Below are 230686 nucleotides of genomic sequence, written 5' to 3' on the forward strand. Positions count from 1 at the left end.
GTTTGGGTCAGGCATAAAGAAATACTCCGGGCTACGGCTGATGGAAACCTTCTTCCGGTTCAATGAGCTGGCAAAAGCTAAAGAACAGCTGAACAATATTATGAATTACGCAGTAAAGAGTGACCGCTGGATTAAAGAAGATCCTTCCGTGATCTTTCATTTTCACCAGTCTATGCGGTCATTTGTGCGTGCCGGGTATCTTATAAAACTTAAAGAAAAGAAACAGGCATTCCCTGTCCGGGCAGAAAATATTTCTCCACTATTTCCCGGTTTACTTTCGGAAAAAGAATACCGGAATCCTTTGCTGGTCTTTAAAAAAGCATTCAAAGAATACAGTATAGAGGAGTTTGATTACTTTATGTCCGGGATTGTGTATTTCTCACTGGGCGTTTATGATAATGTCCCGGAGAAAAATATGATAAGCCCGTACATCCATCTCACCAAAATGCTGGATGCCGCCCATCTCATCCTGGAAAGAAGAGGGCAGAAAATAAGGTAACAGGTTGCTGAAAAGTAAAAGCGGGAGGTGAATAGATTTGATATATACCAATAGATGTATATCGATGATCCGCTTACACTGGAATATTTCATTTAATTTAGCAGGGTTAAATTATACGGTATGTTAAAGAAAAACAGTGTATTGATCATTACGGTATTAATATTTTTCTCATCATTTTTTCATGCCCAGGAGAAACCTGGCAATGAACCGCAGAAGAACATCAGTACATTAATGAATGAAACGACTTCCGGGGACTATCTGCTGGCTATTGAAAAAGCCGGTGAGGTCCTCCAGTCGTCTTATATTGATGCAGAATTTACCACTGAAGCGTATCTTGTGTTTTCTGATATAGACAAGACCGATAAAGATATGGATGTTATCCTGAGAAGTGTAAAAGCTGCCAATCTGAACGTCCGGAACCAGCAGATGTATCAGACGATACTGGAACAGCTTAAAATAAAACTTGATAACCAGAGTAAGTTTATCAATAAACAGGACAGTATACAAAACAGCATACAGAGCCGCATTGCATCATTGGGAAAAGACAAGGTGGTGATGGCATTTGTAAAAGATACCCTCCGGCAAAAACAGTTTCAGAAGGAAATACAGGAGCTTACCAAGCAGTATAAAAAAACAGCAGCCCTTCTCAGCAAAAATGCTAAAACACTGAACGGGAAAAAAAGAAAAATACTTGAAAATAAAACAGCTGTTTTTTATGCATTGCAGACTGTAGAAGAAAGACTCCAGAAATCGGAGATCAATCTTATCAAAAAAGAATATCCTTTACTCTGGAATGTCGGGGCTAAGGCTGACGGTGAAGATATTTCTGCAAATTTTTCCGGGAAAATAGGAGTGGAGAAGGAGGTTACCCTCTATTATATTACCCGGATTATTACAGGGTTGTTTATTGCAGGTATTTTTATGCTTCTTATATGGGTTTACCTTCATAACAACCTGAAATATCTGAAAAAAGCAGGCTGCCTGGATAACCTTGAAGCGCTTAATTTTAGCTTTCTGAACAAAGGAGCGTTCGTTCCTGTACTTGTTCTGGGGCTTTATATTGTTATTTTATCCAATCTGTATGCTCCTGTAGTGTTTACCACAATGCTGCATTTTATCCTGCTCATAAGCATCAGTTTCCTTTTTCGCGGTAGCTGGCAGAAAACAAGCCGGTATAACTGGCTGTTCCTTATTCTCCTTTTTACGGTATCCAGCTTTATCAACCTTTTTGTGCCGGTAAGCTTTACAGAACGCTGCGTGTTTATCCTGATTAATGCCGGGGCGGTCTTTTATATTATAAAACAGCTGAAGATACCGGACAACGGACTTTTTAAGCTTAAATTTTTCAGATGGACCGGCTTCATATTCATTTGCTTCTGTGTCCTGTCTGTTATACTGAATATTTTCGGCAGAGTTTCCTTATCCCATACCCTGAGTCTTGCGGCAACCGTGGCACTAACCCAGGTGATCGCCCTCAGCGTTTTATTGAAGATTTTTATTGAAATCATTTTGCTCCAGATCTACAGAACCCGGGTGCAAAGGGGAATTGTCACAATCTTTGATCATAAGAACCTGTCGGATAACCTGAAAACTCCTTTTATCATCATTACGGTTTACCTCTGGTTTGTGGTTACTGCTTCCTACCTCAATATCTGGGGAAGCATCAGCGATTCAATGGTAAGCCTGCTGAAATATACCGTACATATCGGCAGCTTAAGCTTTACACTGGGAAGTGTGCTTTTATTTTTTGCGATGATATGGATCGCGCATTTACTGCAAAAATATGCTGCTTACTTTTTTGGTGAAATAGAAGATGAAGACGAAGAAAATATTAATAAAAAACAGCATTCAAGACTTCTGATCATCAGGCTGGTCCTGCTTACGGGAGGATATCTGCTGGCTGTACTGGCTTCGGGAATCCCACTGGACAAGGTAAGCATTATTATCGGAGCCCTGGGAGTTGGGGTCGGTCTGGGATTGCAGGGAATTGTCAGTAATTTCGTATCAGGGGTTATTTTGATATTTGGAAGGGCCATACAGATCGGGGACATTATTGAGATCAGCTCCCAGCAGGGAAGGGTAAAATCCATGGACCTGAGAACCACAAAAATAAATGCACCTAACGGATCTGAGATCATTATACCGAATGGCAGCCTGCTTTCCCAGAATATTACCAACTGGACGTATACCGATAACCTGAAGCAGGTAGAGATCAGTTTTAATCTGAAAGGGGAAACAACACCGGAGGATATTAACGGGATCATCCGGGAGACGATATCCGGAATGCCTATGATAGAGCAGACAAGACCCTGCCAGATCTATTATAATACTTTATCAAAGGAAAGCTTTGGAGTACTTATAAAATTCTGGTGCAGTATTTATCGCACCGAAGAAGTAATCAGTGAAACCAAACAGGCTCTCTTTAAAGCTTTTGGAAATCATAATATTGACATAACGATTTAATAATCCATCATCAGGACAGATCCCGGAATGAGATAACTGTCCGGAATATATTGTAAGAATACCAGGAAAAAGAGTATTTTCAGCAACAGATAAGCGATTAATACAGTTCGTTCAGGATGAATAAACGCGAACAGGGATCTCCAAAAGAGGAGTATAAGCCTTGCTATTCCTTTGTAAAAACAAGATATCAGATCATTAGCCACTTTCTGAAGGGAGTCCACTGGTTCCGGCCTGATCTGCGTATTGATGCCAGGGTATATGAAGACTTTTATCTTAACGAAAAAACATTCTGTTTTGACCCCGCTGTCCGCAGAAAAGATTTTGTCATAAAATTAAGCGCAATGGTAGTATTTATACTGGTGATAGCTGTCAGTCTTTACATGACAGTATAGTGCTGCAGCTTACTTATTCAGTTTCTGAGTCTGTAAAGCGGTGGGCGGATATCCGTACTGCTTTTTGAAGGCAAAGGAAAAATGGGAAAGGTTTTCAAATCCCAGGTCCAGATAGATATCAGAAACCATTTTCCCTTTTTGGGTGAGCAAGACATAAGCTTCCTGTAATCTCCGGTGCTGAAGCCATTGGCGGGGCGGCAGTCCGAAAACCTTCCGGAAATCCCTTTTAAAAGTAGACAAGCTTCTTCCCGTTAAATATGCAAACCGTTCAACCTTGACATTAAAATGGAAATTCCTGTTCATAAATGCTTCAATATCGATTTTATAAGGTTCGGAGAAATTAAATAAAATATCTTTAAGAGCTGGGTCATAGTTTAACATCAGCATCAGAGCTTCCTTTTGTTTCAGCCGGATAAGCTCTGTGGAATCCGGATTGCTCAGCAGTTCTTCATACGGAAGAAGTGACTGCATAAATGACATCAGGGCCTGGCTATCCGGTTTTATAAATGTGGAAGCAGGATCTGTTATTTCTGCATGAAGACCATATTCACGGCTGAATTCATGCAGGATAGTATCATCAAAATATAACGTAACGGTTTTAATTTCACCGTTCCTGGGTGGATATTTTGCGAATTTCAGCAGGTGGTTTTTCCTTGCGGAATAGAGATCTCCTTCCTTAAACAAGGTTTTGGTGCGGCCGTCATCCAGTTCCATTTCTCCGGAGAGAACTAGTCCCAGCGAATGAACCTGCGCAAACTGTTCCCCTTCCCTGAACTCTGAAAAGTGGCAGGAATAATTAACGGGGCGGATCGTTGTATGGTTGTCCATTACTTAAACAGTTATTTTTTTTTCAAACTTACAAACTTTTTTACCATCAGGATAAGATTATATATATTCCCCACTGCTAAATGACTGATAAGAAATCTGACAGTGAGGATAAAAACTCTTATGAAAGTATTGCTTTCGGTTCAAGATAAGCCTGAAGCCCGAAAATGCCATATTCGCGGCCTATTCCACTTTGTTTGAAGCCTCCGAAAGGCGCTTGCGGATCATGTGAAAATCCATTAATGCAGACTCTTCCTGCATCAATCCGGGAGGCAACCTGCTCAGCGTGTTTTACATCAGAGGAACTGATGTAGGCAGCTAATCCGTAAGTAGTATCATTGGCTATAGAAATGGCTTCTTCCTCATTTTGATAAGGAATGATTGATAAAACAGGCCCAAAGATTTCTTCCTGTGCAATATGCATATCATTACGGACATTGGTAAAGAGAGTTGCTTTTACAAAATTACCTTCTTCCAGTCCGTCAGGCTTTCCTTCTCCTCCTGCCAGAAGAGTGGCTCCTTCTTCCTGGCCTAACCGGATATAGTTTTGTACCCGTTCATATTGTCTGGCACTGACCATGGGGCCGATATGGGTGGTTTCGTCACCAGGATGGCCTACTTTTACCTGCTGAACAGTCTGTTTTGCCAGTTCGTTGACCTCTGCCAGCCTGCTTTGAGGAACCAACAGGCGGGTAGGAGCAATGCAGGCCTGGCCATTGTTCATATAAGCCCCGAAGACAGCCATAGGAATAGCAGTCCCAAAATCCGCATCCTCCAGAATAATATTAGGTGATTTTCCTCCCAGCTCTAAAGTTACCCGTTTCATGGTATCCACAGCCCCTCTCGCGATTGTTTTGCCGGTAATTGTGGATCCTGTGAAAGAGATCTTGGCAATATCAGGATGGCTGGTGATTTCTGCACCCACTACATTTCCCAATCCGTTTACGATGTTGACAACTCCTTTAGGCAAACCGGCTTCATGGATACATTCTGCAATCAGCCGGGTCTGCTGTGCACTCATCTCACTGGGTTTGATGACTGTGGTACAGCCGGCAGCAATAGCGGTTGCCAGTTTATTACAGATAAAGCTGTTGCTGGCATTCCATGGAGTAATGATTCCTGCAATGCCCAGCGGTTCAAAACGGACTTTTGAATGTCCCACAGCCTGCTCAAAACTGAACGATTGCAGGATTTCAATTGTGGTCGTAAATGCTGAAATGGCATTTTGAACACTCATTTTACAGAACTGTAAAGTTCCTCCATATTCATTTACCATTACAGATACCAGTTCCGCTTCCCGGCGGCTGACTGCTGTATGAAGTTTTTTAAGAAATGTAATACGTTCTTCTTTCGTTGTTTTTGAAAAGGTTTTAAATGCTTCCTTTGCTGCTGCAATTACATTCCTGGTATCTTCCTCATCTCCCAATATCACTTCACCTGTTTTCAGGTTCGTAACAGGGTCTATAAGATCAAAAGTTTCTGTTCCGTGAGGCGTGACAAATTCGCCATTGATGTAAATTTTATTAATCTGTATCATTTTGATTGATTTTAATACCACAAAGTTCGTCCGGAATGCACATAAGAAGTTTGTTGTATAGTCCAATTTTTATTTGTTGTACGGTTCACTTTCAGGATCTTTAAGTGGTTTCCCTGCGTTTTGAAAATTATTTGCTATTTTTACCTCATCAATGTAAACAACATACATTTTGAGAACGACTCTTAAACCTATATTAGCTTAGTATCAGCCTCATAACCACAGGCTGGTCATTCTTTAGTTCAGATATTACCATCTGGACAGGTTTTCATTTAAACATATTATTTATGATGCTGCTGTAAAAGCAACGGCATATTCTGATCATCCGGTCAGGCTATACAGGAATGCAGAACCCATTCCGGAAGAATTTTTAATGACCATTGCTGCTGCAATATCATGAATAGTATGTAGGACTTAACAAAGAATACTAAGCATAATAACAAGTAATGAGTCAGATACATATATGGGAGGTAAAAGCAAAAAATACTCCTCTCTTAAAAAAGAAATGCAATCAGTGCGACAGTGAGAGATTTTATTGCGGAGAGAAATTCAGGATGAACGCACAAAAAAAGAATATTGATATATGGTTAATTTACCGGTGTGTAAAATGTAAGAATACTTACAATATGACTTTGTTTTCAAGGACAAAAACAGAGTCATTACATAAAGATCTTTTCACCAGGTTTTCAGAAAATAATAAAGAAACGGCCTGGCAATATGCTTTTTCACCGGAAACCAGAAGAAAGAATAATATCGAAGCTGATTTTGAAAGTGTAGAATATGAGATCAAGCATACTCCAATAGAAAATATTCTGCATTCAGATACGGAAGTCCTAACCTTTGAGATTAAGTGTCCTTTTGATTTTGGACTGAAGGCATCAGCGGTACTCAGAACCTGTTTAGGTCTTTCTGCTGGTAAACTGAATCAGCTAACGGAGCTCAATGCAGTTTTGTTCCGGGAAAAGGCTTTACAAAAGAAACATAAGATCCGGAACGGAGATATTGTAAAAGTGGATGCAGAAAAACTGAAGAAAGTATACTGCGGAAATACAGGAGCCATTCAATAAATCCATAAAACTGTTGCATCAAATCTAAAAATAATCCCTTCAGAACCAGCTGAAGGGATTAATTATTTCCGGAAATCAATTTAAACATGCATCACTGTTCTGAATACGCTTACTGCATCTCCTGTAATGCTGACCTTATCAGGAGTACCATTGCTGACTTGTACGGTAACAAGAACTTTACCGATCCTGTTGATGGTTTCTCCCTGTTTTCCCGTAAACTCAAAAGTCTCCCCTGAATAACCAGCAATTTTATGGTGGATAAGATAACCTCCCAAAGGTCCATGAGCATTACCGGTAACAGGATCTTCCGTAATGCCGATAGCCGGGGCAAACATTCTTCCGTACGTTAAAATATCAGGATCACCGGTATCAAAGGTGAATACAAAATATCCGTTGCAGCTGATTTCCTTACTCAGCTGAACCAAAGCACCGGAATCGGGAACCAGGCTGTTTAGAACAGATCTGCTTTTAATGCCGATCATTACTTTTGAATGGCCTGTAGATGCAATTTGTACGGGACATCTTTCATCGAGATCATTCATAGTTAATCCCAGGGCCCGGATGATGTTTTGTGTTGTTGACGGATCAAAAGCGGGGCTTAGCCCGAAAGTTCCCTGGGTCATGGTAATCCGGTAATCATTATCTTCTTTTTCTATTTTAACGGGAAGGATTCCGATCTGGGTCTTTATCCTGATAACACAGGTGTCAAGCTGATCTTCCTTTGCTTTTGCATATAATGCCGCAATAGTGGCATGTCCGCAGGAAGGGACTTCTGTGGTAGGGGTGAAATACCGTACATGGTAATCGAAAGCTGGGTCATATAAATCGGGTCGGAAAATAAATGCCGTTTCAGAATTGTTAAGCTCGCGGGCGATGAGCTGCATTTCTTCCGTATTCAGGTGTTCAGCATTTAAAACAACCCCGGCGGGATTTCCCTTGAATTTTTCTTTGGTAAAAGAATCAACCTGGTATACAGTAACTTCCTTCATTATATTTCGTAATTAAGTTCACTATAAAGATAAGAATAAATGAAGAGAAGATATTGTAATATTCACTTGGGGAAGACAGATTTACCATCTCCGGTACAAAAACTTAATCCCATCATCAGGTAGGCAAGAATCAGGCACCCGGCTTTCAGATTCTTTAAGCTTAAATAAATTGCCGGCTTAAGTAAGAATATTTATGTGCTTTGTTGCTAATCAAGAGGTTAAATTATTAATCAGTAGCTATAATTTGTATTTTTGTAATACTGAAAATAGAACATATGGCCTTAATCAATGACTTAGGTAAAATTATTGTTTTTTTGTTTTTACTGTTAAGTGTCTTTCTTGTAACGGTGAAAACAGAAAGGAAGCTGCCTAATTATCTTTTTGCGGCCTTTCTTTTAATCTCTGTTGTTGACCTTTCCGGCTTTTTTCTTACAACGCCTGACCATAATGTGATCAAAGGATTTAAAGTATCCAGTATTCTGTTGCAGATGCCGGTCTATTATTTATATGTAAATGCAGCCTGCTACTATAACTTTACTTTAAATAAAAAACACCTGATACACGGGTTGCCTTTTCTGTTTTTTTTCATCTGGTTCAGTATGAAGGGAATAACCGGGCAGGGAGACTGGCTGTTTGACATCATTTCCACCATTCAGTATTACTATTATATTGTTGCCGTATTTCTGACTCTGAAAACATTTAAAAAGTTGTATCAGGAAAATTATTCAAGTAATCATGACCTGACCTATAAATGGTTATCTCAAACGACCGTCCTTTTTCTGATAGGGAATTTTTTTGTTCTGATCAGGGGATTTGTACAAAATGGCAGTACTCTTTTTTTAGCACTTTATACCTTTAGCTCAGTATTCGTTTTATTCGTCATCAGCTGGTTTGTACTGAACGCATTATACCGTCCGAACCTGCTTGCCGGGATCAATAAAGATCTGGTTCCTGTAAATCCTGTTACTGAATTTAAAGAAGAGCCCGAACAGCTGAAACACCTTTTGAAGTTTATGGAAACAGAAAAGCCTTATCTTAATGATAAACTCACCTTGCAGAAACTGGCAGAGCAGATCGATATGTCTGAAAAGCAGCTGTCGTTATTGATTAACCAATATACAGGAAAGCACTTTTTTGATTTTATCAATGAATTCAGGATTAATGATGCAAAAGAACTTCTGAAAGACCAGCCACAGTTAACCGTGCTGGAAATATTATATGAAGTGGGTTTCAATTCCCGGTCATCATTTTATACAGCCTTTAAAAAAGAAACCCGTGTGACCCCTACAGAGTACAGGAAATCAGTTGTTTAATAAATGTCCGACTTTAAGTCAGACTGAATTTTCAGAATAAAAACAGTCCGGGTTCCGGATTCCGGATATTTTTTCAGAGCTGAAACCTGAGATTTGCTTCATTATTAAAAATTTAAAACAATGAAGTCACCCATTACATTGATCCTGCTTTTTTTTCTCGTTTTCTATACAGAAACCTGTTCCGGGCAATCCGGACAAAAAGAGCAGCTCCGGAAAGCAGATTCTATAATCAGCAGTTACTCAGATGAAAAAGCCCCGGGAATGGCTGTAGGCATTATCAGGGAAGGAGAAGTCATATACAGGAAAACTTATGGATTAGCCAATCTTGAACATAGGATTGCTGTAACTGATTCCACAGCCTTTGATATCGCGTCTGTTTCCAAACAGTTTACAGCATTTATTATTCTTCTGGCAGAAAAAGAAGGAAAACTTTCGTTAGAAGATGATATCAGGATCTACCTGCCGGAATTAAAACATCTTCCCTATAAAATTACCATCCGTCAGCTGGCTAATCATACCCACGGACTGCCGGACTTTACTATGATCAAACGTTTACAAGGATTTGGAAATGAGTTCAGGGTAACCAATAAGGAAGCTGTACAAACGGTTCTGGCTATTAAAAGTATCCACTTTCCTCCGGGAACACAATACTGGTATAATAATACAGGCTTTATGCTTCTTGCAGAAATCCTTCACAGGATCTACAAAAAGGAATTTAACGAGATCCTTAGAGAACATATTTTCAGGCCTCTTCAGATGGATCATTCAATGGCTGTAGATGATCCTGAAAAAATTATTCCGGACAAAGCAGAATCTTACCAGGATAACGGAACCGTGTTTTCTAAAGCTCCTCTGGGCCAGATGGAGTATGGATCATCCAATATATTTACCACACTGGATGACCTTTGTAAATGGGCCGTAAATTTTCAGAATCCAAAAATAGGAAGCCGTGAAATATATAATACCATGCAGCAAAATTCTGTACTTACTACCGGAAAGAAAATAGAATATGGACTAGGCTTGCAGACCGGGAAATATGAAGGACTGAATATTGTTTTCCATGGTGGTGGTACAGCAGGGTACAGGTCTTATATCTTACATGTTCCGGATTATCATTTATCCATTGTTATGACTGGAAACAGGAGCACATTTGATGGATTGTTCATTGTATATAAACTGGTTGACCTGTTTCTGAAAGACCAGCAGGTACTTCCGGCGCCCTCACAAAAAGTAAGCTATACATCGGCCGGACTCAAAGACTTTGCAGGAATGTATGAAATAAATCCCGGTAATTATCTGGAGATAACCACAGATGGAAAAAACCTTTACCAGGGGAAGAATAAAACACCATTAACAATGATGGAAGACGGCCGGTTTTCCATCCCTTATATTCCCACAGCAAGCATCTCCTTTCATACAGGATCACTTATTTTTAATATCGGAGATTTTGCATTTGACTGCAAAAAAGTAATATTAAATACATTAAGGCCTGGCAGAAAAGAGCTGGAGAAATTTATCGGATTCTACAGGAATGAAGAATTTAATACAGTATATCAATTACGTATTGAGGGGGATAACTTAATAGCCAGACATTCTATTAATCCTGATATTGTGCTGTATTCCCTTAGTCCATCAACCTTTTATTCTTTCAGATCAATGTTTGGGAGACTGGATTTCACATATAAAAACAATGCTGTTGAAGGATTTAAGCTGTCCGGAGCTGGTATGACCGATATTGAATTTAAAAAGATAAAATAGGAATACACTATTGAACAAAGGTTATCATGTTTCATAACCTTTGTTTTTACTTTATTTGTCCTGTCCTATATCCAGTCTTTCAAATTTACCCTCTTCATTTTTATGGAACTTAAAAAACACCGGGAAAGTTCCCCATTGTCCGGCTTTAAAATTTCCATAGATATTTTTCCCGTCATTTTCTACACGGTCTATACTGAGGAAGATTTCTTTACCCAAAGCATTGGCGAAAAAAGATCTGAATTTTACGGGGTTACCATCATCGGTCATCATTGGATGTTCTGTAAAGAAAGTATACCATTTCTGATCACCTGCCTGTAATGCTTCTATTGCCTGGCGTACTGCCACATCTGTTATTTTTGATAAATCCATTGTTTGTTGTTTTTTTGTTATAGTATCTGGTATTGTCTGGCGGTTGTCTTTCGTCTGCCCGCAAGCTGTAAGGAAAGGAAAAGAATCAGAGTTGTGGACAATGCATATTTTTTCATATCTGTTAGCTTTTAAGAGGATGCTGCAGATAGATGATCAGCAGATTGATAAGAAGGAAAGGGAATTCAATCGCTGCTCCTTTCAAATCACGATCCAGCAGCTGGAAGCAGATAATAAGTAAAATACCGGCTGCCATCAGAAAATTTCCCCACATAAATGTCCGTGGAAAAAGGATCAGAATTGATGCCAGGATGGTTACTGCTCCATTGATCATAAGTGCCGTTTTACTGAACCCCCATCTTCCAAACATTTCTGCCATTTCGGGTTTTCCGGAGAACATGCTGAATCCTTGTTTGAATCCCATAAAAACAGCAATTAAAATCAATACGGTACTAAAAACTTTCAGAATCATCGGATGGTTTTTTATTTCATACAAATATGGAGGAAATAGCTGATTGATGTATGGTGAGATTTTAGGATATTTCGTACGGATAGTTTTACTACAAATAAAGCCGTTGTTTTAAAACAACGGCTTTGTAATAACTAAGAACTATTTATTAATACTATTTTGTTTCAAGATAGCCATATTTTACAGAAGGTTCCTTCCCAAACAGGCAGGAAAAAATATTCTGGAATTCATGGATGTATTTACACTTTATAGAGTTCCCATAGATTTTCAGGCCTTCCAGTATTTTTCTCGAGCTAAGATCAATATCATATTTTATAAAAGTTTCAGGCCGTTCATAGCGTATTATCTGGTCTGAGCTGTACGTTCTTGAAAAGCCAAACTTTTCCAGCCATTCTTCAGTAATCTTAATAGGTTTGATAGAATCTGCCGGAACAGAAATACTGTGAATATCATTTTCAATTTTAACAAAATAAGCCTGCTCCAAACTCTGAAAAATTTCAGTGATCGTATAAATCTGATTTTTGTACTCGACTAAATTTTTGATTTTAAGATCTGCTACGTTCATAATATTTTGGGTTTTTAAGGTGGTGTATGGTAAATAAAAAACAGCAAATACTATGCCCTGCACCATGTTGCTAAACAGGAGTTTAACGAAAAATTGTTAAAATTTTTGTCTCAAAAAACTAATAAAGTGTTAAAATAGCCGAATTATACACGGTTTGGTGAGTTTATGTCTTTAATAAAACGTGGTACATATGTGGTATCAACCGTTATTTTCCGCAGAAGTGTTAGCTGTAGCCAATAATAGAGCAGCGATAATGGCTATGATAAGAACAGCAATGAATATATTCCAGGAAAATGAATGAAGAAGATATCCTGTACCACTTCCCAGAATGCTGGAGCCGAAATAGTAGAACAGCCAGTAAATAGAAGTAGCAGAAGATTTTCCCTTTTTGGCGTGAAGCGCAGTCATCTGACTGGCCATGGTATGTGCAGCAAAAAAGGAAAGGGTAAAAATTCCAAGCCCCGGAATGACAATATAAATATTTTCCGACAGCAATAAACCAATTCCGCAGAGCATGAGAACAATAAAGCCTTTCAGAATATTATTTTTTGTAAATCTTTTGGAAAGCCTGCCCGTAATCATGGTTCCAAAAACACCGAAAATATACATCAGGAATATAAAGGCAATAACATAATGATTTAATGAAAACGGTTTGGCCTCCAATCTGAAAGTAAGGTAATTGTACACACTTACAAAAACTCCCATCAGTAAAGCTGCTATAAAATACAAACGGAGCATATAGGCACTGGAAAGGAAGTTTTTCATCTGTTTTACCTTTTGATGATAATCTGTTTTCTGAGGAGTGAAAAACTTTGATTCCGGAAAAAGCTTCCAGAAGATCAGCCCTAGGATTAAACTTTCCAGTCCGATGATGAGAACAGCATTCCTCCATCCGAATTCTCCTGCAAAAATAGTGGCCAGTATTCTTCCGCTCATTCCTCCAATTGTATTTCCGCTCAGGTACATGCTGATTGCTGCCGGAACTACAGCAAGTTGAACTTCCTCAGTAAGATAGGCCAGTGCAACTGCAGAAACACCCGACACTACAAAACCTTTTAATATTCCGATGGCAATGAGGAGAGCAAGACTGGGGATCCAGGTAGAAATAATAGTAAGCAAAGCCGATGACAGCAGGGAAAAAACCATAAGCTTTTTTCTGGAGTAGCTGTCTGCTTTAAAAGCAAAAAACAGCAATCCTGACGCCATTCCTATCGTGGATGAAGATACCAGCAGGGAAGTGTCACCTACTGTTACCCCAAACTGTTCGGCAGCCATAGGAAGCATCGGCTGAAAAAGATAAAGCTGTGCAAATACAGAGAGCCCTGAAAAAAATATACAAAGTTTGATATATCGGAAACGAAGGCTCCCACGATCTGCTTTTATTCTTTCGGCTTTTTTCTGATTAATAACGATCATTTGCAATTCAAAATAATTTAGACTCAGTTTATAATGTTCTTATAACAGCCAAATAAAGAAAATGACTGTATTAATTAATTGTTTATTAGTGATTTGTGTTTTTGTAACCGTTTACGATTTTTCATTGATCATGTACGAAATTGATTTACCGGAACAGATAACTTTGTAACAGATCAGGTAAAGCATCTACAGCTTAGAATGGATTAAATATTTGAGCTGAGAAGTCTGATCTGCCCTATAAATTAATCAAATAATTAAACAAATATAACTAAAATGAAGAAAACAAAACTATTTCTTTATGTTGTTATGGTATGTATTTCTAACAGTTTTTTTTCCCAGGTTGGGATTAATACAGAATTGCCTAAAGCAACATTACACGTAGTCGGGAAACCGGATCTTTCTACTGCTCCGGATGGAGTTATTGCTCCCAGAATGACCGGAGACCAGTTAAAAGCTAAAGATGCGGTATATCTTACTGATCAGACAGGGGCTTTGGTGTATATAACACAAGCTGTGACAATTCCTTCAATAAAGACCGCAAAGGTTGATAAAGCCGGATACTATATGTTTAATGGGGAAACCTGGAAATTTGCTTTTGGAGGAATGAATGATGATATTGTGATCGGTGAGATGGTATATTATCATGGAAGTATTCCGGCAGGAACTTCGGGTGCAAATATCCTGGCAAGCACCTACCTTTCTGATTTGCCTGTTTTGGGTGGTGTTTTGAGGCTGGATGCACAATTTGATAACAATTCGGCAGGAACCGGGGCTGTTACTTCTTTTAATCCGAGACTATATAACATCAGTTCTTCAGATATTAAAATCTGGGTTTCTGAAATGTCTACACATACCGGGGACTCTGATAATGGTAATATTAAGCTGATTCCTGGCGGTTTCAGGCAGTTTGATGATGGTGTTTATCTTACGCAGACACATAACGAAACTGTAACTTTTGATATTACCATGCAACAGCCGGAACCCAGATGGTACAGGGTGTACTATGCATTTCGGGTAGATAATAAATCTATGACAGGAAGTAATAATGCCACTACTACAGATTCGGGTACTTCAGATAATACCAGGGAACTGTTTCTTTCTATACAAAGATTATACTAACATCCGTTTGATTCTATAAACACAGTATGAAATAATTGCTCATGATGAACGGTACTGATTATTAATTTAATCTTACCGCTGAAAAAATTTCCGGGACTGGAAAATAAGAATAGACCAGTCCCGTATGTGAAAAAGTACGGAGATCAGTGTACCATTTCATACACTTTGATTAATTCCGCAATATTACTCACGTCAAGCTTCTGAAAAATCCTTTTTTTATACGTACTTACTGTAGACATTTGGATGTTAAGTTTATTTGAAATTTCCAAATTTCCATATCCGTCAGCCAGTAATTTAAAGATTTCATATTCTCTGGATGAAAGCTTTTCAACGGGATTATCTCTTTTGTTTTGAATAATGAGGCCTATGAGGTCTGATGGATAAAAATAGCCTTTCTCAATAACTGTTTTTACGGCATTTTTAATTTCCCCTTCACTGCTCTGTTTATTAAGATATCCTTCAGCACCTTCTCTAATATACTGGATAGCAACATCTTTATCATATCCTGAAAAGACAAGGATCTTTAAATCTTTCTGTATATCCTTAAGTTCAGAGATCATTTTTTTATATTGAGTTCCGGGCATGTCGATATCCAGAATTAAAAGATCATAATACTGAGTACTCAACATTTCTTTTACCTGTCCATAGTTTTCTGCAAAATCTATTTGCAGGGCCGGATAAGCAGATTCAAGAACAAGTGCTGTTCCTGCCCTTACAACATAGTGATCGTCGGCAATTAAAATTCTTTCATTCATTTTAAATTCGTTTTTTAGTCAGCGTTATTGCTATAACAGTTCCCTTCGGGATATTTTGTCTGAAACTGATTTGGGCTTCGATTTTTTTTACGAGATGGATAACCATATGAAGGCCTAACCCTTTTCCTTTAAAGTTTGGCGTTTCCAGATTGGGGTTTCTGAACAGGTTCATATAGGTGTTTACCTGTTGCAGGGACATGCCTGCTCCCGTATCAGCTATTGTAATGACTGTTTCCTGAATATGGTCTGTGATATTAAGAACAATTTCCCCGTTGGCTGTATTTTTGACAGCATTATCAAGGATATTGTGTATGATTGCTGTCAGAATACTCTCATTAACTCTACTGTACACTTCAGTATCTGCAGTCATAATAATAGAAGTTCCTTTTTCTCTGGCTATTTCCCGGAATAATTTTCTCTTGACCTCCAAAATCCTGTTCAGCACATATTCTCTTTCTTCATAAACATTCTCAGCTTTATACAGCTCAGTATATTCTTTCAGATTTAAGGTAAACTGATAGAGCTGTTCTGAAGATTTGTAAATACTGTCAAAATACTTTTTCTGCAGTTCTACATCATCGGATTCATGAAGTTTCTGTGAGAGCATGGCTATAAATCTAATGGGAGTAGTAATGTCGTGGCTGATAGTTTCCACCAGTTTTCTCTGATACTCAGTCTCCCTTTGCAGATCGCTTTTTACCACTTTAAGATTGAAAGATGTTTCTCTGAGCTCTGAATTTTTATTGTGAACAATTTGTTTTAAAGCCTTATTCTTTATTCTTAAAAAATTTGTAGCCAGTTGAATTATAATAATAATCCCGATCAGAAAAATTAAGGAAAGTAAAATTTTAAACCATAAGGTATGGTAGAACAGAGGATGAACATTGAGCTGTATTTTCCTTTCTTCATACTTTCCGTCCGGAGAAACAGGGATGCGTACACTGAGTGTATACTTCCCGGGAACAATGGTATAATTCAGCTCTTCTCCGGCAGGTAAATCTTCCCAGTGTGTTTCTTTATTTCCGGAGATTCTGGACTGGATATGAAGGTTTCCCGGATCAGGAAAGTCAGCTGATGCACTGAAGGCATCTGACATCTTATAACTTTTACTTGAATCAGGAAAATAATAGGCACCCGATGGCGGTCCGGAATTCCGGAAAACGGCTGCAATAACAGGACTGGCTTTCACACTGCTTTGCGGATGCCTGTTTTCTATATACCGTTCAGAAGTATAGAGCTGCCCGTAGATGTTGATATGTAAGAAAGCAAAAAAAAATGCCCAAACCCTCATATGTGCAAAACTGATCTATATCTTTTGCGTATCAATGCAAAGAATTGTTAATATTAGTTTTTGTACAAGTCGAAGTTTTTTTTAAGATAGGAGGTGATTGAAAATAATTTTTTCTCATTAAGTATTTTAGGTCATTTGTGTTTTATGGTTAAACAGTTTTTTTTGATGGTGTAAAAATAATGAAATTATACAGATAATTGAGTATAATTTAAATTGTTTTGATATGAATTTTGTCTGTATTTGATGATGACGATACAGATATTAGTCGGGTGCCATGTAGTGATAATTCTACATAAGATTTTTGCCTTGATCAGGCAGTATTCATACTTTTGCAGAGTCGTTCTCAATAATGATTTATAGAGGACTTTTGAAAAAAACATGATTCTAAGAACACAAAATAAAGGTCTCTTTTAAGAGATCTTTTGACTTTAATCCCATTCCTCTAAACCAGTCACAAAAAACCTCCCAAAAACGGGAGGAAAATTTTACGGTATATTGAAGTATTCACTCGGTTATTTGTTGTTTTCAAGCCATTTGAGTCTTCGCATATCAGGAAGATGCTTTACCCGGAAATTTTCGAAAGTAGCGTTAAAGCCCTCTCCATCAGGACATGCAGCCATTAAACCTACCATTACCGGAGTATTGTCCTGAAAATAGGCATTCCGCATCATGGTATAATTTTTATCGTCAAAGGAATAGAAAATTTCAACAGCATCCAGCCTTCTTACTGCTTTGATCCAGACTGCAGAAGGTATTTTATCTAATGTGATTACACTCCAGTCGCTTTTCTCATGGGTAACAACAGTACTTAGGTTATACTTTCCATCTACAAATTCCACTCCGGCTTTAATGTAATGATCCTTATCTGTTCGCAACATAATCCCCATCTGATCAAATCTTGCTTTATAATTTGCGCTTATCTTTACTTTTGCTTCAAATTCACCACCATAAACAGCGTAATAAAAAGGAGCGTCATCTACAGTGAATCCATAATGAGAAATCCTCCAGTAATCACTTTGCGGGGTGACAAATAAAGATAACCTGTTGTTTTTGATCTCCCATTTTTCCGGTTCATTAAACCATGTCATTTTTTCTAAGGTCTGAGCTTTAATTTTCCCGATCAGGAATAGCGTACAGAAACTTAATATCAATTTCTTCATTTCTTTATTAATACGTTTTAAGGGTAAATGATTATTTTAGCAAAAGTATAATTATAGCCTGGTCACATCAATACTGAAAAATAACCATTATGGAAATTCGGGAACAATTAAGCGATCAATTACTTGAAAAAGCCTCACAAAAATGTTTTCTCGATATCGGAACGTATAAACAGATGGCTTTAATGTATTCACAAACGGAAGGATCAATCAGTGTATTGAGTGATATGCAGGCTGATAAAAGTTATATTTATAAGTCCGGAGCAGCATGTGAGCTGGGAATAGGTGTTAAAGGAGATTTCATAGAAATTAACTCAATCTGGGAAGAGGAGATGCTTAAAAGGATGCATCCGGATGACCGGGTAAGGAAATACATTCATGAACTGCGTTTTTTCAAATTACTGAATTCAATGAATCCGGAATTACGGGCTGACTACAGCGTTCTTTCCAAAATAAGGATCAGAGACAAGCATAATAAATATATATGGGTAAAACACCGTATGTTTTATGTATATTCTCCTGATAACGGAAAATTAAGGTTTGCATTCTGTTTATATAATATTGCTTTAAAACCGTTATCCCAACCGGAATTTCTTATTATCAACAGCGTCAGGGGAGAAATTATAGCAAAGGACAGGCTGGACTATAAAAATATATTAACTCAAAGAGAACTGGAAGTGCTGAAATGTATTGGCGAAGGATATGCCAGCAAACAAATTGCAGATTTACTTTCCATCAGTATAAACACCGTAAACAGGCATCGTCAGAATATTCTTGAAAAATTGAAAGTGAAAAATTCAACACAGGCATTTAAAGATAGTTTTTATTGACTATTCCTGTTATCCGAAAAGTTCACCATGATATATTGAATCTTTAATTTTAGTTTTATAATTTAATTCATTAGAGTAATAGATGATGAAAAGAAGTGAAGAAATTACCAGGCAGTACTTTGATTTTCTTGAAGAGCATATTCAGGATGTGATTTCAGGTAATATTCCGGAATTTATGGAACTTAATGAAATTGCAGGATGTCTTGCCGTTTCCCATACCCATCTGACCGATACTGTCAAAAAAGAAAAAGGCCGGCATCCCTGTTATTTCTATGATGAAAAAATCATTAGGGAAGCTCAGAAAATGTTGATAGAGTCTGATAAATCAGTTGCTGAAATTGCGAGAATTTTTACCTATGACCCTTCCAATTTTTCAAAATTTTTTAAAAAAATGACAGGACTTACTCCCGGAGCGTTCAGGAAATCAGACAATACAATTTAAGCTATTTCTTCAGTTAATAGCTTATTTTTTATTTATTATCTCTCTGTTTGGAGATATAAATTAACCTTTTTTTCTGTACAAAAAAAGTGTTTTGAAAAACAATCCTTGTCTTAATTGTATAATTTGTAAAAAATAATGTTTTATAAATGAGATGGTTGTAAAAAATAATCATCTATAATGTGATTTATTTATTTATATTGCTTTATCAGTTTCTTTTTTTTTATAAATTTAGATTAGAAAAACAAGTTATTCTAAAAGGAAAAATATATTAAAAAAAACAAGCAGTATATGATAAATACAGTGCTGAAAATGTAGTGTGAAATATCTCTATGATTTAATTTTTTATATCACTACGGAGGTGCTTTAAATATATCATATATTTGTTTTGCAAACCACTAACACACAAAATAACATTAAGGATGAGTATTGATTTTACAACGGCAACTTTTAAAGATTTTGAGAATATTCCGGATTATGATATAGCCCAGCGAGCAGAATATTTTTACGAATTTCTGGATCATATGAAGGCACGGGGGCATATGAATTACCGGTTAAAAAATACCTCAGGCAGTAATGCGACATTGAATATTAATATTGGGGATCATAATAAAGAATATATAAGTTTTGTTTCCAGTGACTACCTGGGATTCTCACAGCATCCGAAGGTAAAACAGGCTGCTATCGAAGGAATTGAAAAATATGGAACAGGTACAGGTGCTTCCCCGCTGATTGGTGGAAATTTTGATTATCACAATGCGATAGAGAAAAAGATTGCTGATTTTTTTGGAAGAAATGAAGATGAAGTCATACTGTTTACCACCGGGTATTCCGCTAACAGTGCTACTTTGCAGATTTTAATGCAGAAAGAGGATATTGCTATTCTGGATATGGGAGTACACGCAAGTGTACACGAAGGATGTGCTTTTACCAATAAAAAAACATTTCCTCATAATAATCTGGAAGCTTTGGAACATATTTTGAAGGTATGTGAAAATACGTACCGTACAAAGCTTGTTATTGTAGATGGAGTATATTCCCAGGAGGGTGATACTTCACGTGCCAAAGAAATCTATGATCTGGTAAAGAAATATAATGCCTATCTTATGGTAGATGATGCTCATGGAGTGGGGGTAATGGGGAAAACCGGAAGAGGAGCCCTTGAAGATGATGATTTGCTCGATAAGATAGATTTTATAACAGGAACTTCCAGCAAAACCTTTGGGAATCTTGGAGGATATGTGATTGCTAATAAAAAGATCACATCATTTCTTAAGTTCCAGTCACGACAGCATATTTTCTCTGTAACAGCGCCTCCTTCTTCCTTTGGAATTTTAAAAGCAATTGATCTTATTGATGAAGAACCATTCTGGAAAGATAAATTGTGGGATAATATCAATTATTTTAAAAAAGGATTAAATGATCTGGGGTTAGATACAGGGATTACCTGTTCTGCCATTATTCCTGTAAAGATAGGGGATCAGAATAAAATGTGGGATATAGGCAGAATATTACTTGAAAACGGGGTGTATACAAATCCTATTATGTATCCTGCCGTAGCCAGAAAAGATGCCAGGATAAGAATGACAGTAACTGCCAGACACGAAAAAGAACATCTTGATAAAACGCTTAATGTTTTTGATGATATTAATAAAAAATTGCATATTGCAAAAAAATAATAAATTATGCCAAGAAAAGTAGTGCAAGGCCCCATTAGGGACAAAGAAAAAACAAAGCAAAAACTGCTTGCAGCAGTTGGTAAAATTTTAAGAGTAAAAGGCTATGCCGGTCTGAAAGTAAGTAAAATTGCAGCAGTAGCTGGTTTTGATAAAAAGCTTATTTATGAGTACTTTGGCAGTACAGACAAACTGATAGATGAGTATATCAGGTCTCAGGATTACTGGAGTAAGTTCAGCCCGGATATTGAAGAAGAAATACAGGTAGGTAAAGGGAAGGATGCTTTAACTCAAGGGATTCTTATGCAGTTTGAGAGCTTAAAGAAAAACAAGGAGCTGCAGAAAATTATTCTTTGGGAACTTTCCGAAAGCAAGCCGATACTTAAAAATATACTGAAACAAAGGGAAGATGTAGCAGCCAATCTATTTGAAAATGTTACAGATCCCTATTTCGGTGAAAATGCCACCAGTGTAAGAGCAATGCTGGCCCTGGTAGCAGCAGGGGTTTACTATCTGAATTTATTTCCTGCCTACAACGGGACAGAATTCTGCGGTATTGACATGAGAACTGATGAAGGCAGAGCTGAAGTTAAGAAAGTAATCGTAGAGATTATCGATTATTTCTACGAAACGAAAAAGTGATCATTAAAAGTTTTCGGATTTGACCAAAAATAAGTTTTTTGCTATAATTTGAAAACTTTTAATTTTCAAATTAAAACTATATTTCTTACTTTTGACCAATGGAAAATTTTATAGTATCTGCAAGAAAATATCGCCCTCAGGAGTTTGATACGGTGGTCGGGCAATCCCATATTACGGATACTTTAGAACATGCAATTGAAGAAAGCCAGTTAGCACAGGCTTTACTTTTTTGTGGTCCTCGGGGTGTGGGTAAAACTACATGTGCCAGAATTCTGGCAAGAAAAATCAATGAAAAAGACGGTTCAGTTTCAGAAGACGGTTTTGCCTATAACATCTATGAGCTGGATGCTGCATCCAATAACTCTGTAGATGATATCAGGGAACTGATTGATCAGGTACGTTTTGCCCCGCAGGTAGGAAAATATAAAGTCTATATTATAGATGAGGTACATATGCTGTCTTCGGCAGCTTTTAATGCCTTCCTTAAAACCCTTGAGGAACCTCCTGCACATGCTATTTTTATTTTAGCAACGACAGAAAAGCATAAAATTATTCCCACCATCCTTTCGAGATGTCAGATTTATGATTTTAAAAGAATTATAATTGAAGATATTCAGGCACACCTTAGAAACATTGCTGAAAAGGAGGGTATCCGTTATGAAGACGATGCATTATATCTGATCGCTCAGAAAGCTGACGGAGCATTGAGGGATGCACTCTCTATTTTTGACCGTCTTTCTACCTTTTCCCAAAAAAATATTACCCTCGCCAAAGCAGCTGAAGTTCTCAATATTTTAGATTATGACCAGTACCTGAATATTGTTGACCTCGCCAGGGAGAATAAAATTCCCGAAGTGCTTTTTGCGTTTAATGAAATCGTCAAAAAAGGATTTGATCCCCATATTTTTATTGCAGGACTCGGGAATCACTTCAGAGATCTTATGATGGCACAGAATGCTTCTACGATAGAGCTTATAGAAGTAGGAGAGAAAACCAAGGCCAGATTTGTAGAGCAGAGCCAGAAATGGAATGCCCAGCAACTGATCGATGCTGTTGAGATTTGTAACCATGCGGATATCAATTATAAAAACTCAAAAAATCCAAGACTTACTGTTGAAATTGCACTGATGCAGCTGGCTTCCTTAACCGCTAATTCAGGTGATACTAAAAAAAAAAGTTCCTGATCCTGGCTCCGTTTCTCAGTGAGAAACAAGAAGTGAAAATTTCTGAAAAGACTCCGGTGAAGAAAGAATTGCCGTTAACACAGCCTGAAAAACCATCCGGCCGTGAACAGGTAATGGTAACAGCCGTTCAGAAAACCAGTAAGCCTTTATCAAAACAAGGCGTATCTTTAGGTTTCAGCATCAATTCTTTTTTAAATAAAGAAGAAACAACAGTTGCTGAAGAAACTGTTGTCATAAAAAATGACAATCTTCCACAAAACCATTTTACTGATACAGATCTTCAGGTGGAATGGAATCTTATGCTTAAGCAGCTCCAGAGAAAGGACGGATTTGTTTTCAATGCAGTGAAAACCTTCAAACTGATCAAAGCAGAGGAAAATAAGATAAAGGTTTTATATCCTTCAGACTCTGCAAAAGCAGAGTTTGATAAAATAAGCGGAGATTTTTTCAATCATTTTAAAAGAAAAGTTCATAACCATATTATTGAGATTGAATACCAGCGAGACGTTGAAAATCTGAAGATTGAGGTCATGACTAAAAGAAAAATATTTGAAAAATATATAGAAAAAAATCCACTTTTGAAAGATCTTGATGATTTAATGAAGTTTGATTTGACATAATTTTTATATATTTGTCAAATAATTTTGTGAAAAATAACTTTTTGACAAAAGCAAATAATAGTAAGAAACGCTAAAACAAGACATTTCCAGTGTAAATGGAAAATTTATTAAATACATATCTGTCTTATTTTACACCCGCTAAGTATTTTAGCGGTTATTTTAGCTTTTCTGCTTCTTATTATAGAAATTTCAGAACATATTACCGATTTTACTGGTACTGTTAACTGAATTTCTTTCCAAAAAATACAGGAGTGGTAAAGCCCTTTTAATCTCCTGATTCCTTTAAAAATTTTGAACGGCATTTTTTGAAAAGAATTATAAAGTAAATTTTATAATGAAAGGGCTGTGCTGTGAACTTAAAAATGTAAAAACAATAAATTTAGAATATGAACTTAAAAGATTTAAAAAACGAGTGGGTTAGCGGGCTTACACAGCCATTGATGATTGCAGGACCATGTAGTGCGGAAAGTGAAGCTCAGATGCTTGAAACAGCTAAAAGAATTAAAGAGTCCAATGCTCAGGTGTCTGTGTTTCGTGCAGGGATCTGGAAGCCCAGAACCAAGCCAAATGGTTTTGAAGGAGTAGGGGTGATTGGTTTGAACTGGCTTAAAAAAGTAAAAGAGGAATATGGTTTCAAAACAGCAACTGAGGTAGCGAATGCTCATCATGTATTTGCTGCGTTGGAAGCAGATGTAGATGTTTTGTGGATTGGTGCACGCTCTACTGTAAATCCTTTTACAGTTCAGGAAATTGCAATGGCTTTAAGAGGTACAGATAAACCTGTATTTGTTAAAAACCCTGTCAACCCGGATCTTGCTTTATGGATTGGAGCACTGGAAAGGCTTTTGGGACAGGATATCAAGAACCTGGGAGTGATTCACAGAGGATTTTCTACTTACCAGAAAACAAAATACAGAAATAATCCGAACTGGCAGATTGCTCTTGATTTTAAAAGCCAGTTTCCTAACATTCCAATGCTGATTGATCCGTCTCATATCTGTGGTAACAGAACAGGATTGGCTGATATTACCCAGGAAGCGCTTAACGTGGGATACCAGGGGGCTATTATAGAATCTCACTGTAATCCTGATGAAGCATGGAGTGATGCCGCACAGCAGATAACTCCGGAAGTGTTGGCGGATCTTATTGGTAATTTAAAAGTACGAAGTTCAAACCTTGCAGGGTTTGAAGGCGAAATGGGGAGACACAGAACTTTAATTTCTGACCTTGACTTTCAGTTAATAGAGCTACTTTCCCAGAGAATGAAAATTTCTGAAAAGATCGGAAAGCTTAAAAAAGAAAATGATATTGCGATTTTCCAGCCTGAGCGTTGGAAAGTAATTACAGAATACGCCAATCAGAAAGCCAAAGAAACTGGCATGTCTCCTGAATTTATTGAAAAAGTATTCAAAGCGATTCACGAAGAATCCATCGAGGTGCAGAACAATATTATGATAGACAGGGATTAGGATATGTTTGGAGGCTGGGTTTAATGCCGGAATAATTCTGTGGATTAAGTTTAAGCCAATACAAATTAGGGCTTAGGGCTTGGAAATAGGAGAAAAATAAACGTTTCTGTATCCTCATTTCTGTACTCTAAGCCCTAATTTCTTATATTTGCATCCAGTATTATCTATGAAAGGAAAAATCATTAAATCTACAGGCAGTTGGTACCAGGTTTTGGAATTGGAAACACATAAGATTTTCGAGGCCAGAATCCGGGGAAAGTTTAAATTGATAAAAACAAGGCTTACCAATCCTCTTGCCGTAGGTGATTTTGTAGAATTTCAGCTGGAACAGGATGATATTGCGTGGATCACAAAAATAGAACCCCGCAGAAATTATCTGATCAGAAAATCAGTGAACCTTTCAAAAGAGGCCCATATTATTGCTTCCAATATTGATCTGGCTTGCTTTATTTTTACTCTTAAGCATCCGGAAACTTCCCTTGGGTTCTTGGATAGATTTCTGGCGTGCTGCGAGGCATATAATATTACTCCTTTACTTCTTTTCAATAAAATTGATGTTCTTCATGAAGAAGAAATTGAAATTGTAAAAGATATAGAATTTCTATATCAGGAGATCGGGTATGATACACTGGAAATCTCATCTTATTCCCGATTGAATCTGGATCAGCTTCAGGAGCTTCTTAAAGATAAAACTTCGGTGTTTTTCGGACATTCAGGATGTGGAAAGTCTACACTGGTTAATGCATTACAACCAGGCCTGAATCTGAAAACTTCAGAAATTTCCGATACCCATCTTAAGGGAAAACATACCACGACTTTTGCACAGATGTATTTCTGGGATTTTGGTGGAAATGTTATTGATACACCGGGAGTACGTGAATTTGCCATGATTGATATAGAAAAAGAAGAAGTGCAACATTATTTTCCCGAGATCTTCAAAAAAAGGGAAGAGTGCAAATATCATAATTGCCTTCATATCAATGAACCGAAATGTGCTGTTATTGATGCATTGGAAACCGGGGAGATTCAGCATTCACGATATGCTACCTATATTAAACTGATGGAGGAGGCAGAAGAAGCTTCCCAAAAGTAATATATTTCTTTTCTGATGTAGGTAATCTGCTTACATGTAATAGTACCTGTAAAAATTTCATCTTTATTTTTTCTCAGAAAATAATAACTCCACTTTTTGTCACCTGTAATTTTAATCCGAATGTCACTTTTTCTGACATGTAAAATGTTGCAGGAATTTTTTTTTACAAAATATTAAAAAAATATTAATTATTTCATTGATTGAATAGGAAGCAATATGGTGAAAATATCATTTTATAAGCTTTTTAATTTTATCAAATTCGCAATAAAATTGGTTTATTTTTGAAAATAAAAAACCCAGCCGAAGCTGGGTAAAAACTAATAACCATGAAAACTCAAATTAAACATGAGAATCGCAATAGAATAAACAATTACTGTGCCAAAGTTTAATTTGTCATTTCTTAATAAAAGTTATTTTTATGTTAAAAAAAAATTAAAATCGAAATAAGAGATATTTTTTGTAATTTTGCAGCATTAAAAAAATAATACATTTATGTCTAACATTACATTCACTATGATCAAGCCTGATGCTGTTGCTGACGGACATATCGGTGCTATATTGGGTAAGGTCGCAGAAGGAGGTTTTAAAATCAAAGCTTTAAAATTAACTCAGCTTACAGTAGCTGATGCTAAAAAATTCTATGAAGTACATGCTGAAAGACCATTTTACGGAGAACTTGTAGAATTCATGAGCTCAGGACCAATCGTTGCTGCTGTTTTGGAAAAGGAAAATGCAGTTGAAGACTTCAGAACGTTAATCGGTTCTACCAATCCTGCAGAAGCTGCGGAAGGTACAATCAGAAAAATGTTTGCAAGAAGCATTGGCGAAAATGCTGTTCATGGTTCAGATTCTGATGAGAATGCCCTTATTGAAGCTCAGTTCCATTTTTCAGGAAGAGAAATTTTCTAAGAAATTCCCTCTATAAAATAGAAATCCGGAGATTTTCTCCGGATTTTGCTTTTTTACATATGAAGTTTTAGCTGTTTACAGGTTACTTTCTATTGCTCCGATTTTCTCTCTGTACAGCTCAAGAGGTTTATCAAGTAAAACAGCAATAACAGTCATGTTTTTATCCAGCCTTTCTTTAGGAATGTCAATATAAATTATTCCCGGTCTGTCACTCCAGTAAAGTTTATTATACAGGTCATAATTCAGCAAAGTTCCTTCCCCTGCCACTCTTATCCTTGCTATTCCGTTTTTTATTCCTTTTAAAGCGATAGGGCCGGTAGGTTCTCCTTCTACAAACAGATAAAGGGTTTGCCTGTCTTTTGAAATAGCGCTCATTCCCGCATAATGTCCTTCTGGTAATCCTTTTTCAGTGTCGAAGAGTGCTTCTGCGTGCCTGCTGATCCATTGCAGTGTTTCCGGATTGGTCTGAGAGGTTTTAGGCAGTTTCATATTAAGTCCGTCATGAGTAAGGCCGGAATTAATAAACAGATTGTTACCATTATGAAGTGTGCTGGCAAGATTATATATTGCCAACTGGCTGTCTTTCTGATCGAGCAGGTCAGAAAGCCGGTATTTTTCTGTTTCAAAATCCTTCAGAAATACAGGAGGTTCGTCAAAGGTAAGTTCAACAACCGTAACATCCTGATCAAATTTTACATTTGGGAAACGGAGAGTCAGTGTTTTGTCTTTGTAGTCTATACCAACTATGGTTTTAGAGTCTCCAATAATTTTTGCAGAAGAAGGCTTTGTTGCCAGGCCATAAACTTTTGTTATACTTTTGGCTTCCTCCAGATACAGAAATAGTGTTTTTTTAGAGTTGGACAAGGCTGACTTTCCTTTATAATTTTCAAAAGGGATTCCACGATCTGTCTCATATACCGCTTGCTTGTTCTTTGAAACCCATCTGCCCAGATTTTTTAAGATTTCAACCTGTTTTTGCGGAATTGTTCCATCAGCTTTTGGACCGATATCGAGCAACAGGTTGCCTCCCATACTGATGACATCTGTTAAAGTGCGGACAATCATGTTCGGTGTTTTGTAATGATTGTCATGAGGCTGGTATCCCCAGGAATCATTTATAGTATAACAGAGTTCCCAATATGGATTTGAAGGAGCAACCACCGGAATTCCCTGTTCGGGAGTGTCATAATCACCATGATTATTTAACCTGGAATTGATGATGATATCAGGATTATATTGCTTTAAAATATCAAGTGTCCCGGAAGATTTCCATTCTTCAGACGTATGTTCCCAGTCGCCATCAAACCAAAGCAGGTCAGGGTGGTATTGTGATGAAAGTTCTTTTAACTGGGTCTGGTAATAAGTGATAAAATTTTGCCAGCGTTCAGGTTCATTTCTGAGCTCATACCGTTTTTTTGTCCGGGTATTAATATCATAATAAGGGTGGCTCCAGTCCGGAAGTGAAAAATACAAACCGGTCTTTAGCCCGGAATTTTTAAGACTGGAGATAAAAGGGGTTAACACATCTTTTCCGGCTGCCGAATCACCGGATATGGTGATGGCCTTTTCTGCTTTTGAATTCCAAAGAGATACGCCGTCATGATGTTTGGTAGTGATGACTGCATATTTCGCTCCTGATTCTTTAATCAATTCTGCCCATTGACCGGGCTTATAGTCTGAGGCTGAAAATCCGGTCAGCTGCTTCATGTAATTTTCATGATTGATATAATTATTGAAGAATGACCAGGATTCGGAAATTCCGTTAACAGAATAGATTCCCCAATGAATAAAAATACCGAGTTTGGCATTTTTAAACCATTCCATCTTTTTCTTGTTGTCAACAGATTGAGCCTGTACATCAGCATGATATGCAGATAATGCTAATCCAAGGAAAACAGCCTTTATCAGCTTGTTTCTCATATTTTTCTTTTTTAGGATAAATATAAATAAAGAATACTTATTTTCAAAAACAGGTATACAATCTGTTTGAATAAAACTGATAGGATTCCTGCTTCTGAAACCCACGGAAAAACTGTACATTTAGAATGAAAAAATAATGGAACGCTTATTGTAAATTTTCTAAAAAAAAGATTATGAAAATTCCAGCATTGTTGATGGCCAGCTTGTTAGCTGCGGGAGTTTCTGCACAAACTGCAAAACCCGTTACCAAAACGAAGAAACCGATAAAAAAAGTAAAAAAAACGCTCACCGGCGAAACCCCTGAAAAGCCAAAACCAGGAGAGCCTAAAATTATTGCTAAAAAAGATACTGTTCTTCGGCTGCCTCAGGGCTGTCCGGCCTGCGGAATGGGATAAGATTATGGAAAGACCATTGGTAGGAGTATCCATGATGGCAGAGGCTGACTTTGTTTCTGCTGTTTTACCTTTATTGCAGGACAATGCCATAGATGTGCTGGAGTGGTCATTTGATACTTTTTTTGAGACAGAAGAACCGGACTGGCTCTGTGATCTCCTGAATTTCTATGCTGGAAACGACCGTTTGATAGGGCATGGTGTTTATTATTCGCTTTTTGAAGCAAAGTGGACAGACAGACAGGAAATATGGCTTGAGAAGCTGAAGAAAGAAGTCTGTAAGAGGAAGTATAATCATATTACCGAACATTTCGGCTTTATGAATACTGAAAATTATCATCAGGGCATCCCGCTTCCGGTTCCTTTACATCCTAAAATTCTTGAAATAGGCAAAGACAGGCTCAACAGGCTGCAGGATGCGGTACAACTTCCTGTTGGGGTGGAAAATCTGGCATTTTCTTTTTCTGTTGAAGAAGTTAAAGAACAAGGAATATTTCTGGATAAACTTATAGAAGAAATGGAAGGTTTTCTCATTCTTGATCTTCATAATATTTATTGTCAGGCTTGCAATTTTGGGGTGGAAATGCAGGAGATTATTGGTTCATATCCTTTGCATAAGGTAAAGGAAATTCATCTTTCAGGAGGAAGCTGGCAAAATAGTGTGTACAGAAAAAAACCGGTTCGCAGGGATACGCATGATGACGCCATTCCTGAGGAATTATTTGCTGTGCTGCCTTCTGTATTATCACAATGCAGCAATCTGGATTATGTGATTGTTGAAAGACTGGGGCATACCATCAATACGGAAGATCTGAAACAAAATTTTTTAGATGATTTTATAAAGGTTAAAACAATTGTGGAGAAATCCGGTTGTCAAAAGCAAAATACAAAAGACTGGTTCCCTAAAAAGAATATCCTTGCTAAACCTGTTGAGGATGCCGTTTTGTATGAAGAGCAGGTAAGGCTTACGAAACTTTTATTTAATCATACGGATCCAATCATAATTCAGCATGAAGATTTTCATTATTTTAACACGGGTAATTGGGATCACGAAATGATTCTGACAGCTCAGAATATTATTAAAAAATGGAATCCCTATTAAACTTGACTCTTAACCATAAATATAAAGTATGAAAATGGAAACTCTTCTGTTGATTATTACCGCCGTGCTTACCGCTTTGGTGGCAGGGCTTTTTTATGCATACTCATGTTCTGTTGTATTAGGATTGGGTAAGCTTCCGGATGCTGAATATTTAAAAGCAATGCAGCATATTAACCGTGAAATTCTTAATCCTGTATTTTTTATGAGCTTTATGGGAACTGCAATTCTTCTTCCCCTGTCTGTATTTATACTTCGTGGTGATCAACCGGTTTTTATTTTACTTCTGGCGGCGGCACTGACTTATCTGATCGGGGTTTTTGGTGTTACCATTGCAGGAAATGTTCCTTTGAATGATATGTTGGATAAATTTGATGTTGCCGGATCTACAGCGGAAGCAATTAAACAGATGCGTGAAAGTTTCGAGAACAGGTGGAACCTTTTAAATAATATCAGGTCTGTTTTTTCTCTGATCAGTATTATTCTGGTAATCGGAGCATGTATCCGGTACAGGGAATTGTAACGAGCGCTAGGTGGAAATACTGAACGGGAAAAGCCGTATTTCTACTGATGCATGGTCAGAATTTTATCCGGAACTTTGAGTTGCTTTCAAAGACAATAATTAAAGCTAATAACCACATCTGTTCAATTCCACAATGAGAAAAGGCAACCTTTCGGTTGCCTTTCTGTATATTTAAAATAATCTGTTTAGATCTTTAAAAGCTCAATAGTTCTTTCAGGACTTTCAGCAGAAAATACTGCGTTACCTGCAACCAGAACGTCTGCTCCGGCTTCAAAAAGCTTTGAGGCGTTATCAAGGTTCACGCCTCCGTCTACTTCAATAAGCGCTGTGGAATTATTGCTTACTATCAGATCTTTGGTTTCAGCAATCTTTTTATAGGTATTCTCAATGAATTTCTGCCCCCCAAATCCTGGATTTACACTCATTAATAATACAAGATCTACATCTGCAATAATATCTTCAAGCATTAATACCGGAGTGGAAGGGTTTAAAACAACACCTGCTTTTGCTCCTCTGCTTTGAATATGGTGGATTGTTCTGTGAAGATGGGTACACGCTTCATAATGTACAGAAATCAGGTCCGCACCATAATTGATAAACTCATCAACATATTTTTCAGGCTCAACGATCATCAGGTGTACGTCCACAAATTTTTTAGCATGCTGCTGAACGGTTTTCATAACCGGAAAACCAAAAGAAATGTTAGGAACAAATCTTCCGTCCATGACATCAATGTGGAACCAGTCAGCCTGAGAATTGTTCAGCATTTCAATGTCTCTTTGCAGATTCCCAAAGTCTGCCGATAAAAGGGATGGAGCAATAAGCTTCGTTTTCATTTTTACTTTTATACTTTTACTTTATTAGATATAAGACATCAGGCATCAGATAAAAGAGGTCTGACTTTTATACTTAAATTCTGTATCTGAAACCCTGTTCTTAATGATATTTAAGTTTCATTTCCGGTTTAATCTTAAGAACGGTTTCATAGATAAGCTTGATTACATTACCTACATCTTCTTTAGATACCATTTCTACCGTAGTATGCATATAGCGCAAAGGTAAGGAAATTAAAGCACTTGGCACCCCGCCGTTAGAGTGGGCAAAAGCATCAGTATCAGTTCCGGTTGCTCTGCTGGCTGCAGCTCTCTGGAAAGGAATTTTTTTGGTTTTTGCAGTGTCAATAATTAATTCTCTGATGGTGTGGTGAACACTTGGTGCGAAGAATACTACCGGTCCGGCGCCGCATTTTTGGTCACCTTCTTTTTTCTTTTCAATCATCGGTGTTGTTGTATCATGGGTAACATCTGTTACGATAGCAATATTAGGTCTGATTGTATCAGCGATCATATCCGCTCCGTATAATCCCACTTCTTCCTGAACAGAATTGGTGATATAAAGCCCGAACGGGATTGTTTTTTTATTCTCTTTCAAAAGTTTTGCTACTTCGGCAATCATGAACCCGCCGATTCTGTTATCTAACGCCCTGCAGACAAAATACCTGTCATTCATTTCAAAGAATTCATCCGGGTATGTAATCATACACCCAACAAAAATTCCCATTTCTTCTACTTCTTTTTTTGAAGTTGCTCCACAATCAATAAAAATATTTTCAATTTTAGGGGCAGGTTCATTCTGGTTGGTTCTGGTATGAATTGCCGGCCAGCCAAAAACGCCTTTTACAATTCCTTTTTCTCCATGAATATGAACTACTTTGGAAGGGGCAATGGTCTGATCTGAACCTCCGTTCCTTATCACGTAGATCAGTCCGTCATCTGTTATATAATTTACATACCATGAGATTTCATCTGCATGAGCTTCAATGACCACTTTAAATTCTGCGTCGGGATTAATAATACCATAGCATGTACCATAATGATCCACTTCAATTTTATCTACATATGGCCTGATATAGTCCATCCAGACTTCCTGTCCTTTATGTTCGTAACCGGTTGGTGATGATGTGTTTAGGTATTTTTCTAAAAATTTTAAAGATTTCTTTTCAAATTTCATAAAAAGGAATGATTTTTGCGTTCAATTTTTGCTCTTATATAAGTGTAAAAATAATGAATTTTAGGAAGATTAGCTGTCTTTTTATCTTCTTTTTTGGAGTCAGTGTCTTTGGTCAGAAGGATTCTATTGTGGCAAAACCTCTTAACCAATATCCTGCTGAATCCCTTAAAGTGGATGAATTTGGCAATAAGTATTATTACGACGAACAGCAAAAAGTTAAAATCTATGAAGTTAACGGAGAGCCTGTAGTGGTAATGGATGAGCTGGTTTTGGTCAATAAGCCGAGATTCAACAATCAGCTCGATAAAAACTACTATTACTTCCTGAATAAAAAACTGTACAGGGTGTATCCTTTGTTTGTAACTGCCCTGCAGCAGTACCGCGATATACAGAAGGATATGAATGATATGGACAGCAAGGCGAAAAGAAAGTTTGTAAGAGACAGGCAGAATATGCTTGCTGATCAGTATGAAAAACAACTAAGGGATCTTACAACTACTGAAGGACAGGTCTTTGCAAAGCTGATGAACAGGGCCACCGGAAAAAATGTATATGAAATCATCAAAGAACTGAGAGGAGGATGGAGTGCTTTTTGGTGGAATGTAAAGGGGAAAATGGCTGATATAGATCTGAAAGAACAGTATGATCCCCATAGAAACAGAAGTGATGAATTTGTAGAATCTCTTCTTCAGTCCAACTGGAATTCAGGGTATCTTAAACCTTATCCGGGGGCTAATCAATTTAAAGTTAAAAAATAAAATATAAAATTCCTGTAATAAAGATTACAGGAATTTTTCTTTTAGTTTATCAAAAACTATTTTGTCTATAGGAAGTGGAAAAGGATTATCAGGCCTGTCAATCTCCATCCATTCTGTTCTTTCTATACAAGGATCCATAATAAGGAAGTCTTCTTCATTGGTAATGTTCACAATATAATAGATAGTCAGAAGCTGCTCATTCTCTCTGAACCGGGAAACCTGAAAACTCTCCTGAGTATAAAAGTGTTCCACGACTTCTATTTTTACATTAAGTTCTTCATCAAATTCACGATGCAGGCATTCCAGTACGCCTTCACCATATTCCAGTCCTCCGCCCGGAAACTTCACTAAAGGTTCTCCTGCATACTCCTCAAATAAAGTCAGAACTTTTTTGTCTTTCACTGCACAAGCATACACTCTAATGTTGATCTTGTCTATCATATATATAATGTATAATATTTTGTAAGGCTAATGTAAGAAATTTTGCATAAGCAAAAGGATGGAACAGTTTAAAGGTTAACATTAAACCGTAAAGAAAAGATGATAGCCTGTATGTTTTCGACGAGTTTATTTACATCTTCACTGCATTGATCATTTCTCTTTTTCCCGGAGGACCTTGTTTTTTTTCTACTTTAAAGTTTAATTCCTGAAGAATTCTCCGCACACTTCCCTTGGAAGAGTACGTTGTTAATAATCCATTAACGGCCATTTTGTCAGAAACCATTTCAAATAAAGGCTTTTCCCAAAGATCGGGTTGTACCCGTGCCCCAAAGCAATCAAAATAGACCAGGTTGATTTCTGGCAATTGTATGCCCTTCAGATCGAAAAAATCACATTCTATCTTTTTTAAGTTGAAACCACTAATGATTTCCACTGATTTTTCCCAATCTGCCAGATGAATTTTCTGATAAATATTTTTAAACTCTGGGTTATCAAAAAGTTCAAAATAAGCCAAATCCTTAACCTCGGATTCATTTATGGGATATTTTTCGAGTGAAAAATAATTAATGACATGATTTTTGTCAGTTTTTAAATATTCATTAATTGTTACTAAAACATTCAAACCTGTCCCAAAACCGAGTTCTAAAATATTAATTTCGCAACTATTTATTAAATTCAGTCCATTTTTGATAAAGACATGTTCGGCTTCCTGTAATGCACCGTGATGTGAATGGTAGTTTTCATTTAAATCATTGATAAACAATGTTTTACTTCCGTCGTTTGTGGTCTTAACTTCTCTTTTCAAGCTATTTTTTTGTCAAATTTACTCTAAAATTTTTATATTTAGAAAATTATGTTAAATTTGTAGAACATCGTAAAAAATTTTAAAAATGATAATTCAAAAAACTGAAAACTCCAGAATTTCTACATTTGACCCTAACAATTTTTCATTTGGAGGTACTTTTATTGATCATATGATCATATGTGAGTATGAAGATGGAAAATGGGGGGATGTAAAATTAGTTCCTTATGGTCCGATACCATTTACACCTGCCATGATGGGGGTAAACTACGGGCAAGCTTGTTTTGAAGGTATGAAAGCCTATAAAGACAAAGACGGGCAGGTTTTCCTTTTCAGGCCTGAAAAGAATTTTGAACGTATCAACAAGTCAGCAAAGCGTCTTGCAATGCCTGAAGTGACTAAGGAAATGTTTATTGACGGACTAAAAGCATTGGTAGATATAGACAGAGAATGGATTCCGCAGGGAGAAGGAATGTCTTTATATATCAGACCATTGATCTTTGCTACAGAAGAAGCGTTAAAAGCAAGAGTTTCCAATAAATATATGTTCGCTATTGTTGCAACACCTGCAAAGAGCTATTATTCGGAGCCGGTTTCTGTAAAAATCTCTGACCATTATTCCAGAGCAGCGAACGGAGGGGTAGGTTCAGCTAAAGCAGCAGGAAACTATGCGGCTTCTTTCTATCCTACACAATTGGCTATTGAGGAAGGATATGAGCAGATTATCTGGACAGATGATGCTACCCATGAATACTTTGAAGAGAGTGGTACAATGAACGTTTTTGTGAGAATTAACGATACAATCTATACGCCTCCGACCTCTGAAAAAATTCTTGACGGGGTAACAAGAGACAGCTTTATTCAGTTAGCTAAGAAAAGAGGAATTGAAGTAAAGATTGAACCGGTAGCTGTGAAAACAGTGATCGAAGCTCAGAGAAACGGAACATTAAAAGAAGTATGGGGAGTAGGTACTGCAGTAGTTACTACTCAGTTCCAGGCGCTGGGATATCAGGGTGAAAAACTTGAACTTCCAAGATTGTCTGATGAAGAAAGCTATGCTGCTCTTCTTAAAAAAGATCTGGTTGATCTTCAAACTAACCTTTCTGAAGATCCGTTCGGATGGAGAGTGGCTGTTGACCATGTATTGGAAACAGTTTAATATAAATTAAATAGATTATACAAAAGCCGGGATATTCCCGGCTTTTGGTATTTATATACCAGAATTATCATAATTATTTCATGCTGATAAACGGAAAGTTAAGATATTACCGGATGCATATATTGATACATTCTTACATTTCTGCACCAAGTTTTGTAATTGATTCACGAAATGTGTATTTTCGCAAAAGTTTATGAAAAAAATAGTCTTCATATCGGTTGTAAGTCTGTTCAGCTGTAACAGAAATACACAGACTGCTCATCCTCCGGTGGGTGGTATTTTGAGTCAAAAGGATCTGGACGTTTCCAAAGAAAGAATGAAGAACCTGAACATTATAGAAAGAGGACATATTCAGGAATGGATCAAGGTTCAGCCTGAAAAATATTATCCCACACAGCTTAATTACTGGGTTACAGTAGAAGGGTTTGATCAGAGGGATAAAAGACCGGACAACAGCCTTATTTCCTATTCTTATGATCTGTATGATTTTGATCAGACGAAAATCTATGATCAGGCTGTTGAAAGAAGGGATGCCAAATTCGGACATTTTGATGAACTGAAAGCGGTAGAGAATGCGCTGCGTTTTATAAAAGACGGGGAAGAAGTTACCCTTCTGGTGCCTTCGTCTCTGGCTTACGGAACTTATGGAGACGAAAAGAAAATAGATAACGATATTCCATTAATCATAAAATTAAAAGCTTTATAATACATGAAATTGTTTAACAAGAATATAATTCTGGCAGCGGCAAGTATTTCGCTGATGAGTTGTACCCCAATTTATAAAAAAATGAACGTAGACAAAGAAACTTACGAAGGTCTTAATGACGGACTTTATGCAAATCTTCAAACAACAAAAGGCAATATGATTGTTAAGTTTGAAGACAAAAAAGCACCAGTAACTGTAGCCAACTTTATCGGTCTTGCAGAAGGAAAAATCGATAATAAAGCTAAGGCTAAAGGAGTTCCTTATTATGATGGAACAATTTTTCACAGAGTGATCAAAGATTTCATGATCCAGGGGGGAGACCCTCAGGGTACGGGAATGGGAGATCCGGGATATAAATTCGAGGATGAGAGAAATGATCTTAAACATACTGGGAAAGGAATCCTTTCAATGGCGAACTCCGGACCTAATACTAACGGTTCACAGTTCTTTATCACAGAAGTTCCTACTCCTTGGCTAGACGGAAGACACACGATCTTCGGGAAAGTGGTAAAAGGTACAGAAGTAATAGATGCTATCGCTAACGTTGAAAAAGGAGCTCAGGATAAGCCTAAAACAGATATCGTTTTAGAAAAAGTTTCTGTTTTCAGCAAAGGTGACGAGTACAAACACTACGATGCAGCTAAAACGTTCAATGAAGGAAAAGCTAAAATCGCAGAAAACAATAAAGCTTTCATCGCTAAAGAAGAAGCTGAAAAAAAGAAAAAAGAAGAAGAATTCAAAGCGAACCAGGAGAAATTGGTTGAAAACCTAAAAGCCGGTATGCAAAAAACTGAATCAGGTCTTTACTATAAAATCACAAAAACAGCAGATGGCAAAGCTCCAAAAGCTGGTGACAATGTATCTGTACACTATGCAGGTAAATTGGTAGACGGAACTGAGTTTGATTCTTCATTCAAGAGAAACGAGCCTATCGAAATTCCAATCGGGATGGGAAGAGTAATCAAAGGATGGGATGAAGGAATTCTGTTATTAAAAGAAGGAGAAACTGCTACATTATTGATTCCGCCGGCAATGGCTTACGGAGAAAGAGGAGCAGGAGGGGTAATCCCACCAAACTCCTGGTTAGTTTTCGATGTTGAGCTTGTAAAAGTAAAATAATTGAATCTTCAAAATATGGTAAAAGCCGTCCGAAAGGATGGCTTTTTTATTGCTCAAAATATTCTGTAACGATCTGAGTCAATATCACGACATATTTTACAGTTGGAAAGTTTAATAATTTTTCTGGCAAAAATGTAACGCCCTTCAATCATGAAAACCAAATCACTTCTGCTTCTGTTCGTTATGCTGTCTTTTATGGCTTTTTCACAGACCAGGGCAAATCCGGACGATGCCGCGATAAAAAAATCACTTACTTATTTTGTAAACAGCATTCAATCCAAACAGATCGATCAGGCGGTAAGCTGTATATATCCAAAATTCTTCACAATAGTTTCAAAAGAGCAGATGACTCAGATTTTGAATATGACTTACAATAATCCATTCATGAAAATTGAAGTACAGGATTTAAAATTTGGAACTATTGAAAAACCTGAACTCATTACCGGTGAATATTTTTCTATTACCCATTACTTTTTGAAGCTGAAATGTAATGTCAGTTCATTAAATGATGACATGAAGAAGAAAATGAACGGTGCCTTAACAGCTAAGTACGGTGCGGATAATGTGAAATATGTAGCCAGCGAAGGTTCCTATCTCATCAACGCTGGTATGAAAACCTGTGCGGTTTCAAAAGATAAAAAGGCGTGGAAATTTGTGATGCTTGAAAAGGAATATAAAAAAGAACTGGTGAAAATTTTACCGAAGAAAATTCTGGATAAGTTTTAAAGATTAAGTAGTAAGTGCTGGTTTTATATAAGCATAGAGCTGTCATGAAGAAACGCTTCTTTATTTTCTGTAAATACCGTAAAAATACGGATTTCGGTAAGGAGTTATTACTTCTATCTTTATCCGGCACTTATAAGAAACAAAATAAATATGTTGGATCTGAATTACGATGGGATAAAAAAGGAAATAGAGTCGGAGGTATGTGAAACGCACAATCTGCATCCGGAACTGATTAAAACAGATGAAGGCTTCGGTATCAAAGCCTGTTGCGAGCCTTTCAGGGAGAAAATGGTTGAAAAATCCGGAAAAATGATCGAGGAAGAAACCCAGAAGATCCTCGAAAAAATGCTGAAGAATATGTTTAAAGAATAAATTTTTACGATGTGATGATAGCACTTGTTGTTATCACGGGAGCTGCTCTGGGAGGAGTGGCTTTTTTGTTGGAAATGAAAAATATTTTTTAAATAACTTGAATAATAAAAAACCGCTCCAAAACAGGGCGGTTTTCCAAGTAAAAATAAATTGAAAGTTATATGTTTCTGCCGGCTCTTTTCTTCATTCCTGTTCCGGCAAGGGAACTGATGAAGACAAGACCAAAGCCGATATAAGCGGCAAATGCGGTCAGATATATTATTAAGCTGTTTAAGCTCGGTTTTGAGATGTATACCAATACAGAAAAGGCAGCAAAACTCAATACCAAAAGCAGGCTCCAGATATGCATTTTTGCAGCATCTTCATTTCTCTTAAAAATCATTTCAAAAAAATCTCTCATCATTACTAACATTTTAAGGGTTATACATTAATTTATGATTATCAGCATACTTATCACGGTAAAAAGAATGGCATATTCTCTTACTGGGCTAAGGTTCGTGATACCTTTGCTGTTATTCCATATTGTTTTATACCGGATCAGTATCCGTATAAAAAAAATTATGAATCACTGCTACATGATTCGAGGGTTAATGATACCAGTTAGATACGGGGCGCAAAAATGCTGTGAAAAATTAACAACAGGTCAATTGATCACGTTCCCGTATCTGTGTACGGCATCGTAGAAAAAAAAGGATCATATTTGCATATGAACTTGAATCAGTGGAAAACTGAAAATCCACAGAAAACCTCTTTTCTCATCCTTAGTGTTTTTTTATAATTTTTTCTCAGTATTTTACATGCTAATTTCATGCCAAAGTGAGAATTTCTTGAGTGTAGCGGTGTTTTTATGCAGTGTAAAGTCTTGTATATTAGTTGTTTTTAATTATTGCTTTTGTGATTTATTTCCTTAAACAAAGAAAAATAATTATTTTTATATTAAACTACTGCATGAAAACAAACACTTTCAAAAATAGGAAAGAATTTGCAGTTACATAAAAGTATTGTAAATTTAATTATACATTCAGATTTCTTTCAGTTAGTTTTTAAATAGAAAAATAAATTCAATGACTATTCAAGAAACCTTGGAAGAGTACCTTAATACTTCTATAGATAATCTTTTACGACTTGTAGAAGATTATTGCTGGAATCCAATTTCCATAAATAGAGTATTTATTTTAACTGATTTTAATGAGCTTAAAAGAACTCTAATCCTTTTTATTTCAGAAGCTGGGGTAACAAGATAAATAGATCTAAAAGAAGGTTTTCATTTGAAGAGGTTGTTAGAATTTTAAATAGTGAGTACCATGACCTGTATGATGTTAACCTGTATATTTTCAAAACAAATAAGAAAGAAACTGTGATTGAAATTCTATATTATAGAAAGTCAAATCTAGAACCTGATTATTTTATTACTGTACAAAATAATCCTCCTATGTTTCACTCTAAAATATCAACACCTTTTTATGTATTGGAAGGGGAAAGGTTTGATGTAAACTGGAACTCAGAATTAAAGCTAGATCATATATGGAAGAGTTTGCTATACAGATTTATGAACAAAAAGAAATCTTAAACGATAAAGTTGTTGAACAGCCTGTAAATAAGGCAGAATACTGTTACTAAAAAGCCCATACAAATCCGGCTTCGGACTTATATGAGCTTCCTGTTTATTTGATGTTTTACTACCAGTTTTTGTCAATCATATAAATAAGCTGGGTCATTGCTGCGGCACCCAATAAAAGCTCTCTTCTGTTTACTTTCTCAAAAGTATCTTCTTCAGTATGATGAATATCGAAATATCTTTGAGAGTCCGGCATCAGCTCAGCGGCGGGAATTCCCATATCATGAAGTGGATAAAGATCTGTACCGGAGAATCGTTCCTCAAAATTGTATACTCCATAAGGGAGGAATAATTTTGACCAACTCTGGATTTCTTTTCTTCTGGCATCATCCATATCCAGGGCAATTCCTCTTGGAGCAAAGCCGCCGGCATCAGATTCAATAGCAAAAAGATGCTTTTCATTCTTCTCTTTTATTGTTTTACCATATTGAATACCTCCTTTAACTCCATTTTCTTCATTAGCAAAACATACTACTCTGATCGTATGGTTATTCTGTATTCCTAATTTTTTGAAAGTTCTCAGCACTTCAATGCTCTGAACAATTCCGGCACCATCATCATGTGCTCCTTCACCAACATCCCAGGAATCAAGATGTCCGCCGACAACGATTACACTTTGATCTTTTTTACCTGTGATCTCGCCAATAACAGAGTAGGAGAGCTTTTCTCCTTTCATTCCACAGTTGGAATTAAGTTTTGCTGTTATTTTCTGACTTTTTAATAAAGCTTCCAGTTCGTCCGCAGTAGTACTTCCGATGGCTACCGCAGGTATTTTAGAGACTTGGTCTTCATAGCGCATAGCTCCGGTATGTGGTATATCATCAAAAGCAGACGATAAAGAGCGGATGATTGCAAATTTACCTCCTTTTTTAGCCGTTAAAGAAGCTGCTGTTGTTCTGTATTTTGCAGCATCACTATATCCTTTAAATGTTTCTATAAAAGACTGGCTGAAAGGATAGTTGAAGAACACGATTTTATCTTTAACCTTTTCAGCAGGAAGTTTGTCATATTCTTCCATAGATTTTACCATGATGATTTCTCCCGAAACATCTTTTCCGCCGGTTCCTTCAGAATTACCCAAAGAAAGCATTTTAAGGCTTTTCCAGTTTCCGCCGGAAGTTTTGATATGCAGTGATTCTTTGCCTCTTTCCCAAACAGGAATCATGACTTCCTGGAGCCAGACTTTATCAGCTCCGGCGTCACGGAGTTTCTGCTCAGCCCATTTTACAGATTTTTCATAAGCCTCTGACCCGCTTAAGCGATGGCCAATGGTTTTCGTAAGCTCTCTCAACTCAGTATATCCTTTTCCATTATTTAAAATTTCATTGGAAATTTTTTTAAATTGAACCGAGTCTTCTTTAGATTGGCTGAAAACAGTCACTCCCAAAAGCAATAATGTTGTTCCTAATATCTTTTTCATTGTTACCAATTTTTATCGATCATATAAATAAGTTGTGTCATAACGGTTGAACCCAGAAGTAATTCCCTGCGGTTTACTTTTTCAAAAGTATCTTCTTCAGTGTGGTGAATATCAAAATAACGCTGCGGGTCAGGAACGAGTTCTGCAGTAGGAACTCCTTCTTCATGGAGCGGGGCAATGTCTGACCCCGAATATTTTCCTTCAAAATTATAAACACCATAAGGCAGGAAAAGATTTATCCAGCTTTTAATCTGATTTCTTCTGGTATCATCCATTTCCAGTGAAATACCTCTCGGTGAAAAGCCTCCTGCATCGGATTCTATGGCAAATAGATGTTTTTCATTGTTTTCTTTAGCAGTTTTAGCATACTGTTTTCCTCCTTTGGTTCCATTTTCTTCGTTCGCAAAGCAAACAACACGAATCGTATGGTTATTCTCTATTCTTAATTTTTTGAAAGTTCTCAGCACTTCAATGCTCTGGACAATTCCGGCGCCGTCATCATGAGCGCCTTCGCCTACATCCCATGAGTCCAGATGGCCACCAACTACAATCACATCCTGGTCTTTTTTACCGGTGATTTCACCAATCACAGAGTAGGAGCGTCTTTCCCCTTTCATTCCACAATTGGAGTTAAGCTTTGCTGTTATATTCTGCATTTTTAACAGGTTTTCCAGCTCATCTGCGGAAGTATTTCCTATGGCAATAGCAGGGACTTTGGGAATCCCCTCTTCATAACGCATAGCTCCGGTATGAGGTACATCATCAAATGCCGAAGAAAGAGATCTGATAATGGCAAATTTACCTTCTTTTTTTGCCGTCAAAGTAGCGGCAGTGCGCCTGTAAGCACCTGCATCCCGGTAAGCGATAAAGGTCTGTATATGAGCCTGATTAAAAGGATAATTAAAAAAGACAATCTTGCCCTTTACTTTTTCTGCAGGAAGTTTGTCATACTCTTCCATAGATTTCACCATAATGATCTCTCCCGAAACATCTTTTCCACCGATCCCTTCAGAATTTCCCAAAGAAAGCATTTTAAGGCTTTTCCAGTTTCCGTTGGAAGTTTTGATATGCAGTGATTCTTTGCCTCTTTCCCAAACAGGAATTATTACTTCCTGGAGCCAGACCTTGTCAGCACCTGCATCCCGGAGTTTCTGTTCTGCCCATTTTACGGATTTTTCATAAGCTTCAGAACCGCTTAACCGGTGTCCGATGGTTTTAGTAAGTTCTTTTAGTTCGTTATATCCTTTTCCGTTGTTTAGGATTTCTGTAGATATCCTGCTAAATTGCAGGGAATCTTCTTTCGCCTGGCCGGATAGGATAATTGTCCCTAGTATTAATAAGGATAAGCTGATGATCTTTTTCATATTACCAGTTTTTATCAACCATAAAGATCATTTGTGTCATTGCAGCAGCTCCGAGAAGAAGCTCTCTTTTATTTACTTTATCGAAGGTATCTTGTTCGGAATGATGGTAATCGAAATACCTTTGGGTGTCTACAACAAGTTCTGCCAAAGGAATATCCAGTTTTTTTAAAGGTGTGATATCCTGAATTGCATCTGTCTGATCAAAATCATAAACACCGTAAGGAAGGAAATATTCTTTCCAGGGATATACCAGTCTTCTCCTTTGGGATGACATATCTAAGGAAAAACCTCGTGGAGAATAGCCTCCAGCATCTGTTCCCAAAGCAAATATATGTTTTTCTTCTTTCTTTTTCACATAAGCGGCATACATTTCACGGCCCTGTCCTCCGTTTTCACTGTTAGCATATAAAACTACCCGGATGGTGTGATTATTCTGATATCCCAATGCTTTCAATGTTCTTAAAACTTCGATACACTGGGCGACACCCGTTCCATCGTCAATAGCCCCTTCACCAATATCCCATGAATCAAGCTGAGCACCTAAAACAATCACTTTAGAGTCTTTTTTGCCTTGAATTTCAGCAATAACATTGGGGTTTGTAGTGTCTCCTTTTGATTCGGCTGTCATATTAATTTTAGCCGTAACTTTTTGTTTTTTTAATGTTTTTTCCAATTCATCTGCTGACCTTACCCCTATTGATAGAGCAGGAATTTTAACTTTATCATCCGGTTCATAGTAAATCATCTTGGCATGAGGTGTATCGTCATTAGCGGTAGTTAATGATCTTATAATTAATGCTTTTGCTCCTGTTTTAGCAATTACTGAAGCGGAAATTAATTTTGATTTTGCAGTAAGTAAATAAGAATCACTGGTGTTGATGATTTTTGGGTCCATGGGAACATTTACGAAAACTATTTTGTCTTTTAACTGGCCTATTGACATGGCATTAAGCTCTGTAGTGGAATTAATTAAAACAATTTCACCTGTCAGATCTTTTCCACCTGTTCCTTCAGAATTTCCGAAAGAAAGCATTCTGATATTTTTCCAGTCTCCGTTTCCTGCTTTTATCTGTAAAGATTCTTTTCCCCTGATCCAGACGGGAGCTTTAGCTTCTTGCCGCCAGATCATCTCAATACCGATTTCCTTAAACTTTTTTTCTGCCCATTCTACCGCTTTTGTATAACCGGGAGTAGCACTGAAACGTGGACCGATACCTTTTGTGAGTTCCCTGAGGTTATCATAAGCCCGGCCATTGGTCATGATCTCATCTGAAATCTTCTTAAATTCATCGTGATAATTTAATTTTACAGGAATTGCCGTTTTACCGGTACTTTTTTTCTGGGGCTTTTTTTGAGAAAATAAAAATCCACTCAAAAAGAGTGGAAGTATAATGAATATTTTTTTCATTTATTATTTACCTTTCTTTTTCCGATGATAAAAGTAGGGAAAAAATAGGAATTTATTAAGGTTTCATGTCATACATTAATAAAGCTGTAACTAACTTTGGCTCAATGAATGTGCATTTTGGAGGCATACTCAGTTTTAAGTCTGAAATCTTGATCATATCATTAAAACTTACAGGATAAATTCCAAAACCAACTTTACCTTCACCACTGTCTACCTTTTCTTTTAAAAGATTGATTCCCGTCAGATTGGAAGTTCCTTTTACATAGGAAATGAGCTCAGAACTGTCCGGATCTTCAATTTTTAAAATACTTTTGAAAATATATTTATCCAAAAGATGGTGGTCAAGGTTGTCGAGAGACATTTCTTTTGAGCGCAGGTCATGTTTCACGTGAAGAGAATAAAACTTGCCATCAAGATACATTGAGATGTGAAACTTCTGAGAAGGGAAGTAAGGAGTTTCTCCTTTTTCGTGGATCAGAAAATACTGTTCAAGCTCTTTCAGGAACTGCTCGCTGGAAAGACCATTCAGATCATGTAAAATTCTGTTGTAATCATGAATTTTAATGGACTGGTTTGATACAATAAAGCTATATACAAAGTTATAATGCTCTGTTCCGTTGTGTCTTTTATTTTTCTCTTTCTGACGTTTTGCATTCAATGCAGTGGAGCCGATTCTATGGTGTCCGTCAGCAATATAAAAAGAATCGATCTGATCAATTACCTCTTTAAACTGCTGAAGCTTCAGACGGTTATCTATTCTCCAGATTTTATGTCTGATACCGATAGAATCCACATGATTGAAAATAGGGACATTCTTTTCCTCATGATTCATCAGCAATTCAATTTTAGAATTGGCAGGATAGGTAAGCAATACGGGCTCTGCCTGCAGGCTTACTTTTTCGAGATAATGTGCCAGCTTTTCTTTTTTCTGGGGAATAGTACTTTCATGTCTTTTGATTTTTCCATTCCAGAAATCTTCGATACTGGCTAATCCCAGGAGTCCCCGGAAAACCTGTTTGTTGGGATAGATCTGCTCATAAAGATAATAAGCTGAACTGTCCTGGACCAATTTTTTTTCATCCAGAAGTTCTTCAAAAGTAGAACGGATTTTTCTTAGATTCCGGTCAATATCTTTGGATTTACTTACAACATAGGGTTTGATCATATTGATGTAAGTATTCTCAACTTGAGCCTTCTCTGCGATTTCTTCCTGGGTAAAATTATCCAGTGGATGGGTAGGGAAGGTACTCTCCAGGTCTCTATGAGGTCGTATTCCACGGAAAGGTTTAAAAACAGGCATATTTATCTTATAGTTTCTTTTTGTAGCTTAATAATTTGTTCTGCAAGTTCAACTCCGATTTTCTCTTGCGCATCTACTGTATTTCCTCCTACATGGGGGGAAAGTGATAGTGCCGGATTCATTAATAAAGGCAATTCCGGGTTAGGTTCATTTTCAAAAACATCCAATGCTGCTCCCGCTACTTTACCTGATTCGATAAAGTCTATCAATGCCACTTCATTTATAACACCGCCTCTTGCAGTATTAACAATATATACTCCATCTTTCATTTTTTCAAACTGAGATGTGTTTATAATATATTCATTTGTTTTTGGAGTATTAATACTTATAAAATCAGCATCCTTAAGGAATGCATCCATATCATTAGTAGACGTGATCTCGAAATTAACAGATTGTCCGTCGAAAAAATTAAGTGTAAGGACTTCTGTTTTCGGGCTTCTGGTCAGTACCTGTACCTTCATTCCCAATGAGATTCCGATCTTCACGACTTCCTGGCCTATACTTCCAAAGCCAATAACCCCTAATGTCTTTCCTGAAAGTTCATAAGCATTGCTGAATGACTTTTTCATAGCATTGAAGTGGGTTTCACCCTCCAGAGGCATCAGCCTGTTAGATTCATGAAGGAATCTTGCTAATGAAAGGAAGTGTCCGAATACCAGTTCTGCTACAGATTTGGAAGAAGCTGTAGGGGTATTGATTACCTTAATCCCTTTGTTTTTTGCATATTCCACATCAATATTATCCATTCCAATACCACCTCTTCCTATGACTTGCAGGCCGGGACATGCATCAATCAGGTCTTGTCTTACTTTTGTTGCACTTCTTACCAAAAGAACATCTACATTATTATCATTAATAAATTTAATAACGTGATCTTGGGCGACTCTATTGTCCAGGACTTCAATTCCGGCTTCTTTCAGAGCCTGTTCTCCTGCTTTTGAAATTCCGTCGTTTGCTAAAACTTTCATGTGCTATCTTATTACAGATGTTAGACTTTAGTTCCCAGATAGCAGCCCTCTGCTATCTGGTATTTGTTGTCTTATATCCTTTTATTTTTCGGTTGCCTAAGATAAGTTATTTTATCGACTTCATTACATCTACCAAAACCTGTACACTTTCAATAGTCAAAGCATTGTATAAGCTGGCTCTGTACCCGCCTAAACTTCTGTGACCATTAAGCCCGCTGATTCCTGCTGCTTTCCATGCATTGTCAAATTCTTCTTTTTTGCTTTCATCTGTAATTTTGAAAGAAACATTCATTAATGAACGGTCTTCCTGCACGCAGAAGGTTTCAAATAACGGATTGTTGTCTATCTCGTCATATAGAAGTTTGGCTTTGGCCTCGTTTCTTTTTTCTGCAGCTGCAATTCCCCCATTCTTTTCAAGGTGCTGAAGAGTAAGTAAAGATGCATATACAGGGAATACCGGTGGGGTATTGTACATGGATTCTTTATTGATATGCTGGGAATAATCCAGCATAGACAACATATTTTCTCTTCCGGTTTTGCCTAGAATTTCTTTTTTTACAACAACCAGGGTTACTCCTGCCGGGCCCATATTTTTCTGAGCTCCTGCGTAAATCAGGTCAAATTTTGAGAAATCCAGCTGTCTGGAGAAAATATCAGAACTCATATCACATACCATCAGGGTATCTACTTCAGGAAAAGTTTTCATTTGAGTTCCGTAAATTGTATTGTTGGAGGTACAGTGAAAATAGTCATATTCTGAACCTACCGTATAATTTTTAGGGATAAATGAATAATTTTCTTCTTTTGAAGAACCTACGACATCTACATTTCCTAATTTTTTTGCTTCTTTGATTGCGCCGGCTGCCCAGGTTCCTGTATCCAGATAAGCTGCCTTACCTCCAACTTTTAACAGATTGTACGGAACCATGGCAAACTGCATGCTGGCACCACCACCAAGATAAAGCACTTCATAGTCATCACCAAGATTCATTAATCTTTTTACAATAGCACGTGCTTCATCCATTACGGCTACGAAATCCTTACTTCTATGTGAAATTTCAAGAAGTGATAATCCAATTCCATTAAAATCTAAAATAGCCTGTGCTGATTTTTCAAATACTTCCTGAGGTAAAATACACGGTCCTGCGCTGAAGTTGTGCTTCTTGTTCATATTTTTTTATTTTTTTGGTTGTTGCCTGGATTTTCATCCCTGCGGTTTGCTTTTATTCTGTTTTTTGAATTTATGGTTAAAAAAACCGCCTCACAGATCATGAGACGGACTTTTTTATTCGCCGTGTAAAAATGCTTTTTTATTAAGCAGAGTTTCTTCAGATTCTACATGATCTTCATCCGGGATACAGCAGTCTACAGGACATACAGCTGCACACTGTGGCTCTTCATGGAAGCCTTTGCATTCCGTACACTTATCTGTTACAATGAAATATACATCATCACTTACAGGTTCCTGTGGTGCATCAGCATCTACAGTAAGTCCCGACGGCATTGTAATCGTACCTTTAAGGGAAGTACCATCAGAAGCTTTCCAGTCTACAGCTCCTTCATATATTGCATTATTTGGGCATTCCGGTTCACAAGCCCCACAGTTAATGCATTCATCAGTTATTTTAATAGCCATCGCTAATTTTTTTTAAATTTGCACAAAATTACAAAATATTCCCCAATTTTAAAGTAATTATGAATACCGAAAATCAAGTTTTAGGACTTATTAAATTAAGTGATTATATCAAAGCGTTTTTATCGAAAAAACAAGAGCAGTATAATGAGGATGATGCAAATATTGAATTATTGTTAAAAAAATCCGAAATAGAGAATCCGTGGTTTACCATTGATAATCAGAAATTTGCTTTGCAGCAATGGTGTGATCTGTTAACAGAGGAAAACATCCGAAACTGGATTAAAAATTATTCAATCTCTAAAGTTTCAAAGAGAGTAGGGCTTATTTTAGCAGGGAATATTCCTTTAGTAGGTTTTCATGATGTGGTTTCTGTAGTGCTGAGTAATCATATTCCGGTAATTAAACTGTCTTCAAAAGATAAATACATGATTCCCTTTCTGTTGAAAAAATGGAATGAATTTTCTGATGGTGCTGTGTTGTTTGAATTTGTAGAAAAGCTGGAAAACTTTGATGCGGTAATTGCTACAGGAAGTAATAATACAGCAAGATATCTTGAGTACTATTTTAAAGATCACCTGAACATCATCCGTAAAAACCGAACTTCAATTGCGGTTTTAAAAGGTGATGAAACTGATGAAGAGCTCCAGCTTCTGGCTAAGGATATTTTCCAGTATTTCGGACTAGGATGCCGTAATGTAACCAGGCTTTTTATACCACATGATTTTGTAATTGACAGGTTATTTGAAAACTTTTTAGACTTCAAGGATATTATCAATCATAATAAATATGCCAATAATTATGATTATAACAGGGCGGTGTATCTTTTGAATCAGGAGAAGTTCTGGGATAATAATTTTGTAATGCTGAAGGAAGATGAGAAACTGTTCAGTCCACTTTCGGTCATCAATTTCAGCAGATACAATACTCTGGAAGATGTTAAACGTTTTATATCAGATCATGAGGAAGATATTCAGTGTGTGGTAGGAAAAGAAGAATTAGAGCTAAATTCTGTTCTGTTTGGAGAAGCTCAGAATCCGGGCCTTGATACTTACGCAGATAATGTTGATACCATGAAATTTTTAGAAGTGGTTTGATTTTCGTATCTTCCATCAATTATTTCACCAAATAACAAAATATGAAAAGAATATTTTTAAGTCTTTCCATTGCTGCAGCACCTTTTTTGTTAGCACAGAAAGTAGTAGGGCTGGAAATTAAAGAGCCTCAAAAGAAAGAGCAGCCTGCAGTAATCAGTAAAGATAAAGTTAAGATGTACAATGACAATTTTCAGAAATTTGTCATTGCAGTGCAGTCTTCTGACCGTGCAGCAGTTGATCAATTGCTTTCAGATAAAGTAAAAGAGATTGTCACGGATGATGTTCTAAAAAAAGTAAAAGAAGGGATTGATCCCAGCCAGAAGCTTGAGGTTTCAAAAGTGGGGTATTATGTCACAATGGACGGTTCCAGTCATCCTAATATCAAATATAAATATGCCGGTGATTCTACTTCGCAAGAAGTTGTAAGTGCTGTATTTGAGGATGGTGGTAAAATCCTGGGAGTGATGCCGGTGAAAAAAGAACCGTAAAATGATTTGATTAAATTAAAAAATATTAACTATGATGACAGATGTTTTAGTCGCTCATTCTTCAGAAGTGGAAAAGGCGAATTTTTACAGGAAAACGTATTTACACGTTGCTTTATCAATTCTTGCGTTTATAGGAGTTGAAACTATTTTGTTGAAAACCGTGCCGGTAGAGATTATTGCGATGATGTTCGGTCAAAGGTATATCTGGCTGCTGATCATTGGTGTTTTTTGGCTGGCTTCCATTTTAGCTTCTAAGTGGTCTCTTTCACAAAGTAAATCTACACAGTATCTTGGTTTAGGGTTTTATATCCTGCTGGAAGCTGTTATTTTTATGCCTCTGCTTTTTATTGCTACCAATATGCAGGGAGGAGGGAACGTTATTTTTCAGGCGGCTACCTTAACGATTGCTATGTTTGCCGGTATTTCTGCAGTTGCATTTACTTCAAAAAGGGATTTTTCGTTCCTGAGAAATATTATCGTAATCGGAGGCTTTATTTCACTTGGGCTAATTGCAGGTGGAATGCTATTCGGTTTTAATTTAGGGCTATGGTTCTCTGTGGGAATGGTAATCCTGGCTTCTGCAACGATATTATACCAGACGAGTAAATTAAAAGACTCATATGGTACTAATCAATACGTGGGAGCTGCATTACAGCTTTTTGCTTCTATTATGCTTTTATTTTGGTATATATTAAGTATTTTGATGAGCAGAAGAAACTAACTAATGTCCGATAATGAATAAGAATTTTTTATTCATTTAATGCATATTCCCGGTGATGCTGTCACCGGGCTTTTATTTTCTGACCGGAATATATTTGTGAATGGTTATGAATAGAGTGAAAGTGTTTCTGGGTTTCCCTACTGAAACCAAAAATCCTGATGATACATCATCAGGATTTTTGGTTATTCTTTAATATGACCCATGTCAATACTAACTCCATATTGAAGTTATTAGTGTTTGAAAAAGATTATTAAAGAATAGAGAGAAGTATAGTTATGAGAAAACTCAGATATGTTGTGTTTTTTTTAGGCTGAATAATTTAAAAAAAAATTATTTGTCAATAGAGCCTAAAACTTTTTGTGCAAAGGAATTTAAAGCATCTTTTTCGCTCATTCCATTCTGTACATTAGCATGAACTTCCAAAGCTCCGCAGATGTTAGTGATTAATTCCCCTGCAACATTTAAATCCTCTTCGCTTGTTCCTCGGAATTCACAGAAACTTTCCAGTACTTCCAACGTTTTTTCAAGGTTTTCAGGACTCTGATTCTGATAAAATTGTCTGATTACAGGTAACTTCATTATGATAATTCGTTAAAAAGGTTAATTAAGCTTTCAGCCTGGTTAGACTGAACCTGGTTTACCAGTTCACCATTTTTAAAAATAGCGAAAGTGGGAAGGTTGTCTACTTTTGCTAATTTTCTGCTTTCAGGAAGCTTTTCAGCATCTACATAAAGGAAAGGAATATTTTCGTTCTCTGATGCTAATTTTTTAAATTTAGGCTTCATGATTCTACAGTTTCCACACCATGTTGCTCCATATTGAACAACTACTTTTTCATTGTCATTTACAATATTTTGTAGTGTATCTTCAGTTAATTCAGTGTACATAAGTCTATTTTTTTTATAAAAATAAACAATGTAACAATCTAAAAATTATCAATCCAACAATTCAAAAGAGATTGCTATACTGTTAGATTGTTACATTGTAATATTAAATTAAGATATTAATTTTTTGCCAGGTATTCTGCAGTAGAAGTTCTGTCTGCTTTCATTGCTTCTTTTCCTTCTTCCCAGTTTGCAGGACATACTTCACCATGTTTCTGAACGTGCGTATATGCATCGATCAATCTTAAGAATTCTTTTACATTTCTTCCCAGAGGCATATCATTTACTGCTTCATGGAAGATTTTTCCTGTTTCATCGATAAGGTAAGTAGCTCTGTATGTTACATTAGAACCTGTGAAAGTTTCGTTTCCTTCTTCATCATATTCAAAATCCTGATCTACAATTCCCAGGGTGTTTGCCAATTGTCTGTGAGTGTCAGCTAAAAGCGGGTAAGTAACTCCTTCAATACCTCCGTTGTCCTTCGGTGTGTTTAACCATGCAAAGTGTACCTCATTAGTATCACAAGACGCACCGATTACTTTAGTATTTCTTTTTTCGAATTCACCTAAAGCTTCCTGAAAAGCGTGAAGCTCAGTAGGACAAACAAATGTGAAATCTTTCGGATACCAGAATAAAAGAACTTTTTGCTGGTTGTTTACTGCTTCATCAAGGATGTTGATTCTAAGATCATCACCCATTTCTGACATGGCGTCAATTGTTAAATTTGGGAATTTTTTTCCTACTAAAGACATAATTTTCTGTTTTTATATTTAATTTTCTTATGCAAATATATGAAGATTCATCTATCAAACAATTTATTTTCGATAAATAAAATCTATAATTGTTTTTAGGTCTGTTTTTAAATAAAAAGCCTTATTTCAGGGTTTTTATGCTTATTTTAATAGTTAAATATTCTTATTAAATGAATTTTTTTACTGCTCTTATTTAGCTGAATTGTTCAAGAAGGTTTTTGATGCGCTTCATTGCTTCTCTCAGGTCTTCCTCGGAAGCAGCATAAGAGAACCGGATACATTCCGGACTTCCGAAAGACAGTCCGCCAACACATCCTACATGGGCATTTTCTAAAAGGAACATAGCAAAGTCATCTGAATTTTTTATTTCAGTTCCATTCAGTGTCTTGCCAATATAATAAGAGATGTCCGGAAAGAAATAAAAAGCAGCTTTAGGAAGCAATACCTTAAATCCAGGAATTTCTTTAATCAGTTCATAGACAAGATCCCTTCTTTTTTTAAAAGCATCAATCATATATTTATACTCAGACGGATCTGTCTGTAAAGCTGTAATAGAAGCTCTTTGAGCCATGGTGTTAGCACCGCTTGTCATCTGTCCCTGAACTTTTTCACAAGCTTTTGCCAGCCATTCCGGGCATGCGGAATAACCTATTCTCCATCCGGTCATTGCATATGCTTTAGACATTCCGTTAATTACTGCTGTCTGTTCGTATACCTCCGGAAATTGAGCAATTGAGGTGGTTTTTGTTTCATAGTTTATGAATTCATAAATCTCATCTGAGATTACAGTGATCTTCGGATATTTGGCAATCACTTTTGCAAGCGATTTTAATTCGTCATAAGTATAATATCCTCCTGAAGGGTTACATGGAGAGCTGAAAAGGATAGCTTTTGTTTTGTCTGTAATGGCCTCTTCCAGTTGTTCTGCCGTAATCTTAAAATCTGTTACATAAGAGGTGGGAAGCATTACGGAGGATCCGCCCATCATTTTTACCATCTCGTCATAGCTTACCCAGTAAGGAGCAGGCAATAATACTTCATCACCATCATTAATAATGGCAGCAAGAACATTTAAAATAGCTTGTTTAGCACCATTGGAAACGCATATCTGAGTAGGTTTGTATACTAATTGATTATCTCTTTTTAATTTATAGGCAATAGCTTCACGTAATTCAAGAAATCCCGGCACAGGAGAGTAGTGGCTGTAATTCTGATTGATAGCATCAAAAGCGGCCTGTTTTATATTGTCAGGAACATCAAAGTCCGGTTCGCCAAGAGTTAAACTGATTACATCAATCCCGTTGGCTTTCATTTCTCTCGCTTTGTTTGACATTACAAAAGTCTGTGAATATCCCAGTCTTTTTACTCTATCTGAAAGTTTATCCATGTTTTTTTCAATTTTAACAAATATATAATAAAAACGTCTTGCCGGGAAATAAAAGTCGGATCTGTTTAAGAGATTTTTATCAGGTTTTATGAAATAAAATCCAAAAAATTCTTTCCTGATTCTTAAAGCAAACCTGTGGTTAAAGTTTGAATTAAGCCAATAAAAAGTCTATTTTTGCTGATTATAATAAAACAGATGTCTACAACGTTACTATTAAAATATTTTCCCGATCTTACAGAGAAACAGCTGGAGCAGTTTGCCCAGCTGGAACAGCTTTACAATGAGTGGAATGAAAAGATTAATGTGATCTCAAGAAAAGATATGGAATCCCTGTATGAAAAGCATATCCTGCATTCATTAGGAATTGCAAAAGTTATGGAATTTGCACCGGGAACCAAAGTGTTGGATATTGGGACAGGTGGTGGTTTTCCGGGGATTCCCCTGGCAATATTATTTCCTGAAACTGATTTTACTTTAATTGATTCTATAGGTAAAAAAATCAGCGTTGTAAAAGCTGTAGCAGAAGGTGTAGGGCTAAAGAATGTAACCGCAATTCATGGAAGAGCAGAAAAGCTGAAAGAAAGATTCCATTTTGTAGTCAGCAGGGCAGTAACACAGATGCCTGAATTTTTGCGATGGCTGAAAGGAAAATTTGAAAAAGAACAGCTGAATATCAAGCATAATGGAATTTTATATTTAAAAGGTGGAGACCTTGCAGAGGAGCTTGCCGGAATTAAATGTGAAATTTTTAATCTTAAAAACTATTTTGATGAAGAGTTTTTTGATACTAAAAAAGTGGTTTATGTATCAAAAGGTAATTTTAATTCTTAATTTGTGTTAATAAGGAATAATTTTTGATAAGTAATTATTGATAATCAGGAAATTGAAGGCTATGAAAAAGTTTTTAAACATTGGGTTTTCAGCATTGTTGTTGGGATTGGTCTCAATCTCATGTAATGATGATGACTATCAGACAATTGAGTCTATAGATAAGATCAAAATAGACAGTGTAAGGATAGTGAATGATACAATGGATGTTTTTGCTATTCAGACCATAAAAACTTATTCTACTTATCCTTCTCATTGTGAGGGATTTTATGGATATGACTATATCTATAAAGATAATCTTGAAAGAACGGTAACTGCTTATAAATATATTACTGACGGTCCTTGTGAACAAGGAAATTATGTAGGTGCCAATCAGATTAAATTCAATCCTCAAAAAGAAGGAACATATACTTTTAAATTCTGGAACGGAGGAAATAGCTGGATTACCAAAACAATTGTGGTGAAACAATAATGAGATTGATTTTTTTTTCTTTTTTCCTAGCTGTCAACATGATATCCGGACAGGAAATTATATGGCAGGAAGGGCAAAAATTAACCTGGGATAATTTTAAAAGCCCGGTTAACAGGCGAAATAATCCGGATATTGCAGCCTATACCCATTGTGGTTGGGAATATTCGATTGTAAAATCTACGAATCCCGATTCACCTGTACAGATTGAAATAAGAACAATTTTCAATGAAGATAAATCATGGAAAGATGTCAGGAAGATAAATGATTACATTCTCTTACATGAACAGAAACATTTTGATATTGCAGAATTGTTCGTAAGAAAAATGAGAAAAATTGTTGCTGAAAAGATTAAAAAATCTAGCGATTACAATAGATTATTTACAGTAATTTATAAGAAAATTTCAGACGAATATAAAAATTTCCAGACAGCTTATGACCGGGATACCCGTCATGGAATGAATAAAGAAAAGCAAGCAGAGTATAATATTTTTATTGCTGAAGAGTTAGACCACCTAAAAAGCTACAAATCCCTTTGAAATTCCTCAATAAAATTATTCACGAATTATTAGCGCAAAATCCGGATCTTTCTGCGTTTAATATTATTTTGCCAGGTAAACGTCCTATAGTTTTTATCAGAAGAATCCTGGAGGAAAATAATTATTCGGGATTCCTTCCTAACTTTTTTACCGTTGAGGAGCTCATTAATACTATTGCTGATCAGCAACTTATTCAGGGAATTCCCCTGTGGCTTTTTTCATTTGATGTCTACAGAAGCCTTAACCTTATTCCGAATGATGACTTTGCAGAATTCCTGAAATGGTTTCCAACATTGCAGAAGGACTGGGATGATGTCCTGAAATTTTCAGAAAGTGACGAAGCCGTACTTCAGTATATGTTTGATGAAGAGAGAATTAAGGAATGGGCACAAAATCTGGGTGAAGACGATGATGTACCCAGAAAAAAGTTCCTGAATTTCTGGCAGAATATGAATGTCTTTCTTCCTGTTCTTAAAGAGAGACTCAGAGCGAAGGATTGGGCAACATCAGGAATGATTCATGAGTCTGCCAAAGCAAAAATCGACCATTTTGCAAAGAACACATCAGAACAGTTTGTGTTTTGTGGCTTTAATGCTTTTACGCCGGTAGAAGAAAAATTGGTGAGAAGTCTGTTGCAATGGGATAAGGCCCAGTGTTTTTTTCAGGCTGACCGGTATTATTTCGATGATGAAAGACAGGAAGCCGGAAAATTCCTGAGAAATCATAAAACATGGAAAGAGTTTGATGATAACAGGGCTTTTCAATGGATTGAAGATGATTTTAATCAGCCTAAAAATATAAGGGTATATGAAGTTTCAGGAAATGTAACCCAAACTAAGGTCCTGCCGGAAATATTTAAAGGAATTCAGGATAAAACCTTTTCCAATACTGCGGTCGTACTCCTCGATGAAAACCTTCTTCCGGCAAGCCTTGATGTGATGCACGGGATCGAAACGTTGAATATCACCATGGGCTTTCCTTTAAAGAATCTTTCTTTTTCCAATGCTATAAAACGGCTTTTTTACCTCCAGAAACAATTGGAAAAAAATAAGTCATCTTATTATTACAGAGATGTTTTTCCAATTTTGGAAGAACTTCCGAAATCTGTTGAAGATGAGCAGATTATCAATGAATTTAAAGCGAAAATAGAAGAAAGAAATATTGTTTATATTTCGGGAAAACTCTTGTATGAGCTCCTGAATAAATTATCTTATTTCGGGCTGCTTCAAAAGGCTGTAAACACGCATGATTATCTGGATATGCTCATTGCATTCTGCCAGCAGGTAAAATGGCTTGATATAGATGATATTCAATACGAGAATGTTTCTCATTTTGAGAATGCTTTCAGGATTATTAAAAATCAGCTGACTCCTTACCAGATTGAAATCAGAATGGAAACCCTGGAAATTCTGATTAACCAGCATATCAATTCCGAAAGTATAGATTTTCAGGGAGAGCCTCTCAGAGGGCTGCAGATTATGGGATTGCTTGAAACACGTCTCCTGAATTTTGAAAATGTTATTATGCTTTCTGTTAATGAAGGTAAACTTCCTTTAGGGAACTCACAGAATACTTACATACCCTTCGATATCCGTAAATTTTTTGACCTCCATACTTTCCTTGAAAATGACAGTATTTATGCCTATCACTTTTACAGACTTATTCAGGATGCAAAAAATGTTCACTTATTGTACAATGCGTTAAGCTCAGGTGTAAATACAGGTGAAAAAAGCAGGTTTATTACTCAAATTGAAATGGAAAGTCCACATACAATAGAACATCTTATTATTGAGAATTCTTCTGAACCAATTGTTACCAGGCCCATAGAGATTCCAAAAACCCCAATTGTACTGGAACGTCTTAATAAATGGAAAGATAAGGTGTCAGCTTCCCATCTTACAAGTTATCTTTATAATCCTGTAGATTTTTATTTATCCAAAATACTAAATACATCGGAAACAGATGAAATTGAAGAGGAATTATCTGTAAAAAACTACGGTAACTTAGTACATTATTCACTTCAAGAAGTGTATGAGGTAATTAAAGGTAAAGTATTAAAAGAGACAGATTTACATGGTTTGATTAAAGAAATAGATAAATATATAGAAATAGCTATTGAGAAGCTTAAGCATCAGCCTGAATTTTACGAAAAAGGAATGAATTACATCCATAAAGCAATTGCAAAAAAAGTAATTGAGAATATTCTGCGCTATGATCTTGAGCTTGTAAAACAAGGCAACAAACTGGAAATAATAGATATTGAAAGACGGTTTGAAAATGTAGATTTTTATCTTGATAATAATGATAAAATTTCATTCTTTGGATTCATTGACCGGATTGATAAGCTGAATGGAACCTTACGGATTATCGATTATAAAACAGCCAAAATTAAAAATCTCAATGTAAAAATTGATGAAGAGAATATGGATATGTATTTCCATAACAGCGACAGAAAGCAGGCTCTCCAGCTGTGTATCTACCATTATGTGGTTCAAAATCTGCCGGAATTCTGGGGCTTTCCGATAGAAACCGGAATCTGGAGTTTTGCAGAAGCTAAAAAAGGAGTCGTTTCCCTGCAGTTTGATAAAGGAAATATAGAGGATGCCATGAACGCAGTTAAAAGTCTTATTTTGGAAATTCTGGATCCGGATATTGCTTTTGTAGAGAGTATAAAACCATACTGATCTGATTTCTTAAAGATTAAATTTCAGATAATAAAAATGCACTCCATACATCGTATAAATGAAGTGCATAAAAATTAACTTGAAATGAATATGGAAATGGATTAATTTATAATTTTATTTTCTTATTGATTGTTTTTCCGTTAGATAATGTTATTTGTACAAGATATACTCCGGTTTCTATATTGTTTGACTCAAAGTATTGTTTGTTAACATGCTGTTGCAGGATTAAAGCACCGGAGATGCTGTAAATATGAATGCTTTTTATATCACTGCCAGCTCTGACTTTAATTTGATGGTTTTGGGTGAAGATATCAATATTGTTTTCTGATATCTGCTTTTCAGGTGTTTTTTTGAATTGCAGATTATAAAAAGGAGTTATGATTTCAAAAATATAATTCTGGGAATCCAGATTCTTAAGATTTATTCCGCCGTCTGAATGATATTGTTCCCCCGAAATTGTCCTGACCAGTTTTTTCTGATCATCAAAAATATTAACGGCTGAAAGTTCATCATCATTGATCTTCAATTTAAGAATCCCACCGTTTTCAGTTTGTATAATCTCATTTTCAGCAATTTCTTCAGGTGTATTTTTAATATAGGGGATCATTTTATTTTCATTGTTTTCCAATACTTTTAATAAGTATACTCCATCTTTTAAAGAAGCCAGGTTGTCGTTTTTTGCAGGTCTGCTTGTTGTTTTTTCGTTATTAAATTCTGTGATTGCAACCAGTTTTAAACTTCCAAGATCAGGTTTGATCTGCGAAGAATATAAAGGTGATGCCTGAAGGGTAGCCGTTCCGGACTGTTTTGATGTAAGCATAGCCCATTGATTAAGGAGTCCTCCGCTTCTGAGAGCATTAAATTTTGCATTGGATGCCAAAGTAAATGGAATAATTCCTCCTACATGCCCTAAAGGTCCCCAATAGAATGAATCCAGCTTATATTTATTAAGGTCCCACCACGGATAATAACCTCGCTGTACATCAATGGTTTTGGAAGTATTTTCAGGAGGAATAGCCAGATCTACAGTGGAATGTCCCAATGTCATGGGGGTTTTGTTATACCAGTCATAAACATCTTTGGGTTTCATGCACTGTCTCAGTTTATTATTGGGGTTATTGGTTACATCATTAATGAAGGTGTCTGTAAAAAGATTTCTCCATATAACGGGTCCCCACAGTAAACCTCCGTTATCCTGAACAACATGGTAATTATAACGGTCAAGGTATTCCGCTGAAATAACCTCTGAAATATCATTGTTGTATGTTTTATAACCTGTATTGTTGCAGGTATGAAGAACATTTGCCAAAAATGAAGTAAACGGATAAATATCTTTTTCCAACACGCCTTTATTCAAAGTCACCCCCGAAAAATCATACGGTCCATCACCCATATAAGCATATTTGAATTTGATGTTATCGGGATTTGAAATGCTTAATCTCTTTAAAGTAGACATCGCAGCATGAGCTCCCTGGGAATAACCGGCTAAAAAGTATTCATCATAGCGTTTAATATTCAGTTGTGTCAATACTTTATTCGCAGCCGTGATGAAATCGATAGTAGCTCCGGCTTCTGTGGCATAATCTACATAGGGGTGCGTTCCGTCTCCTGTTCCCATCCCCACATAATCAGGAGCCATTAAGATATAACCATTCAGTACATATGACAGTTCAACAACAAATCCTGCTGTTAAAGCACCTTTGAAATTAGACGGGACATTATGTCGGCTGTCTGTGGTTCCGTGGTCGGATACTACTGTTGAAAGCTTAAATGGTACATTAGGATACATGAGTAATCCGGTGGCTTTTACAAGAGTATTGTTTTCATTTTTAGTGTAATAGGTGATTTTATAACCTTTTAAGCCAACGTTAAAGCTATTAAGATAGCTGGAGAATTCCGGGGTATTTTGATCACCAAGATGATTGGCGATAAAATTGATGACTCCCTGTGGTGTTAAATCCAGTTTCTGTTCGGCGCTTACAACATCACCTGCCTGTTGTGCAAAATAAAATGGTGCTGTAAGACCTAGTAAAAAAGTAGCGATTTTTTTCATATCGTCTGTTTTTTTATGCTATTAAAGTAATAATTATAATAAAATCACAAAAATTTTATAAGATCAATAATTATTCACTGAATATAAATTCTCTGTAATGTGAGTAAAATAAAAGAGTCCGGCCATAGCCGGACTCTTATTAATATCTTTGTCTTTCTTAGAAAGCGTTGATTCCTGTAATATCTAATCCTGTTATCAATAAATGAACATCATGCGTTCCTTCATAAGTAATTACAGACTCAAGATTAGCCGCGTGTCTCATCATAGGGAATTCACCCATGATTCCCATACCGCCCAGGATCTGTCTCGATTCTCTTGCAATATCAATAGCCATTTTTACGTTGTTACGCTTAGCCATTGAAATTTGAGCAGGAGTAGCCTTATGGTCGTTTTTAAGGTTTCCTAACTGAAGACACAATAGCTGAGCTTTAGTTATCTCGGTTAAGAATTCAGCCAGTTTTTTCTGTTGAAGCTGGTAGGAACCAATAGGTTTGCCAAATTGCTTTCTCTCCTTGGAATACTGAACAGCAGTACAATAACAATCAATGGCAGCACCAATTACACCCCATGAAATTCCGTATCTTGCTGAATTCAGACAGGATAATGGACCTTTAAGACCTGTGACTCCCGGAAGTAAATTTTCCTTTGGAACTTTTACATCATTGAACACCAGCTCGCCTGTCTTTGATGCTCTTAAGCTCCATTTATTATGAGTTTCAGGAGTCGTAAAGCCTTCCATTCCTCTTTCTACAATGAGTCCCTGTACTTTTCCTTCTTCATTTTTTGCCCAGACTACTGCGATATCGCATAGAGGAGAGTTGGTGATCCACATTTTAGCCCCATTTAAAAGATAATGATCTCCCATATCTTTAAAATAGGTTTCCATAGAACCAGGATCAGAACCGTGGTTTGGTTCAGTCAAACCAAAAGATCCGATCATTTCTCCGGCAGCAAGCTTAGGTAAATATTTCTTTTTCTGTTCTTCAGAACCAAACTCGTTAATTGGAAACATTACCAAAGAACTTTGTACAGATGCAGCAGAGCGTACTGCTGAGTCTCCTCTTTCCAATTCCTGCATAATAAGGCCATAAGATATCTGATCTAATCCTGATCCACCATACTCAACCGGGATGTATGGGCCTAATGCCCCGATTTTCCCTAATTCCTTCATAAGACCGGGAAGATCTGTATGATTTTGGGCTGCCTGGTCAATCTGCGGCATTACAAAACTTTCTACCCAGTCTCTGATCGATTGGCGTATCAGTTTATGTTCTTCAGTAAGTAAAGCATCAATTCCATAATAATCAGGAATGCTTGTAAGAGGATAATATGACATGATTTTTTTGATTTGGTTAAAAATAGCATTTTTCAGGAGGTTTAAAAAATTTTTTTTAAAACTTATGTCAATGCTGATTTTCAGTAATATAATAGTGTATTTGCTACTTTAAAGTCTGGATTTTGTTTTTTTAATTCTCCTCATCATTCGATATAGGATACTGATTGGTAGAATTATGTATTTCACTTTTAAATTTATACAGATAAGGAGCTTTATTGGCAGATCCGTCGTACAGCTTCTCCAGTCTGTCCAGAATATTCAGGCTAAGAATCTTTCGCTGAAAATTATTTCTTCTGAATTTCTGACCTAAAATGGTTTCATAAAGCGCCTGAAGATCTTTCATAGTAAATTTTTCAGGCAGGAGATTACTGGCTGCAACTTCTGTATTGATATTCATACGAAGATACTCAAGGCCTGTTTCTATGATCCTGTCATGATCAAAAGCCATTTTCGGTAAGTTGTTGACTTCAAACCATTCACAGCTTTCATTGAAGGCATCAGGAAAAGTATTGGCAATAGAAAAATCAATAAGGCTGCAATACCCTACGGTGATGAACCTTTGAAAGATCCAGTGTTCTTTAGGAACTTCAATACCTTTGTTCTTAAGAAGGATCTGATGAACATTATTTTCTGTACGGTCAATTCTTCCGAATGTGTGGAACTGTTTCAGAAAAAGCCCTTTGAGATGCGTTCTTTCATAAAGAACCCTTTCGGCAGCTTCCCGGAGATCCTCATCGTTGAAAACAAAACCACCGGGTAGTGACCACAGATCAAGATCATGATATTTCAAAAGCAGTACTTTCAGAATATTATCATGGAATCCGAAAATAGTACAGTCAACAGATATATGGGCAACAAAATCTTTTGTGTCGATCAGTTCCTGAAGTGTTTCTTTACTTTTTGTGTCTTTGATTTTCATGGCTGTAAAAATAAAACTATTTTCTTTTTGAAACATTAAAAAATACTAAACTAATCACAAAAAGAAGAATTACAAAACATAAGATATATAACGGGTAGAAGTTTAACAGTTGTTTTTCAAACAGAACAGCCATAATAATTGAGCTTACAGAACTGCCCAGAGAAGAAAAAATGACAATAAGGGAAGTGAACAGGTTTACTTTTTCTTTATCAATCTGAGCAATCATCTTCGAATTGATGACCGGATAAAGCGGGGACAAAAACAAACCGATTACCGGAAATAAGAAGAGAATTATTCTCGAATCTGCGGACTCAAAATACTGTACTCCTGCAATAATCATCAGTAAAGCAATAATGAAAGCCATACATGACATATAGTAGTTTGGTAATGAAAACCTTCTGATGATATTTGCCGTTACAGTTCTGCCTGTATATGAAAACACTGACAGAAAAGAAGTAGCCTGAAGCGCAAAGAATGAATTGACTTTCAGGTGGTTTTTATAAAAAGAAGGAAGCCATGAATTGAATCCCTGTTCTACAAAAACGATAAAAAAAATCACGCCAAGGAATAATGTTACAGAAGGAGTGATAAATCCTGACAGTTCAGAAAAAACGCTTTTGTTTTGAAGAGGTTTAGCCTCAGAAATTGTAATATTTGACAACAGGAATATTGTTATTACACATAAAAAAGCAATTAATAAAAAACAAAATTTCCAGTATTCGGAATACTCACTGGATACGACCCACCCAAAACAGGTATTGACAACAAAGATTCCGATCATGAAAGAAGCTTCTACACTGTTCATGGTTTTGGCCAGTGATTTTTCATCTGAAATATTATTCCTGATAATTCCAAAAACGCAGATTTTACCAATGGCAAAACAGGCTCCTATGATAGCAAACCATAATTTAAAAAACCAGAATGCTTCTACAAATGGAAGAAGACAGGAGCAAAATCCGACAATTATCAATGCTGAAATTAATGCTTTCTTTGTTCCTGTTTTGTTAATAAAACGAACCGCAAAAAGAGAAATAAAAGCAATGGGTAAGTCTTTAAAAGACTCTAGAAACCCCAGTTCTCCGTAGGTGATTTTCTCTTCGGATAACTGCAGAATGATGAGTCCCATACAGTTTAAAACCATTGAAAAAATAAGAAAGGTAAGTTTTAGTGGAAGAGAAATTTTAGAAAGCTTGATGATCATTTTGGGAGATGTCTTTATTGTTTTTTTTTGAAATTTTATGAAATATTGATGCGAAGATAGTGCTTCTAACCCTGAAAAATAAAAGAAAAATTAAAATAGTTGTGAATAGAATGTTAATTATTTGAAAAAAAATATATTTTTATTGTCTCAATTTGAGAATTAAACAATAACTGTATATGAATGTAAGAATATCAAGAAGCGTAGGAGTGGTTGCCGTTCTCTATTTTACGGCCAACTTCAGTGCCCAGACCAACGTGAAGGACACGATTGCTAAAGAAAACAAAATAGAAGAAGTTGTAGTCATAGGTTATGGTACTCAGAAAAAAAGTAATGTAACAGGGGCTATTGCAAGTATTAAAGCCAGTGATATTGAAAATATCCCATCTGGTAAACCGGAGCAGGTTTTGCAGGGAAGGGCAGCCGGGGTTTCTGTTGTTACTAACTCGGGACAACCCGGTGCAGCAGCTACTGTACGGGTAAGAGGGATTACCAGTTTTGGGGCGGGAAGTAACAGCCCTTTATGGGTAGTAGACGGTATTGTTGTAGATAATATCGGATGGCTTAACCAGTCAGATATAGAAAGCATTGAAGTACTGAAAGACGGGGCTTCATCAGCAATCTATGGTGTCTCTGCTGCTAAAGGGGTAATTCTTGTTACAACTAAGAAAGGGAAAAAAGGAAAGCTGACTCTTTCTTACAATGGTTTTTATGGTTTTTCAAATGCTTCAAAAAAATTAGACCTTCTTGATGCTACACAATATGCTAAAATTATTAATGAAGGTTTTGTAAATGATGGAGGAACCCCAAGGTTTTCCAATCCGGAATCATTTGGAAAAGGTACCAACTGGCAAGATGCTATTTTTGGGACTGGTGAAAAGACGTCGCACGAAGTAAGCATTACAGGAGGTAATGAAAAATCTACATATTATACTTCCTTCGGATATTTTGATCAGACAGGTATTGTAATGAGTGATATTTCTTATTACAAAAGAATTAATGCAAGGTTCAACTCGACGCATAAAGTTACAGACTACCTGACAATAGGACAAACATTTGCTTATACCCACGTAAAATCCCAAGGAGTAAGTGCAAATGAAGAATTCGGAGGACCGTTGGCTTCAGCGGTAAACCTGGACCCTACAACTCCGGTTGTTGTAACAGATTGGTCAATGGTAGATCCAAGTGGTTATACCAACCCTTATATCATCCGCGATTCGGAAGGACGTCCGTACGGAATTTCCAGATATGTGAACAACGAAATGACCAATCCACAAGCTTTCCGCCATATACAACAGGGTAATTACAGCTGGTCTGATGATTTTGTTGGAAATGTTTTTGCAGAGCTTAAGTTTCTGGATCACTTCACATTCAAAACAAGTTTAAATGGTAAGAAATCCTATTGGGGAAGCCGCTCTTTTACACCGAAATATTATTTAAGTCCCAATTATAACAATACCAGCTTTAACAGTCTGAATAAGGTAGATGAAAATAAGTTCGAATGGAGTATGGAAAATACGTTGACCTATCAGAACAAGCTTGGTGATCACAACATCAACATCATGATAGGACAAGGGGTTTACCGATACAATATTGCTGGTGGGGCCAGTTTGACCTATAGTAATCTGCCTATCGATAACTGGCAGGATGCTTCTTTCAATTTTGATATTCCTCAGGATAATATTACAGCAAAGGGATGGGATGGAATCGAAACCCGTAAAGCATCTTATTTTGGGAGAATCATTTACGATTACGCAGATAAATATCTATTTACAGGAACAATTCGTAGAGACGGTTCTTCAAAATTTGCAACTAATCAGCATTGGGGAACTTTTCCTTCTATGTCCCTGGGATGGAATGTTCATAAGGAAAACTTCTGGCCGGAGAATAAAGTGGTTAATAACTTAAAATTAAGAGGAGGATACGGGGTGTTAGGAAATGATGAAATGGATAACTTCAAATTTGCAAGTTTCATGGTTTCCGGAAGTAATTATACCAACTCCAGTAATAATATCATCATTGGTTATGCACCAAGTACCCTGGAAAATCCAAACCTGAAATGGGAACAGACAAGCCAGTTGAATATTGCTGCGGATTTAAAATTATTCAACAATTTTACTTTGACAGCAGATTGGTATAAAAAGAAAACAACTGATATTCTCAGACAAATCAACATTCCAGGGTATGTAGGAGTTCCTAATTTGCCTTGGTCAAATGTAGGAGATATGGAGAATACCGGAATAGAATTTGAACTGGGATATAAAAAGAACTGGGAAGATTTTAGCATATCTGTTAATGGTAACTTTGCTACAATAAAGAACAAAGTTCTGAGATTAGAGGATGACATTGAATATTTCAATCTGGCTTCTTTCCAGACTATGGGGCCTGTATCCAGAGTAGCTGTAGGACAGCCTTACGGGTCATTCTATGGACATACTTATAGCGGTGTTTTCCAGAATCAGGCACAAATTGACAATTATGTAAATGCCGGCGGAGTAAAATTATTGCCGGATGCAAAACCGGGAGATTTTATCTGGCAGGATAATAATGGAGACGGAAAAATTGATGACAATGATAAAGTAAACCTGGGAAGCTCTATACCAAAATATACTTTTGGTCTTACCGTGAATATGAGTTATAAGAACTTTGATCTGATGATGTTTGCGCAGGGGCAGGCTGGTAACAAGATTTTCCAGGGGCTAAGAAGATTGGATTTGCCTGATGCTAATTACCAGACAAGAATCTTAGACCGATGGACGGGAGAAGGATCTACCAATGATAATCCAAGAATTACCCGTAATGACCCTAACCATAACTATTCATGGATGTCCAATTATTATCTTCAGAAAGGAGATTATGTGCGTTTGAAAATTGTTCAGTTGGGTTATACCATTCCTCAGGATGTTACCAAACGTTTTGGAATGAACAAAGTAAGACTGTATATCACGGGAGAAAACCTAATTACTTTCACAAAATATACAGGATATGATCCGGAAATTGCTGGAAGAAACAACTCCGAACAAGATATTATAGGTATCGATAGAGCATATTATCCACAAGCCAGAACATTCCTGATGGGAGCTAATATTCAATTTTAATGACAAACAAAATGAAAAATAAAAATTTTATATATAAAGGACTTGCCGTAGCGTTTCTGACAGGTCTGAGTTTTACCAATATAGGCTGTAGTGATTCCTATCTGGATGAAGTACAAAATTCCGGGGCATTTAGTACTGATTCATATTTTAAAAATGAGCAGCAGTCTTTTAGTGCACTGATTTCCGTATATGATGTTTTAAGAAAATATTCTGCCGGATTCGAAAATACAGTTACTTTCTTTAATGCCGGGTCTGATGACTTTTATTCCGGTGGAGGAAGTTCTAATGACGGCGCGGGTATCCAGGGGTTCAATAATTATATGATCAATCCCAACACTATGCCTGCCAGCTACTGGAGAGATTACTACCAGGGAATTGCACGTGCTAATCTTGTAATAGAAAAAGTTCCGGGAGCTTCCATGAGTGAAGATCTTAAAAAAAGATATATTGCAGAAGCTAAAGTTCTTCGTTCTCTATATTATTTTGAGCTGGTAAGAATGTTTGGGAATATTCCTCTGATTCTCAAAAGTATAACTGTTTCAGATGATTATTGGCATATACCACAGGCAAAACCAAGTGACGTTTATACACAGATAGAAAATGATATCAATGCTGCTATTCCGGATCTTATGATGACACCTGGAAGCAGTGATAAAGGACGAATTACACAGGGAACAGCCAGAGCAATATTGGGCAAAATCTACCTCTATGATAAGAAAATGCCTGAAGCGGCTGCTCAATTTGCCCAAGTAAATGGCACGCCAGGGGGAACCAGTCAGTACGGATATAAGCTTGTGGCAAGTTATGCAGATTTATTTAAAGTTGCACTGGAAACCGATCCAGACCCAAATAAATATAAATTTTTATCAGAATCTATTCTTGAAATAATGCATACCAATAAAGGAAGTTCTGATTGGGGATTCTGGGGACAGGGCAAAGATGAAGGAAACTCTATCAATGTGATGGTAGGCCCACGTTCTTATTCATTAAAAAATATCCCTAATAATGATGCCCCGGACATATATTCTGGTTGGGCATTTAATACCGTAACAGAGAACTTTGTTAATTTTATGCAGGGAGATCCAAGATTGGATGTGACAGTTTTCAATGCGAAAAAACTGGTTACTGATGGCAAAATTACGTATGCCCCTGCTTTTGCAGATACCGGATATTTCCTGAATAAATATTTGCCTACAAATGCTTTAAAAAGCTCACTTCCTGGTCCTGCAGAGCTGAATTTCAGACAAAATTATATCGCTATAAGACTGGCAGATACTTATCTGATGGAGGCAGAGGCTTTAGGGAGTACAGGCGCAAGAGCTCAGGCTTTATTAGATGCGGTAAGATCCAGAGTAGGATTACCATCAGTTCCTGTTTCTTTGCAGGCTATTAAAGATGAAAGAAGGAGAGAACTTGCAGGGGAAGGTCATAGATGGTTTGACCTTGTCAGATGGGGTGATGCACCTTCCAAGCTTGCTTTCAAAGGATTTAAAGCTAACAAAAATGAAATTCTTCCGATTCCGTTCAATGAATTGCCGAATACATCATTAAAACAAAATCCCGGATACTAATACATGAAGTTTCACAACTTATATAGTTTCTTTAGAGGTGCCGCACTACTTAGTGGTGTGGCCCTTTTTCCATTATCATGCGCCTCACTTACTTCAAATAAAGGAAATGAAGTGCAGTACTGGCTTACAAAAGGTGATGAAAGTGTAAAATTACAGCAGCAGGCTTCTGTTAAATTTGCAAATAATATCAATAGCTTTCAGAATATTGAAATCGATGATACTCAAAAGTTTCAATATATTGATGGTTTTGGATATACATTAACGGGAGGAAGTGTTGAGGTAATCAACCGGTTGTCACCTTCCAAAAGAAAGGCACTGCTTCATGAGCTTTTTGGGAGTGATAAAAATTCAATCTCCATCAGCTATTTGAGAATTAGCATAGGAGCTTCTGATCTTGATGGCGAAGTATTTTCGTATAATGACCTGCCTGCAGGGCAGACTGATCCCTCTCTTTCAAAGTTCAGCCTTGCAAAAGATAAAGCGTTGATTGCTATGATCAAAGAGATTTTAGCAATTAATCCATCTATTAAAATTATTGCTGCGCCATGGTCTCCGCCGGTTTGGATGAAAGATAACGGAAAATCTAGAGGAGGAAGTTTAAAGCCTGAATTCTATGGAGCTTATGCCCGATATTTTGTAAAATACATTCAGGGCATGAAAACGGAAGGTATTATCATTGACGCAGTGACACCTCAGAATGAGCCTTTACATCCTGGCAATAATCCAAGTTTGTATATGCCGTCTGAACAGCAGGGAGATTTTATAAAAAACCATCTGGGCCCGGCTTTTAAGGCAAGCGGAGTCACTACCAAAATTGTTGTCTACGATCACAACTGCAACAAACCTGAATATGCTATTGAGATTTTAAAAGATTCCGAAGCGGGCCAATATATAGACGGATCAGCTTTTCACTTATACGAAGGAGATATTTCCGCATTAACCACTGTACACAATGCTTTTCCGGACAAAAACCTATATTTTACCGAGCAGTGGACAGGTTCAAAAGGAACGTTTAATGAAGATCTGAACTGGCACACAAAAAATGTAATCATTGGTTCCATGAGAAACTGGAGTAAAATCGCCCTGGAATGGAATCTTGCCAACGACCCGGGATTTGCTCCGCATACAGAGGGCGGATGCACAGAATGTAAGGGAGCCATTACAGTTTCTGACAGTGAAAACTTTACCAGAAATGTTTCCTATTATATTATTGCTCACGCTTCAAAATTTGTTCCGGCAGGATCACAGCGTATCGCTTCTACACAGACTGACAAACTTTCAACGGCGGCTTTTAAGACTCAATTTGGGAAAATAGTTTTAATTGTTCAGAATGATAATAAAGAAGATGAGCATTTTAATATTAAATTTGCCGGGAAAACTGCTGCTGTAGCAATTTCAGGACATTCTGCAGCAACCTACATTTTTTAATTTGATACTATGAAAAGAGTTTATTTCATACTGGCATTTTCAGCATTTGGACTGAATGCTTACGGACAGAAAACAATTGATCAGAAAGTAGCACAGCTGCTGTCTGAGATGACACTGGAAGAAAAAGTAGGACAAATGGTTCAATACAGCGGGTTTGAATATGCTACAGGACCTCAGCATTCTAATTCGGCAGCTGTTTTGGAAGAAATTAAAAAAGGAAAAGTAGGCTCCATGTTGAATGTTGCCGGATCAGAAGAAACCAGAGCTTTTCAGAAACTCGCAATGCAGTCAAGACTGAAAATCCCTTTACTGTTCGGGCAGGATGTTATTCACGGATACCGCACAACCTTTCCTGTGAATATAGGGCAGGCAGCAAGTTGGGATCTTGGAATGATCGAAAAGTCTGAAAGAATTGCAGCAACGGAAGCTGCTTCTTATGGTATTCACTGGACTTTTGCTCCGATGGTGGATATTGCCAGAGATCCGAGATGGGGCAGGGTAATGGAAGGTTCCGGCGAAGATACTTATCTGGGAACAAAAATCGGACTGGCAAGAATTAAAGGATTCCAGGGAAGAGGCCTGGGAAGCCTTGATGCGGTAATGGCTTGTGCAAAGCATTTTGCTGCATATGGGGCTGCTGTAGGAGGAAGAGATTATAATTCTGTAGATATGAGCTTCAGACAGCTGAACGAAACTTATCTTCCGCCGTTCAAAGCTGCAGCAGAAGCGGGTGTAGCTACTTTTATGAACTCATTCAATGACATCAACGGGATTCCGGCAACAGCCAGCAAATATATTCAGAGAGATTTATTAAAAGGAAAATGGAACTATAAAGGTTTTGTAGTTTCAGACTGGGGAAGTATCGGGGAAATGATTCCTCACGGTTATGCCAAAGATGCAGCCCAGGCAGCAGAAAAAGCAGTACAGGGAGGAAGCGATATGGATATGGAAAGCCGTGTCTACATGGCTGAGCTTCCAAAACTTGTGAAGGAAGGTAAAGTAGATCCTAAACTGATAGATGATGCAGCAGGAAGAATTTTAACCAAGAAGTTCGAAATGGGGCTTTTCGATGATCCTTACAGATTCAGTAACGAAAAAAGGCAGAAAGAACAGACGAATAACCAGGAGAACAGGAAATTCGGAAGAGAATTTGGGTCAAAAAGTATAGTTCTGCTTAAAAATCAGGGAAATATTCTTCCAATTTCAAAAAGTACAAAAACCGTTGCTCTGATTGGCCCTTTCGGGAAAGAAACAGTTGCTAATCATGGTTTCTGGTCTGTTGCTTTCAAAGACGATAACCAAAGAATTGTTTCACAATTTGACGGAATTAAAAATCAACTGGATAAGAATTCCACTTTATTATATGCTAAAGGCTGTAATGTTGATGATCAGGACAAAAGTCAATTTGCAGAGGCCATAGAAACCGCAAAAAAAGCCGATGTTGTCATCATGACACTGGGTGAAGGCCACGCGATGAGCGGAGAAGCTAAAAGCAGAAGCAGTATTGGTTTTACAGGCGTTCAGGAAGATTTACTGAAAGAAATTGCCAGAACCGGAAAACCAATCATCCTGATGATCAATGCAGGCAGACCTCTGATCTTTAACTGGGCCTCTGACAATATTCCGGCAATTATGTACACCTGGTGGCTGGGAACTGAAGCTGGAAACTCCATTGCGGATGTCCTCTTCGGTACCGTGAATCCCGGAGGCAAACTTCCGATGAGCTTTCCAAGAACAGAAGGGCAGATTCCTGTATACTATAATCATTACAATACAGGAAGACCGGCAAAAAATAATACAGACAGAAATTATGTTTCAGCATACATAGATCTTGACAATGATCCGAAATATCCGTTTGGATATGGTTTAAGCTATACCGATTTTAAATATTCCGATATGGTTTTAAGTTCAGCAAACCTTACAGGAAATCAGACGCTCAATATCAGTGTTACGGTTTCCAACACCGGGAAATATGATGGTGAAGAGGTTGTACAGCTTTATATCAGGGATCTTTTCGGGAAAGTAGTAAGACCTGTAAAAGAGTTGAAAGGTTTCCAGAAAATATTCATCAAGAAAGGTGAAAGTAAAAAAGTAGATTTTAAACTTACTCCGGAAGATTTAAAATTCTTTGATGAAGATCTGAATTTTGACTGGGAAAGCGGGGAATTTGATATCATGATCGGAACCAATTCTCAAAATGTACAGACAAAAAGAATTAACTGGACAAAATAAATTGAGCTCAACAGGAGAGGAGCTTTCGCCAAAATCTGATATATGAATCTAAAAGCTAAAAGTATTGTCAAAATCTGTGCAGCAGGGATTTTCTTCCTTTCTGTTCTTAACTGTGCCTCAAACAAATCTGATTCCGGCAGAGCTCTGATCTGGAATGATGAGTTTAATGATAAGGGGCTTCCGGATTCATTGAAATGGAATTATGATACAGGAGGCGGAGGTTTTGGTAATGAAGAAGCTCAGTTTTATACTAAAAACAGGCTTGAAAATGCCAGAATGGAAAAAGGATGTCTCATCATCGAAGCCAGAAAAGAAAATTGGGAAAATAATAAATATACTTCCGCAAGACTTTTAACCAAAGGAAAATTTTCTTTTCAGTACGGAACTGTAGAAGTAAGGGCAAAGCTCCCCAAAGGACGCGGAACATGGCCAGCTATATGGATGATGAGTGAAAATATGAAGAAATGGCCGGATGACGGCGAACTGGATATTATGGAGCATGTTGGTTATAATCAAGGGTATATTCATGCTTCTGTCCATACCAAAAAATACAACCATATTCAGGGCACACAGAAAACTGATACCCTGTTTATAAAAGATGCAAGTGAAAAGTTTCATGTCTATAAAGCAGACTGGACACCGGAAAAAATAGATGTTTATATCGATAACCAAAAGTTTTTCACTTATGAAAATAAAGAGAAAAATAATGATGCCTGGCCTTTTAACAGACCATATTTTATCATATTAAACCTCGCAGTAGGTGGGTTTTGGGGAGGAAAAGAGGGCATCGATGATCGTGTTTTTCCACAGAAGTATTACATAGACTATGTAAGGGTCTATCAAAATAAATAATGAAAATGAGGGCCAGATGGTCCGGAAACAGAAAAATTATGAGAAAACTAATTGTAAGTTGTTTTGTAGTAGGTATTGTTATCAATGTCAATGCTCAGAATTATTGGAAAAAGAATGCAGGAAAAACAGCTAAAGTAATCCTCACCAATTCGAAAGCGAATGAGAAGATGACGGATAAAGGAGCCGTTAAATTTGAGCAATTCGGGCAGCCTAAAGAAACGGAAGCCTGTATTTTTGTGGCTCCCGGTTTTAAATATCAGAAGCTGATAGGTATCGGAGGGGCTATTACCGATGCATCAGCAGAAACTTTTTATAAAATGCCCAAAAACAAGCAGAAGGAAATTCTGGATGCTTATTTTGGGAAAAACGGATTAGGATATACGGTCGTCCGTACGAATATGAATTCCTGTGACTTCTCCAGTGATTCCTATACTTATGTAGAAGACAATGATATTTCCCTGAAGACTTTCAATGTTGCCCATGATGAGAAATATAAGATTCCTATGATTAAAGAAGCGCAGAAAGCGATAGGGGATAATTTTACCTTCTATTTCTCCCCATGGAGCCCACCAGCCTGGATGAAATCTAATAAAAGTTTATACAAAGGCGGAAGATTGGAAAACCAATACTATCAGACCTGGGCAGATTATTATATCAAATTCATCAAAGAATATGAAAAAAGGGGAATCAATATCTGGGGATTAACCGTTCAGAACGAGCCAATGGCTACCCAAAGCTGGGAGTCATGTATCTATACTGCGGAAGAAGAAGGTGAGTTTCTGAAAAAGAACCTTGGCCCAACCCTTTGGAAGAACGGATATAAAGATAAAAAAGTGATGATCTGGGATCACAACAGAGACCTTATCTATCAAAGAGCAACAACCACGTTGAGTGATCCTGAAACATCTAAATATGCTCATGGAATCGGATATCACTGGTATGAAACATGGAATAATAAAACACAGCTCTTTGATAATCTGGCGGAGACCCACAGGGCTTTTCCGGATAAGTTTCTTGCATTTACCGAAGGATGTAAAGAACAGTTCAATATGGATAAAATTTACGATGTCAGTTTAGGAGAGCTTTATAGCAGAAACATGCTGAACGATTTTAATAAAGGAAATGCTTTATGGACAGACTGGAATATTTTATTGGATGAAACAGGAGGTCCTAACCATAAAGGAAATTTCTGTTTTGCACCTGTTATCGCAGACACAAAAACAGGAGAGGTACATTATACTTATGAATATTATTATATAGGTCATGTATCAAAGTATATTAAACCTAATGCCCAGAGAGTAGGTACTTCATCCAACAGAGCTGCATTGACCTCTACTGCTTTTATGAATGAAAACGGACAGTTGGTAACCGTTATTATGAATGATTCGGATAATGATATTGAAACAAACTTGTGGATTGAAGGAATGGCAGCTAAACTGAATGCGCCGGCGCACTCTATACAGACTGTAATTTTATAGCTTTCATATTAAATATTATTTTTATCAGAATGGGCGGCCTCATATAGAGGCCGCCCATTATTTTTTTATATAAAATATTTTCCGGATTACGATTCAATATTATACCTGTTGATCACTTTCTGAGTAACTCCTGAGCTGCTGAAGCCTCCGTCATGGAACAGATTCTGCATCGTTACTTTTTTAGTAAGATCAGAGAAAAGGGTAACACAATAATCTGCACACTCCAGTGCTGTAGCGTTTCCTAGCGGAGACATATCTTCAGCATATCCAAGGAATCCACCGAACCCTTTCACACCACTACCTGCAGTTGTCATTGTAGGAGACTGGGATACCGTGTTCACACGTACCTTTCTTTCTCCCCAGTAGTTTCCGAAAGTTCTTGCGATGCTCTCCAGATAAGCCTTGTTATCAGACATATCATTATAATCCGGGAAGGTTCTCTGAGCAGCAATATAAGTAAGCGCCAAAATGCTTCCCCATTCGTTCATACAGTCTTTTTCCCAGGCTACACGCATTACTTTATGGAAAGAAACCGCTGAAATATCCCAGCCTTTTTCCAACCAGTCGTAGTTCATTTCTGTATAATGCTTTCCTTTTCTTACGTTGATAGACATCCCGATAGAGTGAAGGATAAAGTCGATTTTTCCAAATTTTGCAACAGCGGCATCAAAAAGTTTTTCAAGATCTTCTACAGAAGTGGCATCAGCACCTATTACTTCAGAACCTGTTTTTTCTGCTAAACCATTAAGTTCTCCCATTCTTAATGCGATAGGTGCATTAGATAAGATAAATTCAGCACCTTCCTCATGGCATCTTTCAGCAACTTTCCATGCGATAGATTGTTCATTAAGGGCTCCAAAAATAATTCCCTTTTTGCCTTTAAGTAAACCGTATGACATAATTTTTTAATGTTTATTATGATACAAATGTAACAATAATTGTGCTTATGGCATAATAAAAATGGAGCCTTATCAATTTAAGACTCCATTTTCTTGAAAATATTTATATGACTGAAATACTAATTGGTTTTCTTGTTCCACTCTGCTTTTACATCCTCTGCTGCATCTTTGGTTTTTTCCCATGCATCATTGGCTTTGTCTTTTATATCATCCCATGCATCGGAAACATTAGCTTTTACCCTGTCGAGCCAGTCTTCCTGATTAGCTTCTTCATCATTATTCCTCTTTTCATTAATGTAATCTTTGGCTCTGTCTGCCAATTCATTGATTTTCCACTTGGCTTTATCTGCGGCATTGTGTAATGAGTTTTCTACATTGTTTACTGCATTTTCTGCTTTGTTATACTCTGAATTGTTCATAATACTATATTTTAAATTTGGATTGTGTACTGATAATTTAACAATAACCATTCCTAAAATGAATTACTATTGTTAAACTTTTCATAATCTTTTATTGTTCTTCTGTAAATGAATATTAATTTTAATCCATAAATATTATTGTTATGGAAAAAATTCGTTGTGGCTGGTGTGAGAAAGATGATCTGTACAGAAAGTATCATGATGAGGAATGGGGAAAACCCGTATATGATGACAAAACAATTTTTGAATTCTTAATTCTTGAAAGTTTTCAGGCAGGATTAAGCTGGTATACCATATTGGCTAAAAGAGATAACTTCAGAAAGGCTTTTGATTATTTTGATTATAAAAAAATAGCTGCTTATTCTGATCAAAAAATTGAAGAGCTGATGAATGATCCCGGAATTATCCGGAACAGACTTAAAATATTGGCAGCAGTAACCAACGCCGGAAAATTTATGGAAGTGCAGAAGGAATTCGGCTCTTTTTCCCGGTATATCTGGGGCTTTGTAGATGGAAAACCTGTAGATCATAAGCCTGCCACTTTATCAGATGTACCTGCAACAACTGTTGTTTCTGATATGATAGCGAAAGATCTGAAAAAAAGAGGGTTTAAATTTATGGGACCTACTGTAGTTTATGCACATATGCAGGCAACCGGAATGGTGAATGACCACATTGTAAGTTGTTTTACAAGAAAAAAATAAAGGTTCAGAATCAGGTTTTTATTTTTCATACATAAAATACCTTGTTTTAAAGATGACCAGTTACATTTCATAAAATATTTTAAACAAAAATATTGTGCACTAAATAATTTGTTACTTTTGTAACTTAAAAAATTATTATGAATCTTTCTGAACATATATGTTTTAAGACCTATGCTGTTTCCAGGTATATTACAGGGTTATATAAACCTCATCTGGATAAAATTTCATTGACATATCCCCAATATCTTGTAATGGTTGTATTATGGGAATACGGTGGAATGAGTATTGGCAGAATCGGAGAATACCTTCATTTAGATAATGGTACACTAACACCTTTGCTTAAGAGGATGGAGAAGAATGGCTTACTGATCAGAACCAGAAGCTCAGAGGATGAAAGGGTTGTTATTGTTACATTAACAGAAAATGGAACGAAGCTTAAAGATAAAGCCAAACATATCCCTAATGCAGTTCAGAAATGTATGGATCTCGATAATGAAACAAAGACCCTGCTAATGATACCATTGAATAAAATATTGACCGGATCAAACTTCAGAATATGAAAAAAATAGGAATAATAGGACATGGCTGGCTGGGAGAGAGGCTGGCAACTTTAATGACCGGCCGATATGAGATATATACCACCGCCACTACAGAAGATAAAGCTATTGCACTGAGTAACAAAGGATATTGTGCTGTAGCAGCCAATTTTCCGGATTATCAGCTGGGATTTCCTTACCCGAAATGGGATATAATCAAAGACCTGGATGTCTTAATTATTACCATTCCGGTTTCAGATAAAAGCTGCTGTGTCAGCTCATTATATAACCGGATTCAGAATTTATCGGCATTCATTGGTGATTTCAAGGGGCAAATGTTTTTAATGAGTTCTACAGGAGTATATCCGGACCTTTTAAAAGAATATAAAGAAGAAGATATTCCTTTGGAAAGTATTGCGGGAGAAAGAATGATCAGAATGAGGTATCCACAGGTAAATATTTTAAGATTAGGGGGATTGATGGGAGATAACAGGCTGCTTAAAAACTATAATGTTACCAATCTTGATTTTGCTGTTAACCATATTCATTATATTGATATAGCTGCAGCTATTTTAAAAATGATACAAAACGGAACAAAATCATCACTGTATAATGTAACGGCTCCTCTCCACCCCACAAAAAAACAAGTGATCAATACTCAAAAAAATTTACCGGACATAGAGATGGAAGAAGTGAAGGGCAAGAAAGTTTTATCTTCAAAACTTGAATCAGAACTGGATTTTATTTTTCAGTATCCCGATCCCAGGTATTTCCATGTATAGGTTATTTTTTCTGATTATTATTCAGAAACATATTAAAAAAGCTATTCCCTGCCGGAATAGCTTTTTGTTATTATAACTATTAGGTATTTTATTTAATTATTCGTTCCAATACCCATTCAATAAGATTTTTTTCAGAAGCATGGTGGTCTGCAGAGAATTCTCCACGTCTTCTGTTGGCAATTACATTATTTACTGTAATTGCTTTATGCCCTAATAATTTTGAAAGTGCATAAATAGCAGAAGTTTCCATTTCAAAATTGGTGATACCCAGATCATTTAAAGTTTCCAGGAATTGATCATCCACTGCTTTCAGACGGAGCTGTCTTCCCTGCGGAGCATAAAATCCCGGAAATGTCGCTGTATTACCATGATATTTGGCATCTTTGTAATAGTCTCCCATTTCTTCTGCCCAGTCTGAGAAATATAGCATAGGCTTGATTCTTTCATAAGGAAATCTTTCAAGGAAACTTTTTGAGAATTCATTCTCAAAGTTGTAATCCTGATAAAAATGCATCAACCCGTCCAGTCCTACTACATTCCGGGTCACCAGCATATTGTCCACCTGTACTTCCGGATTTACACTTCCGCAGGTTCCCATACGGAATAGTTCAAGCGCTTTATGCTCAGTTTTAAACTCTTTATTTTTAAGATCAATATTTACCAGGGCATCCAGCTCATTCATCACAATATCAATGTTTTCTGTACCGATACCTGTGGACATTACTGTGATTCTCTCGCCACGAAGTGTTCCTGTGTGCGTATAGAATTCTCTTTTATTTTTTTTGACCTCTACAGTATCAAAGTATTTTGAAACTTTTGCCACTCTGTCCGGATCACCTACAAGGATGATTTTATCCGCAATATCTTCAGGTAAAAGATTCAGATGGTATACACTTCCGTCATCATTCAGAACAAGCTCTGAGGCTGCAAGTTTATTTAGCATAATGTATATTTTTTTGTTTTTTAATTAATAAAAATCGCTCCTTTATAAGGAGAGGACATAAGCTCATAAATAGAGTCATATTCCTCTACAATTCTTTTTTGTCCCTGATAAACTTCATAAACTGTGACTACAGTTTTCTCCAGATTCTTAGGGTCTTTTCTCTGGGAAGTAATCTCATAGAAATGCTCATCTTTTTTAAGAACAGAGACCAGTTCTTCTTTGGTCGAATTATTAGAGGCCATCATCCCCGGGAACTCCATAACAATGTCCTTCAGCTCAGAATAATTCTTATAAAGTTTTGTAACTCCGTTTGAATATACGTAAACATTTGGGATATCTTTATCTTTCTCAAGCCGGATGAGGTAATAATCATTGCCTTTTTTCTCTGCATAAACAGCCATTTCCTGCTTTTCCTGTTGGTTTTTCTTTTGTGAAAATGCGGAAAGCGAAAGGAAAACTGCTGAGATTGCAAATAATAATTTTGTTTTCATAGTTATTATGATGGTTTGATGTGTATTAAATTAAATATCCTCTCCCGGTAACCTTCAGCATTATTTTTTACAGTCTTTAGAAAGAACCGTACTTTTTAGAATAATGATCTTGATTTTTGGGGTTTAAAATTAATAAAAAATATGTTACCAAAAATATAAACATTTTTTAATCTGCCATTAAAATTAAGATAATATGCAATCGATAGTTTTGCCGCTAAAAATTCATGAGATCATATCCACTGCTTATTATAGCCCTTTTAACAGGATTTGCAGTAATGTCTTTCAACCCGGTTTATAAGGGTAAGCAAAGTGAAAGCTCCTTTATTAATAAAGGCTTGTCGGATTTTAAAATTAAGCTTGAGCAGTTAAAGTCTGATGTTTACCGTTTCTCGGAGGATAAAATTTCTCTTGAAGCGTTACAGCAGTCTCTGAAGAATACCAGAAATTCTTTTAAAGAAATCGAATTTTACGTTGCTTATCATTATCCTGAATTTACAAAAACACACCTCAATGCAGCCCCATTATTTCATATAGAGGCGGCAGGTACATCAGCTTATACACTTCCGCCGGAGGGTCTTCAGGTTTTGGATGAGCTTATCTTTTCTGAAGAAGCAGGACATGAAAAGGAAAAGATCAAAACCATTACTGATTTTTTGTATAACAGCTATTCAGGATTCTATCTGAGCGCTGTTAAAAATGGATTGAGCAGAGGAAACAATAAAACGCTTCCTTTACGTATAGAGCTTATCAGGATTTATACATTAGGGGTAACCGGATTTGATACACCGGGTTCTCTCAATATTTCAGAAGAAGCCGGTGCTGCTTTTTCGGGTATCCGGAAATACATCAGTGATGACCCTTATTTTAAAAACTATAATACGGCAAAAGCCTACCAGATATTATCAGATGGAATTACTTATTTGTCTGTGCATAAGGATTTTGAGACTTTTGACAGAATTGAATTCTATAAAAAATACATTCAGCCTTTGTATGAAGAATTAGGAAGATGGGACGGAAGACCTGATGATCTTAAGGAATTTTCGGGCTGGAATGTAAATAATACAAATATTTTCAACAGTGATTTCTTAGATCCTTACTTTTATACATTACTAAAAGGTTCTGAAGATACTGACGAGATCCGAAATCTTGGAAAGTCAATTTTTTATGATCAGAATTTAAGCGGAAACAATAAAATGAGCTGTGCTACCTGCCACCTTCCTGAAAATGCTTTTACCGATCTTAAAATAAAATCACCTAGTAATATTGACGGCAAAACGGTATTAAGGAATTCTCCTTCATTGTACAATGCGGTTTTTGCCAAAAGATTTTTCTATGATCTGAGAGCTTTTTATCTTGAACAACAGGCGGAACACGTTATCTACAATAAAGAAGAGTTCAATACCAGTTATGAAGAGATTATTGCTAAATTAAAGAAAAGTACAAGGTATAAAACAGCTTTTCGTAATGCTTTTAAAGACGGGAAGATCAGTAAAGAAAACTTTTCAAAAGCACTGAGTTCATATGTTGCTTCCCTATATTCTTTTGACAGCGATTTTGACCGTTTTATGAGGAATGAGCAAAATATTTCCGATGAGGTGAAAAAAGGATTTAATTTATTTATGGGCAAAGCCAATTGTGCCACCTGCCATTTTGCACCTCATTTCTCAGGACTGGTACCACCTTTTTTTAATGAAAATGAATCTGAAGTATTGGGAATTACTACAAAACCCACCAAACAGCTTCCTGTGCAGCTTGATCAGGATTTAGGAAGAGGAAACAGTCCTGTGAAAAAGGAAAAGTCATGGATTTATGATTATTCTTTTAAAACAGTAACAGTAAGAAATATTGCCCTTACCAAACCGTATTTCCATAATGGAGCTTTCAATACTCTGGAAGAGGTTCTCGATTTTTACAATGAAGGAGGAGGCGAAGGATTGGGATTAAAAATGAGAAACCAGACGCTGGCACCAGATAAATTAAACCTTACTGAAACAGAAAAAAAACAAATCATTGCCTTTCTGAATGCTCTTACGGATGTGAGTAAAGCGAAATAGGCGCGTTGCGGGTTGCGAGATAAGTTTGAGAGGAATGATATAGTTTTAATAAAAATAGGTTAAATTTTGAAACTTGTGTAAATGTGACCTATGCAAGTTTCAGAATTTAGCCTAAGTTTTTCAGAACGGATCAATCTGTCTGTTTATTTACTTTGAATCAGCTTTTCCAGCTTATCAATCATTTCTTGCTGTTGTTTTAGCATGCGCTCATAGAGTTCAACCATTTTGTCAAGAGGATTGAAGGTGGGTTGGTTATTAAAAAAGGCTGGTTGTTGACAATTATCAAAAGAGGCTGTATTAGAAATAATGTTTATCGCTTGTTCTTCATCAAAATTCTCAATTGCTTCTGTCGGAACCTTCAGAATCTGAGCTACCTGTGCCAGAACATCAGACTCTACTGTTTCTTTTTGCTCCAAAAGAGAGACTTTCTTCTGACTCCAATCGTCACCTAATTCAAAAGCTAAGGTCTCCTGCTTGATACCTAGCATTTCACGGAAACGTTTAATATTTCTGCCCTGATGTATTTTTTTGTTTTGCATAGCTGTGTCAATCATAATAACAAATATAAAGTTTTAAGAGATAAGAATAAAGCTTGCTTTTAAAATAAATTATCTTCTAAAATATTCTTGTTTTCAAATAAAATTTCCTTCTCTGGCAGATTTATATTGTTGAATATATCGTGTTTGGAATCAATCTATAAATAAAATAATTATACTTCATTCCAAACCCCGCACACATCAAACCCTAAATCCCGCATCCCGCGCCATTTAACACAAAATTAATCCCCTTAACATTAGGTTTTTGATAAGTTAATATTTACGGATCTATATTTAAAATCCTATTAACAGAGGAAAAGTTCCAAAAAAATAGTTTTGCAAGGTCTAATAAATCAATTTTAAAATGAAGAAAAAACTACTAACAATCGGAGCATTGGCTTTACTTGCAGGTACAGTTGTTCAGGCCCAGACCTTTATTTTCAACAAAAACTCAGCATGGAACTACAAAGATCTTGATCAGGCCCAGCCGGACGGATGGAAAACCAAAACATATGATATTTCTTCCTGGCCGGTAGGAAATGGTCCTTTAGGGTATGGAGATCCTGTAACAACAACCATTCATAATGGTGCTACCGGACTTCTTACTGCTTATTTTGCAAAAGACTTTACAGTAGATTTATCTACACTTTCGGATCATATGGAACTTGGAATTATGAGGGATGACGGTATCGTGGTATACCTTAATGGTGAAGAAGTTGTGAGAGACAACATGCCTGCCGGGGCCATCACTTTTAATACCCTGTCAAGTACAATTATAGATGGAGCAGCAGAAAGTACCTATAACATTTTCTCTATTCCGAAATCAAAATTTGTAAATGGAGTAAACAGAATCTCCATCGAGCTTCACAACAGAAGTGCAGGAAGTTCCGATCTTAGAATTGATGCCTATCTGAAAACAATTCCTGCAACTACAGCATGTAACGGAACACATATCAGCTGTTTTACCTCTATTGTTCCTACAGCCCAGACCAATAAGCTGATTATTCCTGCAGAACATAAGTATCAACTGATTCTTAAAGAAGGAGATAATTATACAGAAGGTGGTGGATTGGTTGGTGGACAGAATGATTTTACAGCTTACGTAGCCAAAACAGGAAGCAGTACCAATGGATATCTTTCGGTAAACCACGAAACAAATCCGGGAGGTGTTACCATGGCTGAGATTAACTATAATGCTTCTACGAAACTGTGGCAGTTGACTAAGTCCAGAGCCGTAAGTTTCTCAGCTCCTAGTTTAGTACAGACCATCAGAAACTGTTCAGGGGGAATTACTCCGTGGGGAACAGTTGTTACAGCAGAAGAATCAGTAACTTCCAATGATGTAAATAATGATGGTCATAAAGATTATGGATGGTTTGTTGAGATTGATCCCGCAACGGCACAGGTAATCTCTAAAAATCCGGATGGATCAAAAGGTAAGCTTTGGCAAATGGGGATTATGAATCACGAAAATGTGGTAATTAACAATGCCGGAACTATTGCCTACTATGGAGAAGACGGAGGTACTCATATGGTATATAAATATGTAATGGATACTCCCAATGATCTTTCTTCAGGGAATCTTTACGTATTAAAACTAGACCAGGGGCTTACTACTGCAGGAGATCCGGTAGGGACTACTGCAACGTGGATCCAGGTTCCTAATAAGGACGCAGCAGATCAGAATAATACATCTCAGCTGGCCTATTCATTAGGAGGAACTAAGTTTAATGGAGTGGAAGATGTGGATATCAGTCCTCTGGACGGAAAAATCTATTTTACAGCAAAAGGATTAGATAGGGTATACCGTTTACAGGATAACGGAGCTACAGCTTCTCAGGTAGAAACATTTGCAGGAGGTGCTTCTACATCATATTCTTTCAATACCTCTCAGGGAATGATGTCTGAGGCGTGGGGAGATGGTAATGATAACCTTACATTTGACGAACTTGGAAACCTTTGGGTCCTTCAGGATGGAGGTAAAAATTACATTTGGGTAATTGCACCTGACCATACGCAAGCTAATCCGAAAGTAAGGCTGTTTGCTTCTATGCCGGCAGGATCAGAGCCTACAGGATTAACATTTACACCTGATCATAAGTTTGGATTCTTCTCGATTCAGCACCCGGACTCAACTATTTCTACAGATGTGGATGCTACCGGAAATACAATTGATTACAGAGGGAAATCTGCAACAATTGTTGTGGCCCTTAAAGCTAATTTAGGAACAGACAGTACTTTAGGGACCATAGAAAATAATGTTACGGAAAATACCATAAGCATAGCACCAAATCCTACCTCGGGAATCGTTAAGATCAATTCGGCAAAAGGATTAAAAGATATCTCGGTAACAGCCTACAGTATGGATGGGAAAATAGTTTATACCAAGAAATTTAATGGTTTAAATAAAGTACTGGATCTTGATTTTACTTCACAATTGAATGCATCCCGCACTTTAATTTTAAATATTGAAGCGGAAGGAGGTTTCCAGAAAACTGTAAAACTTTTAAAGAAATAATCTATTAATAAATTCTGTCTGCAGGCAATTGCCTGCAGACATTTCTGTTTATGAAAAAAATTTTCCTGTTTATTTCAATGTCTTTTCTTGTTCTGGCAAAAGCCCAGATCGATCCGGTTAAATATCCTACTTTTACAAATATTGAAGATGCTTTGAACAGTAAAAAAGCTGTTTATAGTATGAGTTTCAGAGAAAAAGGATTGTTTAACCTTCCACCTCAGATTACGAAGCTGGATTCACTGTTCTTTCTGAATATTATGGGAAACAATTTTGAAAAAATGGATCGGGAAATATTTGAGCTGAAAGAACTGGAAATATTGAATGTTAATGGAAACAGTATCAGGTATATTCCTGATGAAATCGGAAAGCTTAAAAAGCTGGTAAGTTTTTCAATGAATCTGAACAATCTCACAAGCATCAATCCAAACCTGTCCCGGCTTCAAAAATTAAAAGTAGTGCATTTTGATGCGAATAATCTGAATGTTTTTCCAGAGGCACTGATGGAAATTGCTGCTTTGGAAGAAATTAACCTTCAGGGGAACCAGATCAGTTTTATTGCCGGTGGTATTAACCGTATTAAGAATCTGAAATTTTTAAATCTTTCTGATAATCAGATTAATGATCTGGGTAATTTGTCTTTTCCAAAAAATATAAAATATCTTGAATTACAACAGAATGCTATTGTAAAATTACCGGTAAACCTGTTTAAAGCTCAGAATCTTGAATTTCTGAATGTAAGTGATAATCATATTACAGAAATTCCTTCAGAAGTAAAAGGGCTGAAAAATATCGTCAGTATGAACCTGGCTAATAATAAGATTACAGACATCCCTATGGAAATCAGACATCTTAAAAAACTTAAAACTTTAATTCTTTCAGGAAATCCTATAGAAAAATTTAAAATTGAAAAAATAAAAACCTTACTGCCGGAAACCCGGGTTTATTTCTAAACCTATCCGCCAACACGTTTGGTTTTATATCCCATATCTTTAAGGATATTCATTATTTTATCACGATTATCTCCCTGAATGATAATCGTTCCATCCTTCTCAGAACCGCCTATTCCTAAGGTGGTTTTTATTTTCTTTGAAATTTTCTTTAATTCTTCCTCACTTCCTTCCCATCCCTCAACAATGGTTACAGGTTTTCCGTTTCTTCCCTTTTTTTCAAATTTACATACCAAAGGTTCTTTCTGCCTGAATTCTTCTTCAGGCATTTCAAAATCCTGTTCTTCATGATCAGGAAAAAGATTCTTTAATTGATCTCGTAAGTCCATAAAGCAAAATTAAAAAGATTTATCAATTAATGCATGAAAATAATCCTGAAATTTTAAGACGGCTTATCACTAGCATCTTTAATTTTACAGGAATGATGTTGGTTTTAAGCAGGCATGATAAAGTGAATATTTTATATAAGTTTTTTATACTTTTATCGTTGATATACTATTTAAAAAACTAATATGAAAACCAGGTATTTTTGTACAGTACTTTTTTTGTCTTTTGGAATTATAAAAGCTCAGACCGCTTTTTCCAGTGATCCCTTAAATGCAGTGTTTGAAACGAAAGATACGGACCGCTTCTGGAAAGCATTTGATAAAATAGAAAAATCCGGGCAAAATCCTTTTACAGATTATATCAAAGACGGCTCACCCGGAGTAAAAGGTTTTATAGAATTCAGAATTATTAATGCTGATTCTTTATATTCAAAAGTGAAAAAAAGAAGGGAAGATTATCTGAAAAGCCGGAATGTACTGGCAGGGATAAATCAGAAAGAAAAAAAGACCAGAGCTGTTTACAGTGCATTAAAATACTGGTATCCGGAAGCTAAGTTTCCCCCGGTATATTTTGTGTATGGAAGGTTCAATTCAGGAGGAACAGTTTCCGGAGACGGAATTATAATCGGAACTGAAATGCTTAATAATCTGGATGGGGTTGTACCTCTTATTGCTCATGAATTAATCCATTTTCAACAGAATAATAAAGGTAAGGAAAATCTGTTAAAACATTCTCTCACAGAAGGAATTGCCGATTTTGTCAGTGAACTGATATCGGGAGAGAATATCAATACAAAGGCATTCCTGTATGGAGAGACACATTCGGATGAGCTATGCAGGGAATTTGTGAGCAGATTAAGGGGAGACGATCAGACGGACTGGCTGTATGAAACCAGTAAAAAAGATGATCGTCCCAATGATCTGGGATACTGGATGGGGTATAAAATTTCTGAGGCATATTTCAGAAAACAACCTGATAAGCATAAAGCGATCCATGAACTCTTAAATATCCAGGATCCTCTTTTACTTTTGAAAGAAAGCGGCTTTTTAGATCAGTATATCAGAGAATATGCAAAGAAGAACCATACAGAATTTGATGATTTTTTTAAAAACTGACTTCTCTGTTAGCGGCCTGATGATTTTTTTTTGATAGACAAATAAAACTGCTTGATCATCAGGAATAATAAAATTCAGGTGTCAAATTCTTTTATTCATCGGAAATTAGGTAAATTTGTATACAAAAGTTATACAAAATGTCAAAAAAAGCAATACTTGCAATACTTGACGGATGGGGATTGGGAACAAACCCTGACGTTTCTGCCATTGATAAAGCAAATACACCATTTATAGACAGCTGTTACAAAAAATTTCCACATACGACCCTTGAAGCAAGTGGTTTGGCGGTTGGGCTTCCTGACGGGCAGATGGGAAATTCTGAAGTAGGACACATGAACCTTGGTGCCGGAAGAGTGGTTTATCAGAACCTGGTAAAACTTAATATGGCTGTTGAGAACGGAACTTTAGGACAGGAGAAGGTGATTCAGGATGCTTTTGAATATGCCAGAAGAGAAAACAAAAAAGTCCACTTTATAGGATTGGTTTCCAATGGGGGAGTTCACTCGCATATTAACCATCTGAAGGGATTACTGACTGCTGCAAAAGAATTCGGATTAAATGAAAATGTCTTTGTACATGCTTTTACAGATGGAAGGGATTGTGATCCTCATTCAGGGCTTGGATTCATTGATGAGCTTCAGAAGCATATGGAAATGACTACAGGGAAACTGGCAACAGTGGTAGGGCGATATTATGCGATGGACAGGGATAAAAGATGGGAACGTGTAAAACTAGCTTACGATGCTCTTGTGGAAGGTGTAGGATTACAAACCACAGATGCATTGGCTGCCATTCAGAACTCTTATGATAATAATGTTACTGATGAGTTTCTGAAACCCATTATTTTAGTAAATACTACCGCTACGGGAAATGTGGTTCCGGTAGCAAAAATTATAGATAATGATGTAGTTATCTGTTTCAATTTCCGTACAGATAGAGGTAGAGAGATTACTGAAGTGCTTTCTCAAAAGGACTTTCCTGAATTCTTTATGCGTAAGCTGAACCTTTATTATATTACATTGACAAACTATGATAAAACATTCCAGAATGTTCAGGTTGTTTTTGATGAAAATGTGCTGACGGAAACGATGGGAGAAGTCCTTGAAAGAAACGGAAAGACTCAGATCAGAATTGCGGAAACTGAAAAGTATCCTCACGTTACTTTTTTCTTTTCCGGAGGACGGGAGCAGGAGTTTGAAGGAGAAAGGAGATTACTGTGCCCGAGTCCGAAAGATGTGCCTACTTACGATCTAAAGCCGGAAATGTCTGCTTATGATATCACTAATGCAATCGTACCGGAACTGGAGCAGGGAACTGCTGATTTCGTCTGCCTGAATTTTGCCAATACAGATATGGTAGGGCATACCGGTGTTTTTGAAGCAGCTGTTAAAGCGGCAGAAACGGTAGATCAATGCATTGAAAAAGTAGCTACTGCAGCTTATGAGAATGGATATGCTGTTTTCATATTGGCTGATCATGGTAATTCTGATGTGATGATTAACCCGGATGGCACTCCAAATACACAGCATTCAACCAACCTTGTTCCTTTTATTGTGATGGATAAAGATCATACCTGGAATTTAAAACCTGGTAAGCTGGGAGATGTAGCCCCTACAATTCTGAAAGTGATGGGTGTGCAGATACCGGATGCTATGACCGGAGAGGTTTTAGTTAGTTAAAATTTAATAATATTGTTAAAAAAATGCCGTTATAATCATATAATGGCATTTTTTATGATTTATATCAGATAAGGTATGAGTTGCATACTTTTATTATGCGTTAAATAATAAATAAGTTATATCTTTGTAAATTAAAACTGAATAGTAAAATGTATCAAAAGCTTGTTAGGAAAGAAGTAATGGGAATATTGGAAAAGGAAGTAGGTTCTTTTCTTGAAAAATTTTTAACGCCAATTGAAAAAATATGGCAGCCTTCAGACATGCTTCCGGATCCTTCAAGCGATGATTTCAAACATGATTTAGAAGAAATTCAGACGTATGCCCGTGAAATGCCCTATGATCTTTTTGTTACTCTGATAGGAGATTGTATTACGGAAGAAGCCCTTCCATCTTACGAATCCTGGTTAATGGGAGTAGAAGGAATCGATCAGGAAGAAAAAGTGGGTTGGGCAAATTGGGTAAGAGCATGGACTGCAGAAGAAAACAGACATGGTGATCTTCTGAATAAATATTTATATCTGTGTGGAAGAGTAAATATGAGAGAAGTGGAGATTACCACTCAATATCTGATTAATGACGGTTTTGATCTGGGAACGAGCATGGACCCATACAGAAACTTTATTTATACAAGCTTTCAGGAAACAGCAACCAATATTTCCCATAGAAGAGTAGGAACATTAGCGAAGCAGTCAGGAAACGGAAAATTAGCTAAAATGTGTGGTGTTATTGCAGCAGATGAAGCAAGACATGCTAAAGCATATAAACATTTTGTTGCTAAAATTCTTGAAATTGATCCTTCAGAAATGATTCTTGCTTTTGAAGATATGATGCGTAAAAAAATTGTAATGCCAGCTCACCTGATGAGACAATCCGGGCAGAAAGCGGGAGAACTTTGGGGACATTTCTCTGATGCAGCTCAAAGATGTATGGTGTATACAGGACAGGATTATATCAATATCCTGAAAGACCTCTTGGATGAATGGAAGATTGAACATGTAAAAGGACTTACAGAAAAAGCAGAAAAAGCTCAGGAATACCTGATGAAACTTCCTGCAAGGCTGCAAAAAATTACGGATAGGGTATCTACACCCGATCTGCAGTTCCAGTTCAACTGGGTAAAAAGCTAGCAGAACCATATTATTATTTAAAATATAAAAGTATTGAGTGCCTTTCTTTTTGGCACTCTTTTTATTTCTTATCTTTGCAAAGCTAAAAAAAGACAAAATGTTACATAATAAAAAGATTGCTGTTGACTTTGACGGAACCATTGTGGATGATGCTTATCCGGCAATTGGAAAACCGAAAATATTCGCTTTTGAGACCCTGAAAAAACTTCAGTCTGAAGGGTACAGACTCATTCTTTGGACCTATAGACATGGAAAAACGTTAGATGAGGCAGTAGAATTCTGTAAAAAAAACGGGATTGAATTTTATGCTGTAAACTCAAGTTTTGAAGGTGAAGTTTTTGATTCTGAAACCCAGTCCAGAAAGCTAGATGCAGATTGGTTCATTGACGACCGGAATTTAGGAGGTTTCCCGGGTTGGGGCGAAATTTACAACATTATTCAGGAAAGAATTGAGTTCCGTGTAGAAGGAAAAGAAGTTCTGGCCTATTCAAAACTTAAAAAAGAAAAGAAAAAAGGACTTTTCTGGTAAAATAAAATAACAAATCAGTATCAGCCTGGCAATCAGACTTATGCTGACATATTAATACATTGGTAAATTAAAACAATGATTCAATTAAAAACAATAGACGAGTTACGTCTTATGAAGGAGAGTGCCCGATTGGTTTCTAAAACATTGGGAATGTTGGCTAAAGAAATCAAACCAGGGATTACAACCTTATATTTAGATAAACTGGCACATGACTTTATCAAGGATCATGGGGCTGAACCTGCATTTTTAGGTTATGGAGGTTTCCCCAACTCTCTGTGTATTTCTCCGAACGAACAGGTAGTTCACGGTTTCCCTAATAATGAAGTAGTAAAAGAAGGAGATGTTCTTTCTGTAGATTGCGGGGTAATCCTGAACGGTTTTGTAGGAGATCACGCCTATACTTTTGAAATTGGAGAGGTAAAGCCTGAAGTTAAAAAGTTACTGCAGGTTACTAAAGAATCTCTCTATAAAGGAATTGAACAGTGTATCAGAGGCAAAAGAATCGGAGATATTTCTCACGCTATTCAGGCACATTGCGAAAAAGAAGGGTATGGAGTTGTCAGAGAGCTTGTGGGACATGGACTGGGAAGACAGATGCATGAAGACCCTCAGGTACCTAACTACGGAAGACAGGGGAGCGGAAAAGTGATCAAAGACGGTTTGGCTATTGCTATTGAACCCATGATCAACCTTGGAACTGAAAAAGTGAAATTTCATAATGACGGATGGACAGTAACTACTTTAGATAATATGCCATCGGCTCACTTTGAACATGATGTAGCTGTGATCAACGGTAAACCTGTATTGCTTTCAACATTCCAGTATGTTTATGAAGCATTGGGGATCCAAAGTGATGAGGAGAAGCCGTTCCAATTGGATTTTTAATGAAGAAAATAACCAAGCTTTTACTGAATAAGATTCCACGTCCCATGCTTATTAAGATGAGTATATGGGCGAGACCTCTTATTTACCAGTTCTTTAAAGGAGATGAGTTTTATGACCCAATAGACGGGAGGTCATACAGGAAATTTCTTCCCTATGGCTATGGAAAACAGAGAGAGAATGCTCTTTCCCCAGGGACTTTAAGCCTTGAAAGACATCGCCAGATGTGGCTTTATCTGCAAAATGAGACCGACTTTTTTATTAAAAATTATAAAGTTCTGCATATTGCACCGGAGCAGGAATTTCTGAGGAGATTTAAAAGGATGAGTAATCTTAATTATATTTCAGCAGATCTATATTCTCCTATTGTAGATGTAAAAGCTGATATTCTGGATTTACCTTTTGAAAATGAAAGTTTCGATATTGTTTTTTGTAATCATGTTCTGGAACATATTGAAGATGATGCGAAGGCAATAAGTGAGCTATATAGAGTAATGAAACCGGGAGGATGGGGGATTTTTCAGGTTCCGATGAAAAACTCCCTGGAAAAAACCTATGAAGATTTTACAATTAAAGATCCTAAAGAACGCCAGAAACACTTTGGACAATATGATCATGTCCGCTGGTATGGAATGGATTATTTTGACCGTCTGAAAAAAGCAGGTTTTGAAGCAGAACCGAATTTTTATTCACAAAAATTTTCAGACGAAGAAATTAAAAAGTATGGGCTGAGACAAAATGAAATCTTACCTGTAGTATACAAAAAATAGAAACTGTCACTTAAGCAGTTGTAAAAAAACCGTCTTCAGCAGTATGAAGACGGTTTCATTTTTATGATAGATAGAAAGTGTATCCTGTAATGTTTAATGGGAAGAAACAGCTTTTAAACCGACCACAGAACCAATAAGGGTAATAATAAAAAATATTCTCCAGAAACTTATCGGATCCTTAAAGAAAATAATTCCCATTAAGGCAGTTCCTACAGCGCCAATACCTGTCCATACGGCATAGGCTGTCCCGATTGGTAATGTTTGTGTTGCCTTGATCAGTAGAAGCATACTGATAGTCATCGTTACCAGAAACCCTGCAAACCAGTAATACGATTCTGTTCCTGATGTTTCTTTTGCTTTTCCTAAACAAGAAGCGAACGCAACTTCAAATAATCCGGCAATAATTAAGATAATCCAATTCATTTTTAAATTTTTCTTTCTGCAAATTTCAGAAATCAGAAGAAAAAAAAATTTTACAATTGTTAAAAAATGATTTTATCTTATTTCAGCCCGGATCCGGCTGAGACTTACTTGTGTGATGCCAAGGTAAGAAGCAATATATCCAAGCTGTACCCTTTTTAATAATTCAGATTGATAGGTCAGAAGATCTTTATATCTTTCGAGAGAAGTTTTAAATTGTCTTGAAATAATCAATTCTTCTGATTTTATCATTTCTGTCTCCGCAAGCTTTCTTCCCCAGTTCGCAATGTGAATATCTTCATGAAACAGCTTTCTGAGTTCTTCAGTTTCTATCCTGTAGAGATCACAGTCTTCTAGAAGTTCTATACTTTCATACCCCGGTTTATCTTCTACATAGCTTTTCATAGAAATGACTGTCTGGCCTTCACTTCCAAACCAGAATGTAATATCATTTTCTGAAGTGGTGGCATAGGCCCTGGCAATTCCTTTACGTATAAAATAGACATATGGAATAATTTTATCTGCTTCCATCAGACAAAAACCTTTAGGGTATGAAATCTCTGTTATATGTTCTTTCAAGCTATTTTTAGAAGCTTCAGGAAGTATATAGATGCGGTCAAGAATCTGGTCTATATTCATAAAATGAATTCTGTTATTCAAAAATATCAGTTTTAAGTAATGTGATACAAAAAAAATAATAATTTTATAAAAAAGGTTAGTAAAGTAATCCGATTCGTCAAGTCAGTTTAAATACTGTAAACCGAATATAAAATCTGTTCTCTGCAGTGTTTATTTTTATAACAGCATTTAAAGGCTAATAACTCTCTTTTTTCTGTTTAATATTAAGATTAGACCAAAAGACCGATTTTGTTTTACTAACTTTGCATTTCGTAATATAATTTTTTATGCACAAAGCAGGATTTGTAAATATAGTTGGAAAGCCCAATGCAGGAAAATCCACCTTACTTAACCAGTTAATGGGAGAGAAGCTGGCAATTGTAACGCAGAAAGCCCAGACAACACGTCACCGGATTTTTGGAATTTATAATGAAGATGATCTCCAGATTGTATTCTCTGATACCCCGGGAGTTCTGGATCCAAAATATGGTCTTCAGGAGAAAATGATGGACTTTGTAAAGGATTCCTTACAGGATGCGGATGTATTTCTATTTATAGTAGATGTTACTGATAAAGCTGAACCTTCAGAATTCTTAATTGATAAGCTGAATAAAATTCCTGTTCCGGTTCTCCTTTTATTAAACAAGGTAGATCAGACGACTCAGGAAGGTCTTGAAAAATTAGTGGAAGACTGGCATAGCAGGATCCCGAAAGCTGAAATTCTTCCTATTTCGGCATTGAATGCCTTTAATACTGAAATCATTTTACCAAAGATCAAATCTTTATTGCCGGAGAACCCTCCATACTATGATAAAGACCAGTTCACAGACAAGCCGGAGAGATTTTTTGTGAATGAGGCTATCCGTGAAAAAATCCTTTTAAATTATGATAAAGAAATACCATATTCTGTAGAAGTGGTTACTGAACAATTCAAGGAAAAGGAAGGAATTATTTTTATAGATTCTATTATTTATGTAGAAAGAGATACACAAAAAGGAATTATTATAGGCCATAAAGGTGAGGCGATTAAAAAAGTAGGAACCGAAGCCAGATTGGACCTTGAAAAGTTCTTCTCCAAAAAAATCCACCTGAATTTATTTGTAAAAGTGAAAAAGGATTGGAGAAAGAATGACAGAGACTTGAAAAATTTCGGATACAGATAAACTAAAAACGCCGGGAGACCGTTGTATTAAAAGATTTTTATTACCTTAGACTAAATTTTTCAGTACATGAACTATAATAATACTAATTCCAGCTCAATACTTAAAGATATTGTTTTATTTGCTGTGAGAGTCTTTGTAGGTTTTGCAATGCTTTCTCACGGATTTCCCAAGCTTCAGATGTTATTGGAAGGCGGTAAAATTGAATTTTTTGATTTCATAGGACTTGGGCCTCAAATATCTCTTGGACTTACTGTATTTGCTGAATTTGTTTGTTCAATTCTACTGATATTAGGACTCTTTACCAGAGTTGCTTTAGGTTTTCTGGTTTTTACAATGGCTATTGCTGCGTTTTTTGTTCATGGAGGAGATCCTTTTGAAAAAAGAGAAATGAGTCTTATCTATCTTTCAGTTTACCTTCTGTTAATAGCATGTGGTCCTGGAAAAATTTCTGTTGATCATATGATTGAAAAGCGGAAAAGAGCTTCTGACTGGTAATAAGGAAAATTTATAAATGAAAAGAGGTATCTCATTTGCGGGATACCTCTTTTTTTGTTTACGATTTGCAAGGAGACGAGGAAGGAATACAGTCCCAGATAGGAGTTTCATATTCAGTCCATCCTACAATACAGGCTCTATATCCTGAGCCACATGAAGGTGCATTTCCTCCCATAATCGTTTTCAGATTTCTTTTTGATAATTTTCTTAAATTTTTCATATTATTTCAATTTGTAGAATAAAAGTAATAAAAAAAATGTATTAAGACACTAAAAAGTGTTTTAATTTTAATGTTAAAAATCTTTTAAAATTCACTACATTCGTAGGAAAATGTATTAAATGAAGATAAAACTGACTATTTGCCTTTTGGCATTTCTTAATTTTTATGATGCACAGGAAAATATTAATTACCAAAAGCCATCCGCAGAAATTTTGAAATTGGCAGACTATGAAAGACCTCCGGGCGTATTGATGAACAGTAAAAAAGATTGGGTTGTTTTCACATACCGTCCAACTTATAAAACATTACAGGATCTGAGCCAGCAGGAAATGAAATTGGGAGGGTTAAGAATTAATCCTGTTACTAATATTGCAAGTACTGTGACTTACTTCAATAATCTTAAGATCAGAAAGATTAATGAAAAGAATGAAGTCCAGGTAAAGAATTTACCTTCAAATGCTAAAATAGCATATGTTTCATTCTCTCCTGATGAAAAGAAGCTTGCTTTTACCAATACAACGAACAAAGGAATTGAGCTTTGGATCATAGATATGGAAACGGCTATTGCTAAAAAACTTACTGAAGATACATTGAATGCAAACTTAGGAACACCTTATGTCTGGTTTAATGATTCACAAAGTATGCTGATCAAGACTCTTCCTCAGAACAGACCAGCTTTAATAGATTCAAGTAAAGACCTGCCGACCGGCCCGATTGTTTCTACTGCTGATGGAAAAGTTTCTCAAAACAGAACCTATCAGGACCTTTTAAAGAATCCACAGGATGAAAAGAATTTTGAGGTTCTTACTGCATCTGAAATATACAGTGTAGACCTTAGCGGAAAGCTTAAAAAAATAAAAGATCAGGACATGTATACCGGACTGAGCTTTTCTCCTGACGGAAATTACGTAATGGTATCGGTTATTAAAAAACCGTTTTCCTATATCGTTCCACTCAACAGATTTCCGTCAACAACGGTTGTATATGATATGAAAGGAAATGCTGTAAAAACAGTGAATGAAGTTCCTTTGAATGAAATAATGCCAAAAGGTTTTTCATCTGTAAGAACAGGAAAAAGAGCTATGGCATGGAGAAGTGATGCTCCTGCTACTCTTACCTATGCTGAAGCTTTGGATGGAGGAGACCAGTCTAAGGCAGCAGACTACAGAGACGAGATATTTACCTGGGAAGCACCATTTACAGCAGCTCCGAAATCTTTTTTCAAAACAAAGCAGAGATATGAAGATATAAACTGGACCAATGATCACTATGCAATCGTTTCTGAAGGCTGGTATGATACCAGAAATACAAAATCTTTCCTGATCGATTTTAATAACGGAGAATCAAAAGTGATTGATGATAGAAATTATCAGGATGTTTACAGTGATCCCGGGCAATTTAATACCGTTAAAAATCAATACGGAAGAACGGTTATTGACATAAAAGGAGGAAAAGCTTATCTGATAGGGGAAGGGTTTACAAAAGATGGGCAGCACCCTTTTATTGACGAAATGGATATTCAGTCATTAAAGAAAAAGAGACTTTATACTTCGGATATTAAGAATGCCAAAGAAAGCATTATCGACATTCTTAATCCATCAAAAGGTGAGATCCTGACCACACAACAGTCTTCTAGTCAGTATCCGAATTATTTTAAAAAGAATATCAAATCCAATAAAACAGAACCGGTCACTAATTTTGCGAATCCTTTTGAGAGCATTAAAAATGTTTATAAAGAGGTAATAACATATAAGAGAAACGATGGTGTTACGTTAACAGGGACACTTTATTTGCCTGCAAACTATGACAGAAAAGCGAAGAAAGAAAAATTACCATTGCTGATCTGGGCTTATCCTACAGAATATAAAGATAAGAATACAGCAGGGCAGAACACCCAGAACCCGAATGATTTCACTTTCCCGTATTATGGCTCTTTTGTTTACTGGACAACCAAGGGATATGCCGTTTTGGATGACGCTGCTTTTCCGATTATAGGTGAAGGAAAAACAGAACCCAATGATACCTTTATTCCTCAGCTGGTAGCGAATGCTGAAGCAGCTATCAATGCCGTGGATCAGCTAGGATACATTGACAAAAAGAAAGTAGCTGTAGGCGGGCATTCTTATGGAGCCTTTATGACCGCAAATCTTTTAACACACTCTAATCTTTTTGCATGTGGAATTGCAAGAAGCGGAGCATACAACAGAACCTTGACTCCGTTTGGATTCCAGAGTGAACAGAGAAATTACTGGGATGTTCCTGAAATTTATAATGCAATGTCTCCGTTTATGAATGCTGATAAGATGAAGACACCGCTTCTTTTGGTACATGGTGATGCTGATAATAATCCTGGTACATTTACGCTACAGACAGAAAGATATTTCCAGGCATTAAAGAATCTGGGCGCTCCGGTAAAAATGGTATTGCTTCCAAAGGAATCTCATGGATATCAAGCTAAAGAAAATATCTTACATCTTTTATGGGAACAGGATCAGTTCCTTGAAAAATGTCTGAAAAAATAATAAAGTTATAAGAAGCCTCGTTCAACCGAACGAGGTTTCTTTATAAATATTGTAAGATCTCATCAATGCTTTTCAGTTCCATAAAGTGTTCATGTTCCAGATTAAGATCATGCTGTTCATGGCTCCATGTAACATGATAAGGAATATGGGCTGCAAATCCTCCTGTTTCCAGAACAGGCAGAATATCTGATTTCACAGAATTTCCAAGCATTAAAAAGTTCTTCGGCTGACAGTCCAGATGTTTCAGCAATTTTCTATAATCACTTTCCTTTTTGTCACTCATAATCTCAATGTGATGGAAATAATCCTGTAATCCCGAATTTCTCAGCTTACGTTCCTGGTCTAATAAATCTCCTTTTGTTGCGACTACAAGTCTGTATTTTCCTTTCAGATTTTCAAGTGTTTCCGTTACACCATCCAAAAGAATGATGGGTTTCTGAAGAAGCTCATGGCCCAGTTCAATTGCTTTACTGACTAATGATAAAGGAGCAGTATGGTTTGAAACTCTGCTGATAGTTTCAATCATACAAAGGATAAATCCTTTTACCCCATAACCATATAAATGAAGATTCTGCATTTCCGTCCTGAACAGTTCCTGTGACACTGAATGTTGCGGAAGATAATCTTCAAGTAAAATACAGAACTCTTTTTCAGCTTCCTGAAAGTAGGGCTCATTGACCCACAGAGTATCATCGGCATCAAAGGCGATTGTTGTTATGTGATTATTCATTTTAGTTTTTGTAATTTTCTGCAGACAAAAATCAGTATAAAAAATAAATCAACAAAGGACATTTGTCCCAGGCAGATATGTTAAGGACCAATCAGGCATTTTTAAATTATTTTGAAGGACTTTATAACAATCATAAAAATGATGTGGTCCTGAAGCATTTTTCCCGTGATGAAAATATATTAATACAGGATCAGCCACTCTCAAAGCTCAGACTTATTAAAGAAGGAATTGTCAAGTGTTATTTTACAGAAGAGAATGCAAAGGAGTATATTGTTGAATTTCTCGGAAACGGTGAAATTCTGGGAGAAGTAGAACTTATTAAAAATATCCATTGTTTATGTGGAGTGAAAGCAGTATCTGATGTGACCGTTTATGAAACCAATATTGCTTTTTTTAAATCATTGGTTAAAAACGATCTTCTCTTCAATCATTTATTACTAGACTCTTTTGCAGAGCGAATTATAAACACCTCAAGCAGGGCATCATACCAGCAATTATATACGGTAGAACGTTCTTTAACTCAATTGTTAAATATGCAGGCCAGCCAGGAAATTCAAATGTCAAAAGAAGATATGGCTGCTTATCTTGGAATTACTGTGAGAAGTCTGAACAGGATTTTAAAAGATATGAAATAAGTTTTTTTTAATGGTGTTTTAAATTGTTTTTTTTAAAAAATATTTTCTTTTAAGGTTGTTTTTTTAATGGGTGTGTGGTTGTAAAATAAATAAAATACAAATCCGGTTTAATAATTATAGGGGTGTTTTTTTGAAATTAATTATTTTTGTATATAAATTAAGTTGATCAATATAAATGGGAAAATTGAAATTCAGAAATGCTGAGCGGGCTGATTTACATAAAATTGTAGAAATCTATAATTCAACAATTGCCTCAAGAATGGTAACAGCAGATGTTGAAAATGTTTCTGTGGAAAGTAAGCAAAAATGGTTTGATGAACATAACCCTGAAACGAGACCTCTCTGGATTGTAGAAGATGAAGATAGCCAGGTCATAGGTTGGGTGAGTTTTAGTTCCTTTCATGAGAGACCGGCATACAGTGGTACCGTGGAAGTAAGCATTTATCTTGATGAAAGCTGTAGGGGAAAAGGATATGGCAAAACAATTCTGCAATATTGTATTGACAATGCCGGGAGGTTTGGAGTGAATAATCTGGTGGCTCTTATTTTCCTTCATAATGAACCCAGTTTAAAGCTTTTCAGGCATTTTGGGTTTGAAGATTGGGGAAAGCTTCCGGATGTTGCTGTATTGGATGGGGTTGAAAGAAGTCTGATTATATTGGGCAGAAGAGTCATTTAAATATTTAAAAAACAAAGCGGCCTGGGCCGCTTCATATATAGAGTATTATTTAGTTGAACTCGGGTTTTTTGTCTTTTTCAATATAAATATACCGGCTTTTGATTCCGTTTTGGAGCATTTCCTTTTTCTTATTAAGTTCTTCTACAGACTCTATGCTTTCATTTTTGAAAGTTTGTTTTTCCCCGGCTTTTATTTTTTCTGAAAATATTCTTGTAGGGTTTTGATAGAGATCTTTAATATACTTATTAAATTTATCATTGGTTATCGGGATAGCCGGCTTGCCATAGTGAGTTTCTACAAAATCTTTGGTATCGTAGTTTGTATTGAATTTTTCATTGTTTATCAGTTTATAAAGAAAGTTTTGATCTGCATCTTCCAAGATGAAGATCAGACCGGGAAGACCTCTGAATTTGTAAGGGCCTTCCTGTATATTCACGTCGTTGGAGAACCATGCATTCCAATTTCTGCCTCCAAAATCTGTAGTGGCCTTCTGAAGTTTATAACCATTATATTCTTTGGTTTCCTGAGTGATCAGCCACTTCATTTCATCATTTGTTGTTACCACAAAATAATCAAAAAAATCCCTGTACCAGCTGTTTTTAAAAGAACCGGGTTTTCTTTCAACAACCTGGTCTGTTTTTGTACTGTATCGTGATGTCGGCTGATTTGTTTTCTTATTTTTTTCATCATAATCAGCAAAGCTTTTATCGTAGAACTTAACGGAACCGGGATTGATGTCCAGATTCATTAAAGTAGTAGTATATTGCTGTGATGCATTTTCCCGGTACTGAAGTTCGTAAGTAAACCTGTTGGTTTGAGATTGTAGTAAAGAGCCTGAATAGAGGGCAAGGAAAATCAATGTTTTTTTCATTTTTAATTATTGGTTATCGGCATCAAAAATAATAAAAAAGCGCAGTATTTCTATTCCTGCGCTTAGTATTACCTGATTTTAGTCTAAATATTCTGCTTAATTCTCTTTTCAGACATATTTAAAAATCGTTTAACAAGGAAAACCGCTGATACGGTAAGACCTAACCCAAGAGCGATCCACATTCCGAAGGCTCCCATTTCCAATGTAACACAGAAAAAGTAGCCTAAAGGTATAGTAATGACCCAATAAGCAATAAAGGTATAAATAGATGGTATCTTAACATCCTGCAACCCTCTGAGCATTCCCAGAGCGGTTACCTGAATTCCATCGGAAAGCTGGAATAATGCTGCAATAATCATTAATTTTGAAGCCAGTGCAATTACTTCAATTTCTTCTTTTTTGGTAAAGAAAGTAGGCAGGATATTTCTTCCCAAAATGAACACCAGCCCGCAGATACACATAAATATAAAAGCAATTTTCAGGTTATTAATTCCCACTTTTCTCAGCTCAATGAAGTTCTGTTCTCCCAGTTTTCTCCCAATCATTACTGTTGAGGCAACACTAAATCCAACACATAAATTGAAGGTAAATGAAGCCATACTCAGTGCAATCTGGTGAGATGCAATATCGTGAGCAGAAATAAGTCCGCAGATAAAAGCGGCTCCGGCAAAAGCCGTTACTTCAAAAAACATCTGTAAAGCTGTAGGCAGTCCTAATTTTACCATTTTGTTAAACATTGCTTTAGAGAAATCCTGAACTTTAAGTGAAAAATCTTTGATATAGCGTTTGGTTCTTTCTTCTTTGAGCAGTACAAAATAAAGGAATACAACCATGAAGATTCTGGAAATCAATGTAGCTAAAGCGGAACCTTTTACCCCCATTGGAGGCAGCCCCCAAAGTCCTTTGATAAATACATAATTTAAAGCAATATTGATCACATTGGCAATAATGGTCGCTTTGGTTACCCCTATAGTATAAGATAACCCTTCTGAAACTTCGCGGAGTGTCTGAAAAGCCATGAAAGGGATCATACTGATCACCATAATACTTAAAAAGTCTACAGTATCAGGTATAATTTTGGCTGGCTGTCCTGAATGATAGAGCAGAGGCATTCCCAGTAGCAGAACCATCATCAGGATAATTCCTACAGACATATTAATAATAAAGCCATGGCTGAATACAGAATTAATCGTAGCATGATCCTTTCTCGAATGTGCCTCAGAAACCAATGGAGGGATTGCAAATGAAAACCCAAGAGCCAATACGAAGATAGAAAAGAAGACCGCATTACCTAAAGAAACTGAAGCAAGGGCATCTGCTCCTAAAAGTTTTCCGACAATAATATTGTCAAATAAGTTTACCGAAACCTGCCCCACCTGGGTAAGCATCACAGGCAGAGCTAAAGTCAGGCATTCTTTTGTATAGTTTTTGTTTAAAAAGTTCATAGTATTTTATGATTCATATAGTTAATATTTCAAAACAGGTCAAAAAAAAATTTGCAGTGACTTACTGCAAATTTTTATAATATCGTAAATAATAATGGTATTATTTCCTTACAAAACTTGCAACGTCATTTTCAGAAACAGTGTTTCCACCAAGAATAATCAATCTTTCAACAACATTCCTTAATTCCCTGATATTACCAGTCCAGGAAAGTGCTTTTAACGCATCAATAGCTTTATCATCAAATTTTTTAACTGCTGTGCCATGTTCATCAGCAATCATTCCTGAAAAATGTTCCACTAATAATTTAATATCCTCTTTTCTTTCATCCAACGGCGGAACATAAATTTCAATTACAGAAAGTCTGTGATAAAGGTCTTCTCTGAATTTCCCTTCCTCAATCTCTTTCTGCATATTTTTATTGGTTGCTGCAAGTACTCTTACATCAACTTTTATTTCCTTATCACTTCCCACAGGAGAGACTTTGCTTTCCTGAAGTGCTCTCAATACCTTAGCCTGAGCAATAAGGCTCATATCACCAATCTCATCTAAGAAGATGGTACCTCCGTTAGCCTGCTCAAATTTTCCCTGCTTATCCTTAATAGCACCCGTGAAAGATCCTTTTACGTGACCGAAAAGTTCAGACTCAATAAGCTCAGATGGAATTGCCGCGCAATTAACCTCTACCATTGGACCTCTTGCTCTGTCGCTTTGATTGTGAATAGCATGAGCAACCAGTTCCTTTCCGGCACCATTCGGGCCTGTGATCAGAACTCTGGCATCAGAAGCAGCAACTTTTTCGATCATATCCTGAATCTTCTGTAATGCAGGAGATTCGCCGATCATCTGATATTTTTTATTTACCTTTTTCTTTAATGTTTTGTTTTCAGTCTGAAGATTTTTGTTTTCTTTCTTCAGGGTCTCTTTTGCTAAAGCATTTTTTACGCTGGTAATCAGTCTGTTGATATCAATTGGCTTGGAGATAAAATCATATGCACCTTCTTTCAGACAGGAAACAGCAGAATCAATATCCGCATGGCCTGAGATCATAATAAAAGTGCTCTCCGGCTTTAAGGCGAGACTTTGCTTCAAAAGCTCTGTTCCTGAAAGTTTAGGCATTTTAATATCAGAAATCACTAATGCGAAATCTTCTTTTTCTACCTGTTTGTAACCTTCCAGGCCGTCTTCAGCGATAACAAATTCATAATCGGTAAGTTCATCAGAAAGAATACTGTGGAGTACTCCCGAGATTGCTTTTTCGTCTTCTACTATAAGGATTTTTTGCATAGTTGCAAATTTAAATTTTTTGTTTCAATTATTAGCAAAAACTATACCTAAATATTCTGTTTTGAGTAATCTCTTTTGCCGAAAATTGCAGATCCAACCCTTACCGAATTAGCCCCGCATTCAATAGCGAGAGGAAAATCATCACTCATACCCATGGATAAGGTTTTTAACGTTTTTAATTGATTTAATTCATTTAATTCATTAAAAAGTTCCTTTAGGGTTAAAAACTCTTTTTTTATCTGTTGCTGATCATCCGTGAATGTTGCCATTCCCATCAATCCTGTAATTTCAACATTTGGAAACTGGCCGTTACTATATTGCCTGAACAGATTTTTGGCTTCAGAAGCCTCCAAGCCAAACTTGCTTTCTTCTGCTGCAATTTTAACCTGAAGCAAAACCTTAATAATCCGGTTGTTTTTTTCAGCCTCTTTATTGATTTCTGTTAAAAGCTTTTCAGAATCTACACTTTGTATAGTATCAATGAACGGAGCAATATATTTGACCTTGTTGGTTTGCAGATGGCCAATAAGATGCCACTGTATATCCTGAGGTAAAAGAGGGTGTTTCTCCATTAACTCCTGAACCTTATTCTCTCCAAATACTTTTTGCCCCAGATTATAGACTTCCTGTATTGCTGAAACCGGATGTGTTTTGGAAACAGCTACCAGCTGAACTCCCTGGGGCAGCTGACCATGTATACGTTGATAATTTTCTTTAATACTCATATATGCAAATTTCTGAAATTTACCGGACAGTTGCCAATCCTGCACTGTAATTTTTTAATGATCTGATGTATAGCAGTTAATTCAGGACTTCGTTGATCCTTGGGTACTGTGAGATTTTTCTGAATACAAACTTATTACTTCTTTGTAATTTCTCAATAAAAAGATCCAGTTCGTTGATGGAATCTGTATCTCTAAGATATTGGTCATGAGTAAGGAAAACAAGATGTCTTGAAGTTTTTTCAAGATCATTAAGGAAAATACTGTCTACCTTTTTCAACATTGCTTCATGGCTTCCTTTTAGAGTCATTTTATGGGTAGGCCGCCATTCAAGGTCCCAGCCGATTACTTTATATCCGGCATTTCTTAACCCGTTTGCAGCAGCAGTTGAACTTTTGATATCCGTCACATTAATATTGTTAAGCCTCCAGATATTTCTTCCCGGAGTTCTTGCAATTTTATCATAAAGTTTTAAGCTGTCTTTGGCAATGTCAAAATCATGTACCACTGCATCAGCATTTTTATAGAAATCTGTGTATTTATTGTGAGCATGGGTAAAACTATGGTTTGCCAGTTCTATTAAAGGGTTTTGTTTTAAAAGTTCCAGATCATCCTTTTGTTTCTTACTTCCATATGCATGTTTACCTACTAAAAAAGCTGTAGCACACACATTTCTTTTGTTCAGTATTTTTAAAAGATTTTCTGTGCCCTGGTTAGGGCCATCGTCAAAGGTAAGATATATCACTCTTTTATCCGGATCTACATTTTCATCATCCATCTTGGGGACTATTTCTGCGGCAGGATGTTCCTGGGAATGTATTTGTTCATTCACCTCATTTTTGAAATTACAGCTGTTCAATAAAACCGAAGTTGCACTCACCAATGCAAACATCCCTAGAAAAGTCTTATTTTTTGACTTTCCCGCAAAAATTTTTCTCATAAAGACGATGGAATTTAAATTGTTAAAAATCGTTAAAAATCGCACTTGAAATTTAACAAATTATATGCCATGTCTGATAATATTTTTGCTTTTTAAGGTTATTTTAATATCTTATCCTAAAGGAATTTCATCAATAATTAATGAATGTGTGAATATAATTTTGCTTTCTGTTTATTTTAACATTTATAAATGTTAAAATGATAGCTTTTCTCTATATATGTTAAATTAGAAATACCCTCACCGGAAAGAATAATACTGGCTGATCTGGGTAAAAACAAGTCTTTATTCTAATATACTCTTTACGTATTTCGAATTTTCAGTTGCAGCTGTTCCCCATGTATTATTAAAGAAAAGATAAGTAGTTTGTTTTGTATCCCGGATCTTTTGTGCCAGAAGGTCAAGAAATTCAGTGCTGTATTCGGATTTGTAAAGAACGGGCTTTCCGTGAAGTCTGTAATAAAGTACTTCAGGGTGGTTTATAATGACGTCCTCAGGAAGATTGCCCGGAAAACTTACACCGGAAAAAACAATATTATTATTTTTTAAAGTGTCAAAGATTTCTTTTTGCCACCATGATTCATGACGAAATTCAATTACATTTAAGAAATTCTGATCAAGATTCTGAATGATTGTTTCCAGATTTTCCGGAGTATTTTTAAACGAAGGTGGCAGCTGATATAAAAAGCCGGAAAGTTTATCCTTGAGGTGGTACTGTAAATGATTACAGAATATTGTGATCATTTCTTTAGATCCTGCAACTCTGTTTTGATGGGTAATGGATTTGGGAATTTTAATGAAAAACCGGAAATGCTCAGGAGTTTCATCATGCCATTTTGAAAGGGTTTTAGCAGTAGGGTTTCTATAAAATGTTGAGTTGATTTCTACTGCATTAAATACTTCTGCATATAAAGAAAGAAAATCTTTACTCTGAGCATTTTCAGGATATAAAGACCCTTTCCAGTCATTATTATAGAACCCTGAACATCCTATGTAAAGATTTTCTTTTTTCATATTATTATTTTATATTCAGATCTACAGAATTCAATCTTAATGAATTCAGAATAACAGACAACGAACTTACGCTCATAGCTGCTGCTGCAATCATCGGGGACAACAGAATTCCAAAAAATGGATACAATAATCCTGCCGCTACAGGGATCCCGAGAATATTATATATAAATGCAAAGAATAGATTCTCTTTTATATTTCTCAGAAGTTTCTCGCTCAGCAATTTTGCTTTGGCCACCCCCAGAATATCTCCTTTAAGTAAGGTGATTTCCGCACTTTCAATCGCTACATCCGTTCCGGTTCCCATTGCAATTCCAACATCAGACTGCGCAAGAGCAGGGGAGTCATTAATTCCATCACCGGTCATTGCTACAATTTTTCCCTGCTGCTGAAGTCTTTTAACTTCATTTAGTTTGTCTTCGGGTAAACAGTTAGCTTTAAAATGCCTGATTCCCAATTCATCTGCTACCGCTTTAGCGGTGTGTTCATTATCTCCGGTCATCATTATAATATCAATTCCTTCACTCATTAATCTTTCTACTGCTTTTTTGGAGCTCAACTTAATTTTATCTGTAAAACTTATAAAGCCCAAAACATTCTGATCTTCGGCGATATATGAGATTGTATGTGCTTTTGTCTGCACCTCGACAGCTTTTTTCTTCAAGCTGTCCGGGATGAGAATCTGGTGAGATGTTAAAAGACTTTCGTTTCCAAGGTAAGCTGTTTTACCATTAATATTTCCTTTAACTCCTTTTCCTGAAATATTTTCGAACTGTTCCACTTTTTCAGCAGAAATATTTTCATCTTTAGCTCTTTTGATCACGGCATTGGAAAGTGGATGCTCTGAATTCTGATTTAATGAAAAAGCTAGCTTTAAAATCTGTTCTTTGTTATTATTATCTAAAGCTTCAATATGTTCTACAGATGGTTTCCCTTCTGTTAAAGTCCCCGTTTTATCTGTGATCAGTACATTTATTTTATTCATCTGCTCAAGAGCTTCTGCATTTTTAATCAGAATTCCGTTTTTGGCACCTTTTCCAATTCCTACCATTAAAGACATAGGTGTGGCTAATCCAAGAGCACATGGACATGCTACAATTAAAACTGCTACCGCATTTACAAATGCAAATAAACTTCTTTTTCCTTCAGGACCGAAAAGTTGCCACAGAACAAAGGTTAATACAGCAATGAGAATCACAACAGGAACAAATACTTTTGATACTTTATCCGTTAGTTTCTGAATGGGAGCTTTACTCCGGCTGGCCTCATTCACCATTTTTATAATCTGAGAAAGGAGTGTCTCATCACCTACTTTTTCAGCTTTCATTATAAAAACCTGGTTGCCGTTAATGGTTCCGGAAGAAACTTTGTCATCAATATTCTTTTCTACGGGTACGGGTTCTCCCGTAATCATGCTTTCGTCCACCACAGAGCTGCCTTCGGTAATCTTGCCATCCACGGGAATTTTTTCACCGGGCTTTACCTTTAAAAGGTCTCCGATTTTTACCTGGGATAACAAGACCCTTTTTTCTTCACCATTTACAATAAGATTGGCTTCGTCAGGTGAAAGATTCATTAATTCCTTAATTGCATTCCCTGTTTTTTTATGGGCTGCTGCTTCCATAAGCTGGCCTAATATAACCAGTGTTAAGATAACACAGACCGCTTCAAAATATAAAGGGATTTCATGATTATGGCCCCGGATCTCATGAGGGATAATATCAGGAAAAGCCAAAGCAGTAATACTGAATAAAAATGCCGCAGCTACTCCTAATGCAATCAGACTAAACATATTAAGATTCCATGTCCGGAAGGAAACCCAGCCTCTTTTCAAAAGAAACCATCCTGAATAAAACATCACCGGAAGGGTTAAAGCCAGTTCAATAAAACCCTGTATCTGATGTGAAAAAGGGAAACTGATAAACATTCCTCCCATTGAAAGAATAAAGACAGGAATCGTAAATGCGAGTGAAATAATAAATTTCCTTTTTAAAATATTGTAGGTTTCATCTTCTTCGTCATTGCTTTTGTCAGGCATTCTTACCAGATCCATTCCGCAAATAGGACAGCTTCCGGGTTCATCACGTATGATTTCCGGATGCATCGGACAGGTATATTTTGCTGTTTTCTTTTCAGGGTATTTTACAAGGTCCATTCCGCAGACAGGGCATCCGACATTGGAATCATATGTTTTATCACCTTCACAATACATCGGGCAGTAATATCTGCCTGCCATTTCATCAGTCACTTTTGGTGCTTGGTGATGGGCGTGATGATGATCGTGTGAATGTGAATGATGCGAACCTTCTTTTTGAACGAGTTGTTCAGTGATGGGTTCCAGATGCATATGGCAAACGGGACAGTCTCCTTTTTCAGTGTACACTTTATCACCTTCACAAAACATAGGGCAGTAGTATTTTCCTATGCTGTCTTTAAAGTTTTCAGGAAGGTTGGCTGCAGAATAAGTAGGCTTGTGATTAGGATCTTTAGCCAGCTTTTCTTCAATAGGTACAAGATACATTCTGCACACAGGGCATCTTTCCCCTTGTTTGAAATAGACTTTATCGCCTTCACATTCCATTGGGCAATAATAAACTGAAGATGGAGATACCCGGTCCTGAGGTTTTATAAATGATTTATCCGCAGATTCCGGATTTTCAAGTTTATAATTTCCAATTTCAGCTAAAGCATTGTTTAAAGCAGAAAGGTCAACGTCTTTATCAGACGTGATCGTTGCGGTATTGTTTTCCAGATTTACATCAGCTGTAATACCTTCAATACTGTTCAGCTGGTCTGAAATTTTTTTCCGGCAACCTGAGCAGGTCATTCCTGATATCTTATACTGTAGCTCCATGACTCTTAAATTTATACTTACAAATTTCCAAAATAGAAATCTAAGGTTGTTATAAATTTAAGGATAATAGTTATAGAATTTTGAATTAAGGTTTGGAGTGTTTGAAAGCAAGGAAATATTAATGCAACATATCTCTTGCCGGCTAAAGGTTATCCAAGGATTTTCTATTGTGTATTTTTAGCTTTTTAAATTCAGTGGGAGTAAAGCCAGTACTGTTTCTAAACTGCGTTGATAAGTGCTGAACGCTTTTATAACCGAGTTTCCCTGCAATTTCAGTAAGAGTAAATTCATTATAGAAAAGAAGTTCTTTAACTTTTTCAATTTTTTGAAGAATGAAAAACTGTTCTAATGTAATATTTTCATTTTGTGAGAAAGTTTTGGAAAGAGCACTGTAATCTTTATGAAGCTTTGAACTAAGAAATTCAGAGAGTAAAAAGTCTTCTGAAATGTCAAGTTCACTGATTTTAATGATGATCAGTTTCTTAATTTTCTCAATCAGCTGATGGGCTGAATCCATAATTCTTTCAAAACCGGTTTCAATCAATTGCTTTTCAATAGTCCTTAGTTGTTCTACAGACAATTCTGATATGGTTTCTACTTCTCCCAAAATAACAGAAGTGGTTTTTATGTCAGCTTTATTAAAAATTTCTTCAACAGCAGTAATACAGCGGTTACAAACCATGTTTTTTATAAAGATCTTCATAGATTATTATTTAATCTGTCCTTGACAAATTCAATACGGGTTTTACCATGAGGAGCGGGATTACCATCAGCATCAAGGTTGACCATTACAATTTTATCAACAGTAATAATCGTTTGGTGGGTCATTTTATTGCGGACATCACATTTCAAAGTAATAGAGGAAGTACCAAAATGTATTGCTTCAATCCCAATTTCAATGATATCTCCCTGTTTTGCAGAGCTTACAAAATTAATTTCTGAAATAAATTTTGTAACCACTTTTGTATTTTCCAGTTGGATAATGGCGTATAGTGCAGCTTCTTCATCAATCCATTGCAAAAGTCTGCCTCCAAAAAGCGAATGATTAGGGTTCAAGTCCTCAGGTTTTACCCATTTTCTGGTATGATAGTTCATTTTCTAATAATTTGTAGTGCAAATTTAATGTTTAAAACCGGTGTTTTCAAAAACATATTATTTATTGAACGAAACGAAAGGATTCATTTTCTCAATTATTTTCTTTTAGAACGCATCGCCTTTACCTTTGTAACGGATGGATCCTGTATAAAACTTTGATATTTTTCACTTTCTATTGGGAAAATAGCCACTTTTCCTTCCTGATTATGATGGATACCAAATCCATATCTTTTTGCCAGAGGAGAAGATCTGAGACAGGCCTGACCTTTCGAAAAAAAAGCATTTCTTGCTTCCTGTCTTTTATTTTCCGGAATATTATTTTTAATAGCATAGCATTCAAAAATAATGTCATCTGATGAATATTGGTAAGGATGTTTTATAATTTGTTCATACTGAAGCTGAGCCAGTGTTTTCACTTTTTTTTCAGGTGGAACCTGCGACTGTAACACAGGGCAGTCTTCTGCAATTTCAATAAAGGTATTGATGTAATTTGTTGTATGTTGTTTCATAGCTAAGGAAGGTTTAGTGATATCGTATTATAAGTTTTGTTCTGCTTTATGTAAATTAATTTAATATTTGTTTTTATTTATGTATTGTTTTTACCATAATAAATACCTTCTTTGAGGTTAGTGAAAGAAGGTCAATTCAAATTAATGTGAGAAACATTCAAAAAAAACTTTGATTTGAATTTTTTAATTGTATCTTGCATACGTTTATATTTGGAATCAATATTTGTTCATTAATTTATGTTGTTTTTCTTTTATATACCAAATTTTTATTAATTTTTTAATTTTATTTAAAATGAACATTTTTGTTTCAAACATCAATTACGCAACTAAAGAGTATGAGTTGCATGATCTATTCGCAGAATTTGGAGACGTATCATCAGCTAAAATTGTTACAGACAGAGAAACTGGTCGTTCAAGAGGTTTCGGTTTTGTAGAAATGGGTGATGAAGAAGGACAACAAGCTATTGAAGCTCTTAATCAGAAAGAATTCAACGGAAAAACGTTAAACGTTTCTGAAGCTAAGCCGAGAGAAGAGAAGCCAAGAAGAAGCTTCGATAACAACAGAGGAGGTGGTTATGGAAACAACAGAGGCAGCGGAAGCTACGGAAATAACCGTGGCGGAGGCGATCGCGGTGGAAACGGCGGCGGAAAACGTTGGTAAAAATATAAAGCGGCTTTAAGCCGCTTTTTTTATTTATTTTCTCTGATCAGAATCACTGCATCATTATAATAAAAGTTCTCATGAATACTATAAGAATACTTTCCTTTGGAAATATCTCTGAAAATTATTTTAATATGGTATTTTCCAAGATTATTTTCTACAGAAATTTCTTTAAGCTTTGCAATCCCTTCCGCAGTGGTGTTTTTCTGAAAAAGCTTATGGATAGCCGGAATAAAGTCAATCTCTTCTTTTGAATTCAGAATGATTCTGAGAGCATCAGAGCCGTTGATTTTGGTCTGATTATCTATCGTAAATGTATCTCCGTTAATTTCTTTAAACTGTTTTGCGTAAGTTTGGAGCCTGATCATATACTGATAATCCTGAATATTCATTATATCTGTTTCAGATTCCAGAATTATCTGTTTATAATCTGATGTTCCCGGTTTTTTCTCTACGTTAACAAAAGCATTTTTCAAAGAATTGTTGATATTCCAAAAGTAGAACTGCTGGAAATCTTCTGTTAGTTTGTTCTTTATTTTTGCATCCGAAATAAGGTTTAGTAAAAAATCTTTCTCCTTTCTTTCAGCAAGAAATACAAATTGAGAGGTTATTTTATTAATCGTTTGCTCTGAAACTTTTTTGTTAAAATCTATTTTACCCTGGGAAAGAAGATGGTTATTGTTTAAAATTTTTATCAGTTCAGTCTTCTGGCTTCTTTTAGCTACACTGAAAGCATTAAGGTAAGGAAATACAAGGGAAAATGTGCCTGCTACAAATAAACTTACCGGAATGAATCTGATACTTGCTTTTTTATTAAAAACAAAATAAACAACCAGTCCTGTCAACCATACTGCCAGCAGCAAAACAAAATATCTTGGCTCAGTATATCCGTATTCAAGGATTCTGGTGAAGATAGCTACAAAAAGCAATATAACCAATGGAATGATGGTATAAAAAAATAATCTGGAAAATGCTTTAACCCAGGATTTGGTGTGGTCTGCTTTCAGTGGGTGAACAAGCAATAAAGCAAGGATTCCAACAATACTGTAAGCCAATACGAGATAAGAGACCCAGCCTCTCGGAAGCTCCCAGTTGATTAGTATTTTAAATGCATAAAAATATAAAATTATGACATAGATCAGAAGAAGAGGGATCAGTATAAATTGGGTGAAGAATTTTAATACTACAGGATACTGACTGTCCTTTTCAAGATATGGTAATCCGTTTTCATTGAAGATCAGGAAGTTCAGGCAGCTTCCTGAAATAGCCATAAAAAAGAACAGGTCAAGGTAGATTCTCTCACTGAATTTAAAATCAAAGAGTTTATCAACAGCTAAAACAGCCAGCTCTATACCTCCTGTGAGAACTCCTGTGAATATTATTGTTAAAACTGTATTGACGAATAGGTTCTTGTTGTATTGCCAGAAGTTAGGCTCCTTATTCCTGTTTAAAAAAGCAGCAAAAGAGACGAACAGATGAGAAAGAAGGAATGTTACAATTATGATATATTGGTATACTTCTGTGAAATCCCTATTGTTATCCGGAAAAATAAAATAAAAACCGACAAGAAAAATAATTCCTGCCGATTCAAGTATATAGCTTTTTCCTATCCTTTGGGAGAGCATTTTAAGTGCAAACATCAATGATATTCCCAAACAGGAGCACATGGTAAATTTAGAGTATGCTATAAAGCCGGGCTCAGAATAATTGGTTTCATAGAGACAGATTGCTCCGGCAGAGCCTAGGAGAGCCATAAGGAGAACCATAGGATAGCGCAGAATAACTTCTCTTGCTTTTCCTGTTATTTCCAGAAGTTTTATTTTCATAAGCGGAGCATTATATTATACTTTTTTCTTTTTTTTCTTTTTTTCTTTCTCCTTATCCTTTTCTTTGTCTTTTCCTTTTGATTTTTTTTCTTTTTTAGGATTTAGAATCTCTTCAGCATATTCAAATTTTGGCTCTTCTGTTTTTGTAGGCTTTATTTCAATTTTTAAATCAAAATATCCTTTCAGATCATCCTGTGATATTAACTTTTCTTTACATAAAAACTCCAGGATCTCTTTGCCTGAATCATTAAAGAAATTATGGGAAAGCTCTCTCAGAAGAAATGTTTTATATTCTTCAATAGGCACAAGTACTGAGTATTTGAAAATCCTTCCTTCTTTTACAGTAGATAAATATCCTTTTTCAACTAATATCTTCAAATAAGTAGATACTGTATTCTGGTGTGGTTTGGGTTCCGGATGCTGTTCCATAATATCTTTAAGATAAAAGGAATTCAGCTTCCAGAACAGCTTCATAAAATTTTCCTCTGCAGCAGTAAGATGATTTATTTTCATATATTTTTCTAATGTTGAAATTGTATATTGCAATAAAGATAAATAAAAGATACCAGAAATGCTATTCCAGCTCCCATAAATACTTCTTTAACCGTGTGTCTCTTTAATATAATTCTTGTAATTCCGACCAAAACTGCAATGCCCAGCCAGATTAATCCTGTTTTCCAGTCCAGTGAAAAAAATAAAGCTGCTACAAATATATTAAATGCTGTATGCATTGAACTTTTAATATAAAGATTGCTGATCTGCAGGGTAAAAAGAAGAATCAGAATAAATAACATGACAAAGTCAATATAGCCGTTTCTGATATAATTAAAAATAAGATAGGTGATTACACAGACTGCAATAAAGATATAAAGTGTTTTCCTTTGCTGTCTGTTGGAAACATCCATATTGGTATATCTTCCTGTTCTGACATTCCATACCAGCCATATAATAACAGGGATAATAATCATTAATAATATAGGAAGAAAATAAAGTAAGGAATCATTAAATGAATATTTCCTAATGCTCATATATATAAAAAAAATAATAAGTGAAACAAGCGGATTGAAAAAATCTGAAATTACTTTTGATATTTTGTGTATTAATGAAGACTGTTTTTCTTCCATAATCAAGTTTAAAGATCAAATATACCAATATAACCTCAGAAAACAAGAGAAGAAGAGCTATGGATAGGATAGATAATACAGGAATCAGATTGATAAACTACTTTTAAAATAACCAAAAGAGATGTTAACAATAATTAAAGATTAAAGATATCAGGGAATAAATTGTCATGAATTTTCAGTGTCCTGTCTTATTTATTATTTCAGCAAAACTATACAGGCAGGCAGATTCCTTAAATACATCAGTCGGAAAGCAGCTGCTAAGATATGGCTGTATGAGCTTTCCCCGGGCTCGAAAATTAAGAATAATCCATTCGGCCTGCAAATAGATTTTACAGAAAAAACGAAAAGTTATCTATGTATAGAATAAAAACAAAGTTTTTTTCATAATTTTGCTCAACTATTTCATCATAAAAAAGCAAGAGCTAACACATGAAAGAATTTTCTAAAGAGGTATACCTGAAGTGGTATGAAGATATGACAATGTGGAGAAGGTTTGAAGACAAATGCCGTTCTCTTTATCTAAAACAAAAGATCAGAGGTTTTTTACATTTGTATAACGGTCAGGAGGCAATCCCTGCCGGCTTCACGCATGCAATGGATTTAACGAAGGACAGTATGATTACTGCTTACAGATGCCACATCCATCCAATGGCGATGGGAGTAGATCCAAAAAGAATCATGGCAGAACTTTGTGGTAAAGCTACAGGAACGTCCGGAGGTATGGGTGGATCTATGCACATTTTCAGTAAAGAACACCGTTTTTACGGAGGACACGGTATCGTTGGAGGTCAGATTCCTTTAGGTGCAGGTATTGCTTTTGCAGATAAATATTTCGACAGAAAAGCAGTGAACATCTGTTTCTTTGGAGACGGAGCTGCAAGACAAGGTTCATTACATGAAACTTTTAATATGGCGATGAACTGGAAACTTCCGGTTGTATTTGTTGTAGAAAACAATCAATATGCGATGGGAACTTCGGTGAAAAGAACCGCTAACCACGAAGATATCTACAAATTAGGATTAGGATATGAGATGCCTTGCCTTGCTGTAGATGCCATGGACCCTGAAAAAGTAGCTGAAGCCGCTTATGAAGCAATTGAAAGAGCCAGAAGAGGTGACGGACCTACATTCATTGAAGCAAGAACCTACCGTTACAGAGGTCACTCTATGTCTGATGCAGAACCTTACAGATCAAAAGAAGAGGTAGCAGTTCATAAAAATGATGACCCAATCGAATTGGTAAAACAAAGAATTTTAGCAAACGGATGGGCTACGGAAGAAGAACTGGAAGCAATGGATAACAAATCAAGAGATTTTGTTGAGGAATGTATTGAGTTTATGGAAAATTCTCCTTATCCTGAAGCAGAAAAAATCTATGAATATGTGTATGCTCAGGAAGATTATCCATTCTTAGATAAATTAGAAAATTAATAATTAGATAATTTGAGAATTTGAAAATGAATTAATATTTTTTAATTCTCACATCATCACATTAACAAATTATCATATTAGAAAATTATGGCAGAAGTAATTACGATGCCCCGCCTTTCAGATACTATGACGGAAGGTAAAGTGGCAAAATGGCATAAAAAAGTTGGAGATAAAGTAAAAGAAGGAGATATTTTAGCTGAAATTGAAACTGATAAAGCAGTTCAGGATTTCGAATCTGAAGTAGAAGGTACCCTTTTATACGTAGGTGTAGAAGAAGGAGGGGCAGCTGCTGTAGATTCTGTGTTAGCTATTATCGGGAATGAAGGGGAAGATATTTCAGGTCTGACAGGAGGGGCAGTTGCTCCGGATGCAGATACTGAAGAAAAAAAATCAGAACCACAACCTAAGGCAGAAACTTCAGCTGCTGAACCTGTTGCTGCAGAAGTTCCGGCAGGAGTAGAAGTTATTACAATGCCAAGACTTTCTGATACAATGACAGAAGGGAAGGTAGCTAAATGGCATAAAAATGTAGGCGATACTGTAAAAGAAGGAGACCTTCTTGCTGAGATCGAAACAGATAAAGCAGTACAAGATTTCGAATCTGAATTCAATGGGGTGCTATTGAAGCAGGGGATAGAAGAAGGCGGTGCTGCTCCGGTTGATTCTGTACTAGCTATTATTGGTCCTGCGGGAACAGATGTATCTGCTGTAGGGACACCGAAAGCTGCTGTTCAATCGGCTGAAAAACCTGCTGAACAGAAAGCAGAAGCGAAGACAGAAGAAAAAGCTGCTCCGGCTGCTGCTTCATCTTCATCTTCATCTTCTGACAGAGTAGCAATTTCTCCTTTAGCAAAGAAAATGGCTCAGGATAAAGGAGTTGATATTAATAGTGTTCAGGGATCCGGAGAAAATGGAAGGATCGTTAAAAAGGATATTGAAAATTATCAGCCATCTCAGGCGAAACCGGTAGCTTCAGCTCCTGCAGGTGCAGCTGCTCAGGTTGCTGTAAGCTTTGTTCAGGGTGAAGATACTGAAACTCCGAACTCGCAAGTAAGAAATATTATTGCTAAACGTCTTTCTGAAAGTAAATTCTCTGCTCCTCACTATTATCTGATGGTAGAGATCAATATGGATAAAGCGATTGAAGCACGAAAAGAAATCAATTCTTTACCAGATACTAAAATCTCTTTCAATGATATGATCATTAAAGCAACTGCTATTGCTTTAAGAAAACATCCTCAGGTAAATTCAAGCTGGGCAGGAGATAAGATTATTCACAGAGGGAATATTAATATTGGTGTAGCAGTAGCAATTCCGGATGGATTGGTAGTACCCGTACTGAAAAATACGGATCAGATGACATATACCCAGATTTCTGCATCTGTAAAAGATATGGCTTCCAGAGCTAAGAATAAAGGCCTTAAGGCAAATGAAATGGAAGGATCTACCTTCTCTATTTCTAATCTGGGAATGTTTGGTATTGAAACATTTACAAGTATCATCAATCAACCAAATTCTGCTATCCTATCTGTAGGCGCAATTATTGAGAAGCCAATTGTGAAAAATGGCCAGATTGTAGTTGGGAACACTATGAAACTTTCATTGGCGTGTGACCATAGAGTAGTAGATGGCGCTACAGGTGCTGAATTTTTACAGACATTAAGAACATATTTAGAAAATCCATTAACCTTGTTACTGTAATTTCTGAATTGCTAATAATAAAACCTCTCACTTTGAGAGGTTTTTTTGTTTTAAGACCAATAATGTTGTGTAAATTTGTTGTAAAATCGACAATATGTTACTATTTTTGAGTCATGATTAAAGCAAGGAATATCCATAAATCTTATGGGAATTTAGAAGTATTGAAAGGGGTTGATATTCATATCAAAACAGGAGAAGTAGTGTCTATAGTAGGAGAGTCCGGAGCTGGTAAGTCTACACTGCTGCAGATTTTAGGAACCCTGGACCATCCAACGAATTCATCCAAATACGATACGGAAATTGCAATAGCAGGAGAATCGTTTATCAATATGAATGATAAACAGCTTTCCAAATTCAGAAACCAGAATATTGGTTTTGTATTTCAATTCCATCAGCTTCTTCCGGAATTTACGGCATTGGAAAATGTGTTGCTTCCTACAAAGATTGCAGGAGCTAATGAAAAAGAAGCGATTGAAAAGGCTTATGCTTTATTTGAAGATTTAAAAATAGAGCAAAGGCTACATCATAAACCCAATCAGCTTTCAGGAGGAGAGGCCCAGAGAGTTGCTGTTGCCAGAGCTTTAATCAATTCACCAAAAATTATTTTTGCAGATGAACCAACTGGTAACCTGGATTCAAAGAACGCGGATGACCTTCATCGCCTGTTTTTCGATTTGAGGGACAAGTATAATCAGACTTTTGTTATTGTAACCCACAACCCAAATCTTGCTGAAATTACAGACCGGAAACTTGTAATGAAAGATGGTATGATTATCGAATAGCAACCTGATCCAAATGATGAAGCACTTTATTTTCCTTTTTATAATTTTGATCTCCTGTTCAAAAGCTGATTCACAACAGTTGGATACTGTTGGGATACCTCAATCCAGAATCAATGAAATTAAAAACTATATTAAAGGGAAAAAGTATAACCAGGAGCTGGCTATCTTTATTAACTTTAAAATACATTCCGGAAAATACCGTTATTTTATTTATGATCTTAAAAAAAATAGAATAGTCCAAAGGGCTGTTGTATCACATGGATCAGGTTCTGTAATTCCGAATTCGACAGCCTTACAATTCAGTAATACTGAGGGATCATATCAATCATCATTAGGTAAATATGAAATCCGGGAAAGTTATATGGGAAAATACGGAAAAGCTTATCGATTAGTAGGATTGGACGTAACCAATAGTAATGCAATGCAAAGAGCCATTGTACTTCATTCTTACGACTGTGTACCGGATAAAGAATCTTCAGCCCCGGCTTGCCTGAGTTTGGGCTGTCCGATGCTCTCCATAAATGCATTTAAAAAAACGGCAGAATATATTGATCAGTCACAGCGGCCTATTGTCTTATATGCATTCTATTAATACCTTTATTATTATAAATCTTAATTAACACTAGTATCCATGACCATAAAATTTCTTGCAGAAGATGACAGACCAAGGGAAAAATTTTTACAGAAAGGCAAAGATTCGCTTTCCGATTCTGAGTTATTAGCCATCATTATGGGGAGTGGAAATAAAGAAGAAAGTGCCATAGAATTGGGAAGAAAAATTTTAACGTCTGTAGATAATAACTGGCATCAGCTAAGTTTACTTTCTGTTAAAGATCTCATGAAGTTCAAAGGTATAGGAGAGGCAAAAGCAATTTCCATTGTTACAGCTTTGGAAATAGGAAGAAGAAGATCCGGACAGAAAAATCAAAAAAAAATATTTATTTCAAATAGCAACGATGCTTATCTTGCTCTTAAAAGCCAGCTTTCTGATCTTAGAACAGAGGAATTCTGGGCTATTTTTCTGAATAATAATAACAAAGCTATTCATATTTCCCAGCTGACCAATGGAGGGATAAGCCAATCCATTGTGGATGTAAGAATTCTGTTTAAGACAGCATTAGACCATTTTTCAACAGGAATCATCATAGCTCATAATCATCCTTCCGGAAGTTTAAGGCCAAGCAGGGAAGATATTAATATCACACAAAAAATAGATGAAGCCGGAAAAACTCTAAACATACAGCTTTTGGATCATATTATTGTTACGCAGGACTCTTATTTCAGTTTTTCAGATGCGGGATTATTATGATTAGGAGATTAAAATATAATGAAATTGATTTTGTAAAATATGCCCAGTGTTTGGAAAATTCTGAACAGAAAAAGTATTCTGCTACAAAAGATTTTTTAGATATTACTTCCAGAAAGCAATGGGAAGTTTTAGTCTATAAGGATTATGAAGCAGTTATGCCTGTTCCGTTTATCCGTAAATTTGGGATTAAAATTGTTCATAATCCTAAACTCTGTCAACAGTTAGGAGTTTTCTCTGCCAAAGATAATATTGATATTAATGAAAGTTTTCTGGAGTATCTTGAGAAAAATTATCTGATCAGGGCATATCCGTTTAATGATCGGAATATATTACGCACAAGTCTTAGGTTAAAGAAGAATTTTCTAATAAATCCTGATTCCTATGAGACGGTATATTCGAAATATTCACCTAAAAGAAAGAGAAAACTTCGGCTTGATGAAGAAGTTAAAAATAATTCAGAAATAAAAATAATCAGTTATGAAGAAGCTGAAAAATTTATAGAGGCCAATATGATTGGTTTAAATAAAGAGAGTGATCTTTCGGATTTTATGAGAATTTTTAAAGCTTCGTATCATTTGAATTATCTCAGGTTTTCTGCTTTTTTTTATCATCACAAAATTATCAATATTATTGCCACCTATTCGGATTGTAATATGGTTGCCCTTTTGGGAACTTTTAATGATAAAGAATATGTAAAACTTTCTGGAGCTTCGATATTGATAGATACTGTGATCAGGGAAAACATTGAAACCAGTATCTTTGATTTTGAAGGTGGGGAATTACCTAATATTGAAGAATTTTTCAGAGGATTCCGGCCGGAACTGAAGCCATATGCTATTATTGAAAATCCGGTTAAAAATCTTTTCAAAAAATTGTGGTCTTTTCTTTTAAGCGGAAAATTTTTTTAATATGACAAAAACCATTGTTTAGATTGGTTCTAATTAAGTATTATTCCCTAACTTTATAACATACTTATTGCAGCAATTATGTTTCAGCAACTTCGTCATTATAAATTATCATATATGTTGTATAACTTATTTAAAAAAAATAAGTTAAAGCATAATATTCCATTATACCGAAAGTACGGGATTAACAAAAGTTATTTCTCCAGCATCTCCAGTTCTGACTTTGCCCACCTTCCCCAGACGGAAAGAACAGTTAACAAGGATAAACTTGTTTCTACAGCTTTTTTTAAGGAATTGTCCGATGAAAGTAAGGAGAGCGCCCTTCAATATGATGATAACGGATATATGGTTATAAGGGATTTTCTGAGTCATGAAAAGGCTGACCAAATCAATGATGAAATAGAAAAACTGGTTAAAGAAGGGACTTTGAAGTTCAGGTATGGCGGAAAATTAATGTTTGCCATACATCATTCAGAAATTATTAAAAATATAGGGAATGATAAGAAGTTAATGGATTTTTTGTCTGTACTGCTTGACGGCAAAGCTAAACTTTTCCAAAGTATCAACTTTATTAATGGGAGTCAACAGAAAACCCATTCTGACAGTATTCACATGACAACCTATCCTTTGGGCGGGCTTCTGGGAGTTTGGATTGCACTGGAAGATGTGGACGAAAATAATGGAGCACTTCATTATATTCCCCGAAGCCACAAGCTTCCTTATTTTCTGAATTCTGACTATGATAATGAAGGAACTGCTTTCAGAATTGGGAAAAAAAGCTACACAGCTTATGAAGAATTTCTTGAAAATAAAGTAAAAGAGCTGGGATTAAAAAAAGAAATTTTCAGGGCGAAAAAGGGGGATTTATTAATCTGGCATGCTAACATTCTTCATGGTGGCGAACCTCATCTGGATAAAAACAGAACAAGAAAAAGCCTTGTTTATCATTTTTTTGATGAAAACAGTGTATGTTATCATGAAGTTACACAAAGGCCGGCTTTATTTGAGCTGTAATTTCAGAAAATATTAGTAATTTTGCCACCTAAAATTATGGCTAGCTTTTCAGAATATCTACCGTATGCTTTTGCATTAATTGTTGCAATTCCTTTCCTGGTTCTGCTGAGACAATTTGTACATTCATATATTACACTTAAAAATCAGGAAATCAAACTGCTGTCATTAAAGTCAAATTCGGAAAATAAAACCCATTCCTATGAAAGAATGACTTTGTTTCTTGATAGGATTAAGCCCTCCAACCTTGTTCAGAAGTTTGACAGGGAACTGGCTGTTCATGAATTTATTTTCCTTACAGAGAAAACAATTAATGAAGAGTTTGAATACAATTCTTCACAGCAGCTTTATATATCGAAGAATTCGTGGAAAAATATTGTAGACTCTAAAAATGCTATTATAGAACTGCTTCATAAAACTTATGAAGGATTAAATGGAAATGCAGATTTAAATGAATTCAAAACTATTTTCATTATGAACTATATGGAAGGCAACGACTATATTGCAGCCACAATAGAGGACCTTAGAAAAGAAATTTTAATATTAACTTAAAAAATAACAAATAAAATAATGATTCCAAATTTTAAAGCACATCCATGGCATGGAATTTCTGCAGGAGAGGATGCACCGAATGTTGTTAATGTATTTGTGGAAATAGTTCCTTCAGATACAATCAAATATGAAGTAGATAAAGAAACAGGATATTTAAAGGTAGACAGGCCGCAGAAATTTTCTAATATCATTCCTGCTTTATACGGATTTGTTCCAAGAACATACTGTCATAATGAAGTAATGAAGCTTGCTGTAGAAGCTGGTGCTAATGATGTGACAATGGGAGATCATGATCCACTTGATATTTGTGTCCTGAGCTCTCACAATATTCATGCGGGAGGCTTACTAATGGAGGCTATTCCGATCGGAGGCTTTAAAATGATCGACGGTGGTGAAGCTGATGATAAAATCGTTGCTGTAATGATCAACGATCACGCTTTCGGGCATTTCAGAGATATTTCTGAATTACCTGAGGCAGAAGTTAAAAGATTAATGCACTATTTCTTAACCTATAAAAATCTGCCGGATGAGCCTGCCAAATGCAGAATTCATGAAGTGTACGGGGCTGAACACGCAAGAAAAGTGATTAAAGCTTCCCAGGCTGATTATGCGGAAAAATTCGGAGGATAAGATTTTCTCTGATTTTACAATAAAAAAGGATAAACAGAAAAACTGTTTATCCTTTTTTATTTGAGTCAGGAGATTAAGGCTTTCGATGTATAATATCATTAACTACTGAACAGTTTAACGTCTCAAAATAGCCTTATTGCTGTAGTAAGTATCCGGAATGATAATGAATAGTTTTATACCTTGAAAAGCACTCTACAGTTATATTTTATAAGAGGTAATAACAAAAGTGTCAATTTTTTTTAATGCTTTGATGGTAATTATTTGTTATATTTAGTTTTCTATTACCAAAAAAATATTAAACTATGGATCTATTTGTGTTAGTGCCAATTTTTGGTGTCGTGGCTTTACTTTATACATTTCTTCAGAGTAACTGGGTCAGTAAACAGAATGCCGGAAACGAAAAAATGAAGACAATCAGCGGACATATTGCTGATGGTGCAATGGCTTTTCTAAAGGCTGAGTACAAGATTTTGACTTATTTTGTTATTGTTGTTGCTATTTTGCTTGCAGTAATGGGAACTACCAATTCAAATTCTCACTGGAGTATTGGAATTGCTTTTGTAGTTGGAGCTATATTTTCTGCTTCAGCGGGTTTTATCGGAATGAAAATCGCCACAAAAGCGAACGTAAGAACTGCAGAAGCGGCCAAGACTTCTCTTTCAAAAGCTTTAAAGGTATCCTTTACCGGAGGTTCGGTTATGGGGATGGGAGTTGCGGGTCTTGCTGTTTTGGGGTTGGGAGCATTGTTTTTGATTATCAGACAGATTTTTGCTCCTGATGCTCCGGTAGATTCTCATGAAATGGAGAGGACTATTGAAATCCTGACAGGTTTTTCTTTAGGTGCGGAATCTATTGCTCTTTTTGCAAGAGTTGGTGGTGGTATTTATACAAAAGCTGCTGACGTAGGTGCTGATCTTGTGGGAAAAGTAGAAGCCGGAATCCCTGAAGATGATCCAAGAAATCCTGCTACTATTGCAGATAATGTCGGAGACAATGTTGGAGATGTTGCCGGAATGGGAGCAGACCTTTTTGGCTCCTATGTTGCCACGGTTTTAGCAACAATGGTTCTGGGCAGGGAAACTATTTCTGATGATGCTTTCGGAGGTTTTGCGCCAATTCTTTTGCCCATGCTTATTGCAGGAACAGGTATTATTTTTTCAATAATAGGAACTTTATTTGTAAGAATTAATGATAATGAAGGTTCATCCACTTCCAGTGTACAGAATGCTTTGAACCTTGGAAACTGGGGAAGTATTGTTATTACTGCTATAGCATCTTATTTCCTCGTAACTTATATTCTTCCCGACAAAATGATACTCAGGGGGCATGAGTTTACTAAAATGGGTGTTTTTGGTGCCATTATGGTAGGCCTGGTAGTCGGAACTTTAATGAGTATAATTACTGAATACTATACAGCTATAGGAAAAAGACCTGTCTCCAGTATAGTGAGACAATCCTCTACAGGCCATGCAACCAATATTATCGGAGGGCTTTCTGTGGGAATGGAGTCTACGCTGCTCCCCATTATTGTTCTTGCAGGAGGAATCTATGGCTCTTATCTATGTGCTGGACTTTATGGTGTGGCAATTGCCGCCGCCGGAATGATGGCAACAACAGCGATGCAGTTGGCGATAGATGCATTTGGCCCGATTGCAGATAATGCGGGTGGAATTGCGGAAATGAGTGAACTACCTAAAGAAGTACGTGAAAAAACAGATATCCTGGACGCTGTAGGAAATACAACAGCTGCTACAGGGAAAGGATTTGCTATCGCATCAGCAGCTTTAACAGCTTTGGCATTGTTTGCTGCTTTTGTTGGAATAGCAGGTATTGATGGTATTGATATTTACAGGGCTGATGTTTTGGCAGGTTTGTTTGTAGGAGGAATGATCCCTTTTATATTCTCTTCTCTGGCAATAACTGCTGTAGGACAGGCCGCTATGGCTATGGTGGAAGAGGTAAGAAGACAGTTCCGTGAAATTCCGGGTATATTAGAAGGTAAAGCCCAGCCTGAATATGAAAAATGTGTTGCTATTTCTACCGATGCATCAATTCGTAAAATGATGCTTCCGGGGGCCATTGCTATTATTTCTCCCTTATTGATCGGGTTTATTTTTGGTCCGGAGGTTTTGGGTGGATTTTTAGCAGGTGCAACAGTAAGCGGTGTTTTAATGGGAATGTTTCAGAATAATGCCGGTGGAGCATGGGACAATGCTAAGAAGTCATTTGAAAAAGGAGTAGATATTAACGGGCAAACTTACTATAAAGGTTCTGATCCGCATAAAGCATCGGTAACAGGAGATACAGTAGGAGATCCTTTTAAGGATACTTCAGGGCCTTCAATGAATATTCTGATTAAATTAATGTCAATTGTTTCATTGGTTATAGCTCCAACATTGGCTGTGCTGCATAAAGATAAGATTGATGCTAACAGAAAGGCGAAGCTGGAAAGTTTAACCCGTTCGGAAACGGCTCATGGAGGAATAATGACTTCCGATTCAATATTGGTAATCACTCCAAAAGATGTTAAAGGCCATCTTAATGAAAATGGTGATTTTGTGTATGATACAGGGAATATCCAAAAGGTTAATTTAAAAGGAGGAAAGACAATTGCAATAGGGGAAGGCAGTCAGATTTATCAACTGTACAATTCTGTAAAACAAAAAGATAAGTCGATTCTGGATCCCAATCAGTGGTATACCATAGAGAACCTTTATTTTGAAACTGGATCCAGTGACCTTAAACCTGGTTATGAAATGCAGCTGAATAACCTGGCAGAAATTTTAAATGCTTATCCTGAACTGAAAATAAAACTGGGGGGATACACGGATAATAGTGGTACTGAAGAAAGTAACCAGCAACTGTCAAATCTAAGAGCACAAACCGCTAAACTGAAATTACTTGAACTGGGAATATCAGCCGATAGAATAGAAGCTGAAGGATATGGCTCTCAACATCCGGTTTGTGAAGCTAATGATACTGAAGAATGTAAAGCTAAAAACAGGAGAATTGACGTAAGGGTATTGTCTTTATAATTGTGCCTTAATAATAGTAAAACAGTAGTAAATGAGTTTATTACTGTTTTTTTATTATATTTGATTATATAAATTCACTATACTTTGAAAAATACCTAATATTCTGGTTTATATTTTTATGAAAAAGCTATTTATTTTTGGATGTTTTATATTTTGTCGTATGTTTTTTTCTCAAGAATTTAAATATTTTGATTATATCAAAGAAGCTGAAGATCTGTATCATCAAAAAAACTTTAAAGAATCAGCATTAAAATATGATATAGCATATGAATCAATGAATCAGTTGATTGTTCAGAATGATTTATATAATGCTGCTTGTGCCTGGAGTTTGGCAGGGAATAGTGATAAGGCGTTTCTATATCTTGATCATATTGTAGATAATAGGATGATCCAGACCTGGAATGATCCAACTGAATTTTATAAATTATTAATTAATGATAACGATTTCAGAACTCTAAAATCTGATAAAAGATGGTCAGTTTTGGTTGGAAAAGCATATAATAAACAACAAGATTATATTAAAAAAATAAATAATCCTCTAGCAGATAGAATAAGACTAATAGGGATAAAAGATCAGGGTTTAAGGCTGAAACTTGATTCGGTAAGAAAAAAAAGCGGATTGAATTCAGTTTTTGAAAAAGAGCTAATGTTAAAAATAAAGAAACAAGACTCCCTGAACCTCTTTGAATTAGAAGATATTATAAAAAGCTATGGCTGGTTAGGACCTTATGAGATTGGTTATAAGAATAATCAGTATTTATTTCTTGTAATTCAGCATGCTGATCTGAAAACCCAAAAAAAATATCTGCCCGTATTAAGAGAAGCTGTTAGGAATGGGAAAGCTCTTCCAAAAGATCTTGCATATCTTGAAGATAGAATAAACAGAAGGAGCGGTATTCCTCAGATATATGGTTCACAGGTGTATATAGATAAAATCCAAAAAACATATTACCTGTTTCCAGTTCAGAATGTTGATCTTCTTGATTCTAAAAGAGCTTCTGTCGGATTGGAGCCAATATCGACTTATCTGAAAAATTCATTTAATATGGATTGGAATATAGCTAAATATAAGGAAGAAATGCCTTTACTGGAAAAAGAATTGTTAAAAGGCAATTAATTTTTTACTGATTTTTTATAGAAAATTCACTTCAGTATGAATTGTGTTAAATAATGTTAAACTTTGCAATCACTGTTGCTTTATATGTTTTAATTGATTAAGTTAGCTATACATTAATCAAACAAAAGAGAATTATCATGAAAAAACTTAAAAAATTTTCAGTAAAAGAAGAGAATCTAAAAAAAATTAAAGGAGGAGGATTTACTAATCCTGTTTTTGAGGACGGATCATCGTCATCATCATCATCATCTTCTTCTTCGTCATCTTCGTCAAGCTTTGAATCTGACTCAGATTCAGATTCTGACTCAGATTCAGATGCTGATTAAGATTTCTTTTTCTTAGAACGTAAAAAGGATATACAGTGTATATCCTTATTTTTTTTAAAATTTTAAACTACTACCCATGATTTTAATATTATCCAGATCTGATGATGGTTCTACAAACAAGATAATAGATTGGCTTTTTTTATTTGGAAAAAAATTTATACGGCTTAATGGGAATAAAGCTAATTATGAAATAAAACGTATTAACAATAATGAAGTTATAGTATCAATTGAAGGGAATGAAATTAATATTTTAGAAGCTTCAAGTGTCTGGTATAGAAGAAATGGTTTCGGGCACACATCTTTCGAATATACTCTTTCAAAAAATGCTCTAAAGGATGTTTTGAAAAGAGAAATAGATCAATTTTACGTTTATGATCAGATCAGGGATGAGTTCCGTGTTATTTTTGAATATATAAATTTTCTTATAGAAACTAAAATTCCCAATCGGTTAGGAAGTTTTTTCAAAAGAGAAATTAATAAGATGATAACTTTATATCATGCTGAGCAATCGGGCTTTCAAATACCAACTTCTTATATTTTAAGTAAGAAAGAAGATTTGAGAGAAAAGCAAGGGCTTGTTACAAAAGCATTGAAAGATGGAGTGTATTTATTAGGTAAAGAATATGAATATTATTCCTATACGGAACGTATTACAGATGAAATTGTAGAATCTACCTTTGAATCTTCATTTCTACCATCACTATTTCAAAAAGAAATTAAAAAAAAATATGAACTCCGGGTATTTTATCTTAAAGGTGAGATCTTTAGTACGGTTATATTTTCCCAGCAAAAAGCAACTTCTGCCGTGGATTTCAGAAAGGACGGACATTCTATAAGATATATTCCGTACTCGTTACCGGATGACATCAGAGAAAAAATAAATAACCTTATGACAAAACTTAATCACAATATAGGAGCGATAGACTTAATTGTGGATATTAATGATAATTATATATTCCTGGAAATAAATCCCGGGGGCCAGTTTTCATACTATTCAGACATGTGTAACTTCTATATAGAGAAAAAAATTGCAGAAATTTTATGAAGAAATTGAAACTCAATAAACAGCAAAAAAGAAATCTTCCCATTTTTTACAATTATATTTCATACAGAAAAATGGACTCTTCAAATTTTTATTTTCATATGCCTGAATCCAAAAAGTATATGAACTTTACCAATATAAGTGCACCGAACACATTTATATCAAAAATTATTGATTATTCACAAATAGATTAATAAATATGAGTACAGGAGATTTTCTATTTATTTATACTAATGTTTTTTTAATTAAAGGATTTACGCGGACAATGGTATTGGATCTGTCTAAAACGAGTTGGGTCTTTTTTGATAATGACTATGCTGAATTGATAGATCTGTTTAAAACCGATTCAATAAGTAATATCCGTAAAAATATTGACCCTGAAAGTATTGGTGATTTTGATAATTTTGTGACTTTTTTGATAAACAATGATTATGCTGCATATGTTGACGATCTTTCTTTGTTTCCAAAAATTGAAGAGGTTTGGTATAGTCCCTATAAAATTTCAAACTCTATTATAGATTTTAATGATAAAATCCATGATATGAAAAAAATCTCCGAAGAACTCTTTCTGTTAGGATGCCAGTATATTGAGCTAAGGTTTTATTCGGAAATTGAAATTGATAAAGTCAAAGAAATTCTCGATTGTTTTAGAGATAAAGACTTCAGGAGTATTCATTTGATTATTAAATACAATGAAAAACTTACCAACGATTTACTGTTTTCTGTTTGTGCATCACATCTTAATATTTCATTCACAGTTTATAATTCTCCTGTCAATGAATATTTTAAAAATGAATTAGATAATGTTCTTCCTTCAATGGGGTGTATCAACTATATACAACAAAATATTATAGATTGTAGAAGTTGTGGGGTTATTAATTCTACTATTTTTTTTAATCCTAAAAATGTCGGTTTGTTTATGGGGAATAAATTATATAATTCGTGTCTCAATAGAAAGATCTCAATAGATACCGAAGGATATATAAAGAACTGTCCTTCCATGAAGAATTCTTTTGGAAACATAGAAGATAAATCATTGTTGAAGGTTTATGAAGAAGACGCATTTAAAGATATCTGGAATCTTAATAAAGATCAAATAGAGACATGCAAAGATTGTGAATTCAGATATGTATGCAGTGATTGCAGGGCATATACGGAAAATCCTGACAATGCATTTTCTAAACCATTGAAGTGCGGATATAACCCTTATACCGGAGAATGGCATGAATGGAGCCTTAATCCTCTAAATCAGAAGGCAATTAAGCATTATAGAATGGAAGATTTTGTAATCTCATAATTTTTTTTGCAAATATTCCAGAGCCTGGATAATTATCTCATCTTTTTTTGCAAAACTAAACCTGATATAATTTGAGTTCTGTCTTGAATTATAAAATGCAGAAAGGGGGAGGCAGGCTACTTTTTTTTCAATAGTCAGCCATTTTGAAAATTCTACATCAGTCATTGTTTTAGACACATTTCTGAAGTTGACGATCTGAAAAACACTGCCTTCAGCTTTCTGTTCAATCCGTAATGGTGTATTCAGGATCATTTCATTGAACATATCTCTTTTTCTCTGCATCATTTGTTTATTGGCAGAAGGATCAAATAGCTCAAGATATTTTGCCAGTGCATATTGTGCAGGAGCATTTGCGCTGTAAGAAATATATTGCTGATGACACTGAAATAATTCGGTTAATTTTTCGGGAGCAATCATATAGCTGACTTTCCATCCTGATGTGTGGAACATTTTCCCAAAAGAGAATATACAAAATGTCCTGTCTTTAAGATCAGGGTGAAGGTATGAGCTATAGTGTTCAGCATCATCGTAACAGTAAGTGTCATAAATTTCTTCCGAAATCAGATAGATGTTATGATTTTTTATCAGCTCATATAATTGATTCCAGTCTTTTTGTTTCCAGATTTTCCCGGTAGGGTTTTGAGGAGAGTTAACAATAATTGCTTTTGTTTTTTCAGAGATACATTTTTTTAATTTATCCCAATCTATAGTAAAATCATCTCCGAGATCATAATATACCGGCAGGCCTCCATTTATAACTACCGAAGGCCCGTAAGTATAATAGGATGGCTGGATGATAATTACTTCATCGCCTTGATTCATAATAGATTTCAACGCTGTATATAAAGCAAAGGTTGCGCATGGAACAACTGTAATTTCTCTAGGTTTAAGAGTGATGGCATTTATCCGTTTCGCATTGAATCTGATAATATTTTCAATCAAAAGAGAACTGCCGGAAAGAGGCTCATACTGATGATGGGAAAGTTCAGCAGATTCTTTAAGAAACAGTTTTAACCGTTCATCAATATCAAAGTCGGGGAGTCCTAAAGAAAGGTCATAACTTCCATACTGTGCTGCAAGTGCAGACATCTCGGTAAAAAAAGAATAATGAGTGAACCCGTGAATTTTTTCCATCATTTTGCACTTTATCAAATATAACAAAAATAACATTCCATGAATGATTAAATAAAATTTGTTACTTTTAAGAAAATTATTCTTTATGAAAAAACTGCTAATACCGTTATTTGCCATTGCTTTACTTACCGGTTGTAAAACCGCTAATGTTTCAGACGGAACTTCTAATATTTCTATAAAACATGATAAAGCTTTTTCTGCTGCTTATAAGATGATTAATAAGGAAGATTTAAAGAAAAACTTATATGTAATTGCTTCAGATGAAATGGGAGGCAGAGATACAGGGAGTCCGGGGCAGAGAAAGGCAGGAGAGTATATTGTAAATTATTATAAAAGCCTTGGCATTTCATATCCAAAAGCATTAAATTCTTTTTATCAGAAGGTACCTTCAGAGTTTATGAAGAAAAGAGGTGGCGGAAACCTTCCTGATTCCGAAAATATTCTCGCATTTATAGAGGGAAGTGAAAAACCTGAAGAAATTGTTGTAGTATCTGCTCATTATGATCATGTTGGAACCAAGAATGGGGTGGTCTATAACGGAGCCGACGATGATGGCAGCGGTACAGTAGCCGTGATGGAAATTGCAAAAGCTTTTCAACAAGCAAAAAAGGCAGGAAACGGACCTAAAAGATCCCTTCTTTTTCTCCATGTAACAGGGGAGGAGCATGGTTTATTTGGTTCTGAATACTATTCAGAGAATCCTGTTTTTCCATTGGCTAATACCGTTGCTGATCTTAATATTGATATGATTGGAAGAGATGATCCTGCTAACAGAGGAAAGCAGTATGTATATGTGATTGGTTCAGAAATGCTTAGTTCTCAGCTTAAAATAATTAATGAGGCTGCCAACAAAAGAACAAACAACCTTGAGCTGAACTATAAATATGATGATCTTAATGATCCTGAACAACTTTATTACCGGTCAGATCATTATAACTTTGCCAAACACAATATTCCAGTAGCTTTTTTCTTTGACGGAATTCATGAAGACTATCATAAACCTACTGATAAGCCTGAAAAAATAGATTATCCTCTGCTTGAAAAAAGAACACAGCTAATTTTTGCTACCGCATGGGATCTTGCGAACAGATCAGAGAGAATTGTTGTAGATAAAAAGTAAAACATATATTGGAATCAGAAGGCATATTGTTAAATCTTTGTGCCTTTTAATCTTTAAAATAATATACCGATTGGTATATTATGTATATTTGCTTAAGGTTAATAAATAAATTTTCAATAAAATGTACCGACTGGTATATTAAAAAAGTAAAAAATATGAAAGATGTATTTATCATTGCTGCAAAGCGTACTCCCATTGGTGGATTCATGGGAGATTTATCCCGATTCACGGCTGTTCAGTTAGGTGCAGCGGCAATACAAAATGCTTATGAAAGTATTTCACTTTCTCCGGAACATATAGATAGCGTAATTATGGGAAATGTGCTGAGTGCAGGTGCAGGGCAGTCACCGGCAAGACAAGCCGCAATATTTTCTGACATTCCTGTGGAAAAAGATGCCACAACAGTCAATAAGGTATGTGCTTCAGGAATGAAAGCAGTTATACTGGGAGCACAGCAGATTCAGCTTGGGATGGAAAATATTGTAATGACAGGCGGGATGGAAAGTATGAGTAATACTCCACATTATATGTACCTCCGCCGTGGGAGGAAACTAGGTGATGTTATGCTTACTGATGGTATGATTAAAGACGGTCTGTGGGATGTCTATAATGACTTTCATATGGGAAGTGCTGCAGAACTTGGAGTAAGAAAATATGGTCATACAAGACAAGAACTGGATGATTATGCATTGCTTTCTTATAAGAGGGCGCGCGAGGCTACTGAAAATAATAAATTTAAGAATGAGCTGTTTGAGATACCAGTGAAAGATAAAGAGAGGACAATAATTATCAGTAAAGATGAAGATATTGACAAGCTTATTCCTGAAAAAGTTCCATTATTGAAGCCGGCTTTTGAAAAAGACGGGATGTTGACAGCAGCCAATTCGAGCAATATCAATGACGGAGCAGCAGCCATTTTACTTAGCTCTTCGGAGGGAGTAATGCAGCATAATATTAATAATCCTTTGGCAAGAATTGTTGCTTATGCTGATGCAGCGCAATCTCCGGAGTGGTTTACTACTTCGCCTTCTATTGCAATAAACAAGATTTTGAAAGCTACAGGGCTTGATTTATCTGATATTAGCTATTTTGAGATTAATGAAGCATATTCATCCGTTATTCTCTCTAATCAGCAGATATTAGGTTATGATCTTGACAAAGTAAATGTTTACGGTGGAGCTGTTGCAATAGGACATCCGATCGGAGCTTCCGGCGCCCGGATCATTGCTACCCTGGTTAATGTACTGAGACAGGAAAAAGGAAGGTATGGAATTGCTGCAATTTGTAATGGAGGAGGTGGTGCTTCAGCGATTCTTATCGAAAATCTGCAATAGTTATAAAATATTTTGGAATGGTTTCAATCAGTGAATATTGGTTGAAACCATTTATTTTTAGGCTAAAGTATTGGAAATTTTAAATTTATCTTTTTTGTGGTTACGGATTTAAATTTAAAGAAACTGATAAAAATCACGACGTTATTATTTTTATTGATTCTAAATAAATATAAATTTGCTTCAACAAAAAAAATCAGACTATAAAAAAATAATCAATCTTTCAGCGGTCATTATTGTTCATTGATGGAAAAATAGTATACCACTATTCCAAATTTGAAGGAGATCATAAAATTATCAGGAAAATAATTAAAAAACAGAACATATCTAATCATATCCATATCAATTTTTGTTTTTTTAACCGGCAGAATATCTGTCGGTTTTGTTTTTAGATTGAAATGGTTATATCATTCTGAATCAAGGATGTTCATCAGTTCCTGTTTTGAAAACCCCTGAAAATTTGATCCATCTGCTTTAAGGAGCTGCTGAGCGAGATGTTTTTTTCTTTTCTGAAGTGTAAGAATTTTCTCTTCCACCGTATTTGAGCAAATCATACGGACTGCAATTACGTTTTTAGTTTGTCCTATACGGTAACTGCGGTCAATTGCCTGGTTCTCTGCCGCAGGGTTCCACCAGGGATCTATCAGGTATATATAATCTGCCTGGGTAAGGTTTAACCCAATGCCACCTGCTTTTAAACTGATCAGGAACACGCGTATATTTTCATTGTTCTGAAAGTTATTTACTTTTTCACCTCTGTCTCTGGTTTGGCCAGTCAGATATTCAAACGGAATTTCACGTTTTTCCAGCTCCGCTTTTAAAAGATCAAGCATTCCTACAAACTGGGAAAAGACAAGTATTTTATGATCCTGTGACTTTCCTGTGATTTGTTCCATCAGAATTTCAATTTTTACAGAGTGTTCACCGGAATATCCTTCTTTAAGAAGTACCGGAGAGTTACAAATTTGTCTGAGTCTGGTAAGTCCTGTAAGGACATGCATGCTGTTTTTATTCAGCTCATCCTCATCATTAGCTGCAATAAATTCACGAAGTTCCTTTTCGTAGGCATCATATATCCTGCGTTGTTCAGCATTCATTTCACAGTAGATTACTGTTTCGGTTTTTTCAGGAAGCTCTTTGGCTACCTGTTTTTTTGTCCGGCGAAGAATAAAAGGCTTTATTTTTTGTTGAAGTTCCGCGGCTCGTTTAGAATATTCGAATTTGTCAATAGGAATAGCATAAATATCTTTGAAGTAGCTTTTACTTCCTAATAAACCCGGGCACGCAAATGACAGCTGACTGTAAAGGTCAAAGGTATTATTTTCAATCGGAGTACCGGTTAGAACAATTCTGTTTCTGGATTGAAGTAAACGGGCTGCTTTATATCTTTCAGAGTCAGGATTTTTGATCGTCTGTGATTCATCAAGAAAAATATAATTGAAATAAAAGGTTTTCAGAAACTGAATATCTGAAAGGAGTATCCCGTAGCTGGTAATTACCACATCATAATCCACCATATGGGCTGTGGTTTTAGACCTGTCAGAACCATGATGCTGTAATACTTTTATAGACGGAGCAAATTTTCTTATTTCATCCTGCCAGTTAAAAAGTAGAGAAGTGGGAACAACCACCAGATTGGTAGTGTGTCCGCGTTTTTCCCTTTGAGATAGGATAAATGCAATAATCTGAAGTGTTTTTCCAAGACCCATATCATCTGCAAGGCATCCTCCGAAATTGAAGCTGTCCAGGAAATTCAACCAGTTCAGTCCTTCATGCTGATAGTCCCTTAACTCAGCTTTTAAATCTGAAGGAACAGAAGTTTGTGGAATTTTTTCAGAAGAATATAATTGCGATGAATAAGCCTGTATTTCTTCATATACTTCATTACTTAAAACTTCCTTTTCAAAGAGAGAAGCAACTTCTGTAAAATTAATCTTCGGAATTTTTAACAGTTCCTCATCTATTTCTCCGGCCTTAAAATAAGCAGAAATTTTATTGATCCATTCTTCAGGAAGAATACCCAGGGTGCCATCATCCAGCTGTACAAATTTACTTTTATTACGGATTGTCCTGTGAATTTGTTTTAAAGAGGCTTCTTTTTTACCGAATCCAACTTTGATCTTTGCATTAAACCAGTCCAGTCCACTGGTAATCTGAATATTTATTTTTGCCCGATGTGGGTTCAGTTTATTGTTTTTCAGTTCATTAAACCCAAGTATGGTAACTCCCTCATTTCTCCAGGTATCAAAAGCATCAAGAAACCAGTCGTTTTCCATAAACTTATCACGATGAAGATAAAAATACTGATACCCATCTGTTTGCTCTTCAAAATCAGGATGCTGCTGTATAATTAAAGAAGTAAAGCGTGATTCCAAAACTTCATCCCGTTCAACTTTAAACAGGTTTCCGTTCTGATCAGTATTGAAAAGCTGTTTTCTTGAATACACCGGCACTTCTAATTCTCCATAACGTATAACAGGAGTAATTCCAATATAATTCTGTTGTTGCCGTAAATAGATGATTTTTTCTGTACTGAAATCTTTTTCTTTAAGCTGAACTTCAGATGCTGCATGTATGTAGTTGTAATTGATATAAATACGCTCCTCCAGTGGTGATAGAATGGACTGCTTGAACTCCTCGTATTTTGATGAGTGTATCAGTAATATTTCATTATTGGTTTTAAAAAATTTAATTACCCGGAGCATATCAGGATGGTCTACATAACTGAATTCTTGTTGATTATATATAAAATATTCATTTTTAAGAATTACATTTTTAAATGGGACGGTGTGGTCCGGAAACAGAAGCTCGCCTGTAATTTCATAAAACGGATCTTTCTTAAATATAGTTAGTTGTATGTCTGCATTTAAAGTATTAAATGTAACGGAAATCAGGGATTTTGACGATACAGTTTCAGTAATATTGCGATCATGAAAATATACATCCAGATTCAAAGGGTTTTGTACTATTATCTTAAGAGCCTCAAGTTCGGCGAGTGTGTAATCTTCATTATAATTATTCTGAAATGTAGAAATAGCAGTGTAAAATTTGATATCCAAAGGTGTTTCTGCGTTCCATATCAATGGCATTGCATCTATAGGAACAACCGGGTTTTTTAACTTTCCGGCTTGGGTTATTTCCGCTTCCATTAAGGCAAAAACAAGATGATTATAATAACGATGATTACCAATGACAAGAATTTGTTTTTTTGTTTTGTCATGGGATGCCAGCTCAGCTAATCTGTCATGCTGAAGAGGAATAAGGTCCTTTTTTAAAGTCTGCTCATCTATCGGAAGCAATTCTTTAATTTTAGGTTGTATATCAATTTTGCCTTCAAGATAGTTTATCTGAAAATAGGTATCCAGATCGGCTTCGTTTTCCAAACCATAAATTCTAGCTTTCGGAAGAAGTGTTTTTCTACGAAGGTAAGCGTCAAAAAACATTCTGAATTTTTTTTCCTCAAGGATACAGTGAATGATTTCTGTCTGATGAATACAAAGCTTTCCTTCCGGGTTTTCACAGCTGCAGCTGCAAAGTAGTGAACTGCCAATATAGCTGATTGTAACAACCGGGGCGTTCAGAAGAGAGGATTCTCTGGTAAATACCCCTGAATTGATTTCAATAGAGATGGGATAAAAAGAATGAAAATCCCTGTTTTGTATAAAGGAGCTGTCTGAAGTGTGTTTCAGCAGATCATATACGGAAAGGGTACTGAAACTTATGTTTTCAAGAATATATTCTGCCATAAAAATTGCTGGAAACAAACTTACAAAAAACGGGTGAATAAAAGAACGGTTCGGATCCGTTTTGGATACATTTTCATCCGTTTTGGCAACTCCGGTATTTCTTCTATTCCTGAACTTTGTCCTGTAATTTAAACATAGAAAAAATGAAAACAGTTTTTATAACAGGTGCATCTACAGGGTTAGGTAAAGCAACAGCGCAGCTATTTCAAAAAAATGGCTGGAAAGTAATTGCTACCATGAGAAATCCTGAAGCAGGGTCAGATCTGGCTGCGTTAGAAAATGTAACCGTACTTCCATTGGATGTAACAAATTCACAGCAGATAAAATTCACAGTGAGCAAGTCGCTCGAACTGGGTGATGTGGATGTGGTTTTTAATAATGCAGGATATGGTCTCCTGGGACCTCTGGAAGCTTTAACTGACGAACAGATCGTAAAGCAGTTAAATACTAATCTATTAGGTGTCATCCGTGTTACTCAGGCATTTATTCCATACTTCAGGGAAAAGAAAAGCGGAACATTTATTTCAACCACATCAATTGGCGGTCTGATAGCATTTCCCCTAGGTTCTACCTACCACGCAACAAAATGGGCATTGGAAGGATGGAGTGAGAGTATGGCTTTTGAGCTTAACAAATTGGGAATAGATATTAAAACGGTTTCTCCTGGAGGAATTAAAACGGATTTTGTAAGCCGTTCTTTAGATTCAGCAACTAGCCCGGCTTATGAAGAGATGACGCATTCATTATTTTCCGGTATGGAAGCAATGATGGAAATGGCATCTACTCCGGAACAGATTGCAGAAGTAGTTTATGAAGCAGCAACCGATGGAAAAAAGCAGCTCAGATATGTAGCTGGTGAGGATGCAAAAGCATTATATGCACAACGTCTTGAGCTGGGGGATGAAGCCTTCAGAGAGCAGCTCGGAAAACAATTTATCTAGCCCGCTGTTATTGAAACAGCATAAACAAATCTGTTTGTGCTGTTTTTAAACTTGAAAAATTTATACATTTATAGTATGGAAAAAAAAGAAATTGTTCCTTTGAAAATAACATCCATATCTGAACTGCATGATCTGCTGCAGCTTCCGAAGCCTCTTCATCCGCTGATAAGTTTAGTGGATAATTCGAAAATGACGGTCAGTAAAGAATTTCTGGGAAGAAGTTTTCTGCTGAATTTTTATAAGATTTCCTATAAATATTCTACAAAAGGAAAAATGGGATATGGACAGGGATATTATGACTTTAACGAAGGAGGAATGATGTTCACTGCTCCGGGGCAGATTCTCTCTACAGATGAAAATGCAGAATATAGTGGTTATACATTGCTGGTGCATCCCGATTTTATCCGCAGTTATCCTTTGGCAAGAAAAATCAGAAAGTTTGGTTTCTTTTCTTATGATACCAATGAGGCCCTGCATTTGTCAGATCAGGAAAAAACAAAAATTACAGGTATTCTGGACAGTATTACCCTTGAGCTGAACACTGCTATAGATGAAATAAGTCAGGATGTGATTGTTTCTTATATTGAAGTTCTGCTCAACTATAGTAACCGTTATTATAAGAGACAGTTTATCACAAGAAAAATGGTAAACAGTGATTTGCTTTCTAAAATGGAAGCAATACTGGAAGATTATTTCAATGAACAGGAAACATTAAACAAAGGTTTACCTACGGTAGAATTCCTTGCTTCTGAACTTCACTTATCCCCGCATTATCTGAGTGATATGCTTCGCAATCTCACAGGACAGAATGCCCAACAGCATATTCATGAAAAATTAATTGAAAAAGCAAAGGAATATCTTTCTATTACTGATTTATCCGTTTCAGAGATTGCTTATGCCCTGGGATTTGAGCATCCACAGTCATTTAATAAACTATTTAAAAGGAAAACAGATAAAACACCTTTAAGATACAGGCAGTCATTTAATTAAAATGCATAAGCAATTGTCATTACTGTAAAATATACTCATTTCAGGCAGCAATAAAAATACCGGATTTCAGGTAGATTAAAATCCTTCTTTTTCAGGATTGTACTTTTTTAAAACTAGAAATAAATTTGTATTAAAAGCCAAATCTATTTCAACTTAAATAAAAACAATATGAAAAAATTAAACTCTATCTTATTTCTCGCTATGGGTGTTATTGCTTATGCACAGCCTTCAGTTACGAGGACAGGAATTGACCGCATCAATATTCCCATAACATTCAAGTCTGATGATGTAACCGGTACTGCGGTTACTGCAGGGCCATCGGGAGCAAATATTACATGGGACTTTTCTGCATATCCCGGTCCTAATGTTTCAACAACTACAACGAACGAATGTCCCGGGCAGGCTAACTGCTTCAGATTTGCAACAGCGAACAGGATCAATAAACCGGCACTGACAGATTTTTATGATTTTTCTTCTGTAGATGACAATCAGATCCTGAGAATCGGATCTTATGGCGGGCCGGCTTTGGGAGATGTGACCACAACGTATACTGACCCGCTGATTGAATTTAAATTTCCTATAACTTACCTGCAGCAATATACTGACAATTATCAGTTTAGCAGTGTTTCAACTGGAATAGGAAATACAAATGAAACAGGGCAGGAAGAAAATACAGTAGATGGTTACGGGACCGTAATAACTCCTTCGGGAACATATACTAATGTCCTGAGAATAAAAAAAATGCGCACTGCAACACAAACTGGTTCCGGGTTACCTGTTCCGATGAGTTATACAAATGAGGGTTATATATGGGTTAGCCAGAATGCCGGGATAGTAATGTCTTTCAGCATCAATACCTTTGTTTCAAACGGGACAACACATGTAGCAAAGGTGGTTTCTTATCTTGATTCAGGAACCTTGTCAACACATGAGCTAAATAATAAAAAAGAAGATTTGTCGGTATATCCGAACCCAAGTTCTGAACGTATTACTTTAGCTTCAAAAGAAGATATCAGGAAGGTTTCCCTTATATCTTCTGAAGGGAAAACTGTTCTGACCAGTGAAAATTCAAAAAATATTGATATTTCAAAATTACCTAAAGGAGTATATATTCTTCAGGGAGATTTAAAAAACGGAACTTCAGTGACCAGAAAAATTATAAAAAAGTAGTATAAATTTTTTTAAGTTTTTTGAAACCATCGGGGACACAACAGAAGGTAAATAACACAGTGATTAATATATTTGTTTTAATGTGGATTTTAATGTCCCCGATATTTTTGCTTTTATCATTTTGAGGTCAGAGGATAATTTTATTTTTCTGATCTTATTTTTTGTATACTCCGTTATAACCTGGTCAATTCTTGTTTTGCCTCTATCATTTTAATAGAATTGATTAAAACGGAATATAAAATGACAAAAATGGAATAGATTTTATTCCTGAGTGTTCTTAACTTCGCAGCCGGAATTGTTAACTTAATACGGATCATGTACAATACAGAATCTTCCCATTCGAAAATGCCGGCCGCATGTTTTCTGCTTTTTTTTGCCCATGGTCTTGTTTTTTCTTCCTGGGCAAGCCGTATTCCAATCATTAAAGATGCGCTTTTGATCAGTGAGGCGGAGCTTGGAACACTTTTGTTGCTGACGCCTATCGGGCAGCTCTCTACGATGGTGCTTGCAGGAAAGCTGATTAGTATGTACGGAAGTTCCTGGATTATCAGGAAATGCTTTTTATTATATCCTTTTTTTCTTATATTAATAGGGCTTGCTCCATCATACTGGATCCTGGCAATTGTTCTGTTTTTCTTTGGGGTCTCCGGAAATTTATGCAACATAGCAATGAATACACAAGCTATTGAGATAGAAGGAATAACAAAAAGAACTCTATTGTCTTCCTGTCATGGTGCATGGTGTTTTGCCGGGCTGGTTGGCGCTGTAGTGGGTTTACTGATGATTAATATAGGAATAAATACATTTTACCATTTTATGGTCACTTTTGTGCTTGTGATTCTATTCTGGATGTATAGTAAAATGCATTTAACCAATATGATCCATCAGGCAACCCCGCAAAAACAGTCAATTTTTAAGTCAGTTAATCCCACATTGGTTGCCTTGGGAATAATAGGTTTTCTTAGTATGGCTATTGAGGGTGCTATGTTCGACTGGAGTGGGGTTTATTTCCAAACAATTGTAAAGGCGCCGGAAAATCTTGTTATACTGGGGTATACAAGCTTTATTTTAATGATGACTTTAGGAAGATTCATCGGAAATGGGGCTATTGAAAGATTCGGAAAAAGAACCATTCTGCAAGCCTGTGGTTTTCTGATGAGTGGAGGATTGTTCCTGAGTGTTTTTTTTCCGGAGCTGTGGATATGTGTTATTGCATTTATGATCATAGGACTTGGAAGTTCTCTCAGTGTTCCGTCTGTTTACAGTACAGTAGGACAGGTGAGTACGGTAGCACCAAGTATCGCATTATCCTTTGTGTCCAGTATTTCATTTTTAGGATTTTTAATCGGGCCACCACTTATCGGATATATTGCTGAAGCTTTTGACCTGAGATATTCTTACGGATTTTTTGCCTGTTTTGGTATATTACTGGCCATAATGGCAGGGCAGATGAAGGTTTTCCGTAAAAGCTAAAATAATTTTTCTTAGTATTATTCGAGGCTATCAGATAAAGTATAATACTTTCCTTTTAGACACAACAGACAACTTTTCACCTTGTTATGGATCCGTTAGTCATCTGAATTCAGTGTATGCAGCAAGGTTATGAAATTCTGAATGCCAGATTAATTAAAATGTGGAATTTAATTTTCAATTGTATGCCTAAGCTCGGTAATACCGAAGTAATTATATTGTTTTTGAATAGCATTAACAGGATATCAGATTAATAAAAAGTACATTTGTAAGGAGATCTGATACGGTCTCTTGTATTGGTTTTTATTTCATTTGAGAAGGCTGATCTTATGCAATGATACTATAACTTTCACAGAATAGTAATGATTTGTTTATACCAGTAAACAAGCAATTAACTTTTCTTGTTCTGTAGTTTGTGCAATGTATCTAATGTGTTTTCAATCATTTCCATACGTTTTTGTACTTTTTCTGCAGAAGCATCTAGAGTATAACCTTCTTCCATTAATTCTTTTATGAGAAGCATTTTTTTAATATTTTCATAATTATAGCGCCGGTTTTTACCTTCCTCCTCCGTCATACTGGAGATAATGGCTTTGTCTTCCCAGTAACGTATCTGCCTGGTTGGAATACCTGTTATCTGTGATACCTCACCAATACCGACAACGAGTTTATCTAAAAAGTAAGAGTCAAATGAAAGGTTTTTATTTTCTTCTTTTTTTTTCATTTGTAAATAATTTACAATTAATGTTGCAAATATAAAATATTAGTTGTTAATTTGCAATTGTAAATAATTTACAATTATTGATAATTAAAAACAATTAAAGTATGAAAAAGGCAATTGCAGTTTTAGTAGTAGCAATTATAACTTTAACATCAACGATTATGGCAATGAAACCTGAATATTTAACAAATGCATGTATGAAAAAGAATGATTATAATTTACAAGTTGGGCTTGAGGCATTTCAGAAAATTGTGAAAATTCCTGATGGTTATTTATTTCAGTCCGTAAATGAAGTAAAAGCTGATGGAGTACAGGCTCATTTGTTCCGATTTGAAAAAACTGAAAATAAAGGTTTACAAAAAGAACATTTTTCATTCATTATTTCAGAAAATGACAATTGTATTTTAGGCTTTACTATGATGGATAAGAAATATTCTAACGTTAAAATGGTTTCAAAGGCAGAAACGGAAAAGATCGCAAAGAATTTTTTATTGAAGTTAGACCTCTTTTTAGCAGAAAATCTGAGAAATCTTTGGATAGAAAGACATGACGAAGAGATTATGATTGACGGAAAAAAGGTTCTTGTGTCAGGAATGAAATATAAATGCTATAATGCTTCACGAAATGATTATGCGTGGGTAATTGTTGGCTTCGACGGATCTATAATTACTTTTGAACGTAATATAAAATGGAATAATAGTGAACATAAACGGATAACAGAAAAATGGCTGCATGATAACTGGTTAATAGAAAATTTAAGTACAGAAAAGCAAGAATTAAGAAAGCTTGTAGAAGAAACTTTTATAAACGGAGCTTTAAATAAACTTGAAGTAGAAGAAATGTTAAGAGGATTTCACCCTGATTTTGCCATATTGATAGCCAAAGAACATGAGCTTTTCCGTCTTCAGCTCCATGATTGGATGAAAGTAGTTGAAAATTATAAAAACTCTTCTGAAAAAGTGAAATCCGGAATCAGAAACCTTGATTATACTATTGATGTAATGGATGTTACAGGAAATACAGCCATAGTAAAAGCACAGCTGTTCAGAGATCATAAGATCATTATTACAGATTATCTCTCTTATATAAAATATCCTGATGGCTGGAAAGCTGTAGCTAAAATATCTAATGAGCATATTGCAAACCCTTTACATCTTACCCTTTAAATTATCCATAATGAAAACTATTATTCTAATTATATAAATATTTTAAGCATGAATAACACACAGGCACAGATAGAAAAATCAGCTCTTATTCTTATTGAAACTCAGAATGAATGGATGCATACAGATGGGAAATTAAGAAAAGCATTAGTCAGAGATGAACAAATGATGCTTAACTCGATTCTCAATATTGAAAAAATATTGAAATATGCCAGAAATAACGGCATCACGGTTATCCATGTAGGTTTACGTTTTGAGAGTGGATATCCTGAGTTAGGCGGCGGAAAAAGCGGTTTGCGTAAAGCAATTCCAAACGCGGGAACATTCCTTGTGAGTGAATTTGGGTCTTATTTTTTTGAAACTGTAAAGCCAATTGAAGGTGAATTTATTGTAAGCGGACGCACAGGAGCAAGCGCCTTTACAGGTTCAAATCTGGATGCTTATTTACGAAATAATAGAATAGAAAACATTTACCTGGCTGGTTATGCAACCCATGTCTGCGTGGAAAGTACTCTGAGAGACGGACATGAAAGAAGTTATAATACATATGTATTGTCAGATGCGACATCAGCTTTTGATCATGCACAACAGGAGTATTTTCTGAATGATATTGTACACCATTTTGGTGAACATTTAAATACTGAACAGTTTATCAGTAAGTAAATTAAATTGATCTGGTAATTTGTTGCTATATCAAAGCAAAGAGTTTATGTTGCAAATTATTTTTAATGTTCAAGCTTTTTATAAAGTAAACACCATTATAAAACCTGAAGTTCATTAAAAACTTCAATAATTGCTTCAATAAGCTCCTTTTCTATTGGAAAAGCTGGAGAAGCATCATGTATATTGGGGAGTATCGCCCGCAGGTTCCCCTGATCATCACGTTCAAAAACAACATCTGTATCATGTATATTGACAGAGAGCTTATAACCATAGGAAAATGTAGCGAGACGTCCGTTGAAAAGGAGTTCTTTTCCTTTATAAATGACGGGTAATTCGAATTGATGTTCCATTAAATTTCTAAATCCATGTAAAGTTCGGAAATCTTATCTAAATGTTATATAAAAATATTTCGGAAAAATCTGTTAGAGTGCAATAATCTTTAGAATGTTATCCAGTTTTGTCCGGAGCTCCTTATTTTCTTTCTCTAAGATTATAATATAGTCTTCTCTGTTTTCCATACTTTTCTTAGAGGTATACTTATCATCATAAATTTCCTCAACAGGCACTTTCAGGAACTTTGCAATCTTTTTCCAGTCATCTTTAGATATTTTTACAGATCCATTTTCTTTTCTGTTGTAGTTGGATGTATCTATTCCGAGTATATCAGCAATCTCTTTTTGGGTAAACCCTTTCTGTTTTCTTATAGCGTATAGCTTTTCTTTTCTCATATTTTATTTTTTACAAATATGCATAAATTAAAATTTTGTAATTTAATTTTTTATATTGAAAATTTAAGTATGTATGGAGGATTTTATTATTGAGCCTTTTCTACATCCTGATAACAGCAATCAGTTTATAAATACCAAAAATATATCAGATTTGTTATCAGTACGGTCTGCTGAACTTTTTAAACCTCACAAAACCCGGTTTAACTGTATTCATCTTTTTTACGAGGGTTCAGGAGTATTTACTTTAGATTTTAAGGAGCTGGAAGTCAAAGAAAAGCATATATTATTTGTTTCAACGAATCAGATCAGTCAGTTCCATGCACCTGTAACTTACAAAAGCAGAGTGCTGATTTTTACTGATGATTTCCTTTGTAAGAGCAGCCTTCAGACTCAGTTCTTCGGACAGGCCAGTCTTTTTAATGATCCGTTAAGTTTGCCTTATTTTGAATTAGGAGACAGGTTTGAAGAAATTTCTTCCTTATTTACCTGTATTGAAAAAGAATTGAAGAGACCTTATAATGAAATACAGACCACAATATTGAATAACTACTTATTCAATATACTGCTGATGACAGAAAGCTTATCAGGCATGGCTAATATCAGTTTGGACGTTTGTGGAAACAAGATTCTGGTTTCAAAGTTTAAATCACTGGTTAATAAGAATCTGTACAGGCAAAACAGTCTGGAGCATTACAGCTATGAATTGGGAGTTGGTTTACGTAGTCTTCAAAATGCTTTTTTGCAGGTTGAGAAGCAAAGCCCTAAACAATGGCTGATCAACCGGATGATTTTAGAAATTAAAAGAAACCTGATGTATAATGAAATGAGCATAAGTGAAATTGCCTACCAATTAGGTTTTAAAGAGGTGACCAATTTTACAAAATTTTTTAAGTCGAAAGAAGGAATAACTCCAACAGAATTCAGAAAGGAGTATCACAGGTAGTTTTTTACCATTTTTATACGTATTTGTATCAAAAATAAAATACTTATAGAAGCTATTTTTGCAATACAAGTAATTGTAATATTTAAATAATAATTTATAAAATGAATTGATTGGTTCATTTTTATTGAAGATATTTTTTTTTCATCATTTGTGTTAAAGCTGCATCTCTAGCGGGATGTAGCTTTTTACTTATGGCGTTTTGCATTGCCCTCGGGAAATGTCTGTACATAAAAAATATTGAGGTCAATATTCACCCGGGTTTTGCAGGATCAAAATAATATGTAACTTTATCATTTGAAAGGCCCCATAGTTCAATGGATAGAATAGAAGTTTCCTAAACTTTAGATCCAAGTTCGATTCTTGGTGGGGCTACTAGACAAAAGAACCCACCCTTTAGGGGTGGGATTCAATAGATAAAACATCTCATTTTTTTAATTAGACAACAATAAAAAGCACAGCCGACAATGCTGTGCTTAAATTTTTATTTCAAATTTAATTGCAATTTCAATGTTGAGAAAAGCAAAAAAAGTTTCCACTTCGATTATTTTACATAGTAAATGTACAAATAATTTTAATACGAAATGTGAACTTAATGTTAAAATTAACAACTTATCCACATTTTATTGTGGATAAGTCTTCTTATCTGTATCAGGCAATCAGGTTAGGCAGAATAGAAAAATGTTCTTAGCTCATTCGCAAAAACCTGTGGTAGTTCCAAAGCAGCAAAATGACCGCCTTCATTCATCTTTTTGAAGCTTGCCACATTCACGAAACGTTCCGCCCATTCTTCAGGAAACTGGGCTTCCCGGGGAAATACAGCAATACCAGCCGGTACATTTGTTTTCTGCGGTGCTTGTGCGCCTCCCCATAACGTGCTGGCATCAGCTTTATACATTCTTACAGATGATCCTATAGTCTGGGTTACCCAGTAAATCATAATATTTGTAAGAAGTTCATCCCTTCCTCCGAATGCTGTTTCTATCATTTCAGGAGAAGCTCCTGCATTTATAAAGCTGATAATCCATGCGGCAAGCCCGGCAGGGGAGTCATTTAATCCGTATGCAATAGATTGAGGCTTGGTAGAATGTACCATCGCATAGGCTCCTTCACTATACCACCATTGCTGAACAAGCTGTGCGAACTCTTTTTCATCTTCACTCATACTTGCCGGGTCTTCCTGCCCCCTGGGATAACCTACATCTGTTAAATGAACAGCCTCCATCACTTCTGGATATTTTGAGGCCAGTGCTTTCACAACACCCATGCCTATGTCACCTCCTGCAGCACAAAACTTCTCATAGCCAAGGATATCTGTCATCAGCCTTTTCCAAAGGTCGGCTACTTCTCCGCTGCTGAGGGCTGTTTTATCGGAAAAGCCAAATCCGGGGATTGAAGGAATAATAAGATCAAAACTTTGTTCCCCCTCTGTAAGTAAAGGAATAATTTTATGAAAACGATAGTAGCTGTCCGGCCAGCCATGCGTAAGTATCAATGCTTTGGGATCAGGGCCCTTCCCCCTGATATATTGGAAGTGGATCAAAATTCCGTTTATCCGGACTGTATACTGAGGATGTTGATTCAATTGCTGTTCATGCATCTTCCAGTCGTACTCATTCATCCAATATTCGGTGAGTCCTTTAAGGTAAGTCTCATTGGTACCGTAGTTCCAGCCTGCCCCCTCGGCTTCTCCCGGCCATCGGGTGTTTTGCAGGCGGTTTTTCAAGTCTGATATTACGGTTTCGGGAATGTTAACAGTAAATGGTTCCATTTTATATATTTTATTTTGGTGTATCGGATTATAATAATATATTGATAATAAGAATGTTATCAAAGTTAAAGACTTTGCAGATTAAATTATGTTGACAAAATCATAAATTTTTATTTTTTAATCATAAAAGTGTAACTTTGATTTATTAAAATCTGATAATAACATATCATTCTTATTCAGGTATATTCTTAAACCTGAAAGCTTTGGTTCGATTTTCTGAACCCAATACATCTGTATATAAAAAATAATAAAAGACAGTATGTCTTGTAATTTCAATGGCTGGTAATGTTTAGCTGGCTGTTGATTCCTTATATCCAATATTAAAAGAATCATCATGAATAACTATAAAGCTGCCGTAATCGGCGGAACGGGAAAATCCGGACAATACCTGGTAGAAAACCTTCTTAAGAAAGGTTATTCCATTAAACTATTATTAAGACATCCGGAAAATTTTACAATCCGAAGTTCTTTGATTGAGGTTGTAAAAGGAGATGCTAGAGATAAAAATGCGATCCATTCATTGATCCGGGGTTGTGACGTTGTAATGAGCACATTAGGGCAACCTAAAGGAGAGAAGTCTATATTTTCTGATGCTGCAAGAAATATAATCCGGGCAATGGATCATTTTAAGATCAAGCGCTATATTGTAACTACCGGACTGAGTGTCAATACATCATCTGATCGCAAAAATGGAAGGATTAAAATGGCTACAGGCTGGATGTATCAGCATTATCCGGAGACAACCGCAGATAAGCAAAAAGAATATGAACTCCTTCTGGAAAGTAATCTGGACTGGACTTTGGTGAGATTGCCTTTAATCTCTCTTACAGAAGAACATTTTACAACCGCGGTAAGTCTTACCGACTGTAAAGGTGAAAATATCAGTGCCGCAGATCTTGCCGGATTTCTGATTTCACAGATTGAAGCCTCTGCATACTGCAGGAAAGCTCCGTTTCTTTATAATGTTTAATAGTATCCGGCTATTGTGGATAAAAAAACAGAGAGCCCTAAAGCTCTCTGTTTGTATTAGTTTTCTAATTTTTCTTTGATATATTTTGCAGTATAGGATTTCTTGTTTTTTGCCAGTTCTTCAGGAGTACCTGAAAATACGACTTCTCCACCATGTTTTCCTGCTTCCGGACCTATATCAATAATATGATCGGCACATTTAATAATATCCGGCTGATGCTCAATAACGATCACAGAGTGCCCCAGATCAATCAATGCCTGAAGGGATTTCAGTAATTTCTGAATGTCATGGAAATGAAGCCCGGTAGATGGCTCATCAAAAATAAACAGCGTTTTATCTGTGGTCACTCCCTTTACAAGGAATGAAGCTAATTTTACACGCTGAGCCTCGCCGCCGGAAAGGGTAGAAGAGCTTTGCCCCAACTGTAAATAACCTAAACCTACTTCCTGTAAGGGTTTCAGTTTTGTTACAATCTTTTCTTCATTATTATCTTTAAAGAATTCCAATGCTTCATCTACGGTCATATGAAGGATATCAGAAATATTTTTTTCATCAAATTTTACCTCCAGGATTTCGTTTTTGAAACGTGTTCCCTTACAAACTTCACATTCCAGTTCGATATCAGCCATAAACTGCATGGAAACATTGATGACTCCTTCTCCTTTACATTCATCACATCTTCCTCCATCTACGTTGAATGAGAAATGTTTAGGCTTATAACCCATCATTTTAGCTACTTTCTGCTTCGCAAAAAGATCACGGATGTCGTCATATGCTTTCAGGTAGGTTACAGGATTTGAGCGGGAAGATTTTCCGATCGGGTTCTGGTCAATCAATTCAATATTTTTGATCAGCTTTTTAGGGAATTCCACTGAATCGTAATCGCCTTTTTTTCCTCCCATTCCCAACTGGATCTGAATATCATTGGTCAGAATTTCTTTCATTAAGGTAGATTTTCCGCTTCCTGAAACACCGGATATCACGACCAGACTTTCTAAAGGGACATCCACATCAATATTTTTTAGGTTATTCTGCCTTGCTCCTTTAATATGGATCCATTCCTTAGCTTTTCTGCGTTTAGTGGGGATTTCTATTTCAAGTCTTCCGGTCAGGTATCTGGATGTAAGAGTATCAGCATTTTTCAGATCTTTATAGTCACCTGCAAATACCAGTTCTCCTCCAAGATATCCTGCTTCCGGACCAATATCAATAATATAATCAGCTGCTTTCATGACATCTTCATCATGTTCAACAACAATCACAGTATTTCCCAGATCACGAAGGTTTTTAAGTACCTCAATCAGATTTTCCGTATCCTTGGAATGAAGACCAATCGAAGGTTCGTCCAGAATGTAAATAGATCCTACCAGTGAACTTCCCAGACTTGTTGCCAGGTTAATCCGTTGGCTTTCTCCTCCGGAAAGGGTATTGGAAGTTCTGTTCAGTGTCAGATATCCAAGACCAACTTTGAGCAGGAATTCGAGACGGGTAGTGATTTCATACAATAGTCTTTTAGCTACTTCCTGATCATGCTCGGATAATTTTAATCCATTAATTAAGGGAGCCAGTTCATCCAGTGGAAGTTCAATCATAGATTGAATATTATGTCCGTCTACTTTCACCCAGCTGGTTTCTTCACGGAGTCTTAACCCTTCACAGGTCGGACAAAGGGTTTTCCCTCTGTACCGGGAAAGCATTACACGATACTGGATTTTATAAAGGTTTTCTTCAAGCATTTTGAAGAAGTTATTGATACAAGGGAAATTGCTTTTTCCATCACCTTTCCATAGAAAGTTTTTCTGTTCCTTGGTTAACTGATGATAGGGCTTATGTATAGGAAAGTCTCCGGCCTTTTTAATAAAGTCTTTTTTCCATTCACTCATGGTCTCACCTCTCCAGCAAACTATGGCATCTTCATAAACAGATAATGTTTTATTGGGAACAACAAGGTCCTCATCAATGCCTATTACTTTTCCATATCCTTCACAGGCCGGGCAAGCTCCGTAAGGATTGTTGAAACTGAAAAAATGAACATTGGGTTCAAGGAATTCCATACCATCCAGTTCAAATTTATTGGAGAATTCTTTTACTTTTCCGGTATCCGTATTTTTTAAGGAACAGTATCCACGTCCTTCATAAAAAGCCATCTGAATGGAATCTGCAAGACGTTGCAGAAAGCTTTCATCTTCTTCATAAGAAAAACGGTCAATGACCAGGTTAATGATCATTCCTTTTTCCGGAACAAACCCAAAACTTTCAAGGTCTTCAATTCCGGCAACGTTTCCGTTGATCTCGAGTCTGGTAAAACCGGCGAGCTTTAAAACCTTTAATGTTTCTTTGAAATTGTTGGTATCATATTCCAAAGGAGCGGTCAATAAAAATGATGCATCTTTTTTTGAGGATGTAATGAAATCCACAACATCTGAAACCGAATCTTTTTTTACTTCTTCACCGGAAACAGGAGAAAACGTCTTGCCTATCCTTGCAAATAAAAGTTTCATGTAATCATAAATCTCAGTAGAAGTACCAACGGTGGAACGCGGATTGGAAGAAATGACCTTTTGCTGGATAGCAATGGAAGGAGCAAGTCCTTTAATATCATCTACTTTAGGTTTTTCTAACTTCCCTAAAAACTGCCGGGCATAAGAACTTAAGCTTTCTACATATCTTCTCTGGCCTTCTGCGTAAATTGTATCAAAAGCCAGTGATGATTTACCACTTCCTGAAACTCCTGTAATCACAATAAGCTTGTTTTTAGGAATCAGAACATCTATATGTTTCAGATTGTTAAGATGAGCATTCTTAACGTAAATCTGTTTTTTTATATCAATATCTATAGTGTTAGCCATATTTTTTTATTCATAAAGTGACTGAACAGTAACTATTTTAAATCTGTCAGTTTAATGGTGTTTTGCCACGGAATATTCCAGGCGTGTCATCAATTGAATTTTAAATTCATCCACAATTCCTGCTAAATATGACAGTATACCACTTCATATACAATGTCAAAAATACAGTTGAAAAGGAATTTTCTATCTGAAAAATCAAGACCCACAAAATTACGAATTTTTAGTGAAAATCATATGCTTAACTGTTTCCCAAAAATTAATAAATGATCATAAAGTGCTGATTGATAATATGTGAATAGGAGTGGAAAAATATAAGGATTCAAGTAAATTTTGCTGACTTCCTATTTTTTTAGTTAAAATTTAATTGTATTCAGATCAATTTTATGATTTATGTTATGTTTTTTTATTTAACTATTGTTTTATGTTTTAAAATTAATTAAAATTGTACTTGTAAATATGTAATAGAATCATGAGAAAATTATTCAGAGATCTAGTTACACATTTAATGAGAAAAAGATAAAACTACTCCCTTAGAAAAGATACAGCATTTCCATGCTGTGTCTTTTTTATGACAAGTATCATTTGTCTGTATAGGTGAACTCCCTTACTTTTGGATTCTGTTATTAAAGAAAACTACGGATACGATTATGATCAAAAAGACAGGAAGTATTTTTTTTCTGGGAGCTCTGCTTTGGATTCATGCACAGGAAAAGACGACAGATATAGAAAGTATTGAATTTCAGGGAAAATTTATTTCTACATCCTATAAAAGTGCCAACCAGAATATCAGCGTAATTACAAAGGAAGATATTGCTCATTCTCCGTCCAGAAGTATTGATGAGATTCTTCAGCAGGTATCGGGAATGGATATCAGAAGGAGAGGGGCTAACGGGGTTCAAAGTGATATCGGTTTCCGGGGAAGTTCTTTTGAACAGGTATTGCTGTTGCTGAATGGGATCAGGATGAATGATTCACAAACCGGACATAATAACATGAATATTCCTGTAGATCTGGATGATGTAGAAAGAATAGAAATTATTAAAGGTCCTGCAGCAAGACGTTTTGGGCAAAATGCTTATGCGGGAGTGATTAACATCATCACTAAAGTTAATTACGGAAAACGTGTTAAGATAAGTGCTGATGCTGGTGATTATGAAACTTATGGATTAGGTTTCAATGCCCAGCTTGGAAATGAAAAATTCTCAAATTCACTTCAGGCCAACTCTGCTTCTTCTCAGGGATATATGTACAATACAGATTATGAAATCAGAAATGTATTTTACCAGGCCAGATTAGGCATCAAAAACGGAGATCTAAAGCTCCAGGCAGGTTTTTCCGAAAAAAAATTCGGTGCAAACGGATTTTATGCTTCCAAGAGTGCTACGGAGCAGTATGAAGAAACTCAGGCTTCTGTTGTCAGCCTTGCCCATCAGCAGACTTTCGGGAAGCTGAAACTCAATTCCAATGTATATTGGAGAAGAGGCCAGGATATGTACCTTTTTAAAAGACAAAACCCTTCCTTTTACAGGAATATGCACATAGGAAATAATGTAGGTGGAGAGGTGAATTCCAGCTATCAATGGGGATTGGGAACAACCGGAGTTGGCGTGGAACTCAGAAAGGAGTTTTTAGCCAGCAGTAACTTGGGTGAAAGAAACCGGTTTGTTTCACAAATCTTTTTTGAACATCATTTTTCATTGCTTGACAGGAAATTAAATATTAGTCCGGGAATTTCATGGGCTAACTATTCTAAAGAGGGTAATTTTTTCTATCCGGGACTTGATGTGGGATATAACTTTAATCCCAATAACAAGATTTATGGAAACATTGCAAAAGTACATAGGGTGCCGACATTTACAGAGTTATATTATAACAGCGAAACTGAAAAGGGAAATCCTGATCTGCTTCCCGAAAATGCAGTTTCATCAGAAATAGGGTATCAATATCAGAATACCAGAATTCTTGCAAAAATAAGTGGATTTATGAGAAATTCTGACAATTCAATTGATTGGGTTAAAAAAAATATCAATGATCAGGTTTGGTATGCTCAGAATGTAGGAGAAATTAAGATCAAAGGAATTGAAGCGGAATTTAATCATAAAGTAAATAACTGGTTGAAATACTCTGTGGGATATACTTATCTGGATAGTAAAATTAAAGAGAATAATGAATTTGTTTCACGATATATTCTGGACAATCTGAAGCATCAGTTTATTTCCAGATTAGAAACTAAATTCCTTAAAAGTTTCACCAATGAGCTCGTTTACCGGTATAATGAAAGGGTAAACCAGGGAAGTTATAATCTTGTGGATGAAAAACTGACCTTTAATCAAAAAGACTTTTCAGTCTATATTCTGATCAATAATATAACCAATACAAATTATACCGAAGCATTCGAGGTAGAAATGCCTCAAAGGTGGTTTCATATTGGGATTTCTTATATGATTAACATTAAATAGGTGTTAACTTAATATTAAGTAAAGTTAATATTAACAAATTGTTAAAAGATATACATTTGCAAAAATTTTTTATGAAGCGTTTATTAGGTCTGGGTTTACTTTTAGGTTTTACTTTTTTTAAAGCACAGGAGCATCTTTCAAGCTTTAATGCTGTAACGCTGACTTATAAATTTCATCCCAAATTTTTTATTTATGGTGAAGGCCAGCTAAGGGGTAATGAAGATTATACCTATCCTGATTATTACGAAATAAAAGGAGGTGTGGGATATTATCTTACCAAGAATCATAAGCCGTTTATCGGACTGGGCAGATATGTTAATTATAAAAACCATAGTTTAAGCAGAGAAGAATTCAGGGTATGGATTCAGGATGTGATTGATTTCAAAAAGGGTATTGTAAAATTTGAAAACCGTTTCCGTGCAGAAAAAAGCTGGTTTTATGAACCTAAAACTGATGAAACCTCTCAAAGAATGCGCTATCGTTACCGTTTGAATGTAAGTGTCCCTTTAAATGCTAAAACCATTAAAAAAGGAACTGTATTTGCAAATGCTTATGATGAAATATTTTTGGTAAGCCCAATGAAGCCTACTTTCGCCAGAAACAGGGTATATGGCGGGTTCGGCTATCAGATCGATGATTATTTCGGTATTCTGACCGGATATCTGTGGCAGCGTGAATTTGAAGCTAAAGGCAATAAAAATCTGCATTTCATTTATTTAGCTTTAAATATAAATATAGACGGTACAGACCACCCGACAAAAACATATGATTTCCCTGGGGCGGACTAATTCTTATGCAGATCCGACTGAAAGTTGAGAAGATCCAGCTTGGAATTCAGATAATGATCATTGAGTAAGGCCTGATATTTTTCAATAAGTAAGAATATTGCTTGTACTTCATGCTCAAGATATTTGTCTTTATTGAAGTAAATATATTCAGAATCTGTAAATTCCTGAAAAAGGGTTTTGTCTTCATGGTTTAATGCTTCCACATAAGCTGATTTTTCAAGGAGCTCTCTTATTTTTTGCTTAAAAGGTTTTTCAGCTTTTAATAACTGAGCTCTGTGTTTACGGATTTCATCAAAGGGCAGAGTAGTTGCCATAAACTGCAGATGAACGGTAAAGTCATTGAGGCTTCTTTGAAAATCATCAAATTCCTGATCTATTACGGCAAACTTTTTATACTTATTAAATAAATCCTTTTTCTGATCTTGATTGGCAATGTTATAGTAATGCCGGAAAACAGCTTTATCATTTTCCTGAAGTTCTTCCTTTACCCTTTTCAGTTCATTTTCCAGTTGAGGAATAAGACTTTTGGCATCTTTTGTTTTGTATAAAGTACCATCAAATCTGAAGGTCTTCACTTCCTTCGGATAGGAAATAAGATATTGCAGGGTCTGCAGGTCATTTTCTATTCCAGATTTTTCATACACCAGGGAAACCTTTCTATCGCTGAAAAGATCTTCAAAAGAAGAAGATGTAATCTCTGAGGCTGAAGATTCAATGTCCTCTACAACAGGATTGTGTCTTTCGTAGTATCCGTTAAAATCTGAACTAAAGGCTTTGTAAGTATTATTATCAAGGTAAAGCTGTACAAAAGTTTCATTATCTATCACTTCACCTACATTTTTTACACTGTGCAAAGTGAGGAATTTTGACGTCATGGTTTCGCAGATATTATCAAACCCCCTGATGATTTCTTGTGCATATCTGTGGTCTGCAGCAGAATTTCTGGTTGCATTTGTTTTTATTCTTTCTATCCTTTTTAAAATATCGGGATGGGAAGTCCACTGGTCTTCAATTTCTATCCGGGATTTGTTATAGCGGGTAAGGTCTTCCGCCTCTATTTTTGGAAGTCCGTTGATATAAGGATGATTATTTCTTTCGCTTAAGATTTTCATTAAGGATAGCTGATTTTGGTAGAGGTTTTTCGGAAGGTATTTTTGCTGGCTTTCAGTATAAAAGTGAAAGGAATAATTAAATGCTGCGTCACTTAATTCCAGTCTTAATAAAGAAGAAGCCTGCTCTTCGGGGTTGGTAATAAATGTTGAAATGGCATCAGCATGGTATTCCATTTCTCTTTGCAGGGAGGCATGGTTTTTAAAAAGAAAGCTGGAAATGCTTTTAAGAACGGACTGAAATGCATTGATGAAGCTTATGGATATGAGACCGAAAATTTTGAAAACAGCATTTCCCCCTGAAAATTCTAAAATGAAGTTTTCATAATCCTTATTATTGTAAACAGTCTCAAAAATTATTCTTTCTGCCTGATTAACATACCCGCCGATTTTCATACTTTTTTGAGAAAAATGCCCGAATTCATGGGCCAGAATACTTCTTAACTCTCCTACACTTGTTGAGTTTATAAGCCCTACACCAATGGTAAGGTTCTTTTTTACAGGGAGGAGCATGCTCCAAAAGATGGAATTATAGCTTACACTGGCATTTACATCCGGTGACAGAAAAACCTTCTTAGGAGCTTGTACTTTTGTTTCAGCTACAATTTCGTCAATGATAGCAAAAAGTTCCGGCTGGTTGGATCTGTTTACTTCAATCAGATGACGGGTGCTGTAATGTGATTTCTTAAAAATGAATTTAACAAGAAATATAAAAACAAAAACTCCGATACTAAATAGCCCTGCAGCTCCAAATATTGTAAAATAATTAACAGAAATAGTTAAAAGCTTTACAGCTCCGTATCCTAATAGAAAAATCATCAGAAGAGAAGCGGCAATGAGCATCAGATAAATCAGAAAAAAAACTGAAACAGATACAATAGCAGAGGTCAGCTTAGATTGATAAGCTAATGAAATTTTGGGCAGATTATTAGTCATGTGTTTTTTATTAATATTTTTCGATCAGGTACCGATAAGCTTTTAAATATTTATTAAATCTTTTAATATCCTTAGGGGTAAGTTCTCTGTTTACCCTTCTGAGATCCATATTATCCCGGAGATCATTCAGTTTTACTGCTACAGCCAGGGGAGATCTTTCTGTTCTTTTGATGAATTCATCATAATCTTCTTCGGGATCAAATTTGGTAAGGCAGCTGACTGCAAAAATAATATACTCCGGAAAGCCTTCTGTTCTCAGATAATCCAGGCTAAATTCCTGAGGATGATCTTCCACTACATCATGTAATACACCTACAATTTTCTCATCGAGGGTCTTACCATATTCCATAACACGCATAACATGAGCTATATATGGGGCATGATATTTATCGGTTTGACCTTTATGTGCTTTATCAGCTATTTTTATGGCTCTATTTAATAATTCTTCTTTTGTCATTTTTCTTGAAAAATAGACTACAAAAATAAAAAATGCCTTAAAAAAATAAGACATTTTTATAGAGATTATTTCAGATGTTTTTATAAAACTGTTTCATCCTCTACAGAAGCATTTGGAGCGTTATGTTTTACTGACTCTATGCCATTTTCCATTCCGTTTTCGGATTCATACATCTGGCTTGTCCCAATAATCTGTCCATTGCCTGCTTTAAGGTTAAAGTAACACCTGTCATTTTTAGCCTTATTTCTTTCAAATTTTGAATCGTCCTGAGAATTGGTTTTTACAGATCCGATTCCATTTTCACACGAAGGTTTGGTGCTGTATCCCTGACTGGTCAGAATTACCTGACCATTTCCTGCTTTGAGGTTAAACTGATAGTCACCGTTTGTTCTCTTTGAAATAATGAATTTTCCCATGGTAATAGTTTTTAGAATTGTTTATTTTGAATCATGTAGGCAAAGCCCTTTGTTTCTTGATATTAATAAGGTTTTTAAAGTCCATAAAAACTTTTATCCTACCAAACGGCAATTGTTCCTGAAAAAGAAAGTGGGAATTAATAAAGTTTTCATGTGTTTTTATTTTAAATAAAATTAATAAAAAAAAATGAAAAATAAAAAAAGCGCCTCAAAATGAGGCGCCTGTGAATCAAATATATGTTATAAAGACTAATAAGCTCCTTTTTCAATATAGTGGGCTGCTACTTTTTCAGTTAAAGCCACTACATTCGGATTATTGGTATATTTTGTAAATCTTCTTAATCCTGAAAGCATCATTCTCTGCTCATCTCCTTCAGCAAAAGAAATAATTCCCTCCTTAGCTGCTGTAATGATTTTTTCAACAGCTTTATAAAGGTTCAGCTGTGCCATTGCAGCTTCCACAGAGTCAGGCGAGAAATGTTTTTCGGCCCTTAAAACTGCAGATTCCGCCATGTAGATTTGGTTAAGGATTTCAGAAGCGTTCAATAATAAATGCTGTTGTTTTTCAATATCCATCATATATTTCTGAAGGGCAGCTCCGGAAACCATCAGGAAAACTTTCTTAAGGTTAGCGATAATTGCTTTTTCCTCACTCATAAATTCAGAATAGTCAGGAACTTCAAATGAAGGAATTCCCATCAATTCTTTACTGATGGCCATTGCCGGAGATAAAAGGTCTAATTCTCCCTTCATTGCTCTCTTAATAAGCATTCCTACAGCTAATAACCTGTTGATCTCATTTGTTCCTTCATAGATTCTTGAAATTCTTGAGTCTCTCCATGCTGCTTCCATAGGAGTATCTTCAGAGAATCCCATACCTCCGTAAACCTGAATTCCTTCATCAGCCGTATTTTGGGCAAGGTCAGAAACGAAGACTTTAAGAATTGAACATTCCACAGCAAATTCTTCAACTCCTTTCAGCTCAGCGGCCTGGTGATCCATTCCTCCGGCTACCAGTTCGTCAATTTTGTCCTGAATATTTTTTGCTGCTCTGTAAGAACCCGCTTCACTAACGAATACTCCGGTTGCCATTTCAGCAATTTTCTTTCTGATCGCTCCGAAAGTAGAGATTGAAACGCCAAATTGCTTTCTTTCGTTAGCGTACTGGATAGAGTGGTTCAAAATTCTTCTTTGTGCATCCAGGCAGGCTGCTGCCAGTTTGATACGTCCTACATTCAGCGCATTTAAAGCGATTTTGAAACCATTGTTTCTTTCACCTAAAAGGTTCTCTACAGGAATCTTCATATCATTGAAGAATACCTGGCGGGTAGAAGAAGCGCGGATTCCCAGCTTGTGCTCTTCTTCACCGAAAGTCAGGCTTTCAGGGTTTTCAAGCTCTGAACGGTTAATGACAAAACCGGTAATGTTCTTATCATCGTCAATCTTGGCAAATAATGTGAATGTATCTGCAAATCCTGCATTGGAGATCCACATTTTCTGGCCATTGATAATATAGTGTTTTCCGTCTTCGGAAAGTTTGGCTCTTGTTTTTCCGGAGTTCGCATCAGAACCTGCATCAGGCTCAGTTAGGCAATAAGCCCCGAACTTTGTTCCGGTTGCAAGGTCCGGAAGGTATTTTTTCTTCTGCTCTTCAGTTCCGTATAAAACAATAGGAAGGGTACCGATACCGGTGTGTGCCCCATAAGCTGTAGCCAGTGACCCCGTGGTTCCTGAAAGATAGTCACAAGCAAGCATTGTTGTTACAAAGCCCATTCCAAGTCCTCCATATTCTTCAGGTACAGCTATTCCCAGCATTCCCATTTCACCAAGTTTACGCATGGTTTCTTCAGTGAATGCATAATCTTTCTTTTCAAAACGCTCTTTTTGAGGAACTACTTCTCTGTCAATAAATTCTTTTGCAGAATCACGAAGCATTTTTTGCTCTTCGTTCAGTTCTTCAAGACTGAAAATTTCATTTGCAGGAATTTGTTTGATCAGGAATTCCCCGCCTTTTAATGTAGCCATATATTATTTTGTTTTTATAACGATTAGTAATTTTGTAGTAACGTATTCATGTAAATGTATGATCCTATTTAAAACTTCATGAATACATTTTACATAAATACATAAGTACATTTTATAGAAGTTCAAAAATAGAAGCCGCTCCCTGGCCGGTTCCTACACACATAGAGACCATACCGTATTTATTGCCGCGTTTTCTCATCTCATCTAAAAGCTGAACGGTCAGTTTCGTTCCGGTACAGCCCAGTGGATGGCCTAACGCAATTGCTCCTCCGTTTACATTCAAGATCTCAGGATTTAGGCCTAACTCTTTTTTAATAGCAACTGATTGAGAAGCGAATGCTTCATTAAGTTCGATCAGCTCAATATCTTTTAATTCAAGACCAGCTTGCTTTAAAGCTTTTGGAATGGCATAAATTGGGCCCATACCCATGATTCTTGGTTCAAGTCCCGCTGCAGCATAAGCTACTAATCTTGCTTCCGGCTGAAGTCCGAGTTCTTTTACCATTTCCTCACTCATGACCATTACAAAAGCCGCTCCGTCGCTCATTTGGGACGAGTTACCTGCAGTTACACTTCCTCCATTGGCAAAAACAGGTCTTAATTTAGCCAGGCCTTGAAGGGATGTGTCAGCTCTTGGTCCTTCATCTACAGAGAAATCAAACTTTTTGGTTTGTAATTTCTGATTTTCATCAAGGAAATTATATTCAACAGGAATTGGAACAATCTGATTGGCAAATCTTCCTTCCTGATTTGCTTTTAAAGCTTTCATATGAGATTCAAAAGCAAATTGATCCTGTTCTTCTCTTGTAATGTTATATTGTTTGGCCACTTCTTCAGCAGTATAACCCATTCCCCAATAATAATCAGGGTTGGTTTTTGCAATATCTGTTTCAGGAACCGGCTTATAACCTCCCATCGGGATATAGGACATTGATTCTGTACCTCCTGCGATAATACAGTCTGCCATTCCTGCCTGAATTTTAGCGGAAGCAATAGCAATGGCTTCACTTCCTGAAGCACAATATCTGTTTACGGTTACTCCCGGAACTTTATCAGTATTTAATCCCATTAATGAGATAAGGCGGGCTACATTCAGCCCTTGCTCAGCTTCCGGCATCGCATTCCCTACAATAAGGTCATCAATTCTGTTTTTATCTAATTGTGGTAGCTCAGCCATTAATTTTTCAATAACAGTAGCTGCCATCACATCCGGACGTGTAAAACGCAGAGATCCTTTTGGCGCTTTTCCTACTGCAGTTCTGAATCCTTTTACTATGTATGCTGTTTTCATTTTTTTGTATTAAAGTATTTACGTAAAATGTATTTATATTTAAAATGTCTGAGTATTAAGTTCTTTGTTTCAGCTTTGTTCCCAACTTTCCAGTCTATGAAATTGTGCATTGCGGATACATTAATACTTTTTACATTTTACAGAAAAATTAGTTTCTCAATGGTTTTCCGTTTTGCAGCATGTACTGAATTCGTTCTAAGGTTTTTCTTTCTCCACAAAGGGATAAGAATGTTTCTCTTTCAAGATTTAATAGATATTGTTCAGTAACTACAGTTGGTTCAGACAGGTTTCCGCCTACCATTACGTTGGCCAGCTTATCTGCAATTTTTTTATCATGTTCCGAAATATAATTTCCGGTAAGCATTTGGTCGGTTCCCACATAGAACATTCCCAGAGCATCTTTTCCCAGTACTTTTACTTTTTGTTCAATAGGTTGGGTATATCCTTGTTCTGCAAGTAATTTTGCTACTTTTTTGGCTTCAGCAATCTGTCTGTTTTTGCTTACCGAAACAATATCTTTACCTTTTTCAAGAATTCCCATATCGTAAGCTTCATAAGCAGAAGTAGCTACTTTACCCATGGCAATATTCATGAAAGCATCGCGAAGTCTGTTGTTTTTAACATCATCATTATGGAACTCCCTGGAAGTTCTTAAGGTAAGTTCTTTGGTACCACCACCGCCAGGGATTACCCCAACTCCGGTTTCTACCAACCCGATATATGTTTCTGCTGCAGCAACCACTCTGTCGGCATGCATTGTCATTTCGCAGCCCCCACCTAAAGTCATTCCGTGAGGAGCAACTACCACAGGAATAGAGGAGTAACGAACCCTCATCATTGATTTCTGGAAATAGGCAATGGCCATATTCAGATCATCCCAATCCTGCTCAATGGCCATCATCAGGATCATGGCAAGATTAGCTCCTACAGAGAAGTTGGCCCCCTGATTTCCGACTACCAGTCCGTCATATTCTTTTTCTGCAAGATCAATAGCTCTGTTTAATCCATCAAGAACCTCTCCTCCAAGAGAGTTCATTTTTGAACGGATTTCAAAATTGATAATTCCATCTCCAAGGTCTTCAATAGCAGCTCCCGAATTACTCCAAAGTGTTTTATTCTTTCTGATATTGTCCAAGATAATGAAAGCATCCTGCCCCGGAATATTGTTATAATTTCCTGAATTTTTATCATAGAAAATGCTTTGGCCTTCATCATTTACTTTATAGAAGGTTTCTCCTTTTTCTCCTAAAGCTTTTACCCAGTCTGAAACTTCGTATCCTGCATCTTTTGCCAGCTCTATACCTTTTGTAACACCTACAGCATCCCAGATTTCAAACGGTCCGTTTTCCCATCCGAAGCCGGCTCTCATGGCATCATCAATTTTATAAACTTCGTCAGAAATTTCCGGAACTTTATGGGAAACGTAAGCGAATAGTGCTCCCAAAGATTTTCTGTATAGTTCACCAGCCTTATCCTTACCACCGATCAATACTTTAAATCTGTCAATAGGCTTATCAATAGATTTTGTTAATTCCAGAGTAGGGAATGATGATTTTCCCTGAAGTTCATATTCTAAAGTATCAAGGTTTAGTCCGTGAATTTCAGACTTTCCATCTGCGTTTTTCACCTTTTTATAGAAACCTTGTTCTGTTTTTGAACCCAGCCATTTGTTATCCATCATTTTCTGGATATAATCGGGAAGGGCAAAAACATCGTTGAAATCGTTGGCTTCGGCACCGCTCTGACGAACTCCGTTGGCCACCATTACTAAAGTATCAAGACCTACGACATCAGCAGTCCTGAATGTTGCGGATTTCGGACGTCCTATTACAGGACCTGTCAGTTTATCCACATCAGAAACAGTCAGTCCCAGTTTCTGTACATTGTGAAGAAGATCCATCATAGAAAATACACCGATTCTGTTGGCAATGAATGCAGGAGTATCTTTTGCTAAAACGGTTGTTTTACCCAGGAATTTTGCTCCATAATTCATATAGAAATCAATAATCTCCGGATCTGTATCATTGGTTGGGATGATCTCTAAAAGAGGAAGATATCTTACAGGATTGAAGAAGTGCGTTCCTGCGAAGTACTTTTTAAAATCATCACTTCTTCCTTCTGTCAGCAAATGGATCGGAATTCCGGAAGTATTTGAAGAAATTAATGTCCCTGGTTTTCTGAACTGCTCAATTTTCTCATATACTGATTTTTTGATATCAAGCCTTTCTACCACGACTTCGATAATCCAGTCTGTATTTTTTATTTTTGGTAAATCATCATCGAAGTTTCCTATTTTGATTCTGTCTGCAAACTTTGGAGAATAAAGAAGTGCAGGACTTGCTTTCTTAAGTTTTTCAAAGTTTTCAGCAGCAATTCTGTTTCTTACTACTTTGTCATCTTTGGTCAAACCTTTTTTCTGCTCAGCTTCAGTCAGTTCAAAAGGAACAATATCTAAAAGAGACACTTCAACTCCGATATTGGCGAAGTGAGCTGCGATACCGCTTCCCATAATTCCTGAACCAAGAACCGTTACATGTTTGATTCTTCTTTTCATATGTAAATTTTTATTATTAATATGGTCATATGGAGCCATATGGTTTTATTTAATTTATTTTCTGTTGTTTAAAAGTTCGTTGGCTATTTTCATAATTTCCGACATCACTTCTTTAAAAGTATCCATTTTTTCAGGGGCAATTTTTTCCATTACCTTTTTATTGAAATTGACGACTACTTCTTTTGAAAGATTTCTGGAATTTAATCCTTTGTCAGTAAGTTTAATGATCACCTCTCTTTTATCAGTGGTGGTTTTTTCCTTATAGATATATCCATTATCTTCCAGAAGCTTAATGATTCGGGTTAAAGAAGTGGGCTCTATGGCCATTTTAGGGCCCAGGTTGGTACTCCGTGTTCCTTCTTTGGGATCGATTTTAAGAAGGGTAAGTGCTTGTACAGCTGTAGAATCATGCTCTTGAGCTAACTCTGTGTACATTTTTGAAACAGCCAGCCAGGTCTGTTTTAAAATCAAATCTACGTTTTCTATTTTTTCCTTGTTATTATCCATCATTATTGCGCTAATGGTTTTACCCAAATTTAGTAAATATTATGCATGCATAATATTTACTAACGTTAAATTTTGTTAATAATCTGATAATAAACAAATTAAATTGTATGAGTTGCATAATACTATGCATGCATAGTATGTTAAATATCTAATAAAAAAGCTGTATTAATGAGAGTTTGAAAGGAAATTGAGTATTTCTTCGAATGATTCACATTTGTGCTTCAGGGAATCCTTGCTAATTACCCAAAAACTGTTCTGAAATTCAAAATGTAATGAAGAAAGGTCTTTCCGGAAGTTTTTCTGAAGCAGGGAATATAGCATTTCTTTATAAACCGGAGGTGCAGAAATACCCGGAGCAATAAAGTTTTCACTGATTTGAAATAAGGAAGCATTGGTAAGTTCTTTATGCTGAACAAGAACGTCTTCAACAATTCCGGAATAAAGCTGTGTATCTTTTACATACCAGATTTTATCGGCAAACTCTTTAGCCAATCTCCAGTCATGAGAAGAGAATAAAATGAGCCTTCCTTGTTCTTTTGCTAGTTTTCTGAGGGTCTTCAGGATAATAACTTTGTTTTTCTCATCCAGATGGGTTGTTGGTTCATCCAGAATAATAACAGGAGAATTCTGCGTTATAGCACGTCCTATAAATGCTTTTTGAAGATTACCATCTGAAAGGTTTTTAAGAAGGGTATGCTTGTATTGGGTAAGCTGCAGCTCATCAATAATATGGGAAACTTCTTTGCGGTCTTCTTCTTTTAGTTCAAAATAAAATGGATAATAAATATATTTTCCTAATGAGATAAGATCTTCAACTGTATAATGTTGTGGAATTACTGATTTTGAAAAAACAATGGCAATCTGCTTTGCAATTTCCTGAACGGAAAGGTTTTTTACATTTTTATTATTGATTAAAATTTCTCCGGCCAACAAAGGAATCTGATGAAGAACAGATTTTATTAAGGTTGTTTTTCCTACTCCGTTATTTCCGATCAACAGGCAGACATCACCCAGCTTCAGATCTGCATTGGCATTGGAAATTAATGTCGTATTGTGGCCAATATCTGCCCGTTTAATTTGTAGGTGCATATTTAGATTATTAAATATAGAAGCGCAAAATGTTTTTTACAAAAATACGGTTTTTAAGATGCACGAATTGATTTTGATCAGATTCTTGTACAGTTCCGGCAAAAAAAATTAAACTTTACTCTGCTTCAAAAGCATCATAAGGATTACAGGTATTCCAAAAACAGAGCTTATTACATTCAATGGGATCTGGGTTTTTTCTGCAATGACTGAGAAGAGCAGCATAATAAGCATTCCCAGGAACATGTTTAATATCCATTGCTGCCATAGTTTAGACGGATTGTAGATCAGCCTGCAAAAGTGAGGAACAATAATTCCTATAAACAAAATAGGACCTAAAAATGCCGTAATAGAAGCTGATAGCAGGGAAGAGGCTGCAATAACCAGTAATTTCAGGTGTTTCAGATTAACACCCAGGCTCTGTGCGTAGGAAGTACCCAGAGAATTCCCAATTAATGGTTTTATTGTTTTAAAGCAAAGGAATAAACCGGTTATAATCAGAATAAATAAGACATACACCTGGTTTCTGCTTACCATATTATTGGCGCCAAAAGACCATAGAATGTAGTTTTTAAGACTTTGGTTCTCGGCATAAAACTGAAGTAAAGAAACAATAGCACCTGCAAAAGCTGATATTAAGAATCCAAAAATTATAAGATAGGATTTATCCTGAAATTTATTGGAGATTGATAATAAAATAAACATTAAAGCTAAGCTTCCACCAATAGCAGCTAAGCTGATAAAACTGTTCTGAAGAAATTCCGGAAGCAGAATATCATGCGAGAAGAAAATATAAAATGCAACGGACAGGCTCGCTATTGAAGTGATCCCCAAGATATCAGGGCCGGCTAAAGGATTTTGAAAATATTCCTGCATCAGGAAGCCCGACGTAGGGATTGAAATTCCGGCAAGAAGCATTATCAAAACGCGGTTCACCCGGATTTCTGCAATTTGACTTTGAGAAGTTACCTGGAAAAAATCCTGGAAACTTAAACTTAAAAAACCTGTATTCAGATTGAGAATTGCAGCTAAAATAATTGCAGCTACCAGTAATAAACACAGGATTTTAAATCTTTTTGACATTATTCAGAAAGAATTTCTGTATGTTTTATTTTAAAAAGGAATCAATTTTTGAATTCAGTACTTCTTCTGTCATCATTCCAAGGTATTCATCAGTTTTGTTACCTTGTCTCATATAGGTAAAAGGAATAGAACCTCCGTCCCATTGTTTAAAATTGTTGGAAAAGAAGTTTTGATCCAGTTTCTGTCCGTCAAGTAAAATGACATGTCCGTTCAGATTATTTTCTGTGACAAAATTTTTCACTGCACCATCCCAGTCTGATTTATCATCCAGATTCACAAAAGTGAATTTTACGGGTTTTCCTTTTAGCTCCTGCATTTTGTTTTTAAAACTCGGAATTTCTCTCATACATGGTCCGCACCAGGTTGCAAAGAAATTAGTGACATATAAGGTGTCATTGTTTTTAGCTAAATATTGTCCTACATTTTCCGGAGAAATTTCTCTGGGAGTATATGCGGCTACTTCAGCATTTGCATTTTGAGTTACTGAAAGCGAATCTGTTTCCACAGTATCATCTGTTTTCTGGCTTTCTTTTTTACAGCTGAAAAGAGCAGTAAGAACAAGCGTGGATAAAATTATCTTCTTCATAAACTATTTTTTATCTATTTTTGAATTGCAGTATGGAACAACAAATCTATAAAGGGAAACTCGTACAGTTTCATTGGTTAAAAGTAGCGAAAAAGGAAGAACTGACCAAAAATACTTTTTCTCTGGAGTTTGAAATTCCTGAGAATCTGAAGGAATATTTCAAGTTTGAAGCGGGACAGTTTGTAAGCGTTAAATTTATGGCTCATGGTCTTGAAGTAATTCATGATTATTCAATGACTTCAGCTCCGTATGAGGGAAAAATATGTTTGGGAATAAAGATAAACTCTTCTGAAGGAGATACTTCTCAATTGTTTCACAATTATAATGTAGGCGATAAACTCCTTGTAAGTGAACCTGCCGGAAGGTTTACATTAGTATCTAAACCGAGTGAATTCAGGACTATTGTTGCTTTTGCAGCAGGTATTGGAATTACCCCGATATTAAGTCATTTTAAAAATATTCTCCATAATGAACCAAGAACAAGGCTATTCTTATTTTTTGGTAACAAAAGTTCTGAAGAGCTGATCTACAGGGATCAGTTAGATAATCTTGCCAGAATGTGCGGAGACAGATTACAGATTTTTTACTTTTTTTCTCAGGAGAAAACAGCTGACCAGTTTTTCTATGGCAGACTGGATGAGAAAAAATTGCATCTGATTATTAATCAGATTCTGCATCTGGACGATACTGACGAAGAATCTACAATCTGGGATGCTGTTGACGAAGTGTTGATCTGTGGCAAAGGAGAAATGATTAAAACTCTTGCGAATGCCTGTTATCATCATGGTATTCCTAAAAAAAATATCCATTTTGAACTTTTTGAAGAATATAATGATGATATTTATCCTGTAGAAAAGGAATTTCCACTCATTGAAAATATAGAAGTTGAGTTTACCATATTGGGTAAAAACTATACAACAATACTTCCTGATAATAAAGATAAAGTGCTTCAACAGCTTTTAAGTCAGAAATTTCCTGTTCCCTATTCCTGTAAGTCAGGAATCTGCGGAAGTTGTGAATGTTCCTTGGTAGAAGGGGAAGTAGAACTGCTTGAAAATGAATATTTAACTGAAAAAGAAGAGGCGCAGGGGCATATATTGGCCTGTATGTCGATTGCAAAAAGTAAAAAAATAAATCTTAACTTTGATCTTAGTTGAGAATATTTAAAAACATATTTGGGTTAGGAATTATATCGATAGAATTGGGAATTCTTTTGATATGCTTTTGTAATGTCTGGGTTTTCGGACTTACCAATGGGCGTACCTATACCAAAATATCCAAAATTCCGCCCCGGGAAATTGCATTGGTATTGGGAACATCTCCTAAAATGCGATCAGGGCTTTCCAATCCTTATTTTACTAAAAGAATGGATGCTGCGGCGCTTCTCTATCATCATGGAAAGATTAAAAAGATCATAGTAAGTGGTGAAAAAAGCAAAGGGTATAATGAGCCGGCTGCGATGAAAAATTATCTGGTCTATCAGGAAGGGGTTCCTGAAGATATTATTGTGGAAGATCCTAAAGGTTTTAATACCTATAAAAGTATACTCCGTTGTAAAGATGTATATAAAAAGAAGAATGTAATCATTGTGTCACAAGGTTTTCATAATCTGCGGGCTTTGTTTTTTGCAAGAAACAATGATATGAATGCATTGGGCTTTGATGCACAGGATGTCACCAAACCGGAAAGCTTCTACAGAAATCAGGCGAGGGAAATCCTCGCCCGTGTCATTGCTGTAGTTTACTTTATCTTAGGCGTTTCTCCAGATTAGAAAGGATATCCGAACGCGATATTAAGAGTAGGTTTGAAAGGCTGGAAGTTTTTGAACCTCCATCGGTCTCCTTCGGGTTTGTTAGGATCATAAATCTTATAAGCAAGATCTATTCTGGCGGTGATATATGCAATATTTATTCTTAATCCGAATCCGCTACCAATACCAACCTGTCCTAAAAATTTATTAAACTTAAATTCATCCGCATAGCCGTCATTATAATTTCGGAGGCTCCAGGTATTACCGATATCTGTAAATAAAGCTCCTTCATACATACTGTTGAATGGAATCCTGTATTCAATGTTCGTAGTAAGCTTTACATTATCGGTCATATAGGTACGCACTCTTTCATCCACCTGGGAATCTGCGGGACCCAACCCTCCGAATGCTACCCATGCCCTGATGTCATTGGATCCACCATTAAAGTAAGATTTAATGATAGGCATATCTTCAGAGTTGCCATATGGTATTCCGACACCAATGAACTGACGAAGCACCAAAGTCTGGTTTCCATTGAATTTAAAATACTTCCGGGCATCAATGTCAAACTTCACAAATTGGGCATAAGGAATTCCAAAAATGGTTTTTTGCGGCGAAGAAACCAGTCCGCCATCATTATCTTTTTTATTGAATATGCTTAAAATATTTCCGGCCAGTTCTACTTTACCATTGAAATAAAATGCATTAGGATAATCCTTTTTACCAATCTCATTATAAACGAAATTATAGATCATGGAAGATATAAGAACATCCTGTGTCTGTCTGTCCTTATTCACCAGTGTCCCCCTGAATGCTGTTAAAAGGTCATTTCCCTGCTGGTTGAGGGAATTCCGATAATCAGAATTTTCAATAATTTTTTTAGAAACATCATCAATACTCAGTAATCCATCACGGAAATCTTGTCCGGTTTGTGCAGTTTCCGGATTGAAGGCAAAATAATTATTAAAGATATCTTCTCGGATTTTGTTATCATTCGGGAAATAATCGTAATAAGCATCTTTATTTTTAGTTAAACTGACCTGGGTGTTAAATAAAGTAAGCTTATGGTATACCTGATCATTGATATTGGCCTGGTAATTTAACCCTGTGTTAAAGTTTGTTCTTCCAAGGCCTATGTTATTCTGAACTGAAGCTCCCAGCAGAATTGATGATGTAGGGGTATAGCGCTTAGGCAGGAATTTATAATAATTAAATGGCAGCAGCAGCCGCGGGAAATTCAGGGAAGCCTGGGCTGAAATTTCATAAGCTGTTGTTCTTTTATCAATATTTTGTGTACTTCTTATGGACCCAAACGTACCGGAAACACTTGTAGAAAGGTTTTCCGCCCCTCTGAATACGTTTCGGGTAGTAAGATCTATAGAAGGAGAGATTCCTAGATTCAATACCTGTGAATAATTGATATCCGTTCCCACTTTAAGATCATATTTGGGAAGGGGCTTTAATACATATAATACATCAACAATGCTGTCATTAGGAGAGGAGATTCCACCTTGTCTCAGAGAGTCTCTGGCTTTTATAATACTGAAGTTATTCATGGCCAGAAAGTTTCTTTTGGTAACATCCAGCTTTTTCTGATCATACATCTTTTTACTGTCTACTATCACCGCTCTCCATAAAGATGAAGTTTTATAATTATCATTTACTTTATGGAATCTTACCCTTCTTAAACTGTCCTTAACCGTATTTTTAGGATAATCACTGGGTTCATCTACAATGGCTATGTCTATATTTCCAAAAGTAGCCACTTTATAAGGACGGTCTAAAGAATCTTTGTGAATTTCCAGGGTCAGCGGGACCTGCTTTTTACTTTTCAGCGAATCTGCCACAAAGTAAACTTCATCATTGGAACTGTTGAATTTATAATATCCAAAATCTTTCATAAGATCCGTGATACGGGTTACCTCTTTTTCAAGAACCGTCTGATCGAGAACCTGGCCTGCACGAACCAATGTTTTATCCCGTTGGTGGGCATAAATATTCTTTATTCCCTGATCCGGAATATTATAATAATACTCTTTAATATACGTGGGGTCATTATGTTTAATGAAATAATTAACAGCTGCTTTTTTAGATGCGGAATCCAACTTGTGTTTAAATGTCACATCTGCATCCCAGAAACCTCTGTAAATAAGCCTTTTTTTGATAGATTCAGCACTTTTTTCACTCCTTGACTGATCCAGGATTACAGGGGGTGTACCCCAACTATGTAACACACGGTCCAGGAACAGGCTTTTTCCTATACTGCTTTTCATATTATATTTAATGAACAATGAATCCCTGAGCTTTTGATTTCTCATCTCACGGGGATAGGTCATATATTCATTAAGTATAGTATCATATTTAGGATCGGCCATATTATAAAAAGCCAATGTAAGAGGCATGAAAAGAAGCTGTTTTTTGTTAGGTTTCTGCTGAACGTAATCTTTCAGTTCTTCATCAAAGAATTCCTTCTTATCCCCAAACTCAAAGCTGTTTCTGGTCAGAAGGTATTCGCCATCCGGAACCTTTTTTGTCGTACTACAAGCATAAAGGAGACCAACAAATGTTGCAAATGAGATAATTTTATAATATTTTTGAGGAGAATTCTTATAATGCTTACAGCTCATACAATAAAAATTTTACAGTCTTTAGATAAAAAGAAGTTCAGACAAAAATACAATTTGTTTTTGGTTGAAGGTAATAAAATCATTTGTGAACTTTTTAATTCTGATATTAAAATTAAAGAAATATATTCAACGGATCCACAAAAATTGGGCCGTACAGATATCCCAGTTACTCATATCTCTGAAAATGAGTTAAAAAAAATCAGCTTTCTTAAAAATCCAAAGGATTCGGTTGCAGTATGTTATCTTGTTCCGGAAGAAAAAGCGGGAGATAAGGATATCCAGCTTGTTCTGGATGGTATTCAGGATCCCGGAAATTTAGGAACCATTATCCGGCTGGCAGACTGGTTTGGCATTGAACAGATCATTTGCAGTGAGGATACCGTGGATTTTTATAATCCGAAAGTTATTCAGGCTACGATGGGATCTTTTATCAGAGTGAATACGGTGTATACAAATCTTATTGAATATCTTTCTGAAACAAAGAATATAAATATCGGAACGGATATGGAAGGAGAGAGTATTTATACTTTTCAAAGGCCTGAAAAGATAAATCTGATCCTGGGAAATGAAGGAAATGGTATGCGTCCGGAAACTGAAAAGCTTCTTCAGAAGAGTATCAGTATTCCAAGATTTGGAAAATCCCGGTCTACAGAAAGCCTGAATGTATCCATGGCTGCAGGGATTATTTTAGGACAGCTGTTCGGGAAATAAAAATCAGACATCAGATTTCAGACCCGATTATTATAATATTTCTGAAATCTGATGTCTTAGGGTCTTATATCAGCTGTTCCATACTTGAAACGCTTTTGTTTTTCTGGTATACTTCCAGTTTTTTTCTGACAAATTTTAGTGCAATAGGAGCAAGGTATATTAGGGCTGCGCCTATCAGTTTCTTCTTCCAGTTGGAGCTTTTCATATTCTTTTTGGCATAGTTTCCTACAATGGCGGTAACTCCCAGCTTAATGAGGCCGTCTGTAATATTGCCTTTAAACGCAGTACTGGCAAGTCCTACTGCTGTATTTTTACTGATGAGGAGGTCTTTTACTTCTGAAGTAAGCTGTCTTGCAATAACATCCTTTCTCAGGACTACCTTTTCATCACCATCTTCATCTATTTTTTCCTGAAGATACTGATCGGTTAGTCCATTGGTAAAAGCGCTTAAACTTTCCTTGGTATTCTTGAAGGTAAGAAGGTTTTCCAGGTCACTGATCTCACTTTGAAGCAGCTTTTTCTTTCTTCTCAATTCTTCTATGCTTTCGTATTTTCTGCTCATAGTTTAGTGATTTAAAAATTTAATAACCTGATCTGCAACAGCATTTACAATTTTATTTTTAAAAGCAATGACAAAAGCCATTACAACGGCATAAAATGCAGCTACAATTAAAAATCCATAGGAATAGTTATCCAATGCTTTGCCAATGAGAAATGCAATTCCAAAATTGAAAAGAATAATAAAAAAAGCAAAAGCAACAAGCAGTACTACAAAGTAGGTAATGAGCCCGGCAGAAAGAGAAGACTTTTCGGTAGCTTCAATTTTAAGAAGATCTATTCTCTTTGAGGCATATTCTTTAATAGTCTCTATCATTGTTTTTTTTTAAAGTTACAAAAAAAGGAACTTTCGCACAAAAGTTCCTTTCTGTAATTTACTCAAAAAGATAAATTACTTATTTTTTAAGATCGTTCAGTTCTGCCTCTACATCTTTTACCACATCTGCTGTTTTTGAAACAATCTGATCTTTATACTTATCATATCCGTCTTTCACAGTATGTGCAACGTTATTTGCTGTTTCTTTGAAAGTAGAAGAAATATTACTGTACTGGTCCTTTACTTTTTCTGAAACTTCTCCGTATTTATTTTTAGCCTGATCTTTTAAGTCACTGGCTTTGTTTTTAATCTTCTTTCTCGTTTCCTTTCCTTCTTCCGGAGCATAAAGCATTCCTAAGATTACACCTGCTGCAGCTCCTGCAAGAAGCCCTGCTAATATACCTGCTGTATTTTTTCCTTTTCTAGACATTTTAAGTTTTTTAATAGTTAATAATAGATTAGTTTTTACAGTATAAAACTTACAATTTGCATACCAAAGGAGGTATTAGGCCTATTAAAAATTGTTAAATCTTCCGAATGTATGACAGCATAAGTTTTATTGTTTCTTCTTTTGTTAATTCAGAATTGTCGATTACAATAGCATCTTCGGCTTGTTTTAAAGGAGCTATTTCCCGTTCACTGTCGATTTTATCTCTGTCAATAAGGTTTTGCTTTACCTGTTCTTTGTCCGCATCAATTCCCATTCCTTTTAGTTCAAGAAATCTTCTGTTTGTTCTTTCATCAATACTGGCAGTAAGAAAGAACTTATAGTCAGCATTTGGCAGAACTACTGTCCCTATGTCACGTCCGTCCATAATAACACCCCCTTTTTCTGCCAAAGAGCGTTGGGATTGCAGTAAAAAGTCTCTTACTTCTTTTTGTTTGGCTACGACACTGACATTATCAGAAACTTCATGAGTGCGGATTTCTTTGGAGATATCTGTATTATTAAGAAAAAGAACCAGGGTGTCTTCTTCATTTTTAAATTCAAGTTTAATCTGATCCAAAGAAGAAAACAAAGCTTTCAGATTTATTTCTCCGTTTTCATTCCGGCAATGCTGCAATGCATACCAGGTAATCCCTCTGTAAAGGGCGCCGGTATCCATATGAATAAGTCCTAATTGATCAGCAATGACTTTGGAAATAGAGCTTTTTCCGGTAGACGAGTACCCATCAATAGCTATTACAGGTTTTTTCATACTGCAAATTTCAAGATTTTTTTTAGAAAATCAAGAAATAATAAGAAATTTTAGAAGGGATTGAAATTATTTTATTCTCCTCTATGTCCGGAAAGGTCCATAGAAATTCCTATTTGGTTGACATTGGATGAGTTGTGATATCTCACATGTGCATAATCTATCCTGAACATGGAAACCTTTACCCCGAACCCGGCAGACAACCCTGAAAAATTTCGCTGATCTGCTACAGCAAGTTCATTACCTCTTTTAACATTGTAACCTAACCTGATGTTAAAGTTCTTTTCCGGAAACAGTTCTGCACCCAGGGAAAAATGATCAGCAATTTTTCTGCCGGCATTCACTTTCTGACCATCCACGTTGTATTCGGAAGAAATATCAAATTGCTGAAGATCGTGTGCTGTAATGGTTATTGCCAGAGGGAAATTCTTTAGTATTCTGGTATATCCCAGGTCTACCCTGAACGGAAGATTTTCTCTTACCCCATTAAAAGATTTCAACTGAAATCCAAAATTCCGCAGGACCAGAGAAAGAGCTTCCTTATTTTTTTTATTATGATAGGTAATCCCGGCAGTTCCGGAAATTGCAGAGGAAGTATAATTATCGATTTTTGAAGTAACAAAATTAATTCCCCCGCCAATAGTCCAGTCTTCTTCAAACTGATAGGCATAGCCTGCACCAATAGCTACATCAGAAGCTTTAAACTCTCCATTTTCAAAACCACTTTCGTCTGTTCTCGGAATACTTCCGTAACTCATATATCTCGCATTGATTGTTGCCATGTGGCCGTTATCAAAATCTTTAGCATAAGCTATCGTCCCGTATTTGGAATCGGCAAGATAAGCAGTAGCATTTACAGAGAGCTGTTTATCAGAGTCTTTGTTAAGGAGGGCAGGATTTGCAATAGCAAAGGAAACATCATAATCTCTTATAGAAATCGCATCACCGCCTAATGCGGCTTGTCTTGCAGATACAGGTACATTTAAGAATGGATAAACATTTGTTCCTGTTTGCGCATAAGAAACAATTCCTGATAGAAATAATGAAAAAATGATAATTTTCTTCAATTCAATTTATAATTAATGCAAAAATAATCCTTTTTCGTACTTTTCAAAATATTTCTTGCATTATTTGTAATTAAATATTTTTCTTTTATCAATATTTTTAATGATTATATTTGCAAAGTCAAATTTCGGAGAAAGCAACTCTGGTAAATCTTTATTAAAAATTAAAATGAAATATAAAAGAATCCTTCTGAAACTAAGTGGTGAGGCCTTAATGGGTAACAGACAATATGGTATTGACAATGAAAGGCTGCAGGAATATGCTGCAGAAATCAAAAAAGTTGTAGATAAAGGTTGTGAAGTAGCGATTGTCATTGGAGGAGGAAACATTTTCCGTGGTGTAGCAGGAGCAGCAAAAGGAATGGATAGAGTGCAGGGTGACTATATGGGAATGCTTGCAACGGTAATCAATGGAATGGCTTTGCAGGGAGCATTAGAAGATGCAGGAATAAAAACAAGACTTCAGTCTGCCATTGAAATGGATAAAGTAGCAGAGCCTTTCATCAAAAGAAGAGCGGTAAGACACCTTGAAAAAGGAAGAGTGGTAATTTTTGGGGCCGGAACAGGAAACCCTTATTTTACTACCGATACAGCAGCAACTTTAAGAGCAATAGAAATCGGAGCTGATGTGATCTTAAAAGGAACCAGAGTAGATGGAATCTATGACAGTGATCCTGAGAAAAATGCCAATGCCGTAAAATACAATTCATTATCTTTCGACGAAGTATTTGAAAAAAACCTTAAAGTAATGGATATGACAGCATTTACTCTGAGCCATGAGAATAAATTGCCTATTATTGTATTCGATATGAATAAAGAAGGAAATTTACAGAGAATTGTGGAAGGGGAAAATGTGGGTACTTTAGTTGATTTATAAAAGAAATTGTGAGCAGTATATAAGGTAATAAATGATATTGCTTATTGCTCAGAACATCACCTTTTTTAATCATCATCTATCACAAAATGTGTAACCTATCAAATTTTTATTATATAATGGAAGAATTAGATCTAATATTAGAATCTGTAAAGCAGGACATGGATGCAGCTATTAAGCACTTGGATCATGCATTTCAAAAAATCAGGGCAGGACGTGCTTCTACAACAATGGTTCAGGATGTAATGGTGGAATACTACGGAGCGCTGACTCCTATTAACCAGGTTGCCAACATTTCTGTTCCAGATGCCATGACAATTTCTATTCAACCGTGGGACAGAACTGCAATCAATGCAATTGAAAAAGCAATCATCAACTCTAACTTAGGTTTTGCACCTTCTAATAACGGGGAGAATATTATCCTTAATGTTCCGCCTTTGACTGAAGAAAGAAGAAAGGAATTGGCAAAACAGGCTAAAGCTGAAGCTGAACAGACTAAAGTAACTATAAGAAACGCAAGACAGGACGGTTTAAAAGAGTTGAAAAAGCTCGAAGGTGTTTCTGAGGATGTTGTAAAAGGAGTGGAAGAGGAAATCCAGACCTATACAGACAAATATGTTAAGCTTTGTGATGAGCATCTTAAGACAAAAGAAGCTGAAATTATGAAAGTATAATTTCAGGTTTCAAGGTATAAAAAAGAGGTTTTTCCATGAAAACCTCTTTTTTTATTTCCTATAGTTTTAAATACTATGCTTGTCAGAGCATTTATTTTTTTTCTGCTATAATATATTGATTAAAATTTGCGTTATCTCAGTATATTTATAAAAATAATTTCTGTAATATTTATTGAAGCAGAAAAATAATACATTAAATTGATGACTAAAATTATTGGTGTAGGAAACTACATTCCATCTGAAACAATTACCAATCTGTTTTTTGATAATCACATCTTTCTGAATGAGCAGGGAGTTTTACTAAAAGAAAATAATGCCTCTATTACAGAAAAGCTAAAGAAGATTACGGGTATTGAGGAAAGAAGATATGCGCATCACAGTCAGGTAACATCTGATCTGGGGGTTATTGCAGCTCAGCTTGCGATTGAGAATGCAGGAATAGATCCTGAAACACTGGATTATATTATTTTTGCCCATAATTTCGGAGATGTTCGTTTTGGAACTGTTCAGTCCGATATGGTGCCTAGTCTGGCGGCGAGGGTAAAACATCTGTTAAAGATCAGGAATAATTTTTGTGTTGCTTATGATCTGCTTTTTGGATGTCCGGGTTGGATTGAGGGCGTGATACAAGCCAATGCATTCATTAAGTCCGGTATTGCCAGGCGTTGTCTGGTAATTGGTGCCGAGACACTTTCCCGTGTTGTGGATATTCATGACCGTGACAGTATGATCTACGCTGATGGTGCAGGCGCTGCCATTTTAGAAATGAGTAATAATGATAATTCCGGAATACAGTCTCATTTGTCTGCATCTTATACATACACCGAAAAAGACTATTTATACTTTGGGAAATCCTATAATAATGACAGATGTCCTGATACCAGGTATATCAAAATGGATGGCCGGAAAATATATGAATTTGCTCTTTCGAATGTTCCTGTAGCGATGAAGAAGTGTCTGGACGATAGCGGGTATTCCATCCAGCAGCTTAACAAGATCATTATCCATCAGGCGAACGAAAAGATGGATGAAGCAATTGTCGGTAGATTTTACCAGCTGTATGGTATTCCTGTCCCAGAAAATATCATGCCTATGGTCATCCATAAACTGGGGAATAGCAGTGTGGCAACAATACCATCTCTTCTGGCAATGATTTTAAAAGGAGAACTGGAACAGCATCAGATTAATAACGGAGATATTGTTTTATTTGCTTCTGTCGGTGCAGGCATGAATATTAATGCATTTGTGTACAGGTTCTAAAGTACAGAAGGAAGCTTCAACTGCCTTTTTTCATTATAAAAGCCCGGAATTTCCGGGCTTTTATAATTATTGATATCTTTCGTGTTCTTTGTTTTTGGAAAACCTTTTGGTGATTGGTTTAAACAGTGCTTTATATTTTTCTGCATCAAATAGCTGTGAATCTGTCAGTGCCTTATAGGTCATCCATACTCCAAAAGGAAGAAGGACCAGATTGGGCAGCCATGCTGCCAGATAAGGGTTCATTTTTCCACTCCATGATAAATTCTCTACTCCAACATTCATAACATAGAAAATGATAAAAATAACAATGGCTATAATCACAGGAAGTCCCATACCTCCTTTTCTGATAATAGATCCCAAGCTGGCTCCAATCAGGAAAAAGATGATACAGGTTACAGAATAAGACACAATTCTCTGCTGGTAGATCACAATTTTACTGAAATATTTAACATTGGTACTGAATTCTGTTTTCTTATTTTCCAGTGAAGATTTCAGATTATCCAGTCTGTTATATGAATTATAAATGATTTCAAGTTTTTTATCTCCTTTTACCGTATCCAGTTTTACCTGGGCTTTAGGAGCTACTTTATGTTTATTGCCTTTATCCATATAAGCTACGACTGAATTGGTTTGTCCCAACACATCTGTGCCGATATTATCAAAAAAAAGCTGATTATCTTTCTTATTTTTAGCAATGGTTTTATTGAGCTGTCCGTAGGTCTGGAAGCGGTAATCATCCGTGATTTGTTCTTTTTCAATAGCCTGATTGATGATCTCGCTAATGTCAAAATGAGAGGTTAAAGTATCAAACTTAATGGCCTGGTCCGGCTGTTTCATTCTTACATTTTCCCCTTTTCCGGCAAAGTTGTCTTCAAATACATAACCATTATGCAGAACAAGTTTTAAAAAATTTTTATTCGCTGCCGGAACAAATTTCCCTTTTTCAGCCACAATAGACTGTTGGTTTTCGTAAGTATTGGCTTTTCTGTGAACAAAAACCCCTTCAATATTTTCTCCGTTTTCTCCGTATATTTTGTCAAACTTAACCATATATCCCGGAATCTGATCAATGAACTGTCCCGGGGTAAAATTAAGCGCGGGTTTCGTCTGAGCGATATTAAAAAGCATGTTTTTCGCCTTTTTCTGAAAGTCCGGAATAATATTATTGGAAAAAAAGAACAGCATAACAGCCAGTACTGTAGAAACTCCTAAAAGGGGAGTCATTACCCTGGTCAATGAAATCCCTGCTGCTTTCATGGCTGCAAGCTCGTACCTTTCTCCAAATTCCCCGAAGGACATAATACTTGCCAATAGAATTGTAAGCGGCAGTACCATACTGATAACGCTTACACCAAGATAAAAAAGAAGTTTAAGGATCTGCCAGTAGCTCAGTCCTTTTCCCATAAATTGCCCTAACTGAACCCAGATAATGTTTACAATAAAGATGAAAAACAATACGCTGAATATAAAGAAAAACGGTCCAAAGAAGGTTTTTATGATATATCGGTCTAGTATTTTTAACATGCGCCAAAATTAATCAAAAAGCCGCAGATTTTACTTGCGGCTTTTATATTTTGTTATTTTTTTAACTTAAAATCACATTGGTCTGTTTCCAGGCGTGATTTCCTGTATCTTAAAGTTCTGTAATTACGTAGTTTTTATACTTATTCTTGTCAAAAACAAACATATTGGGATCCAGATCCTGATTTTCCTTATATTCTTTAATAGCAATCACGGCAACATCTTTATTACTTCCATGCTGTTCAAGCTTTACCATTTGTTTTTTTGCAGAATCTACAAATAGGTAAACGTATTTTATCCCGTTTGCTTTTACCGGTGTCAGTTTAATAAAATCAGCATTCACACCATTTACTACTTTCTTCCCGTTATAGGTGACATTGTAATCGTTTCGGTATGTACCCAGATAGTTGATAGGAGAGAAGAGGGCGCTGCTTCCATTAGGTTTTGCAATGGTTACTTCCATATCATCCGCATTGATGTTATAGATTTTGTTTCCATCAAAAATCTGCTCGGTATCCATAATCTTCAGTTTATACTTATCTCCTGCTGCATAATAAATTCCGGGTTCTGTTTTGGTGACCTGCCCGTTAAGACCACTTCCAAAAGAAAATTTGAAATAAGAATTCTTTTTAGAATTGTAATTGGCTGTAATATCATCCAATATTTTTTTAGCCTTTGCATCAATTTTTTGAGCATTTGCCATACCTACTGCACTTACAACGAAACTTCCTAATATAACTTTTGAAATAATATTTTTCATTTTTTTTTATTTAATAATCTTTAGACATTCTTAATCTCCAAAGGTTAAAGCTCTTCGCTTTTTCCTTAACTATGCAAATCTTTCAAAAACCATTCCAATAACGGAAGACTGCCTATTTACAGCCTTTTTTGTTAGAAATCTGTACATGTCCCAGTTAATTTCTCTCGGGTCTGTAAACATACTTATCAAAATTTTTGGGAAGTACATTCGTGACAGTTAACCGGTTGGATGTAATCGTAGGTTCAATATTAATTACTTTAGTATTTTCATCAACCTCTACCTGATGTTTACTTCTCATATTTACCATATCGATATGAAGGGCTGTAAATTCATATTTTCCTTTTGGTAAATCAATGACCAGATATTCTTTTGGTCTGATCTGTCCGAGGGATTTATTGTTAATCCATATATTAAGTCTTGCCGTGTTATCCACAGCATGCAGGAATCCGGCTCCGTTATAGATCAGTATTTTGCCGTTTCCTAAATTACCGGTATCCACATTGTCTATTTTTACCGTACTGTATTCACTGGGAATAGACTTCAAAGCGCATGAAGTTAAACTTACTGCTGATGAAAGAAAACATAGTTTAATAATGTGTGTTTTTAGAAATTTCATGATAGATGAGTTTAATGGTTATTTTGTTTTTTATATTTTCTGATTTCTTAACAGATGGCTATAATGTCACTAATTATTTGATATCGTTCTTCTACACTGAACCATAACAGACTGCTGAAAGCAGCAGTCTGAACATGATTTTTTCCTTAGTTTCTATAATTAACTAGTTTCTTAAATCTTCTAAAAACTGTTCCAGAGAGTGCAGGTCACTAATGAGAACTTCTCTTGCTTTAGCACCATTAAATCCTCCTACAATACCGCTTGCTTCCAGTTGGTCCATAATTCTTCCGGCTCTGTTGTATCCAAGTTTCAATTGTCTCTGGAGCATGGAAGTAGATCCCTGCTGGGTAGAAACAATAATTCTTGCTGCTTCTTCAAATAAGGCATCTTTCTCATTCGGATCAAAGGCTCCTACTGAACTGGTAGAATCTTCAGAAACATATTCAGGAAGTAAGAATGCAGAAGCATAACCTTTTTGTTCTCCGATAAATTCTGCAATTCTTTCCACCTCAGGAGTATCCACAAAAGCGCACTGAAGTCTTAAGATTTCATTACCATTGAAATAAAGCATATCTCCTTTACCGATCAGCTGATCAGCGCCCGGAGAATCAAGAATGGTCCTTGAATCCACACTGGAAATTACTCTGAAAGCAGCCCTTGCCGGGAAGTTGGCTTTGATCATCCCGGTAATTACATTTACAGAAGGTCTCTGTGTAGCAACAATAAGGTGAATCCCTACAGCTCTTGCAAGCTGTGCCAGTCTGGCAATCGGTAATTCCACTTCTTTTCCTGCTGTCATGATCAGGTCGGCAAATTCGTCTACTACCAGGACTATGTAAGGCAGGAAACGGTGTCCGTTTTCAGGGTTTAATTTTCTTTCGGCAAACTTTTTATTATATTCTTTCAGGTTTTTACAGAAGGCATTTTTAAGAAGGTCGTATCTTGTATCCATCTCAATACACAGAGAGTTCAGGGTATTGATTACCTTATTGGTATCAGTGATAATTGCTTCTTCAGCATCCGGCAGCTTTGCAAGGTAGTGTCTCTCGATTTTTGAATATAATGAAAGCTCTACTTTTTTGGGATCAACCATTACGAATTTCAATTCACTTGGGTGCTTTTTATACAGGAGAGAAGTAAGAATGGCATTAATACCTACGGATTTACCCTGTCCGGTTGCCCCTGCCATCAATAAGTGAGGCATTTTCGCCAAATCGGCCATGAAAATCTCATTGGAGATGGTTTTTCCGAATACTACCGGAAGGTCCATATCGGTATTTTGGAACTTCTGAGAAGCAATTACAGAACGCATGGAAACCATTGTAGGATTTTTTCTCGGTACTTCAATACCAATAGTTCCTTTTCCCGGCATAGGAGCAATAATCCTGATCCCTAAAGCTGAAAGGTTAAGAGCAATATCATCCTGTAATTTTTTGATGGCTGCTACCCTGATTCCGGCTTCGGGAACAATTTCATATAAAGTGACTGTTGGTCCTATTGTAGCTTTGATTTCTGCAATACCTACATTGAAGTTTTTGAGAAGTCCAACGATCTTATTCTTATTTTCTTCCAGCTCCTCTTTATTGATAGATATTTCTTCACTGCCATAATCTTTAAGCAGGTCTACCGGAGGCATATGGAAATTGGCAAGGTCTAATTTATGATCATACAATCCATGTTTTTCCACAAGCTCCTGTGATTTTTTATCCGAATCATCCAATACGTCAATAACGGGTGCTACTTCTACATTGAATTTTATATTTTCCTGTGCCGGTGAAGTATGAACAGAAGATGGGGCAGAAGGTCTGATATCAAAAGCCTCTTCCGGACTGGATACCGGAACAACAGGTTTTGTATTAAGGTTCAGGCTAACCGGTTGTATTACCTCTTTTGTGTCTTCAAAAGAAGTATGGTTAGGAGTTATGATCGTTTCTATATCTGTAGAAACCGGAACCTCGGGGAATCCTTTGGGAACATTTACCGGTTCCTGCTCTTTGTTGTTATTGGTAAATGGAGAATTGGTTACCTCACTTACTTTAACATTCGGAATAATATCTTCGGATTCTTCTATTTCTTCTTTCAGTTCTTCATCAGCTTCAAAATCTACATTGGAATCAGGCATCATGGCTTTTACTTTTCCAATGGTATTTTCATTGATCTTATTCAGTTTGGCTTTGACAGAACTTGGGCGAAGGTTGAACTCCAGAATAAAATATAAAAGGATGCTGGCTGCAAGGACGGTCCATAAACCTACGGACCCGATGATAGCGTTCAGATAGTCCATAATCTGATAACCATATACCCCGCCAAGAACACCCTGTCCTTTGGTAAGAGCCCCCATAAAGATAGGAAGCCAGCAGATAAAAAACAGAGAGTGGCCAATAGTTTTCCATGGCTTAAATATTTTCTTTTTAAGGATAAGGGTTCCTACTACAAGGAATAAGAAAGCAATAATGAATGATGCAATACCGATACTTTCAAATATGAAAATATTTCCAAGCCAATCCCCGGCTTTACCAAAAATATTAGAAGACTTTATACTCTTGTCAAGCATTGTTCCTGCCTGGCTCTGATCTGATTTCCAGTTCATCAGATAGGAAATGAAAGAGAAAGTAAGAACTAATGAAAAAAGTATAAAAGTAAGCCCGAAAAATATACGCGGCTTAGATAATATTCTGCCTTTTTCCGGCGATTCAGTCTGTTTTTTTTGTGTCTTTTTATCCATAATATCTATATCGCAAATTTAATGTTTTTTCAACACTAAAAGAATCTTTTTTTACTTAATGAACGCGAAATTTAGGGTTATTTTTTTGAATATATACTGAATTTAAGAAATGATTTTTTAGGGTTCACAGAATTCTCTTTCTAAAACATTAATACTGAATTGTATTTTTTGAACTAGTTCAAATGTCAGGAGTTACAGCCTTTTTAATTTTGCCCCATAAGATTTAAAAAACGATGGGAAACACCTGTAAAAGAATTCTGGTTTTATGGATGACTTTAATTTCATTAATATCAGTTAACGCACAACAAAAAAGAAAAATGGAAAACACGGCATTATTAATTATTGATGTACAAAATGATTATTTTCCGGGAGGGAAAATGACTCTGGACGGCGCAGAAGTAGCAACAAAGAATATCCGGCAGATGTTAGATTATTTTAGAAAGCATGATCTTCCTGTCATTCACATCATGCATATTTCTACAAATGAAGGAGCCACATTTTTTATTCCGGATACTCCAGGGGTGGTTTTCAATTCACGGGTTACTCCACAAGAGAGTGAGAAAGTTATTGTTAAGCACTTTCCAAACAGCTTCAGAGAAACTGAGCTTCTTGAATATCTTAGGGCGAACAGTATCAAAAATCTGGTCATTACAGGAATGATGACAGATGTCTGTGTGGAAGCCACGGCGAGAGCAGCTTTTGATTTTGGATTCAGTAACACTATCATCGGTGATGCTACAGCAACAAGAAATCGTGAACTGAACGGGGAAGTCGTAAAAGCAACAGACGTACAAAAATCCTTTTTAGCAGGGATCTCTGCTCTTGGAGATCTGTATGCCCGCATCGTCAATACCAGTGATTTCTTAAATGAAAAATAACTTAACATAACTTGGTATCTTAAAGGTGTCAATAATTTTGATACCTTTATTTTGTTTAAAAGAAGCAATGTTTGATCTACTTTATAAAAATATAAGCAGGTATATTGATCTTCCGGAAGAAGAGTTCAATCGGTTTGCTGCTCCATTTCAGCTTAAAAAGTTTAAAAAGAAAGAAATTGTACTTTCTGAGGGGGATTATTGTCTCTTTGAAGGATTTGTGACCAAAGGATGCTTTAAAATATATTATCTGAACGAAAATGGTTTTGAGCAAACATTATATTTTGCTGTTAAAGAGTGGTGGATTACTGATATAGACAGCCTGGTTAACCATGTCCCGGCAATATTGAATATTGAAGCCCTTGAAGATAGTGAAGTTCTGATGATTTCAAAAAGAGACAAAGATTATCTGTATAAAACCATACCTCAGATCGAAAAATTGTTCAGAATCATGAATCAGAAATCATCGGTTGCCCTGCAAAGGAGAATTTTATCCTTAACAGGTAAAACTGCCGATAAGCGGTATCTGGAATTTCTCCGTAAGTACCCGGGGCTTGAACAAAAGCTTACTCAACAACAAATCGCTTCCTATCTGGGAATCACTCATGAATTTTTGAGTAAAATCCGGAAAAAGATAGCTTTAGAAGAATAGACAATTTCTTAATTGTTTATTTTTGAAATTAAAAATAGCATGAAAATTCTGATTTTATTGTGCCTGATATCTTCTTCTGCAGCATTTTCCCAATCCTCCGAAGAATTGATGAGAATGGCTTCTGCAGATTTAAAAGCAAAAGACTACTGCTCTGCATCTGCAAATTTTAAAAAGGCTTTTGAGGAGAAAACTGAGGCAGGTATCTATGAATATACCAGTGCTGCTTTAGCTGCAGCCAATTGTAACGATTTGCAGAGAGCAGTCGGATGGCTGAAAAAAAGTTATGATCTCGGATTTGGGAAGAGCCGGGAGGAGATTAATTTGCTAAAAACAGATCCAGGCTTTAAAGCTCTCTCGCAAAATAATGAATTTCAATCTCTTTTAGCAGGAATGGAGGACAGGCTTGCCAGGAAAGAGGAGTTTAAGAAAAAAGAAGCAGAACTCTGGAATAAGGATATTATCAGTAATCAGATTAAAGAGAAAACTCCTTTTAATGAGGCTCATCCGGGATTTGCTTTGTATTTTACCGATGTAAATGGCCTGAAGGTTCCTTATATTGTATTTGTTCCTAAAGGATATAAAGTATCAAAACAAACAAAGGCGATTGTTTATCTGCACGGTGGAGTTAATTCGCTTTCTGATTTTTATTATAGGAATGCTGATGTTAAAACAGAACCTATTTTCTCTGTAGGGGAAAATTTTAATTCTATTGTTATATATCCTTTTGCTAAAAAGGATTTTGGATGGGTAGATCAGAAAATGGCATTTGAAAATATTTTTACCATCATTCAGGATGTTGAAAAAAAGTACAACATAGATAAAACCAGAATCTATCTTGGAGGCATGTCCAATGGAGGAACGGCTGCCTTTTGGTTTGCTTCACAACAGGAAACACCGTTCAGAGCATTTTATGCATTTGCCCCGAATCCGGTATTGAATATCGGCGAAATCAGGTTTGAAAATATTACAAAAGAACATCCGTTGTATAGCATAAGCTCAAAAGACGATCTTGTATTCAGTTATGATACTGTTCTGAGCATTTATAACAAAAATAAAATAAAGGCAAAAGGATGGAAGTTTCAGACTATTGAGACAGGAACTCACGGATTTATCTATAACCCTGAAATCAATAAAGAACTCCTGAGCCGTTTCTTTTCTGAGGTTTTAAAATAAATAATCCTGAACTGTTAAACGGGTCTGGAAAAAGAAAAAATAGAGACTTTCGATGATCGGCATAGTCATAATAAATCTGGATTTAACCTGTTTTTAAAATTGAATTTTTCCTAATGTTTTCAAGCTTATTAAGAATGTTTCAAAATAAGCGAAACAAGGCTCAAAATGATAAAAAACAGCTTTTTTTAACTTCTTTGTAGTTTATCATCCTTATTTTTGCATGTCAAGTACAATAAATCATGAAGAAGCTCCAAGATATTCTTATCTCAACCAGGACAATGGCTGTTTTGTTACTGGTGTACGCATTCGCGATGGCCTATGCAACGTTCTTAGAAAACGACTACGGAACTCCTACAGCAAAAGCATTAATTTATGAAGCCAAGTGGTTTGAACTGATCATGGTCCTGCTTATCCTTAACTTCATAGGAAATATCGGAAGATACAGACTGTGGAAAAAAGATAAGTGGCCGGTTCTTGTTTTCCACCTTGCCTTTGTTTTCATTTTCATCGGGGGTGCTATCACAAGATACATCAGCTTCGAAGGACAAATGCACATCAGAGAAGGTGAAACTTCCAATGAAATCGTAACGGATAAAAATTTCTTTAAAATCCAGATCGAAGAAAAGGGTGATGTGCTTAATTATCAGGATGTACCTTATCTGATGTCTCCGTTACACAAAGATTTCAAAGCAACTTATGATTTCCATGGAAAAGAGATCAAGGTTTTTGCTAAAGAATATATTCAAAGAAAAAAAGACAGTCTTGTAGCTGAACCAAACGGGGCAGAATATCTTCATCTGGTTTCTACCGGAAATACCGGAAGACAAAATATTTACATCAAACCAGGGGAGACAAAGTCGATCAACGGAACTTTGGTGACATTTAACAGAGCTATTGAAGGAGCCGTTGAATTCAAAAATGAAGGAGGAAAATTATTCATCAAGACTCCTGTAAATGCAAGCTACATGACCATGGCTACACAGGCTACAGGAAATACTGTAAAAGATGAATTCCAGCCACTGGCTTTAAGAAGCTTATACACGATCAACGAACTGAAACTGGTTGTTCCTGAAGGTCTTAAAAAAGGAAGACTGATCGCTGTTGAAGGAGACAGGAAGAAAGATGTAAATGTTCCTGATATGCTTCAGATTGAGCTTCAGGGACCAAAAACAAAACAGATTGTTGATCTTTCTGTTGAAAGAGGAAATCCGAATGCTTACAAGCAGGTTACGATGGATGGTTTAAACATTATGGTAGGTTTTGGACCTAAAGTATACAACACACCTTTTGCATTAAAACTGGATGATTTCGTAATGGAAACTTATCCGGGAAGTTCATCTCCGAGTGCTTACGAGAGCCACGTAAAAATCATTGACGAAGGCAAAGAAACTCCTTATAAAATCTATATGAACCACGTTCTTAATCATAAAGGATACCGTTTCTTCCAGTCGAGTTTTGACCCGGACAGAATGGGAACCGTTCTTTCTGTAAATCACGATTACTGGGGAACTTTAATTTCTTATATCGGATACGGACTTTTATTCTTAGGAATGTTTGTGATCTTTTTCTGGAAAGGAACCCATTTCTGGAAACTGAATAAAATGCTGGTTGATGTCAATAAAAAGAAAGCAGCAGGTATACTTTTAGTGCTTTTAAGTTTAGGTTTAAATGCACAAAAAATTGAAACTCACGGAACAACAGATGGAAGCAGAGAACATATCCATGTAGAGGGTGATAACCATTCTCATGCTCCGGCTCCGTCTGCCCAGTCGCTTGATGGTGCTGCTCCAAAACAGAACTCCCTGGCAACTCCGATGGCGAAAATGAGATCAATTTCTCCTGACGAAATTATTGCCAGAAACAGAATCAGCAAAGAACATGCTGATAAATTCGGATATCTTTTGGTTCAGAACTTTGAAGGAAGAATTGTTCCTATCAATACAGAAGCATTAGATGTTTTAAGAAAACTTTACAAAAAAGACGAATTTAAAGGAACAGACGGGAAGTCTCTTACTGCCAACCAATGGTTCCTTTCTATCAATACAGACACACCGAGCTGGACCATGGTTCCGATGATCAAAGTAGGAACCAAAGGAGGTGATGAACTGAAGAATAAAACAAAGGCAAATGAAGATGGCTACACCTCTTTAATGAACCTTTTCCCTGCAGATGCAAACGGTAATCTTAGTTATATCCTGGAACATGACTATAATACGGCATTCCGTAAAAAACCGGCTGAACAGACGAACTATGATAAAGAAGTAATTGCTGTAAATGAAAGAGTACAGATCTTCAATGAGTTTTTCAGTGGTCAGTTTATGAGAATTGTTCCTGTGAAAAATGATGCGAATCACACATGGCATTCATGGTTAGATCAGAAATTTGAACCGGACATGGAATCTCAGCAGGTAATGGGTCCTTACTTTGCAGAAGTTCTTACGGCTCAAAAAACAGGTGACTGGAGCAAAGCAGATGCAGAACTGGTAAAGCTTTCAGACTATCAGCAGAAATGGGGAAAAGCGGTTGTTCCTGCAAAATCTAAAGTAGATCTTGAAGTGTTTATGAATAAAGTAAATATCAACTTCAAATTATTGATTTTCTATACCCTTATCGGGGGACTTCTTTTGATCCTCGGATTTGTAGAGCTATTCAAATCCGGTAAAATATTAAATAAGATAATTAAAGTGATTATTGCTGTTGGGATTGTAGGATATCTTTGTCATTTCCTTGGTCTTGTGGCAAGATGGTATATCTCCGGACACGCACCGTGGAGTAACGGATATGAAGCTATTATCTTTATTTCATGGGTAGGTATTACGGCAGGGCTGTTGCTTTACAGGAACTCCAATGCATTAATTCCTGCTGCAGGATTTATGGTTGCGGTAATTATGATGGGATTCGCACACGGAGGCTCTGCTCTTGATCCGCAGATCACTCCGCTTGTTCCGGTATTGAAATCTTATTGGCTGATCGTTCACGTTGCAATTATCACTTCCAGTTATGGTTTCTTTGCCCTGTCTATGATTATTGCTGTAATTTCCCTGGTATTTTACATTATTTCAAGCAAGGATACTTATAAAATCCATCACGATACAACGTTGAAAGAACTGGCAATTGTTTCAGAAATGTCTTTGACAATAGGCCTTTTTGCTTTAACGGTAGGAAACTTCCTGGGAGGAATCTGGGCTAATGAATCATGGGGAAGGTACTGGAGCTGGGACCCGAAAGAAACATGGGCTTTTATCTCTATCATGGTCTATGCATTTGTACTGCATATGAGACTAGTTCCGGGACTGAGAAGCAGATGGGCATTTCATGTAGCAACAATGTTCGCATTCTGCTCCATGGTAATGACTTATTTTGGGGTAAATTACTATCTGAGCGGGCTTCATTCCTATGCAGCAGGTGATCCGGTACCGGTGCCGGCCTGGGTGTATATCGGAATTTCAACAATGATTGTTTTATCAGCAGTTTCCTATTTCAAGTTTAAAATATTAACAAAGAAATAAAAAGCTTAATCCTATAAAATTAAATCCCGGAAATTTTACTTCCGGGATTTTTTTGTGCTAAAAATGATAGTATATAAAGATTTCTCTTCCTTTAGTGTCTGTTCAGCCATCTCCGGAATTCCCTAAAAACGTATTATGTTACAACTCAACATTTGAAAAATTAATACTATCTTTATGATATCAAATTAATATCAAATTAAAATCAATCATGGAAAAAACATTAAAACCCATGTCAGGTTATCTGACACTGGTTATCTGTCTGGCATTGTTTGCTGTTTCGGTCTATTTTTTTATTTCCGGGGTAGACCAGAGTGTTGCCTATGTTGTGATTGCAATGCTTTGCTTTTTGCTTTCATGCTTTTTCTTAAAAGGGCTGATGATTATCCAGCCTAATCATTCAAGGGTATTGAATTTCTTTGGAAAATATGTGGGAACGGTAAAAGAAAACGGACTTTTCTTTATCAATCCCCTTTATTCTTCCCAAAGAATAAGTCTCCGTTCTGAAAATCTTCAGGGACAGACCCTTAAAGTTAATGATAAAATGGGAAATCCCATTGAAATCGCGGCTGTAATCGTTTGGAAAGTAGGGGACACCTATAAGGCTGCTTATGAGGTGGAAAGGTATACTGAGTATGTAAGAATGCAGAGTGAGGCAGCGGTAAGACATCTTGCAGTAAGTTTTCCTTATGATAATCTTGAGGATGAGCATGCTGATATTACCCTCAGAGACGGAGGAGATCAGGTAAATAAAATCCTGGAACAGGAATTATTGGAAAGGTTGGCTCCGGCAGGAATTATCATTCAGGAAGCAAGAATTACCCATCTGGCATATGCTTCTGAAATTGCGGGTGCTATGCTCCAGCGGCAACAGGCAACCGCTATTGTGGCAGCAAGAACCAAAATTGTTGAAGGAGCTGTAGGAATGGTTGATCTGGCCCTGAAAAAGCTTTCTGAGGATAATATTGTAGAGCTTGATGATGAGAGAAAAGCGGCAATGGTAAGCAATCTGATGGTTGTTTTGTGTGGAGAAAAAGCTGCTACCCCGATTTTAAATGCCGGTACACTTTATAATTAATTAAAGTAAAGAATTGATTGTCGAATACATTGTAGATTTTCTCTGCAAGTCGGATAATTACGTTAGAGAAATTTAAAATGAAATCAGAAAAAGTTCAAAACTCTTCGGAAAACAAAGGAAAAAAATCGTTTGTGATAAGAATTGATGAGTCTACCTATAAACTCCTGGAAAAATGGGCAAATGATGAGTTCAGGAGTGTTAACGGCCAGATTGAATATTTGCTGCATCAGAGTCTCGTGAACTCAGGAAGAAAGAAAAAAGAAGAGTAGCGAGGATATGCAAAGGCTTTGGTATATAAAATGATGTTTAGTTAAAAAGTTTGTAACCTTTTTATTTCAGCCTGACTCTATTATTACAGAAGTTCAGTTTAACCAAAAAAAATAAAAATGGAAATACTACAACAAAAACAAATTGTCCGACAGGTTTTTAATGTTTTAAAGATGGTCTTTGTAATCGTTCCTGTCGTGGCAGGATTAGACAAGTTTACTAATATTCTTTGCCAATGGACACAGTATATCAGCCCTTTCTTACTTGATCTTTTACCATTTTCAGGTGAAACTTTTATGATGATTGTAGGAATTATTGAAATTATTGCAGGAGTTTTAGTTTTTTTTAATCCAGGAACGGGCGGACTTGTGGTGTCAGCGTGGCTGGTTTTAATTGCATTGACATTACTGGCAGGCTGGAAGTTTACAGATGTTGCCGTCAGGGATCTTGTTATGGCAATTTCAGCCTTTTCAATGCAAAGACTTGCTTTAATTTTTGACCATAAATAATGAAAGCCGGGGAAAAATACACAGACAGGGAGTTAATTGATAAGATCCTGAATAATGAAACGGCAGTGTTTGAACTGATTATCAGAAGGAATAATTCTTATCTGTATCGTATCGGAAGAATGTACCGTTTTAGTCATGAAGATACTCAGGATTTGATTCAGGAAACCTATATAGAAGCATTTATTCATCTGCATCAGTTTGAAAACAGATCCTCTTTCCGGACATGGATTTCCAGAATAATGCTTCATCAATGCTATCGGAAAACACAGAAATGGAGTTCGAAGCATATTATGCCTCTTGAAAACAACACTAAGGTTTCTGAAAATCTGTATAATTCTGAAACATTCGCCCAAGTTATGAACAAGGAATTAAATTCAGTAATTGAGAAGAGTCTGCTTGCCATTCCGGAAGATTATAGAATAGCTTTTACCTTAAGAGAAATTAATGGATTAAGTGTTCAGGAAACAGCAGAAGCAATGGAAATCAGTGAAGGTAATGTAAAAACCCGCGTTAGCAGAGCTAAAGCCTATCTGAGAAAGGAAATAGAGAAATATTATATCAAAGATGAAATTTTTGAATTCAATTTAATCTATTGTGATGAAATAGTGAACCGGGTAATGCGTAAAATAAAAGAAATATAGTTCTTATTTAAAAAAGAAAGCTGAGAAACTCTCTCAGCTTTTTTATTTAATACAACTCTGGAGAGTATCAGCTCCAAAGTAGAATATAACAAGCCAAATCAAACCTTTAATGGTAAAGAAAGCAAATCCTGCCCATCCCACACGCTTGAACCACTTTTTAAACTTTGAATTATTTTCTTGTGAATTTTCCATTGGTGATTATCAAAAAGATTATGCTGCAAAGATAAGCATGTTTGTAATTAGTCCAAATAAAAAGCAATCTAAAAAATTAAAGTTTTGAGGTTCACATAATATTTTTATCTTTAGAGAGAACGAAAAGTAAGATTTTATGTCAAAAAAAGTAAAGGATTTCGGAATCGAAAAAACACTCAAAAACCTAGGTATTAAAGAAGAAAATAAAGGGACTTCAGTGGGCGGAAAATATTTCGCTTCAGGAAAGACGATAGAAAGCATCTCTCCTGTAGACGGTAAATTGATCGCAAAAGTAAAGACTTCCGGAGAAAGTGATTATGACAAAGTAATTGAAAGTGCCCAGAAGGCATTTCAGGAATTCAGGCTTATTCCTGCCCCTAAAAGAGGAGAGATCGTAAGGCAGCTGGGCCTGAAGCTAAGAGAATATAAAGAGGATCTTGGAAAGCTTGTTTCTTATGAAATGGGTAAATCATTACAGGAGGGCCTTGGGGAGGTACAGGAAATGATTGATATCTGTGATTTTGCTGTGGGACTGTCAAGACAACTACAGGGATATACCATGCATTCCGAAAGACCGGGACACAGAATGTATGAGCAGTATCATCCTCTTGGAGTAGTAGGAATTATTACGGCATTTAATTTTCCGGTTGCGGTGTGGTCCTGGAATACTGCCCTGGCCTGGATCTGTGGTAATGTTACGATCTGGAAGCCATCTGAAAAAACACCACTTTGTGCTATTGCCTGTCAGAATATTATGAATGAAGTTTTAAAAGAAAATAATCTTTCAGAAGGTATTTCAAGTGTATTGGTAGCAGACCATGAGATCGGACAGAAACTGGTAGATGATAAAAGGGTAGCGCTGGTTTCTTTTACAGGATCTACAAGAGTAGGAAGGATGGTTTCATCCAAAGTAGCTGAAAGATTTGGAAAATCAATCCTGGAGCTTGGAGGAAACAATGCAATTATCATTACTAAAGAAGCGGATCTGAATATGTCAATCATTGGAGCTGTTTTCGGAGCAGTAGGAACTGCGGGACAAAGATGTACTTCGACAAGAAGGCTTATCATCCATGAAAGCGTATATGATGAAGTAAAGTCAAGGCTGGTAAAAGCTTACGGGCAATTGAAAATAGGAAATCCTTTAGACGAAAGGAATCATGTAGGACCATTGATTGATACGGATGCTGTAAACCAGTATGAAGAAGCAATTAAAAAGTGTAAAAAGGAAGGTGGAAAATTTGTTGTTGAAGGAGGTGTTTTATCTGGAAAAGAATATGAATCAGGCTGCTATGTGAAACCTTGCGTTGCAGAAGTCAAAAATTCTTATGAAATCGTTCAGCATGAAACTTTTGCTCCTATTTTGTATCTGATTAAATATAAGACACTGGAAGAGGCAATTGCAATTCAGAACGATGTGCCACAGGGTCTTTCTTCTGCGATCATGACCCAAAACCTGAGAGAAGCAGAATTATTCCTTTCCCATGCAGGATCAGACTGTGGTATTGCCAATGTAAATATCGGAACATCAGGAGCAGAAATCGGAGGTGCTTTTGGCGGTGAGAAAGAAACCGGCGGAGGAAGAGAGTCCGGATCTGATGCATGGAAGTATTATATGAGAAGGCAAACCAATACTATAAATTATACAACGCAACTTCCTTTAGCACAAGGAATTAAATTTGATTTATAAAAGCTTTAGTTAAAGCACTTAAAAACAATAAAAATTAATAACCTGAATAATTAAATCTTCTTTCTCTGAATCACTTAATTATTCATTTATTAAATCACACAACAATTTATTATGGAACAAACATTAGATATAAAAGCAAACAAAGTAAAAGAAACAGTAGGAAAACACGTTTTGGCAGATGGCTTCGATTTCGTGATGGATATTGAAAAATCTCACGGTTCATGGTTATATGACAAGCTGAGTGACAGAGAGTATCTGGATATGTTCTCTATGTTTGCCTCAGCCTCCATAGGATATAATCACCCTTATCTTGTAGAAAGATCAGAGTGGTTAGGCAGAATGGCAGTTAACAAGCCAACTCTGGCAGATGTATATTCAGAAGAATATGCTCATTTCCTTGAAGTATTTGAAAGAGTGGTGATTCCTGAAGAATTACAGTATGCTTTCTTTATCGAAGGCGGGACTTTAGGCGTTGAGAATGCAATGAAGGCATGTTTTGACTGGAAGACCCGTAAAAATTTCGCAAAAGGACTTCAGACTGAAGCCGGTATCTGTATTCATTTCAGACAGGCTTTCCATGGAAGAAGCGGATATACCTTAAGTCTGACCAATACTTCAGACCCAAGGAAATACCAGTACTTTCCAATGTTCAACTGGCCAAGAATCCTGAATCCGAAATTAACCTTCCCGATCACCGAAGAAAACCTGGAAGAAACCATTAAGAATGAAAAACTGGCTTTATTGCAGATTGAAGAAGCCATCCTGATGAACCCTGATAAAGTGGCCTGTATCATCATTGAACCTATCCAGGCAGAGGGAGGTGATAATCACTTCAGGGATGAATTCCTGTCAGGATTACGGAATCTTTGTGATCAAAATGAAATCTTACTTATTTTTGATGAAGTTCAGACCGGCATCGGAATCACCGGAAAAATGTGGGCATTCCAGCATTTTACAGCAAAACCTGATATCATTTCTTTTGGTAAAAAAGCGCAGGTTTGCGGAGTATTGGCAAACAAGGAGAAGTTTGATGAAGTTCCGAATAATGTATTCAGGGAAAGTTCAAGAATCAATTCTACTTTCGGCGGTAACTTTATTGATATGCTGCGTTTCCAGCTGGTAATGGAAGTGATTGAAAAAGAAAACCTCGTTGAAAATGCAAGAGTGGTAGGAGACTTCTTGTTAGAAAGTCTTAAGGTGCTTGCCGAAAAGTATCCTGAAAAAATTTCAAACGCAAGAGGAAGAGGTCTGATGTGTGCTATAGATCTTCCATCCGCAGCAGACCGAAACAAGATGATGAATGAGTTATTCAAAGACGGTCTGATAATTCTTCCGTGTGGTGACCAATCTTTACGTTTCCGGCCACATTTAAATGTTTCTAAAGAAGAAATTCAACTGGCTTTAGACAAAATAGAAAATAATATTAATAAAATTTAAAACCAAAGATTTGTAATTTTCAAAAAATCATTGTATATTTAGGTACTCAAACAATATAGAATATGGAAAGAAGTACGAGAGTATCGGTTTATGAAAGTGATAACCCTTCAGAAATTCAGTTGGTTAAGTCTAAATTGGATGATGCACAAATTACAAACACAGTTGAAAATAATTATCTGACATTTACTACAACTCCTACAGCAACTTCGCTCAAGGTAATGGTAGATCTGGAAGATGAAAAAAAAGCATTTGAAATTATTGATGCTTACCTTCAACAGAGTGAAAATCAATAAAACAATTTCATAATTTTAAATTTTACTACTTCGAACCGAAAATTAATTTTAATTAGTTTTCGGTTTTTTGATTAAAAAAAAATCAAGTTTTAAGGCTTAGGTGATTATTGGTTTTTAGATCCATGAAGGTATTACCGATCAAATGCTCAATAGAAACAATACCGGACAGCAAGTACTCAGAGAATGTATTGTAAAAGCATATAACAAAATCTAATACACCTATAATTTCTTAATCTGCTAATTTTAATAAAAATATAAACGAACAATGAATCCGGAAATTAAACTAAGAAAAGCGGAAATTAAAGACAAAGACATCATTTGGGGAATTATTCAACAATCTATTGAAAGAAGAAGACAGGACGGAAGTACACAATGGCAGAATGGTTATCCTAACCCTGATACAGTGGAAAGTGATATCGCAAAAGATTTTGGATTCGTTCTTACTGTAAATAATGAAATTGCGGTATATGCTGCATTGATTTTAAATGATGAGCCTGCTTATAGTACTATTGAAGGGGCATGGTTAAGTAACGGCGAGTTTGTAGTAGTTCACAGGGTCGCTGTAGATGAAAAATTTGCAGGTCAGGGTATGGTGAAAAAATTGTTTGACCATATTGAAGATTTTACCCGGTCTCATGGAATCCAAAGTATAAAAGTAGATACCAATCATGATAATATGGCGATGCTGAAGATCCTGGAAGGAAAAGGATATTCTTATTGTGGAGAAGTTCTTCTCAGGGATGGGATGAGAAAAGCTTTTGAGAAGATTATAATTTGAGTAAAAAGTTAAATCGGTTTTCATTGAATTTTTAAAACACAGCATATTTATAATCTCTATCAGCTTTGTTCGTTTGGTTCCGAACTAATTTCTACTTTTGTTCAAATTTTTATATTATGCACCAAAGTATAGAAATTGATGAGAAAATCTTTCAGGATGCCGTAAAGTTTTATGGTACTGTTTTCAATTTGCCTCCGTTAGCATCAAAAATCTACGCTTACCTTCTTTTTGATTATGAAAAGGTGGGAATTACTTTTGACGAGTTTGTTGAAGTACTTTCAGCAAGTAAAAGTTCTGTTTCTACCAGTATCTCTTTGCTGCTTAACGCACAGCTTATCATTGACCATAATAAAATGGATGAACGGAAACGGTATTTTTTCATTAATGATGAATACAAGAAAATAAGATTCGAAAAAATAGTTCAGAAGATGAAGGACGAATTAAAATTATTAGATGATTTAAACAATTTTAAAAAAAGTAACGACGATGGATACAACGAAAGAATAGAACATTACAAAACACTCTTAAATAAAAACATAGAAAATATTCAGGAATCTCTTAATAAACTATAAAATGAATAATAAGCTAGTTATACTTTCTATTGCAGCGTTTTCACTGACAGCCTGCAAAAAAGAAGCTCCAAAACAGGATGGTGCAAAGCCTTATCCTGTTGTTTCTGTGGAGTCTAAAAATATAGTAGGTTATCAGACGTTTCCGGCTACCATACAAGGTAGGGTAAACAATGATGTGCGTGCAAAAATACAGGGTTATATTACTGAACTATTGGTAGATGAGGGACAGTATGTTACTAAAGGACAGCCTTTATTCCGTTTGGAAACAAATATTCTGAATGAAAATGCTGCAGCATCAAAAGCAGGAATAGGTGCTGCTGAATCCAGTGTAGCTGCGGCTCAGGCTTCTGTGAATGCAGCGCAGGTAGAAGTTAACAAATTGAAACCTCTGGTTCAGAAAAATATTATAAGTAATGTTCAGTTACAAACTGCCCAGGCAAATCTGGCCCAGGCCCAGGCTCAGTTACAGCAGGCCATTGCTGCTAAAAGACAGGCTGTTGCCAATTATAAAGGGGTGGAAGCAAATATTGAATATTCCATTATCCGTGCTCCTATTTCAGGAGTGGTAGGGAAGCTTCCATTGAAAGTTGGGAGTTTGGTAGGACCATCAGACCAGACGCCTCTGACAACAATTTCTGATACTTCTCAGGTGTTTGCCTATTTTGCCATGAATGAAAAAGAATATTTTGATTTCCTTGAGAAAGTTCCGGGCAGTTCCATGCCGGAGAAAATAAAAAATCTTCCAATGGTTGAACTGCAGCTGGCAAATGGGAGCCTTTATCCTGAAAAAGGGAAAATTGAAGCCATTACCGGCCAGATTGACCCAACAACAGGAACCATTCAGTTCAGGGTAGGGTTTACGAATGCACAAAAACTTTTAAGTAACGGAAACAGTGGGACCATCAGATTCCCGCAACGGTATGATAATGTACTTGTTGTTCCTGAAAGTGCAACGTATGAACAACAGGGAATTGTTTATGTTTACAAAGTGGAAAAAGATACTGCCAAGAATGTTGTCATTGACGTGATTGACAGAATTGACAATATGGCTCTTGTTAAATCAGGAGTAAACAAAGGTGAAACGGTAATTGCAGCCGGTATCGGAGGTCTGAAACCAGGAACTGCAGTGAAGCCGAAACCGATCAAAATGGATAGTCTTGTTCAATCAATAAAACCGAAATTCTAATGATAAAAAACTTTATTAACAGACCGGTTTTATCTACCGTAATCTCAATTTTGATTGTGATTCTCGGGGTTTTAGGACTTGTCTCGTTACCGGTTACACAGTATCCGGACATTGCGCCTCCTACAGTCAGTGTTACAGCCAATTATACAGGAGCGAATGCGGAAACTGTTATGAAAAGTGTTGTAGTTCCTCTGGAAGAACAGATCAATGGGGTGGAAGGAATGGATTATATCACTTCTTCCGCAGGAAATGACGGATCTGCCAATATTCAGGTTTTCTTTAAACAGGGTATAGATCCTGATATTGCTGCGGTAAACGTACAGAACCGTGTGGCAAGAGCTACACCTTTGCTTCCTTCCGAAGTAACCCGTTCAGGGGTAGTAACCCAAAAGCAGCAGACAAGTGCCCTGATGTATATGTCTTTCTATTCCGAAAATAAGGACCTGGATGACGTATATCTTCAGAACTTTTTGAATATCAATATTATTCCCAATCTGAAAAGGGTAAATGGTGTAGGAGATGCCAACGTATTCGGGGGTAAGAATTATTCTATGAGAATCTGGCTGGATCCGGCAAAAATGGCGGCTTACGGTGTTACTCCCACAGATGTTACCAATGCCATCAATGAGCAGAGTAGAGAGGCAGCAGCAGGTTCTATCGGACAAAACAGCGGAAGCTCATTTGAATACATTATTAAATATGTAGGTAAATTCAACGATAAGGGGCAATATGATAATATCATCATTAAAGCTCTTAATGACGGGCAGAATCTTATGTTAAAAGATGTTGCCAAAGTAGAACTGGCAGGTCAGTCTTACAGTGGAATCGGAGAAAATGGAAACAACCCTTCCATCAGTATGGGGATTTTCCAGACACCGGGATCCAATGCTCAGGAGATTATTAAGAATATCAAAGCTTATCTGAAGTCGGCAGAAAGTACATTTCCGCAGGGAATTAAATATACATTTAACTTTGATACAAATGAATTCCTTGATGCTTCTATTGAAAAAGTGGTACATACCCTGATCGAAGCATTCATCCTGGTGTTTATTGTTGTGTATATCTTCCTTCAGGATTTCAGATCTACACTGATTCCGGCGATTGCTGTTCCGGTATCTATTGTAGGAGCCTTTTTCTTCTTGAATTTATTCGGGTACTCTCTGAATCTCTTAACTTTATTCGCCCTGGTACTGGCAATCGGTATTGTGGTGGATGATGCTATCGTAGTCGTCGAGGCCGTCCATGCAAAGATGGAACACGGTATTTCTGATGCTAAAAAAGCTACAGTAGAAGCGATGGACGAAATTACAGGTGCAATTATTTCAATTACTTTGGTAATGGCATCGGTATTTATTCCGGTAACATTCATTAAAGGACCTACGGGAGTATTCTATCAACAATTTGGTATTACTCTGATTGTTGCCATCGTAATTTCTGCGATCAACGCATTGACCTTGAGTCCGGTTTTATGTTCATTATTCCTAAAACCCCATGCTGAGCATCATCAGGAATATCAGAAGTTGAATTTCCTACAGAAGTTTTTCTATAAATTTAATATTGCCTTTAAAACAACAACAGACCGTTACGGTAGAGGATTTGTGTTTTTATTGAGACACAAGTGGGTCACCCTGGTTATTTTTGCGGTGACAGGCGGTATCTTATATTGGGCCAGTGGTACGATGAAAAAAGGATTTGTACCTACAGAAGACAGGGGAATTATCTTTACGGATGTACAGCTTCCTCCGGGAGCCTCTATGGAAAGAACATACAATGTATTGAAAACCCTTCAGGCTAATGCAATGAAAGTTCCGGGTGTACAAAATGTAACAATTTCTACCGGTAGAGGATTCTTATCAGGAAACGGTAGTAATAACGGTCTTGCCTTTATCAAACTGAAGCCATTTGAAGAAAGAAAAAAAGACGGCCAGACTTCTGAAGATATTACGAAGAAACTATTTGGCATTTCAGGAGCTGTTCCGGATGCGAAAGTAGTATTCTTCCAGCCGCCGAGTGTACCTGGTTTTGGTAGTAGTGCCGGTTTTGAGATGGTATTACTGGATAAATCGGGTGGTGAATATGCAGATCTTGATGCTAAAACAAATGACTTTATCGGTAAATTGATGCAGAGACCCGAAATTGAATTTGCCCAGACTTCATTCAATACAAGATATCCTCAATATCAAATGGAAATTAATGTTCCTTTAGCTAAACAGCTTGGGGTTTCGGTAAGTGACATTCTTGCAACCATGCAGGGATATATCGGAGGAATCTATACGGCAGATTTTACAAAGTATGGTAAACAGTTCAGGGTAATGGTTCAGGCTCTTCCTGATAACAGAAAAAGTATTGACAACCTGAATGAGCTGTATGTAAGAACAGGTTCCGGAATCATGTCTCCGATCTCCCAGTTTGTGACTTTGACAAAAGCATACGGACCACAGTCTGTAAGCCGTTATAACCTGTTTACTTCTGTGAAGATTACAGGAGCTAACTCTGCCGGGTTCAGTACCGGAGATGCGATTGCTGCGGTACAACAGGTGGCTGGTGAAACATTGAACCAGAATTACGCAGTTGAATTTACCGGATTATCCCGGGAAGAATTAGCTTCAGGATCTCAGACATTATTGATTTTTGCATTAAGTTTAATCTTCGTATACTTTATTCTTTCTGCACAGTATGAGAGTTATATTCTTCCTCTGATTGTGGTAATTTCTCTTCCTTTAGGGGTAATGGGAGCCTATTTCGGGCAGAAGATTATGGGATTGGAGAACAACATCTATTTCCAGATTGCACTGATCATGCTTGTGGGATTACTCGCGAAGAATGCTATTCTAATTGTAGAATTTGCAATTCAGAGAAGGCACCACGGGGAAACCATTGTTATGGCAGCGATCAATGCTGCAAAAGCAAGACTAAGACCGATCCTGATGACTTCATTTGCTTTCATCTTCGGATTATTGCCGTTGGTTCTTGCAAGCGGAATTGGAGCTGTAGGGAACAGGTCAATTGCTACCGGTGCAGCGATCGGATTGTTGATAGGAACTATATTAGGACTTTTTGTAATTCCGGTACTGTTTGTAATTTTTGAAACATTACAAGAGAAGATCAAGCCTATAAAAAAAGAAGATATCAGTTTAGCAGAGTAAAATTAATTAGAGAAGCAGGGATAAGAGGCAGAATTCTGATGCTCTGTTCCTGACTTCCAATTTCTAATTTCTAACTTCAATTTTAAATAATGAAGAGTTTATTAAACATCATAAAAGGAATCACTTTTTCAGTTTTCATGCTGGGAGCTATTACATCCTGTATGGCCCGTAAAGAATATGAAAGACCGAAAAACGTTGTTGACGAAAAGCTTTTCCGTACTGATATGCTTCCTTCGGACAGTACAAATGTAGCCAATGTATCCTGGAAAGAGATTTTTACTGATCCGATTCTCCAGGGACATATATCCAAAGCTTTAGACAACAATCTTGATATCAGAATTGCATTGCAGAGTATCACTTCTGCAGAAGCTTATCTGAAACAGAGCAAGGCAGCCTATCTGCCGACTCTTTCTGTAGGTCCGAATTATACCTTCCAGACGCAGTCGATTAACACACAATTTGGACAGATCATAGGGGAAAGACGATATGTTAACCAATTTGATATTACAGCAAGCCTTGGCTGGGAAGCAGACTTGTGGGGGAAATTAAAGGCACAGGAAAAGGCACAGCTGGCAACCTATCTGGGGACCGTTGCCGCTCATAAAGAGGTAAAAAGCAGTCTTGTTGCTTCCATAGCTTCAGCATATTATCAGCTGTTAACCTTTGATGCCCAGAAAAGGATTATCACTGAAACAATTGCCGTACGTGAGAAGAACTTAGAAACGACAAAAGCTCTGAAGACTTCCGGGACTGTAACTGAAGTAGCGGTACAGCAAAGTGAAGCACTGGTTTTCAATGCTAAATCTTTATTGATTGATATTGATACCCAGATCCAGTTGCTTGAGAATACAATGAGCCTGTTAATGGGAGAGCCTTCTCATTCGATCGAAAGATCTACTTTAGAGGGACAAAAGCTTCCGATTGACCTAAAGCTTGGATATCCTACCCAGTTATTGGCTAATCGCCCAGATGTAATGAGGGCAGAATATAACCTGATGAATGCTTTTGAACTGACCAATGCAGCAAAGGCCCAGTTTTATCCTACTTTGAAAATTACCGGAAGCGGTGGGGTTCAGTCAGTAGATATTGACCACCTGTTCAGTGTCAATTCATTGTTTGCCAATGTTGTTGCAGGATTGGCTCAGCCAATCTTAAATAAGAGACAAATCAAAACAAATTATGATGTGAGTCTTGCAAACCAGGAAACAGCCTACCTGAATTTTAGGAAAACAGTACTTACTGCCGGAAAAGAAGTTTCGGATGCGATCAGGGTTTTCTCTGTTCAGGATTCTTTTATTGAATTGAAGCAAAAAGAACTTGATGCCTACAAAAAATCTGTGGATTATTCCCAGGAATTGGTCAACTATGGTATGGCTAACTATCTTGAAGTATTGAATGCAAGTGTGAATTCATTGAATGCAGAACTCAACATTTCCAATGCTCAATACAGTAAAATGAAAGCTGCTGTAGAGCTTTATCAGGCTTTAGGTGGAGGCTGGAAATAAATCCTTTACCAGATACATTATATCAGCGTATGTCAGTACTGGCATACGCTTTTTGTTGTTTAAAGGTCATTAATTGACTTTTTCCGGTTTGAAATAACAGTGTTTTAATATTTGTTAAAATGAATTTTTTATTTGTATATATGTATTTAACTACGTAGTTTTATACTTTAAAATAAAGCGTAATGAAAATACAGATTCAACCTATAGGAAATGCATATGCGGAGCAGGCTATTGATCTGATCCTGACCATTCAACAAAAAGAATTTAATATTCCGATCACAATACAGGATCAGCCGGATCTTCTACAGATTGAAAATTTTTATACACAAGCCGGAGGTAACTTCTGGGGTGCTTTTGTGGATGGTGAAATGATAGGTACTATTGCGTTGGTGAAGTTTGATGATAGGGCAGGAGCGATCAGAAAAATGTTTGTAAAGAAGGAATTCAGGGGAAAAGAATTTAATATTGCCCAGATGTTACTGGAAAAGTTAATCTCTTTCTGCAATGATAACGGAATTGATGACATTTATCTGGGTACTATAACAGTATTGAAAGCAGCGCAGCGTTTTTATGAGCGGAACCATTTTGTGAAGATCGAAAAAGATAATCTTCCCGCTAAATTTCCTCTGATGAGTGCCGATGATATTTTTTACCATTTAAATATTGACTGAAAATGAATGTAATCAACGAAGCAGGAATTCTTGCCATATCCACCAGGCTGCACCGCCTCAGTGAACAATTGAGAAAAGACGGCGCATTGATTTATAAAGCATTCGGTATTGATTTCGAACTTAAATGGTTTCCCGTGATCTTTACTATATATAAAAAGGAAGTAGCCGGTGTTGTGGAAATTGCCAATGAGATCGGATATACTCATCCTTCCACAATTGCTTTGCTCAAAGAGCTTGAAAGACTGGAACTGATACAATGGGAAAAAGATAAACAGGATGAACGGAAAAGACTGTTTAAGCTGACTTCAAAAGGTAATGAACTCATTGATAAAATGAAACCTGTCTGGGAGCTGATGGCTCAGGTCTTAGGTGATATTGCAGACAATAAAAACAATCTGCTGGCTGCCATTGATGAAGCGGAAGAAAAAATTGCCAATCAGTCTTTTTATCAGAGAGCGTTGCAGGTGAAGAACTCGAAGTAATTAAATTATTTGCTTTTAAGAACAGTTATATCGTGAATATAACTGTTTTTTGTTATATCTAATTCATTTATGCTATAAATTGAGTGGAGTTGACCTTTTTATTTAACCATAAAAAATAATATTCTTAATAAAAATTATACTTTAATTTATTTTGTTTAGAACATTTTTTTTTGACCCTAAAAAATTCTATCTGTATTTTTTTATGTTATTCAATTTTTTTAAAATTATTATTAAACGCAAATCTTTTACATGTTAAAAAAACAACTGAATTTTATTGTTTTGTAAAAATGTTTTCTTTTAAAATGTTGATAATCAGTATATGTTATATTAGAATAAGGATTGGATTTGAAGCTAGCCTTACAACTCATTCCATAAACAATTTTATTCCATTGATTCTTTCTGCTTTTACCTGCTAACCGGCTGAACCGAAAACCAGAACTAGAAACTGAATATTAATTTTTGAAAGATAGTGATTGTCCTTGTAACTAGTTTCTTGGTTTTGGAGTAACATCCAATAACTATTAACTAATAATTTCAATTATTTTTGGTAAATCTATTTTTTTTAAATACTGTTTTTCATCTTCGGTGAGAATATCTGTTCCAAGGGCAATTTCTTCCCACGCTTTTTTATCCTGTCGGTAAAGTGCAAACTCAATGGCTTCAATTTTTGGCTTTTTATTGAGTCCAAGCATTCTCAAATCTATTCGTTGTCCTTCTTTAATTTCGCCTTCTATAATCTGTCCTATTAAGAAAAACTTTCTCACTGTAATTTGCAAAACATGGTTGAGTTTGAATTGTGCCACACATAAATGATGCCAGCTATATCCGCAATACCTGCATTGTTTTGCATATGGGGAAAGAGTGGGTTTATTACATTTTGGGCAATTATTTTCAGGGATTTCAGCCATAATTTATATCGCTCTATTTTTCAAATTTCATCTATTGTTTGCTCTAATTTATTATTATTTTTCAGAATATCTAGTAAAATAAAAACCCGCCAGATTGGCGGGTTTGTTTGGTTTATATCTGAATGATTTTGTATTAAAATCTCAGAGTCGCTGCAACAGACCAGGTTCTTCCAAAACCAAGGAATCCTGTATTACCATCAGCGATACCCTGATACACTCTGCCAGCTTCCTGGTAAGTTTTTCCGGCATCCGGACCATTAGCAATTTTATCACCGGCAAAAATATTTGAGCTCAGTTCAGAGATATAATATTTGTTGAATAAATTATATACATTAGCTCTTAATGTCAGTGAGCTTTTCTGGCCAATTATAAACTTGTAAGAGGCTCCTACATCAAATAAATGATAGCTTGGTAATTTTACAATTCCTTTTTCTCTTGCCGCTTCTGTAAGGAAGTTGATCGGGTTGAATTGTGCATATAATTTGTCATAATATTCCCAGTTGGCATCAATGCTGAACGCTTTGGTAATATTATAGTCAGCCCCGATACTGGCTGTTGTTTGAGCAGCATCTCCAACCTTCAGATCTTTGATATTGATCGTCCCGGTTGCACCGGAAACCTCCTGGTTATTCTGAACATCGATGATGTTAAAACTTGCGTTACCTTTATATTTCCAGTTCCCTAATGATACCATTCCTCTAAGTCTGAGGTTGGCAAAAGGTCTTGCCTTTGCTTCCAATTCAATTCCCTGGTGTACCTGACCTACATTTAATGCGTTGTAGAAATAGGCATTTCCAAGCTGCAACTGTGAGAAGTTGGCTACATCAGCAGCCCCGGCATTGAATGTTCTTGAAATAAACCGGTCATCCCACTGCGTTCTGTAAGCATTGATGTTCACATCCACATAACGGGATTTGAAACCGTATCCCAACTCTACAGAGAAGATTCTTTCATTCTTGGCATCATTATAAATATTCTGGTTTGAAGGGAATAAAGCATTGAACAATGGCTGTCTTGAAATAACCCCTGTGTTGAAAAATACATTATGATGCTCATCTATATTATAATTGGCACCTCCCTTTACAATATAACCTGTTTTATGATACCATTTGGTTTCCTGGTTTCCGGGAGTATACAGCATATAATCTTTTCTCTTATAGTATTGTTCAGAAACAGATCCCTGCACAGATGCACTGAGTTTTTCAGAGCTGTATTCAACCATTCCGTACATACCGGCCCATTTTACAAAGCCTTCGTTGTGGATGGATACTTTCTGGGCATTATTAAGCTTGGTAAGTGGTTCCGGTTTTACCGTGCGGTCAATATAATAGCCTTTAGGTGCATTTGCTGTACTGGAAACAAATAATGCATCTGATCCCAGCATATCGGTAACAATGTCATAAAGTGCTCCTTTATACGTTTTAAGATCAATCCCTCCGTTAAAGGTCCAGTTGTTTTTCTTGTAATTAAGATCTGCGATAGCACCATACCAGTCATGAGCATTGATGCTCTGTTTTCTCACAATACCGGTTGACCCGTTAAGAGTGGCTACATATCGTCCGTTATAATCGGCAGGAGAACCTGCAGGTGCAGTAAAGGTTGACTTCTGGAACGTATTTCCGTTATAGTCTGTTACCATTCCTCCCTGGTTATACCGGTAGATCATATCCCAGTTGATAGTACCGTCTCCGCCCGGGCCGTAGTTCATGAAATTCATGGTTTGCCCGTTAGCATTTTTTACAGAACCATTAAGTCCGGTACCGCCACCACCGCGGCCCCATGAGCCATAAACAACTGTTGATAATTTCAGGTTATCATTAATATTCCAGTCCCAGTTAAGAGAGGCAATAGGCTTATGATAGAAGTTAGGTGCCAGATTGAACTGGGAGCCATTCAGCATTCCTGTTTGTGGATTGTATCTTCTTCCATAAATATCCAGCTGTCTTAGCGTAGCCACATTTGCCCCGGTAGCAGAAGATCTTCTTGTGTCATGTACCTGTGGTGCTCCGGTTGCAATTAAATTGAATGCATGTTTTTCATTCGGCTTAAATCCTGTAGAGAAAAACCAGGAATATCCTTCTCCCTTTGTTCCGTTGATATATCCATCACCCTGCCAGCGGGAAAGCAATACAGTGGTTCCCCATTTATTTTTTAATCCGGAAGAGTACATTGCTGATAACCTGGAATAGTTATCGTTACCTGCCTCAGCTTTGATCATTGCTTTTTGTTCGGAATCGGTAGCTTTGGTTACAATATTGATGGTTCCACCTACAGACGGAACTACGAATTTGGAAGCCCCCAAACCTCTCTGGATCTGGATAGAGCTTGCAATATCTGCCAGGCCGGTCCAGTTAGACCAGTAAACAGTACCTCCCTGCATGTCATTTACCGGCTGCCCGTTGATAATAACCGCAATATTAGCTCCGTCAAAACCTCTCATGTTGATTCTGCTGTCTCCGAATCCGCCACCTACTTTGGTAACGTATACGGATGGAGTAGACTTCATAATTTCAGGAAATTCCCTGTTTCCCAGTTTTTCCTGAATTTCTGCTGCCTTAATAGTGGAAACGGCAACAGGAGTTTTTCTCTCTTTGGCAGTCTGGGAAAGGTTTCTTCCCACCAACATCACCTCATCAATAGATTTGGACTTTTCTAGTGAATCCTTCGTACTCTGTCCGTAATATAAGGCAGCCGTAGGTAAAACAAGCGCTATAAATAGACGCTTTTTAAAAATAATGCTCATGAAATAAACTAGCGTTTTTGAATTTAAGGCTGCAAAGATCACTATTTATTTTTGAATAGGGTATTAAATTTTGATTATATTTAGAGACATAATAATTATTTTATTTCTATGTTTTATCTACATGTTTCCTTTTGAAAAGGTTTTTATGTAGTCTGCTAATAAAAAAACAGAAAAAAAATTTGCATATATCATTTAAATACTTACTTTTGTACCGCTTAAACGGGGGATTGGCGCAGTTGGCTAGCGCGTTTGACTGGCAGTCAAAAGGTCACGGGTTCGAATCCCGTATTCTCCACAGAGTGTGAATTATAAAATCTTCAAATCGCGCTAAAAGCTGATTAATCCTGCAAAATTTAAATTTTGCAGGATTCTTTTTGCAACGAGAAATCGCAAATTTTTCAAATAAACTCGTAAAGTTTGTGGCAAAATCGTGGCAATTTTCAGTTCAAAAAAAATCGATAAAATTATATTTAAGTATTTGATATACAATATGTAAACCTCTTTAACAACTTGTTTAACAGAAGCTTTATTTCGACTTTTATAACCCTTAAAACGTTGAATTATGTTAGAACAAAGTTATGGGCTCTTTTATTTTTTAAAAAGTGCAAAGAGCAGCACCTGCACTGTGTATGTCAGAATTACAGTCAATGGCATATCAAAAGAAGCGTCAACCAAAAGAAAGTGGGATCTTTCCCGCTGCGATCAAAAAGAAGATAAAGCGATCGGAACGAAAGAAGACGCAAAGACCTTAAACAGCTTCCTTGAATCTTTAACCACTGAGATCAATAGCTTTAAAACGGAACTACTAAATAAAGGTCTTCCTCTCTCATCAGTTGATCTCATCAATTTTGTAAATGGTCGTTCATTGAAGAGAAACAATGTTCTTCAGGAATTTCAAGAACATAACGAAGAAATAAAAGCGTTAGTTAAGAAAAAAGAATATTCAAGGGAACACATACACGTTACGTCACTGCAAGATCTCACGTTGGCGATTTTATAAAAGTCCAATATGGGCGGGATGATATTGAATTTAGTGCACTGAATTATGAGTTTGCTAAAAATTACTACATGTATTTAAGAACGGTTCGGAATTGTTCAAATAATATGGCAATTAAATACATAAGTAATTTCAAAAAAATCATTCTTAGAGCCGTTGCCAAAGATCTCATCACTAAAGATCCTTTCAAACTTTTTATCGGAAAAAAAACGAAAGTGAGAAAGCAGCCTTTGACACGATTGGAACTTAAGAGACTTGGGGATTTTGTTTTTGATTCTGATAGGCTAGATGTAGTAAGAGATATATTTATCTTTCAATGTTACACTGGACTAGCTTACATCGATGTTTATCAACTCAAGTGGGAGGATATTAAGGATGGTAACGACGGTGGGCTATGGATTATGAGTAGCCGTCAGAAATCGAAATCTCAAACAGATATTCCCTTGCTGCCTAAGGCTGTTGAGATTATGGCAAAATATAAAAACGATCCGATTTGTATCCAGCGAAGAAGTGTTCTACCTGTACGTTCTAATCAGAAGATGAATGAATACTTAAAAGAGATTACTGAAGTATGTGAAATTTCGACAAAACTCAACACACACAAAGCGCGTAGAACTTTTGCACAGTCACACTTAATAATGGTGTTCCTATTCATGTTGTTAAGGAAATGTTAGGTCATTATTCTGTGAAGCAGACAGAAGAATATGCTATAACTGAACAAGAGGCTATTGGTAGAGAGATGAAAGAATTGGAACTAAGATTAAAGAATGATAGTAGTAATGTTCAAAGTGAAGCCCTTGAGAAAATGATTGAGGAACTTGAGTCTGAACTATATTCATTAGTTAAGATGGAAGTGTTCAATAATGATACATGTTTTCAGACTAATATAGTCAAGATCCAATCTATCCTTAATAGAATGAGACATGCTATTTAACGAATTAAATAATATATCGGCATCAATATATTGCTATTGAGGCCGACATATTCAGACAATTTTGAACTTAATTATTTTTACAATGCTACGAAACCCCGGATGGTACGAAGGTTTATATTCAATATAGCCCAAATCTTGTAATTGTTGAAAATATTTATGATAGGTAGGAAAAGTGGCAATATGGGAAAGTTTCATTAACTTACTTCTACTGACCCGCACTATTTCCTTTTCGTTCTGCCGATAGGCAAGCTGTACAATCGCATAAATAAGGGATATATGCCAGACATTTATACGAGGATCCTTAGTGACTTTTGACATGTAATCCAGCCAACTCTGTTTAAGATCAACGTTCATCTTCAAAAAGATTAATTAAGTCAGTCTTATTATAGTAATAAGATCCCATTATCTTTTTGTGTCTGATCTTTCCGGAGATCCTGAAATTTTGAAGGGTTGCAGGAGAAATATCCATCAATTTCCTGATTTTTTTACTGCGTAGCCATTCAAATTGACTGTCTATTTCATTTTCATTATCCTTAGCATTCATTAAAAGTTCTACATCCTGAACGATTTGGGATCGTAGCACCTCAAGGTCTTGTCTAGTTATTGGTTCCATAATTCAAAAATTTATGGACCAAAAAAACGAAAGACGAATAAAAAGAGAAGAAATACAAGATTCGGTGACTTTATTTGTCCTATTTTGTCCTATTGATAAACAGATTGTTATGATATTCAGTTGTTTTTATTTGAAAATTTATTAATCTATAGATAATAGAGAGGGAGGGATTCGAACTGTTAATTGTAATTGTCTGAACGATTGAGCTTTAACTAGCGGGTGTTTTTTTATTGCCACGAATTTGCCACGACCAATCAGTTTGAACAAGTCCAACCTCGGTCTTACTTTCCTCATCTATTTTTTATCTGCAAAAGTCTTTAACTGTTTTATAAAGAACACTTTAGTTTCGTTAAACAAATATAGTAAAATATATAATTCAAAGACTTTCTCAATTGGTATTTTAAAAGTGTTATTTATACTTAGTTATCTTTTAGAAATTTGCCTTTACTTAGTAGAAAAGCTTAAAACACACTTTATCAACTTTTTCCTTCTCATAGATTTCCCTTTAAAGTGTTGCGAAGGAAAGCTTGCTTTCGGCCGATTACTTTTATTTGTAAAGTAAATCAGCTAACAAAAGTTACCTAACCTTCAGTTTCCAGGTTTGTTGTACATTGCCTTTGTTTCTTAGTAATTCTATTTGTTCTGCTGATGCAACGCCAAGCAGATGGGCTAGACTGCTGAACTTTTCAAATTCAGGCTCATATTTATCTTCGATAATAAAACCATTATCATAAAAAAATTGCTCAGCCTGATCGAATGAATCAAAGTAATTTTCATTGACATTCTTTGATTTGAAAAAACGTTCCCACTTTTGATCCTTATCGCTCCCAACTTCCCCGGTTTCATGCTTAATGTATACATCAGCGGTCACCCAGGTTCCACCATTTTTTTCCAGAACAGAATATATACTTTTCAAGATCCTACACTGTTCAGTTTCGGTATAATACATAAGCAATCCTTCATTGACAATTAAAAGTTCGCATTCTTCGATTCTATTGTTGTCTAGTTTGAAAACATCTAGTTCCTGAAATTTAAGAGTATTGGGAATAGGGGAGTCCAGATGTTGTAGAATGTCCATTTTTACATTCATAATCGACTGAAGATCGGTATCGAAGTATATCTTTCCGGGATTCTTTCGTACATATTCCAACCCCCTCAGTGAAAAGCCGGATGACAATTCAAGCACAGCAGGAGAGTCGTTTTTTTCGAGGTAAAAGTCTAGGGAAAGGTAGCGCATTTCAAAATGGAGTACACTTGCCCAAAAGCCAAAATCTGAACGCAATTCCTGCGGAACACAGATGCCAAAATAGTTTGCAACTTCTTTCGCATACGGAATGGTAGTTGTTTCGGATTTAAATAGTAACAGCTCTCTCGCTGTATCAGTTACTTTCTCTAACATATCGGTCTATTTTATTTTGCAAAATAACAGCAACGAATTGAGCTAAAATTGTAAAAAATAGACCTGCTACTTCTTAATAAACTCGTTCCCCAGTTTATTGGGCTTTCTCAAGAATATATTGGGTCTTAATCTTAAGATTTTTCGAAAGCTTAGTAAGAAATGGGATTCATCATAAAACAGATCATAGAGTTCATGTTTATTTTCCGACTGGCTATTTCTAACGTATAAGTTATATATCTCCTGAAAACGAATAATGGAAGCATATTGTTTGGGGGTAATGCCGGTTTGTGATTTAAAGAGTTTATTAAGTTGGCGCTGTGAAATGTCCATGTCCGCAAAAAGATCTTTAATTAAAATGCAGCCTTTGTGAGCATTTATCTGATCGCAAATCTGTACAACGCGATTATCCGGTTTATAGTTTATTCTTTCCTCCAACAGTTTCGTGAGTTCTGTGACCGACTCCTGAATATTGCCTGAAAAAGAGGTCAAGGCTTCTGTACCATCAAGCTTTTTTTTAGAGATTGAAACTACCTTATTGATGTAATTTGGAAGATCATTTCCGCCCATTGAATAATAACCGTAAGGTTTAAAACTGATTCCTATAGAACTTACGGGAACATCACCTTTAAGCAGAATCTTTGTGGTGTGCTGACCGACAAGATGTAGGTCATATCTTGAATGATAAAAGGATTGATTTTGGATAACATGTTGATATTCCCCAATATAATTCCATATCAGAATCCAGCGTCCTGAAGGAATAATAGCAGCTTGTTCACCATAGTCCATATGGTTGGGGCTTTCGAATGACCAAATTGATTCCACATAAGGGATTAAATTCTCAGGTATTGGATAATATTGCATTCAATCGGCTTAAAAATTTAATTTTCGAAGATGTGTACAATCTATATAAAACGACCTTTAAATGCTACAATAACGATCTAAGATCAACTACACCTAATAAATATCTAATTTATTAAAAAAAATCTTTTTTTTGCAGCTCTTTTTAACCCCCGTTTTTATATGAGTAAGTAGTATTTGAAGCTTTTTAAATTAATATTAAAGTTATGGATTTACAAACAATACTATTCAATAAGCTTAACTGGTTGAAAAATGAATTGGAATGTCTTTAATTTGAAATATGATCATCGCGAAACTTGGGTATTAAAATATTGCAATATGATTAATGATGAAAAATTACTGCTAGAGCATGGGTAGGGTATTTTTTGTTATTCATGTATCTATATTTTATTGCCCGAAGCTTAGAAGTCATTTTGTGAATAGATTACTTATTTGCTAAAACAAAGGACAAGCTTATTAAAAAACTTGTCCTCTCAGAGTGTAATGAAATTACTTATGCAGAAATTCCACCATCAATTTTAAAGCTGCTACCTGTAATATATCCTGCTTCATCTCCTGCGAGGAAATTAACTAAAGCTGCTACTTCCTCTGGAAGTGCAAAGCGCTTTAGCGGAATAGAATCCATAAGATACTGACGTATATTTTCATCAGCATTAATCAGCATATCTGTTTCCGTAGCTCCCGGCTCTACACTGTTCACTGTAATTTTTCTGGGTGCGAGATCCCATGCAAGACCTCTGGTATAAGCGGAAACAGCGGCTTTTGTGGCTATGTAATCACACATACCTGGACTACCAATCCTGATTCCGCCAACGGAAGCAATGTTGATGATTCTTCCACCGTCAGGCATATATTTCTGTGCTGTTCTAACGGCTTCGGCAACAGAATGAATATTTACATCGATCTGGTTATTGTATGCTTCTGCTCGTTCGCTTGCAGTTTCAATCGGACCATATACGGCTACAGCAGCATTATTCACCAATATGTCGATCCTGCTAAATGCTGCTACAGTTTCTTCGATGGCACTTTTTACAGCACCTTGAATTGCTCCGTTTGCTTTTATTGCTAATGCTGTTCCTCCGGCCCCAACAATATCAGATACGATTTGCTGAGCATTGTTTTCTGAGTTTAGATAAGTGAAAGCCACCATTGCCCCTTCTTTTGCAAGGCGTTCTACGATTGCTTTTCCCATTCCGCGACTTCCTCCGGTAACGAAAGCTATTTTTCCTTTTAATGTTGACATTTTATGTAATTTTTATTTTAAAGTTCGTTAATATAAGTTTATAGATTAATGTATGTAGCATTGATTATGTATAATTTCTAAGACTTTATTGAAGCTTTATCGTTACGGATTAACGATAATTTTACCAGCAGTGTGGTTTTTTTCAATTTCTTTATGGGCCAGTGCCATCTCTTCGAGTTTAAATCGTTTTGAAACATGTGATTTTACCAAACCTTCTTTCATTAATCCTGCAATCGCCGTCATATCTTTTCCATTTGAAACAACAGCATTATAGTACGCATGCACATCTAATTCTTTAGAACGCTTTTCCCATCTGCTTCCATCAATGTGAGACCACAGGCTTAATAATGTACCTCCCTTTTTCACTACGCTAAGGGTTTTTTTGATATGCTCATCCCGTAAGCCTTCAATAACATAGTCTACCGGTTCGATTACCTCTAAGAAGTCTGTCTTTTGATAATCGATAAATTCATTTGCTCCAAGACTCATCACCAGGTCCTTTTTGGATCCGGAAGCTATAGCAATAACATAAGCTCCAAAATATTTGGCAAATTGCACGGCAAAATGCCCCACACCACCACCTGCTGCGGTAATAAGCACACGATCACCCATTTTTATAGGGTTTTTGATGAGCGGTTGCCAGGTAGTTAATGCTGCCATGCCTGCAGCAGCTGCTTCATCATGGGAAATATTAGCAGGTTTTATTGTAATGTCAATGATATTGGCAACTACATATTCTGCATAAGCTTTAGCGTGTCCGGCTGTAGTAAAGGTTGGAAAATTAAGTAGACCGAACACCTCGTCACCAACATTAAAGGTGCTGACATTATTTCCGATAGCTTCAATTACACCAGAAACATCCCAGCCCAATATTTTGGGTGTTTCATTGTTAAATATGTAGTCTAATGCAGGGTTTTGCCGTGCGTAGATATCTGTGGGATTAATGCTTATTGCATGAACTCTAATAAGGACCTGATCATTAATATCATGGGAAAGTTCTGCCGGTTTTTAGAAATCGTTTTCGTAGTTTTGTTTGGTAAGCAGTGCTTAGCTGTGGCGGGCAGGGAAATTGTAAAATTGGTCAGCTTTTATGATAAAAGCGGTGGCGTAATCCTGATGCTTTTAGTGACGAAGCGAAAGAAAGGCGATGAAAATTGACGGGTTTTGTCATATGGCTGAACGCATATAAAAGACAGGTGAGCTAGGTTCTTTAAAATTAGAGAGGAACCGGCAGGGAAGAAATAAAGAAAGGATAGAAATTTATCTGGTGCGAAGATTTGCTTATAATTCTAATTTTGTTTTAAACGGTAATAGATCAATGCTTTTACATAAAAATATAATTACGATCCAACACCCGGAATCCATTCATCATACAAATGGTATGATCGGCTCATGGACAGACTGGGAACTGACTGAAAAAGGAATCATCCAGGCAACATGCATAGCGCGTAACATAAAGAAAGAATTTCATGACATCCAATATGCAATCTATTCATCACCTCTCAAAAGGACGAGACAAACTGCTGAGATGCTTGGAAACGAGTTACATGCTAGTCTCAAGCTGACGGATGCTCTAAAAGAGAGAAGCCTTGGCAAGGCTATCGGAAAATCTGTTCAATGGCTGAAAGAAAATATTGAAAATGAAGAAAAAACCATCTACGATAAATGCTTCAGCGATGGAGAGTCCAGATTCGACGTCTGGAACAGACTGTTACCTTTCTATAATGAAATCATGTCAAGTGACGACGAAAACATCATCATTGTTTCTCATGGAGATACTTTGAGCATCTTTAATGTGATGTGGTTAGGCTTACATCCGGAAATGCTCAATGATATTGACTTATCCGGAGTTAGTGGCGGTGTTTCTTTCCTATATCGAAAGTCATGTGGCAAGAAAATTATTAAAAGGTTGAGCGACACTTCGTATACCTTACCTTTTTAATCTTTTTGTGTTGCTTTTAATCTTCTGCAGGCTTATTTCTGAAAGTTGAATGGATGTCGTTGGGATTCCATAAGGAATTAATCTGTCAATGAGGTTTTCAAGGTGAGAACTGTCCTGTAAGATACATTCGGTAATAAGACAATATTCACCCGTTACTCTTTTGCAGGTTACAATTTCAGGAAATTTTTCCAGATCTGCAGTGAATTTTCTGAAATCATCATTTTTAAATTTCATACTGATCAGTACCTTCAGATCATAACCTAGTTTCCGATAGTCTACCTCTACGCTGAACCTACGAATTATTCCATTATCAACTAAATTCATTACTCGTTCTTTTGTAGCAGATTGTGACAACGAAATAATTCTTCCTATTTCGGCATAACTAAGCCTTGCATTCTGTTCTAAGATCTGAAGAATCTTATGGTCAAAATCATCTAAAGTTATTTTCATTGTAAAATTACGTATTAATAGTTGAATTCATCAAAAATAATAAAAATACCAATTAATTTCGCTTTATTGTTTTTGTTTAAAAACTGAAATTTGTGAATAAAATTAAGAAATATGGTACGAATCAAATTTTTGAACAATGGAAGCACACCATTTGAAAGACTTATCGGGCATAATACCGATTTTCTTAAAAAATGGAATGATCTGGAGGAAACTTTATGGAAGAAAACTTTACTGGACACAGATTTATTAGAGCAGGTTCGCAGAACAATGGCCTTTGGAAATGGTTGTGAATACTGCATGGTCAAAGGCGGAAAACCTGATTTTGACGAATCGCAGATGAAAATATCCACAGCGGCAGCCTTTGCTGAATTATTTTGCATAGACCACCGTTCTGTTCTGGATGCACATTTTGAGATGCTTCGGGAATACTTTTCAGATGAAGAAATTTCGGAATTATGTGTTTTCATGGCTTTCGTGAATGCTTCACAAAAGTTGGGAAAAATACTGCACTTAACAGAGGAGCTACAGGCAGAAGCTGTTGTAAAATTAAAAGATATAGAATAATGCAAATCGTTGTTTTAAGTAAAACCAGTCTCAAGGTAAGTGTCCAGTATCAGCTTTTATGACTAATTTGAAAAAGCGGGCCTTAACAAGAAACAGCTGAAGCCGGATGAAATTTTAATGGATGACAATCAAGTGACATTTCTTGGATATTTGCTATTGACTGGCTCTGATATTGTATAGTTAGATCTATGATTTAATTAACATTTTTGCTCGCAAAAAAGCCTTTACTTAGCGGTTTGAAATAATTTTTTCTTCATTTGTGTTTTGATCTCCGGTCCGTCCGGAGATTTTGCTTTTAGCACAAAAAAAAATTATATATCACTGTAACACTGGAAAAAGGAATTCGTTTTTATCCATTGAACCAAAAATTGCGTAAATTATAGAAGAGATTATGTGTGCACAGAAATAGAATCATTGCATAATTTTATTTCAATAAATGCGTAGGTTCTAGAAGTACCCTATAATTGCTTTATTTAATATAGATCACATTAATATTTATAAATCGGATTATTATGGAAAAAGATTTCATCAGTATTCTTCTTGCGGGGCATGAGGGATTCAATTTTCAGGATGTATGTGAAAGGTATCTAATCGTTAAACATGGAAAAGATTTTGTACCAGTTACGCCCAATGGCAGCGAAGGCGATGGTGGTAGGGACGGATATTGTTTTCGGACAGGTGAGTATTTTGCGATATCGTCCAATGAGAAAGTTTCTGCAAAAATAAAAGCGGATTTTGCCAGCTGCATGTCTTACGATCATCCGGTCAGTACGTTTACCTTCATCACTAATCGCGGTGTAAGACCAAAAGATTGCGATGTACTTGATGAACTAAGAAGGAATAATCCTGGTATAGCGGTTCATGTACTAAGGCATAGCGAAATAGCAGTAGAAATGACAGGCATGTCAACTGAGCAGATTGAATATATCCTTGGCCAGCCTCTGCCGTTCCAAAGGAATAAAATGGTGTATTTAAAAATCCGTAAGAAAATCGGGCCTTTTACTCTTTTAGAATCTATAAAAGACTCTATGCATGGATACATTATAGTTGTTGCCAGTTGCTTGATATTAGGCTTCAGTTTATTTTATTCTACGACAGACCTGGTGCGGACTATCTTTTTTACAGTTATATTTGGGCTCACCTTTCTATATATGTATTGCAACAGGGAAAGCCTGAAAAAATATAAATTTTCTCATAAAATCCTTTACTATCTCATCACTGGTAAACTACATGTAGGAGATGAAGTTCTGTTAACCAGTACCTCACATATTACAATATATAGGAATGCAATGTGGAGTTTCATTATCCATGAAAGAGCTGCTGAATGTACAAGACCCGGGTGCAAAGGGCATGTTTTATTACATAAGTCAGAAACCGGAACATTTATCGGAAGATGTAATAAGGATAGAGTCAATCATTTGTACAATGTCGATAATAACTTCTATGGTGAAATGAAATGATGTTTTATCAAAGGTAACATTACCGTTCTGGGAGTTGACCTATGTGGCAATAACTTTTATAGGTAGAGCAGGAAAGAAGCTGAAATCCAGAAAATGTTGATTTAAAGGTGAATTACAAGTTGATTCGTATAAGTTCGATATTGAAATAATTAGCCGCTAGTTTGAAAAATCATTGGTGTGAAAACAAAATATCCTTATTTTCGTAAATAAAACTTTTAGCCATTAATGACCAAGCACGCTATTTTAATCGGGATAAACCAAATACCCGGTATGCCTTATCTCGCATCACCTTCCAGTTATGCCATTAAGATGAAAGAATGGGCAGAGGAACAGGGATATATTACAGCACTTTTTGCTGACGAACCTGAAGGTGTGCCAATCGCGGGGGAATGTAATAGATGGGCAATATTAAAAACGGTCCGCGATCTTACTGCGGCCGGTACCGATCAGCTTTTGATCTATTTTGCCGGGCATGGTGTGGAGCGGGCTCCGGGTGAGGATATCTGGCTGCTTCCGGGCTATGTTGAAGATCCTTCCGAATCCATAAGTATTTTTGCCTGTCAACCGCTGGCATATCGCTCCGGTATAGCACATGTGGTTTTTATCTCTGATGCTTGCCGTTCACCAACGAGTGACCGCAACGTGCATCACATTACACCGGGTGTAATCTTTCCGATTTTAAACAGGGAATACAGAACGGATATTGATGTTTTTTACTCCACCCACCCAGGCGCTAATTCCATTGACGTACGAGATGATGAGGACAACTACAGGAGTGTCTATAGTGACAATCTGCTGAAATGCCTAAAAGGGGACGTAGAAGAGGTAATTCGTCCAGTAAGGCGGTTAGAGCCTACATTTCCTGCTGTCCTTTCCTATGATCTCAATGATTATCTGAAAACAAAAGTAGCTGAGGAAATTGAAGAAGTTACGGGTAAAAAACAGTTCCCAACGGGGACTGTTTCATCTTCGGATCCTCTTTTCTTATCGAGGTTCGATGGGCAAGGGTTAGCAGAAAATATTGGTGAAGCAGGTATTGCACTTCCGGTTGAATTACAGCCTGTCGGGGTGGATACGAAAAGTGTTTCCGAAAAACTTGATTTCTATGTAAGAGCGAAAGGGGGAGGTGCAACGCGCGAATTTCGCAGAATCTCCCGGGAATTTAAGCGTGATTACGAATTCTTCACCTCAGACGCTTTATTTAGGCATGGTGACACAGGTCTTTTCATAAGCGGTCTTCCTGCTCCGACTGTTTATGGTAGAAGAGAAGAGGATGCCCACTGGTTTAGAGAGGGAAGAAATTTTACCGTTCCGCAGCTTCTTGGTATCGATGCAGTCGACAGAAGAGAGAATGCTATTTATTTTATTGGAAACCACGGACGTAAAAGATTTTATCCAGTTGTTGTTCTTCCAGGCTTTTTTACCCAGGTGGTGTTTGCTAAAAATGAAGTGTTGACTGTCAATTATTTTCCCACTGGTCATAATAGCAAAGCTGAGGCTAGTTATAATGCTACCGAGGTGGCTGAAAGAAAAGCAAATATCATTATGGCTGCCCAAAAAGGTATTTTTCAAGGCCAGTATGAACTCGATCATGGCGGCGGCTATTATCGCAGATACAAACATCTGGAACCTACACTCGGTCTTTTTGCCGCATACGCCTATTTTCAGAATGGGGATTTTTATGGTGTCAGATCGCTATATGATTATTTATTAGGAAGCGGTCAGTCCATCCTTGCTGACATTAAAGTTTTGCAAAGGCTTTCAACAAGAAATCCTGATTTTTTTCCGCATGAAGAATTGTCTATACCACTGCTGACCCAGGGATGGTCTTATCTGGACCTACTCGAAACAAACCGTCACCACCATTTGGTAAGATACTTGCAGCCGGGATTGTGGACCTCATTTGACCGCGATGGGTTTAGATATTTTGAAGACCAATTTATAGAACTATAATGCAGATATTATTTATACATGGACGGGCGCAGGAGAACTTTGCACAAGAAGAATTACTGGAAAAATGGAGTAGAGCGCTAAAGCAATCATTTGAAAATGCCGGAATTACCTATCCTGAAGAATTAACACTAACTTTGCCCTATTACGGTAAGGAACTTATTTTACAAAGGGACCTATACCAGCAAGATCTGGAAGACAAAATATATCAGATGCGATCTCCTGATGGTTCGCCAGAAGAGCGCGATCCCGATGATCTGCAGAAATTTCAGGGGCAGCTTTTGGATGAAATCCGAAAAGAGGTCGGGATCACCGATAAGCAGATCCATGAGGAAGAAAAAGAAGAAATCCAGGATCGTGGTCTCCGGAACTGGTGGCCCGTACTGGCGATTGCCAGACTGCTTGATAATTACAGCAAAGCAAATGGCCTTGCTAATTCGATGATTCTAAAAGAGACGTTGGATGTTGCCACGTATCTTGTGGTGCCGAAAGCCAAAAAAACGATTAATAAATTTTTCATCGATGCATTGACCAAAGAGCCAACTATTGTTATTGCGCATTCATTAGGAACTGTCATTGCGTATGATATTCTGCAAAAGTTGAAGAGAGAAGAATGGGACATCTGCGGATTGATCACTTTAGGCTCACCATTGGGGGTGAATGCAGTTACCAGACAGTTTCGTGAACCACCGAAATATCCATCTGTTATCAAAGAAATATGGTTAAATCTGTATGATAAACACGATATAGTTTCCTTAAGACCATTAGAAGGCGGACATTTCAGGGTGGATCCAAAAATCATAAATTATGAAGTTATTAATGAAACGGAAGACAGGCATGGTATTGAAGGATACCTCAGCAGTCCTTTTGTTGCTACAGCAGTCTCTGAACTGTTAAACTCCAGATAAATAACTTGATTTAAAGAGCATCTTTCTTACTTTCTTAGATGCTCCTTTTTTTAACGGTCACTATAATCATTTCACAATGCACAAATATCCTATACGAAGAATCGCGAGTATAATGTTCTAAAAAGAAACAAAATGCTGTTCAATTCAAAGCTTAAGTTCTTTTATGATCCAGACACAAAATTTGTGGAATAATAGCTTGAAAGTCAGAAAAACTAACTAATTACCAAAACACAAAAGAATTATGTCGAAAGTTATTTTGATGGAAAGTATAGTAAAACCATTGATTATTCTAATACTGATAGCATAGATATTTCCGCATTTCCATCCGGAATCTATTTTTTAACAATTAAATTAAAAGATGGAAAGACCGAGACGAGAAAAATTTATCAGAAAATAGTACAAAATGGTGGATTATAAACAACTCTACAAAAGCCGTATGACGACAAGATTACCTATGTTTTCTAGACTTCATGTTGAAAAAATTTAAGAGTTACGGGTGAAATGTGAGTTCAAATCCCTCCCTTTCCGCAAACCTGCTTTGAAGACGATATTAAAGGTTTTTTAAAAAAATGTGGCAAAATAGTGGCAAACAAAGCTTTAACCACAGAAAAACCCGATAAATACACGGAAAAAACGGGAAAGTTCGAATCCCGTATTCTCCACTACAGCTAAGCCCTTCCCATAAGGGCTTTTTTTATTCATACTTTTGGAAGCGTATGAATCAGTAACAAAATTAATACTTCTGCTCGCCTAAATTGGTTATAATGTATTTGATAAATTTAATTATAATATAAATCAATTGTTGTAATTAACTCCGCATTCCAGGAATTTTTTAAAATCCTCTTTCTGCATATAACCCGATACTGGAGTGTTGACCATCTTTCCTTCTGGGGTTACCAAAACATAATGTGGCTGGGAATTATTATTGAAATTCACCTGCTGGAATAAACTCCACCTGTCTCCGATTGTTTTTACTTTCTTAATTTGGCCGTCTCCCAGATCAATTTTAGTTTTCTGATCTTCCGGAAGCTCTTCTTTGTCGTCAACATACAGGGAAACAAGAATAACATTGTTTTGAAGAATTGGTAAAATGTCAGGTTCACTCCAGACAAATTCTTCCATTTTTCTACAATTTTCACAACCATATCCTGTAAAGTCAATCAAAATTGGCTTATTCTCTTTTTTAGCTAATTCTACAGCGCTAAAAAAATCATGTTCCGGATACATTCCCAGAATTCCGTCTTTTTCATTGTGGAAATAACTAACATTTATCGGAGGGAGGATCCCACTCAGTAGCTGAAGCTTTGGACGTTCAGAAGGGATTAATCCTTGAATCAGATAGATTACAAAGCCAACTCCCAATACCCCTGATATCTGTCTGGGGACGGATATTTTGTTTTTTTTATTATCATGAGGGAATCTGATCAGCCCAAATAAGTATAAAGTAAGACCAATCGTGATGATAATCCAGATAACAATGAATAATTCTCTTTTTAATAAAAATGTTTTGGAAACAAGATCTGCCTTTGATAAGAATTTTAAAGCCAGTGCGAGTTCCACAAAACCTAGAACTACTTTTATTGTATTCATCCATCCTCCTGATTTAGGAAGCTTTTGTAAAGCTTGCGGGAATAATGCTAAAATACCGAAAATAATTGCCCAGGCTAAACCGAAACCGGTTAATGCAAAAGTTAACAACACCGGTACATTGACAGATCCCGTAACGGCACTTCCTAATAAACTACCCAAAATAGGCCCGGTACATGAGAATGAAACAATAACTAATGTAAGAGCCATAAAGAAGATTCCAATGATACCTCCTGCTTCTTCAGCCTTGGAAGACTTATTGGCAATAGAGCTTGGTAGTGTAATATCGTAGTATCCGAAGAAACTTCCGGCAAAGAAAATAAATATGATAAAGAAAGCTAGGTTAAGCCAGATATTTGTTGAAATTTCATTGAAGATATTTCCTGCTATTCCATTGATTAAATGGAAAGGAACACTTAGCAATACAAATATAAGTAGGATGAAAAAACCATATATAAGGGCGTCTCTTTTTCCTTTATTTTTATTTCCTTTTGTAAAGAATGACACTGTTAAAGGGATCATTGGAAAAACACAAGGTGTTAATAAAGCTACTAATCCCCCGATAAATCCTAAAAATACATACGTCAGATAATTTTCATCAACCTTTGATGACTTAGTGCCGCAATCCGTCAAAGGTTTTTTTAAATCTATTGTTTCTATTTTCAGTTTTTTAGGATCCAGATGCGAGGGTTGCGATACAATAATTTCATCTTTAAGCTTATCTTCTATGGCAACTACAAGCGTTTTTGCAGAATCTTTAATTGTTTTTACGACTGTCTCAGGGGTTACCTCTTCAGTCGTTCCTTTGGGGGTAACCTTTTTATTGAATTCCAATGTATTGGGAGCCAGACATACTCTGTCATCACATGTTTGATAAGTAATCTCCGAGGTAACATCTGCAGGCTTTGCAGGATCTTTTAGTTTGAATTTTTGTTTAAAGCCTGCTGAGTTTGAATAAAAAATAATCGTTCCGCCAAAAGCTTCAGAGAATTCTTCATGTTTTTTTCCAACCTCTTGAAATTTTCCAATCAGTTCAACGTTCTTCCCTGAAACTTTATATTCTGTGGGAATTCCTGTATCTTCAGGAATATCTCTTGAGTAAATATGCCAACCGCTTTCCATTGTTGCATCGAGAACTGCCTCGTATTGATTATTTCCCAGGTCATTGATTGTGAACTTGAATTTTACAGGGTTTTTTATCTGTCCATTGAGTCCTGAAAATAAAAATACCAAAGCCAATACCAGCCATGTATTAAATTTACTTTTCATTTTTTGTTTAATTAAAAATTGAGAATGTTTTTGTTTTTTCGTCCTTCGTATCCCTTTTTTAACTGTTCCATAATCTGTCACATGAAAAGACTTACATTAAAGTTTCGGAAGTTATTTTAATAATTCGCACTTATTCCTAAAGAAAAACCTGCACTTTCGGGAACAAATCTGCAAACTCCTCCCACGCACAGGAGACCTCCTCGCTGTCTGCCATATGAAGCCTGAATTCTGGTACTGTTTTTTCTAAAAACTAATCCTCCAGTATAATAATGCATCTGCTTATCTTTATCAGTATTGCCATAATTATACAGGTCATTCACAAAACACGACCAATTTCTATTAATGTTATATTCGAAAAGACCGGCTGCCCAGTTTCCATGATACCCATCAGCCCATTGATGTTGTAATTCTAACTTTATTGAACTTTTGGAAAACTTATAGATATTATCTAAAACAACAGTCTGTGCTTTTACCTCACCTGAAGTTTCTTCAGTTCTGAAAGTATTATAAAACTGGTTTATAAATACTGCTGCAATCTTCCAGTTATCTTTCAAACGCGTTCTTATATCTAAACTTTGATCAGAATAATATCTTTCTCCCAGTGCAAAAAAATCTGTTTTATAATCTCTAACATCGTTTATATACGTGCGATATGTTCCTTTGAGTCCATACCAGTTGGAAACATTCAGTGAAACATCAGTTCCGTATTTTCCACCAAGGAGTGTCCCTTTTCTTATTTTATAAAAAATATCGAATTGAGAACCTATTTCTCCTGCCTTTTTCTGAGGAAGAAATGAAAGTCTGGGTTGCGCCTGATAAACATAAATGTTAGCCAGGCTATAATCATATTGTTTTGTAAGGGCCGGAACATAATTAAGTACAGCGTTATGATAAGTATTTCCAATTTGGTCACGTTGCGAATAGAAATTGAAATTTTCCAATCTTCTTAAGCTTGTTATAACTCCAAACCGGTCTGTAGCATAAGAAAGGTTTAATAGATAAGCTTTTCCAGAAAAAAGATTATTGGGATCTAATGCTGAAATTTCCTTTATATTATCCTTGGTCTTGTAAAGGTATTCAAATTCTAAAGCAAATTTCGAGTATTCCATCTTAATCCGGGATGAATAGATACTTACATTTTTAGGATATTGAACAGACTCTTTGTTATTTTCATATTTATTAATGTAACTAAATCCAACGCTTGTACTGAAATCTTTTACTTTCATTAAAGAATCAAGTTTTACCTCGGCGTCAAGTCCTCCAACGACTCCATCAGAAAGTTTGAAGCCAAGTCTCTGTTTCCCTAATAGAGCTTTTAAGGTTATAATTTGATCAGGATCAGTATATTTTACCTTCCCACCCAATAATGAATTAGCAATCCCTAACTGCTTATCTTCCCATACACGTAGTGCTAAGCCACTTCCAAACTGCTCATAAAAATGTCCCAAAGTGACATCCACCCCAGCTTTCTCATTATTATAATTAACAAAATAGGTTCCTAAATTAGTTTTATATAAAGCAGGGGAATAGTTGAGCAAGGCTTTTGGTTCATACGATTCAAGTTGGGCACCAATAGTAAAATTGTTCAGCTTATAATTGACATTTAAGTAACTGTTTGACCTAAATCTTTGAGAGACTTCAGTTTCAGAAAGTTTTATTTTACCATCATCTATATAATATTGCGAATTTGACTCCAGGTTTACGGATAGCTGGCAAAAGGCATTTACACTAAAAAGAAGCGCTATACCATTCATTAATTTATTCTGCATAATATCAATTCATACCGTTATACTCTCTGATCTTTGCTATTAATTCATCTTCATCTCCAGGATAATAACCCACTTGAGAATAAACTATTTTCCCTTTATAAACAATAATTACATAGGGCACGCTATTAATGTTCAATGCTCTTTTGAGTATTTGATTGGTATCAAGCAATATAGTGTATGGCCAGCCTTTACTTTTGACAACTGTTTTTACCTTTGAAACGGTACGGGCATCATCAGTTGAAACTGCAAACATGGTAAACTTATTTTCCTTCTGCCAATCCTCATATTTTTCATTAATTATTGTGAGTTCTTCCATACAGGGAAGGCACCATGTAGCCCAGAAACTCATTATCACAGGTTTTGATGAATCTATCTGTGACACATTTATTTTATGCCCGCTAATATTTTCGATAGAAACATTTGGTAATTGTTGTGAATAAAGGAAACAGGTTCCCAAAAAAAGTAATGTAGAAAATATTTTTTCCATTTTTAAATTAATTTATTATTCAAATATAATTTTTTTTATTAATATTACAACATATTACAATAATTTATATTTTTTTAAATAATAAAAACGCAAATAAAATGAAAATAATACAAATTCCAACTTGTGCATTTTATAAGAATGCAGCTTTTATTAATCGTTAAATCTAAAATCTATTGATATGAAAAATTTAATATTTCTTTTCTTGATGGTAGTACTTGCATCATCGTGTAGTGGGTCCGGAAGTGATGAAGGAGATACAATTGCCACTTATATTACTATATCTTCTGATGGAGGTAATGAGAAATTACTAGGAAATTCATTCACATTCAAAATAAAAGATAATTTAAACAATGATATTACCTCGGAGAGCCAGATCTATGTAAACGAACATTTGATAAATGGAAATATATATAAACCAACGGAAAAAGGAGTCTATACGATTACTGCAAAATATAAATCATTACCTGTTAATCCAATTTCAGTAACTGCAGTTATTAATGATGGCATAAATTTTAAACACAGGATTCTTTACGAAGATTTCACCGGAACATGGTGTGGAAACTGTACTCGTGCAGGAGCCAGGGCAAAGAACTTAAAATCCCTGACTGACGATGGATTTGTTTTTCTGGGAGTTCATGGACCTAGTGGACAAGATCCCTGGTCTAATACAACTACTACAGAATTGGAAATCTTTAAAAATGTTACGGGAGAAGATCTGGGATGGCCCACTATGTTTCTTAATAGAAATATTATTTGGCCGGATACTGAAAATTATACTGATATGTCCTTACCACTAGCTTTAATTAAGGCATCCAGTAAAATAGGTATCAAAATAGCCTCTACAGTATCTGGAAATATACTTGATATAGACACCCGAATATCTTTTGCTCAAGATTTTACAGGTCTTAAAATTGCCGCTTTTATTGTGGAGGACAATCTTATAGGAAAACAAAAAAACTATGTAGAAGCCTTAGGACCTCCTACAATATATGATTATGTTCATCATAATGTTTTAAGAAACAAACTAACCTCTTCAGTAGCCGGAGAAAGTATTCAAGATACACAAACTGTAATTTCCAATGAATATTCAAGAGCCTTCCAATACTTGATTCCATCGGAGTTTAATCGCAATAATCTAAAAATTATAATCATGGTTCTGGATGGAAACGGAAATGTTCTCAATGTAAGAGAGGAAAAAATAGGTATTACAAACAATTACGAATTCTTATAATATTATTTAACACCCTAAACTTAAAAAAATGAAAAAAATTCTAATCATTACGGGTATTCTACTATTTGGAATACATTACTCACAAACTTTATATACTCAGGATTTTAATGCTCCCGGTCTGAATGGCTGGGTTAGTACTGATATTGATGGAGATGGTAATCAGTGGGGCAAGATAGATGCGTCAAATTTAAGTGGAGATTTTGGTACTGGATCTTTGATCTCTTATTCTTACAAATCCAATCAGGCACTTACTCCTAATAACCTGATTACTTCGCCGTTAATTGATTTAAGTAATGCTCCGGCCAACATTGTCTTAAGTTATGACCTTGCAACAAGTTCCTATTTTCCGGCAGAAAAGTATTCAGTATATGTTACTACATCTAATGCTTCAGGAACCATCATTGCTTCTAATCCGGTTTATACAGAAACAGTTGCCTCGGGAGGTATTCAAAAAAGAATAATTAATCTGACTCCTTATATTGGACAACAGGTGTATGTGTCTTTCAGGCATTATGATTGTACTGATCTTTTTTATATTGTCATAGATAATGTCAGCATAAAAACTATTGCAGATAAGGATGTTGCGCTTGAAAAAGTCTCTTTACAGCGTTATGGATTGGTGAATACGGATTATTTCATCAAAGCAACGATAAAAAATAATGGAGCTCAAAGTATCAGCAATATAAAAATTAACTGGAATGATGGTACAACAGATCACATTTCTACAATTCCATTAGCTTCTCCTTTAGCTGCCGGGCAAAAGAAAACAATCACACATAATATTGCTGTAAATTTTCCTGCTGCGGCCGAAAATAACATTAACTTTTCCATAATGGAGATAAATGGATCTCAAGACACAACCCCTGCAGACAATATGCTTACAACTAAATTCATTACTGTAACCCAAAATTCGCCTAAAAAAACAGTCTTTGAAGAAGGTACCGGGACATGGTGTGGTTATTGTCCGAGAGGTACTGTAGGAATGCATAATGCAACGAGTAATTTCCCTAATGATTTTATAGGAATTGCAGTGCATAATAATGACCCAATGGAAGTAATTGAATATAATACTATGGCTGGTTTTTCAGGATTTCCATCAATGAATGTAGACAGAAGTTTATTGGAACAAAATGTTACCGCTGATTTTTCACCCATCATTAATGAAAGAAAAACTCTGGTGGTTCCGGCAGCCCTGAGCGCAACCTCTGCTTTATCAGGGAGAACACTTACATTAAACGCCTCAGCTATTTTTAGATCAAATTTTGTTAATGCCAATTTCAGATTAGCTGTAGTTTTGGTAGAAGATAATGTAAAAGGGACTACATCCGGATATAATCAATCTAATTATTATGCCGGAGGACAACTTGGGGTAATGGGAGGTTTTGAAACTAAACCAAATCCAGTACCTGCGGCACAAATGACTTATGATCACGTAGGTAGAATGTTGCTGGGTGGTTACACCGGACAAGCAGGTTCAGTACCAGCAGTTATTACTGATGGTCAAACAGTGAATTATGTATTTACAAGTGATATCCCTCTGGAGTATAATATAAATAATATGAAATCAGTTGTACTTCTGCTTGATGCAACAAGCGGTGAGATTATAAATGCTGCTGGTCCATTTGCGATCAATAATAGTACATTAGGAATAAATGATGCCAATATTACTGCCAATGATTTTAGTATATATCCTAATCCTGCAAAAGAATACATCAAAGTGCAAGCAAAAGGAAAAGTAGATCTGAAAATTTTTGATACCAGCGGAAAAATGATTATTGAAAGATCAGGAGTAGAACCAAATACTGAAATTTCTATACGGACTCTGATAAAAGGAGCTTATATGGTTTCTATTAAAGAAAAAGATTCCGAACCCAAAACTAAGAAATTAATTATAGAATAATATTAAATAATAATCTTGGGATCTAGTTTAAAGATCCCAGGATTAACAAAATAAATTTTATGAAAAAAATCATTTTAATTACAGTCTTTTCAATGCTTTTATCTTCTTATAGTAAAGCGCAGATTGTCCTGGAAAAAGAGGATGGCAGTCCAATAATTAATGGAATTATTACATATAATACTACAACAGAAATCCCGGCCAATCTACATTATAAAATAAAAAATACTTCTTCATCTCCCATAAATGTGCGTATAAAAGTAATGGATATTATTAATGCTACGGGCAGCAATTTTCAATTCTGTTATCTTACCACCTGTTTGCCTTTTATTTCCAAAAACTCAATCTACCCTGCAAACTCAAAGCCAGCCATCAATATACCAGCAAACTCTGAAGTTTCCAGTGGATATACCATGTGGAATTCAGATACAGGAACAGGTGCATTTCCAATTGATTATGTATTTAAATATTATTTGGTAGATGATTTCAACAATGAATATGGTACACCTGTAATATTTACATATAGATATGATCCCGGTGCAATATTACAAGTGGATGATACGCAAAAAAACGAAAAGACTTTTGTACAAATTTCTTCAACCATAATCAAAAACAGTATCGATGTAATCTCTAAAGAAGATCTGTCATACAGCCTATACAATTTAGACGGACGTATTTTATCAGGTGGAACTCTTAAAAAAGGTAAAGATCAGATAGATGTTTCAGTACTAAATTCTGGTATGTATATAATTACATTTAGAAATAATATTGGAAAAACTATTTCTAAAAAAATAATTAAAAATTAATATTATTAGAAATAAGAGATTTGTATAGGAAATTAAAACAGTATTAAATGGTCGGCTGCATAAATATGCAGCCGATTTAATATAGACAAAAAAGTAAGTATAATATTACTGCATTAGGCAGGTTTTCCAGGTTGGAAATAATGACAATTTCATTCATGCTGCAGCAGATTTTTGCGATTGTAATATTTATAAAACATTTCTGGAGATCTTATTGAATCAGTAATTTTTAATAATCATTCTATTTTTTATTGGTTCTATAACAAAAATGCCCTGTTGTTATCTTGGCAACAGGGCAATAATTATGCATATCAAATCGATGTTGATTAAATTTAAATGATCTGATGGTTTCGATTTTTTGACAAAGGAGTAAGAAAAGTTGGTCCTAATAAAAAGATATGCACCGGTTCTGTTTTCGAGATACGTTGCTCAAATTATTGGGAAACAAATCCGCCATCAATCACTAATTCTGTTCCCGTGACATATTTGGATTCATCAGAGGCCAGATACAGGATTCCATAGGCAACATCTATTGCTTCAGCTACATGGGGAGGTAACGGAATGGGTCCGGTGCCAACAATCTGTTCTCCGGAAAAACCAGCGTCCTGCATGGCTTTCTGCATCATCGGAGTCAGGACTCCACCGGGATATACAGAATTACAGCGAATTTTATCCTTGGCAAAATGTTGGGCAATATGTCTGCTAAGTGAACGGACAGAACCTTTTGAAGCACTATATGCCACCGCACCCGCATCAGCATTCATTCCGCCAACCAATGCAGCAATGGAAGCTACATTTACAATTGATCCGCTTCCATTTTTTTTAAGGTAGGGGAGTACAGCTTTTATGCCTAAGAAAACTCCTGTGGAGTTGATGTGCATCAGTTTGTTCCAGGAATCAAGTGTGGTTTCCAATATACCGTTGTCTGCTGAATGAATCGCAGCATTATTGATCAGAATATCTATATTGCCAAAATCAGCTGCTGAACTTAATACCAGGTTATTCCATTCATCTTCCGAGCTGACATCAAGTTTTTTGATACTGATATTGCCGGAATTTTCCAACGGCAAAAATTCCTTTTTTAGAAGTTCTTCCTGTATATCCGTGGCTATAATGCTGGCCCCATGCTGGTGAAATAATTTGGCCGTAGCCAGCCCTATACCGCTTGCAGCACCGGTAATAATGGCAACTTTATTTTTTAATCTTTTCATATGAATATTTTTACTGCTTATTATTTTATTAGTTCCCGGATTATTGTAGAATGAAACCTGCATAATTATTTTTTACAACCTCTTCGCACTTGGCAATATAATTCGGCATACCAGCGATATAGGCCATAAAAACCCTTGGTTTTCCGGGAACATTGGCGCCTACATACCATGAATCTCCTCTTGAAACAAACAGAGGTTTTGCCACATCAATACAATGCTGTACCCATTTATCTTCCTCTGCAAGCTCAGGCTCGATGGTCAATTTATTTGCTGCTTTCATATACTGTATACACTGGCTTACCCATTCTACATGTTGTTCAATGGCTAAGACCATATTACAGAATACT

Annotated in this window: 213 protein-coding genes and 2 tRNA genes (1 of these 215 cut by a window edge); 121 read left to right on the forward strand and 94 right to left on the reverse strand. The window is 36.2% G+C overall.

Features of this window, described 5'->3' with window-relative positions:
- The 3 genes from DRF59_RS10135 to DRF59_RS10145 form a co-directional block, all read left to right on the forward strand.
- A partial coding sequence (locus DRF59_RS10135) for a hypothetical protein (protein ID WP_115959323.1) occupies positions 1-499 on the forward strand: 499 nt, incomplete at its 5' end.
- A gap of 120 nt (positions 500-619) precedes the next feature.
- Complete coding sequence (locus DRF59_RS10140) at positions 620-2962, forward strand: mechanosensitive ion channel family protein (RefSeq protein WP_115959325.1); 2343 nt, start codon at positions 620-622, stop codon at positions 2960-2962.
- 116 nt (positions 2963-3078) lie between these two features.
- Positions 3079-3354 carry a hypothetical protein gene (locus DRF59_RS10145; RefSeq protein WP_115959327.1) on the forward strand — a complete coding sequence of 92 codons (276 nt, stop codon included), beginning with the start codon at positions 3079-3081 and terminating at the stop codon, positions 3352-3354.
- 9 nt (positions 3355-3363) lie between these two features.
- Here DRF59_RS10145 and DRF59_RS10150 read toward each other — a convergent pair whose 3' ends face one another.
- Positions 3364-4182 carry a helix-turn-helix domain-containing protein gene (locus tag DRF59_RS10150; RefSeq protein WP_115959330.1) on the reverse strand — a complete coding sequence of 273 codons (819 nt, stop codon included), beginning with the start codon at positions 4180-4182 and terminating at the stop codon, positions 3364-3366.
- 118 nt (positions 4183-4300) lie between these two features.
- Positions 4301-5716 (reverse strand): aldehyde dehydrogenase family protein, encoded by a 1416-nt coding sequence (locus DRF59_RS10155; RefSeq protein ID WP_115959332.1) that lies wholly within the window; start codon positions 5714-5716, stop codon positions 4301-4303.
- A 443-nt stretch (positions 5717-6159) separates the two neighbouring features.
- Here DRF59_RS10155 and DRF59_RS10160 point away from each other — a divergent pair, with 443 nt between their 5' ends.
- A complete protein-coding gene (locus DRF59_RS10160) occupies positions 6160-6780 on the forward strand; it encodes a DUF1062 domain-containing protein (RefSeq protein ID WP_115959334.1) in 621 nt (206 codons plus the stop codon).
- Between the two features lie 80 nt (positions 6781-6860).
- Here DRF59_RS10160 and DRF59_RS10165 read toward each other — a convergent pair whose 3' ends face one another.
- Positions 6861-7769, reverse strand: a complete 909-nt coding sequence (locus tag DRF59_RS10165; protein ID WP_115959336.1) for a PhzF family isomerase — start codon at positions 7767-7769, stop codon at positions 6861-6863.
- 275 nt (positions 7770-8044) lie between these two features.
- On the opposite strand from DRF59_RS10165, the gene DRF59_RS10170 reads away from it, so the two are divergent.
- Together DRF59_RS10170 and DRF59_RS10175 are read left to right on the forward strand one after the other, a co-directional pair.
- Positions 8045-9082 carry a helix-turn-helix domain-containing protein gene (locus DRF59_RS10170; protein WP_115959338.1) on the forward strand — a complete coding sequence of 346 codons (1038 nt, stop codon included), beginning with the start codon at positions 8045-8047 and terminating at the stop codon, positions 9080-9082.
- Positions 9083-9202: 120 nt separating this feature from the next.
- Positions 9203-10840, forward strand: coding sequence for a serine hydrolase domain-containing protein (locus tag DRF59_RS10175; protein WP_115959340.1), 1638 nt, complete (start codon positions 9203-9205; stop codon positions 10838-10840).
- A 51-nt stretch (positions 10841-10891) separates the two neighbouring features.
- On the opposite strand, the gene DRF59_RS10180 is transcribed toward DRF59_RS10175, so the two are convergent.
- From DRF59_RS10180 to DRF59_RS10195, 4 genes are all read right to left on the reverse strand, one after another.
- The gene (locus DRF59_RS10180; RefSeq protein ID WP_241505529.1) at positions 10892-11209 is read right to left on the reverse strand and encodes a hypothetical protein; all 318 of its coding nucleotides are present in this window, start codon (positions 11207-11209) and stop codon (positions 10892-10894) included.
- Positions 11210-11330: 121 nt separating this feature from the next.
- Positions 11331-11678 carry a DoxX family protein gene (locus DRF59_RS10185; RefSeq protein WP_115959344.1) on the reverse strand — a complete coding sequence of 116 codons (348 nt, stop codon included), beginning with the start codon at positions 11676-11678 and terminating at the stop codon, positions 11331-11333.
- 151 nt (positions 11679-11829) lie between these two features.
- Positions 11830-12240 carry a hypothetical protein gene (locus DRF59_RS10190; RefSeq protein WP_115959780.1) on the reverse strand — a complete coding sequence of 137 codons (411 nt, stop codon included), beginning with the start codon at positions 12238-12240 and terminating at the stop codon, positions 11830-11832.
- 198 nt (positions 12241-12438) lie between these two features.
- Positions 12439-13656 (reverse strand): MFS transporter, encoded by a 1218-nt coding sequence (locus DRF59_RS10195; protein ID WP_115959346.1) that lies wholly within the window; start codon positions 13654-13656, stop codon positions 12439-12441.
- A gap of 273 nt (positions 13657-13929) precedes the next feature.
- On the opposite strand from DRF59_RS10195, the gene DRF59_RS10200 reads away from it, so the two are divergent.
- Complete coding sequence (locus tag DRF59_RS10200; RefSeq protein WP_115959348.1) at positions 13930-14775, forward strand: hypothetical protein; 846 nt, start codon at positions 13930-13932, stop codon at positions 14773-14775.
- A gap of 143 nt (positions 14776-14918) precedes the next feature.
- Here DRF59_RS10200 and DRF59_RS10205 read toward each other — a convergent pair whose 3' ends face one another.
- From DRF59_RS10205 to DRF59_RS10215, 3 genes are all read right to left on the reverse strand, one after another.
- Positions 14919-15530, reverse strand: a complete 612-nt coding sequence (locus tag DRF59_RS10205; protein WP_115959350.1) for a response regulator transcription factor — start codon at positions 15528-15530, stop codon at positions 14919-14921.
- A gap of 1 nt (position 15531) precedes the next feature.
- On the reverse strand, positions 15532-16821 hold the full coding sequence (locus tag DRF59_RS10210) for a sensor histidine kinase (RefSeq protein WP_115959352.1): 1290 nt from the start codon (positions 16819-16821) through the stop codon (positions 15532-15534).
- A gap of 512 nt (positions 16822-17333) precedes the next feature.
- Complete coding sequence (locus DRF59_RS10215; RefSeq protein ID WP_115959354.1) at positions 17334-17981, reverse strand: DUF1349 domain-containing protein; 648 nt, start codon at positions 17979-17981, stop codon at positions 17334-17336.
- Positions 17982-18070: 89 nt separating this feature from the next.
- Here DRF59_RS10215 and DRF59_RS10220 point away from each other — a divergent pair, with 89 nt between their 5' ends.
- The 9 genes from DRF59_RS10220 to DRF59_RS10260 all read left to right on the forward strand — a co-directional run bounded on the left by DRF59_RS10220 (position 18071) and on the right by DRF59_RS10260 (position 26840).
- Complete coding sequence (locus DRF59_RS10220) at positions 18071-18808, forward strand: response regulator transcription factor (RefSeq protein ID WP_115959356.1); 738 nt, start codon at positions 18071-18073, stop codon at positions 18806-18808.
- A gap of 82 nt (positions 18809-18890) precedes the next feature.
- Positions 18891-19250 (forward strand): helix-turn-helix domain-containing protein, encoded by a 360-nt coding sequence (locus DRF59_RS10225; RefSeq protein ID WP_115959358.1) that lies wholly within the window; start codon positions 18891-18893, stop codon positions 19248-19250.
- A 419-nt stretch (positions 19251-19669) separates the two neighbouring features.
- Complete coding sequence (locus tag DRF59_RS10230; RefSeq protein WP_115959360.1) at positions 19670-20926, forward strand: aminotransferase class I/II-fold pyridoxal phosphate-dependent enzyme; 1257 nt, start codon at positions 19670-19672, stop codon at positions 20924-20926.
- Between the two features lie 6 nt (positions 20927-20932).
- The gene (locus DRF59_RS10235) at positions 20933-21565 is read left to right on the forward strand and encodes a TetR/AcrR family transcriptional regulator (protein WP_115959362.1); all 633 of its coding nucleotides are present in this window, start codon (positions 20933-20935) and stop codon (positions 21563-21565) included.
- Positions 21566-21663: 98 nt separating this feature from the next.
- Positions 21664-22749: a DNA polymerase III subunit gamma/tau gene (dnaX, locus tag DRF59_RS10240; RefSeq protein WP_115959364.1), complete on the forward strand. Its 1086-nt coding sequence runs from the start codon at positions 21664-21666 to the stop codon at positions 22747-22749.
- A 32-nt stretch (positions 22750-22781) separates the two neighbouring features.
- Positions 22782-23369, forward strand: a complete 588-nt coding sequence (locus tag DRF59_RS21095) for a hypothetical protein (protein ID WP_241505531.1) — start codon at positions 22782-22784, stop codon at positions 23367-23369.
- 386 nt (positions 23370-23755) lie between these two features.
- Positions 23756-24838 carry a chorismate mutase gene (locus DRF59_RS10250; RefSeq protein WP_115959368.1) on the forward strand — a complete coding sequence of 361 codons (1083 nt, stop codon included), beginning with the start codon at positions 23756-23758 and terminating at the stop codon, positions 24836-24838.
- A 166-nt stretch (positions 24839-25004) separates the two neighbouring features.
- On the forward strand, positions 25005-25931 hold the full coding sequence (gene rsgA / locus DRF59_RS10255) for a ribosome small subunit-dependent GTPase A (RefSeq protein ID WP_115959370.1): 927 nt from the start codon (positions 25005-25007) through the stop codon (positions 25929-25931).
- Between the two features lie 492 nt (positions 25932-26423).
- The gene (locus DRF59_RS10260; protein WP_115959372.1) at positions 26424-26840 is read left to right on the forward strand and encodes a nucleoside-diphosphate kinase; all 417 of its coding nucleotides are present in this window, start codon (positions 26424-26426) and stop codon (positions 26838-26840) included.
- 75 nt (positions 26841-26915) lie between these two features.
- On the opposite strand, the gene DRF59_RS10265 is transcribed toward DRF59_RS10260, so the two are convergent.
- Positions 26916-28760, reverse strand: coding sequence for an alpha-L-fucosidase (locus DRF59_RS10265; protein WP_115959786.1), 1845 nt, complete (start codon positions 28758-28760; stop codon positions 26916-26918).
- A 173-nt stretch (positions 28761-28933) separates the two neighbouring features.
- Between DRF59_RS10265 and chrA the strand changes: the two genes are divergently transcribed.
- Genes chrA through chrI form a run of 3 tightly spaced genes read left to right on the forward strand, consistent with a single transcriptional unit; the run spans position 28934 to position 30774 of the window.
- On the forward strand, positions 28934-29155 hold the full coding sequence (gene chrA, locus DRF59_RS10270) for an MNIO class RiPP chryseobasin precursor ChrA (RefSeq protein ID WP_115959374.1): 222 nt from the start codon (positions 28934-28936) through the stop codon (positions 29153-29155).
- Between the two features lie 4 nt (positions 29156-29159).
- Positions 29160-30254, forward strand: coding sequence for an MNIO family chryseobactin maturase (gene chrH / locus DRF59_RS10275; protein ID WP_115959376.1), 1095 nt, complete (start codon positions 29160-29162; stop codon positions 30252-30254).
- A 28-nt stretch (positions 30255-30282) separates the two neighbouring features.
- Positions 30283-30774 carry a chryseobasin maturation helper ChrI gene (gene chrI, locus DRF59_RS10280; protein ID WP_115959378.1) on the forward strand — a complete coding sequence of 164 codons (492 nt, stop codon included), beginning with the start codon at positions 30283-30285 and terminating at the stop codon, positions 30772-30774.
- A 185-nt stretch (positions 30775-30959) separates the two neighbouring features.
- Here chrI and rpe read toward each other — a convergent pair whose 3' ends face one another.
- Together rpe and chrP are read right to left on the reverse strand one after the other, a co-directional pair.
- Positions 30960-31610 (reverse strand): ribulose-phosphate 3-epimerase, encoded by a 651-nt coding sequence (rpe, locus tag DRF59_RS10285; RefSeq protein ID WP_115959380.1) that lies wholly within the window; start codon positions 31608-31610, stop codon positions 30960-30962.
- 100 nt (positions 31611-31710) lie between these two features.
- Positions 31711-32784 (reverse strand): chryseobasin maturation metalloprotease ChrP, encoded by a 1074-nt coding sequence (gene chrP / locus DRF59_RS10290; protein WP_115959382.1) that lies wholly within the window; start codon positions 32782-32784, stop codon positions 31711-31713.
- A gap of 53 nt (positions 32785-32837) precedes the next feature.
- Here chrP and DRF59_RS10295 point away from each other — a divergent pair, with 53 nt between their 5' ends.
- Complete coding sequence (locus DRF59_RS10295) at positions 32838-33542, forward strand: DUF4294 domain-containing protein (protein ID WP_115959383.1); 705 nt, start codon at positions 32838-32840, stop codon at positions 33540-33542.
- 24 nt (positions 33543-33566) lie between these two features.
- On the opposite strand, the gene DRF59_RS10300 is transcribed toward DRF59_RS10295, so the two are convergent.
- On the reverse strand, positions 33567-33983 hold the full coding sequence (locus tag DRF59_RS10300) for an NUDIX hydrolase (RefSeq protein WP_115959385.1): 417 nt from the start codon (positions 33981-33983) through the stop codon (positions 33567-33569).
- Positions 33984-34113: 130 nt separating this feature from the next.
- Positions 34114-34788, reverse strand: a complete 675-nt coding sequence (gene mnmD / locus DRF59_RS10305) for a tRNA (5-methylaminomethyl-2-thiouridine)(34)-methyltransferase MnmD (protein ID WP_115959387.1) — start codon at positions 34786-34788, stop codon at positions 34114-34116.
- A gap of 85 nt (positions 34789-34873) precedes the next feature.
- On the opposite strand from mnmD, the gene DRF59_RS10310 reads away from it, so the two are divergent.
- The 5 genes from DRF59_RS10310 (at position 34874) to DRF59_RS10330 (ending at position 38867) form a co-directional block, all read left to right on the forward strand.
- Positions 34874-35944, forward strand: a complete 1071-nt coding sequence (locus DRF59_RS10310) for a branched-chain amino acid aminotransferase (RefSeq protein WP_115959389.1) — start codon at positions 34874-34876, stop codon at positions 35942-35944.
- Between the two features lie 193 nt (positions 35945-36137).
- Positions 36138-36650 (forward strand): FKBP-type peptidyl-prolyl cis-trans isomerase, encoded by a 513-nt coding sequence (locus DRF59_RS10315; RefSeq protein WP_115959391.1) that lies wholly within the window; start codon positions 36138-36140, stop codon positions 36648-36650.
- Between the two features lie 81 nt (positions 36651-36731).
- Positions 36732-37769 (forward strand): peptidylprolyl isomerase, encoded by a 1038-nt coding sequence (locus DRF59_RS10320; protein ID WP_241505570.1) that lies wholly within the window; start codon positions 36732-36734, stop codon positions 37767-37769.
- A gap of 150 nt (positions 37770-37919) precedes the next feature.
- Entirely contained in the window at positions 37920-38495 is a 576-nt protein-coding gene (locus DRF59_RS10325; protein ID WP_115959393.1) for a hypothetical protein, read from the forward strand.
- 150 nt (positions 38496-38645) lie between these two features.
- Positions 38646-38867, forward strand: a complete 222-nt coding sequence (locus DRF59_RS10330) for a hypothetical protein (RefSeq protein WP_115959395.1) — start codon at positions 38646-38648, stop codon at positions 38865-38867.
- Between the two features lie 157 nt (positions 38868-39024).
- Here the strand turns inward: DRF59_RS10330 and DRF59_RS10335 are convergent, their stop codons facing one another.
- Entirely contained in the window at positions 39025-39270 is a 246-nt protein-coding gene (locus tag DRF59_RS10335) for a hypothetical protein (RefSeq protein ID WP_123873676.1), read from the reverse strand.
- 661 nt (positions 39271-39931) lie between these two features.
- Here DRF59_RS10335 and DRF59_RS10340 point away from each other — a divergent pair.
- Positions 39932-40111, forward strand: coding sequence for a hypothetical protein (locus DRF59_RS10340; RefSeq protein ID WP_115959399.1), 180 nt, complete (start codon positions 39932-39934; stop codon positions 40109-40111).
- A gap of 435 nt (positions 40112-40546) precedes the next feature.
- Here the strand turns inward: DRF59_RS10340 and DRF59_RS10345 are convergent, their stop codons facing one another.
- The 7 genes from DRF59_RS10345 to DRF59_RS10375 all read right to left on the reverse strand — a co-directional run bounded on the left by DRF59_RS10345 (position 40547) and on the right by DRF59_RS10375 (position 48581).
- The gene (locus DRF59_RS10345) at positions 40547-41905 is read right to left on the reverse strand and encodes a M20/M25/M40 family metallo-hydrolase (RefSeq protein WP_115959401.1); all 1359 of its coding nucleotides are present in this window, start codon (positions 41903-41905) and stop codon (positions 40547-40549) included.
- Between the two features lie 2 nt (positions 41906-41907).
- Complete coding sequence (locus DRF59_RS10350) at positions 41908-43269, reverse strand: M20/M25/M40 family metallo-hydrolase (RefSeq protein WP_115959403.1); 1362 nt, start codon at positions 43267-43269, stop codon at positions 41908-41910.
- A gap of 1 nt (position 43270) precedes the next feature.
- Positions 43271-44677, reverse strand: coding sequence for a M28 family peptidase (locus DRF59_RS10355; protein ID WP_115959405.1), 1407 nt, complete (start codon positions 44675-44677; stop codon positions 43271-43273).
- Between the two features lie 55 nt (positions 44678-44732).
- Positions 44733-45977 (reverse strand): DUF1015 domain-containing protein, encoded by a 1245-nt coding sequence (locus DRF59_RS10360; RefSeq protein WP_115959407.1) that lies wholly within the window; start codon positions 45975-45977, stop codon positions 44733-44735.
- A 2-nt stretch (positions 45978-45979) separates the two neighbouring features.
- Complete coding sequence (locus tag DRF59_RS10365) at positions 45980-46945, reverse strand: D-2-hydroxyacid dehydrogenase (protein ID WP_115959409.1); 966 nt, start codon at positions 46943-46945, stop codon at positions 45980-45982.
- A 106-nt stretch (positions 46946-47051) separates the two neighbouring features.
- Complete coding sequence (gene serC, locus DRF59_RS10370) at positions 47052-48116, reverse strand: 3-phosphoserine/phosphohydroxythreonine transaminase (protein WP_115959411.1); 1065 nt, start codon at positions 48114-48116, stop codon at positions 47052-47054.
- A gap of 114 nt (positions 48117-48230) precedes the next feature.
- Positions 48231-48581: a 4Fe-4S dicluster domain-containing protein gene (locus DRF59_RS10375; protein ID WP_115959413.1), complete on the reverse strand. Its 351-nt coding sequence runs from the start codon at positions 48579-48581 to the stop codon at positions 48231-48233.
- Positions 48582-48640: 59 nt separating this feature from the next.
- Between DRF59_RS10375 and DRF59_RS10380 the strand changes: the two genes are divergently transcribed.
- The 3 genes from DRF59_RS10380 to DRF59_RS10390 are packed head-to-tail and all read left to right on the forward strand — an operon-like array spanning position 48641 to position 50884.
- Positions 48641-49675, forward strand: a complete 1035-nt coding sequence (locus DRF59_RS10380; RefSeq protein WP_115959415.1) for an acyl-CoA reductase — start codon at positions 48641-48643, stop codon at positions 49673-49675.
- Positions 49676-49716: 41 nt separating this feature from the next.
- Positions 49717-50163, forward strand: a complete 447-nt coding sequence (locus tag DRF59_RS10385) for a peptidylprolyl isomerase (protein WP_115959417.1) — start codon at positions 49717-49719, stop codon at positions 50161-50163.
- Between the two features lie 31 nt (positions 50164-50194).
- A complete protein-coding gene (locus DRF59_RS10390; protein ID WP_115959419.1) occupies positions 50195-50884 on the forward strand; it encodes a Bax inhibitor-1/YccA family protein in 690 nt (229 codons plus the stop codon).
- Between the two features lie 330 nt (positions 50885-51214).
- On the opposite strand, the gene DRF59_RS10395 is transcribed toward DRF59_RS10390, so the two are convergent.
- From DRF59_RS10395 to DRF59_RS10410, 4 genes are all read right to left on the reverse strand, one after another.
- Positions 51215-51463 (reverse strand): DUF6952 family protein, encoded by a 249-nt coding sequence (locus DRF59_RS10395; protein ID WP_115959421.1) that lies wholly within the window; start codon positions 51461-51463, stop codon positions 51215-51217.
- Positions 51463-51771, reverse strand: a complete 309-nt coding sequence (locus DRF59_RS10400; protein ID WP_115959423.1) for a thioredoxin family protein — start codon at positions 51769-51771, stop codon at positions 51463-51465. The genes DRF59_RS10395 and DRF59_RS10400 overlap by 1 nt, the downstream gene beginning before the upstream one ends.
- 116 nt (positions 51772-51887) lie before the next feature.
- Positions 51888-52520: a peroxiredoxin gene (locus tag DRF59_RS10405; protein ID WP_101237845.1), complete on the reverse strand. Its 633-nt coding sequence runs from the start codon at positions 52518-52520 to the stop codon at positions 51888-51890.
- Between the two features lie 193 nt (positions 52521-52713).
- Complete coding sequence (locus DRF59_RS10410; protein WP_115959425.1) at positions 52714-53907, reverse strand: pyridoxal phosphate-dependent aminotransferase; 1194 nt, start codon at positions 53905-53907, stop codon at positions 52714-52716.
- A gap of 195 nt (positions 53908-54102) precedes the next feature.
- On the opposite strand from DRF59_RS10410, the gene rsmG reads away from it, so the two are divergent.
- The 4 genes from rsmG (at position 54103) to DRF59_RS10430 (ending at position 58427) form a co-directional block, all read left to right on the forward strand.
- Positions 54103-54738: a 16S rRNA (guanine(527)-N(7))-methyltransferase RsmG gene (gene rsmG, locus DRF59_RS10415; protein ID WP_115959427.1), complete on the forward strand. Its 636-nt coding sequence runs from the start codon at positions 54103-54105 to the stop codon at positions 54736-54738.
- Between the two features lie 61 nt (positions 54739-54799).
- Positions 54800-55207, forward strand: a complete 408-nt coding sequence (locus tag DRF59_RS10420; RefSeq protein WP_115959429.1) for a hypothetical protein — start codon at positions 54800-54802, stop codon at positions 55205-55207.
- A gap of 38 nt (positions 55208-55245) precedes the next feature.
- Positions 55246-55743 (forward strand): DUF922 domain-containing protein, encoded by a 498-nt coding sequence (locus DRF59_RS10425; protein ID WP_241505533.1) that lies wholly within the window; start codon positions 55246-55248, stop codon positions 55741-55743.
- Positions 55740-58427, forward strand: a complete 2688-nt coding sequence (locus DRF59_RS10430) for a PD-(D/E)XK nuclease family protein (protein WP_115959432.1) — start codon at positions 55740-55742, stop codon at positions 58425-58427. Before DRF59_RS10425 ends, DRF59_RS10430 begins: the two co-directional genes overlap by 4 nt.
- A gap of 106 nt (positions 58428-58533) precedes the next feature.
- On the opposite strand, the gene DRF59_RS10435 is transcribed toward DRF59_RS10430, so the two are convergent.
- The 4 genes from DRF59_RS10435 to DRF59_RS10450 all read right to left on the reverse strand — a co-directional run bounded on the left by DRF59_RS10435 (position 58534) and on the right by DRF59_RS10450 (position 63936).
- On the reverse strand, positions 58534-60480 hold the full coding sequence (locus DRF59_RS10435) for a T9SS type A sorting domain-containing protein (RefSeq protein WP_115959434.1): 1947 nt from the start codon (positions 60478-60480) through the stop codon (positions 58534-58536).
- Positions 60481-60637: 157 nt separating this feature from the next.
- Positions 60638-61816: an acyl-CoA dehydrogenase family protein gene (locus DRF59_RS10440; protein WP_115959436.1), complete on the reverse strand. Its 1179-nt coding sequence runs from the start codon at positions 61814-61816 to the stop codon at positions 60638-60640.
- A 130-nt stretch (positions 61817-61946) separates the two neighbouring features.
- Entirely contained in the window at positions 61947-62735 is a 789-nt protein-coding gene (locus DRF59_RS10445) for an NUDIX hydrolase (RefSeq protein ID WP_115959792.1), read from the reverse strand.
- 16 nt (positions 62736-62751) lie between these two features.
- Positions 62752-63936, reverse strand: a complete 1185-nt coding sequence (locus tag DRF59_RS10450; RefSeq protein WP_241505535.1) for an MFS transporter — start codon at positions 63934-63936, stop codon at positions 62752-62754.
- Positions 63937-64112: 176 nt separating this feature from the next.
- Between DRF59_RS10450 and DRF59_RS10455 the strand changes: the two genes are divergently transcribed.
- Genes DRF59_RS10455 through DRF59_RS10480 form a run of 6 tightly spaced genes read left to right on the forward strand, consistent with a single transcriptional unit; the run spans position 64113 to position 74592 of the window.
- Positions 64113-67031 carry a SusC/RagA family TonB-linked outer membrane protein gene (locus tag DRF59_RS10455; RefSeq protein ID WP_115959438.1) on the forward strand — a complete coding sequence of 973 codons (2919 nt, stop codon included), beginning with the start codon at positions 64113-64115 and terminating at the stop codon, positions 67029-67031.
- Between the two features lie 11 nt (positions 67032-67042).
- Entirely contained in the window at positions 67043-68602 is a 1560-nt protein-coding gene (locus DRF59_RS10460) for a RagB/SusD family nutrient uptake outer membrane protein (protein ID WP_115959798.1), read from the forward strand.
- Between the two features lie 3 nt (positions 68603-68605).
- Positions 68606-70030: a glycoside hydrolase family 30 protein gene (locus tag DRF59_RS10465; protein ID WP_115959440.1), complete on the forward strand. Its 1425-nt coding sequence runs from the start codon at positions 68606-68608 to the stop codon at positions 70028-70030.
- 9 nt (positions 70031-70039) lie between these two features.
- Entirely contained in the window at positions 70040-72262 is a 2223-nt protein-coding gene (locus DRF59_RS10470; RefSeq protein WP_115959442.1) for a glycoside hydrolase family 3 N-terminal domain-containing protein, read from the forward strand.
- Between the two features lie 42 nt (positions 72263-72304).
- On the forward strand, positions 72305-73114 hold the full coding sequence (locus DRF59_RS10475; RefSeq protein ID WP_115959444.1) for a glycoside hydrolase family 16 protein: 810 nt from the start codon (positions 72305-72307) through the stop codon (positions 73112-73114).
- A 38-nt stretch (positions 73115-73152) separates the two neighbouring features.
- The gene (locus DRF59_RS10480) at positions 73153-74592 is read left to right on the forward strand and encodes a glycoside hydrolase family 30 protein (protein ID WP_115959801.1); all 1440 of its coding nucleotides are present in this window, start codon (positions 73153-73155) and stop codon (positions 74590-74592) included.
- Between the two features lie 86 nt (positions 74593-74678).
- Here the strand turns inward: DRF59_RS10480 and DRF59_RS10485 are convergent, their stop codons facing one another.
- Complete coding sequence (locus DRF59_RS10485; RefSeq protein ID WP_115959446.1) at positions 74679-75491, reverse strand: enoyl-ACP reductase FabI; 813 nt, start codon at positions 75489-75491, stop codon at positions 74679-74681.
- 119 nt (positions 75492-75610) lie between these two features.
- Positions 75611-75910 (reverse strand): hypothetical protein, encoded by a 300-nt coding sequence (locus DRF59_RS10490; RefSeq protein WP_115959448.1) that lies wholly within the window; start codon positions 75908-75910, stop codon positions 75611-75613.
- A gap of 143 nt (positions 75911-76053) precedes the next feature.
- Between DRF59_RS10490 and DRF59_RS10495 the strand changes: the two genes are divergently transcribed.
- From DRF59_RS10495 to DRF59_RS10505, 3 genes are all read left to right on the forward strand, one after another.
- Positions 76054-76614 (forward strand): DNA-3-methyladenine glycosylase I, encoded by a 561-nt coding sequence (locus tag DRF59_RS10495; RefSeq protein ID WP_115959450.1) that lies wholly within the window; start codon positions 76054-76056, stop codon positions 76612-76614.
- A gap of 137 nt (positions 76615-76751) precedes the next feature.
- Positions 76752-77174 (forward strand): MarR family winged helix-turn-helix transcriptional regulator, encoded by a 423-nt coding sequence (locus DRF59_RS10500; RefSeq protein WP_115959452.1) that lies wholly within the window; start codon positions 76752-76754, stop codon positions 77172-77174.
- Complete coding sequence (locus DRF59_RS10505; RefSeq protein WP_115959454.1) at positions 77171-77932, forward strand: Rossmann-fold NAD(P)-binding domain-containing protein; 762 nt, start codon at positions 77171-77173, stop codon at positions 77930-77932. The genes DRF59_RS10500 and DRF59_RS10505 overlap by 4 nt, the downstream gene beginning before the upstream one ends.
- 88 nt (positions 77933-78020) lie before the next feature.
- Here the strand turns inward: DRF59_RS10505 and DRF59_RS10510 are convergent, their stop codons facing one another.
- Both DRF59_RS10510 and DRF59_RS10515 read right to left on the reverse strand, forming a co-directional pair.
- Entirely contained in the window at positions 78021-78875 is an 855-nt protein-coding gene (locus DRF59_RS10510) for a nucleoside phosphorylase (protein ID WP_115959456.1), read from the reverse strand.
- A gap of 20 nt (positions 78876-78895) precedes the next feature.
- Positions 78896-79366: a hypothetical protein gene (locus tag DRF59_RS10515; RefSeq protein WP_115959458.1), complete on the reverse strand. Its 471-nt coding sequence runs from the start codon at positions 79364-79366 to the stop codon at positions 78896-78898.
- A gap of 224 nt (positions 79367-79590) precedes the next feature.
- Between DRF59_RS10515 and DRF59_RS10520 the strand changes: the two genes are divergently transcribed.
- The gene (locus DRF59_RS10520) at positions 79591-81420 is read left to right on the forward strand and encodes a cytochrome-c peroxidase (protein WP_115959460.1); all 1830 of its coding nucleotides are present in this window, start codon (positions 79591-79593) and stop codon (positions 81418-81420) included.
- A 143-nt stretch (positions 81421-81563) separates the two neighbouring features.
- Here the strand turns inward: DRF59_RS10520 and DRF59_RS10525 are convergent, their stop codons facing one another.
- The gene (locus tag DRF59_RS10525; protein WP_115959462.1) at positions 81564-81974 is read right to left on the reverse strand and encodes a helix-turn-helix domain-containing protein; all 411 of its coding nucleotides are present in this window, start codon (positions 81972-81974) and stop codon (positions 81564-81566) included.
- Between the two features lie 346 nt (positions 81975-82320).
- Here DRF59_RS10525 and DRF59_RS10530 point away from each other — a divergent pair, with 346 nt between their 5' ends.
- Both DRF59_RS10530 and DRF59_RS10535 read left to right on the forward strand, forming a co-directional pair.
- On the forward strand, positions 82321-84474 hold the full coding sequence (locus DRF59_RS10530; protein ID WP_115959464.1) for an alkaline phosphatase PhoX: 2154 nt from the start codon (positions 82321-82323) through the stop codon (positions 84472-84474).
- Positions 84475-84524: 50 nt separating this feature from the next.
- Positions 84525-85424: a leucine-rich repeat domain-containing protein gene (locus DRF59_RS10535; protein WP_115959466.1), complete on the forward strand. Its 900-nt coding sequence runs from the start codon at positions 84525-84527 to the stop codon at positions 85422-85424.
- A 2-nt stretch (positions 85425-85426) separates the two neighbouring features.
- On the opposite strand, the gene DRF59_RS10540 is transcribed toward DRF59_RS10535, so the two are convergent.
- Positions 85427-85750 (reverse strand): translation initiation factor, encoded by a 324-nt coding sequence (locus tag DRF59_RS10540; RefSeq protein ID WP_115959468.1) that lies wholly within the window; start codon positions 85748-85750, stop codon positions 85427-85429.
- Between the two features lie 183 nt (positions 85751-85933).
- Here DRF59_RS10540 and DRF59_RS10545 point away from each other — a divergent pair, with 183 nt between their 5' ends.
- From DRF59_RS10545 to DRF59_RS10570, 6 genes are all read left to right on the forward strand, one after another.
- Positions 85934-86863 carry a DUF2268 domain-containing putative Zn-dependent protease gene (locus DRF59_RS10545; RefSeq protein ID WP_115959470.1) on the forward strand — a complete coding sequence of 310 codons (930 nt, stop codon included), beginning with the start codon at positions 85934-85936 and terminating at the stop codon, positions 86861-86863.
- Between the two features lie 137 nt (positions 86864-87000).
- Complete coding sequence (gpmI, locus tag DRF59_RS10550; RefSeq protein WP_115959472.1) at positions 87001-88542, forward strand: 2,3-bisphosphoglycerate-independent phosphoglycerate mutase; 1542 nt, start codon at positions 87001-87003, stop codon at positions 88540-88542.
- Between the two features lie 149 nt (positions 88543-88691).
- Positions 88692-89669 (forward strand): acyl-ACP desaturase, encoded by a 978-nt coding sequence (locus tag DRF59_RS10555; protein WP_115959474.1) that lies wholly within the window; start codon positions 88692-88694, stop codon positions 89667-89669.
- Positions 89670-89766: 97 nt separating this feature from the next.
- Positions 89767-90198: a BT0820 family HAD-type phosphatase gene (locus tag DRF59_RS10560; RefSeq protein ID WP_115959476.1), complete on the forward strand. Its 432-nt coding sequence runs from the start codon at positions 89767-89769 to the stop codon at positions 90196-90198.
- Positions 90199-90273: 75 nt separating this feature from the next.
- On the forward strand, positions 90274-91083 hold the full coding sequence (gene map / locus DRF59_RS10565) for a type I methionyl aminopeptidase (protein ID WP_115959477.1): 810 nt from the start codon (positions 90274-90276) through the stop codon (positions 91081-91083).
- A complete protein-coding gene (locus DRF59_RS10570) occupies positions 91083-91850 on the forward strand; it encodes a class I SAM-dependent methyltransferase (protein WP_115959479.1) in 768 nt (255 codons plus the stop codon). The genes map and DRF59_RS10570 overlap by 1 nt, the downstream gene beginning before the upstream one ends.
- Before the next feature lie 93 nt (positions 91851-91943).
- Here the strand turns inward: DRF59_RS10570 and DRF59_RS10575 are convergent, their stop codons facing one another.
- Both DRF59_RS10575 and DRF59_RS10580 read right to left on the reverse strand, forming a co-directional pair.
- Complete coding sequence (locus DRF59_RS10575; protein WP_115959481.1) at positions 91944-92273, reverse strand: DMT family transporter; 330 nt, start codon at positions 92271-92273, stop codon at positions 91944-91946.
- A 72-nt stretch (positions 92274-92345) separates the two neighbouring features.
- A complete protein-coding gene (locus DRF59_RS10580) occupies positions 92346-92909 on the reverse strand; it encodes a Crp/Fnr family transcriptional regulator (protein ID WP_115959483.1) in 564 nt (187 codons plus the stop codon).
- A gap of 266 nt (positions 92910-93175) precedes the next feature.
- On the opposite strand from DRF59_RS10580, the gene era reads away from it, so the two are divergent.
- Both era and DRF59_RS10590 read left to right on the forward strand, forming a co-directional pair.
- On the forward strand, positions 93176-94051 hold the full coding sequence (era, locus tag DRF59_RS10585; protein ID WP_115959485.1) for a GTPase Era: 876 nt from the start codon (positions 93176-93178) through the stop codon (positions 94049-94051).
- A gap of 66 nt (positions 94052-94117) precedes the next feature.
- A complete protein-coding gene (locus DRF59_RS10590) occupies positions 94118-94546 on the forward strand; it encodes a DoxX family protein (protein ID WP_115959487.1) in 429 nt (142 codons plus the stop codon).
- 58 nt (positions 94547-94604) lie between these two features.
- Here the strand turns inward: DRF59_RS10590 and DRF59_RS20765 are convergent, their stop codons facing one another.
- On the reverse strand, positions 94605-94766 hold the full coding sequence (locus DRF59_RS20765; protein WP_157967448.1) for a bacteriocin-like protein: 162 nt from the start codon (positions 94764-94766) through the stop codon (positions 94605-94607).
- A gap of 119 nt (positions 94767-94885) precedes the next feature.
- Between DRF59_RS20765 and DRF59_RS10595 the strand changes: the two genes are divergently transcribed.
- Positions 94886-97288 carry an alpha/beta hydrolase family protein gene (locus tag DRF59_RS10595; protein ID WP_185144918.1) on the forward strand — a complete coding sequence of 801 codons (2403 nt, stop codon included), beginning with the start codon at positions 94886-94888 and terminating at the stop codon, positions 97286-97288.
- Between the two features lie 40 nt (positions 97289-97328).
- Here the strand turns inward: DRF59_RS10595 and DRF59_RS10600 are convergent, their stop codons facing one another.
- On the reverse strand, positions 97329-98018 hold the full coding sequence (locus tag DRF59_RS10600) for an HAD family hydrolase (protein ID WP_115959489.1): 690 nt from the start codon (positions 98016-98018) through the stop codon (positions 97329-97331).
- 62 nt (positions 98019-98080) lie between these two features.
- On the opposite strand from DRF59_RS10600, the gene DRF59_RS10605 reads away from it, so the two are divergent.
- Entirely contained in the window at positions 98081-98653 is a 573-nt protein-coding gene (locus DRF59_RS10605; protein WP_317126573.1) for a Crp/Fnr family transcriptional regulator, read from the forward strand.
- A gap of 175 nt (positions 98654-98828) precedes the next feature.
- On the forward strand, positions 98829-99332 hold the full coding sequence (locus DRF59_RS10610; RefSeq protein ID WP_115959493.1) for a GNAT family N-acetyltransferase: 504 nt from the start codon (positions 98829-98831) through the stop codon (positions 99330-99332).
- Between the two features lie 49 nt (positions 99333-99381).
- Here DRF59_RS10610 and DRF59_RS10615 read toward each other — a convergent pair whose 3' ends face one another.
- From DRF59_RS10615 to DRF59_RS10660, 10 genes are all read right to left on the reverse strand, one after another.
- Positions 99382-100203 carry a GLPGLI family protein gene (locus DRF59_RS10615; RefSeq protein WP_115959495.1) on the reverse strand — a complete coding sequence of 274 codons (822 nt, stop codon included), beginning with the start codon at positions 100201-100203 and terminating at the stop codon, positions 99382-99384.
- 83 nt (positions 100204-100286) lie between these two features.
- Positions 100287-101648, reverse strand: a complete 1362-nt coding sequence (locus DRF59_RS10620) for an MATE family efflux transporter (protein ID WP_115959497.1) — start codon at positions 101646-101648, stop codon at positions 100287-100289.
- A 100-nt stretch (positions 101649-101748) separates the two neighbouring features.
- On the reverse strand, positions 101749-102933 hold the full coding sequence (locus DRF59_RS10625; protein ID WP_115959499.1) for a sigma-54-dependent transcriptional regulator: 1185 nt from the start codon (positions 102931-102933) through the stop codon (positions 101749-101751).
- Between the two features lie 47 nt (positions 102934-102980).
- A complete protein-coding gene (locus DRF59_RS10630) occupies positions 102981-103658 on the reverse strand; it encodes a YggS family pyridoxal phosphate-dependent enzyme (RefSeq protein WP_115959501.1) in 678 nt (225 codons plus the stop codon).
- A gap of 76 nt (positions 103659-103734) precedes the next feature.
- On the reverse strand, positions 103735-104595 hold the full coding sequence (locus DRF59_RS10635; RefSeq protein WP_115959503.1) for a polysaccharide deacetylase family protein: 861 nt from the start codon (positions 104593-104595) through the stop codon (positions 103735-103737).
- A 282-nt stretch (positions 104596-104877) separates the two neighbouring features.
- Positions 104878-105606 (reverse strand): DUF72 domain-containing protein, encoded by a 729-nt coding sequence (locus DRF59_RS10640; RefSeq protein WP_115959505.1) that lies wholly within the window; start codon positions 105604-105606, stop codon positions 104878-104880.
- A gap of 4 nt (positions 105607-105610) precedes the next feature.
- Complete coding sequence (locus DRF59_RS10645) at positions 105611-108457, reverse strand: heavy metal translocating P-type ATPase (RefSeq protein ID WP_115959507.1); 2847 nt, start codon at positions 108455-108457, stop codon at positions 105611-105613.
- Positions 108458-108599: 142 nt separating this feature from the next.
- On the reverse strand, positions 108600-109160 hold the full coding sequence (locus DRF59_RS10650; protein ID WP_115959509.1) for a helix-turn-helix domain-containing protein: 561 nt from the start codon (positions 109158-109160) through the stop codon (positions 108600-108602).
- Positions 109157-109552 carry an acyl-CoA thioesterase gene (locus DRF59_RS10655; RefSeq protein WP_115959511.1) on the reverse strand — a complete coding sequence of 132 codons (396 nt, stop codon included), beginning with the start codon at positions 109550-109552 and terminating at the stop codon, positions 109157-109159. The genes DRF59_RS10650 and DRF59_RS10655 overlap by 4 nt, the downstream gene beginning before the upstream one ends.
- Before the next feature lie 95 nt (positions 109553-109647).
- On the reverse strand, positions 109648-110061 hold the full coding sequence (locus DRF59_RS10660) for a DUF6157 family protein (RefSeq protein ID WP_115959513.1): 414 nt from the start codon (positions 110059-110061) through the stop codon (positions 109648-109650).
- A 292-nt stretch (positions 110062-110353) separates the two neighbouring features.
- Between DRF59_RS10660 and DRF59_RS10665 the strand changes: the two genes are divergently transcribed.
- Positions 110354-110722 carry an RNA recognition motif domain-containing protein gene (locus tag DRF59_RS10665; protein WP_115959515.1) on the forward strand — a complete coding sequence of 123 codons (369 nt, stop codon included), beginning with the start codon at positions 110354-110356 and terminating at the stop codon, positions 110720-110722.
- A gap of 29 nt (positions 110723-110751) precedes the next feature.
- Here DRF59_RS10665 and DRF59_RS10670 read toward each other — a convergent pair whose 3' ends face one another.
- Genes DRF59_RS10670 through DRF59_RS10680 form a run of 3 tightly spaced genes read right to left on the reverse strand, consistent with a single transcriptional unit; the run spans position 110752 to position 113576 of the window.
- Positions 110752-112548, reverse strand: a complete 1797-nt coding sequence (locus DRF59_RS10670) for a DUF4153 domain-containing protein (protein WP_115959517.1) — start codon at positions 112546-112548, stop codon at positions 110752-110754.
- A 15-nt stretch (positions 112549-112563) separates the two neighbouring features.
- Entirely contained in the window at positions 112564-113061 is a 498-nt protein-coding gene (locus DRF59_RS10675; RefSeq protein ID WP_115959519.1) for a BlaI/MecI/CopY family transcriptional regulator, read from the reverse strand.
- An 8-nt stretch (positions 113062-113069) separates the two neighbouring features.
- Positions 113070-113576, reverse strand: coding sequence for a phosphatase PAP2 family protein (locus tag DRF59_RS10680; protein WP_241505537.1), 507 nt, complete (start codon positions 113574-113576; stop codon positions 113070-113072).
- A gap of 525 nt (positions 113577-114101) precedes the next feature.
- On the opposite strand from DRF59_RS10680, the gene pdhA reads away from it, so the two are divergent.
- The 14 genes from pdhA to gwsS all read left to right on the forward strand — a co-directional run bounded on the left by pdhA (position 114102) and on the right by gwsS (position 128810).
- On the forward strand, positions 114102-115103 hold the full coding sequence (pdhA, locus tag DRF59_RS10685; RefSeq protein WP_115959522.1) for a pyruvate dehydrogenase (acetyl-transferring) E1 component subunit alpha: 1002 nt from the start codon (positions 114102-114104) through the stop codon (positions 115101-115103).
- An 87-nt stretch (positions 115104-115190) separates the two neighbouring features.
- Complete coding sequence (locus DRF59_RS10690) at positions 115191-116804, forward strand: pyruvate dehydrogenase complex dihydrolipoamide acetyltransferase (RefSeq protein WP_115959523.1); 1614 nt, start codon at positions 115191-115193, stop codon at positions 116802-116804.
- 113 nt (positions 116805-116917) lie between these two features.
- On the forward strand, positions 116918-117586 hold the full coding sequence (locus DRF59_RS10695) for an ABC transporter ATP-binding protein (protein ID WP_115959524.1): 669 nt from the start codon (positions 116918-116920) through the stop codon (positions 117584-117586).
- Positions 117587-117599: 13 nt separating this feature from the next.
- A complete protein-coding gene (locus DRF59_RS10700) occupies positions 117600-118178 on the forward strand; it encodes a murein L,D-transpeptidase catalytic domain-containing protein (protein WP_115959525.1) in 579 nt (192 codons plus the stop codon).
- Between the two features lie 39 nt (positions 118179-118217).
- Positions 118218-118895 carry a RadC family protein gene (gene radC, locus DRF59_RS10705; RefSeq protein WP_115959526.1) on the forward strand — a complete coding sequence of 226 codons (678 nt, stop codon included), beginning with the start codon at positions 118218-118220 and terminating at the stop codon, positions 118893-118895.
- Positions 118896-118945: 50 nt separating this feature from the next.
- A complete protein-coding gene (locus DRF59_RS10710; protein ID WP_241505539.1) occupies positions 118946-119803 on the forward strand; it encodes a hypothetical protein in 858 nt (285 codons plus the stop codon).
- A 114-nt stretch (positions 119804-119917) separates the two neighbouring features.
- Entirely contained in the window at positions 119918-120814 is an 897-nt protein-coding gene (locus DRF59_RS10715) for a phytanoyl-CoA dioxygenase family protein (RefSeq protein ID WP_241505541.1), read from the forward strand.
- Positions 120815-120850: 36 nt separating this feature from the next.
- Positions 120851-121363 (forward strand): DUF7935 family protein, encoded by a 513-nt coding sequence (locus tag DRF59_RS10720; protein WP_115959529.1) that lies wholly within the window; start codon positions 120851-120853, stop codon positions 121361-121363.
- Between the two features lie 18 nt (positions 121364-121381).
- Entirely contained in the window at positions 121382-121993 is a 612-nt protein-coding gene (locus tag DRF59_RS10725) for an inorganic pyrophosphatase (RefSeq protein ID WP_115959530.1), read from the forward strand.
- Positions 121994-122295: 302 nt separating this feature from the next.
- On the forward strand, positions 122296-125028 hold the full coding sequence (locus tag DRF59_RS10730) for a sodium-translocating pyrophosphatase (RefSeq protein ID WP_115959531.1): 2733 nt from the start codon (positions 122296-122298) through the stop codon (positions 125026-125028).
- 160 nt (positions 125029-125188) lie between these two features.
- The gene (locus DRF59_RS10735; RefSeq protein ID WP_115959532.1) at positions 125189-126145 is read left to right on the forward strand and encodes a DUF6624 domain-containing protein; all 957 of its coding nucleotides are present in this window, start codon (positions 125189-125191) and stop codon (positions 126143-126145) included.
- A 137-nt stretch (positions 126146-126282) separates the two neighbouring features.
- A complete protein-coding gene (locus DRF59_RS20985) occupies positions 126283-126471 on the forward strand; it encodes a hypothetical protein (RefSeq protein WP_115959533.1) in 189 nt (62 codons plus the stop codon).
- Positions 126472-126547: 76 nt separating this feature from the next.
- Positions 126548-127516, forward strand: coding sequence for a grasp-with-spasm system ATP-grasp peptide maturase (gene gwsG, locus DRF59_RS10745; protein ID WP_115959535.1), 969 nt, complete (start codon positions 126548-126550; stop codon positions 127514-127516).
- 196 nt (positions 127517-127712) lie between these two features.
- Positions 127713-128810 carry a grasp-with-spasm system SPASM domain peptide maturase gene (gene gwsS, locus DRF59_RS10755; protein WP_115959539.1) on the forward strand — a complete coding sequence of 366 codons (1098 nt, stop codon included), beginning with the start codon at positions 127713-127715 and terminating at the stop codon, positions 128808-128810.
- Here gwsS and DRF59_RS10760 read toward each other — a convergent pair.
- Positions 128805-129947 (reverse strand): aminotransferase class I/II-fold pyridoxal phosphate-dependent enzyme, encoded by a 1143-nt coding sequence (locus DRF59_RS10760; protein WP_241505543.1) that lies wholly within the window; start codon positions 129945-129947, stop codon positions 128805-128807. The genes gwsS and DRF59_RS10760 overlap by 6 nt on opposite strands.
- A gap of 82 nt (positions 129948-130029) precedes the next feature.
- Between DRF59_RS10760 and DRF59_RS10765 the strand changes: the two genes are divergently transcribed.
- Positions 130030-131064: a M28 family metallopeptidase gene (locus DRF59_RS10765; RefSeq protein WP_115959541.1), complete on the forward strand. Its 1035-nt coding sequence runs from the start codon at positions 130030-130032 to the stop codon at positions 131062-131064.
- 155 nt (positions 131065-131219) lie between these two features.
- Positions 131220-132398 carry an acetyl-CoA C-acyltransferase gene (locus DRF59_RS10770; protein ID WP_115959811.1) on the forward strand — a complete coding sequence of 393 codons (1179 nt, stop codon included), beginning with the start codon at positions 131220-131222 and terminating at the stop codon, positions 132396-132398.
- A 404-nt stretch (positions 132399-132802) separates the two neighbouring features.
- Here the strand turns inward: DRF59_RS10770 and DRF59_RS10775 are convergent, their stop codons facing one another.
- On the reverse strand, positions 132803-136141 hold the full coding sequence (locus tag DRF59_RS10775) for a DEAD/DEAH box helicase (protein WP_115959543.1): 3339 nt from the start codon (positions 136139-136141) through the stop codon (positions 132803-132805).
- Between the two features lie 143 nt (positions 136142-136284).
- Here DRF59_RS10775 and DRF59_RS10780 point away from each other — a divergent pair, with 143 nt between their 5' ends.
- The 4 genes from DRF59_RS10780 (at position 136285) to DRF59_RS10795 (ending at position 140715) form a co-directional block, all read left to right on the forward strand.
- The gene (locus DRF59_RS10780; RefSeq protein ID WP_115959545.1) at positions 136285-137082 is read left to right on the forward strand and encodes an SDR family oxidoreductase; all 798 of its coding nucleotides are present in this window, start codon (positions 136285-136287) and stop codon (positions 137080-137082) included.
- Between the two features lie 75 nt (positions 137083-137157).
- A complete protein-coding gene (locus DRF59_RS10785; protein WP_115959547.1) occupies positions 137158-138072 on the forward strand; it encodes a helix-turn-helix domain-containing protein in 915 nt (304 codons plus the stop codon).
- Between the two features lie 168 nt (positions 138073-138240).
- Positions 138241-139242: a T9SS type A sorting domain-containing protein gene (locus DRF59_RS10790; RefSeq protein ID WP_115959549.1), complete on the forward strand. Its 1002-nt coding sequence runs from the start codon at positions 138241-138243 to the stop codon at positions 139240-139242.
- 315 nt (positions 139243-139557) lie between these two features.
- Positions 139558-140715, forward strand: coding sequence for an MFS transporter (locus DRF59_RS10795; RefSeq protein WP_115959550.1), 1158 nt, complete (start codon positions 139558-139560; stop codon positions 140713-140715).
- A gap of 388 nt (positions 140716-141103) precedes the next feature.
- Here DRF59_RS10795 and DRF59_RS10800 read toward each other — a convergent pair whose 3' ends face one another.
- Positions 141104-141436: a MerR family transcriptional regulator gene (locus DRF59_RS10800; RefSeq protein WP_115959552.1), complete on the reverse strand. Its 333-nt coding sequence runs from the start codon at positions 141434-141436 to the stop codon at positions 141104-141106.
- A 101-nt stretch (positions 141437-141537) separates the two neighbouring features.
- Here DRF59_RS10800 and DRF59_RS20770 point away from each other — a divergent pair, with 101 nt between their 5' ends.
- Together DRF59_RS20770 and DRF59_RS10810 are read left to right on the forward strand one after the other, a co-directional pair.
- The gene (locus tag DRF59_RS20770; protein ID WP_157967449.1) at positions 141538-142599 is read left to right on the forward strand and encodes a nuclear transport factor 2 family protein; all 1062 of its coding nucleotides are present in this window, start codon (positions 141538-141540) and stop codon (positions 142597-142599) included.
- 48 nt (positions 142600-142647) lie between these two features.
- Positions 142648-143259, forward strand: a complete 612-nt coding sequence (locus DRF59_RS10810; protein WP_115959554.1) for a cysteine hydrolase family protein — start codon at positions 142648-142650, stop codon at positions 143257-143259.
- 95 nt (positions 143260-143354) lie between these two features.
- Here DRF59_RS10810 and DRF59_RS10815 read toward each other — a convergent pair whose 3' ends face one another.
- Both DRF59_RS10815 and DRF59_RS10820 read right to left on the reverse strand, forming a co-directional pair.
- Complete coding sequence (locus DRF59_RS10815) at positions 143355-143609, reverse strand: hypothetical protein (RefSeq protein ID WP_115959557.1); 255 nt, start codon at positions 143607-143609, stop codon at positions 143355-143357.
- A 72-nt stretch (positions 143610-143681) separates the two neighbouring features.
- A complete protein-coding gene (locus DRF59_RS10820; protein ID WP_115959559.1) occupies positions 143682-143987 on the reverse strand; it encodes a helix-turn-helix transcriptional regulator in 306 nt (101 codons plus the stop codon).
- Positions 143988-144060: 73 nt separating this feature from the next.
- On the opposite strand from DRF59_RS10820, the gene DRF59_RS10825 reads away from it, so the two are divergent.
- Both DRF59_RS10825 and DRF59_RS10830 read left to right on the forward strand, forming a co-directional pair.
- A complete protein-coding gene (locus DRF59_RS10825; RefSeq protein ID WP_115959561.1) occupies positions 144061-144930 on the forward strand; it encodes an AraC family transcriptional regulator in 870 nt (289 codons plus the stop codon).
- 300 nt (positions 144931-145230) lie between these two features.
- A tRNA-Arg gene (locus DRF59_RS10830) sits at positions 145231-145302 on the forward strand.
- A gap of 289 nt (positions 145303-145591) precedes the next feature.
- Here the strand turns inward: DRF59_RS10830 and DRF59_RS10835 are convergent.
- Entirely contained in the window at positions 145592-146698 is a 1107-nt protein-coding gene (locus DRF59_RS10835) for an epoxide hydrolase family protein (RefSeq protein WP_115959563.1), read from the reverse strand.
- 334 nt (positions 146699-147032) lie between these two features.
- Here DRF59_RS10835 and DRF59_RS10845 point away from each other — a divergent pair, with 334 nt between their 5' ends.
- On the forward strand, positions 147033-147668 hold the full coding sequence (locus DRF59_RS10845; protein ID WP_115959567.1) for an NAD(P)-dependent oxidoreductase: 636 nt from the start codon (positions 147033-147035) through the stop codon (positions 147666-147668).
- 56 nt (positions 147669-147724) lie between these two features.
- On the opposite strand, the gene uvrA is transcribed toward DRF59_RS10845, so the two are convergent.
- Entirely contained in the window at positions 147725-150517 is a 2793-nt protein-coding gene (gene uvrA / locus DRF59_RS10850; RefSeq protein WP_115959569.1) for an excinuclease ABC subunit UvrA, read from the reverse strand.
- A 647-nt stretch (positions 150518-151164) separates the two neighbouring features.
- On the opposite strand from uvrA, the gene DRF59_RS10855 reads away from it, so the two are divergent.
- Entirely contained in the window at positions 151165-152976 is a 1812-nt protein-coding gene (locus DRF59_RS10855; protein WP_115959570.1) for a TonB-dependent receptor plug domain-containing protein, read from the forward strand.
- 71 nt (positions 152977-153047) lie between these two features.
- The gene (locus DRF59_RS10860) at positions 153048-153764 is read left to right on the forward strand and encodes a DUF2490 domain-containing protein (protein ID WP_115959572.1); all 717 of its coding nucleotides are present in this window, start codon (positions 153048-153050) and stop codon (positions 153762-153764) included.
- Here the strand turns inward: DRF59_RS10860 and DRF59_RS10865 are convergent.
- The 10 genes from DRF59_RS10865 to DRF59_RS10910 form a co-directional block, all read right to left on the reverse strand.
- Positions 153761-155809: a M48 family metallopeptidase gene (locus tag DRF59_RS10865; protein ID WP_115959574.1), complete on the reverse strand. Its 2049-nt coding sequence runs from the start codon at positions 155807-155809 to the stop codon at positions 153761-153763. The two genes, DRF59_RS10860 and DRF59_RS10865, sit on opposite strands and share 4 nt — an antisense overlap.
- Before the next feature lie 10 nt (positions 155810-155819).
- Positions 155820-156266, reverse strand: coding sequence for a phosphohydrolase (locus DRF59_RS10870; protein ID WP_115959814.1), 447 nt, complete (start codon positions 156264-156266; stop codon positions 155820-155822).
- A gap of 80 nt (positions 156267-156346) precedes the next feature.
- A complete protein-coding gene (locus DRF59_RS10875; RefSeq protein WP_115959576.1) occupies positions 156347-156682 on the reverse strand; it encodes a YegP family protein in 336 nt (111 codons plus the stop codon).
- Positions 156683-156931: 249 nt separating this feature from the next.
- A complete protein-coding gene (locus DRF59_RS10880; protein ID WP_115959578.1) occupies positions 156932-158707 on the reverse strand; it encodes an acyl-CoA dehydrogenase family protein in 1776 nt (591 codons plus the stop codon).
- A gap of 112 nt (positions 158708-158819) precedes the next feature.
- The gene (locus tag DRF59_RS10885; RefSeq protein ID WP_115959580.1) at positions 158820-159998 is read right to left on the reverse strand and encodes an acetyl-CoA C-acyltransferase; all 1179 of its coding nucleotides are present in this window, start codon (positions 159996-159998) and stop codon (positions 158820-158822) included.
- 148 nt (positions 159999-160146) lie between these two features.
- Entirely contained in the window at positions 160147-162552 is a 2406-nt protein-coding gene (locus tag DRF59_RS10890) for a 3-hydroxyacyl-CoA dehydrogenase/enoyl-CoA hydratase family protein (protein ID WP_115959817.1), read from the reverse strand.
- Positions 162553-162606: 54 nt separating this feature from the next.
- A complete protein-coding gene (locus DRF59_RS10895; RefSeq protein ID WP_115959820.1) occupies positions 162607-163059 on the reverse strand; it encodes a MarR family winged helix-turn-helix transcriptional regulator in 453 nt (150 codons plus the stop codon).
- Between the two features lie 165 nt (positions 163060-163224).
- Entirely contained in the window at positions 163225-164148 is a 924-nt protein-coding gene (locus DRF59_RS10900; RefSeq protein ID WP_115959582.1) for an ABC transporter ATP-binding protein, read from the reverse strand.
- 108 nt (positions 164149-164256) lie between these two features.
- Positions 164257-165228, reverse strand: coding sequence for an iron ABC transporter permease (locus DRF59_RS10905; protein WP_185144919.1), 972 nt, complete (start codon positions 165226-165228; stop codon positions 164257-164259).
- 25 nt (positions 165229-165253) lie between these two features.
- On the reverse strand, positions 165254-165814 hold the full coding sequence (locus tag DRF59_RS10910) for a TlpA family protein disulfide reductase (protein WP_115959586.1): 561 nt from the start codon (positions 165812-165814) through the stop codon (positions 165254-165256).
- A 32-nt stretch (positions 165815-165846) separates the two neighbouring features.
- Between DRF59_RS10910 and DRF59_RS10915 the strand changes: the two genes are divergently transcribed.
- Together DRF59_RS10915 and DRF59_RS10920 are read left to right on the forward strand one after the other, a co-directional pair.
- The gene (locus DRF59_RS10915; RefSeq protein ID WP_115959588.1) at positions 165847-166971 is read left to right on the forward strand and encodes a flavin reductase family protein; all 1125 of its coding nucleotides are present in this window, start codon (positions 165847-165849) and stop codon (positions 166969-166971) included.
- Positions 166968-167585 carry a SanA/YdcF family protein gene (locus DRF59_RS10920; protein ID WP_115959590.1) on the forward strand — a complete coding sequence of 206 codons (618 nt, stop codon included), beginning with the start codon at positions 166968-166970 and terminating at the stop codon, positions 167583-167585. The genes DRF59_RS10915 and DRF59_RS10920 overlap by 4 nt, the downstream gene beginning before the upstream one ends.
- On the opposite strand, the gene tamL is transcribed toward DRF59_RS10920, so the two are convergent.
- Positions 167582-170191, reverse strand: coding sequence for a translocation and assembly module lipoprotein TamL (tamL, locus tag DRF59_RS10925; protein ID WP_115959592.1), 2610 nt, complete (start codon positions 170189-170191; stop codon positions 167582-167584). The genes DRF59_RS10920 and tamL overlap by 4 nt on opposite strands.
- On the opposite strand from tamL, the gene DRF59_RS10930 reads away from it, so the two are divergent.
- On the forward strand, positions 170177-170902 hold the full coding sequence (locus DRF59_RS10930; RefSeq protein WP_115959594.1) for a TrmH family RNA methyltransferase: 726 nt from the start codon (positions 170177-170179) through the stop codon (positions 170900-170902). The genes tamL and DRF59_RS10930 overlap by 15 nt on opposite strands.
- Positions 170903-170966: 64 nt before the next feature.
- Here DRF59_RS10930 and DRF59_RS10935 read toward each other — a convergent pair whose 3' ends face one another.
- The 5 genes from DRF59_RS10935 to porQ all read right to left on the reverse strand — a co-directional run bounded on the left by DRF59_RS10935 (position 170967) and on the right by porQ (position 174039).
- Positions 170967-171464, reverse strand: a complete 498-nt coding sequence (locus DRF59_RS10935) for a phosphoribosyl-ATP pyrophosphatase (RefSeq protein WP_115959596.1) — start codon at positions 171462-171464, stop codon at positions 170967-170969.
- A gap of 3 nt (positions 171465-171467) precedes the next feature.
- A complete protein-coding gene (locus DRF59_RS10940; RefSeq protein ID WP_115959598.1) occupies positions 171468-171776 on the reverse strand; it encodes a phage holin family protein in 309 nt (102 codons plus the stop codon).
- Between the two features lie 79 nt (positions 171777-171855).
- Positions 171856-172206 carry a YtxH domain-containing protein gene (locus tag DRF59_RS10945; RefSeq protein WP_115959600.1) on the reverse strand — a complete coding sequence of 117 codons (351 nt, stop codon included), beginning with the start codon at positions 172204-172206 and terminating at the stop codon, positions 171856-171858.
- 94 nt (positions 172207-172300) lie between these two features.
- Complete coding sequence (gene cmk / locus DRF59_RS10950) at positions 172301-172975, reverse strand: (d)CMP kinase (protein ID WP_115959602.1); 675 nt, start codon at positions 172973-172975, stop codon at positions 172301-172303.
- A gap of 71 nt (positions 172976-173046) precedes the next feature.
- Entirely contained in the window at positions 173047-174039 is a 993-nt protein-coding gene (gene porQ / locus DRF59_RS10955) for a type IX secretion system protein PorQ (RefSeq protein WP_115959604.1), read from the reverse strand.
- 166 nt (positions 174040-174205) lie between these two features.
- On the opposite strand from porQ, the gene pyrH reads away from it, so the two are divergent.
- The 3 genes from pyrH (at position 174206) to DRF59_RS10970 (ending at position 176844) form a co-directional block, all read left to right on the forward strand.
- Entirely contained in the window at positions 174206-174913 is a 708-nt protein-coding gene (gene pyrH, locus DRF59_RS10960; RefSeq protein ID WP_115959823.1) for a UMP kinase, read from the forward strand.
- 116 nt (positions 174914-175029) lie between these two features.
- Positions 175030-175584 (forward strand): ribosome recycling factor, encoded by a 555-nt coding sequence (gene frr, locus DRF59_RS10965; protein WP_115959606.1) that lies wholly within the window; start codon positions 175030-175032, stop codon positions 175582-175584.
- Positions 175585-175782: 198 nt separating this feature from the next.
- A complete protein-coding gene (locus DRF59_RS10970; RefSeq protein ID WP_115959608.1) occupies positions 175783-176844 on the forward strand; it encodes a 3-oxoacyl-ACP synthase III family protein in 1062 nt (353 codons plus the stop codon).
- Between the two features lie 66 nt (positions 176845-176910).
- Here DRF59_RS10970 and DRF59_RS10975 read toward each other — a convergent pair whose 3' ends face one another.
- From DRF59_RS10975 to DRF59_RS10990, 4 genes are all read right to left on the reverse strand, one after another.
- Positions 176911-178368, reverse strand: coding sequence for an LptF/LptG family permease (locus DRF59_RS10975; protein WP_115959610.1), 1458 nt, complete (start codon positions 178366-178368; stop codon positions 176911-176913).
- Between the two features lie 109 nt (positions 178369-178477).
- Positions 178478-179125, reverse strand: coding sequence for a LolA family protein (locus DRF59_RS10980; protein WP_115959612.1), 648 nt, complete (start codon positions 179123-179125; stop codon positions 178478-178480).
- A gap of 154 nt (positions 179126-179279) precedes the next feature.
- The gene (locus DRF59_RS10985) at positions 179280-179741 is read right to left on the reverse strand and encodes a hypothetical protein (protein WP_115959613.1); all 462 of its coding nucleotides are present in this window, start codon (positions 179739-179741) and stop codon (positions 179280-179282) included.
- Positions 179742-179904: 163 nt separating this feature from the next.
- Positions 179905-182466, reverse strand: coding sequence for an FtsK/SpoIIIE family DNA translocase (locus DRF59_RS10990; RefSeq protein WP_115959615.1), 2562 nt, complete (start codon positions 182464-182466; stop codon positions 179905-179907).
- A 317-nt stretch (positions 182467-182783) separates the two neighbouring features.
- Here DRF59_RS10990 and DRF59_RS10995 point away from each other — a divergent pair, with 317 nt between their 5' ends.
- From DRF59_RS10995 to DRF59_RS11085, 18 genes are all read left to right on the forward strand, one after another.
- Positions 182784-183344: a cysteine hydrolase family protein gene (locus tag DRF59_RS10995; protein WP_241505545.1), complete on the forward strand. Its 561-nt coding sequence runs from the start codon at positions 182784-182786 to the stop codon at positions 183342-183344.
- Positions 183345-183411: 67 nt separating this feature from the next.
- Positions 183412-183993 (forward strand): Crp/Fnr family transcriptional regulator, encoded by a 582-nt coding sequence (locus DRF59_RS11000; protein ID WP_115959619.1) that lies wholly within the window; start codon positions 183412-183414, stop codon positions 183991-183993.
- A 39-nt stretch (positions 183994-184032) separates the two neighbouring features.
- Positions 184033-185166 carry a prolyl oligopeptidase family serine peptidase gene (locus DRF59_RS11005; protein WP_115959621.1) on the forward strand — a complete coding sequence of 378 codons (1134 nt, stop codon included), beginning with the start codon at positions 184033-184035 and terminating at the stop codon, positions 185164-185166.
- 239 nt (positions 185167-185405) lie between these two features.
- Positions 185406-188675: a cytochrome c biogenesis protein CcsA gene (ccsA, locus tag DRF59_RS11010; protein ID WP_115959623.1), complete on the forward strand. Its 3270-nt coding sequence runs from the start codon at positions 185406-185408 to the stop codon at positions 188673-188675.
- Positions 188676-188883: 208 nt separating this feature from the next.
- Complete coding sequence (locus DRF59_RS11015) at positions 188884-189750, forward strand: SPFH domain-containing protein (protein ID WP_115959624.1); 867 nt, start codon at positions 188884-188886, stop codon at positions 189748-189750.
- Between the two features lie 77 nt (positions 189751-189827).
- A complete protein-coding gene (locus DRF59_RS11020) occupies positions 189828-190019 on the forward strand; it encodes an Arc family DNA binding domain-containing protein (protein ID WP_115959626.1) in 192 nt (63 codons plus the stop codon).
- A gap of 117 nt (positions 190020-190136) precedes the next feature.
- Positions 190137-190526, forward strand: a complete 390-nt coding sequence (locus tag DRF59_RS11025; RefSeq protein ID WP_115959628.1) for a hypothetical protein — start codon at positions 190137-190139, stop codon at positions 190524-190526.
- Positions 190526-191167 carry a sigma-70 family RNA polymerase sigma factor gene (locus DRF59_RS11030; protein ID WP_115959630.1) on the forward strand — a complete coding sequence of 214 codons (642 nt, stop codon included), beginning with the start codon at positions 190526-190528 and terminating at the stop codon, positions 191165-191167. The genes DRF59_RS11025 and DRF59_RS11030 overlap by 1 nt, the downstream gene beginning before the upstream one ends.
- A gap of 328 nt (positions 191168-191495) precedes the next feature.
- Positions 191496-193046 carry an L-piperidine-6-carboxylate dehydrogenase gene (gene amaB, locus DRF59_RS11040; RefSeq protein ID WP_115959632.1) on the forward strand — a complete coding sequence of 517 codons (1551 nt, stop codon included), beginning with the start codon at positions 191496-191498 and terminating at the stop codon, positions 193044-193046.
- 111 nt (positions 193047-193157) lie between these two features.
- Positions 193158-194483, forward strand: coding sequence for an L-lysine 6-transaminase (lat, locus tag DRF59_RS11045; RefSeq protein WP_115959634.1), 1326 nt, complete (start codon positions 193158-193160; stop codon positions 194481-194483).
- 62 nt (positions 194484-194545) lie between these two features.
- Positions 194546-194776: a DUF2007 domain-containing protein gene (locus DRF59_RS11050; RefSeq protein ID WP_115959636.1), complete on the forward strand. Its 231-nt coding sequence runs from the start codon at positions 194546-194548 to the stop codon at positions 194774-194776.
- Positions 194777-195041: 265 nt separating this feature from the next.
- Positions 195042-195554, forward strand: coding sequence for a GNAT family N-acetyltransferase (locus DRF59_RS11055; protein WP_115959638.1), 513 nt, complete (start codon positions 195042-195044; stop codon positions 195552-195554).
- A 116-nt stretch (positions 195555-195670) separates the two neighbouring features.
- Positions 195671-196126: a P-loop NTPase family protein gene (locus tag DRF59_RS11060; protein ID WP_115959640.1), complete on the forward strand. Its 456-nt coding sequence runs from the start codon at positions 195671-195673 to the stop codon at positions 196124-196126.
- A gap of 1 nt (position 196127) precedes the next feature.
- Positions 196128-197312, forward strand: coding sequence for an efflux RND transporter periplasmic adaptor subunit (locus DRF59_RS11065; protein ID WP_115959642.1), 1185 nt, complete (start codon positions 196128-196130; stop codon positions 197310-197312).
- Entirely contained in the window at positions 197312-200458 is a 3147-nt protein-coding gene (locus DRF59_RS11070; protein WP_115959644.1) for an efflux RND transporter permease subunit, read from the forward strand. Before DRF59_RS11065 ends, DRF59_RS11070 begins: the two co-directional genes overlap by 1 nt.
- 89 nt (positions 200459-200547) lie before the next feature.
- The gene (locus DRF59_RS11075) at positions 200548-201963 is read left to right on the forward strand and encodes a TolC family protein (protein WP_115959646.1); all 1416 of its coding nucleotides are present in this window, start codon (positions 200548-200550) and stop codon (positions 201961-201963) included.
- Positions 201964-202145: 182 nt separating this feature from the next.
- Positions 202146-202634 carry a GNAT family N-acetyltransferase gene (locus tag DRF59_RS11080; protein WP_115959648.1) on the forward strand — a complete coding sequence of 163 codons (489 nt, stop codon included), beginning with the start codon at positions 202146-202148 and terminating at the stop codon, positions 202632-202634.
- Positions 202635-202636: 2 nt separating this feature from the next.
- Positions 202637-203116 (forward strand): MarR family winged helix-turn-helix transcriptional regulator, encoded by a 480-nt coding sequence (locus DRF59_RS11085; protein ID WP_115959650.1) that lies wholly within the window; start codon positions 202637-202639, stop codon positions 203114-203116.
- Between the two features lie 521 nt (positions 203117-203637).
- Here the strand turns inward: DRF59_RS11085 and DRF59_RS11090 are convergent.
- Complete coding sequence (locus DRF59_RS11090; protein WP_115959652.1) at positions 203638-204024, reverse strand: calponin homology domain-containing protein; 387 nt, start codon at positions 204022-204024, stop codon at positions 203638-203640.
- Between the two features lie 133 nt (positions 204025-204157).
- Positions 204158-206767 (reverse strand): TonB-dependent receptor, encoded by a 2610-nt coding sequence (locus DRF59_RS11095; protein WP_115959654.1) that lies wholly within the window; start codon positions 206765-206767, stop codon positions 204158-204160.
- Positions 206768-206988: 221 nt separating this feature from the next.
- On the opposite strand from DRF59_RS11095, the gene DRF59_RS11100 reads away from it, so the two are divergent.
- The 3 genes from DRF59_RS11100 (at position 206989) to DRF59_RS21105 (ending at position 208438) form a co-directional block, all read left to right on the forward strand.
- Positions 206989-207062, forward strand: a tRNA-Ala gene (locus DRF59_RS11100).
- Positions 207063-207329: 267 nt separating this feature from the next.
- Positions 207330-207767: an Arm DNA-binding domain-containing protein gene (locus tag DRF59_RS21100; RefSeq protein WP_241505547.1), complete on the forward strand. Its 438-nt coding sequence runs from the start codon at positions 207330-207332 to the stop codon at positions 207765-207767.
- Complete coding sequence (locus DRF59_RS21105) at positions 207764-208438, forward strand: site-specific integrase (RefSeq protein ID WP_241505571.1); 675 nt, start codon at positions 207764-207766, stop codon at positions 208436-208438. The genes DRF59_RS21100 and DRF59_RS21105 overlap by 4 nt, the downstream gene beginning before the upstream one ends.
- A 603-nt stretch (positions 208439-209041) precedes the next feature.
- On the opposite strand, the gene DRF59_RS11115 is transcribed toward DRF59_RS21105, so the two are convergent.
- The 5 genes from DRF59_RS11115 to DRF59_RS11135 all read right to left on the reverse strand — a co-directional run bounded on the left by DRF59_RS11115 (position 209042) and on the right by DRF59_RS11135 (position 213795).
- On the reverse strand, positions 209042-209311 hold the full coding sequence (locus DRF59_RS11115) for a helix-turn-helix domain-containing protein (RefSeq protein WP_115959656.1): 270 nt from the start codon (positions 209309-209311) through the stop codon (positions 209042-209044).
- Positions 209312-209888: 577 nt separating this feature from the next.
- Positions 209889-210710, reverse strand: coding sequence for a hypothetical protein (locus DRF59_RS11120; protein WP_115959658.1), 822 nt, complete (start codon positions 210708-210710; stop codon positions 209889-209891).
- A gap of 66 nt (positions 210711-210776) precedes the next feature.
- Positions 210777-211571: a helix-turn-helix domain-containing protein gene (locus DRF59_RS11125; protein WP_115959660.1), complete on the reverse strand. Its 795-nt coding sequence runs from the start codon at positions 211569-211571 to the stop codon at positions 210777-210779.
- 490 nt (positions 211572-212061) lie between these two features.
- On the reverse strand, positions 212062-212811 hold the full coding sequence (locus DRF59_RS11130; RefSeq protein ID WP_115959662.1) for an SDR family NAD(P)-dependent oxidoreductase: 750 nt from the start codon (positions 212809-212811) through the stop codon (positions 212062-212064).
- Between the two features lie 102 nt (positions 212812-212913).
- Positions 212914-213795: an NADP-dependent oxidoreductase gene (locus DRF59_RS11135; protein WP_115959664.1), complete on the reverse strand. Its 882-nt coding sequence runs from the start codon at positions 213793-213795 to the stop codon at positions 212914-212916.
- On the opposite strand from DRF59_RS11135, the gene DRF59_RS11140 reads away from it, so the two are divergent.
- Together DRF59_RS11140 and DRF59_RS11145 are read left to right on the forward strand one after the other, a co-directional pair.
- Complete coding sequence (locus DRF59_RS11140) at positions 213766-213969, forward strand: hypothetical protein (protein ID WP_115959666.1); 204 nt, start codon at positions 213766-213768, stop codon at positions 213967-213969. The genes DRF59_RS11135 and DRF59_RS11140 overlap by 30 nt on opposite strands.
- A 160-nt stretch (positions 213970-214129) precedes the next feature.
- Positions 214130-214753 (forward strand): histidine phosphatase family protein, encoded by a 624-nt coding sequence (locus DRF59_RS11145; RefSeq protein ID WP_115959668.1) that lies wholly within the window; start codon positions 214130-214132, stop codon positions 214751-214753.
- On the opposite strand, the gene DRF59_RS11150 is transcribed toward DRF59_RS11145, so the two are convergent.
- Complete coding sequence (locus tag DRF59_RS11150; RefSeq protein ID WP_115959670.1) at positions 214742-215203, reverse strand: Lrp/AsnC family transcriptional regulator; 462 nt, start codon at positions 215201-215203, stop codon at positions 214742-214744. The genes DRF59_RS11145 and DRF59_RS11150 overlap by 12 nt on opposite strands.
- Positions 215204-215314: 111 nt before the next feature.
- On the opposite strand from DRF59_RS11150, the gene DRF59_RS11155 reads away from it, so the two are divergent.
- The 5 genes from DRF59_RS11155 to DRF59_RS21280 all read left to right on the forward strand — a co-directional run bounded on the left by DRF59_RS11155 (position 215315) and on the right by DRF59_RS21280 (position 220502).
- Positions 215315-215767: a carboxymuconolactone decarboxylase family protein gene (locus DRF59_RS11155; RefSeq protein WP_115959672.1), complete on the forward strand. Its 453-nt coding sequence runs from the start codon at positions 215315-215317 to the stop codon at positions 215765-215767.
- 512 nt (positions 215768-216279) lie between these two features.
- Positions 216280-217227 carry a hypothetical protein gene (locus DRF59_RS11160; RefSeq protein WP_115959674.1) on the forward strand — a complete coding sequence of 316 codons (948 nt, stop codon included), beginning with the start codon at positions 216280-216282 and terminating at the stop codon, positions 217225-217227.
- Positions 217228-217452: 225 nt separating this feature from the next.
- A complete protein-coding gene (locus DRF59_RS11165; RefSeq protein ID WP_115959676.1) occupies positions 217453-219180 on the forward strand; it encodes a caspase family protein in 1728 nt (575 codons plus the stop codon).
- Positions 219180-220085 (forward strand): hypothetical protein, encoded by a 906-nt coding sequence (locus DRF59_RS11170; protein ID WP_115959678.1) that lies wholly within the window; start codon positions 219180-219182, stop codon positions 220083-220085. Before DRF59_RS11165 ends, DRF59_RS11170 begins: the two co-directional genes overlap by 1 nt.
- 219 nt (positions 220086-220304) lie before the next feature.
- Positions 220305-220502: a T9SS type A sorting domain-containing protein gene (locus DRF59_RS21280; protein ID WP_115959828.1), complete on the forward strand. Its 198-nt coding sequence runs from the start codon at positions 220305-220307 to the stop codon at positions 220500-220502.
- Between the two features lie 378 nt (positions 220503-220880).
- Here the strand turns inward: DRF59_RS21280 and DRF59_RS11180 are convergent, their stop codons facing one another.
- The 3 genes from DRF59_RS11180 to DRF59_RS11190 form a co-directional block, all read right to left on the reverse strand.
- Positions 220881-222941 (reverse strand): protein-disulfide reductase DsbD family protein, encoded by a 2061-nt coding sequence (locus tag DRF59_RS11180; RefSeq protein WP_115959680.1) that lies wholly within the window; start codon positions 222939-222941, stop codon positions 220881-220883.
- A 116-nt stretch (positions 222942-223057) separates the two neighbouring features.
- The gene (locus DRF59_RS11185) at positions 223058-224710 is read right to left on the reverse strand and encodes a DUF6029 family protein (protein ID WP_115959682.1); all 1653 of its coding nucleotides are present in this window, start codon (positions 224708-224710) and stop codon (positions 223058-223060) included.
- Between the two features lie 4 nt (positions 224711-224714).
- Positions 224715-225197: a TlpA family protein disulfide reductase gene (locus DRF59_RS11190; RefSeq protein WP_115959684.1), complete on the reverse strand. Its 483-nt coding sequence runs from the start codon at positions 225195-225197 to the stop codon at positions 224715-224717.
- Between the two features lie 178 nt (positions 225198-225375).
- Between DRF59_RS11190 and DRF59_RS11195 the strand changes: the two genes are divergently transcribed.
- From DRF59_RS11195 to DRF59_RS11205, 3 genes are read left to right on the forward strand one after another with little or no spacing between them, the layout of a single operon-like run.
- Complete coding sequence (locus DRF59_RS11195; protein ID WP_115959686.1) at positions 225376-226428, forward strand: Omp28-related outer membrane protein; 1053 nt, start codon at positions 225376-225378, stop codon at positions 226426-226428.
- Positions 226429-226456: 28 nt separating this feature from the next.
- The gene (locus tag DRF59_RS11200; protein ID WP_115959688.1) at positions 226457-228328 is read left to right on the forward strand and encodes an Omp28-related outer membrane protein; all 1872 of its coding nucleotides are present in this window, start codon (positions 226457-226459) and stop codon (positions 228326-228328) included.
- A gap of 59 nt (positions 228329-228387) precedes the next feature.
- A complete protein-coding gene (locus DRF59_RS11205; RefSeq protein ID WP_115959690.1) occupies positions 228388-229131 on the forward strand; it encodes a T9SS type A sorting domain-containing protein in 744 nt (247 codons plus the stop codon).
- A gap of 431 nt (positions 229132-229562) precedes the next feature.
- On the opposite strand, the gene DRF59_RS11210 is transcribed toward DRF59_RS11205, so the two are convergent.
- Positions 229563-230339 carry an SDR family NAD(P)-dependent oxidoreductase gene (locus DRF59_RS11210; RefSeq protein WP_115959831.1) on the reverse strand — a complete coding sequence of 259 codons (777 nt, stop codon included), beginning with the start codon at positions 230337-230339 and terminating at the stop codon, positions 229563-229565.
- Positions 230340-230379: 40 nt separating this feature from the next.
- A protein-coding gene (locus DRF59_RS11215) for a flavin-containing monooxygenase (protein WP_115959692.1) crosses the window boundary here: on the reverse strand, positions 230380-230686 show its 3' end. It continues 1349 nt past the right edge of the window; only the last 307 of its 1656 coding nucleotides appear in the window; its start codon lies off the right edge, out of view — the gene reads right to left on this strand; its stop codon occupies positions 230380-230382.

It is taken from the genome of Chryseobacterium flavum, from assembly GCF_003385595.1.
In the GTDB taxonomy this organism is placed as follows: Bacteria; Bacteroidota; Bacteroidia; order Flavobacteriales; family Weeksellaceae; genus Chryseobacterium; species Chryseobacterium flavum.

Coding starts and splice junctions, on each gene's coding strand:
- DRF59_RS10140 (WP_115959325.1), top strand. CDS start 620: ATGTTAAAGAAAAACAGTGTATTGATCATTACGGTATTAATATTTTTC.
- DRF59_RS10145 (WP_115959327.1), top strand. CDS start 3,079: ATGAATAAACGCGAACAGGGATCTCCAAAAGAGGAGTATAAGCCTTGC.
- DRF59_RS10150 (WP_115959330.1), bottom strand. CDS start 4,182: ATGGACAACCATACAACGATCCGCCCCGTTAATTATTCCTGCCACTTT.
- DRF59_RS10155 (WP_115959332.1), bottom strand. CDS start 5,716: ATGATACAGATTAATAAAATTTACATCAATGGCGAATTTGTCACGCCT.
- DRF59_RS10160 (WP_115959334.1), top strand. CDS start 6,160: ATGAGTCAGATACATATATGGGAGGTAAAAGCAAAAAATACTCCTCTC.
- DRF59_RS10165 (WP_115959336.1), bottom strand. CDS start 7,769: ATGAAGGAAGTTACTGTATACCAGGTTGATTCTTTTACCAAAGAAAAA.
- DRF59_RS10170 (WP_115959338.1), top strand. CDS start 8,045: ATGGCCTTAATCAATGACTTAGGTAAAATTATTGTTTTTTTGTTTTTA.
- DRF59_RS10175 (WP_115959340.1), top strand. CDS start 9,203: ATGAAGTCACCCATTACATTGATCCTGCTTTTTTTTCTCGTTTTCTAT.
- DRF59_RS10180 (WP_241505529.1), bottom strand. CDS start 11,209: ATGGATTTATCAAAAATAACAGATGTGGCAGTACGCCAGGCAATAGAA.
- DRF59_RS10185 (WP_115959344.1), bottom strand. CDS start 11,678: ATGATTCTGAAAGTTTTTAGTACCGTATTGATTTTAATTGCTGTTTTT.
- DRF59_RS10190 (WP_115959780.1), bottom strand. CDS start 12,240: ATGAACGTAGCAGATCTTAAAATCAAAAATTTAGTCGAGTACAAAAAT.
- DRF59_RS10195 (WP_115959346.1), bottom strand. CDS start 13,656: ATGATCGTTATTAATCAGAAAAAAGCCGAAAGAATAAAAGCAGATCGT.
- DRF59_RS10200 (WP_115959348.1), top strand. CDS start 13,930: ATGAAGAAAACAAAACTATTTCTTTATGTTGTTATGGTATGTATTTCT.
- DRF59_RS10205 (WP_115959350.1), bottom strand. CDS start 15,530: ATGAATGAAAGAATTTTAATTGCCGACGATCACTATGTTGTAAGGGCA.
- DRF59_RS10210 (WP_115959352.1), bottom strand. CDS start 16,821: ATGAGGGTTTGGGCATTTTTTTTTGCTTTCTTACATATCAACATCTAC.
- DRF59_RS10215 (WP_115959354.1), bottom strand. CDS start 17,981: ATGAAGAAATTGATATTAAGTTTCTGTACGCTATTCCTGATCGGGAAA.
- DRF59_RS10220 (WP_115959356.1), top strand. CDS start 18,071: ATGGAAATTCGGGAACAATTAAGCGATCAATTACTTGAAAAAGCCTCA.
- DRF59_RS10225 (WP_115959358.1), top strand. CDS start 18,891: ATGATGAAAAGAAGTGAAGAAATTACCAGGCAGTACTTTGATTTTCTT.
- DRF59_RS10230 (WP_115959360.1), top strand. CDS start 19,670: ATGAGTATTGATTTTACAACGGCAACTTTTAAAGATTTTGAGAATATT.
- DRF59_RS10235 (WP_115959362.1), top strand. CDS start 20,933: ATGCCAAGAAAAGTAGTGCAAGGCCCCATTAGGGACAAAGAAAAAACA.
- dnaX (WP_115959364.1), top strand. CDS start 21,664: ATGGAAAATTTTATAGTATCTGCAAGAAAATATCGCCCTCAGGAGTTT.
- DRF59_RS10250 (WP_115959368.1), top strand. CDS start 23,756: ATGAACTTAAAAGATTTAAAAAACGAGTGGGTTAGCGGGCTTACACAG.
- rsgA (WP_115959370.1), top strand. CDS start 25,005: ATGAAAGGAAAAATCATTAAATCTACAGGCAGTTGGTACCAGGTTTTG.
- DRF59_RS10260 (WP_115959372.1), top strand. CDS start 26,424: ATGTCTAACATTACATTCACTATGATCAAGCCTGATGCTGTTGCTGAC.
- DRF59_RS10265 (WP_115959786.1), bottom strand. CDS start 28,760: ATGAGAAACAAGCTGATAAAGGCTGTTTTCCTTGGATTAGCATTATCT.
- chrA (WP_115959374.1), top strand. CDS start 28,934: ATGAAAATTCCAGCATTGTTGATGGCCAGCTTGTTAGCTGCGGGAGTT.
- chrH (WP_115959376.1), top strand. CDS start 29,160: ATGGAAAGACCATTGGTAGGAGTATCCATGATGGCAGAGGCTGACTTT.
- chrI (WP_115959378.1), top strand. CDS start 30,283: ATGAAAATGGAAACTCTTCTGTTGATTATTACCGCCGTGCTTACCGCT.
- rpe (WP_115959380.1), bottom strand. CDS start 31,610: ATGAAAACGAAGCTTATTGCTCCATCCCTTTTATCGGCAGACTTTGGG.
- chrP (WP_115959382.1), bottom strand. CDS start 32,784: ATGAAATTTGAAAAGAAATCTTTAAAATTTTTAGAAAAATACCTAAAC.
- DRF59_RS10295 (WP_115959383.1), top strand. CDS start 32,838: ATGAATTTTAGGAAGATTAGCTGTCTTTTTATCTTCTTTTTTGGAGTC.
- DRF59_RS10300 (WP_115959385.1), bottom strand. CDS start 33,983: ATGATAGACAAGATCAACATTAGAGTGTATGCTTGTGCAGTGAAAGAC.
- DRF59_RS10310 (WP_115959389.1), top strand. CDS start 34,874: ATGATAATTCAAAAAACTGAAAACTCCAGAATTTCTACATTTGACCCT.
- DRF59_RS10315 (WP_115959391.1), top strand. CDS start 36,138: ATGAAAAAAATAGTCTTCATATCGGTTGTAAGTCTGTTCAGCTGTAAC.
- DRF59_RS10320 (WP_241505570.1), top strand. CDS start 36,732: ATGAACGTAGACAAAGAAACTTACGAAGGTCTTAATGACGGACTTTAT.
- DRF59_RS10325 (WP_115959393.1), top strand. CDS start 37,920: ATGAAAACCAAATCACTTCTGCTTCTGTTCGTTATGCTGTCTTTTATG.
- DRF59_RS10330 (WP_115959395.1), top strand. CDS start 38,646: ATGTTGGATCTGAATTACGATGGGATAAAAAAGGAAATAGAGTCGGAG.
- DRF59_RS10335 (WP_123873676.1), bottom strand. CDS start 39,270: ATGATGAGAGATTTTTTTGAAATGATTTTTAAGAGAAATGAAGATGCT.
- DRF59_RS10340 (WP_115959399.1), top strand. CDS start 39,932: ATGACTATTCAAGAAACCTTGGAAGAGTACCTTAATACTTCTATAGAT.
- DRF59_RS10345 (WP_115959401.1), bottom strand. CDS start 41,905: ATGAAAAAGATATTAGGAACAACATTATTGCTTTTGGGAGTGACTGTT.
- DRF59_RS10350 (WP_115959403.1), bottom strand. CDS start 43,269: ATGAAAAAGATCATCAGCTTATCCTTATTAATACTAGGGACAATTATC.
- DRF59_RS10355 (WP_115959405.1), bottom strand. CDS start 44,677: ATGAAAAAAATATTCATTATACTTCCACTCTTTTTGAGTGGATTTTTA.
- DRF59_RS10360 (WP_115959407.1), bottom strand. CDS start 45,977: ATGCCTGTTTTTAAACCTTTCCGTGGAATACGACCTCATAGAGACCTG.
- DRF59_RS10365 (WP_115959409.1), bottom strand. CDS start 46,945: ATGAAAGTTTTAGCAAACGACGGAATTTCAAAAGCAGGAGAACAGGCT.
- serC (WP_115959411.1), bottom strand. CDS start 48,116: ATGAACAAGAAGCACAACTTCAGCGCAGGACCGTGTATTTTACCTCAG.
- DRF59_RS10375 (WP_115959413.1), bottom strand. CDS start 48,581: ATGGCTATTAAAATAACTGATGAATGCATTAACTGTGGGGCTTGTGAA.
- DRF59_RS10380 (WP_115959415.1), top strand. CDS start 48,641: ATGAATACCGAAAATCAAGTTTTAGGACTTATTAAATTAAGTGATTAT.
- DRF59_RS10385 (WP_115959417.1), top strand. CDS start 49,717: ATGAAAAGAATATTTTTAAGTCTTTCCATTGCTGCAGCACCTTTTTTG.
- DRF59_RS10390 (WP_115959419.1), top strand. CDS start 50,195: ATGATGACAGATGTTTTAGTCGCTCATTCTTCAGAAGTGGAAAAGGCG.
- DRF59_RS10395 (WP_115959421.1), bottom strand. CDS start 51,463: ATGAAGTTACCTGTAATCAGACAATTTTATCAGAATCAGAGTCCTGAA.
- DRF59_RS10400 (WP_115959423.1), bottom strand. CDS start 51,771: ATGTACACTGAATTAACTGAAGATACACTACAAAATATTGTAAATGAC.
- DRF59_RS10405 (WP_101237845.1), bottom strand. CDS start 52,520: ATGTCTTTAGTAGGAAAAAAATTCCCAAATTTAACAATTGACGCCATG.
- DRF59_RS10410 (WP_115959425.1), bottom strand. CDS start 53,907: ATGGATAAACTTTCAGATAGAGTAAAAAGACTGGGATATTCACAGACT.
- rsmG (WP_115959427.1), top strand. CDS start 54,103: ATGTCTACAACGTTACTATTAAAATATTTTCCCGATCTTACAGAGAAA.
- DRF59_RS10420 (WP_115959429.1), top strand. CDS start 54,800: ATGAAAAAGTTTTTAAACATTGGGTTTTCAGCATTGTTGTTGGGATTG.
- DRF59_RS10425 (WP_241505533.1), top strand. CDS start 55,246: ATGATATCCGGACAGGAAATTATATGGCAGGAAGGGCAAAAATTAACC.
- DRF59_RS10435 (WP_115959434.1), bottom strand. CDS start 60,480: ATGAAAAAAATCGCTACTTTTTTACTAGGTCTTACAGCACCATTTTAT.
- DRF59_RS10440 (WP_115959436.1), bottom strand. CDS start 61,816: ATGTCATATTATCCTCTTACAAGCATTCCTGATTATTATGGAATTGAT.
- DRF59_RS10445 (WP_115959792.1), bottom strand. CDS start 62,735: ATGAAAATCAAAGACACAAAAAGTAAAGAAACACTTCAGGAACTGATC.
- DRF59_RS10450 (WP_241505535.1), bottom strand. CDS start 63,936: ATGATCATCAAGCTTTCTAAAATTTCTCTTCCACTAAAACTTACCTTT.
- DRF59_RS10455 (WP_115959438.1), top strand. CDS start 64,113: ATGAATGTAAGAATATCAAGAAGCGTAGGAGTGGTTGCCGTTCTCTAT.
- DRF59_RS10460 (WP_115959798.1), top strand. CDS start 67,043: ATGAAAAATAAAAATTTTATATATAAAGGACTTGCCGTAGCGTTTCTG.
- DRF59_RS10465 (WP_115959440.1), top strand. CDS start 68,606: ATGAAGTTTCACAACTTATATAGTTTCTTTAGAGGTGCCGCACTACTT.
- DRF59_RS10470 (WP_115959442.1), top strand. CDS start 70,040: ATGAAAAGAGTTTATTTCATACTGGCATTTTCAGCATTTGGACTGAAT.
- DRF59_RS10475 (WP_115959444.1), top strand. CDS start 72,305: ATGAATCTAAAAGCTAAAAGTATTGTCAAAATCTGTGCAGCAGGGATT.
- DRF59_RS10480 (WP_115959801.1), top strand. CDS start 73,153: ATGAGAAAACTAATTGTAAGTTGTTTTGTAGTAGGTATTGTTATCAAT.
- DRF59_RS10485 (WP_115959446.1), bottom strand. CDS start 75,491: ATGTCATACGGTTTACTTAAAGGCAAAAAGGGAATTATTTTTGGAGCC.
- DRF59_RS10490 (WP_115959448.1), bottom strand. CDS start 75,910: ATGAACAATTCAGAGTATAACAAAGCAGAAAATGCAGTAAACAATGTA.
- DRF59_RS10495 (WP_115959450.1), top strand. CDS start 76,054: ATGGAAAAAATTCGTTGTGGCTGGTGTGAGAAAGATGATCTGTACAGA.
- DRF59_RS10500 (WP_115959452.1), top strand. CDS start 76,752: ATGAATCTTTCTGAACATATATGTTTTAAGACCTATGCTGTTTCCAGG.
- DRF59_RS10505 (WP_115959454.1), top strand. CDS start 77,171: ATGAAAAAAATAGGAATAATAGGACATGGCTGGCTGGGAGAGAGGCTG.
- DRF59_RS10510 (WP_115959456.1), bottom strand. CDS start 78,875: ATGCTAAATAAACTTGCAGCCTCAGAGCTTGTTCTGAATGATGACGGA.
- DRF59_RS10515 (WP_115959458.1), bottom strand. CDS start 79,366: ATGAAAACAAAATTATTATTTGCAATCTCAGCAGTTTTCCTTTCGCTT.
- DRF59_RS10520 (WP_115959460.1), top strand. CDS start 79,591: ATGAGATCATATCCACTGCTTATTATAGCCCTTTTAACAGGATTTGCA.
- DRF59_RS10525 (WP_115959462.1), bottom strand. CDS start 81,974: ATGATTGACACAGCTATGCAAAACAAAAAAATACATCAGGGCAGAAAT.
- DRF59_RS10530 (WP_115959464.1), top strand. CDS start 82,321: ATGAAGAAAAAACTACTAACAATCGGAGCATTGGCTTTACTTGCAGGT.
- DRF59_RS10535 (WP_115959466.1), top strand. CDS start 84,525: ATGAAAAAAATTTTCCTGTTTATTTCAATGTCTTTTCTTGTTCTGGCA.
- DRF59_RS10540 (WP_115959468.1), bottom strand. CDS start 85,750: ATGGACTTACGAGATCAATTAAAGAATCTTTTTCCTGATCATGAAGAA.
- DRF59_RS10545 (WP_115959470.1), top strand. CDS start 85,934: ATGAAAACCAGGTATTTTTGTACAGTACTTTTTTTGTCTTTTGGAATT.
- gpmI (WP_115959472.1), top strand. CDS start 87,001: ATGTCAAAAAAAGCAATACTTGCAATACTTGACGGATGGGGATTGGGA.
- DRF59_RS10555 (WP_115959474.1), top strand. CDS start 88,692: ATGTATCAAAAGCTTGTTAGGAAAGAAGTAATGGGAATATTGGAAAAG.
- DRF59_RS10560 (WP_115959476.1), top strand. CDS start 89,767: ATGTTACATAATAAAAAGATTGCTGTTGACTTTGACGGAACCATTGTG.
- map (WP_115959477.1), top strand. CDS start 90,274: ATGATTCAATTAAAAACAATAGACGAGTTACGTCTTATGAAGGAGAGT.
- DRF59_RS10570 (WP_115959479.1), top strand. CDS start 91,083: ATGAAGAAAATAACCAAGCTTTTACTGAATAAGATTCCACGTCCCATG.
- DRF59_RS10575 (WP_115959481.1), bottom strand. CDS start 92,273: ATGAATTGGATTATCTTAATTATTGCCGGATTATTTGAAGTTGCGTTC.
- DRF59_RS10580 (WP_115959483.1), bottom strand. CDS start 92,909: ATGAATATAGACCAGATTCTTGACCGCATCTATATACTTCCTGAAGCT.
- era (WP_115959485.1), top strand. CDS start 93,176: ATGCACAAAGCAGGATTTGTAAATATAGTTGGAAAGCCCAATGCAGGA.
- DRF59_RS10590 (WP_115959487.1), top strand. CDS start 94,118: ATGAACTATAATAATACTAATTCCAGCTCAATACTTAAAGATATTGTT.
- DRF59_RS20765 (WP_157967448.1), bottom strand. CDS start 94,766: ATGAAAAATTTAAGAAAATTATCAAAAAGAAATCTGAAAACGATTATG.
- DRF59_RS10595 (WP_185144918.1), top strand. CDS start 94,886: ATGAAGATAAAACTGACTATTTGCCTTTTGGCATTTCTTAATTTTTAT.
- DRF59_RS10600 (WP_115959489.1), bottom strand. CDS start 98,018: ATGAATAATCACATAACAACAATCGCCTTTGATGCCGATGATACTCTG.
- DRF59_RS10610 (WP_115959493.1), top strand. CDS start 98,829: ATGGGAAAATTGAAATTCAGAAATGCTGAGCGGGCTGATTTACATAAA.
- DRF59_RS10615 (WP_115959495.1), bottom strand. CDS start 100,203: ATGAAAAAAACATTGATTTTCCTTGCCCTCTATTCAGGCTCTTTACTA.
- DRF59_RS10620 (WP_115959497.1), bottom strand. CDS start 101,648: ATGAACTTTTTAAACAAAAACTATACAAAAGAATGCCTGACTTTAGCT.
- DRF59_RS10625 (WP_115959499.1), bottom strand. CDS start 102,933: ATGCAAAAAATCCTTATAGTAGAAGACGAAAAAGCAATCTCGGGAGTA.
- DRF59_RS10630 (WP_115959501.1), bottom strand. CDS start 103,658: ATGAGTATTAAAGAAAATTATCAACGTATACATGGTCAGCTGCCCCAG.
- DRF59_RS10635 (WP_115959503.1), bottom strand. CDS start 104,595: ATGAGAAAAATTTTTGCGGGAAAGTCAAAAAATAAGACTTTTCTAGGG.
- DRF59_RS10640 (WP_115959505.1), bottom strand. CDS start 105,606: ATGAAAAAAGAAAATCTTTACATAGGATGTTCAGGGTTCTATAATAAT.
- DRF59_RS10645 (WP_115959507.1), bottom strand. CDS start 108,457: ATGGAGCTACAGTATAAGATATCAGGAATGACCTGCTCAGGTTGCCGG.
- DRF59_RS10650 (WP_115959509.1), bottom strand. CDS start 109,160: ATGAAGATCTTTATAAAAAACATGGTTTGTAACCGCTGTATTACTGCT.
- DRF59_RS10655 (WP_115959511.1), bottom strand. CDS start 109,552: ATGAACTATCATACCAGAAAATGGGTAAAACCTGAGGACTTGAACCCT.
- DRF59_RS10660 (WP_115959513.1), bottom strand. CDS start 110,061: ATGAAACAACATACAACAAATTACATCAATACCTTTATTGAAATTGCA.
- DRF59_RS10665 (WP_115959515.1), top strand. CDS start 110,354: ATGAACATTTTTGTTTCAAACATCAATTACGCAACTAAAGAGTATGAG.
- DRF59_RS10670 (WP_115959517.1), bottom strand. CDS start 112,548: ATGAAAATAAAACTTCTGGAAATAACAGGAAAAGCAAGAGAAGTTATT.
- DRF59_RS10675 (WP_115959519.1), bottom strand. CDS start 113,061: ATGAAAATAAATCATCTTACTGCTGCAGAGGAAAATTTTATGAAGCTG.
- DRF59_RS10680 (WP_241505537.1), bottom strand. CDS start 113,576: ATGAGCATTAGGAAATATTCATTTAATGATTCCTTACTTTATTTTCTT.
- pdhA (WP_115959522.1), top strand. CDS start 114,102: ATGAAAGAATTTTCTAAAGAGGTATACCTGAAGTGGTATGAAGATATG.
- DRF59_RS10690 (WP_115959523.1), top strand. CDS start 115,191: ATGGCAGAAGTAATTACGATGCCCCGCCTTTCAGATACTATGACGGAA.
- DRF59_RS10695 (WP_115959524.1), top strand. CDS start 116,918: ATGATTAAAGCAAGGAATATCCATAAATCTTATGGGAATTTAGAAGTA.
- DRF59_RS10700 (WP_115959525.1), top strand. CDS start 117,600: ATGATGAAGCACTTTATTTTCCTTTTTATAATTTTGATCTCCTGTTCA.
- radC (WP_115959526.1), top strand. CDS start 118,218: ATGACCATAAAATTTCTTGCAGAAGATGACAGACCAAGGGAAAAATTT.
- DRF59_RS10715 (WP_241505541.1), top strand. CDS start 119,918: ATGTTGTATAACTTATTTAAAAAAAATAAGTTAAAGCATAATATTCCA.
- DRF59_RS10720 (WP_115959529.1), top strand. CDS start 120,851: ATGGCTAGCTTTTCAGAATATCTACCGTATGCTTTTGCATTAATTGTT.
- DRF59_RS10725 (WP_115959530.1), top strand. CDS start 121,382: ATGATTCCAAATTTTAAAGCACATCCATGGCATGGAATTTCTGCAGGA.
- DRF59_RS10730 (WP_115959531.1), top strand. CDS start 122,296: ATGGATCTATTTGTGTTAGTGCCAATTTTTGGTGTCGTGGCTTTACTT.
- DRF59_RS10735 (WP_115959532.1), top strand. CDS start 125,189: ATGTTTTTTTCTCAAGAATTTAAATATTTTGATTATATCAAAGAAGCT.
- DRF59_RS20985 (WP_115959533.1), top strand. CDS start 126,283: ATGAAAAAACTTAAAAAATTTTCAGTAAAAGAAGAGAATCTAAAAAAA.
- gwsG (WP_115959535.1), top strand. CDS start 126,548: ATGATTTTAATATTATCCAGATCTGATGATGGTTCTACAAACAAGATA.
- gwsS (WP_115959539.1), top strand. CDS start 127,713: ATGAGTACAGGAGATTTTCTATTTATTTATACTAATGTTTTTTTAATT.
- DRF59_RS10760 (WP_241505543.1), bottom strand. CDS start 129,947: ATGATGGAAAAAATTCACGGGTTCACTCATTATTCTTTTTTTACCGAG.
- DRF59_RS10765 (WP_115959541.1), top strand. CDS start 130,030: ATGAAAAAACTGCTAATACCGTTATTTGCCATTGCTTTACTTACCGGT.
- DRF59_RS10770 (WP_115959811.1), top strand. CDS start 131,220: ATGAAAGATGTATTTATCATTGCTGCAAAGCGTACTCCCATTGGTGGA.
- DRF59_RS10775 (WP_115959543.1), bottom strand. CDS start 136,141: ATGGCAGAATATATTCTTGAAAACATAAGTTTCAGTACCCTTTCCGTA.
- DRF59_RS10780 (WP_115959545.1), top strand. CDS start 136,285: ATGAAAACAGTTTTTATAACAGGTGCATCTACAGGGTTAGGTAAAGCA.
- DRF59_RS10785 (WP_115959547.1), top strand. CDS start 137,158: ATGGAAAAAAAAGAAATTGTTCCTTTGAAAATAACATCCATATCTGAA.
- DRF59_RS10790 (WP_115959549.1), top strand. CDS start 138,241: ATGAAAAAATTAAACTCTATCTTATTTCTCGCTATGGGTGTTATTGCT.
- DRF59_RS10795 (WP_115959550.1), top strand. CDS start 139,558: ATGTACAATACAGAATCTTCCCATTCGAAAATGCCGGCCGCATGTTTT.
- DRF59_RS10800 (WP_115959552.1), bottom strand. CDS start 141,436: ATGAAAAAAAAAGAAGAAAATAAAAACCTTTCATTTGACTCTTACTTT.
- DRF59_RS20770 (WP_157967449.1), top strand. CDS start 141,538: ATGAAAAAGGCAATTGCAGTTTTAGTAGTAGCAATTATAACTTTAACA.
- DRF59_RS10810 (WP_115959554.1), top strand. CDS start 142,648: ATGAATAACACACAGGCACAGATAGAAAAATCAGCTCTTATTCTTATT.
- DRF59_RS10815 (WP_115959557.1), bottom strand. CDS start 143,609: ATGGAACATCAATTCGAATTACCCGTCATTTATAAAGGAAAAGAACTC.
- DRF59_RS10820 (WP_115959559.1), bottom strand. CDS start 143,987: ATGAGAAAAGAAAAGCTATACGCTATAAGAAAACAGAAAGGGTTTACC.
- DRF59_RS10825 (WP_115959561.1), top strand. CDS start 144,061: ATGGAGGATTTTATTATTGAGCCTTTTCTACATCCTGATAACAGCAAT.
- DRF59_RS10835 (WP_115959563.1), bottom strand. CDS start 146,698: ATGGAACCATTTACTGTTAACATTCCCGAAACCGTAATATCAGACTTG.
- DRF59_RS10845 (WP_115959567.1), top strand. CDS start 147,033: ATGAATAACTATAAAGCTGCCGTAATCGGCGGAACGGGAAAATCCGGA.
- uvrA (WP_115959569.1), bottom strand. CDS start 150,517: ATGGCTAACACTATAGATATTGATATAAAAAAACAGATTTACGTTAAG.
- DRF59_RS10855 (WP_115959570.1), top strand. CDS start 151,165: ATGATCAAAAAGACAGGAAGTATTTTTTTTCTGGGAGCTCTGCTTTGG.
- DRF59_RS10860 (WP_115959572.1), top strand. CDS start 153,048: ATGAAGCGTTTATTAGGTCTGGGTTTACTTTTAGGTTTTACTTTTTTT.
- DRF59_RS10865 (WP_115959574.1), bottom strand. CDS start 155,809: ATGACTAATAATCTGCCCAAAATTTCATTAGCTTATCAATCTAAGCTG.
- DRF59_RS10870 (WP_115959814.1), bottom strand. CDS start 156,266: ATGACAAAAGAAGAATTATTAAATAGAGCCATAAAAATAGCTGATAAA.
- DRF59_RS10875 (WP_115959576.1), bottom strand. CDS start 156,682: ATGGGAAAATTCATTATTTCAAAGAGAACAAACGGTGACTATCAGTTT.
- DRF59_RS10880 (WP_115959578.1), bottom strand. CDS start 158,707: ATGGCTACATTAAAAGGCGGGGAATTCCTGATCAAACAAATTCCTGCA.
- DRF59_RS10885 (WP_115959580.1), bottom strand. CDS start 159,998: ATGAAAACAGCATACATAGTAAAAGGATTCAGAACTGCAGTAGGAAAA.
- DRF59_RS10890 (WP_115959817.1), bottom strand. CDS start 162,552: ATGAAAAGAAGAATCAAACATGTAACGGTTCTTGGTTCAGGAATTATG.
- DRF59_RS10895 (WP_115959820.1), bottom strand. CDS start 163,059: ATGGATAATAACAAGGAAAAAATAGAAAACGTAGATTTGATTTTAAAA.
- DRF59_RS10900 (WP_115959582.1), bottom strand. CDS start 164,148: ATGCACCTACAAATTAAACGGGCAGATATTGGCCACAATACGACATTA.
- DRF59_RS10905 (WP_185144919.1), bottom strand. CDS start 165,228: ATGTCAAAAAGATTTAAAATCCTGTGTTTATTACTGGTAGCTGCAATT.
- DRF59_RS10910 (WP_115959586.1), bottom strand. CDS start 165,814: ATGAAGAAGATAATTTTATCCACGCTTGTTCTTACTGCTCTTTTCAGC.
- DRF59_RS10915 (WP_115959588.1), top strand. CDS start 165,847: ATGGAACAACAAATCTATAAAGGGAAACTCGTACAGTTTCATTGGTTA.
- DRF59_RS10930 (WP_115959594.1), top strand. CDS start 170,177: ATGCTTACAGCTCATACAATAAAAATTTTACAGTCTTTAGATAAAAAG.
- tamL (WP_115959592.1), bottom strand. CDS start 170,191: ATGAGCTGTAAGCATTATAAGAATTCTCCTCAAAAATATTATAAAATT.
- DRF59_RS10935 (WP_115959596.1), bottom strand. CDS start 171,464: ATGAGCAGAAAATACGAAAGCATAGAAGAATTGAGAAGAAAGAAAAAG.
- DRF59_RS10940 (WP_115959598.1), bottom strand. CDS start 171,776: ATGATAGAGACTATTAAAGAATATGCCTCAAAGAGAATAGATCTTCTT.
- DRF59_RS10945 (WP_115959600.1), bottom strand. CDS start 172,206: ATGTCTAGAAAAGGAAAAAATACAGCAGGTATATTAGCAGGGCTTCTT.
- cmk (WP_115959602.1), bottom strand. CDS start 172,975: ATGAAAAAACCTGTAATAGCTATTGATGGGTACTCGTCTACCGGAAAA.
- pyrH (WP_115959823.1), top strand. CDS start 174,206: ATGAAATATAAAAGAATCCTTCTGAAACTAAGTGGTGAGGCCTTAATG.
- frr (WP_115959606.1), top strand. CDS start 175,030: ATGGAAGAATTAGATCTAATATTAGAATCTGTAAAGCAGGACATGGAT.
- DRF59_RS10975 (WP_115959610.1), bottom strand. CDS start 178,368: ATGTTAAAAATACTAGACCGATATATCATAAAAACCTTCTTTGGACCG.
- DRF59_RS10980 (WP_115959612.1), bottom strand. CDS start 179,125: ATGAAAAATATTATTTCAAAAGTTATATTAGGAAGTTTCGTTGTAAGT.
- DRF59_RS10985 (WP_115959613.1), bottom strand. CDS start 179,741: ATGAAATTTCTAAAAACACACATTATTAAACTATGTTTTCTTTCATCA.
- DRF59_RS10990 (WP_115959615.1), bottom strand. CDS start 182,466: ATGGATAAAAAGACACAAAAAAAACAGACTGAATCGCCGGAAAAAGGC.
- DRF59_RS10995 (WP_241505545.1), top strand. CDS start 182,784: ATGGAAAACACGGCATTATTAATTATTGATGTACAAAATGATTATTTT.
- DRF59_RS11000 (WP_115959619.1), top strand. CDS start 183,412: ATGTTTGATCTACTTTATAAAAATATAAGCAGGTATATTGATCTTCCG.
- DRF59_RS11005 (WP_115959621.1), top strand. CDS start 184,033: ATGAAAATTCTGATTTTATTGTGCCTGATATCTTCTTCTGCAGCATTT.
- ccsA (WP_115959623.1), top strand. CDS start 185,406: ATGAAGAAGCTCCAAGATATTCTTATCTCAACCAGGACAATGGCTGTT.
- DRF59_RS11015 (WP_115959624.1), top strand. CDS start 188,884: ATGGAAAAAACATTAAAACCCATGTCAGGTTATCTGACACTGGTTATC.
- DRF59_RS11020 (WP_115959626.1), top strand. CDS start 189,828: ATGAAATCAGAAAAAGTTCAAAACTCTTCGGAAAACAAAGGAAAAAAA.
- DRF59_RS11025 (WP_115959628.1), top strand. CDS start 190,137: ATGGAAATACTACAACAAAAACAAATTGTCCGACAGGTTTTTAATGTT.
- DRF59_RS11030 (WP_115959630.1), top strand. CDS start 190,526: ATGAAAGCCGGGGAAAAATACACAGACAGGGAGTTAATTGATAAGATC.
- amaB (WP_115959632.1), top strand. CDS start 191,496: ATGTCAAAAAAAGTAAAGGATTTCGGAATCGAAAAAACACTCAAAAAC.
- lat (WP_115959634.1), top strand. CDS start 193,158: ATGGAACAAACATTAGATATAAAAGCAAACAAAGTAAAAGAAACAGTA.
- DRF59_RS11050 (WP_115959636.1), top strand. CDS start 194,546: ATGGAAAGAAGTACGAGAGTATCGGTTTATGAAAGTGATAACCCTTCA.
- DRF59_RS11055 (WP_115959638.1), top strand. CDS start 195,042: ATGAATCCGGAAATTAAACTAAGAAAAGCGGAAATTAAAGACAAAGAC.
- DRF59_RS11060 (WP_115959640.1), top strand. CDS start 195,671: ATGCACCAAAGTATAGAAATTGATGAGAAAATCTTTCAGGATGCCGTA.
- DRF59_RS11065 (WP_115959642.1), top strand. CDS start 196,128: ATGAATAATAAGCTAGTTATACTTTCTATTGCAGCGTTTTCACTGACA.
- DRF59_RS11070 (WP_115959644.1), top strand. CDS start 197,312: ATGATAAAAAACTTTATTAACAGACCGGTTTTATCTACCGTAATCTCA.
- DRF59_RS11075 (WP_115959646.1), top strand. CDS start 200,548: ATGAAGAGTTTATTAAACATCATAAAAGGAATCACTTTTTCAGTTTTC.
- DRF59_RS11080 (WP_115959648.1), top strand. CDS start 202,146: ATGAAAATACAGATTCAACCTATAGGAAATGCATATGCGGAGCAGGCT.
- DRF59_RS11085 (WP_115959650.1), top strand. CDS start 202,637: ATGAATGTAATCAACGAAGCAGGAATTCTTGCCATATCCACCAGGCTG.
- DRF59_RS11090 (WP_115959652.1), bottom strand. CDS start 204,024: ATGGCTGAAATCCCTGAAAATAATTGCCCAAAATGTAATAAACCCACT.
- DRF59_RS11095 (WP_115959654.1), bottom strand. CDS start 206,767: ATGAGCATTATTTTTAAAAAGCGTCTATTTATAGCGCTTGTTTTACCT.
- DRF59_RS21100 (WP_241505547.1), top strand. CDS start 207,330: ATGTTAGAACAAAGTTATGGGCTCTTTTATTTTTTAAAAAGTGCAAAG.
- DRF59_RS11115 (WP_115959656.1), bottom strand. CDS start 209,311: ATGGAACCAATAACTAGACAAGACCTTGAGGTGCTACGATCCCAAATC.
- DRF59_RS11120 (WP_115959658.1), bottom strand. CDS start 210,710: ATGTTAGAGAAAGTAACTGATACAGCGAGAGAGCTGTTACTATTTAAA.
- DRF59_RS11125 (WP_115959660.1), bottom strand. CDS start 211,571: ATGCAATATTATCCAATACCTGAGAATTTAATCCCTTATGTGGAATCA.
- DRF59_RS11130 (WP_115959662.1), bottom strand. CDS start 212,811: ATGTCAACATTAAAAGGAAAAATAGCTTTCGTTACCGGAGGAAGTCGC.
- DRF59_RS11140 (WP_115959666.1), top strand. CDS start 213,766: ATGAACTCTAATAAGGACCTGATCATTAATATCATGGGAAAGTTCTGC.
- DRF59_RS11145 (WP_115959668.1), top strand. CDS start 214,130: ATGCTTTTACATAAAAATATAATTACGATCCAACACCCGGAATCCATT.
- DRF59_RS11150 (WP_115959670.1), bottom strand. CDS start 215,203: ATGAAAATAACTTTAGATGATTTTGACCATAAGATTCTTCAGATCTTA.
- DRF59_RS11155 (WP_115959672.1), top strand. CDS start 215,315: ATGGTACGAATCAAATTTTTGAACAATGGAAGCACACCATTTGAAAGA.
- DRF59_RS11160 (WP_115959674.1), top strand. CDS start 216,280: ATGGAAAAAGATTTCATCAGTATTCTTCTTGCGGGGCATGAGGGATTC.
- DRF59_RS11165 (WP_115959676.1), top strand. CDS start 217,453: ATGACCAAGCACGCTATTTTAATCGGGATAAACCAAATACCCGGTATG.
- DRF59_RS11170 (WP_115959678.1), top strand. CDS start 219,180: ATGCAGATATTATTTATACATGGACGGGCGCAGGAGAACTTTGCACAA.
- DRF59_RS11180 (WP_115959680.1), bottom strand. CDS start 222,941: ATGAAAAGTAAATTTAATACATGGCTGGTATTGGCTTTGGTATTTTTA.
- DRF59_RS11185 (WP_115959682.1), bottom strand. CDS start 224,710: ATGCAGAATAAATTAATGAATGGTATAGCGCTTCTTTTTAGTGTAAAT.
- DRF59_RS11190 (WP_115959684.1), bottom strand. CDS start 225,197: ATGGAAAAAATATTTTCTACATTACTTTTTTTGGGAACCTGTTTCCTT.
- DRF59_RS11195 (WP_115959686.1), top strand. CDS start 225,376: ATGAAAAATTTAATATTTCTTTTCTTGATGGTAGTACTTGCATCATCG.
- DRF59_RS11200 (WP_115959688.1), top strand. CDS start 226,457: ATGAAAAAAATTCTAATCATTACGGGTATTCTACTATTTGGAATACAT.
- DRF59_RS11205 (WP_115959690.1), top strand. CDS start 228,388: ATGAAAAAAATCATTTTAATTACAGTCTTTTCAATGCTTTTATCTTCT.
- DRF59_RS11210 (WP_115959831.1), bottom strand. CDS start 230,339: ATGAAAAGATTAAAAAATAAAGTTGCCATTATTACCGGTGCTGCAAGC.